The organism is Thioclava sp. ES.031, assembly GCF_002563775.1.
Taxonomy (GTDB): domain Bacteria; phylum Pseudomonadota; class Alphaproteobacteria; order Rhodobacterales; family Rhodobacteraceae; genus Thioclava.
This window is the reverse complement of the sequence record NZ_PDJO01000001.1, coordinates 1,280,915-1,501,328: the sequence shown is the minus strand read 5'-3', so window position 1 is coordinate 1,501,328 and position 220,414 is coordinate 1,280,915. Positions and strand designations below refer to the sequence as shown.

219 protein-coding genes, 2 tRNA genes and 1 riboswitch (1 of these 222 only partly in view) are annotated in these 220,414 nt (G+C 64.6%); of the genes, 76 read left to right on the top strand and 145 right to left on the bottom strand.

The features are described from left to right. The first annotated feature begins 203 nt into the window (after positions 1-203). The 4 genes from AXZ77_RS07300 (at position 204) to AXZ77_RS07285 (ending at position 3,097) form a co-directional block, all read left to right on the top strand. Positions 204-569 carry a DUF59 domain-containing protein gene (locus AXZ77_RS07300; RefSeq protein WP_093476840.1) on the top strand — a complete coding sequence of 122 codons (366 nt, stop codon included), beginning with the start codon at positions 204-206 and terminating at the stop codon, positions 567-569. A gap of 208 nt (positions 570-777) precedes the next feature. Further along, the gene (locus AXZ77_RS07295; RefSeq protein WP_176535982.1) at positions 778-1,851 is read left to right on the top strand and encodes an alkene reductase; all 1,074 of its coding nucleotides are present in this window, start codon (positions 778-780) and stop codon (positions 1,849-1,851) included. Between the two features lie 45 nt (positions 1,852-1,896). Continuing rightward, positions 1,897-2,478: a hypothetical protein gene (locus AXZ77_RS07290; RefSeq protein ID WP_141536239.1), complete on the top strand. Its 582-nt coding sequence runs from the start codon at positions 1,897-1,899 to the stop codon at positions 2,476-2,478. 19 nt (positions 2,479-2,497) lie between these two features. Continuing rightward, the gene (locus tag AXZ77_RS07285) at positions 2,498-3,097 is read left to right on the top strand and encodes a DUF3307 domain-containing protein (protein ID WP_098410631.1); all 600 of its coding nucleotides are present in this window, start codon (positions 2,498-2,500) and stop codon (positions 3,095-3,097) included. A 33-nt stretch (positions 3,098-3,130) separates the two neighbouring features. Here the strand turns inward: AXZ77_RS07285 and AXZ77_RS07280 are convergent, their stop codons facing one another. From AXZ77_RS07280 to AXZ77_RS07265, 4 genes are read right to left on the bottom strand one after another with little or no spacing between them, the layout of a single operon-like run. Then, a complete protein-coding gene (locus AXZ77_RS07280; protein ID WP_098410084.1) occupies positions 3,131-3,733 on the bottom strand; it encodes a plasmid pRiA4b ORF-3 family protein in 603 nt (200 codons plus the stop codon). Further along, positions 3,730-5,355, bottom strand: a complete 1,626-nt coding sequence (locus tag AXZ77_RS07275) for an IS66 family transposase (protein WP_098410085.1) — start codon at positions 5,353-5,355, stop codon at positions 3,730-3,732. The genes AXZ77_RS07280 and AXZ77_RS07275 overlap by 4 nt, the downstream gene beginning before the upstream one ends. 60 nt (positions 5,356-5,415) lie before the next feature. Next, a complete protein-coding gene (gene tnpB, locus AXZ77_RS07270) occupies positions 5,416-5,766 on the bottom strand; it encodes an IS66 family insertion sequence element accessory protein TnpB (protein ID WP_098410086.1) in 351 nt (116 codons plus the stop codon). After that, positions 5,763-6,188, bottom strand: coding sequence for a transposase (locus AXZ77_RS07265; protein WP_098410087.1), 426 nt, complete (start codon positions 6,186-6,188; stop codon positions 5,763-5,765). Before AXZ77_RS07265 ends, tnpB (AXZ77_RS07270) begins: the two co-directional genes overlap by 4 nt. A gap of 231 nt (positions 6,189-6,419) precedes the next feature. Here AXZ77_RS07265 and AXZ77_RS07260 point away from each other — a divergent pair, with 231 nt between their 5' ends. The 8 genes from AXZ77_RS07260 (at position 6,420) to AXZ77_RS07225 (ending at position 13,866) form a co-directional block, all read left to right on the top strand. Continuing rightward, positions 6,420-6,791, top strand: coding sequence for an iron-sulfur cluster assembly accessory protein (locus AXZ77_RS07260; RefSeq protein WP_078519348.1), 372 nt, complete (start codon positions 6,420-6,422; stop codon positions 6,789-6,791). Between the two features lie 88 nt (positions 6,792-6,879). Next, entirely contained in the window at positions 6,880-7,623 is a 744-nt protein-coding gene (gene tpiA, locus AXZ77_RS07255) for a triose-phosphate isomerase (protein ID WP_098410630.1), read from the top strand. A gap of 150 nt (positions 7,624-7,773) precedes the next feature. Then, the gene (gene prfB / locus AXZ77_RS07250; RefSeq protein ID WP_098410629.1) at positions 7,774-8,898 is read left to right on the top strand and encodes a peptide chain release factor 2; all 1,125 of its coding nucleotides are present in this window, start codon (positions 7,774-7,776) and stop codon (positions 8,896-8,898) included. A 6-nt stretch (positions 8,899-8,904) separates the two neighbouring features. Next, positions 8,905-9,450 carry an AAA family ATPase gene (locus tag AXZ77_RS07245; RefSeq protein WP_098410628.1) on the top strand — a complete coding sequence of 182 codons (546 nt, stop codon included), beginning with the start codon at positions 8,905-8,907 and terminating at the stop codon, positions 9,448-9,450. Positions 9,451-9,486: 36 nt separating this feature from the next. Beyond that, positions 9,487-10,233 carry an SDR family oxidoreductase gene (locus AXZ77_RS07240; RefSeq protein ID WP_098410627.1) on the top strand — a complete coding sequence of 249 codons (747 nt, stop codon included), beginning with the start codon at positions 9,487-9,489 and terminating at the stop codon, positions 10,231-10,233. A 106-nt stretch (positions 10,234-10,339) separates the two neighbouring features. After that, a complete protein-coding gene (locus tag AXZ77_RS07235) occupies positions 10,340-11,113 on the top strand; it encodes a DUF2189 domain-containing protein (protein WP_098410626.1) in 774 nt (257 codons plus the stop codon). A gap of 93 nt (positions 11,114-11,206) precedes the next feature. Next, positions 11,207-12,442, top strand: a complete 1,236-nt coding sequence (locus AXZ77_RS07230) for a putative DNA modification/repair radical SAM protein (protein ID WP_098410625.1) — start codon at positions 11,207-11,209, stop codon at positions 12,440-12,442. Beyond that, positions 12,442-13,866 carry a UdgX family uracil-DNA binding protein gene (locus AXZ77_RS07225; RefSeq protein ID WP_098410624.1) on the top strand — a complete coding sequence of 475 codons (1,425 nt, stop codon included), beginning with the start codon at positions 12,442-12,444 and terminating at the stop codon, positions 13,864-13,866. Before AXZ77_RS07230 ends, AXZ77_RS07225 begins: the two co-directional genes overlap by 1 nt. Before the next feature lie 4 nt (positions 13,867-13,870). On the opposite strand, the gene AXZ77_RS07220 is transcribed toward AXZ77_RS07225, so the two are convergent. Continuing rightward, positions 13,871-14,614, bottom strand: coding sequence for a cytochrome c biogenesis CcdA family protein (locus tag AXZ77_RS07220; protein ID WP_098410623.1), 744 nt, complete (start codon positions 14,612-14,614; stop codon positions 13,871-13,873). 94 nt (positions 14,615-14,708) lie between these two features. On the opposite strand from AXZ77_RS07220, the gene AXZ77_RS07215 reads away from it, so the two are divergent. The 3 genes from AXZ77_RS07215 (at position 14,709) to AXZ77_RS07205 (ending at position 16,084) form a co-directional block, all read left to right on the top strand. Next, the gene (locus tag AXZ77_RS07215; protein ID WP_083075169.1) at positions 14,709-14,936 is read left to right on the top strand and encodes a sulfurtransferase TusA family protein; all 228 of its coding nucleotides are present in this window, start codon (positions 14,709-14,711) and stop codon (positions 14,934-14,936) included. After that, positions 14,936-15,385: a GNAT family N-acetyltransferase gene (locus AXZ77_RS07210; protein ID WP_098410622.1), complete on the top strand. Its 450-nt coding sequence runs from the start codon at positions 14,936-14,938 to the stop codon at positions 15,383-15,385. The genes AXZ77_RS07215 and AXZ77_RS07210 overlap by 1 nt, the downstream gene beginning before the upstream one ends. A gap of 36 nt (positions 15,386-15,421) precedes the next feature. After that, a riboswitch (FMN riboswitch) is annotated at positions 15,422-15,568 on the top strand. An 81-nt stretch (positions 15,569-15,649) separates the two neighbouring features. Continuing rightward, positions 15,650-16,084, top strand: a complete 435-nt coding sequence (locus tag AXZ77_RS07205) for a 6,7-dimethyl-8-ribityllumazine synthase (protein WP_098410621.1) — start codon at positions 15,650-15,652, stop codon at positions 16,082-16,084. Between the two features lie 71 nt (positions 16,085-16,155). On the opposite strand, the gene AXZ77_RS07200 is transcribed toward AXZ77_RS07205, so the two are convergent. From AXZ77_RS07200 to purC, 7 genes are all read right to left on the bottom strand, one after another. Next, positions 16,156-19,122: an Rne/Rng family ribonuclease gene (locus tag AXZ77_RS07200; protein ID WP_098412464.1), complete on the bottom strand. Its 2,967-nt coding sequence runs from the start codon at positions 19,120-19,122 to the stop codon at positions 16,156-16,158. Between the two features lie 445 nt (positions 19,123-19,567). Beyond that, complete coding sequence (locus AXZ77_RS07195; protein ID WP_141536238.1) at positions 19,568-20,068, bottom strand: hypothetical protein; 501 nt, start codon at positions 20,066-20,068, stop codon at positions 19,568-19,570. After that, positions 20,065-21,396, bottom strand: a complete 1,332-nt coding sequence (locus tag AXZ77_RS07190) for a sigma-54 dependent transcriptional regulator (protein WP_078539470.1) — start codon at positions 21,394-21,396, stop codon at positions 20,065-20,067. The genes AXZ77_RS07195 and AXZ77_RS07190 overlap by 4 nt, the downstream gene beginning before the upstream one ends. A gap of 3 nt (positions 21,397-21,399) precedes the next feature. After that, complete coding sequence (locus tag AXZ77_RS07185; RefSeq protein WP_078539471.1) at positions 21,400-23,142, bottom strand: ATP-binding protein; 1,743 nt, start codon at positions 23,140-23,142, stop codon at positions 21,400-21,402. Between the two features lie 117 nt (positions 23,143-23,259). Then, entirely contained in the window at positions 23,260-23,928 is a 669-nt protein-coding gene (purQ, locus tag AXZ77_RS07180; RefSeq protein WP_078519362.1) for a phosphoribosylformylglycinamidine synthase subunit PurQ, read from the bottom strand. A 130-nt stretch (positions 23,929-24,058) separates the two neighbouring features. Then, on the bottom strand, positions 24,059-24,298 hold the full coding sequence (gene purS, locus AXZ77_RS07175) for a phosphoribosylformylglycinamidine synthase subunit PurS (protein ID WP_078519363.1): 240 nt from the start codon (positions 24,296-24,298) through the stop codon (positions 24,059-24,061). 14 nt (positions 24,299-24,312) lie between these two features. Continuing rightward, positions 24,313-25,074, bottom strand: coding sequence for a phosphoribosylaminoimidazolesuccinocarboxamide synthase (gene purC, locus AXZ77_RS07170; protein WP_098410619.1), 762 nt, complete (start codon positions 25,072-25,074; stop codon positions 24,313-24,315). Positions 25,075-25,344: 270 nt separating this feature from the next. Here purC and AXZ77_RS07165 point away from each other — a divergent pair, with 270 nt between their 5' ends. Continuing rightward, the gene (locus tag AXZ77_RS07165) at positions 25,345-25,662 is read left to right on the top strand and encodes a DUF1476 domain-containing protein (protein WP_098410618.1); all 318 of its coding nucleotides are present in this window, start codon (positions 25,345-25,347) and stop codon (positions 25,660-25,662) included. Positions 25,663-25,849: 187 nt separating this feature from the next. Continuing rightward, complete coding sequence (gene bmt, locus AXZ77_RS07160) at positions 25,850-26,872, top strand: betaine--homocysteine S-methyltransferase (protein ID WP_098410617.1); 1,023 nt, start codon at positions 25,850-25,852, stop codon at positions 26,870-26,872. A gap of 130 nt (positions 26,873-27,002) precedes the next feature. Here the strand turns inward: bmt and AXZ77_RS07155 are convergent, their stop codons facing one another. Then, a complete protein-coding gene (locus tag AXZ77_RS07155) occupies positions 27,003-28,097 on the bottom strand; it encodes a PA0069 family radical SAM protein (RefSeq protein WP_098410616.1) in 1,095 nt (364 codons plus the stop codon). A 169-nt stretch (positions 28,098-28,266) separates the two neighbouring features. Here AXZ77_RS07155 and AXZ77_RS07150 point away from each other — a divergent pair, with 169 nt between their 5' ends. The 4 genes from AXZ77_RS07150 (at position 28,267) to AXZ77_RS07140 (ending at position 31,536) form a co-directional block, all read left to right on the top strand. After that, positions 28,267-28,968: a B12-binding domain-containing protein gene (locus tag AXZ77_RS07150; RefSeq protein ID WP_078546707.1), complete on the top strand. Its 702-nt coding sequence runs from the start codon at positions 28,267-28,269 to the stop codon at positions 28,966-28,968. 117 nt (positions 28,969-29,085) lie between these two features. After that, positions 29,086-29,244 carry a hypothetical protein gene (locus AXZ77_RS19540; RefSeq protein WP_165756922.1) on the top strand — a complete coding sequence of 53 codons (159 nt, stop codon included), beginning with the start codon at positions 29,086-29,088 and terminating at the stop codon, positions 29,242-29,244. After that, positions 29,241-29,918, top strand: a complete 678-nt coding sequence (locus tag AXZ77_RS07145; RefSeq protein ID WP_098410615.1) for a DUF1638 domain-containing protein — start codon at positions 29,241-29,243, stop codon at positions 29,916-29,918. Before AXZ77_RS19540 ends, AXZ77_RS07145 begins: the two co-directional genes overlap by 4 nt. A gap of 139 nt (positions 29,919-30,057) precedes the next feature. Further along, positions 30,058-31,536, top strand: coding sequence for a SulP family inorganic anion transporter (locus tag AXZ77_RS07140; protein WP_098410614.1), 1,479 nt, complete (start codon positions 30,058-30,060; stop codon positions 31,534-31,536). 149 nt (positions 31,537-31,685) lie between these two features. Here the strand turns inward: AXZ77_RS07140 and AXZ77_RS07135 are convergent, their stop codons facing one another. The 3 genes from AXZ77_RS07135 to AXZ77_RS07125 all read right to left on the bottom strand — a co-directional run bounded on the left by AXZ77_RS07135 (position 31,686) and on the right by AXZ77_RS07125 (position 33,803). Next, positions 31,686-32,285: an HNH endonuclease gene (locus tag AXZ77_RS07135; protein WP_078539481.1), complete on the bottom strand. Its 600-nt coding sequence runs from the start codon at positions 32,283-32,285 to the stop codon at positions 31,686-31,688. A gap of 226 nt (positions 32,286-32,511) precedes the next feature. Beyond that, positions 32,512-33,174, bottom strand: coding sequence for an alpha/beta hydrolase (locus AXZ77_RS07130; RefSeq protein ID WP_098410613.1), 663 nt, complete (start codon positions 33,172-33,174; stop codon positions 32,512-32,514). Then, positions 33,171-33,803, bottom strand: a complete 633-nt coding sequence (locus AXZ77_RS07125) for a DNA-3-methyladenine glycosylase (protein WP_098410612.1) — start codon at positions 33,801-33,803, stop codon at positions 33,171-33,173. Before AXZ77_RS07125 ends, AXZ77_RS07130 begins: the two co-directional genes overlap by 4 nt. A 65-nt stretch (positions 33,804-33,868) precedes the next feature. Here AXZ77_RS07125 and AXZ77_RS07120 point away from each other — a divergent pair, with 65 nt between their 5' ends. Continuing rightward, positions 33,869-35,092 carry an MFS transporter gene (locus AXZ77_RS07120; protein ID WP_098410611.1) on the top strand — a complete coding sequence of 408 codons (1,224 nt, stop codon included), beginning with the start codon at positions 33,869-33,871 and terminating at the stop codon, positions 35,090-35,092. 207 nt (positions 35,093-35,299) lie between these two features. Here the strand turns inward: AXZ77_RS07120 and AXZ77_RS07115 are convergent, their stop codons facing one another. Continuing rightward, positions 35,300-35,800 (bottom strand): Lrp/AsnC family transcriptional regulator, encoded by a 501-nt coding sequence (locus AXZ77_RS07115; RefSeq protein WP_078519374.1) that lies wholly within the window; start codon positions 35,798-35,800, stop codon positions 35,300-35,302. A 168-nt stretch (positions 35,801-35,968) separates the two neighbouring features. Between AXZ77_RS07115 and trxB the strand changes: the two genes are divergently transcribed. From trxB to AXZ77_RS07100, 3 genes are read left to right on the top strand one after another with little or no spacing between them, the layout of a single operon-like run. Continuing rightward, positions 35,969-36,919, top strand: a complete 951-nt coding sequence (gene trxB / locus AXZ77_RS07110; protein ID WP_098410610.1) for a thioredoxin-disulfide reductase — start codon at positions 35,969-35,971, stop codon at positions 36,917-36,919. Further along, positions 36,916-37,395 (top strand): RES family NAD+ phosphorylase, encoded by a 480-nt coding sequence (locus AXZ77_RS07105; RefSeq protein WP_098410609.1) that lies wholly within the window; start codon positions 36,916-36,918, stop codon positions 37,393-37,395. The genes trxB and AXZ77_RS07105 overlap by 4 nt, the downstream gene beginning before the upstream one ends. A 60-nt stretch (positions 37,396-37,455) precedes the next feature. Beyond that, positions 37,456-38,001: a VOC family protein gene (locus AXZ77_RS07100; protein WP_098410608.1), complete on the top strand. Its 546-nt coding sequence runs from the start codon at positions 37,456-37,458 to the stop codon at positions 37,999-38,001. A gap of 13 nt (positions 38,002-38,014) precedes the next feature. Here AXZ77_RS07100 and AXZ77_RS07095 read toward each other — a convergent pair whose 3' ends face one another. From AXZ77_RS07095 to AXZ77_RS07060, 8 genes are all read right to left on the bottom strand, one after another. Continuing rightward, a complete protein-coding gene (locus tag AXZ77_RS07095; RefSeq protein WP_098410607.1) occupies positions 38,015-39,064 on the bottom strand; it encodes a low specificity L-threonine aldolase in 1,050 nt (349 codons plus the stop codon). After that, complete coding sequence (locus AXZ77_RS07090) at positions 39,061-39,510, bottom strand: YcgN family cysteine cluster protein (RefSeq protein ID WP_075774736.1); 450 nt, start codon at positions 39,508-39,510, stop codon at positions 39,061-39,063. The genes AXZ77_RS07095 and AXZ77_RS07090 overlap by 4 nt, the downstream gene beginning before the upstream one ends. A 217-nt stretch (positions 39,511-39,727) precedes the next feature. Then, on the bottom strand, positions 39,728-40,666 hold the full coding sequence (locus AXZ77_RS07085; RefSeq protein ID WP_098410606.1) for a bifunctional riboflavin kinase/FAD synthetase: 939 nt from the start codon (positions 40,664-40,666) through the stop codon (positions 39,728-39,730). Between the two features lie 29 nt (positions 40,667-40,695). Continuing rightward, positions 40,696-41,139 (bottom strand): MaoC family dehydratase, encoded by a 444-nt coding sequence (locus tag AXZ77_RS07080; RefSeq protein ID WP_075774735.1) that lies wholly within the window; start codon positions 41,137-41,139, stop codon positions 40,696-40,698. Positions 41,140-41,280: 141 nt separating this feature from the next. Further along, the gene (locus AXZ77_RS07075; RefSeq protein WP_098410605.1) at positions 41,281-42,159 is read right to left on the bottom strand and encodes a TIGR01459 family HAD-type hydrolase; all 879 of its coding nucleotides are present in this window, start codon (positions 42,157-42,159) and stop codon (positions 41,281-41,283) included. Between the two features lie 112 nt (positions 42,160-42,271). Further along, positions 42,272-43,123: a CpsD/CapB family tyrosine-protein kinase gene (locus AXZ77_RS07070; RefSeq protein WP_098410604.1), complete on the bottom strand. Its 852-nt coding sequence runs from the start codon at positions 43,121-43,123 to the stop codon at positions 42,272-42,274. Positions 43,124-43,139: 16 nt separating this feature from the next. Further along, the gene (locus tag AXZ77_RS07065; RefSeq protein ID WP_098410603.1) at positions 43,140-44,648 is read right to left on the bottom strand and encodes a hypothetical protein; all 1,509 of its coding nucleotides are present in this window, start codon (positions 44,646-44,648) and stop codon (positions 43,140-43,142) included. Next, positions 44,648-45,568, bottom strand: a complete 921-nt coding sequence (locus AXZ77_RS07060) for an ExeA family protein (RefSeq protein ID WP_098410602.1) — start codon at positions 45,566-45,568, stop codon at positions 44,648-44,650. Before AXZ77_RS07060 ends, AXZ77_RS07065 begins: the two co-directional genes overlap by 1 nt. A 249-nt stretch (positions 45,569-45,817) precedes the next feature. Between AXZ77_RS07060 and AXZ77_RS07055 the strand changes: the two genes are divergently transcribed. Both AXZ77_RS07055 and xrtD read left to right on the top strand, forming a co-directional pair. Then, a complete protein-coding gene (locus AXZ77_RS07055; protein ID WP_176535981.1) occupies positions 45,818-48,334 on the top strand; it encodes a tetratricopeptide repeat protein in 2,517 nt (838 codons plus the stop codon). An 80-nt stretch (positions 48,335-48,414) separates the two neighbouring features. Then, positions 48,415-49,995, top strand: coding sequence for a VPLPA-CTERM-specific exosortase XrtD (xrtD, locus tag AXZ77_RS07050; protein ID WP_098410600.1), 1,581 nt, complete (start codon positions 48,415-48,417; stop codon positions 49,993-49,995). 6 nt (positions 49,996-50,001) lie between these two features. Here xrtD and AXZ77_RS07045 read toward each other — a convergent pair whose 3' ends face one another. Further along, positions 50,002-50,271 carry a hypothetical protein gene (locus AXZ77_RS07045; protein WP_098410599.1) on the bottom strand — a complete coding sequence of 90 codons (270 nt, stop codon included), beginning with the start codon at positions 50,269-50,271 and terminating at the stop codon, positions 50,002-50,004. 183 nt (positions 50,272-50,454) lie between these two features. Continuing rightward, complete coding sequence (locus AXZ77_RS07040) at positions 50,455-51,651, bottom strand: glycosyltransferase family 4 protein (RefSeq protein ID WP_098410598.1); 1,197 nt, start codon at positions 51,649-51,651, stop codon at positions 50,455-50,457. 223 nt (positions 51,652-51,874) lie between these two features. On the opposite strand from AXZ77_RS07040, the gene AXZ77_RS07035 reads away from it, so the two are divergent. Then, positions 51,875-52,564, top strand: a complete 690-nt coding sequence (locus tag AXZ77_RS07035; RefSeq protein ID WP_255266432.1) for a metallophosphoesterase — start codon at positions 51,875-51,877, stop codon at positions 52,562-52,564. 77 nt (positions 52,565-52,641) lie between these two features. Here AXZ77_RS07035 and AXZ77_RS07030 read toward each other — a convergent pair whose 3' ends face one another. Continuing rightward, a complete protein-coding gene (locus AXZ77_RS07030; protein WP_255266431.1) occupies positions 52,642-53,325 on the bottom strand; it encodes a sugar transferase in 684 nt (227 codons plus the stop codon). Between the two features lie 398 nt (positions 53,326-53,723). Here AXZ77_RS07030 and AXZ77_RS07025 point away from each other — a divergent pair, with 398 nt between their 5' ends. Continuing rightward, on the top strand, positions 53,724-54,038 hold the full coding sequence (locus AXZ77_RS07025) for a TM2 domain-containing protein (RefSeq protein WP_098410596.1): 315 nt from the start codon (positions 53,724-53,726) through the stop codon (positions 54,036-54,038). Here the strand turns inward: AXZ77_RS07025 and AXZ77_RS07020 are convergent. Together AXZ77_RS07020 and AXZ77_RS07015 are read right to left on the bottom strand one after the other, a co-directional pair. Next, positions 54,035-54,850 carry a DUF3445 domain-containing protein gene (locus tag AXZ77_RS07020; protein ID WP_098412462.1) on the bottom strand — a complete coding sequence of 272 codons (816 nt, stop codon included), beginning with the start codon at positions 54,848-54,850 and terminating at the stop codon, positions 54,035-54,037. The genes AXZ77_RS07025 and AXZ77_RS07020 overlap by 4 nt on opposite strands. A gap of 46 nt (positions 54,851-54,896) precedes the next feature. After that, positions 54,897-55,313 (bottom strand): DUF6314 family protein, encoded by a 417-nt coding sequence (locus tag AXZ77_RS07015; protein WP_098410595.1) that lies wholly within the window; start codon positions 55,311-55,313, stop codon positions 54,897-54,899. Between the two features lie 71 nt (positions 55,314-55,384). On the opposite strand from AXZ77_RS07015, the gene purB reads away from it, so the two are divergent. The 7 genes from purB (at position 55,385) to AXZ77_RS06980 (ending at position 61,623) form a co-directional block, all read left to right on the top strand. Next, positions 55,385-56,689 (top strand): adenylosuccinate lyase, encoded by a 1,305-nt coding sequence (gene purB, locus AXZ77_RS07010; RefSeq protein WP_098410594.1) that lies wholly within the window; start codon positions 55,385-55,387, stop codon positions 56,687-56,689. Between the two features lie 100 nt (positions 56,690-56,789). Next, on the top strand, positions 56,790-56,942 hold the full coding sequence (locus tag AXZ77_RS07005; protein WP_098410593.1) for a chitin-binding domain-containing protein: 153 nt from the start codon (positions 56,790-56,792) through the stop codon (positions 56,940-56,942). Positions 56,943-57,077: 135 nt separating this feature from the next. After that, entirely contained in the window at positions 57,078-58,115 is a 1,038-nt protein-coding gene (locus AXZ77_RS07000) for a flagellar motor switch protein FliG (protein WP_176536093.1), read from the top strand. 178 nt (positions 58,116-58,293) lie between these two features. Continuing rightward, on the top strand, positions 58,294-59,295 hold the full coding sequence (gene gap, locus AXZ77_RS06995; RefSeq protein ID WP_078519392.1) for a type I glyceraldehyde-3-phosphate dehydrogenase: 1,002 nt from the start codon (positions 58,294-58,296) through the stop codon (positions 59,293-59,295). Positions 59,296-59,326: 31 nt separating this feature from the next. Further along, a complete protein-coding gene (locus tag AXZ77_RS06990; RefSeq protein WP_078546665.1) occupies positions 59,327-59,470 on the top strand; it encodes a glyceraldehyde-3-phosphate dehydrogenase in 144 nt (47 codons plus the stop codon). A gap of 107 nt (positions 59,471-59,577) precedes the next feature. After that, complete coding sequence (gap, locus tag AXZ77_RS06985) at positions 59,578-60,579, top strand: type I glyceraldehyde-3-phosphate dehydrogenase (protein WP_098410592.1); 1,002 nt, start codon at positions 59,578-59,580, stop codon at positions 60,577-60,579. A gap of 243 nt (positions 60,580-60,822) precedes the next feature. Then, a complete protein-coding gene (locus tag AXZ77_RS06980; RefSeq protein WP_176535980.1) occupies positions 60,823-61,623 on the top strand; it encodes a YfdX family protein in 801 nt (266 codons plus the stop codon). On the opposite strand, the gene coaD is transcribed toward AXZ77_RS06980, so the two are convergent. The 3 genes from coaD to AXZ77_RS06965 form a co-directional block, all read right to left on the bottom strand. Then, positions 61,624-62,121 carry a pantetheine-phosphate adenylyltransferase gene (coaD, locus tag AXZ77_RS06975; protein ID WP_098410590.1) on the bottom strand — a complete coding sequence of 166 codons (498 nt, stop codon included), beginning with the start codon at positions 62,119-62,121 and terminating at the stop codon, positions 61,624-61,626. It lies immediately after the preceding gene. Positions 62,122-62,211: 90 nt separating this feature from the next. Continuing rightward, positions 62,212-62,646, bottom strand: a complete 435-nt coding sequence (locus AXZ77_RS06970) for a CBS domain-containing protein (RefSeq protein ID WP_098410589.1) — start codon at positions 62,644-62,646, stop codon at positions 62,212-62,214. 90 nt (positions 62,647-62,736) lie between these two features. Then, entirely contained in the window at positions 62,737-63,636 is a 900-nt protein-coding gene (locus AXZ77_RS06965) for a LysR family transcriptional regulator (protein ID WP_078519397.1), read from the bottom strand. Positions 63,637-63,750: 114 nt separating this feature from the next. Between AXZ77_RS06965 and AXZ77_RS06960 the strand changes: the two genes are divergently transcribed. Then, positions 63,751-65,253 carry a CoA-acylating methylmalonate-semialdehyde dehydrogenase gene (locus AXZ77_RS06960; RefSeq protein ID WP_098410588.1) on the top strand — a complete coding sequence of 501 codons (1,503 nt, stop codon included), beginning with the start codon at positions 63,751-63,753 and terminating at the stop codon, positions 65,251-65,253. Between the two features lie 97 nt (positions 65,254-65,350). Here AXZ77_RS06960 and AXZ77_RS06955 read toward each other — a convergent pair whose 3' ends face one another. The 7 genes from AXZ77_RS06955 to AXZ77_RS06925 all read right to left on the bottom strand — a co-directional run bounded on the left by AXZ77_RS06955 (position 65,351) and on the right by AXZ77_RS06925 (position 71,810). After that, on the bottom strand, positions 65,351-65,701 hold the full coding sequence (locus tag AXZ77_RS06955) for an H-type lectin domain-containing protein (protein WP_078546656.1): 351 nt from the start codon (positions 65,699-65,701) through the stop codon (positions 65,351-65,353). A gap of 106 nt (positions 65,702-65,807) precedes the next feature. After that, positions 65,808-66,209 (bottom strand): F0F1 ATP synthase subunit epsilon, encoded by a 402-nt coding sequence (locus AXZ77_RS06950; protein ID WP_078519400.1) that lies wholly within the window; start codon positions 66,207-66,209, stop codon positions 65,808-65,810. Positions 66,210-66,218: 9 nt separating this feature from the next. Beyond that, positions 66,219-67,637 (bottom strand): F0F1 ATP synthase subunit beta, encoded by a 1,419-nt coding sequence (atpD, locus tag AXZ77_RS06945; protein ID WP_098410587.1) that lies wholly within the window; start codon positions 67,635-67,637, stop codon positions 66,219-66,221. Between the two features lie 21 nt (positions 67,638-67,658). Continuing rightward, positions 67,659-68,537: a F0F1 ATP synthase subunit gamma gene (locus AXZ77_RS06940; RefSeq protein ID WP_098410586.1), complete on the bottom strand. Its 879-nt coding sequence runs from the start codon at positions 68,535-68,537 to the stop codon at positions 67,659-67,661. 21 nt (positions 68,538-68,558) lie between these two features. Then, a complete protein-coding gene (atpA, locus tag AXZ77_RS06935; RefSeq protein WP_098410585.1) occupies positions 68,559-70,088 on the bottom strand; it encodes a F0F1 ATP synthase subunit alpha in 1,530 nt (509 codons plus the stop codon). Next, on the bottom strand, positions 70,089-70,649 hold the full coding sequence (locus tag AXZ77_RS06930; RefSeq protein WP_098410584.1) for a F0F1 ATP synthase subunit delta: 561 nt from the start codon (positions 70,647-70,649) through the stop codon (positions 70,089-70,091). It abuts the gene before it with no gap. 402 nt (positions 70,650-71,051) lie between these two features. Further along, positions 71,052-71,810, bottom strand: coding sequence for a class I SAM-dependent methyltransferase (locus AXZ77_RS06925; protein ID WP_078539508.1), 759 nt, complete (start codon positions 71,808-71,810; stop codon positions 71,052-71,054). 62 nt (positions 71,811-71,872) lie between these two features. Here AXZ77_RS06925 and gloB point away from each other — a divergent pair, with 62 nt between their 5' ends. Continuing rightward, positions 71,873-72,643, top strand: coding sequence for a hydroxyacylglutathione hydrolase (gloB, locus tag AXZ77_RS06920; protein ID WP_098410583.1), 771 nt, complete (start codon positions 71,873-71,875; stop codon positions 72,641-72,643). Between the two features lie 3 nt (positions 72,644-72,646). Here gloB and AXZ77_RS06915 read toward each other — a convergent pair whose 3' ends face one another. From AXZ77_RS06915 to AXZ77_RS06905, 3 genes are all read right to left on the bottom strand, one after another. Continuing rightward, positions 72,647-73,279: a LysE family translocator gene (locus tag AXZ77_RS06915; RefSeq protein WP_098410582.1), complete on the bottom strand. Its 633-nt coding sequence runs from the start codon at positions 73,277-73,279 to the stop codon at positions 72,647-72,649. Positions 73,280-73,341: 62 nt separating this feature from the next. Then, positions 73,342-75,141, bottom strand: a complete 1,800-nt coding sequence (locus AXZ77_RS06910) for a sulfotransferase (protein WP_098410581.1) — start codon at positions 75,139-75,141, stop codon at positions 73,342-73,344. A gap of 193 nt (positions 75,142-75,334) precedes the next feature. Further along, entirely contained in the window at positions 75,335-77,128 is a 1,794-nt protein-coding gene (locus AXZ77_RS06905) for a sulfotransferase (protein ID WP_176535979.1), read from the bottom strand. A 194-nt stretch (positions 77,129-77,322) separates the two neighbouring features. On the opposite strand from AXZ77_RS06905, the gene AXZ77_RS06900 reads away from it, so the two are divergent. From AXZ77_RS06900 to AXZ77_RS06885, 4 genes are all read left to right on the top strand, one after another. Then, positions 77,323-78,708 (top strand): HPP family protein, encoded by a 1,386-nt coding sequence (locus AXZ77_RS06900; protein WP_098410579.1) that lies wholly within the window; start codon positions 77,323-77,325, stop codon positions 78,706-78,708. Positions 78,709-78,969: 261 nt separating this feature from the next. Next, positions 78,970-81,288: an ATP-dependent Clp protease ATP-binding subunit ClpA gene (gene clpA, locus AXZ77_RS06895; RefSeq protein ID WP_098410578.1), complete on the top strand. Its 2,319-nt coding sequence runs from the start codon at positions 78,970-78,972 to the stop codon at positions 81,286-81,288. A 110-nt stretch (positions 81,289-81,398) separates the two neighbouring features. Further along, positions 81,399-81,923: a M23 family metallopeptidase gene (locus AXZ77_RS06890; protein WP_098410577.1), complete on the top strand. Its 525-nt coding sequence runs from the start codon at positions 81,399-81,401 to the stop codon at positions 81,921-81,923. Between the two features lie 65 nt (positions 81,924-81,988). Then, on the top strand, positions 81,989-82,282 hold the full coding sequence (locus tag AXZ77_RS06885) for a hypothetical protein (protein ID WP_098410576.1): 294 nt from the start codon (positions 81,989-81,991) through the stop codon (positions 82,280-82,282). A gap of 3 nt (positions 82,283-82,285) precedes the next feature. Here the strand turns inward: AXZ77_RS06885 and AXZ77_RS06880 are convergent, their stop codons facing one another. Continuing rightward, a complete protein-coding gene (locus AXZ77_RS06880) occupies positions 82,286-84,166 on the bottom strand; it encodes a sodium:proton antiporter (protein WP_098410575.1) in 1,881 nt (626 codons plus the stop codon). 284 nt (positions 84,167-84,450) lie between these two features. Between AXZ77_RS06880 and AXZ77_RS06875 the strand changes: the two genes are divergently transcribed. After that, the gene (locus AXZ77_RS06875; RefSeq protein WP_098410574.1) at positions 84,451-86,034 is read left to right on the top strand and encodes a DEAD/DEAH box helicase; all 1,584 of its coding nucleotides are present in this window, start codon (positions 84,451-84,453) and stop codon (positions 86,032-86,034) included. 133 nt (positions 86,035-86,167) lie between these two features. Here the strand turns inward: AXZ77_RS06875 and AXZ77_RS06870 are convergent, their stop codons facing one another. The 31 genes from AXZ77_RS06870 to AXZ77_RS06720 all read right to left on the bottom strand — a co-directional run bounded on the left by AXZ77_RS06870 (position 86,168) and on the right by AXZ77_RS06720 (position 115,645). Next, positions 86,168-87,790: a ribonuclease J gene (locus tag AXZ77_RS06870; RefSeq protein WP_098410573.1), complete on the bottom strand. Its 1,623-nt coding sequence runs from the start codon at positions 87,788-87,790 to the stop codon at positions 86,168-86,170. 47 nt (positions 87,791-87,837) lie between these two features. Then, positions 87,838-88,614, bottom strand: a complete 777-nt coding sequence (locus AXZ77_RS06865; protein ID WP_078599292.1) for a type III pantothenate kinase — start codon at positions 88,612-88,614, stop codon at positions 87,838-87,840. A gap of 16 nt (positions 88,615-88,630) precedes the next feature. Next, positions 88,631-89,383 (bottom strand): biotin--[acetyl-CoA-carboxylase] ligase, encoded by a 753-nt coding sequence (locus tag AXZ77_RS06860; protein WP_255266430.1) that lies wholly within the window; start codon positions 89,381-89,383, stop codon positions 88,631-88,633. Then, entirely contained in the window at positions 89,373-90,812 is a 1,440-nt protein-coding gene (gene nuoN / locus AXZ77_RS06855) for an NADH-quinone oxidoreductase subunit NuoN (protein WP_098410571.1), read from the bottom strand. Before nuoN ends, AXZ77_RS06860 begins: the two co-directional genes overlap by 11 nt. 11 nt (positions 90,813-90,823) lie before the next feature. Further along, on the bottom strand, positions 90,824-92,362 hold the full coding sequence (locus AXZ77_RS06850; RefSeq protein WP_098410570.1) for an NADH-quinone oxidoreductase subunit M: 1,539 nt from the start codon (positions 92,360-92,362) through the stop codon (positions 90,824-90,826). Beyond that, complete coding sequence (gene nuoL / locus AXZ77_RS06845; protein WP_098410569.1) at positions 92,362-94,551, bottom strand: NADH-quinone oxidoreductase subunit L; 2,190 nt, start codon at positions 94,549-94,551, stop codon at positions 92,362-92,364. Before nuoL ends, AXZ77_RS06850 begins: the two co-directional genes overlap by 1 nt. 6 nt (positions 94,552-94,557) lie before the next feature. Further along, complete coding sequence (gene nuoK, locus AXZ77_RS06840; protein WP_098410568.1) at positions 94,558-94,863, bottom strand: NADH-quinone oxidoreductase subunit NuoK; 306 nt, start codon at positions 94,861-94,863, stop codon at positions 94,558-94,560. 49 nt (positions 94,864-94,912) lie between these two features. Continuing rightward, a complete protein-coding gene (locus AXZ77_RS06835; RefSeq protein ID WP_098410567.1) occupies positions 94,913-95,521 on the bottom strand; it encodes an NADH-quinone oxidoreductase subunit J in 609 nt (202 codons plus the stop codon). After that, positions 95,518-95,928, bottom strand: a complete 411-nt coding sequence (locus tag AXZ77_RS06830) for a carboxymuconolactone decarboxylase family protein (protein WP_078519420.1) — start codon at positions 95,926-95,928, stop codon at positions 95,518-95,520. Before AXZ77_RS06830 ends, AXZ77_RS06835 begins: the two co-directional genes overlap by 4 nt. After that, on the bottom strand, positions 95,925-96,416 hold the full coding sequence (nuoI, locus tag AXZ77_RS06825; RefSeq protein ID WP_075774482.1) for an NADH-quinone oxidoreductase subunit NuoI: 492 nt from the start codon (positions 96,414-96,416) through the stop codon (positions 95,925-95,927). Before nuoI ends, AXZ77_RS06830 begins: the two co-directional genes overlap by 4 nt. 3 nt (positions 96,417-96,419) lie before the next feature. Continuing rightward, positions 96,420-97,457, bottom strand: coding sequence for an NADH-quinone oxidoreductase subunit NuoH (nuoH, locus tag AXZ77_RS06820; RefSeq protein ID WP_098410566.1), 1,038 nt, complete (start codon positions 97,455-97,457; stop codon positions 96,420-96,422). Positions 97,458-97,472: 15 nt separating this feature from the next. Further along, positions 97,473-97,883: a hypothetical protein gene (locus AXZ77_RS06815; RefSeq protein ID WP_176536092.1), complete on the bottom strand. Its 411-nt coding sequence runs from the start codon at positions 97,881-97,883 to the stop codon at positions 97,473-97,475. 14 nt (positions 97,884-97,897) lie between these two features. Continuing rightward, positions 97,898-99,931 (bottom strand): NADH-quinone oxidoreductase subunit NuoG, encoded by a 2,034-nt coding sequence (gene nuoG, locus AXZ77_RS06810; RefSeq protein WP_098410565.1) that lies wholly within the window; start codon positions 99,929-99,931, stop codon positions 97,898-97,900. Between the two features lie 53 nt (positions 99,932-99,984). Then, a complete protein-coding gene (locus AXZ77_RS06805; protein WP_141536237.1) occupies positions 99,985-100,287 on the bottom strand; it encodes a hypothetical protein in 303 nt (100 codons plus the stop codon). Next, a complete protein-coding gene (locus tag AXZ77_RS06800) occupies positions 100,287-100,787 on the bottom strand; it encodes a DUF3291 domain-containing protein (protein ID WP_098410563.1) in 501 nt (166 codons plus the stop codon). Before AXZ77_RS06800 ends, AXZ77_RS06805 begins: the two co-directional genes overlap by 1 nt. Further along, a complete protein-coding gene (gene nuoF / locus AXZ77_RS06795) occupies positions 100,784-102,079 on the bottom strand; it encodes an NADH-quinone oxidoreductase subunit NuoF (protein ID WP_078539526.1) in 1,296 nt (431 codons plus the stop codon). Before nuoF ends, AXZ77_RS06800 begins: the two co-directional genes overlap by 4 nt. 10 nt (positions 102,080-102,089) lie before the next feature. Then, positions 102,090-102,305: a DUF5337 family protein gene (locus tag AXZ77_RS06790; protein WP_083075082.1), complete on the bottom strand. Its 216-nt coding sequence runs from the start codon at positions 102,303-102,305 to the stop codon at positions 102,090-102,092. A 10-nt stretch (positions 102,306-102,315) separates the two neighbouring features. Further along, the gene (locus tag AXZ77_RS06785; RefSeq protein WP_098410562.1) at positions 102,316-103,194 is read right to left on the bottom strand and encodes a hypothetical protein; all 879 of its coding nucleotides are present in this window, start codon (positions 103,192-103,194) and stop codon (positions 102,316-102,318) included. A gap of 50 nt (positions 103,195-103,244) precedes the next feature. Then, a complete protein-coding gene (locus AXZ77_RS06780; RefSeq protein ID WP_098410561.1) occupies positions 103,245-104,471 on the bottom strand; it encodes an NADH-quinone oxidoreductase subunit E in 1,227 nt (408 codons plus the stop codon). Beyond that, a complete protein-coding gene (locus AXZ77_RS06775) occupies positions 104,471-105,715 on the bottom strand; it encodes an NADH-quinone oxidoreductase subunit D (protein WP_098410560.1) in 1,245 nt (414 codons plus the stop codon). Before AXZ77_RS06775 ends, AXZ77_RS06780 begins: the two co-directional genes overlap by 1 nt. Further along, positions 105,712-106,323 (bottom strand): NADH-quinone oxidoreductase subunit C, encoded by a 612-nt coding sequence (locus tag AXZ77_RS06770; RefSeq protein WP_098410559.1) that lies wholly within the window; start codon positions 106,321-106,323, stop codon positions 105,712-105,714. The genes AXZ77_RS06775 and AXZ77_RS06770 overlap by 4 nt, the downstream gene beginning before the upstream one ends. A gap of 12 nt (positions 106,324-106,335) precedes the next feature. Further along, positions 106,336-106,860 carry an NADH-quinone oxidoreductase subunit B family protein gene (locus AXZ77_RS06765; RefSeq protein ID WP_075774728.1) on the bottom strand — a complete coding sequence of 175 codons (525 nt, stop codon included), beginning with the start codon at positions 106,858-106,860 and terminating at the stop codon, positions 106,336-106,338. Further along, the gene (locus tag AXZ77_RS06760; protein ID WP_078519432.1) at positions 106,860-107,225 is read right to left on the bottom strand and encodes an NADH-quinone oxidoreductase subunit A; all 366 of its coding nucleotides are present in this window, start codon (positions 107,223-107,225) and stop codon (positions 106,860-106,862) included. Before AXZ77_RS06760 ends, AXZ77_RS06765 begins: the two co-directional genes overlap by 1 nt. 297 nt (positions 107,226-107,522) lie before the next feature. After that, a complete protein-coding gene (locus AXZ77_RS06755) occupies positions 107,523-108,305 on the bottom strand; it encodes a crotonase/enoyl-CoA hydratase family protein (protein WP_098410558.1) in 783 nt (260 codons plus the stop codon). Further along, positions 108,298-109,161 (bottom strand): hydroxymethylglutaryl-CoA lyase, encoded by an 864-nt coding sequence (locus AXZ77_RS06750; protein ID WP_098410557.1) that lies wholly within the window; start codon positions 109,159-109,161, stop codon positions 108,298-108,300. Before AXZ77_RS06750 ends, AXZ77_RS06755 begins: the two co-directional genes overlap by 8 nt. After that, entirely contained in the window at positions 109,154-109,822 is a 669-nt protein-coding gene (locus AXZ77_RS06745) for a glutathione S-transferase family protein (protein ID WP_098410556.1), read from the bottom strand. Before AXZ77_RS06745 ends, AXZ77_RS06750 begins: the two co-directional genes overlap by 8 nt. Continuing rightward, on the bottom strand, positions 109,819-111,735 hold the full coding sequence (locus AXZ77_RS06740) for an acetyl/propionyl/methylcrotonyl-CoA carboxylase subunit alpha (protein ID WP_098410555.1): 1,917 nt from the start codon (positions 111,733-111,735) through the stop codon (positions 109,819-109,821). The genes AXZ77_RS06745 and AXZ77_RS06740 overlap by 4 nt, the downstream gene beginning before the upstream one ends. Positions 111,736-111,865: 130 nt before the next feature. Next, complete coding sequence (locus AXZ77_RS06735; RefSeq protein WP_098410554.1) at positions 111,866-113,470, bottom strand: carboxyl transferase domain-containing protein; 1,605 nt, start codon at positions 113,468-113,470, stop codon at positions 111,866-111,868. Next, the gene (locus AXZ77_RS06730) at positions 113,467-113,931 is read right to left on the bottom strand and encodes a lysozyme inhibitor LprI family protein (RefSeq protein WP_176535978.1); all 465 of its coding nucleotides are present in this window, start codon (positions 113,929-113,931) and stop codon (positions 113,467-113,469) included. The genes AXZ77_RS06735 and AXZ77_RS06730 overlap by 4 nt, the downstream gene beginning before the upstream one ends. 47 nt (positions 113,932-113,978) lie before the next feature. Beyond that, positions 113,979-114,485: a lysozyme inhibitor LprI family protein gene (locus tag AXZ77_RS06725; RefSeq protein ID WP_098410552.1), complete on the bottom strand. Its 507-nt coding sequence runs from the start codon at positions 114,483-114,485 to the stop codon at positions 113,979-113,981. Next, positions 114,485-115,645: an isovaleryl-CoA dehydrogenase gene (locus tag AXZ77_RS06720; RefSeq protein WP_098410551.1), complete on the bottom strand. Its 1,161-nt coding sequence runs from the start codon at positions 115,643-115,645 to the stop codon at positions 114,485-114,487. The genes AXZ77_RS06725 and AXZ77_RS06720 overlap by 1 nt, the downstream gene beginning before the upstream one ends. Positions 115,646-115,835: 190 nt before the next feature. On the opposite strand from AXZ77_RS06720, the gene AXZ77_RS06715 reads away from it, so the two are divergent. Together AXZ77_RS06715 and AXZ77_RS06710 are read left to right on the top strand one after the other, a co-directional pair. Next, entirely contained in the window at positions 115,836-117,077 is a 1,242-nt protein-coding gene (locus AXZ77_RS06715; RefSeq protein WP_098410550.1) for an FAD-dependent oxidoreductase, read from the top strand. 25 nt (positions 117,078-117,102) lie between these two features. Continuing rightward, entirely contained in the window at positions 117,103-118,026 is a 924-nt protein-coding gene (locus tag AXZ77_RS06710; RefSeq protein ID WP_098410549.1) for an ornithine cyclodeaminase family protein, read from the top strand. A 19-nt stretch (positions 118,027-118,045) separates the two neighbouring features. Here AXZ77_RS06710 and AXZ77_RS06705 read toward each other — a convergent pair whose 3' ends face one another. The 3 genes from AXZ77_RS06705 to AXZ77_RS06695 are packed head-to-tail and all read right to left on the bottom strand — an operon-like array spanning position 118,046 to position 121,177. Beyond that, the gene (locus AXZ77_RS06705; RefSeq protein ID WP_098410548.1) at positions 118,046-119,224 is read right to left on the bottom strand and encodes a DegT/DnrJ/EryC1/StrS aminotransferase family protein; all 1,179 of its coding nucleotides are present in this window, start codon (positions 119,222-119,224) and stop codon (positions 118,046-118,048) included. Beyond that, positions 119,224-120,447 (bottom strand): TCR/Tet family MFS transporter, encoded by a 1,224-nt coding sequence (locus AXZ77_RS06700; RefSeq protein WP_098410547.1) that lies wholly within the window; start codon positions 120,445-120,447, stop codon positions 119,224-119,226. The genes AXZ77_RS06705 and AXZ77_RS06700 overlap by 1 nt, the downstream gene beginning before the upstream one ends. A gap of 58 nt (positions 120,448-120,505) precedes the next feature. Then, complete coding sequence (locus AXZ77_RS06695) at positions 120,506-121,177, bottom strand: HAD-IA family hydrolase (RefSeq protein WP_098410546.1); 672 nt, start codon at positions 121,175-121,177, stop codon at positions 120,506-120,508. A 107-nt stretch (positions 121,178-121,284) separates the two neighbouring features. Here AXZ77_RS06695 and glmU point away from each other — a divergent pair, with 107 nt between their 5' ends. Genes glmU through AXZ77_RS06680 form a run of 3 tightly spaced genes read left to right on the top strand, consistent with a single transcriptional unit; the run spans position 121,285 to position 125,297 of the window. After that, positions 121,285-122,634 (top strand): bifunctional UDP-N-acetylglucosamine diphosphorylase/glucosamine-1-phosphate N-acetyltransferase GlmU, encoded by a 1,350-nt coding sequence (gene glmU, locus AXZ77_RS06690; RefSeq protein WP_098410545.1) that lies wholly within the window; start codon positions 121,285-121,287, stop codon positions 122,632-122,634. Next, positions 122,635-124,449, top strand: coding sequence for a glutamine--fructose-6-phosphate transaminase (isomerizing) (gene glmS / locus AXZ77_RS06685; protein WP_098410544.1), 1,815 nt, complete (start codon positions 122,635-122,637; stop codon positions 124,447-124,449). After that, entirely contained in the window at positions 124,446-125,297 is an 852-nt protein-coding gene (locus tag AXZ77_RS06680) for a DNA alkylation repair protein (protein WP_098410543.1), read from the top strand. The genes glmS and AXZ77_RS06680 overlap by 4 nt, the downstream gene beginning before the upstream one ends. On the opposite strand, the gene AXZ77_RS06675 is transcribed toward AXZ77_RS06680, so the two are convergent. The 3 genes from AXZ77_RS06675 to AXZ77_RS06665 form a co-directional block, all read right to left on the bottom strand. Continuing rightward, positions 125,292-125,981, bottom strand: a complete 690-nt coding sequence (locus AXZ77_RS06675; RefSeq protein ID WP_098410542.1) for a D-lyxose/D-mannose family sugar isomerase — start codon at positions 125,979-125,981, stop codon at positions 125,292-125,294. The two genes, AXZ77_RS06680 and AXZ77_RS06675, sit on opposite strands and share 6 nt — an antisense overlap. A gap of 26 nt (positions 125,982-126,007) precedes the next feature. After that, positions 126,008-126,781 (bottom strand): gamma-glutamyl-gamma-aminobutyrate hydrolase family protein, encoded by a 774-nt coding sequence (locus tag AXZ77_RS06670; RefSeq protein WP_075774454.1) that lies wholly within the window; start codon positions 126,779-126,781, stop codon positions 126,008-126,010. A 123-nt stretch (positions 126,782-126,904) separates the two neighbouring features. Then, positions 126,905-127,966, bottom strand: a complete 1,062-nt coding sequence (locus tag AXZ77_RS06665) for a Hint domain-containing protein (protein WP_098410541.1) — start codon at positions 127,964-127,966, stop codon at positions 126,905-126,907. A gap of 207 nt (positions 127,967-128,173) precedes the next feature. On the opposite strand from AXZ77_RS06665, the gene AXZ77_RS06660 reads away from it, so the two are divergent. Next, a complete protein-coding gene (locus tag AXZ77_RS06660) occupies positions 128,174-128,410 on the top strand; it encodes a hypothetical protein (protein ID WP_098410540.1) in 237 nt (78 codons plus the stop codon). Positions 128,411-128,421: 11 nt separating this feature from the next. Then, a complete protein-coding gene (locus tag AXZ77_RS06655) occupies positions 128,422-128,766 on the top strand; it encodes a hypothetical protein (RefSeq protein WP_098410539.1) in 345 nt (114 codons plus the stop codon). Between the two features lie 341 nt (positions 128,767-129,107). Here AXZ77_RS06655 and AXZ77_RS06650 read toward each other — a convergent pair whose 3' ends face one another. From AXZ77_RS06650 to AXZ77_RS06535, 24 genes are all read right to left on the bottom strand, one after another. Then, the gene (locus AXZ77_RS06650) at positions 129,108-130,346 is read right to left on the bottom strand and encodes an aminopeptidase (RefSeq protein WP_078599324.1); all 1,239 of its coding nucleotides are present in this window, start codon (positions 130,344-130,346) and stop codon (positions 129,108-129,110) included. A gap of 80 nt (positions 130,347-130,426) precedes the next feature. After that, entirely contained in the window at positions 130,427-131,398 is a 972-nt protein-coding gene (gene galE, locus AXZ77_RS06645; RefSeq protein ID WP_098410538.1) for a UDP-glucose 4-epimerase GalE, read from the bottom strand. After that, positions 131,399-132,703 carry a tetratricopeptide repeat protein gene (locus AXZ77_RS06640; protein ID WP_098410537.1) on the bottom strand — a complete coding sequence of 435 codons (1,305 nt, stop codon included), beginning with the start codon at positions 132,701-132,703 and terminating at the stop codon, positions 131,399-131,401. It abuts the gene before it with no gap. Positions 132,704-132,723: 20 nt separating this feature from the next. Next, positions 132,724-133,203 (bottom strand): prepilin peptidase, encoded by a 480-nt coding sequence (locus AXZ77_RS06635; RefSeq protein WP_098410536.1) that lies wholly within the window; start codon positions 133,201-133,203, stop codon positions 132,724-132,726. Beyond that, entirely contained in the window at positions 133,200-133,925 is a 726-nt protein-coding gene (locus AXZ77_RS06630; RefSeq protein WP_176535977.1) for a helix-turn-helix transcriptional regulator, read from the bottom strand. Before AXZ77_RS06630 ends, AXZ77_RS06635 begins: the two co-directional genes overlap by 4 nt. Positions 133,926-134,303: 378 nt before the next feature. After that, positions 134,304-135,305 (bottom strand): type II secretion system F family protein, encoded by a 1,002-nt coding sequence (locus tag AXZ77_RS06625; RefSeq protein ID WP_255266429.1) that lies wholly within the window; start codon positions 135,303-135,305, stop codon positions 134,304-134,306. Between the two features lie 16 nt (positions 135,306-135,321). Then, a complete protein-coding gene (locus tag AXZ77_RS06620; protein WP_098410534.1) occupies positions 135,322-136,293 on the bottom strand; it encodes a type II secretion system F family protein in 972 nt (323 codons plus the stop codon). A gap of 3 nt (positions 136,294-136,296) precedes the next feature. Continuing rightward, positions 136,297-137,727: a CpaF family protein gene (locus AXZ77_RS06615; RefSeq protein WP_098410533.1), complete on the bottom strand. Its 1,431-nt coding sequence runs from the start codon at positions 137,725-137,727 to the stop codon at positions 136,297-136,299. Positions 137,728-137,740: 13 nt separating this feature from the next. After that, positions 137,741-138,640: an AAA family ATPase gene (locus AXZ77_RS06610; RefSeq protein ID WP_098410532.1), complete on the bottom strand. Its 900-nt coding sequence runs from the start codon at positions 138,638-138,640 to the stop codon at positions 137,741-137,743. A gap of 18 nt (positions 138,641-138,658) precedes the next feature. Continuing rightward, the gene (locus tag AXZ77_RS06605; RefSeq protein WP_098410531.1) at positions 138,659-139,309 is read right to left on the bottom strand and encodes a TadE/TadG family type IV pilus assembly protein; all 651 of its coding nucleotides are present in this window, start codon (positions 139,307-139,309) and stop codon (positions 138,659-138,661) included. Beyond that, the gene (locus tag AXZ77_RS06600) at positions 139,306-139,815 is read right to left on the bottom strand and encodes a TadE/TadG family type IV pilus assembly protein (protein WP_098410530.1); all 510 of its coding nucleotides are present in this window, start codon (positions 139,813-139,815) and stop codon (positions 139,306-139,308) included. Before AXZ77_RS06600 ends, AXZ77_RS06605 begins: the two co-directional genes overlap by 4 nt. Before the next feature lie 5 nt (positions 139,816-139,820). After that, on the bottom strand, positions 139,821-141,356 hold the full coding sequence (locus AXZ77_RS06595; protein WP_098410529.1) for a pilus assembly protein TadG-related protein: 1,536 nt from the start codon (positions 141,354-141,356) through the stop codon (positions 139,821-139,823). Positions 141,357-141,368: 12 nt separating this feature from the next. Then, on the bottom strand, positions 141,369-142,175 hold the full coding sequence (gene cpaB, locus AXZ77_RS06590; RefSeq protein WP_098410528.1) for a Flp pilus assembly protein CpaB: 807 nt from the start codon (positions 142,173-142,175) through the stop codon (positions 141,369-141,371). A gap of 82 nt (positions 142,176-142,257) precedes the next feature. After that, on the bottom strand, positions 142,258-142,464 hold the full coding sequence (locus tag AXZ77_RS06585) for a Flp family type IVb pilin (protein WP_098410527.1): 207 nt from the start codon (positions 142,462-142,464) through the stop codon (positions 142,258-142,260). Positions 142,465-142,903: 439 nt separating this feature from the next. Next, a complete protein-coding gene (murD, locus tag AXZ77_RS06580) occupies positions 142,904-144,301 on the bottom strand; it encodes a UDP-N-acetylmuramoyl-L-alanine--D-glutamate ligase (RefSeq protein ID WP_098410526.1) in 1,398 nt (465 codons plus the stop codon). A 243-nt stretch (positions 144,302-144,544) separates the two neighbouring features. Further along, positions 144,545-145,135: a hypothetical protein gene (locus AXZ77_RS06575; RefSeq protein WP_098410525.1), complete on the bottom strand. Its 591-nt coding sequence runs from the start codon at positions 145,133-145,135 to the stop codon at positions 144,545-144,547. Between the two features lie 179 nt (positions 145,136-145,314). Next, complete coding sequence (gene mraY / locus AXZ77_RS06570; protein ID WP_098410524.1) at positions 145,315-146,397, bottom strand: phospho-N-acetylmuramoyl-pentapeptide-transferase; 1,083 nt, start codon at positions 146,395-146,397, stop codon at positions 145,315-145,317. Then, entirely contained in the window at positions 146,397-147,845 is a 1,449-nt protein-coding gene (murF, locus tag AXZ77_RS06565; protein ID WP_098410523.1) for a UDP-N-acetylmuramoyl-tripeptide--D-alanyl-D-alanine ligase, read from the bottom strand. The genes mraY and murF overlap by 1 nt, the downstream gene beginning before the upstream one ends. After that, on the bottom strand, positions 147,845-149,326 hold the full coding sequence (locus AXZ77_RS06560) for a UDP-N-acetylmuramoyl-L-alanyl-D-glutamate--2,6-diaminopimelate ligase (RefSeq protein WP_098410522.1): 1,482 nt from the start codon (positions 149,324-149,326) through the stop codon (positions 147,845-147,847). Before AXZ77_RS06560 ends, murF begins: the two co-directional genes overlap by 1 nt. Before the next feature lie 134 nt (positions 149,327-149,460). Further along, positions 149,461-151,275, bottom strand: coding sequence for a penicillin-binding protein 2 (locus AXZ77_RS06555; protein WP_255266428.1), 1,815 nt, complete (start codon positions 151,273-151,275; stop codon positions 149,461-149,463). Further along, entirely contained in the window at positions 151,275-151,652 is a 378-nt protein-coding gene (locus AXZ77_RS06550) for a cell division protein FtsL (protein ID WP_098410520.1), read from the bottom strand. The genes AXZ77_RS06555 and AXZ77_RS06550 overlap by 1 nt, the downstream gene beginning before the upstream one ends. Then, positions 151,649-152,656 (bottom strand): 16S rRNA (cytosine(1402)-N(4))-methyltransferase RsmH, encoded by a 1,008-nt coding sequence (gene rsmH, locus AXZ77_RS06545; protein ID WP_098410519.1) that lies wholly within the window; start codon positions 152,654-152,656, stop codon positions 151,649-151,651. Before rsmH ends, AXZ77_RS06550 begins: the two co-directional genes overlap by 4 nt. A gap of 3 nt (positions 152,657-152,659) precedes the next feature. Further along, entirely contained in the window at positions 152,660-153,145 is a 486-nt protein-coding gene (mraZ, locus tag AXZ77_RS06540) for a division/cell wall cluster transcriptional repressor MraZ (protein WP_098412458.1), read from the bottom strand. A gap of 727 nt (positions 153,146-153,872) precedes the next feature. After that, on the bottom strand, positions 153,873-154,961 hold the full coding sequence (locus AXZ77_RS06535) for an Mrp/NBP35 family ATP-binding protein (protein WP_098410518.1): 1,089 nt from the start codon (positions 154,959-154,961) through the stop codon (positions 153,873-153,875). 339 nt (positions 154,962-155,300) lie between these two features. Here AXZ77_RS06535 and AXZ77_RS06530 point away from each other — a divergent pair, with 339 nt between their 5' ends. Then, positions 155,301-155,504 (top strand): DUF1127 domain-containing protein, encoded by a 204-nt coding sequence (locus AXZ77_RS06530; RefSeq protein WP_098410517.1) that lies wholly within the window; start codon positions 155,301-155,303, stop codon positions 155,502-155,504. 682 nt (positions 155,505-156,186) lie between these two features. Beyond that, entirely contained in the window at positions 156,187-156,969 is a 783-nt protein-coding gene (locus AXZ77_RS06525) for a 23S rRNA (adenine(2030)-N(6))-methyltransferase RlmJ (protein ID WP_098412457.1), read from the top strand. On the opposite strand, the gene mntR is transcribed toward AXZ77_RS06525, so the two are convergent. Next, entirely contained in the window at positions 156,952-157,377 is a 426-nt protein-coding gene (gene mntR, locus AXZ77_RS06520; RefSeq protein ID WP_098410516.1) for a manganese-binding transcriptional regulator MntR, read from the bottom strand. The two genes, AXZ77_RS06525 and mntR, sit on opposite strands and share 18 nt — an antisense overlap. A gap of 203 nt (positions 157,378-157,580) precedes the next feature. Here mntR and AXZ77_RS06515 point away from each other — a divergent pair, with 203 nt between their 5' ends. Then, positions 157,581-158,882 (top strand): Nramp family divalent metal transporter, encoded by a 1,302-nt coding sequence (locus AXZ77_RS06515; RefSeq protein WP_098410515.1) that lies wholly within the window; start codon positions 157,581-157,583, stop codon positions 158,880-158,882. 56 nt (positions 158,883-158,938) lie between these two features. Here AXZ77_RS06515 and AXZ77_RS06510 read toward each other — a convergent pair whose 3' ends face one another. The 3 genes from AXZ77_RS06510 to metZ all read right to left on the bottom strand — a co-directional run bounded on the left by AXZ77_RS06510 (position 158,939) and on the right by metZ (position 163,948). Next, positions 158,939-161,389 carry an ATP-dependent helicase gene (locus AXZ77_RS06510; protein WP_098410514.1) on the bottom strand — a complete coding sequence of 817 codons (2,451 nt, stop codon included), beginning with the start codon at positions 161,387-161,389 and terminating at the stop codon, positions 158,939-158,941. 191 nt (positions 161,390-161,580) lie between these two features. Continuing rightward, positions 161,581-162,675 (bottom strand): GTP cyclohydrolase FolE2, encoded by a 1,095-nt coding sequence (gene folE2, locus AXZ77_RS06505; RefSeq protein ID WP_098410513.1) that lies wholly within the window; start codon positions 162,673-162,675, stop codon positions 161,581-161,583. Between the two features lie 97 nt (positions 162,676-162,772). Continuing rightward, positions 162,773-163,948 carry an O-succinylhomoserine sulfhydrylase gene (gene metZ, locus AXZ77_RS06500; protein WP_098410512.1) on the bottom strand — a complete coding sequence of 392 codons (1,176 nt, stop codon included), beginning with the start codon at positions 163,946-163,948 and terminating at the stop codon, positions 162,773-162,775. A 208-nt stretch (positions 163,949-164,156) separates the two neighbouring features. On the opposite strand from metZ, the gene AXZ77_RS06495 reads away from it, so the two are divergent. Together AXZ77_RS06495 and AXZ77_RS06490 are read left to right on the top strand one after the other, a co-directional pair. Then, a complete protein-coding gene (locus tag AXZ77_RS06495) occupies positions 164,157-165,074 on the top strand; it encodes an alpha/beta fold hydrolase (RefSeq protein WP_098410511.1) in 918 nt (305 codons plus the stop codon). A 34-nt stretch (positions 165,075-165,108) separates the two neighbouring features. Continuing rightward, positions 165,109-165,798 (top strand): glutathione S-transferase N-terminal domain-containing protein, encoded by a 690-nt coding sequence (locus AXZ77_RS06490; protein ID WP_098410510.1) that lies wholly within the window; start codon positions 165,109-165,111, stop codon positions 165,796-165,798. Between the two features lie 70 nt (positions 165,799-165,868). Here AXZ77_RS06490 and AXZ77_RS06485 read toward each other — a convergent pair whose 3' ends face one another. Together AXZ77_RS06485 and AXZ77_RS06480 are read right to left on the bottom strand one after the other, a co-directional pair. Continuing rightward, on the bottom strand, positions 165,869-166,291 hold the full coding sequence (locus AXZ77_RS06485; RefSeq protein ID WP_098410509.1) for an OsmC family protein: 423 nt from the start codon (positions 166,289-166,291) through the stop codon (positions 165,869-165,871). 60 nt (positions 166,292-166,351) lie between these two features. Further along, positions 166,352-167,563: a deoxyguanosinetriphosphate triphosphohydrolase gene (locus AXZ77_RS06480; protein WP_098410508.1), complete on the bottom strand. Its 1,212-nt coding sequence runs from the start codon at positions 167,561-167,563 to the stop codon at positions 166,352-166,354. 93 nt (positions 167,564-167,656) lie between these two features. On the opposite strand from AXZ77_RS06480, the gene AXZ77_RS06475 reads away from it, so the two are divergent. Then, entirely contained in the window at positions 167,657-167,986 is a 330-nt protein-coding gene (locus AXZ77_RS06475) for an iron-sulfur cluster assembly accessory protein (RefSeq protein ID WP_078519481.1), read from the top strand. An 87-nt stretch (positions 167,987-168,073) separates the two neighbouring features. Here the strand turns inward: AXZ77_RS06475 and AXZ77_RS06470 are convergent, their stop codons facing one another. The 11 genes from AXZ77_RS06470 to AXZ77_RS06425 all read right to left on the bottom strand — a co-directional run bounded on the left by AXZ77_RS06470 (position 168,074) and on the right by AXZ77_RS06425 (position 181,080). Continuing rightward, positions 168,074-168,790 (bottom strand): lipo-like protein, encoded by a 717-nt coding sequence (locus AXZ77_RS06470; RefSeq protein WP_098410507.1) that lies wholly within the window; start codon positions 168,788-168,790, stop codon positions 168,074-168,076. 98 nt (positions 168,791-168,888) lie between these two features. Next, positions 168,889-169,356, bottom strand: coding sequence for a DUF6869 domain-containing protein (locus AXZ77_RS06465; protein WP_078539576.1), 468 nt, complete (start codon positions 169,354-169,356; stop codon positions 168,889-168,891). After that, the gene (locus AXZ77_RS06460; RefSeq protein ID WP_098410506.1) at positions 169,353-169,949 is read right to left on the bottom strand and encodes a hypothetical protein; all 597 of its coding nucleotides are present in this window, start codon (positions 169,947-169,949) and stop codon (positions 169,353-169,355) included. The genes AXZ77_RS06465 and AXZ77_RS06460 overlap by 4 nt, the downstream gene beginning before the upstream one ends. After that, positions 169,946-171,541 carry a peptide chain release factor 3 gene (locus AXZ77_RS06455; RefSeq protein WP_078539575.1) on the bottom strand — a complete coding sequence of 532 codons (1,596 nt, stop codon included), beginning with the start codon at positions 171,539-171,541 and terminating at the stop codon, positions 169,946-169,948. The genes AXZ77_RS06460 and AXZ77_RS06455 overlap by 4 nt, the downstream gene beginning before the upstream one ends. A 131-nt stretch (positions 171,542-171,672) precedes the next feature. Then, positions 171,673-173,346 carry a recombinase family protein gene (locus AXZ77_RS06450; protein WP_098410505.1) on the bottom strand — a complete coding sequence of 558 codons (1,674 nt, stop codon included), beginning with the start codon at positions 173,344-173,346 and terminating at the stop codon, positions 171,673-171,675. Further along, a complete protein-coding gene (locus AXZ77_RS19535) occupies positions 173,343-173,513 on the bottom strand; it encodes a hypothetical protein (RefSeq protein WP_176535976.1) in 171 nt (56 codons plus the stop codon). Before AXZ77_RS19535 ends, AXZ77_RS06450 begins: the two co-directional genes overlap by 4 nt. Before the next feature lie 319 nt (positions 173,514-173,832). Beyond that, positions 173,833-176,451 carry an adenosine deaminase gene (locus AXZ77_RS06445; protein ID WP_098410504.1) on the bottom strand — a complete coding sequence of 873 codons (2,619 nt, stop codon included), beginning with the start codon at positions 176,449-176,451 and terminating at the stop codon, positions 173,833-173,835. Beyond that, on the bottom strand, positions 176,448-179,228 hold the full coding sequence (locus AXZ77_RS06440; protein WP_098412456.1) for a hypothetical protein: 2,781 nt from the start codon (positions 179,226-179,228) through the stop codon (positions 176,448-176,450). The genes AXZ77_RS06445 and AXZ77_RS06440 overlap by 4 nt, the downstream gene beginning before the upstream one ends. 371 nt (positions 179,229-179,599) lie before the next feature. After that, on the bottom strand, positions 179,600-179,935 hold the full coding sequence (locus AXZ77_RS06435; RefSeq protein ID WP_098410503.1) for a hypothetical protein: 336 nt from the start codon (positions 179,933-179,935) through the stop codon (positions 179,600-179,602). 107 nt (positions 179,936-180,042) lie between these two features. Continuing rightward, on the bottom strand, positions 180,043-180,483 hold the full coding sequence (locus AXZ77_RS06430) for a hypothetical protein (protein ID WP_098410502.1): 441 nt from the start codon (positions 180,481-180,483) through the stop codon (positions 180,043-180,045). Between the two features lie 108 nt (positions 180,484-180,591). Further along, positions 180,592-181,080 (bottom strand): hypothetical protein, encoded by a 489-nt coding sequence (locus AXZ77_RS06425; RefSeq protein WP_098410501.1) that lies wholly within the window; start codon positions 181,078-181,080, stop codon positions 180,592-180,594. 655 nt (positions 181,081-181,735) lie between these two features. On the opposite strand from AXZ77_RS06425, the gene AXZ77_RS06420 reads away from it, so the two are divergent. From AXZ77_RS06420 to AXZ77_RS06390, 7 genes are all read left to right on the top strand, one after another. Further along, entirely contained in the window at positions 181,736-183,139 is a 1,404-nt protein-coding gene (locus AXZ77_RS06420; protein WP_098410500.1) for a sensor histidine kinase, read from the top strand. Positions 183,140-183,425: 286 nt separating this feature from the next. Further along, positions 183,426-183,851 (top strand): transposase, encoded by a 426-nt coding sequence (locus AXZ77_RS06415; protein ID WP_098410087.1) that lies wholly within the window; start codon positions 183,426-183,428, stop codon positions 183,849-183,851. Continuing rightward, the gene (gene tnpB, locus AXZ77_RS06410; protein ID WP_098410086.1) at positions 183,848-184,198 is read left to right on the top strand and encodes an IS66 family insertion sequence element accessory protein TnpB; all 351 of its coding nucleotides are present in this window, start codon (positions 183,848-183,850) and stop codon (positions 184,196-184,198) included. Before AXZ77_RS06415 ends, tnpB (AXZ77_RS06410) begins: the two co-directional genes overlap by 4 nt. Positions 184,199-184,258: 60 nt before the next feature. Beyond that, entirely contained in the window at positions 184,259-185,884 is a 1,626-nt protein-coding gene (locus tag AXZ77_RS06405) for an IS66 family transposase (RefSeq protein ID WP_098410085.1), read from the top strand. Then, entirely contained in the window at positions 185,881-186,483 is a 603-nt protein-coding gene (locus tag AXZ77_RS06400; RefSeq protein ID WP_098410084.1) for a plasmid pRiA4b ORF-3 family protein, read from the top strand. The genes AXZ77_RS06405 and AXZ77_RS06400 overlap by 4 nt, the downstream gene beginning before the upstream one ends. A 316-nt stretch (positions 186,484-186,799) precedes the next feature. After that, positions 186,800-188,089 (top strand): plasmid recombination protein, encoded by a 1,290-nt coding sequence (locus AXZ77_RS06395; protein ID WP_098410499.1) that lies wholly within the window; start codon positions 186,800-186,802, stop codon positions 188,087-188,089. Continuing rightward, complete coding sequence (locus AXZ77_RS06390; protein ID WP_141536236.1) at positions 188,076-188,591, top strand: hypothetical protein; 516 nt, start codon at positions 188,076-188,078, stop codon at positions 188,589-188,591. The genes AXZ77_RS06395 and AXZ77_RS06390 overlap by 14 nt, the downstream gene beginning before the upstream one ends. A gap of 211 nt (positions 188,592-188,802) precedes the next feature. Here AXZ77_RS06390 and AXZ77_RS06385 read toward each other — a convergent pair whose 3' ends face one another. Further along, positions 188,803-189,009, bottom strand: a complete 207-nt coding sequence (locus AXZ77_RS06385) for a cold-shock protein (protein ID WP_098410497.1) — start codon at positions 189,007-189,009, stop codon at positions 188,803-188,805. Positions 189,010-189,509: 500 nt separating this feature from the next. Between AXZ77_RS06385 and AXZ77_RS06380 the strand changes: the two genes are divergently transcribed. Further along, the gene (locus tag AXZ77_RS06380; protein WP_098410496.1) at positions 189,510-190,814 is read left to right on the top strand and encodes a DUF3422 family protein; all 1,305 of its coding nucleotides are present in this window, start codon (positions 189,510-189,512) and stop codon (positions 190,812-190,814) included. On the opposite strand, the gene ybaK is transcribed toward AXZ77_RS06380, so the two are convergent. The 5 genes from ybaK to AXZ77_RS06355 form a co-directional block, all read right to left on the bottom strand. Further along, a complete protein-coding gene (gene ybaK / locus AXZ77_RS06375; protein WP_098410495.1) occupies positions 190,808-191,287 on the bottom strand; it encodes a Cys-tRNA(Pro) deacylase in 480 nt (159 codons plus the stop codon). The genes AXZ77_RS06380 and ybaK overlap by 7 nt on opposite strands. A gap of 8 nt (positions 191,288-191,295) precedes the next feature. Further along, a complete protein-coding gene (locus tag AXZ77_RS06370) occupies positions 191,296-192,123 on the bottom strand; it encodes an aldo/keto reductase (protein ID WP_098410494.1) in 828 nt (275 codons plus the stop codon). A 131-nt stretch (positions 192,124-192,254) separates the two neighbouring features. Next, positions 192,255-193,799, bottom strand: coding sequence for a choline-sulfatase (gene betC / locus AXZ77_RS06365; RefSeq protein WP_098410493.1), 1,545 nt, complete (start codon positions 193,797-193,799; stop codon positions 192,255-192,257). A gap of 81 nt (positions 193,800-193,880) precedes the next feature. Further along, a complete protein-coding gene (locus tag AXZ77_RS06360; RefSeq protein ID WP_098410492.1) occupies positions 193,881-196,040 on the bottom strand; it encodes a Hint domain-containing protein in 2,160 nt (719 codons plus the stop codon). Between the two features lie 273 nt (positions 196,041-196,313). After that, a tRNA-Ile gene (locus tag AXZ77_RS06355) sits at positions 196,314-196,390 on the bottom strand. A 135-nt stretch (positions 196,391-196,525) separates the two neighbouring features. On the opposite strand from AXZ77_RS06355, the gene purM reads away from it, so the two are divergent. The 4 genes from purM to rnd all read left to right on the top strand — a co-directional run bounded on the left by purM (position 196,526) and on the right by rnd (position 200,274). Beyond that, on the top strand, positions 196,526-197,572 hold the full coding sequence (gene purM / locus AXZ77_RS06350; protein ID WP_098410491.1) for a phosphoribosylformylglycinamidine cyclo-ligase: 1,047 nt from the start codon (positions 196,526-196,528) through the stop codon (positions 197,570-197,572). Then, positions 197,569-198,156 carry a phosphoribosylglycinamide formyltransferase gene (gene purN / locus AXZ77_RS06345; protein ID WP_098410490.1) on the top strand — a complete coding sequence of 196 codons (588 nt, stop codon included), beginning with the start codon at positions 197,569-197,571 and terminating at the stop codon, positions 198,154-198,156. The genes purM and purN overlap by 4 nt, the downstream gene beginning before the upstream one ends. An 80-nt stretch (positions 198,157-198,236) precedes the next feature. Then, a complete protein-coding gene (locus tag AXZ77_RS06340; RefSeq protein ID WP_098410489.1) occupies positions 198,237-198,989 on the top strand; it encodes a DUF1624 domain-containing protein in 753 nt (250 codons plus the stop codon). A gap of 121 nt (positions 198,990-199,110) precedes the next feature. Next, complete coding sequence (gene rnd, locus AXZ77_RS06335) at positions 199,111-200,274, top strand: ribonuclease D (RefSeq protein WP_098410488.1); 1,164 nt, start codon at positions 199,111-199,113, stop codon at positions 200,272-200,274. Between the two features lie 258 nt (positions 200,275-200,532). On the opposite strand, the gene AXZ77_RS06330 is transcribed toward rnd, so the two are convergent. Then, on the bottom strand, positions 200,533-201,030 hold the full coding sequence (locus tag AXZ77_RS06330) for a hypothetical protein (protein ID WP_098410487.1): 498 nt from the start codon (positions 201,028-201,030) through the stop codon (positions 200,533-200,535). Between the two features lie 138 nt (positions 201,031-201,168). Here AXZ77_RS06330 and AXZ77_RS06325 point away from each other — a divergent pair, with 138 nt between their 5' ends. Continuing rightward, entirely contained in the window at positions 201,169-201,597 is a 429-nt protein-coding gene (locus tag AXZ77_RS06325) for a SufE family protein (RefSeq protein WP_098410486.1), read from the top strand. A 253-nt stretch (positions 201,598-201,850) separates the two neighbouring features. On the opposite strand, the gene AXZ77_RS06320 is transcribed toward AXZ77_RS06325, so the two are convergent. The 4 genes from AXZ77_RS06320 to AXZ77_RS06305 form a co-directional block, all read right to left on the bottom strand. Beyond that, complete coding sequence (locus AXZ77_RS06320) at positions 201,851-203,284, bottom strand: NAD(P)(+) transhydrogenase (Re/Si-specific) subunit beta (RefSeq protein ID WP_098410485.1); 1,434 nt, start codon at positions 203,282-203,284, stop codon at positions 201,851-201,853. A 15-nt stretch (positions 203,285-203,299) separates the two neighbouring features. Continuing rightward, a complete protein-coding gene (locus tag AXZ77_RS06315; protein WP_098410484.1) occupies positions 203,300-204,874 on the bottom strand; it encodes a Re/Si-specific NAD(P)(+) transhydrogenase subunit alpha in 1,575 nt (524 codons plus the stop codon). Between the two features lie 287 nt (positions 204,875-205,161). Then, positions 205,162-205,608 (bottom strand): isoprenylcysteine carboxylmethyltransferase family protein, encoded by a 447-nt coding sequence (locus AXZ77_RS06310; protein WP_255266427.1) that lies wholly within the window; start codon positions 205,606-205,608, stop codon positions 205,162-205,164. A gap of 10 nt (positions 205,609-205,618) precedes the next feature. Then, positions 205,619-206,104, bottom strand: coding sequence for a hypothetical protein (locus AXZ77_RS06305; RefSeq protein WP_098410483.1), 486 nt, complete (start codon positions 206,102-206,104; stop codon positions 205,619-205,621). Positions 206,105-206,236: 132 nt separating this feature from the next. Here AXZ77_RS06305 and moaA point away from each other — a divergent pair, with 132 nt between their 5' ends. From moaA to AXZ77_RS06290, 3 genes are all read left to right on the top strand, one after another. Beyond that, entirely contained in the window at positions 206,237-207,244 is a 1,008-nt protein-coding gene (gene moaA / locus AXZ77_RS06300; RefSeq protein WP_098410482.1) for a GTP 3',8-cyclase MoaA, read from the top strand. Then, positions 207,241-207,696, top strand: a complete 456-nt coding sequence (locus AXZ77_RS06295; RefSeq protein ID WP_098410481.1) for a hypothetical protein — start codon at positions 207,241-207,243, stop codon at positions 207,694-207,696. The genes moaA and AXZ77_RS06295 overlap by 4 nt, the downstream gene beginning before the upstream one ends. A gap of 64 nt (positions 207,697-207,760) precedes the next feature. Continuing rightward, positions 207,761-208,168: a universal stress protein gene (locus AXZ77_RS06290; protein ID WP_098410480.1), complete on the top strand. Its 408-nt coding sequence runs from the start codon at positions 207,761-207,763 to the stop codon at positions 208,166-208,168. Between the two features lie 3 nt (positions 208,169-208,171). On the opposite strand, the gene AXZ77_RS06285 is transcribed toward AXZ77_RS06290, so the two are convergent. The 7 genes from AXZ77_RS06285 to AXZ77_RS06255 all read right to left on the bottom strand — a co-directional run bounded on the left by AXZ77_RS06285 (position 208,172) and on the right by AXZ77_RS06255 (position 213,457). Next, on the bottom strand, positions 208,172-209,344 hold the full coding sequence (locus AXZ77_RS06285) for a M20 aminoacylase family protein (RefSeq protein WP_098410479.1): 1,173 nt from the start codon (positions 209,342-209,344) through the stop codon (positions 208,172-208,174). A 57-nt stretch (positions 209,345-209,401) separates the two neighbouring features. After that, positions 209,402-210,244 (bottom strand): energy transducer TonB, encoded by an 843-nt coding sequence (locus tag AXZ77_RS06280; protein WP_098410478.1) that lies wholly within the window; start codon positions 210,242-210,244, stop codon positions 209,402-209,404. Next, positions 210,241-210,654, bottom strand: coding sequence for a biopolymer transporter ExbD (locus AXZ77_RS06275; RefSeq protein WP_098410477.1), 414 nt, complete (start codon positions 210,652-210,654; stop codon positions 210,241-210,243). The genes AXZ77_RS06280 and AXZ77_RS06275 overlap by 4 nt, the downstream gene beginning before the upstream one ends. Continuing rightward, positions 210,651-211,034 carry a biopolymer transporter ExbD gene (locus tag AXZ77_RS06270; protein ID WP_098410476.1) on the bottom strand — a complete coding sequence of 128 codons (384 nt, stop codon included), beginning with the start codon at positions 211,032-211,034 and terminating at the stop codon, positions 210,651-210,653. Before AXZ77_RS06270 ends, AXZ77_RS06275 begins: the two co-directional genes overlap by 4 nt. A gap of 10 nt (positions 211,035-211,044) precedes the next feature. After that, positions 211,045-211,734, bottom strand: a complete 690-nt coding sequence (locus AXZ77_RS06265) for a MotA/TolQ/ExbB proton channel family protein (RefSeq protein ID WP_098410475.1) — start codon at positions 211,732-211,734, stop codon at positions 211,045-211,047. Between the two features lie 36 nt (positions 211,735-211,770). Continuing rightward, positions 211,771-211,846: transfer RNA gene (locus AXZ77_RS06260), tRNA-Thr, on the bottom strand. Positions 211,847-211,894: 48 nt separating this feature from the next. Beyond that, a complete protein-coding gene (locus AXZ77_RS06255) occupies positions 211,895-213,457 on the bottom strand; it encodes an iron ABC transporter permease (protein ID WP_098412454.1) in 1,563 nt (520 codons plus the stop codon). A 278-nt stretch (positions 213,458-213,735) separates the two neighbouring features. On the opposite strand from AXZ77_RS06255, the gene AXZ77_RS06250 reads away from it, so the two are divergent. Continuing rightward, positions 213,736-214,611: a hypothetical protein gene (locus AXZ77_RS06250; RefSeq protein ID WP_098410474.1), complete on the top strand. Its 876-nt coding sequence runs from the start codon at positions 213,736-213,738 to the stop codon at positions 214,609-214,611. Between the two features lie 48 nt (positions 214,612-214,659). On the opposite strand, the gene AXZ77_RS06245 is transcribed toward AXZ77_RS06250, so the two are convergent. Then, positions 214,660-214,911, bottom strand: a complete 252-nt coding sequence (locus AXZ77_RS06245) for a DUF2312 domain-containing protein (RefSeq protein WP_078519510.1) — start codon at positions 214,909-214,911, stop codon at positions 214,660-214,662. Positions 214,912-215,117: 206 nt separating this feature from the next. Here AXZ77_RS06245 and AXZ77_RS06240 point away from each other — a divergent pair, with 206 nt between their 5' ends. Next, complete coding sequence (locus AXZ77_RS06240; RefSeq protein ID WP_098410473.1) at positions 215,118-215,333, top strand: hypothetical protein; 216 nt, start codon at positions 215,118-215,120, stop codon at positions 215,331-215,333. Between the two features lie 29 nt (positions 215,334-215,362). Here the strand turns inward: AXZ77_RS06240 and AXZ77_RS06235 are convergent, their stop codons facing one another. Then, positions 215,363-217,384, bottom strand: a complete 2,022-nt coding sequence (locus AXZ77_RS06235; protein ID WP_098410472.1) for an enoyl-CoA hydratase-related protein — start codon at positions 217,382-217,384, stop codon at positions 215,363-215,365. A gap of 131 nt (positions 217,385-217,515) precedes the next feature. Then, a complete protein-coding gene (locus AXZ77_RS06230; protein ID WP_098410471.1) occupies positions 217,516-217,854 on the bottom strand; it encodes a TraR/DksA C4-type zinc finger protein in 339 nt (112 codons plus the stop codon). A gap of 194 nt (positions 217,855-218,048) precedes the next feature. On the opposite strand from AXZ77_RS06230, the gene AXZ77_RS06225 reads away from it, so the two are divergent. Both AXZ77_RS06225 and AXZ77_RS06220 read left to right on the top strand, forming a co-directional pair. Continuing rightward, positions 218,049-218,474 carry a YeeE/YedE family protein gene (locus tag AXZ77_RS06225; protein WP_078519514.1) on the top strand — a complete coding sequence of 142 codons (426 nt, stop codon included), beginning with the start codon at positions 218,049-218,051 and terminating at the stop codon, positions 218,472-218,474. Then, positions 218,474-218,974, top strand: a complete 501-nt coding sequence (locus AXZ77_RS06220; protein ID WP_078539606.1) for a DUF6691 family protein — start codon at positions 218,474-218,476, stop codon at positions 218,972-218,974. Before AXZ77_RS06225 ends, AXZ77_RS06220 begins: the two co-directional genes overlap by 1 nt. Positions 218,975-219,019: 45 nt before the next feature. Here AXZ77_RS06220 and AXZ77_RS06215 read toward each other — a convergent pair whose 3' ends face one another. Together AXZ77_RS06215 and AXZ77_RS06210 are read right to left on the bottom strand one after the other, a co-directional pair. Continuing rightward, complete coding sequence (locus AXZ77_RS06215; protein WP_098410470.1) at positions 219,020-220,255, bottom strand: FliM/FliN family flagellar motor switch protein; 1,236 nt, start codon at positions 220,253-220,255, stop codon at positions 219,020-219,022. 81 nt (positions 220,256-220,336) lie between these two features. Then, on the bottom strand, positions 220,337-220,414 hold the 3' portion of the coding sequence (locus tag AXZ77_RS06210; RefSeq protein WP_098410469.1) for an ATP-binding protein. It continues 2,649 nt past the right edge of the window; only the last 78 of its 2,727 coding nucleotides appear in the window; its start codon lies off the right edge, out of view; it ends in the stop codon at positions 220,337-220,339.

Below are 220,414 nucleotides of genomic sequence, written 5' to 3'. Positions count from 1 at the left end.
CGCCCGGCCACAAGCGACGCCACGCGCCCACCCGAGGCTCGGGCGCGCCCCTTCTCAACCAACGTGTCGCCATGGACGCCACCTCATCACATATCAGCCGGTGGCCCACGCCTCCCTTTACGGCTCGGGTCCTATCACCTAGATAAACAGTCGAGTAATTCGATAGGCGCCCATGCGCGCCCCCGCCGATGAAAGAGGCTTCCATGACCGCCACGCCCGAAGAGCCGCTTGAAGGCACCCCGCTGATCAAGCCCTCGACGACCGATCACCCGCTCTACGAAAGTGTCGTGGAAGCGTGCCGCACCGTTTATGACCCGGAAATTCCGGTGAACATCTACGATCTCGGCCTCGTCTACACGATCGAGATCAGCCCCGAGAATGACGCGAAGGTGATCATGACGCTCACCGCGCCGGGCTGCCCCGTGGCGGGCGAGATGCCGGGCTGGGTTCACGATGCCGTGGCCTGCGTCGGCGGTCTGCGCGATGTCGATGTCGAGATGACCTTCGATCCGCAATGGGGCATGGACATGATGTCCGACGAGGCGCGGCTGGAACTGGGCTTCATGTGAGGCTTGGAGGGGGCTCTGCCCCCGCACCCTCCGGGTGCCCCCCGGGATATTTCGGACCAAGAGGAAGGGAGCCACGCGGCTCCCTTTTTGCTTCCTCGCATTTGCGCACAGCGACGTCGCGCACAACTCGCCTTGTCCCTAGCGCCGCGCGACCCATCTCATGGCGCCGAACGTCAAACCCGATGAGAGGCCCGACTAGATGACCGACATGGCTGATACGCTTTTCTCCCCCACGAAGCTCGGCGCGATCGAGATCGCCAACCGCTTCGTGATGGCGCCGCTGACCCGCAACCGTGCGCCCGACCTGCATCCGACCGACATGACGGTGGAATATTACCGCCAGCGCGCAGGCGCGGGGCTGATCATCACCGAAGGCACGCAGATTTCGCCGATGGGTCAGGGCTATGCCTGGACGCCCGGCATCTATAACGACGCGCAGGTCGCGGGCTGGAAGAAGGTCACCGAGGCCGTGCATGGCGCGGGCGGCAAGATCGTCGCGCAGATCTGGCACGTGGGCCGGATTTCGGTGCCGCAGCTTCTGGATGGGCGCGATCCGGTCGGCCCCTCCGCGATCTCGGCCGAGGCGAAAACCTTCGACGGTGAGGGCTTCGTCGCGACCACCACGCCCCATGCGCTGACGGTCGAAGAGATCGCCGCCACGGTCGAGGATTACCGCAACGCCGCGCGCAACGCGAAAGCGGCGGGCTTCGATGGCGTCGAGATCCACGCCGCGAATGGCTACCTGATCGACCAGTTCCTGCGCGACACCTCGAACAAACGCGAGGACGCATATGGCGGCTCGATCGAGAACCGCACCCGCTTCCTGCGCGAAGTGGTGGACGCGGTGACCGAAATCCTCGGTGCCGAGCGTGTGGGCATCCGCCTCTCGCCCTGGTCGAACGCGAATAACGTGGGCATCGACAGCAACACGGCGGAGCTGTTCGGCGCGGTGGTCGATTTCCTCAACACCAAGCCGATGGCCTTCGTGCATTTCGTCGAAGGCCAGACCGGCGGACCGCGCGAGTGGCCCGAGGACGGGATCGAGACGCTGCGTGCGAAGTCGAAGGCGCCCTATATCGCGAATAATGGTTACGACAAGGCGATGGCCGAAACGGCGCTGAAAGAGGGCGCGGCGGCGGTGGCCTTCGGCAAGCTGTTCATCGCGAACCCGGACCTGCCGACGCGCTTCGAGAAGGACGCGCCGTTCAACACGCCGAACCCGGACACGTTCTACGGCGGCGGTGCTGAGGGCTACACGGATTATCCGTTCCTCGACGAATGACGCGAGTGCTAGAAAACAACCATGGAAGGGCTTACTAGCCTTTCCATGAAGGATCTTATTGTTTTCACCGGCGATATCGTCGGCTCAAGCCGACTAACGGCGTCGGAGCTGAGCGCGGCGCTCGATGCGATTGAGGGGGCGGCGGCAGTACTGCGGCCAGCACTGGGCGAAACGGCTTTCGCCCGCAATCGCGGGGATGGGTGGCAAATCGCGATCACCCAGCCGCGTCTTCAGGCCCGGCTCGCGCTGCTGATCCGGGCCAAGTTGCGCGCTCTGGGCGGGGCGTTCTCGACCCGGATCGCGATGGCCGAGGGCGACGGCACGCTGCCTGCCGATGGCAACCTGAACGGGGCATCGGGGGCGGTCTTCACTGCCTCGGGCCAACTTCTCGACAGTCTCGAGGGTCCGCGCATCGCCCATGCGGCGGGCGGCCGCTTGGCGCGGCATTGCGATTGTTCGATCACATCTCGGAAGACTGGACCCCGGCACAGGCACGCGCGATCGCGCCAATGCTGTGCCCCGATCCGCCGACCCAGACCGCCGCCGCCAGTGAAATCGGGATTACCCGACAATCGCTTGCACAAGCCTTGGCAAGTGCGGCCTATCCCGCCATCGTGGAAGCGCTGAGATTAATCGAGAACACCAGATGATCGAAACTTTCACCGCTTTGCTTTTCACACATACATTGACCGATTTCGCATTCCAAAGCGATCGGATGGCTCACCGCAAGGCCAAGCGAGAAATAACAGCATTCGCATCGCATCTTGCGATCCTTCTCGGTCTCAGCGCAGTTGCGCTCTTACAATTTTCCACCGGCTTTCTAATCGCACTCGCGCTCGTCTTCGCGAGTCATCTCCTGATCGACTTCGCGAAGAGCTTTGCTCCGCCGACCTTGAAATCATTCGTTTTCGACCAAGCTGCGCATCTGATCTCATATGCCTTTATTGCAGCTTGGTTTTCTGACCTCTGGGCTCAAGCGCTATGGTCAGACCATAAGTGGATTCCAGGAGTATTTGCCTTGATCGCTGGCTCATTTATTACCGTGCGAGCCGGTGGCTTTGCTATCGAAAGGCTGTTGACGAACTCAGGTTTTGGCCAAGAAAGTGCTAGCGCCCCAGCGGGTGGAGAGCTGATCGGCCTCCTTGAGCGAAGCTTAATATTCATTTTGATACTGGCAAACCAACCTAGCGCGATTGGATTTCTAATAGTCGCGAAGGTTTGGCGCTTCGATGCTCTTTCGAAGTAACCATCCGGCGTGGACCGCACATGGGAGCAATTCTCAGGTCGTGCCCTTGGGGGCTTTGGGTTTGCGAGCCCGCGGGGCCCATTTCTTGGCAAGCCGGTTGAAGCGTTCAAGGATGCTGTCGATCCCGGCATCTTCGGCGTCGAAGTCCCCACCGGACCAGTGGAGCATGTCCTCGTGTTGCTCGTGATCGGGATCGGCGAGGGCTTCGAGGAACTCCTCGTAGCCCCAGGCACCGCCGACGTCCTCGGGTGGACAGGCACCGGTCGCCTTGAGAAGCCGTGGGTAGATCATGCCGGGGATGGCCTCGTAGACCCGCTCGATACGGATGCTGTGGTCCCAGTCATCGCCGAAGTCATAGATATACTGGATCGTCCTGGCGCCGGTGTCCTCGAGCACCTTTTCCAACGTCGTCTTCTTCGCGTCCATGGGGCCGTCGTAGAACCCGTCCGGGTCGGGCACGCCCCAACCGGCATCACCGGCGCGGAACTCGTAGAGGTGGGTATCTGTCCAGCCCATGGCAGCCTGTATGACCGCATGCAGCCGGTCGAGCCTGATCTTCAGCGGCACCTCGATATGGCGCATCGGCTGCGGGTCGACGTCGTTCAGGATGATCCGGAGGCGGGCGATCAGGGTCATGCGGCTATCCTTTGCTCAGCCCGGGCCCAGTTCCAGGGCAACAGATCCGGCACCCGGGAGGCGGTCGTGCCAGGCAACCGGACGAGGACATCGGCGAGCCAGGCCTGAGGGTCGACATCGTTCATCTTGGCGGTAACGATCAGGGAATACATGAAGGCGGCGCGGTCCCCGCCGCGCTCGGAGCCAGCGAAGAGCCAGGACTTGCGGCCAAGGGCGATGCCGCGCAGCGCCCGCTCCGCGGCATTGTTCGTCAGGCAGATCCTGCCGTCCTCGAGGAACCCGGTAAAGGCTGGCCAGCGCTCCGCCTTGAACATGTAGTCGATCGCCTTGGCGACCGGGTTGTGCTTCGACAGCCGGTCGCGCTCGGCACGCAGCCAGTCATGAAGCTCCTCGACCAGAGGCCGGGACAGCTGGTGCCTGGCCGCCTGCCGTTTTGCAGCCGTCAGCCCGTTGATTCCGCGCTCGATGTCGAAGATCGCGTCGATACGGGCCACGGCCTCCAGCGCGACGGGGGAGATATCATGGGCCGGCTTGCCCTTCCGGGCGTTCCCCTTGATGTCGGCGAGCTCGAAGAACTTGCGCCGGGCGTGGCTCCAGCATAGCGCAGACTCGACCGGCCCCGGGTCACGGTCGGCGCGGTAGAGGTCGTTGTAGCCCCCATAGGCATCGGCTTGCAGGATACCCTGCCATCCGGCGAGATGCCGGTTCGGGTTGGTCATTCCTCGGTCGCGGGAGAACTGGAACAGCGCGGCAGGTGGAGCCCCGCCGCCGAAGGGTCGGTCATCCCTGACATAGGTCCAGAGCCGGGCGGTTTTTGTCCCGCCCTTCGCCAACAGCGGCACTGTCGTATCGTCGCCATGCAAGCGGTCGCCATCCAGAACATGGGCACCGATCAACGCATGGATCGGCTCCAGCGCGGCGGCGCAGGCGCCAACCTGGTCGGCGAGGGTCGACAGGCTGAGATCGACGCCTTCCCGGGCATAGCGTTCGGCCTGGCGATTGAGCGGCTGATGCTGTCCAAACTTCTCAAAGAGGATCGTCGCCAGCAGGTTCGGGCCAGCCCATCCGCGCGGCGTGGCGTGGAAGGGCGCCGGCGGTTGGCTGATCTTCTCGCAGGTCCGGCAGGTGAACTTCTCGCGGACGGTCTGGATCACCTTCCACTGCCGCGGGATCACCTCCAACGTCTCGGTGACGTCTTCCCCCATCTTCACGATGCGATCCGAGCCGCAGCAGGAACAGGCCGTGGGCGCCGCGATCACCACGCGCTCGCGCGGCAGATGCTCCGGGAAAGGCTTGCGCGCCGGGCGGCGACGTTTGAGCCCCGCGACGATCGTGGTCTTCGCCAGCTTCTCGGCGGCAATCTCGTCTTCGGTGGCCGCGGCTTCGAGTTCCTCGAGCTGCAATTCCATCTGGTCGATCAGTCGGGCGCGGCGTTCCGAGCTGTGGCCGTATTGCTCGCGTCGGAGCTTGGCGATCTCGAGCCGGAGATGCTTGATCATCGCCTCGGAGGTCGAGACCACCGCCCGGGTCTGCGCCAGCTCGCTCTCGGCGGCCTCGGCACGGGCCTCGGAGGCCGCGAGCGCGGCGCGCAATCTGGCAATCTCGGAAGCGTTGTTCGACATGGCCAAGACCTACCATGCCGGCATCGGAAAGCCCATGCAAATAAGGTCGATGAGGCCAATTTATCCCGCCTTTGCAGGGCGTTGGGTCCAGCGTGGATTGCGCCAGTCGATCCCCTCCAGAAGATAACCGAGCTGGGCCGCGGAGATCTGCACCGCCTCGCCGCTTCCACTGGTCGGCCAGATGAACTTCCCCGCCTCCAGCCGCTTCGTATAGAGCGACATGCCCACCCCGTCGTGCCAGAGAAGCTTGACCAGCTCGCCCTTGCGCCCGCGAAAGCAGAAGATCTCGCCGGCATGGGGATCGCGCCCCAGACCCTGCTGCACCGTCAACGCCAAGGTGTTCATACCGCGCCGCATGTCAGTCACTCCGCCCGCGATCCAGACGCGCACCCCCGCCGGGAACGCGATCATGACGGATCCAGGGCTTGCACGAGGCGCGCCAGCACCATCGGGTCAATCGTGGCCGCCACAGACAGGCGACGGCCATTCGCGAGGGTAATATCTGCCATCAGGACCTCGGCTGTCTCTGGCGTCGGAACCGGTGCAAACGGTCCGCCTTGATCCTCCGCTTCTTCAGGAGCGGCGATGGCCAACGGTGTGAACTGCGGTCGTGCATCGCCGCTCGTCAGCCTGCCTTCGCGGTATTGGCGACGCCAGCGCACCAGCAGGGTGCGGCCAATATCATGACGCCGGGCTGTCTCGGCGACACGCCCTCTACCGCCAAAGCTTTCTTCAACGATGCGCACCTTCTCTTCATCCGTCCAACGCCGACGGCGCCCGGTATCGGTGACAGAAAGGATCTCAATTTCGGGTCTGTATCTATGGTCGGACATAGCTCCGGACCTACGCCGCCAGCCTCAAGTCCGAAAGACGGTCCTCCCCGGAGCCTTACCTTTCGAAGAGCGACACGCAGCTTAAATCCGAATATGTGATCATCGGCACGCTGGCCTCTTTCGGCTGGGCGCTCGCCGCCTCTTACGCCACGCTCGCGCTTTTGGGACAGCTTCCGCCCCTTGGAATCCTGCCCGTCCCCGACTAAATTACTCGGTGAAGGAGAGCCCCCAATGTTCAACGTCCCCGGACAAGATCCCGTCACCCTGACCGACGCCGCCGTCGCGCAGATCGCCAAGCTGATGTCGCGCGAGGATGCGGCTGGCTTCCGCATCGGCGTTAAGAAAGGGGGCTGCGCGGGCATGGAATACACGATGGAGGTCGCGGCCGAGGCCGGGCCGATGGATATCGTCGTGGAAAAGGGTCCCGCCCGTGTGCTGATCGCGCCGATGGCGCAGATGTTCATGCTGGGCACCGAGATCGACTACGAGACCGGCCTTCTGGAATCGGGCTTCAAGTTCCGCAATCCGAACGTGGTCGATGAATGCGGCTGCGGCGAGTCGATCAAGTTCGCCGATATGGAAGCCCCCCAGAGCAACGGCTAAGTCGCGTCCCCGCGCCAATTTGCCCTTTGCGAGCCTGCGCCCCCTGCCCTAATGTCAGGCCCAACGACATCAGGGAGAATAATCGCACATGCGCAAGAAACTGGCCGCCGGCAATTGGAAGATGAACGGGCTCAAGAGCAATCTGGGCGAGGTCTCGGCGCTGACCGAAGCGCATCCGTCCCCCGCCTGTGACGTGCTGCTCTGCCCGCCCGCGACGCTGATCGGCGCGATGGCGGAAGCGGCTGGCGGCAAGCTCGCGGTCGGCGGGCAGGATTGCCACATGAACGAAAGCGGCGCGCATACCGGCGACATCTCGGCGCAGATGATCGCGGATGCGGGTGGCTCTTACGTCATCGTCGGCCATTCCGAGCGTCGCGCGGACCACCACGAAAGCGACCTGATCGTGCGCGCCAAGGCCGAGGCGGCGATTGGCGCAGGTCTGATCGCGGTGATCTGCGTGGGCGAAACGGAGGCGCAGCGCGACGGCGAACAGACGCTCGACGTGATCGGCGCGCAGCTTGCCGGGTCCGTTCCCGATGGTGCGACCGCGGCCAATTGCGTGATCGCCTATGAACCCGTCTGGGCGATCGGCACGGGCCGCACGCCGACGCTGGAGCAGATCGCCGAGGTGCATGACTTCATGCGCAACACGCTGGTCGCGCGCTTCGCCGATGAGGGCAACGGGATGCGCCTGCTCTATGGCGGCTCGGTCAAACCCTCCAACGCGGAAGAGATTTTCGCGACCTCCAACGTTGATGGCGCGCTGGTGGGCGGGGCCTCGCTCAAGGCCAGCGATTTCGGCGCGATCATCGCGGCGCTCGAGGCAAGCTGAGCCACGCCTCGCTCCGCACCACGGAGGCCACAGACACAAGGGCCGCGCCGCTTTTCAACGCCGCGCGGCCCACGCAATTTCCCCCGCGCCGCCTTGCGGGCGCCGCCCCGATCTCGTATCACGCGGGCCAAGCTTTCAAGAGGATGACAGATGCGCGCCGAGACGCAGAACACCGTCGAACAGATCCGCAAGTCCCTGACCTTGCTGGGCCAGCGGATGGACCTCGAGACCGCGCCGCACCGGATCGAGGAATTCAACGCGATGATCGAAGACCCCACCCTGTGGGACGATCAGGCGCGCGCGCAGAAACTGATGCGCGACCGGCAGCAACTGATGGACAAGTTCGAGACCTATAACCGGATCAAGCAGGATCTGGAGGACAATGTCGAACTGATCGAGATGGGCGAAATGGAAGACGACGAGGAAGTCGTCTCCGAGGCCGAGGCCTCGCTGGCCGCGCTGAAAGAAACCGCCGCATCGAAAGAGCTCGAAGCGCTGCTCGATGGCGAGGCGGATGCGAATGACACCTTCCTCGAGATCAACGCGGGCGCGGGTGGCACGGAGGCCTGCGACTGGGCTTCGATGCTGCAGCGGATGTATGTCCGCTGGGCCGAAAAGCGCGGCTACGAGGTCGAGCTGCAATCCGAAGAACCGGGCGCCGAGGCCGGGATCAAATCCTGCGCCTACAAGATTTCCGGCCCCAATGCCTATGGCTGGCTGAAATCGGAATCGGGCGTGCACCGGCTCGTGCGTATCTCGCCCTTCGGCAAGGGCACGCGCGAAACCTCGTTTGCGTCGGTCTGGGTCTATCCGGTCGTCGACGACAATATCGAGATCGAGGTGAACCCCGCCGATATCCGCATCGACACGTTCCGCTCTTCGGGCGCGGGCGGTCAGCACGTCAACACGACCGACTCGGCGGTACGGATCACCCACCATCCGACCGGCATCGTGGTCACCTCGTCGGAGAAGTCGCAGCACCAGAACCGCGACATCGCGATGAAGGCACTGAAATCGCGCCTCTATCAGATGGAGCTGGAAAAGCGCACAGCGGCGATCAACGAGGCCCACGAGAACAAGGGCTCGGCCGGCTGGGGCAACCAGATCCGCTCCTACGTGCTGCAGCCCTACCAGATGGTGAAGGACTTGCGCACGCAATACGAGACCTCGGACACGCAGGGCGTGCTCGACGGCGATCTCGACGGGTTCATGGCGGCGACGCTGGCGCTTGGCCTCGAAGGCAAATCCCGCGCCGACGCGCAAGCTGAGAGCTGATCGCGAATGGCGGCGCGGGTTCATATTACCGGCGCCGCGGGTTCGGGCACATCTTCGCTGGGGCAACGTCTGGCCGACCGGCTGGGCGTCATCCATCTCGACACCGATCAGTTCTACTGGGCCGAGAGCGACCCGCCCTACACCGTCAAGCGCCGCCCCGCCGAGCGGCTGGCGTTGATGGAAGAGGCGAAGGAACCGGAGGGCTGGGTAATCTCCGGCTCGCTCGACGGCTGGGGGGAGCCCGCAATCGCAGGCGCCGATCTGATCGTCTTTCTCACCGCCCCCACACCGATCCGCCTTGCGCGCCTGCGCAAGCGCGAGGCGGCGCGCTTCGGCACCCGTATCCGCAAGGGCGGCGACATGGAGGCCAATCACGGCTCCTTCCTGACCTGGGCTGCGGGCTATGACGATCCCTATTTCTCAGGGCGCTCGCTCAGCCGCCATCACGAATGGCTGGCAGGCCGGTCCGAGCCGGTGCTGGAACTGTCGGGCACGCGACCGCTCGACGAGCTGCTGGCCGAGTGTGTTGTCGCGCTTGGAATGAAACCCTGAACGGTTTTGGCGCGTATCCTCTCCAGTAGCGAGAGGATGAGCACCGTGGAGTTCAAGGACAAACGCATCTGGATCATGGGCGCGAGCTCGGGCATCGGGCAGGCGCTGGCGCGCGAACTGACCGCGCGCGGGGCGCGGCTGGTGCTGTCGGCGCGCTCGGTCGAGCCGCTGGACGCGCTGAAGGCGGAGCTGGGTCAGGGCGAGGTCGTGCCCTGCGACGTCTCCGATCCCGAAAGCCTCGACGATGCGCGCGGCGAGATCCTCACCCACGGGCCGCTGGACGCAATGATCATCACCGCGGCGCTCTACGATCCCGGCCGCGTCGATGAAATCGAGCGCGATGCGGCGCGCAAGCTGGTGGAGGTGAACCTGCTCGGCACGCTGTGGTTCGCGCAGGCCGCGCCGGGATTGCTGCGCGAGGGCGGGCAACTGGTGATCTTCGGCTCGGTCGCGGGCATCTTCGGGCTGCCGAAGGGGCAGCTCTATTCCGCCTCGAAAGCCGCCGTCATCAACCTCGTCGAGAGCCTGCGCGTGGAATATGCGCCAAAGATCGACGTGCGTCTGATCTCTCCCGGTTTCGTGAAGACTCGCCTGACCGAGAAGAACGATTTCGCCATGCCCTTCGTGATCGAAGCCGACGAGGCCGCCCGCCGCATTGCCGACGGGCTGGCCAAGGACCGCTTCGAGACCCACTTCCCCCGCCGCCTCACATGGCAGCTCAAGCTATTGAAACGACTGCCTTATGAGATCTCTCTACGGCTGACGAAACGGATGGGCGGCTGAGCCTCGCGGCGACGCAGCGAGCAATTCTCTGGACAGATCACGCCCGCGTGACGCAACGTGAAGTTGCGGGCCTTGGGGAGAGGGCCCTCAGTCAGGGAGAAGAAACATGCAAACTGTCGCGTCGCCGCCTTCCGAGGTGCCGCATATCCGCGACCTTCAGGTCTCGGAAATACCAGACATCCTGAAAGCAGGATGGAGTGATTTCAAACGCGCCCCGGCCTTCGGGCTGATGTTCTCGGGCTTCTACGTGCTCGGCGGCATCGTGCTGTGGACCGTGTTCGCAGCCCAGGGCGAGGAATGGTGGCTGATCCCCTTCGCGCTCGGCTTTCCGCTGCTCGCGCCCTTCGCGGCGATGGGGCTTTATACCGTCTCGCGCAAGCTGGAGGCGCAGGAGCCGCTGGAATGGCGTGAGGTGATCGCCTGCTGCGTCTCCGAGAAGGACCGCCAGACGCCCTCGATGGCGATGCTGATCCTGATGATGTTCATGTTCTGGGTCTTCGTGGCCCACACGACCTTCGCGCTGTTCATGGGGCTGTCGGCCTTCACCAATGTCTCCAGCTCGCCCGAGATCCTGTTCACCGGCAACGGGCTGACGATGCTGGCGATCGGCTCCGCGATCGGGGCGGCCTTCGCGGCGATCCTGTTTTCCTTCACCGTGGTCGGCCTGCCGCTGATCATGGACCGCGAGATCGACATCATCACCGCTATCCTCACCTCGATGCGGGCGGTGGCCGCCAACCCGGTCTCGATGGCGATCTGGGGCATGGTGATCGCGGCGAGCCTGTTCATAGGGATGCTGCCGGTCTTCCTTGGCCTGTTCATCGTGTTGCCGGTTCTGGGCCATGCCAGCTGGCATATGTATCGCCGCCTGACGGCCTGAAACCGAGGCGAAGTTTTGCGAAGGGGCGCGATTTTCGCGCCCCTTTGTCATGGATTTATTGAAAGGTGAAAAATGTGAACATATAGTGAACACATGGCGAGAATGACCCTCGATCAGAAACTGGCGATCCTCTCGGACGCGGCGAAATACGATGCCTCCTGCGCGTCGAGCGGGGGGCAGCGGCGCGACTCCAAGGATGGCAAGGGGATCGGCTCGGTCACGGGCTCAGGCATCTGCCACGCCTACACGCCGGACGGGCGCTGCATCAGCCTGCTGAAGATCCTGATGACGAATTTCTGCATCTACGACTGCGCCTATTGCGTGAACCGGGTCAGCTCCAACACCCCCCGCGCGCGGTTCTCTCCCGAGGAGGTCGTGACCCTCACGCTGGAATTCTACCGTCGCAACTATATCGAGGGGCTGTTCCTCTCCTCCGGCATCATCCGCTCGCCCGATGACACGATGACCGACATGGTGCGGATCGCGAAGCTCCTGCGGGTGGAGCATAATTTCCGCGGCTATATCCATCTGAAGACCATCCCCGATGCCGCGCCCGAACTGATCGAGGAGGCCGGGCTTTACGCCGACCGCCTCTCGATCAATGTCGAACTGCCGACCGACCGGGCGGTGCAGGATTACGCCCCCGAGAAGGATCCCGCCCAGATCCGCCGCGCGATGGGCGATGTGCGGCTGCTGCGCGACGCCCGCAAGGAGCGAAGCTTCACCGGCAAACGCCCCCCGAAATTCGCGCCTGCGGGCCAGTCGACGCAGATGATCGTCGGCGCGGACGGAGCGAATGACACGACGATCCTGAAGACCTCGACGCGACTTTATTCGAGCTATGCGCTCAAGCGCGTATATTACTCCGCCTTCTCGCCGATCCCGGACAGTTCCGCCGTGCTGCCGCTGATCAAGCCGCCCTTGATGCGCGAGCATCGGCTCTATCAGGCGGATTGGCTGCTACGCTTCTACGGCTTCGACGTGGACGAGATTTCGCAAGGCACCACCGATGGCAATCTCGATCTGACGGTCGATCCCAAGCTCGCCTGGGCGCTGACGAACCGGCATCTGTTTCCGCTCGACGTGAACCGGGCCGAGCGCGAGATGCTGCTGCGCGTGCCGGGGCTGGGGGTGAAGACGGTGGGTCGCGTGCTGGCGACGCGCCGCCACCGGACGCTGCGCTACGACGATCTGCGGCGGATGGGAGCGAACCTGAAGCAGGCGAAGCCTTTCATCACGCTCTTGGATTGGCACCCGCGCGCGCTGACCGATGCGGCAGACCTGCGCACCCGTTTCGCCCCGCCGCCACAGCAGTTGCGGCTGTTGTGATGCGCACGATCACCCTGCCCGAGATCGGCACGTTCGAGGCATGGCGAGATGAGGCCCGCGCGGCCTTGGGCGCTGGCATCCCGCCCGAGGAGCTTCTCTGGCATCGCGGGGCCGCTGAGGCCGATCTCTTTGCCCAAGAGGCCCCTGCCCCCACAGGCGGCGCTGTGAGCGTGCCGAAGGGCTTTGTCGAGCTCGCCCGCCTCGTGGTCTGCCATCGCGACCCGGAACGCTTCGCGCGGGCTTACGCGGTGCTCTGGGCGCTGCGATCCGACAAGCGCCTGATGGAGGACCGCGCCAATCCGCGCATCGACCGGCTCAACCGCATGGCCAAGGAGGTCTCGCGCGACCGCCACAAAATGACCGCTTTCGTGCGCTTTCGCGAGATCGGCGATCCGGGCGCGTCCCGCCGCCGCTTCGCCGCGTGGTTCGAGCCCTCGCATTACATCTGCGAGCTGACCGCACCCTTCTTCGTCAAACGCTTCGGCGATATGGACTGGTCGATTTTCACCCCCGATCTGACCGCGCATTTCGAGGCCGGAAAGCTGCGCTTCTCCGAAGGCCAGCCGCGCCCCGATCTGCCGGACGACGCCACCGAAGACCTCTGGCGCACCTATTTCCGCAACATCTTCAACCCGGCGCGGCTGAAGGTCGGGGCGATGCAATCCGAGATGCCGCGCAAATATTGGCACAACCTGCCCGAGGCCGGGCTGATCCCCGAGCTGATCGCCACCGCGCAGGCCCGTGCCGAGGAGATGGCTTTGAGTGCCCCCACGCTCGCCCCGGTCCGTGCGGGCAAGATCACCGAGCGGCTGGCACGCGAGCGCGCCACCCCGCCGCCCGCGGGCGACCGGGCGGAGCTGCTGACCGGACTGGACGCCTGCCGCCGCTGCCCGCTTTGGGAGAACGCCACGCAGGCGGTGCCGGGCGAAGGGCCGCTCGATGCGTCTCTGATGATCGTGGGCGAGCAGCCCGGCGATTTCGAGGACCTCGAGGGCCGCCCCTTCGTCGGCCCTGCCGGGCAGCTTTTCGACGAGGTGGCGGCGCATGCGGGCCTCATTCGCGAACGCGCCTTCCTCACCAATGCAGTGAAGCATTTCAAATTCACTCCGCGCGGCAAGCGGCGCATCCATCAGTCGCCCGACCGGCAGGAGATCCATCACTGCCGCTGGTGGCTCGACCAAGAACGCAGCGTAGTGAAGCCGAAACTGATCCTCGCGATGGGGGCGACTGCGCTGGAAAGCCTCACCGGGGATCGGCGGGACCTTCTCAAACGCCGCGGCACGGTGGAGGTGCTCGACGACGGCACGCCGATGCTGATCACCGTCCACCCGTCCTATCTGCTGCGCCTGCCCGACATGGAAAAGCCCGCGATGATGCGGGCTTTCGAGGCGGATCTGGCCCGCGTGGTGCAGATGGTGGCGTGAAGCCTCAGCCCAGTCTGGCGAGCGACGGGAAGGTCTCCAGCAGCCAGAAGCTGATCGCCGAGAACGCGTTGGTCAGCAGCAAGATCCCGACGACGACCAGAAGCGCGCCCATCGTCTTCTCGATGATCCCCATATAGGCCTTGAGCCGGTTCATCACGCCGATCGCGCGCTGGATGAACAGCGCGGCCAGCAGGAACGGGATGCCCAGCCCCAGCGCATAGACCGCCAGCAACGCGGTGCCGCGCGCCTGATCGCCGCCTTGGGCGGCCAGCGACAGGATCGCGCCCAGTTGCGGGCCGATGCAGGGCGTCCAGCCAAAGGCGAAAGCGAGGCCCAGCACATAGGCGCCAAGCGAAGAGCCTCCCCGGTCGCCCGCATCCAGCCGCGCCTCGCGATCAAGGATCGAGATCCGGAAAACCCCAAGGAAATGCAGGCCGAGGATCACGATCACCCCGCCCGCGATCCGTCCGAACAGCACCTGATTGGTCAGGAAGAACCGCCCGAAGGTCGAGGCGGCAAACCCCATGAACAGGAACACCGTCGACAGGCCCAGCACGAAGAACAGCGCCGGGACCACGGCCGAGCGCTTGCCCTCACGCAGATCGCCCATGCTCACCCCGCCCATATAGGCGAGATAGGGCGGCACGATCGGCAGCACGCAGGGGCTCAGGAATGACAACAGACCCGCAAAGAGCGCCACGAAGGCGGCGGGCAGGAACGCAGCGGAGACGAGATCGATTCCAAACATGTTCCTCCTCTACCCCATTCCTCGCGCGCGGTCACCGGGTCGTGAGATAACAACAGCGTGGACAAATCAGCGCGGGCGCGCGAGAACCTCCGCCATGACGCCCGATATCGAAATCGATGCGAAGGGGCTGCTCTGCCCCCTGCCCGTTCTGCGCCTGCGCAAAGCGCTCGAGTCGGCCGCGCCCGGCGCGCTGGTCCAGCTGGTCGCGACCGACGGGGCGAGCTGGATCGACGTGCCGCATTTCTGCGCTCAGACCGGGCATGAGCTGGTTGAGGCAGAGGATTGGGAAGGCGTGAAAGTCTATCTGGTGCGCAAGAGCTGATGACCGTCACGCTGCGCCCGGCCCATGACACGGATCGCGACGCGATTGCCGATCTCTGGCATCTCAGCGCGAGCTTGCCCGGTGTCGGCCCGCCGGTGATGCCCAGCCGCACCGCCCTGCGCGCCCGTGTGGACGAGGAAATGGTCGCTGGCTGGCAGGTGACCCTCGCCGAGGATCAGGGGCGGATCATGGCGTTTCTCGCATTGAAACCGCGCGATGCGATCCTGGCCGAGCTTTTCGTCCATCCCGACTGGATCGGGCATGGGATCGGCTCGAGGCTCATGGCGCAGGCCAAGGCGGCGCTATCGGAGGGGTTCCGGCTCTACACGAGCGAGACCAACAGCCGCGCGCAGGCGTTTTACCTGCGTCACGGGATGGAACGCCTGGAGACCGACACGCATCCGCGCACCGGACACGCGATGGTCTGGTATGGCTGGCCCGGCAACTAAGCCCCTTGCCGAGCGCAAATGCGCGTGCCAATCTCCGGCCATTCTCAGGGCGGGGCGAAATTCCCCACCGGCGGTATGCGGCGAAATCCGCGAGCCCGCGAGCGCCTCGCCGTCGTGCGAGGGTCAGCAGATCAGGTGCGAGGCCTGAGCCGACGGTTACAGTCCGGATGGAAGAGAATATGCAGCCGACCCCGTGCCTTAGCGCGTGGGCGCGGACTGCATGTGATCGCCTTGGGTGACGTGTCGCTATGCAAGGAGATTACGATGACACACACCCGTTATGCTTTTATCAAGGCCAATTGGCACGCCGATATCGTCGACCGTGCGCTCGAGGGGTTTCTCGAAGAAATTCCGGAGGCGCAGGTCGATGTCTTCGACGTGCCCGGCGCATTCGAGCTGCCGATGAAGGCACAGCAACTGGCCCGAACGGGCCGCTACGGCGCGATCGCGGCGGCGGCGCTGGTCGTCGATGGCGGGATCTATCGCCATGATTTCGTCGCGCAGGCCGTGGTGAATGGCCTGATGCAGGTGGGGCTGGAGACGGGCGTGCCCGTGCTGTCGGTCTCGCTGACCCCGCATCAGTTCCAGGAGACCGATCACCACCGGGCGATCTTCGGCAGCCATTTCGTCGAGAAGGGCCGCGAGACGGCGCGGGCGGCGCTGCAACTGACCCGCCCGGCGCAGGAGCTGGCCGCCTGAGCGCGGAAAGCCAAAGAGGAAAACGAAAAAGGCCGGGCGCTCTGCCCGGCCTTTCTCAAATCTGAAGGTGCTCAGCGGCTCCACCAGCCTCGTTTCTTGGGCTTGGGCGCCTCTTCGGTCATCGTCTCGCCCTCGGCTTCGGTCTCGGCGAAGGCCGGACCACCGGGCAGTTCGACCGGCGCATCAGGCTGCGGCGTTTCCGGCGGCTGCTCGAACGGGGTTTCCGGTTCGGGCGCGGGCGGCGCTTCCGGCGGCACGTCGACAGGGGTTTCCTGCGGCGCGGGCTCGGGCGTCTCGACCGGCGCGTCGGGCTGCGGCGTCTCCTGCGGCTCGGTCGGCGCGTCGGGCTGCGGGGTTTCCGGCGGCTCGGGCGTGTCGGGCGTCTCTGCGACGGGCGCCTCGACCTTCTTGCGCGCACGAGAGCGACGCTTCGGCTTGGGCGCCTCCTCGGCTGCCTCTGCGGCGTCGGCCTTGACCTCTGCGGCGCTGCCTTCGACGGCGGCTTGCGCATCGGCCTCCGCGTCCACCTTCTTGCGCGACCGCGTGCGGCGCTTCGGCTTGGGCGCTTCTTCCTCGGCCTTGGCCTCGGTGCCCTCAGCGGGGGCGTCCGCGGTCTCGGCTTCGGGTTTCGGCTCTTCCACCTTCTTGCGGGCGCGCGAGCGGCGCTTGGGTTTCGGCGCTTCTTCCTCGGGCTGGGCCTCGGTCTTCGCGTCGGTTTGCGCCTCGGTCTTGGCCTCGTCTGCCGGAGCTTCCGCCGCCTGCGCGGGTTCGGCCTTGGCGGGCGCTTCCTGCCCTTCGGCCGGCTTGGACTTCTGATCGTCCGACTTCTGGTCGTCCGACGACTGATCGCCGTTCTCCGTGGAGTCGTTATTCTCCCCGTTCTCGCCGTTCTCGCCATTCGACTTCCGGCGACGACGACGACGACGGCGCTTCTTCTTCGGCTGCTCCTCGGCTTCGGTCTCGACCGTCGCGGTCTGCTCCTCGGTCTCGGCTTCAGCTTCGGTCTCCGCCTCGTCCTCCGCGTCGTCGATCTCGGCCATCAGGCTGGCCGAAGCCGACACCACGGGGCTGTCCACTTCCGCGACATTGCGCGTCGCGGTCTTGAACTTCTCGATGGTGAAATCGGGCGAGACGAGTTCCGGCGCGGCTTCGATGCGCACGGACATGCCATAGCGCGCCTCGATCACCGCCACATGCTCGCGCTTGGCGTTCATCAGGTAGTTGGCGACCGCGACGGGGGCACGCACCAGAACCTCGCGGGTCCGTTTGCGGGTGCCCTCTTCCTCGATCGCGCGCAGGACGCTCAGCGCGAGGCTGTCATCCGAGCGGATCAGGCCGGTGCCGTGGCAATGGGCGCAGGGCTGCGTCGTGGATTCGATCATGCCCGGACGCAGGCGCTGGCGGCTCATCTCGAGAAGGCCGAAGCCGGAGATGCGGCCGACCTGAATGCGGGCGCGGTCGGTCTTGAGACGCTCCTTCATGCGCTTCTCGACGGCGTTGTTGTTCTTACGCTCGTCCATATCGATGAAGTCGATCACGATCAGACCGGCGAGGTCGCGCAGGCGCAGCTGGCGGGCCACTTCGTCGGCGGCTTCCAGGTTGGTCTTGAGCGCGGTTTCCTCGATCGAGCCTTCCTTCGTGGCCCGACCCGAGTTCACGTCGATGGCGACGAGCGCTTCGGTGACGCCGATCACGATGTAACCGCCGGACTTGAGCTGAACGGTCGGGTTGAACATCGAGGCGAGGTAGCTTTCCACCTGATGACGCGCAAAGAGCGGCAGCGATTCCGAGTAGTGCTTCACGTTCTTGGCGTGGCTCGGCATGATCATCTTCATGAAGGCCTTGGCCGCGCGGTAGCCGCGCTCGCCCTCGACGAGCACCTCGTCGATATCCTTGTTGTAGAGGTCGCGGATCGACCGCTTGATCAGATCGCCTTCCTCGTAGATCGGCGCCGGCGCGACGGCTTTCATCGTCAGGTCGCGGATCTGCTCCCACAGGCGCATCAGGTATTCGTAGTCGCGCTTGATCTCGGTCTTGGTGCGCTGCGCACCCGCCGTCCGCACGATCAGGCCCGCACCTTTCGGCACGTCCAGCTCACCCGCGATTTCCTTGAGCTTCTTGCGGTCGGCGGCGTTGGTGATCTTGCGGCTGATGCCACCACCGCGCGCAGTGTTGGGCATGAGCACGCAGTAGCGGCCTGCCAGCGAGAGATAGGTGGTCAGCGCCGCGCCCTTGTTGCCGCGCTCTTCCTTGACGACCTGCACCAGCATGATCTGGCGCACCTTGATCACTTCCTGGATCTTGTAGCGGCGCGGACGCGGCTTGCGGGCCGGACGGATTTCTTCTTCGACATCCTCGTCGGCGACGGATTCGATGCCGCTATCGGCCTCGGCAGCGTCATCGCCCGCGTCGTCGTCATCGTCGTCGGAGTCGTCGCTGTCATCCTCGTCGGAGGCGGTCTCAGCCGCAGCGGCGGGCGTCGAGGCGGCTTCCGGCGCGGGAGCGTCCTCGGCCGGGGTCTCGGTGCTGTCGGTCTGCGCTTCGGCCTTGGTCTCGTCGGCGGGCGCGTCGGCAGTCTCGCCGGAGGTCTCGCCTTCGGCTTCGGGATCGACGACGCCCATGCCCGGGATCTCGTCCGAGCTGATCACCGCCTCGTCCTGCTTGGCCTTCTCCGCCTTGTTCGACGACCGGCGCGAGCGGCGGCGGCGCGAAGATTTCGGCTTTTCCTCTTCCGCAGCCGCGGCTTCGGCGAGCTGACGCTCTTCTTCCAGCAGCGCTTCGCGGTCGGCGACCGGGATCTGATAGTAATCGGGGTGGATTTCCGCGAAGGCGAGGAAGCCATGCCGGTTTCCGCCATAGTCGACGAAGGCCGCCTGCAGGGACGGTTCGACGCGCGTTACTTTCGCGAGATAGATATTTCCGGCGAGCTGCCGTTTGTTGATGGTCTCAAAGTCGAATTCTTCAACCTTGTTGCCGTCCACCACCACGACGCGGGTCTCTTCCGCGTGGGTGGCATCGATAAGCATCTTCTTTGCCATGTAAATCCAATAGGTCAGCCCTTTGCGACCTGCCCGGGGGCGCGGCGCTGTCTTGGGCTGAAACTGTCCTTGAGGCGAGGGTGCGGACATGCGCGCAGACGGCGGTGGCGTGGAGCCTGCCCGTCCTCATCTGCGATATCCCGTCACGCATCATCGCGGTTCTTTCCAAGGCGCGGTCGGCCTTAGCCGCTTGGCGCCCAATTAACGGCCTCCGTCCCGTCTAATGCGGAAGAGGGAGACAAACTTGCGGCCTTTCGGCCAATCGGTTGAGCCGGGGCCCCTTGCGCATCATCTGCGCCGGATCGGCCAAGGCATCAGCGAATTTCGGTGGCTTCATACTTATGGTGTGAAACCGACTGGTTCTGACCATAGCGGCACAGCCTACGGGAACACAATCGAATTTTCGTAAGGGAAGGGTTAATCACACCCCGGATTCTCGCGATGTTCAGCGATTGGGCAGGCCGTTTCTCGTGCGCTCGCGGCGAATTGCTTCCGCTTGAGCGGGAATTCCGTCGCGCAACCCTTCCAGCCCGCGACGCACCTGCGCGCATTCGGGGCTGTCAGCTTGCGTCATGCGGTACGGATCGGGATGCGCCGCGTCATAGGAAAGCACCTCGCCGAGCAGCCGATGCACCATGTCGGGATCGCCGAAGGCCCATTCGTTGAGCGGTCGCCCGACCACCTCGGAGAGCGAGCCGAACAGTGCCGGATCGCCCGTCGGATCAATCCCCGGATTGGCGGCAAGCAGGCAGCGCCAGTGCAACTGCCCGAGATAGAACAGGAAAACCGCATCTTCCTTGCGGCCTTGCGAGAAAAGCTGCGACGCGGCCTCGTAATACTTAGACGGGTGTTGGCCCCGCAATTGCGCGACCTCCGGCGGCGCGCCCTCCGCCTGCGCCATCAGGGGCGCAAGCGCGAGGGCCGCAGCCAGAAGCCCTGCCCTCACAGATAATCCGCGCGAGCGAGACCGTATTTGGCCATCTTCTCGTTCAGCGTCCGGCGCGGCAGGCACAGCTCTTCCATCACCGCCGAGATCGAGCCCTTGTGGCGCCGCATCGTATTGTCGATCAGCATCTTCTCGAAGCTCTCGACATATTCCTTGAGCGGCTTGCCCTCGGTGGTGATCGCCGCCGGCCCCGTCTCTTCGTCATCGGTCATCAGGAGCGACGCGATCGAGCCCGAGCCACGGCGCGATTGCAGCACCGCGCGTTCGGCCACGTTGATCAGCTGGCGCACATTGCCCGGCCACGGGGCCTGCAGCAGTTGGGCGGCTTCCTGCGCGGTGACTTCCGGCACGTCGCAGCCATATTCATCGGCGAATTGCTCGGACATGCGGTTGAACAGCGTCAGGATATCCTCGCCGCGCGCACGCAGCGGCGGCAGAGTGATCTTCAGCGCGGCGAGGCGATAGTAGAGATCGGGGCGCAGCGCATCCTCGACCGTCTTGCCCTCGCCATGCGTATTGCAGATCGCAACGATCCGCGTCTCTGCCGGCGCACCCTGATCGTTGATGAATTGCAAGAGCCGCGCCTGCAGCGACTGGCTCAGCGCCTCCACATCCTCAAGGCAGAGCGTGCCGCCGCGCGCTTCTTCCATCAGCGGCAGACCGCCCTCTTCGACCGGTCCGAACAGCTTGGCCGAGAGCGCCTCTTCGGTCAGAGCGGCGCAGCTGACAACCACGAATTTCTTGCCCGCGCGGGGGCCTGTCGCGTGCAGCGCATGAGCCACCAGCGTCTTGCCGGTGCCGGTTTCGCCGTCGATCAGAACGTGGCCGTCCGCCTGCGAGAGATCGAGAATATCCTCGCGCAACCGCTCCATCGGCTCGGAGGTGCCGATCAGCTTGCCCATCACCTTCTCGCCCTCGGCCAGATCGCGGCGCAGCGCGCGGTTGTCGAGCGTCGTGCGCCGCGCCTGCGTGGCGCGCTTTGCCAGCTCGGTCATGCGATCCGGCGAGAACGGCTTTTCCATGAAATCCATCGCGCCGAGGCGCATCGCCTCGACCGCCATCGGCACATCGCCGTGGCCGGTGATCATGATGACCGGCAGACCGCTATCGATGCCCATCAGCCGCTTGAGAAAGGCCATCCCGTCCATGCCGGGCATCCGGATGTCGGTGATCACCACGCCCGGCCAATCGGGGCCTATCACTTTCAGCGCGTCTTCGGCGCTGGCATAGGTCTCGGCGTCGAAGCCCGACAGCGCCAGCCATTGGCTGACGGACTGCCGCATATCTTCCTCGTCATCGACGATCGCTACCTTCATTAGTCTTGCCATGTCTTACTCCGCGGCCTTTATGGCCCTGTTCTTGTCCGCCAGGAGGGGCAGCTGCACTTCAAAGACGGCTCCCCCGCTTTCGGAATTATGGGCGGTCAGGCGACCCCCGAAATCACTGATGATGGAGGACGAGATCGCAAGGCCCAGCCCCGTCCCTTCCCCCGGCTTCTTCGTGGTCCAGAACGGCTCGAACAGCTTGTCGAGATCCGAAATTCCGGGACCGTTATCACGCACGCTCAGCACGGCCGTCTCACCCGAGGTAAGCAACAACTCCACTTGCGGTTCCTCAACCGACTTGGTGGCGTCGAGTGCATTTCGCAACAGGTTGATGATGACCTGCTCCAGCCGGATGCGGTCTGCCATCACCATGACAGGGCTGCGCGGCATGGTGCGCGAGATGTGCAATTTGCGAATTTTCAGCTGCGGCTCCATCATCGAGAGCGCTTCCGACAGCGCCACCCGCAGGTCCACCGGCTCGAAGGCCTCACCGCCCTTGCGGGCATAGGATTTCAGCTGCCGCGTGATCGCGCCCATCCGGCCGATCAGGTCGTCGATGCGCTGGAAGGACGACAGCGCCTCCTCGACCCGGGCGCGCTGCAGCAGGAGTTTCGCGCCGGCCAGATAGGTCTTCATCGCGGCCAGGGGCTGGTTCAATTCGTGGCTCACCGCCGCCGACATCTCCCCCAAAGCCGCAAGTTTCGAGCTTTGCGCGATCGTCTGTTCGGCCACGGCCAGATCCTGCTGCGCCTTCTCGCGCTCGGCGATCTCGCGGCTCAGCCGGGTGTTGAGCTGCCGCAGCTCCGCCGATTCCGCGCGCAATTCCTGACTTTGCCGCCGTGCGCGCCGCGACAGCGCATAGAAGACCAACGCCAGCAGGATCGCAAAACCCATGATCTCGAGCGCGAGCACCGCATTCACGCGCTCGCGCACGGAGTCGTAGCTGGTAAAGGCGATCATCTTCCAGCCGCGGAAGGGGATGCGCGCCTCGGTGCGCATCACCGCGCGGCCCTTGAGATAAGCGTCCGGCGCGTCATTGGCCCAGTCCGCAGTCGCCTGCAGCGCGCGCTCGATCGCGGAAGGAGCAGACCGCGCGGCCAGCGCCTCCGACATCGTCACCCCGCGCCAGCGCGGCTCGGTCGTCAGGATGATTTTACCCTCGCTGTCGACCACGGCCAGCGCATCGGAAATCCCGGCCCAGGCACGCTCGAATTTCGACAGATCCGCCTCGACCACGATCACGCCGACGGGCTTGTTGTTCTGGATGACGGCCCGCGAATAATCGAACTCGGTGCCGCCCGCCTCGGGCTCGTTGAGCGAGAAGATCGTCCCGCGCGAGCGGGTCGCATCGACGAAGAAGGGCGCATTCGGGAAGGGCGTGCCGATCTGCGTGCGATTGGTCGATGCCACCACCCGGCCCTGCATGTCCAACAGCCGGATCGAGGCCACCGCGACCTCTTTCTTGGCCGTGATCAGCTGCGCCGATGCGGTGGAATAATCCGTTGTATCAAGGGCTTGCGTCAGCTCCGGATCGCGCGCGAGCAACAGCGGCACAACGGATGTCCGCTGCAGCTCCGACATGATGTTGCCGGTGTAAAGCGCAAGCCGCAGCTCGGTGCGCACGCGCGTCGTCTCGGTGAAACGCTGGGTCAGCCACTGGTTGGTGATCCACATCACCGCCCCCGCCAGCGCGAGGATCAGCACCACGGCGACACGCAGCAGCCAACGGGCGCGTGGCGAGCGCGCCATGACACCGAGCCCGCCCTCACTCTCGGGCGGCTCTTCGGGTAAAATCGTCGAACGTGTCTGCACGTGCGTCATGCGCGAAGTCTAAGCCAAGGCCCAGAGCGCAACAAGCGCACGAGATCAGGCGGTTGCCAGCATCCCGCTCAACGCGCGGAAAAGCGCCGCCCCATCGGCGCCACCCTGCGCAGCCTCGATCGCGCGCTCGGGGTGAGGCATCATGCCCAGCACCCGGCGGTTCTCGCTCAGCACGCCCGCGATATCGTCGACGGAGCCGTTGGGGTTCTCGACATAGCGGAACGCCACGCGGTCCTCGCCCTCGATGCGGGCAAGGCCTTCGGGGTCGATCTGGTAATTGCCGTCATGGTGGGCGACCGGGATCACGATCTCCTGCCCCGCCTCATAGCCCGAGGTATAGGCGCTGTCGGTCGTGGCGACGCGCAGCGCCAGCGGTTTCGAGACGAATTTCAGCCCCGCATTGCGCATCAGCGCGCCCGGCAGCAGCCGCATCTCGGTGAGCACCTGAAAACCGTTGCAGATGCCGATGACATAGCCGCCCTTGCCTGCGAAATCGGCCACCGCCTGCCCGATGGGCGAGCGCGAGGCGATCGCGCCGCAGCGCAGATAATCGCCATAGGAGAACCCGCCCGGCACACCGATGATGTCGATGCCTTCGGGCAATGCGGTTTCCTTGTGCCAGACCTTGACGACATCCGCCCCGGCTGCCGCGAAGGCCATGCTCAGGTCGCGGTCGCAATTCGATCCGGGGAAGGTGATGACGGCGGCTTTCATGGGTGCAAACTCCTGGCCTTGAGGGTCGAACCTGTCGGGTAAGGCCTGGACGGCCTTCGGCTTGGTACAAATATCCCGGGGGGATTGGCCGGCAGGCCAAGGGGGGGGCAGCGCCCCCACCCGACCCGGATCAGGCGATCTCGATGGTGTATTTCTCGATCACGGTATTGGCGAGGAGCTTCTCGCACATCTCCTTCACCTCGGCCTCGGCAGAGGCTGCATCGGTGGCGCTCAGGTCCAGTTCGATCACCTTCCCCTGACGCACGCCTTCGACACCGTCGAAGCCCATATGGCCCAACGCGTGGCGCACGGCCTCGCCCTGCGGGTCGAGCACCCCATCCTTCAGCATCACATGAACGCGGGCTTTCATCACGAGCGGTCCTTTCAGTTGATCAGCGTCGGTTTGATCGGCTGGGTATTGGTCGGCAGCACGCCAAGGCGCTTGGCGACTTCGGTATAGGCATCGGTCAGGTTGCCCAGATCGCGGCGGAACACGTCCTTGTCGAGCTTCTGGCCCGTCTTGACGTCCCACAGGCGGCAACTGTCGGGGCTGATCTCGTCGGCAACGATCAGGCGCATGAAATCGCCATCCCAGACGCGGCCGATCTCGATCTTGAAATCGACCAGCTTGATGCCGACGCCGTAGAACACGCCGGTCAGGAAGTCGTTCACGCGCAGCGCCAGTGCCACGATATCGTCGAGGTCCTGCTGGCTCGCCCAACCGAAGGCGATGATATATTCCTCGGGCACGAGCGGATCGCCCAGATCGTCGTTCTTGTAGCTGTATTCGACGATCGGACGCGGCAGCGGCGTGCCCTCTTCCATGCCCAGACGCTTCGCGATCGAACCGGCGGCGAAGTTGCGCACGATCACCTCGAGCGGCACGATCTCCACCTGACGGATCAGTTGCTCGCGCATATTGAGCCGTTTGATGAAGTGGTTCGGCACGCCGATATTGGTCAGGCCGGTCATGAAATACTCGGACAGGCGGTTGTTGAGCACGCCCTTGCCCTCGATCACGTCCTTCTTCTGCGCGTTGAAGGCAGTCGCGTCGTCCTTGAAATACTGGACCAGCGTTCCGGGCTCGGGGCCTTCATACAGAACCTTCGCCTTGCCTTCGTAGATCTTCTTGCGCCGGGGTGCCATCGCGTCTCCGTTCTCACTTGGCGCGGCGGTGCCAGGGCCTGCGCCGCATACCGTGAGGAATGCCGCGCCCGCCCCTGCGCGCCGTCCGCGAAAGGGTGTTGCCCGCCCTATAGGACAAGCCCGCGAGTCTCGCAAGGTAAAGCGCACGCCACTTCACGCAGATGCACAGCCCCGTCAAACCGGCCAAAACGCGGCCCTTTCCTCTTGCGGCGCAGGCCGTGCATGTGCATATCGGAGGTAACGGAGACTTTACCGGGAGGGACGTGGGCCATGACCACCTTCGACGATCGCGAAAACGCCTATGAGAACAAGTTCGCGCATGATGCCGAGCTGCAGTTCAAGGCCGATGCCCGCTGCAACAAGATGCTGGGCCAATGGGCCGCAGAGCTTCTGGGCAAAACCGGCCCCGAGGCCGATGCCTATGTCCGCGAGGTCGTGACCTCCGATTTCGAGGAAGCGGGCCACGAAGACGTGTACCGCAAGCTCTCGGGCGACCTCGGCGACAAGGCCGATGAACAAACGATCCGCGCGAAGATGGCCGAATGCATGGCCGACGCGCGCCGTCAGGTGATCGACGAGGCCGAGTGAGCCCTCGCCGATGACGCAGATTGAAAGGCCGGATGCCCCGCGCATCCGGCCTTTTGCATTTCAGTGCGAGATTGCAGCGCCTTCATCAAGAACATGAAGGAAACGAATTTGCCAATTCCCGCCTGTCATGGCAGGACAAACCCAACCGCCGCGCCCGACGCGGCCCTTTGCATTTGACGAGGCCCTTATGACCGCCCCGAAAACCGACGCGCTGAGCCGTCTTCTGGAAACCCGCGATTGGCTGATGGCCGATGGTGCGACCGGCACCAACCTGTTCAACATGGGGCTGGCCTCGGGCGATGCGCCGGAACTGTGGAATGCCGACGAGCCTGCGAAGATCGCGAAGCTCTATTCGCTGGCCGTCGATGCGGGCTCGGACCTGTTCCTGACCAACAGCTTCGGCGGCAATGCCTCGCGGCTGAAACTGCATAGCGCGCAGAACCGCGTGCGCGAGCTGAACCGCCTCGCCGCCGAGATCGGCCGCGACGTGGCCGACAAGCAGTCGCGCCCGGTGATCGTTGCGGGCTCGATGGGCCCGACCGGCGAGATCTTCGCGCCGATGGGCACGCTGACGCATGAGTTGGCGGTCGAGATGTTCCACGAACAGGCCGAGGGCCTGAAAGAGGGCGGCGCGGATATCCTCTGGGTCGAGACGATCTCGGCGCAGGAAGAATACAAGGCCGCCGCCGAGGCCTGCCATCTGGCGGGGATGCCCTGGTGCGGCACGATGAGCTTCGACACCGCAGGCCGCACGATGATGGGCCTGACCTCGCAGGCGATGGTCTCGATGGTCGAAAAGCTGGCCCACCCGCCTCTGGCCTTCGGCGCGAATTGCGGCGTCGGCGCGTCCGACCTGCTGCGCACCGTTCTGGGCTTTGCCGCGACCGGCACCGAGCGCCCGATCATCGCCAAGGGCAATGCGGGCATCCCGAAATATGTCGACGGCCATATCCATTACGACGGCACGCCCGAGCTGATGGCGGAATATGCGGTGATGGCGCGCGATTGCGGCGCGACGATCATCGGCGGCTGCTGCGGCACGATGCCCGAGCATCTCGTGGCAATGCGCGAGGCGCTGGAGACGCGTCCGCGCGGCGAGCGCCCGACGCTCGATCAGATTTCCTCGGTTCTGGGCGGGTTCTCGTCGGAGGATGACGGGCTGAGCGGCGATGCGCCCAAACGCGAACGCCGGGGCCGTCGCCGCAGCTAAGCGCGGTTTGAGCGCGGGTGAGGGGCTCTGCCCCTCGGCCTTGCGGCCTCACCCCGGGATATTTGAACCAAAACGAAGGAAGGGCCGGGTTTTTCCCGGCGGATGGAGCATGCGCGCGTCTCAGACGAGATCAGAACAGTTCGAGCTGATCGCCCGGCCGGGGCGGCACGCGGAACTGCGTCACGTCGAGATCGGGCAGATGACGCGAGAAACCCAGCCGCTTGCAACTCAGCTTGAACCGCTGCTGCAACAGTTCCGCCATCTCGCCCTCGCCCTTCATCCGCTCGCCAAAGCGCGGATCGTTGAGCTTACCGCCGCGCATGTCGCGGATCCGGCCCAGCACTTTCTCGACCTTGCCGGGGTGATGCCGCTCCATCCAGTCGGCGAAAAGCGGCGCCACCTCATGCGGCAGCCGCACCGGCATCATCGAAGCGGCCTTGGCCCCTGCCCTGCGCGCCTCGGTCAGGATCGCCTCCAGCTCGTGATCGGTGAGCCCCGGGATCATCGGCGCGGCCATAACGCGCACCGGGATACCGCCGCGCGAGAGTTCGCGGATCATGCGGATACGGGTCGGTGGGCTGGGCGCGCGCGGCTCCAGATCGCGGGCGAGTTTGGCGTCGAGCGTCGTGACCGACACGCCGACCTGCGCCAATCCGGCCTCGGCCATCGGCGCGAGGATGTCGATATCGCGCAGAATGGTCGAGCCACGGGTGACGATGGAGACCGGGTGGCGATAGGCCTGCAGCACCTCCAGCACGGCGCGCATGATCTCCATCTTGCGCTCGAGCGGCTGGTAGGGATCGGTATTCGTGCCGATGGCGAGCACGTTCGGGCGGTAGCTTTTCTTGCGCAGCTCGTCTTCGAGCACCTGCGGCGCCTCGGGGCGTGCAATCAGACGGGTCTCGAAATCCAGCCCCGCCGAGAGGCCGAGATAACCGTGGCTGGGCCGTGCGAAGCAGTAGATGCAGCCATGCTCGCAGCCGCGATAGGGGTTGAGCGAGCGCTCGAAGGGCACATCGGGCGACTGGTTGCGGGTGATGACGGAGCGGGGACGCTCCACCGAGACCTCGGTGCGCGTCAGGCGTTCCTCTTCGGGGATGTCCCAGCCGTCATGCTCGGGCGCGCGGGCGAAGGGCTCGAACCGGCCCACGGGTCGCGCCGCGGCACCGCGCGCGCGCAGACGCTCGGATGGGGTCGCGGGGGGAAGGTCGAATGGCAGACTCATGCCCGGAATTTAGAACGAAATGGGAACATTTGCCAAGTAGAGTCCCCACATCCGTCCGCCAACACCATGCGAGGTCGGACAAAACACCGCGCATGTCGCAAATCGCCAAGACTTGACGGGGCCACGGCCTCACCACAGGGTAACACCGGCTAGCAGGAGACTATTGGACATGGCCGAAGACGACGACGATATCATCCTCTCGGAACTCGACGACGACGAGCTCACCGCGCAGATGATGGATGACCTCTATGACGGTCTCAAGGAAGAGATCGAAGAGGCCACCCGGATCCTGCTCGATCGCGGCTGGACGCCGTATGACATTCTGACCAAGGCCCTCGTCGCGGGCATGACCATCGTGGGCAACGACTTCCGCGACGGTATCCTGTTCGTGCCGGAAGTGCTGCTGGCGGCAAATGCGATGAAGGGCGGCATGGCCATCCTCAAGCCGCTGCTGGTCGAGACCGGCGCGCCGCGCATGGGCAAGATGGTCATCGGGACGGTGAAGGGCGATATCCACGATATCGGCAAGAACCTCGTTGCGATGATGATGGAAGGCGCAGGTTTCGAGATCGTCGATCTGGGGATCAACAACCCGGTCGAGAACTACCTCGAAGCGATCGCCCGTGAAGAGGCCGACATCCTCGGCATGTCTGCGCTGCTGACCACCACGATGCCCTATATGAAGGTCGTGATCGACACGATGAAGGAACAGGGCATCCGCGACGATTACATCGTTCTGGTGGGCGGTGCGCCGCTCAACGAGGAATTCGGCAAGGCGATCGGCGCCGATGCCTATTGCCGCGACGCCGCCGTGGCGGTGGAAACGGCGAAGGATTTCATCGCTCGCAAGCACAACCAGATGAGCGCCTGATCGCCGATCGCGCGCGCATCTTGGCTGATATGTATGGAGAAGGCCCCGATTTTTTCATCGGGGCCTTTTCATGTGCGCTTCCCAGCCCCATACTTGGAGAGAAGGGGGAAACGCGAAATGCCGCTGCCACATTTTCTGCTGCTGATCCTGTTTGTGATCGTTCTGGCGGGCTTGACGATCTGGGCCTTTGCCGCATCGGGCGTGCCGATGGCGATGCTCGGGCTGATGGTTCTCGTCGCAGCAGGCGTTGCCCGGATGATGGCACGGGTGGAATGACCGCCCAGAAAGCTGCCTCGCTTCCCGGCGACACGACCTTATCCGAAAATGGCTTAGCTCCCGAGGGGTCGGGGCGTCTTCTGCTGATCGCCTGCGGGGCGCTGGCGCGGGAGATTCTCGCGCTCAAACGGATCAATGGCTGGGATCATATCGATCTGACCTGCCTGCCCGCCAATCTGCACCTATACCCCGAGAAGATCACCGCCGCCGTCGAAGAGGCGGTGCTGCGCTATCGCGACCAATATGACGATATCTTCATCGTCTATGCCGATTGCGGCACGGGCGGGCAATTGTTGGAAAAGTGCAAATCCCTAGGGGTCGAGATGGTCGAAGGCCCCCATTGTTATTCGTTTTTTGAAGGTAACGCGGCCTTTGCCGAGACCGCTGAGGACGAGATCACGGCCTTCTACCTCACCGATTTCCTCACCCGGCAGTTCGACGCTTTCGTCTGGAAGCCGATGGGCTTCGACCGTCACCCCGAGCTGATCCCGATGATGTTCGGCAATTACGACCGGCTGATCTATCAGGCCCAGACCGACGATCCCGCGCTCGACGCGAAGGCGCGTAACGCTGCGGAGCGGCTCGGCCTGCGCTATGAACGGCGTTTTACGGGCTATGGCGATCTGGCCACCAGTCTCGCGAAATTTGCCGCGAAATCGGGCAATCCGGCTTAATCCTCTTTGAATTTTTCTTAAAACCCGACCTGCGGGGCTTGGCATCGCTACGTCACCCGGGTATTGGCTTCGCCAAATCTCACATCCCTCCGGCCCGCCCCTCCCCGGTCGCGGGCCTTTCTAATTGCAGGACAACCGTATGACCTTGTCGCAATGGCGCAGCCAGTGGACTGGCAACTACCGCGCTGACATTCTTTCCGGTCTCGTGGTGGCGCTCGCGCTGATCCCCGAGGCCATCGCTTTCTCCATCATCGCAGGCGTGGACCCGAAAGTGGGCCTCTACGCCTCCTTCATGATCGCCACGATCACCGCTTTCTTCGGTGGCCGCCCGGGTATGATCTCGGCCGCGACCGCCGCGACCGCCGTGCTGATGGGCACGCTGGTGCGCAGCTACGGGCTCGATTACCTGCTGGCCGCGACGGTGCTGGCGGGCGTGCTTCAGGTGATTGCCGGGGCGCTGAACCTCGGGACCGTGATGCGCTTCGTTTCGAAATCGGTGATGACAGGCTTCGTGAACGCGCTCGCCATCCTGATCTTCATGGCGCAATGGCCCGAGCTGAACCCGGCCAATGTCCCGGTGGTGGCGACCTATGCGCTGGTGGCACTTGGCCTTGCGATCATCTACCTGCTGCCGCGCTTCTTCCGCGCCATTCCCTCGCCGCTGATCGCGATCCTCGTGCTCAGCGCGATCTCGATGGGGCTGGGGCTCGACGACGTGCACACCGTGGCCGATATGGGCGCCCTGCCCGATCAGCTGCCCTCGCTCCTGATCCCGAACGTGCCGTTCACCTTCGAGACGCTGCAGATCATCCTGCCCTATTCGGTGGGCGTGGCGGTCGTCGGTCTTCTGGAGAGCCTGATGACGCAGAACATCGTCGACGAAATGACCGACACGCGTTCGGACCGTCGTCAGGAATGCTTCGGTCAGGGCATCGCCAATTTCTGCACCGGTTTCATCGGGGGCATGGCGGGCTGCGCGATGATCGGCCAGTCGGTGATCAACGTGACCTCGGGCGGCCGTACGCGCCTGTCGACCCTGACCGCGGGGATCGCGCTTCTGATCTTCTGCGTGGTGCTGGGCGAATGGGTGGGCCGCATCCCGATGCCCGCGCTGGTGGCGATCATGATCATGGTGTCGATCGGCACGTTCAGCTGGGCCTCGCTGGGACAGCTGCGCACCATGCCAATGTCGTCCAACGTGGTGATGCTGGCCACCGTCGCCTTCGTCGTCGCCACCCATAACCTCGCGATCGGGGTGCTGGTGGGCGTGCTGCTCTCGGGGATCTTCTTCGCAGGCAAGATCGCGCGGATGACCGAGATCACCTCGCGCTACAACGAGGCGCATCACCTGCGGACCTATTACATCAAGGGCCAGATCTTCTTCGCGACCGTGGAAGAGTTCAACCGCGCCTTCGACTTCCAGGAGAAGCTCGACCGCGTGGTGATCGACCTGACCCACGCCCATATCTGGGACATCTCTTCGGTCTCGGCGCTGGACCGGGCGGTGGGCAAGTTCCGGATGTCCGGCACGGATGTGAAGGTCGTGGGCATGAACCACGCGACCGAGACGATCATCGACAAGCTGTCGAATGGCGGTCAGGTCGCGGCGGGGCACTGACGCGCTCGGAGGGGGCTCTGCCCCCCCGTCGCCGGAGGGCGACAATCAACCAAGCCAGAGGGGGCTCTGCCCCCGCTTGCTGCGCAAGCCCCCCGGGATATTTTCACCAATACGAAGACGGGCGTGCCGGATGCGGCGCGCCCTTTTTCTTAGGCTTCCAGCTCGGTGTCCCAATAAAGGAAGTCCATCCAGCTTTCATGCAGATAGCCCGGCGGGAAGCGACGCCCGATGCGCAGCATATCCTCGGGCTGGGGCTGGCGCGCGGGCTTGAGAAGATGCATCCCCGAGCGCTCCAGCGGCTTGTTGGCCTTGCGCAGGTTGCACGGCGCGCAGGCGGCCACGACATTCTCCCAGCTGGTGATTCCACCGCGCGAGCGCGGGATCACATGATCGAAGGTCAGATCGCCCCGCTTGCCGCAATACTGGCACTTGAATTCGTCCCTCAGAAAAAGATTGAAGCGCGTGAAAGCCACGCGCTTCTGGGGTCGGACATATTCTTTGAGGACGACGACGGAGGGGATTTTGAAGGCCTGCCTCTGGCTGCGCACCACCTCTTCGTATTCGGCGAGGATCGTCACCCTGTCGAGGAAGACCGCTTTTATCGCCTCCTGCCAAGGCCATAGCGAGAGCGGGTAATAGGAGAGCGGCCGGAAATCGGCGTTGAGCACCAGCGCCGGGTGCTGTCTCAGCGCCGCCGGTTCGCGGGTGAATTGCGTTCTAAAATCGGTCCTGTCGCACTCGTCCAGCATGGGTGACTCCGTCCTCGCCCTGTCGCCTGCCTCGGCTCAGGGGCGGGGTCCGCCCCTGCCTTATCCATGACTATATATGGCGTTCACAATCTGGCAAGCCTCTTGATGTCGCGATTGCTGCCATGCGGCATAGCTAGCAAACCGCCATGACAGAGAAATGACGGCTTGGGACGGAGACTGGAGCGAAGCGGCGCGGCAGTGCGGCATGACTGCCGCGCGGTGCCGATCAGCCGGGCAGCTTGTCTTGCAGGAAGGACAGCGCCACCGACAGCCCGTCGGGCGCGATGCCGTGGCCGGTGCCCTTCATCACATGGGCATAGGTGTCGAACCCCGCCGAGACCAGCGCATCGCCTGCCTTGCCCATATCGGCGAAGGGCACGACCGGGTCCTGATCGCCATGGATCAGCAGAACCGGCGGCTTCGAGATCGCCTCGTTGCCCAAGGCTTCCGGGCGCAGAAGGCGGCCCGAGAAGGCCACCAGCCCGGCGACAGGCTCGGCCCGACGCGGCAGCACTTCGAGCGCGGTCATCGTGCCTTGCGAGAAGCCGATCACGGCGAGCTGCGCGGGCGTCAGCCCCTGCTCTTCCAGCACGGAATCGAGGAAGGCATCCACGTCGGCCGCAGCGTCCTTGAGACCTTGGGCGGATTCCGCTTCGCTGGAATTGTCGATCCAGGGAATCGGGAACCATTGCCGGCCATAAGGCGCCGCGCGGCAGGGCTCGGGCGCGTCGGGCGCGAGGAACAGCGTGTCGGGCATGTGCTGGCCCAGCGGATCGGCGAGGCCCAGCAGGTCCGCCCCGTCCGCGCCATAGCCATGCAGAAACACCACGGCGGATTTCACCGTTCCCGATTGCGGCTCTCTGCGTCCGACTTCCAGCTTGCGGGTCATGGGGCAACTCCTTCACGATCTTTACAGGCCGCGTAATAGGCCCAGAGGCCGCGCGCCGCAACCGCGCGCCACGGCGACCAGGCTGCCGATAGCTCATTGAATTGCTTGCGCTTGGGCCGCTCGGGCAAATCGAACAGGAGCCGCGCCCCCTCGGCCAGCGCCAGATCATCGACCGCGAAGACATCGGCGCGACCCAGAGCGAAGATGAGATACATCTCCACCGTCCAGCGCCCGATGCCGGGGATCGGCAGGAGCTGCGCGACCACCTCCTCGTCGGGCATGGCGCGCAGACCCTCGAAATCGACGCCGGAATTGGAGAGCGCCTGCAGGTAGCGCACCTTCTGGCGCGAGAGGCCACAGGCGCGCAGGTCCTCTTCCGAGGCGGCCGCGATGGAGACCGGATCGCCATAGCCCGCGCCGATCACCTTGCCCCGGATCGAGTTGGCGGCGGCGACCGAGACCTGCTGCCCGATGATCGCGTCGCGCAGCGCCTCGAACCCGTCCTCGCGGCGGCGCAGAGGCCACGGCCCCGTCAGCGCGCAAACCTCGGCAAAACGCGGCTCTGTGCGGCAGAGAAATTCGGTGCCTTCAGCGATATCGTCTTCGCAGGTAATGATACGTCCAACCATGCGCGACACCCTGCCTCATGCCGCGCCCGCTTGCCAGCCCCCAATCGCCACGCTAGCAAGCTGTCATGAGTGACATGACCGCCCCACCCGCCTCTCGCGAAAAGCGCAATACGATCGTGCTGGTTCTGGCCCAGGCGCTTCTGGGCGCGCAGATGCCGATGATCTTCACGGTGGGCGGCCTTGCGGGCCAGATGCTCTCGCCCAATCCCTGCCTCGCGACGCTGCCCCTGTCGCTGATCATTCTGGGCTCGGTCCTCTCGGCGCAGCCGATGTCGGAATTCATGGCCGCGAAAGGCCGCCGCGCGGGCTTCATCCTCGCCAATGCGATGGGGGCGCTGGGGGCTGCGATTGCGGCCTACGCGCTCTATCACGGGTCGTTTGCGCTGTTCATGCTGGGCTCGTTCTTCACCGGCACCTATATGTCGGCGCAGGGGTTCTACCGGTTCGCGGCGACCGATACCGCCAGCGCGGAGTTCCAGCCCAAGGCGATCTCCTATGTGATGGCGGGCGGGCTTGTCGCCGCGATCATCGGCCCGCAGCTGGTGAAGGTCACGAGCGAGGCGATGGTCGTGCCCTTCATGGCGACATATCTCGCGATCATCGCGATCAATGCGCTCGGGCCGATCCTGTTCTCCTTCCTCGACATCCCGGCTCCGGGGCGGCGCAAGAAGCACGAGCATCACGAGGGCCGCACCCGGCGCGAGTTGCTGAAAGACCCGGTGATCCTCGTCGCGATGATCTGCGGTATGGTCTCCTACGCGCTGATGAACCTCGTGATGACCTCGACGCCGCTCGCTGTGGTCGGCTGCGGGTTCGAGCAGGGCGACGCGGCCAATATCGTCTCGGCCCACGTGCTGGCGATGTATCTGCCGAGCTTCTTCACCGGCCACCTGATCGCGCGCTTCGGCAAAGAGGTGATCGTGGGCACCGGCCTCGTGATTCTCGCGGCCTCCGGCGCGGTGGCGCTGACCGGGGTCGATCTGGACCAGTTCTACATCGCCCTGATGCTGCTGGGGCTGGGCTGGAACTTCGGCTTCATCGGCTCGACGGCGATGCTCGCCTCGGCCCATAGCCCGAATGAGCGCGGCCATGTGCAGGGGATGAACGATTTCGTGGTCTTCGGCGGCGTTTTCCTCGCCTCGCTCTCCTCGGGCGGGCTGATGAACTGCGCCGAGGGCGGCAATGCCCAAGCGGGCTGGCAGGCGGTCAATCTCGCGATGATCCCCTTCCTGACGCTGGCCGGGGCGGCGCTGATCTGGCTGATGCTGCGCCCGAAAGAGACGCGCTGAGGGGGCGCTGCTCCCCTCGCCAGAGGCGAAAAATATCAAAAAAGGAGGGGGGCGCTGCCCCCGGCCTGCGGCCTCCCCCGGGATATTTCTCAAGAGCGAAGCGGCCACGCGCCCCTTCGGCTTGGCGAAAATATCCCGGGGCGGGAATTCGCGACAGCGAAGGGAGGGGCGGCGCCCCTCCGACAACGGTTCAATTCAGAGTAAGGCTCAGGCCAGCTTGGCGATGCGCTCTTCGAGCACGTCGAAGGGCACCCCCGGCTCGTCCTTGGCGCAGCGGATCACCAGCGAGGTCTTCACGCTGGCGACATTTTCGGCGGCGGTGAGCTGGCCGGTCAGGAAGCTCTGGAAGCTCGAGAGGTCCGGCGCCACGCATTTCAGTACGAAATCGATCTCGCCATTGAGCATGTGGCACTCGCGCACCAGCGGCCATTCGCGGCAGCGCGACTCGAAGTTCGACAGATCCGCTTCGGCCTGGCTGTGCAGGCGCACCATCGCGAAGACCTGCACTTCGAAACCCAGCTCGCGCGGGTTCACATCGGCATGGTAGCCACGGATGTAGCCCGCCTCTTCGAGCGTGCGCACGCGGCGCAGGCAGGGCGGAGCCGAAATGCCCACACGCTTGGCCAGTTCGACATTCGTCATCCGCCCGTCCGCCTGCAGTTCAGCGAGGATTTTACGGTCGATGTCGTCGAGCCGGGAGGTGGGCATGTTGAAACAATCCTTCGTGGGTTGCGGCAGAACTTACCGCTGGAAGAGAGGATGCGCAATAATATTTCGCGGACCGCTCCGCAAGTGCTATTTGTCGCGGAAAGCGGGGGCTTTTCGGCGGGCCTCGCTCCGACTATATCCGTCGGGCAGATTTCCAAGGAGGCGGGCATGTCCGAGACGAAGAAAACCAAGGTTCTGATCATCGGCTCCGGCCCTGCGGGCTACACGGCGGCGGTCTACGCGTCGCGTGCGATGCTCGAGCCGGTTCTGGTGCAAGGCATGCAGCCGGGCGGCCAGCTGACCATCACCACCGAGGTCGAGAACTGGCCCGGCGAGAGCGAGATTCAGGGCCCTGACCTGATGGTGAAGATGGAAGAGCATGCCCGCGCGATGGGCACCGAGATCATCATGGACATGATCACCGAGCTCGACACGGCGAAGCGCCCCTTCGTCGCGAAAGGCGATTCGGGCACGACCTACGAGGCAGCAGCAGTGATCCTCGCCACCGGGGCGCAGGCGAAATGGCTGGGTCTTCCCTCGGAAGAGAAGTTCAAGGGCTTCGGCGTCTCGGCCTGCGCGACCTGTGACGGGTTCTTCTATCGCGGCAAGGAAGTCGTGGTGATCGGCGGCGGCAACACCGCCGTGGAAGAGGCGCTGTTCCTGACCAATTTCGCCTCCAAGGTGACGCTGATTCACCGCCGCGACACGCTGCGCTCGGAGAAGATCCTGCAGGATCGCCTGTTCAAGAACCCCAAGATCGAGGTGGAGTGGAATCACACGGTCGAGGAAATTCTCGGCGACGAAAACCCGCTCGGCGTGACCGGTGTGCGGGTAAAATCCACCGCCGATGGGTCGGAGAAAGTCATCCCCTGCGACGGGTTCTTCGTGGCGATCGGGCACGCGCCCTCGTCCGAACTCGTGAAGGACAGCCTGAAGATGCAATCGGGCGGCTATGTCTGGGTGGAGCCGGGCTCGACCCGCACCTCGCAGCCGGGCATCTTCGCTGCCGGTGACCTGACCGATCACACCTATCGTCAGGCCGTCACCTCGGCGGGGATGGGCTGCATGGCTGCGCTCGACGCCGAGAAATTCCTCGCCGAGCAGGGCGAAGCCGAGTGATCCCTTTCCACGGCACGGTCTGGCGGATCCTCTCTGCCGACCGCGCCGACGAGGCTTGCGAACCGGCCCGCCATCCGGAGGGCCGGTTTCATCATTCCGGGCAGGTAGCCCTTTACGCCTCACTGAGTGCCGAAGGGGCTGCCGTCGCGCTGCGGCGCTATGTGCGGGCGGGCGATCCGTCGCGGCTGATCGTGCCGCTGGAGATCACGGCGCAGGCGATGGACGACCTGCGCGGCACAGCCGATCAGGCGCAGGCCTCGGTGGTCTGGCAGGATGACCGGGCAAGCGGCGCGCCGTCGCCCACATGGCGCCTCTCGGATCGGTCGCGGGCGCGCGGCGCGCAGGGGCTGATCTACGCCTCGCGCTCACGCCCCGACCTGAGCCATCTTGTGCTGTTCGAGGTCTCGCCGTCGACTGTGCGGCAAGCCGGGCCTGCGCAACCGTGGCACCCGCCCTACCCCATCCCGTCTGCGTGAGGCGTCATTGCACCGTCGCGCGGCTCCTCTAGGGTGAAGTCCATCAGGAGGAGGCCGCTCATGCGCTGGCGCGGGGTCAATCACGTCGAATTCTCGGTGCTCGACTATGACAGGTCGATCGGCTTCTACGATGCGATGTTCGGATGGCTTGGATATAAGAGCTTCTGGACGCTCGATATCGGCTATCGCTCCACCTATTACATGGCGCGTTTCCCGATGCCGCATTCCTATATCGGCATCCAGCCTGCGCACTCGGGCGAAAAGCTGGATCACGAGGCGCGGGCGGTGGGCATCCATCACATCGCGCTCTGGGCGAAATCGCGGGCCGAGGTGGATGCGTTTCACCGCGACTTCCTGATCCCGCGCGGGCTGTCGGTGACGGACGCCCCGCAGGAATATCCCGTTTATGCGCCGGGATATTACGCGGTGTTCTTCGACGATCCGATCAACGGCATTCACTGGGAACTGGCGCATATCCCGCGCATTCCCGGCCTTGGTGCGATCCGCAGGTTCCGCGCGGCCTTGAGAGCCGCGCAAAAGGCGCATCCCGAATGGGACGGCCCGCCCGAGAAGATCGCGTTTCGCGACCTGCCCGGGCGGCGCTGATCTTCGGCGCTGATTACGCCAGATGGCCAAGGAAGGCGTCGATTTCCTCGGGCGTCGTAGCCCAGGAACAGACCAGTCGCGCGGCCAGAAGCTCGTCCTCGGGACCTTCCAGCGACTGGTCGAACGGCCAGAGGTAGTAATAGGCCCCCGCCGCATTCGCGCGCTTGTGCGCCCCGCGCGGCAGGGCGGCGAAGACCGCGTTGGCCTGCGTCGGGTGGATCAGTTTCGCGCCCTCGATCTGGCCGATGCCTTCCGAGAGTTTGCGTGCCATTTCATTGGCATGGCGCGCGGTCTTCAACCACAGATCATCGGCCAGATAGGCCTGCATCTGGGCCGCGAGGAAGCGGTGTTTCGAGAAGAGATGGCCGCCGCGCTTGCGGCGCAGCTCGAATTCCCAGGCGCGTTTGGGATCGAAGATCACCACCGCTTCGACGCCCATGCAGCCATTCTTGGTGCCGCCGAAGCTGAGCACGTCGACGCCCGCCTTCCAGGTCATCTCCGCCGGGGTGCAGCCCGCCGAGACGAGCGCATTGGCGAAGCGCGCGCCGTCCATATGCACGGGCAGATGGAAGCGGCGGGCGACATCGCTCAGGGCTTTCACCTCCTCGGGCGAATAGACCGCGCCCGCCTCGGTCGAGTTGGTGATCGAGACCATGCCGCGCTGCACGTTATGGATGCCGCCGCGCCCGGTATGCGCGATGGTCCGCGCAAGCGCGTCGGGGTCCATCTTCGCGTCCGGCCCGTCGACCAGAACCAGCTTCGAGCCGCCGGTGTAGAATTCGGGCGCGCCGCATTCGTCTTCCTCGATATGGGCGTTGCGATGGCAGAAGATCGCGCCCCAGGGCTGGGTCAGCACCGCGCAGGAGAGCGCATTGGCCGCCGTGCCGGTCGCAACCAGATAGACGCGCGCCTCGGGCGCCTCGAAAATCTCACGGATCTTCGCCTGCACGCCTTCGGTGATCGGGTCGTCGCCATAGGAATGCACATGCCCCTCATTCGCGGCCATGAGGCCCTCGAGAATGGCGGGATGGGCGCCGGAAGTGTTGTCGGAGGCAAAATTCATGAGAGATCCTCGATCGTGTATTCGTCCCACTCGTCTTCGGGCACTTCGAATTCGGGCACGGTCCAGCCGCGCACGCTTTCCCCGGCCTCGTGGACCGTCTCGCGCGAGCCCGAGATCAGGTAGTGCCAGTCATGCAGCGGCTTGTCTTCGAAGCGCAGCCGGTAGGCGCAGGTCGCGGGCATCCAATAGGCGATCTTGTGGATCGTCTTGGGGCTGAGCGTGACGCATTCAGGGACGAACTGGTGGCGAATGTCATATTGCGTGCAGCTGCAGCTCTCGCCATCGAGCAGCCGGCAGGCGACGCGGGTGAAGACGACCTCGCCCGTATCCTCGTATTCGAGCTTGTTCAGGCAGCATTTGCCGCAGCCATCACACAGCGCCTCCCATTCGGGGGCGGTGAGCTTTTTCAGCGGCAGTTTCCAGAACTCGGGGCGCAGTTTGGTCATGCGGCGGAAAATGGGGCAGCGGCGGGGAAATGGAAAGGGCAGATCGGCGGATCGTGAGCGGATCTGCGATTTGGGCATGGCGGGACGGGCTGCGCCCGACCTCGGGTGGGCGTCCGCGCGTTCGGTGGTCTGCGGTTTATGGTCCCGTCACCGAACGACGTCGATGCGCGCGCTGGTGGCGAAAAGCGCCCTCCCGGGGGGAGGTCGGGCGCGGCCCTCAGCGCTCCGCCAAGATCTCCCGCGCGCGGACGCAATCGGCATCCATCTGCGCGACCAGCGCCTCTACGCCGTCGAACTTCATCTCGGGGCGCAGGAATTCGACCAGCGCGACCGAGACATGCTCGTCGTAGAGGTCGCCTTTGAAATCGAAGACGAAGGTTTCGAGGTTCGGGGTATTCTCGCCGAACATCGGGCGCACGCCGAGGCTCGCAGCCCCGGTATAGCTGCCCTTATGAGGCCCGGTCAGCACGTCGAACTTCACCGCATAGACGCCGAGCTTGGGCAGATGCAGCCCGGCCATCGACATATTCGCGGTCGGATAGCCCAGATCGCGTCCACGCTTGTCGCCATGCAGCACCGCGCCCTCGATCCGGTGCAGGTGGCCCAGCATCGCGGCGGCATCCTCGGGGCGGCCTTCGGCCAGCGCGGTGCGGATCGCAGTCGAAGACGCCTCAACCCCCTCGACATGCAGAAGCGGTGCGACGGTGACCTCGAAGCCGTATTTCGCGCCGAGCTCCGTCAGCATGGCCGTGTCGCCCTCGCGCCCCTTGCCGAAGCGGAAATCGCCGCCCACTGCGACATGGGTCACGCCCAGACCTTCGGCGAGCACTTCGCGGGCGAAGGCGTCGGCGCTCATATCGGCCAGTTCTTCGTTGAAGGGCAGCTCATAGAGCCGCTCGACCCCGAGCTTGGCGAGCCGGTTGGCGCGCGCCTCGGGGTTCATCAGCCGGAACGGCGGCAGGGTCTTGCCTGCCCGGGCTGCGAAGAATTCGCGGGGATGGGGCTCGAAGGTGATGACGCCCAGCGGCGCATCTTTCCCACGTGCCTGATCGATCACCGATTGATGGCCAAGATGGATGCCGTCGAAATTGCCCATCGCGACGGAGGCCCCGCGCGCGGATTTCTCCAGCGATTTCCAAGTGGTCAAGCGTTTCATCCACCCCGCCCTCCGGCGAGGTCGCCGGGTCAGTCGAACTTGCGCGAGGGCGCCAGAACCAGCGCCTCGCCTTTCACGACCACCGTATCGCCCACCGCGCAATGGGTTTCAAGCGTGACACGGCGACGCGAATGGTCGATCGCCGTCACCTTCACCTCGGCATAGACCACATCGCCGGGGCGCACGGGGGCCATGAATTTGAGCGACTGGCCCAGATAGACCGTGCCGTGACCGGGAAGCTGTTCGCCGATCACCGCCGAGATCAGCCCCGCGGTCAGCATGCCATGCGCGATTCGACCCTCGAAAATGGTGTCTTGCGCATAGGCATCGTCCAGATGGACAGGGTTATGGTCGGTGGAGACCTCCGCGAACATCTCGATGTCGCGGTCGGTGACCTCCTTGCGGAGGTAGCGCACCATGCCGATTTCCAGATCTTCGATGCAGATCGTGCCACGGGGCAGGTTGTCGAGCATATCCATAGGTCCCAGCCGGAAGTTTATGTTGCACTGCGGCATAGCACATGCGGCAGAGCACAGGCAAGATGCCTGCGCAACTTTTTTACCCTACCGCGACAAAAGGCGCAACAAAGTTACCGCCCGAATTTTGCACCCCGCTCAGGTCAGCTGGCCCATCGTGTAGAGCGGGTCGCGCTGACGCGCCTCCAGCCAGGTGCGCAGCAATTCGGGATCGGGGTTCTGCGGATCGGCCCCGAACTGATCATGCGCCAGACCGCTGGAGATGAAGAGGCAATCGATCCCCTCCCCCACAGCGCCGGCCACATCGGTATTGATCCCGTCGCCGATGGCGAGGATGCGCGCATCCTCCGCGCCGCCCAGACGGCTCAGTTTGCGCCGCGCAAGATCGTAGATCGGCGGATGGGGTTTGCCGAAATACATCGCCTCGCCGCCCATTTCCTCATAGAGCGCCGCCAGCGCGCCCGCGCAGTAGATGCGCTTGTCGCCCAGATCGACGACAATATCGGGGTTCGCGCAGAGCATCGGCAACTCGCGCATCTTCGCGAGCAGGAACTTCGGGCGGTAATCCTCGGGGACCTCGTTCACCTCGTCGAAGGGACCGGTGCAGACGATGCCCTCGGCCTCGTCGAAATCGACGCGGGTGATCTCGGCCTGCCCTTGCCATTCCTCGGGCACCTCGGTGAAGAATCCGTCATCCTTGGACGGGCCCAGATGCCAGACCTTCTTGCCCACGGCGCCCGCGAACATCGCATCCTGCGCGGCATCGCCGGAGGAGACGACGAGGTCATAGGCGTCACGCGGACAGCCCAGCCGATCGAGCGACTCCATCACGAATTTCGCGGGCCGCGGGGCGTTGGTCAGAAGCACGACCTTGCCGCCTTTCGCACGAAACGCCTGCAGCGCCTCGACCGCCGCGGGAAACGCCTTAACCCCGTTATGCAGGCAGCCCCAGAGGTCGCAAAACAGCGCGTCATAGGGGGCGGAAATCTCGGACAGCGAAGAGATGATGCGGGTCATGGCGGCCTTTCGTCAGCAGGGTTTGGCGCGGTCGAAGCCCCCGCAGGCGGGGGCCGCGCGCTTACCGAAGCTATATGGCACGGGCGTGACCGAAGGCAAAGCGGCTGGCCGCTCAGTCCTCCTCCGTCGCGGCCCCGTAGCCGTAGCCATAGGCGTAGCCATATTCGGGGGCGGCGAAGCGGAATTTGTTGACCACCACGCCCATCACATTGGTGCGCTCGGCCAGTTCGCGCTCGCAGATATCGATTTCCTGAATCGTGGTCTCTTCGGTCGCGGCGATGATCAGCACGCAATCGACATGGGCGGCGAGCGAGAGCGTATCGTCGCTGACCAGCACTGGCGCGGTGTCGAAGATCATCAGGTCGGGGGCGTAGATCGTCTCGATCCGCTCCAGCGCCTCAGCCGCGCGGCGCGACTGGATCAGTTCGGCCGGGGTCTCCACCGGTTTGCTATTCGCGCCAATCGCAAGGTTGCCGCCCAGCCGCAACGCGTGATCGGCAAATTCGGCCGTCCCGCCCAGCACCTCCGAGATTTGCGGCCCGCGCGGCGCGTCGAGCAGCTTCAACAGCGAGGGCTTGCGGAAATCGGCCTCGATGAGCAGCGTGTGCCGCTCTTGCTGCCGTGCGAGGCTCAGCGCGAGATTGAGCGCGACGGTCGATTTCCCGCAACCCGCCGAGGGCGAGGTGATCGCCAGCCGCCGCCAGCCATTGGCCCGCATCTGCTGCACGATCTTGGTGCGCATCAGGTCGATCGGGGCGCTCTCGGCGCTGCCATCGGGGCTGACGATGCGCTTGCCGCGCAGCCGCCCCAAATTCGGGGCGATCGGCGTCAGCGCCTGCCACGCACCCGCCGTGATACCGTCGCTGCCGGGGGCGACCTGCGCCCGGACCGAAGGCTCGGAGGCAGCGCGGCCCGTGCGGGCGGCCCGGGCCTTGGCAATCGCGTCTCGCAATCTTTCCGCCATCTCTCGCCTCCTTGCCTCAGAACAGCCGGTCGAGCGGCATGTAGAACGCGCCGAACAGCACCACGACCGCGACGAAAGCCGCACCGACCATGGAGCCGGAGACCAGCATCTTGCGGCGACGGCGGCGCGCGTCTTCGGGCGTGCTCAGATATGGCAGCGTCGCGAAAGCCGAGATCCCCAGATGGCGCTGCAGGTCTTCGGGGCGGCGGATTCCGGTGCTGAGCAATTCCTTGAGTGCGACCGCCACGAGGCCGAGAAACAGCCCCGCGCCGACGCCTGCCAGCGCCAGCGTCTTGCGATTGGGTTTCACCGGCTCGCCCGGCGCGACCGCCTGATCGATCACGGTCAGCTTCTCGCCCTTGGCCAGCGACTCGATCGTATCGCCGGTCTCGGCCACGGCGCGCGCTTTCACGGCGCTGTCGTACTGATCGGCGAGATTGTCGTGATCGCGGCGCAGCGCCTCGAGCGCCGATGCGTTGGCGGGCACTTTCGCAATCGCCTCGCGGAGTTGCGCGATTTTCAGATCGGCGGCATCGCCTGCGGCCTGCGCGACGAAAAGCGTATCGGTCAATTCGCGCAGACGGCTCTCGAAGGCGGAGTTGGCTTTCGGCAGCGGCAGCGCCACCTGCTGCGACAATTCCTGAATCTGCGCGCCCAGCGCCGCGAGCCGTGCGTCATCGGCGGGCAGTAGCGGTTTGAGCGCGTCGCGCTGCGCCTCGAGCCGGGACAATTCGCGCGCCGCGGGCGGATAGATCGCGTCGCGGTCGACCACACGTCCCGCCGCTTCGCGCAGCCGCACCAGCCGGTCGATCTCCGTCTCGGTCTCGTTCACATGCGCGAGCCGGGTCTCCGCGCCCGCCTGCACAGCGGCGAGACGGTCGCGCAGCAGCGGCAATTCCTCGGGCAGCGCGTCGCCGTTCTCCTGCCTGAACTGCAACATCGCGCTGGAGGATTTCGCCAGTTCGCCTTCCAGCCGATCCACCTCGCGCGAGAAGAAATCGAGCGTGTCGCGCGCGGCCTTTGTGCGGATGTCGCTGTCTTCCTTGAGGATGCGCGTCACCAGCTCATTCGCGACCCGCGCGGCGCGCGCCGGGGCGCCAGCGCGGAAAGACACCGTCATGAAGGTCGCGTCTTTCGGGGCGGAGCGCGACTTGCTCTGCTCGGAGATATCAATCTCGACCGAGTTCTGCAGCGCCTCGAAAACCGCATCGGCATCGCGCGCGCCGGACTCGGTGCGCAGGTCAGGGAAAAGCGCCATTCGCCGCGCCATGTCGAGCAGGCTCTCGCGCGAGAGCACCCGTTTGCGGATCACCTGCAGCTTGGCATTCGTGTCGGTGCGCACGGTCGAGGCCGCGAGACCGTCGGGGATGCGATCGCCCTCGACGACGAGAAGCGCCTTGGCCTCGTAGATCGGCGTGATCATCCGCCCCGCCGCCAGACCGACAAGCGCACCCAGCAACACCGCCAGCAAGAGCCAGTGGATCCGCCGGGCAAACAGGGCAGTATAGAAGCGGAGTTCCCGCATCAGCGCCCTCCCCTGTGGAGGAAGGCGGGCGCGGCCTCGGCGGTCACTGCAGTGTCAGGTGCGGGCGCGATCACGCGCGGCTTGGCGCGCTGGGTCTCGACCGGCAGATAGAAGACGTTATCCTCGATCACCCTGTCGATGATCTCTCCGGTGACGATCTCCGCACGCGCCGAATAGGCATAGACCATGCCCAGATCGGCCAGCTGGTTCATCAGCCGCGGAAGGCCGCCGCAATGGGCATGCAGTTTCTGCGCGGCCTCGGGAGTGAAGATCTCGCGTGTCGCGCCTGCGACCTGCAGGCGATGGGCGATATAGGGCTGCGCGCAATCGGCGGGCATCGGCCCGAGATGGAAGCCGGAAGACACACGCTGCGCGAATTGGCGCAGCTCGGGCCGTGCGATCAGGTCGCGAAGTTCCGGCTGCCCCATCAGGATCAGCTGCACCAGCTCGTCCTTGTCGGCGTTGATATTTGTGATCATGCGCAGCTCTTCGAGCACGCCCGCATCGAGGTTCTGCGCCTCGTCGATCACCACCACAACGCGCCGCCCGGCGGCATATTCCTGGATCAGAAGCTGCTGGAACCGGTCGTAGATCAGGACGTAATCCTCGCCCGCCTCCACCCGCTGGCCGAGCGACAGCATGATCCAGCGGATCACGTCATCGCGCGAGCCGCGCGCATTCGACACCAGCGCGATCGTCACATCCTCGGAGATCGTCGCCATCAGGTGACGCAGCAGCGTCGTCTTGCCCGCCCCCACCTCGCCGGTGATCAGCGTGATCGGCGCGCGCGAGAACAGCCCGTATTCGAGCATCGTGGCCGCGTGCTTATGCTCTGGAGACCAGAACAGGAAATCGGGATCGGGCAGCAACGAAAAAGGACGTTCTGCCAACCCGAAGAATTCGGTGTAGATTTCGTTCATGCCTGTACCGGGCCTTTGGCCTCTGGGATTTCTTTGCGCCAGTAAGCGGCATCTCCCCGATTCACGCAAGAATTCGTGAGGAATTCGCGAGTGGCTGAGGCCAAACTGTCGCAAAAACGCGTCTATTCCTAGGAAAACTGGCTATTTAGACAGGGGGGCGCCGTTCAAATCTCTTTATAGATGACGTTGGAGCAGCTAGCCTTTCTGCCAAGCGCCAGTCAGAGCGCAGTAGCAGAGCAGGCAAGACAGATGCCCCGATACCAGTATGCGCGCGCGAGTTTTTTCGCGCTTTGCGCGGCGCTCGCATTGAGCGGTTGCAAGAGTGACGCAGACAAGGCCGAAGCCCATTACCAATCGGCCGAGACCCTTCTGGCCGAGGGCGATCCCGTCCGCGCGATGGTCGAGCTGCGCAACGTCTTCGAATATGACGGCACCCATAAGGCCGCGCGGCGCGCCTATGCCGATCTGCTGCTGGCGCAGGGACGGTTGCAGGAAGCCTTCAGCCAATATCTGCGTCTGCTCGAACAATATCCCGAGACGGTCGAGGTGCATCGCATCCTTGCGGAGCTGTCGCTGCGCACAGGCAACCTGCCGCGCGCGCAAAAGCAGGTCGACGCGGTACTCGAACTCGCGCCCGACGATCCCGGCGCGCAGGCGGTGCAGCTCGCTCTCGATCTGCGGCAGGCGAGCCTGTCGCGCGACACGGCCCGTCAGTCCGAGATCGCGGCGCAGGCCAAGGCGCTGACCAAGGCGCATCCCGAAATCCCGACCGGCTGGCATGTGCTGATCGACGCGCGCAACGCCCAGGGCGACGACGCCGCGACGCTGGCCGCGCTCGATGCGGCGCTGGCCCGCGATCCGGCGCAATACCGGTTGCAGGTGCTCAAGCTGGAGCTGATCTCGAAGCGTGGAGAGAACGCAGAGATCGGCGCGCAGCTCGAAGTGATGCAGGGGCTGTTCCCCGAAGACCCGAAAACCCGCACCGCGCTCATCGCGTGGTATGTGCTGCGCGACGATCCGGCGGGGGCGGCGCGTTTCCTGCGCAAGCTTGCGACCGATCGCGAGCAGCAGACGGGCGGCTATCTGGAACTCGTGCGTTTTCTGGCCCGCGCGAAAGGCGCCGAGGCCGCGCGGGCGGAACTCGACTCGCTGATCGCGCAGTCGAAGGGCGCGGCGAATGAGGCGATCTTCACCGCGATGCGGGCCGATCTGGATTTTCAGGCCGGAGACCGAGCGGCGGCTTTGACGCGGATGCAGGCACTGATCGAGAGCCATCCCGACAGCGAGGAGATGCGACAGCTGCGCTCTGCTTACGCCCGGATGCTCGACCATGACGGGCAGCGCGATAAGGCGAAAACCGAGATCGCGGCGATCCTGAAGACCGATCCGACCAACGTCCCGGCCCTGCAGCAGCGCGCGGCGTGGCGGATCGAGGAAGATCGCCTCGATCTGGCGATCACCGATCTGCGCAGCGCGCTGCAGCAGGCCCCCGACAACCCGCAGACCCTGACCCTGCTGGGCGAGGCCGACCTGCGAGAAGGCGCGCCCGATCTGGCGATGGGACGCTTCAGCCAAGCCTATGATGCGGCGGGGCGCGCTGCGCCCGAGGCGATCCGCTATGTCGATTTCCTCTTCGCGCATGACCGCGCCAGCGCCGCGCGGACGGTTCTGGCCGAGGCCGTGGCGGTCACCCCCAACAGCCCCGGACTGCTCAAGCGGCAGGCCGATCTGGCGCTGGCCGATCGCGACTGGATGCTCGCCCATCGCATCGCAGACCAGCTCGACACATCTTCAGCCCCGGGCACGGAGGCGCTGGCGCAGTCGATCCGCGCCGCGATCCTGATGGGGCGCGGCCGCAGCGAGAGCGCGATCGAGACGCTGAAAACCCTGGTGCAGACGCCCGGGACCGGCGAAGACGGCGTCACCACGGCCCCTGCGGTCTCGGCGGCGGCGGTCTCGGCCGTGGTGCAGGCGCAACTGGCCTCCGGCCGGGGCGGCGAGGCGCGCGCCTATCTGGAGGCGCAACTGGCCCAGCAGCCCGACAATCGCGGCTTGCGGCTGCTGGAGGCGAACCTCTGCGCGATTCAGGGCGACACCGACCGGGCCGAGACCGGGCTGCGCACTCTGATGTATGAAGACCCGGCCGATCCGCGCCCGGCCCGCCAGCTCTATCGCCTGCTCGCGGCCCAAGGGCGTGAAGGCGACGCGCTTGCGGTGATCCAGACCGCGCTGGAAAAGGCCCCGCAGGCCGATCCGCTGCTGCTGCTCTACCGGGCGCGCTCGGAAGAGAAATCGGGCCGGTTCGACGCGGCGATCGCGACCTATGACGATCTCTACACCCGCGACAGTGGCGATCTGATCGTGGCGAATAACCTCGCGAGCCTGCTGAGCACCCATCGCGACGACCGGCCCAGCCTCGAGCGTGCGGCGCAGATCGCGAAACGCTTCCGCGAGCGGCCCGAACCCGCCTTCAAGGATACCTATGGCTGGGCGGAATATCGGCTGGGCAATTACGGGGCCGCGCGCCCCCTGCTCGCCGCTGCCGCCGCCGGGCTGCCGGAGAACGCGCTCGCGCAATATCACTACGCCGCCGTGCTGATCGCGCTGGAAGAGACCGATCTGGCCGAAGCCGCCCTGCGCGACGCGCTGCGTCTTGCCGGTGAGCCTTTGCCGCCCGCGATGCGAGGCGCGCAGGCGCAGCTTGCGGCGCTGACCGGAGAGGGCTCGTCGGGCAACACCCCGCGTCCGGCCCCGGCCCAACGCTGATTTTGTCTTTGGATCAAAGCTCTCGCAGGGTAAGCTCATGTTAAGCGCCGCGTCAGACGGCCTATGAGCGAGCAGTCGAGATGATCACCACGAGCCCCCCTCTGCGCGAGGTGCGTGCCCTGCCATGGGGGACGCTCGGCCTGCTGACGCTGGCCGTCCTCTCCTATCCGTTCTTCGCATTGGGGCTCGCGAGCCTCGGGGCCGCATGGTCCACGCCGGAATACAGCCATGGGTCGCTGATCCCACTGATTTCGCTCTATCTATTCGCGCGCGAATTGCATCGCGCACCGCTCACGCTGGAGGCCCGGCCGCAGCGCTGGCAAGGCGTCGCGGTGATCGCACTCGCCCTCGCCCTCGCCGTTTTCGGCACCCGCGCGCAGATCGCCGATTTCGTGACCTATGCGCTGATCGTCTGGATGATGGGCGCGGTGCTGCTGAGCATGGGCTGGCAGGCGGGAAAACGCCACTGGAAGCCGGTGCTGCATCTGATCTTCATGCTGCCGCTGCCGCAAATCCTCTACTGGAAACTCACCATCGCCCTTCAGCTCGTCTCATCGGAGCTGGGCGTGATGCTGGTGCGCGCCGCGGACATCCCGGTGCATCTGAGCGGCAATGTGATCGACCTCGGCGTCTACAAGCTGCAGGTGGCCGATGCCTGTTCGGGGCTGCGCTATCTCTTCCCGATCCTCAGCTTTTCCTACCTGTTCGGCATCCTCTATCGCGGGCCGTTCTGGCACAAAGCGGTGCTGTTCGTGATGGCCGCGCCGCTGACGGTTCTGCTGAATTCGCTGCGCATCGGCATGGTCGCGATCCTTGTTGACGCTTACGGCATCGAGCAGGCCGAGGGCTTTCTGCATGTCTTCGAGGGCTGGGTGATCTTCGGCGCGGCGATCGCGATCCTCAGCCTTACCGCAATCGGGCTGCAGCGGCTGGTGGCCGAGCCGAAACCGCTCGCCGAGGCGCTCGACCTCGATTATCGCCGTTTCGCGCCGGAAGCGCGTCGCTTGCGCAACCTCGCGCCGTCGCGCGATCTCGGGCTGGCGGTCATCCTGACGGGGGTCGCGCTGGCGCTTTGGTCGGGCCTGCCGCAGATGACGACGCTCCCGCCAGAGCGCGCGCCGCTGTCGTCCTTCCCGACGCAGATCGATGGCTGGCAGGGCACGCGCCGCCCGCTGGAGCCAGCCACTGAAGCCGTGCTGGCAGCGAGCGATTACCTCAACGCGGTCTATGCCGATCCCTCTAAGGACGCACCGGTGAACCTGTTTGTCGCGTGGTATGCCGATCAGAGCCAAGGCGACGGCATCCATTCTCCCGAGGTCTGCCTGCCGGTCGGCGGCTGGGAGGTCAGCGCCTTCCGCCCGCATCGCATCGCCCTGCCCCACCGCGCGCCCTTCGAGGTCAACCGCGCGATCATCACCAAGGGGCTCAACCGGCAACTGGTCTATTACTGGTTCGACGGGCGTGGCCGCGCGATGACGAGCGACTGGCGCGCGAAACTGTCGGTGATCGTGGACGGGATCACGCGCGGCCGGACCGATGGCGCGCTGGTGCGCTATGTCACGCCCATCCGCCGCGACGAGGATATCCGCGCAGCCGACCGGCGGCTTACGCGCTTCATCGGGCAGTCGCTGCCCCGGCTGAGCGCCTCGATTCCGGATTGAGCGGGCTTACGAGCCCAGCGCGACGCTCCCGCCCCAGCAGCCCGGGATCGGATTGCGGGTATCGAAGACAAGCGGGCAGGTTTCCACGGCTTTGATCGCACGATCGACGCGCGCATCGGCCATCGCGGGCGTCAGCCCGATCGCGAGCGCATGGGCCACCGGATCGTAGAGCGCGCGGCCCGTCAGATCACCGGTCGCTTGAGGCGCGGTTTCGCGCAGATCACCCGCGAAGGCAGAGCTGGCCACACCGGTCACAACCAGTGCGGTAAACGCCACCGCCGATGTCCTCCAATGCGCCATATAAGGTCCACGTCGAATGCTTAACGATATAGGGCGAACCGTCTCCCTGTCCGCCCCTTGAGTTTGTGGCGCAAATGGGGCGGCGCGCAACTGGAATCTTGGCGAAACTTGAGCAAAAAGAACGATTTATAAGAAACAATTCCGCTCAATCAACAGGCTTTATTTCCCCAGCTTGGAGAATATCCGATCATAGGCCGCAAGGAGCTGTCGGGCCGAGAAATCCCAGGACAGCGCATCGAGCACCCGCGCCCGGCCCAGCCGCCCCATCGAACGCGCGCGTTCGGGCGCCTCGATCAGCGCCGCAATCCGGGCGGCGAAGTCCTTCGGGTCATTGGCGCGGGCATAGAGCGCGGCCTCCCCCGCAGAGGCCCGCCCTTCGGTCAGTTCGAACTGCACCAAGGGCTTCTCGAGCGTCATGTATTCCATGACCTTGTTCATGGTGGAGATGTCGTTCATCGCGTTTTTCGGATCGGGCGCGACGCCGATATCGATCGCATTCATCGCCGCCAGCATGTCCTCGCCGTAGAGCGGGCCGGTGAAGGTGAAGTAGTCGCTCAGGCCCCGCGCCGCGACGTCGGCCTCCACGTTAGGCAGTTCGGGACCGAAGCCCACGATCACCACATGCAGATCGGTGTGGCCGAGCTTGCGCACCAGATGCTCGACCGCCTGCACCAGAAGGTCCATCCCCTCCTGCTGCCCGATCACGCCGATATAGCCGAGCACCGTCTTCGCGCCCTTGCGATAGGTGGGATCGCCGGGTCCGGGCAGGAAGGTCTCGACGCGCGGGGCGGAGCGGACCACGAAGACATCCTCGGGCGCCATGCCGCCGCGGGTGATCGCGATTTTGCGGAAGCTCTCATTCGTGGCCATCGACACCGAGGCGCTGGCGAAGGTGATCCGCTCCCAGATGCGCATCACGGCCCACAGGAGCCCCTTCTTGCCGAACTTGGCCTCGAACAGCTCGGGGCAGACGTCGTGATGGTCGAACATGTAGCGCACGCCCGACAGCCGATAGCGCCATGCCAGAAGCCAGATCAGGTCGGGCGGGTTGCAGCCCTGGATCACGTCGAAGCCGCGCTCGCGCTTCACCTGTTTCGCCAGCCGGAACCACGCCTTGATCGCATGCCAATATTCGCGCGCATAGGCCACCGCGCCGGAATGGGCTTCGGGCGGTGCGGGGTGGCGGTAGATATGGATGCCCTCGATTTCCTCATAGGCCGCGTCCCAGCCGCGCCCCATCGGACAGATCACCGAGACCTCGTAGCCCGCCGCGCGCAATGTCGTGGCCTCCAGCCAGACCCTGCGATCCAGCGGCACCGGCAGGTTCTCCACCACGATCAGAATGCGTCTCGCCATGCCCCTCAAGACCCGCCCTTGCCACGGGGGCGGTTTGCCGCCCATTTTTAAGTGAGCCCCTTTCGCTCACGTCTTACGACGGTTATGTCCCAGCCACGCGTTGGTTTCCACCCCGCATAACTCCGGATTTCCCCATATGTTGCGCTCTCTACTCTCCCGTCTCAAACCAGAGACCGCTCCCTCGGCACCCAATGGCCTGCCCCGTCCGGAGGCGCCGATCTGCGTGATCGGGGACCTTCACGGCCGCGCCGATCTCTTGGGCAAGATGTTCGAGCGGATCGGGCAGGAACCGCAAGGCGCAAAGGCCCGGATCATTACGCTGGGCGACATGATCGACCGCGGCCCGAATTCGGCGCGGGTTCTGGCGACGCTGCATGCCGCGCAGCTTGCCAATCCCTCGCGGATGATCTGCCTGATGGGCAATCACGAGCGGATGATGCTCGACTTCCTGCTGTCGCCCGATGCGCGCACCGCCGGCTGGCTGCGCGTGGGCGGATTGCAGACGTTGCAGAGCTACGGCATCGCGCCGCCCGATCCGCGCGAGACGGACCCGGAGGTGCTGGACGCGCTGCGCATGGACCTCGCCCGTGCTCTGGGGCCGGACCTGCTGGCATGGCTCGATGCCCGCCCCGCGATGTGGCGCGAGGGGCGCTTCGCCGCGACCCATGCGGGGGCCGATCCCTATCACCCGATGGAACGCCAAAGCCGCGATGCGCTGCTTTGGGGCCATCCCCGGTTCGGGCAGATGACCCGGCGCGACGGGGTCTGGATCGCCTTCGGTCATTGGGTCGTAGACCAACCGGTCGCCGATCAGGGCCGCATCGCGGTCGATACCGGCGCCTATGAGACCGGGCTCCTGAGCGCGGCGTGGCTCGACAAGGGCGGGCTGCGCTTCCTGCAAGTCGAAGGCTGAAAGACGATGGGCGCCCCCCGAAGGGAGCGCCCGTTGGCAGGTTACAAGCCGTCTCTCTCTCGCAACCGGTGTTGGAATTACTTGCCCGTCTGGCGCAGCACCACGGCGACGGTCATCACGCAGAGCCACAGATCATTCAGCAGCGACAGTCTCGCGTAATAGCGTTCGTCGAAGCGCACACGATCCACGAAGGCGGTGGTCGAACGTCCGGCGACCTGCCACAGCCCGGTGATGCCGGGGCGCATCTTGTAATAGGCCCGGCCCATCGCGCCTTTGTAGCTGGCTTCCTGATCGAGCATGAAGGGGCGCGGCCCCACGAGGCTCATCGTCCCGCAGAGTACGTTGAAGAACTGCGGCAGCTCGTCGAGGCTGGTGCGGCGCAGTAAGCGACCGATGCGGGTGATGCGCGGATCGTCGTCGAGCTTCTGGTTCACCGACCATTCCAGCGCGAGCGCGGGGTTCTCGTTGCACAGACGCACGAGCTGCGCCTCGGCATCGACATGCATGGTGCGCAGCTTGTAGCAGCGGAAGCGCTTGCCGCCCTGCCCGACGCGGATCTGCGAATAGAAGGCGGGACCGCCATCGGCGCGTACCGCCAGCGCCAGAAGCGCGATCAGCGGCAGCAGAACCGGAAGGATCGCGATCACGGCGAGAATGTCGAACAGGCGCTTGCCCATGCCCTCGTAGCGCAGAATGCGCGCCCGCGTCGGAGTTACGCCCGTTGCACCTGCAAACTCGAAATTGGTCGAGAGATCCGACATTTCCGCACCTATTACCCTACCTCAGAGTGCGAACCTTCAAGCCCGCTTTTCTTTAACCCGGTTTTTACTTTTGATTCGTCCATAATTGTGACCAAAGCCGACAATTGTTGCGGCTCGGGGCTATAAAGAGATCACGGCAAAAAATCACAAGTCTCTGATCGTCGTTATTTATCTTGTTGTTTTATATGCAACATTTTCGACGCACTGAGGAAATCCGCAGGATTTCGATACTCGCCCATAAGGCGATTAGCGCCAATCTTCCCTTAGGTAGCCTTGGGTTAAAAGCTTATGAAATCGGACGCCTGCGCAAGCTCGCCGACATGGTGGATCTTCCGAGCCCCTCTTGATCCCGCGGCCCGACTGCCCATATCGGCTGGGAAGATGTTATGGAGATTAACATGGCCCGAGACGATGCCCGCGCCCTCTATATCGAGCAGCGCGTCGCGAATGAGAAGAAATCGGCCCTGCTTGGCTATGTGCTGTGGTTCATGCTGCCCATGCTCGGCGTGCACCGGATGTATATGGGGCGCGTCTTCTCCGGCGTGGTGATGCTGGCACTGACCGGGATCGGCACGCTCCTGTCGCCCATCCTGATCGGCTTCATCCCGCTTGGCCTCGCAGGCCTGTGGTGGCTGATCGACGCGCTTCTGATCCCCGGCATGGTCTCGCAGGATATGGCCGAGACGCGCTGGCGGCTGATGCAGGAAGCTTAATCCGCCTGCCGGATCGGGTGCTCGGCCAAGGCCTGCGCCTGATCCGGGCTCAGGCTTTCGGGCCGCACCACCTGGGTGTGGATCGAGAAGATCACGGCATTCGTGTGCGGCAGGCGGAACAGGCATTGCCGCTCCACCCGTATATAAGGGGCGTCGGCGGGCGCGTGGGCGAATTCGTATTCCGAGCGCGGATCATGCAGATGTGCCGCCGAGCGCGAGGCAGTCCCGCGCATCAGCCCCCTGCCCTCACGCACGCCATCGAGCAAGCGCTGCACCCGCTTGCCGAGATCGTCGGTGTAGATCTCGATCGGTTCGTGAATGCGCATCATCGGGCGCATGAATTTCTCGCGTAGCGTCCAGCCCGAGGGAAAACACAGCACACCGCCGGTCAGCACATGCTCGGAATTGCCGAACGCGGCCTCATCGGCTTCCATCAGGCACAGATCGCATTGCAGCAGCCGCCCGAGCGTGGCGAGCGGGTCCGTGCGATCCAGCGCAACCACCGCCCCATCGGGCCGCGTGACCGTCTCCGCGCTGCAGGCAAACCCCAGCGCCGGAAGCATCGGCAGCACCAGATCGTAGAGCTCTTCCGCCGCAGGCCGCCCGTGATCCGACAGGCCCAGCACCAGATCGCGCGCCTCCTCGATCAGCCGGTCGCGCAGGCCCATCTGCGCGGCATAGGCATCATCGACCTCCAGCCAATCCTCATATGAGACCGGGATCACCCCCGGGAGCCGCCGCGTGCGCGGATCGGCCCAGGGCGCGAAGCTCAGGCGGTTTTGCAGGACCGGATTGGCGACAAGGTCTTTCATCCCCGCAGATTGCCGCGCGTCCCCGCCCGCGACAAGAGCGTCCGCGTCAGGGCTGCCCCGCGCTGCGCACATAGTCCGAGATCATCTCGTAATCCTTGCGCGGCCCCTGCACCCGCCAGATCGCCCGCCAGCGGGGCCACGCGTCGAAGTCATAGCTCACCCGGTAATCGTCGGGATCGCACCAATGGCTCGCGGCCGGGCTCAGCGGATCGAAACTGTGAAAGGGCCGGCCATCCTCGAAGGCCACGGCAATCTGCCCGCCCTCGGCCCGCCAGAAATAGCTGCGCTCGGCGTGAAAGCTCTGCCCGCCCGGCATCACCAGCTCGCCGGTCTCGCAATAATGCAGCCCGACCCCTTCGGGCGCGAAGCAGGCATGACCGTCAAAACGGGCCTCATTTCCATCCGCATGCAGGATTTGGCGCGTCAGCACCCAGTTCCCCTCGAAATCCGACAGCTGCGGCATTGGCTCTCCCTTGCCCCAAAGGCAGGTGCAGTCTAACAAGCGCGCAACCACACGCAATCAAGAGGCCGCCGATGATCCCGCGTTATGCCCGCAAAGAGATGGTCGACATCTGGGAACCCGCCACCAAGTTCAAAATCTGGTACGAGATCGAGGCGCATGCCTGCGACGCTCAGGCCGAGCTGGGCGCGATCCCGAAAGAGAATGCCGAGGCCGTCTGGAAGGCCGAGGATGTCGAGTTCGACGTCGACCGCATCGACGAGATCGAAGCCGTCACCAAGCATGACGTGATCGCCTTCCTGACCCATCTGGCTGAACATGTGGGCTCGGAAGAGGCCCGCTTCGTCCATCAGGGCATGACCTCGTCGGATGTGCTCGACACCTGCCTCAACGTGCAGCTGGTGCGCGCCGCCGACATCCTTCTGACCGATCTCGACAAGGTTCTGGCGGCGCTGAAGAAGCGCGCCTACGAGCATAAGGACACGGTCCGCGTGGGCCGCTCGCATGGCATCCATGCCGAGCCGACCACGATGGGCCTGACCTTCGCGCGCTTCTACGCCGAGATGGACCGCAACAAGGCGCGCCTGCAGGCCGCGCGCGAAGAAGTCGCGACCGGCGCGATCTCGGGCGCTGTCGGCACCTTCGCCAATATCGACCCGCGCGTGGAAGAGCATGTCTGCAAGATGCTCGGCCTCAAGCCGGAGCCGATCTCGACGCAGGTGATCCCGCGCGACCGCCATGCGATGTTCTTCGCCACGCTGGGCGTCATCGCGTCGTCGATCGAGAACGTCGCGATCGAGATCCGCCACATGCAGCGCACCGAAGTGCTCGAAGGCGCGGAGTTCTTCTCGATGGGTCAGAAGGGTTCTTCGGCGATGCCGCATAAGAAGAACCCGGTCCTGACCGAGAACCTCACCGGGCTTGCCCGCCTCGTGCGGATGACCGTGATCCCGGCGATGGAGAACGTGGCACTCTGGCACGAGCGTGACATCTCGCACAGCTCGGTCGAGCGTGGCATCGGCCCCGACGCGACCGTGACGCTCGATTTCGCGTTGAACCGTCTGGCCGGCGTCGTCGACAAGATGATCATCTACCCCGAGAACATGCTCGCGAACATGAACAAGTTCCCCGGTCTGGTGATGAGCCAGCGCGTTCTGCTGGCGCTGACGCAAGCCGGCGTGTCGCGCGAAGACGCCTATGCGATGGTGCAGCGCAATGCGCTCAAAGTCTGGGAAGAGCGCGTCGATTTCCGCGAACAGCTGCTCGCCGACAAGGATGTCGTGGCCGCTCTCGGCGTCGACGGCATCAACGAGAAGTTCGACATGGGCTACCATACCAAGCATGTCGACACGATTTTCGCCCGCGTTTTCGGCGAATAATCGAGAAACAAGCCCGTTCCGCGCCGCCTATGTCAGCCGACTATAGGCGGCGCGTGCGATTCGGGCTTACCCTAGGGCATCTAGCAAAGGGAGATTGCAGATGACCCGAACCATCCTTGCAGCCGCCGTGCTGATCCTCGCCCCGCTCGCCGCGTCGGCCGAGTGCTTTAGCGGCCACCAAGCCTCCATGTCCTGCCCGCAGGGCCAGGTCTGGGACAAGGACGCGAGTGCCTGCGTCCTGCAGTCCAGCTGACCGCTGAGACGGTAATCCCGTCTTAACGGCCTCCGTGCAAAGCTGACCGCGAAACCGCATTGGCCGCCCGCGCGGCCGATGCCCAGCACGGAGGTTCTCGCGGTGAATGCGATCGCGCCCATGGCGCTCGGTCATATGGCCGGGTCCGACTCGGCTGGCGACAAATCCGCCCGGCCGGGACCGCTTACGCGGCGCCAGAAAGCTGCGATCATCGTGCGGCTGCTCGCCTCCGAAGGGCTGAAATTGCCGCTGACGGAGCTGAGCGACGATCAACAGACCGAACTGACCGAGACCGTGGCGCAGCTGCGTCTGGTCGACCGCTCCACCATCACCAGCGTAGTGGAAGAGTTCTGCGAAGAATTGGAGTCTGTCGGCATCGCTTTCCCCGGCGGGCTGGAAGGCGCGCTGTCGCTGCTCGACGGACAGCTCTCGCCCTCGGCCTCGAACCGCTTGCGCAGGCTGGCCTCCGGCTCCTCGCGCGCCGACCCGTGGCAGCGGATCGCGGGCCTCACCGCGGAAGTGCTTCTGCCCGTTCTGGAAGGCGAAAGCGTCGAAGTGGGCGCAGTGATGCTGTCGAAGCTGTCGGTCGCGAAATCTGCCGAGCTGCTCGGGCTGCTGCCCGGAGAGAAAGCGCGGCGGATCGCCTATGCGGTCTCGCTGACCGGAAATGTCGCGCCCGAAACCGTGCTGCGGATCGGGCAGGCGCTCGCAGCGCAACTGGATGCCACCCCGCCAAAAGCCTTCGATTCCGGGCCGGTGGAACGGGTGGGCGCGATCCTGAACTACTCGGCCTCTGCCACCCGCGACGCGGTGCTCAAGGGGCTGGAGGAAGAGGACAAGACCTTCGCCGACGAGGTGAAGAAGGCGATCTTCACCTTCGCCAATATTCCCGCCCGCATCGATACACGCGACATCCCGAAAGTGCTGCGCGTGGTCGATCAGACGCAGCTGACCGTCGCGCTTGCCGGGGCGACCGGCCCGTTGCAACCCGCGGCGGAGTTCATTCTTGCCAACATGTCCCAGCGCATGGCGCAAAGCTTGCGCGACGAGATGGCGAATCTGGGCAAGGTGAAGGAGAAAGACGCCGAAGAGGCGATGAGCGCTGTTGTCGCCGCAATCCGGGAGATGGAAGCCGCGGGAGAGATCTTCCTCGTCGCAGAGGACGACGATTGAGCGAAAGATTCTGTCGCCGCGCCCCGTTCGGCGCCACTCTTCGCGCCAAAGCCGCGCCCTGCCCCGCAATGTTATCGCAAACACCGCGTGTTTACGCTAACATACTGTTTCAAAACCTTTTCCCGAATTGCATGCAATGGTATCCAGCGCCGAAATCACGCGCTTCGGAGAGATCATCATGACCGTCACCATCGGGATCAACGGCTTCGGCCGCATCGGGCGCTGCACGCTCGCGCATATCGCGGAAGCCGCGCGCAACGACGTGCAGGTCGTCAAGATCAACGCCACCGGCCCGATCGAGACCAATGCGCATCTCCTGAAATACGACTCCGTCCACGGCCGCTTCGGCGGGCAGGTGAAGGTTGCGGGCAACACGCTCGACCTCGGGCGCGGCCCGATCGACGTGATGTCGACCTACGACCCGGAAGAACTCGACTGGGACGGCGTCGATGTCGTCCTCGAATGCACCGGCAAGTTCAACGCCCGCGACAAGGCCGCCGTCCATCTGGGTCGCGGCGCGAAGCGGGTTCTGGTCTCCGCGCCTGCGACCGATGCCGACAAGACCGTGGTCTACGGCGTGAACCATCGCGAGCTGACGCCCGCGCATCACGTCGTTTCGAACGGGTCGTGCACCACGAACTGCCTCGCGCCGCTCGCCAAGGTGCTCAATGACACGATCGGCATCGAATCGGGCGTGATGACGACGATCCATTCCTATACCGGCGATCAGCCCACGCTCGACCGTCGCCACAAGGATCTCTATCGCGCCCGCGCCGCGGCGATGGCAATGATCCCGACCTCCACCGGCGCCGCGAAGGCCCTGGGCGAGGTGCTGCCCGAGCTGCAAGGCCGCCTCGACGGCACCGCGCTGCGCGTCCCCACCCCCAATGTTTCCGCGGTCGATCTGACCTTCGAGGCGCGCAAGACCGTCACCCGCGACGAGGTGAACGAGATCGTCCGCGAAGCCGCCGCCGGCTACATGGGCATGGTGCTGGGCTACGACCCCGAGCCGAAGGTCTCGATCGACTTCAACCACACGCAGCAATCCTCTATCTTCGCGCCGGACCAGACCAAGGTCGTGGGCAAGCTTGTCCGCGTTCTGGCCTGGTACGATAACGAATGGGGGTTCTCCTGCCGCATGGCCGATGTGGCCGGGGCGATGGGGCGACTCGTGCACTGACGCGCCAAACAAGGGCGCGCGAAGGGGATAGATGACCAATCGGATCGCGCTCTGGCTTGGGGCCCTCCTCATTTTGCTTATTTTGGCGGATGTGTTTGCCGATGACGGCCGCATCCTGCTGTTTCTGGCGAAAAAAACTGCCGATCTCGTTCAATATGTCGCGTTCTGGCGCTAGCATCGGGCTGCACCCCGTTGACCTTCGGCGCTGAACGCGCTTGTTAGCGTTAACGGAAGACCTGCCCGTGCAACTCCCTGCCGGGCAGCCAGCCAGAGGAGACGGATATGACGGTTAAAGTTGCCATCAACGGGTTCGGTCGCATCGGCCGCAACGTGCTGCGCGGGATCATCGAGTCGGGGCGCACCGATATCGAGGTGATCGCGATCAACGATCTCGGCCCGGTCGAGACGAACGCACACCTGCTGCAATTCGACTCCGTGCACGGCAAATTCCCGCATGAGGTCACGACCGGCGAAGACTGGATCGATGCTGGCCGCGGCAAGATCAAGGTCACCGCGATCCGCGACCCGAAGGAACTGCCCTGGGGCGATGTCGATGTCGCGCTGGAATGCACCGGCATCTTCACCGCGCGCGACAAGGCGGCCTTCCACCTCGAGAACGGCTCGAAGCGCGTGCTGGTTTCCGCCCCCGCCGCGGGTGCCGACAAGACCATCGTCTTCGGTGTGAACGACGGTGCGCTGACCGCGGACGACCTCGTCGTCTCGAACGCATCGTGCACCACGAACTGCCTTTCGCCCGTCGCCAAGGCGCTCAATGACGCGATCGGGATCGAGAAGGGCTTCATGACCACGATCCACAGCTATACCGGCGACCAGCCGACGCTGGACACGATGCACAAGGATCTCTACCGCGCCCGCGCCGCCGCGCTGTCGATGATCCCGACCTCGACCGGCGCTGCGAAAGCCGTGGGTCTGGTGCTGCCGGAACTCAACGGCAAGCTCGACGGCGTCGCGATCCGCGTGCCGACTCCGAATGTCTCGGTCGTCGATCTCGTCTTCGAGGCTGGCAAGGACACCAGCGTCGAAGAGATCAATGCCGCGATCAAGGCCGCCGCTGACGGCCCGATGAAGGGCATCCTCGGCTATACCGACAAGCCCAACGTCTCGAGCGACTTCAACCACGACCCGCATTCGTCGATCTTCCACATGGATCAGACCAAGGTCATGGAAGGCCGCATGGTCCGTATCCTGAGCTGGTACGACAATGAATGGGGCTTCTCGAACCGCATGGCGGACACCGCCGTCGCGATGGGCAAGCTGATCTGAACGTGATCGGGGCACCGCCCCGCAGATTGTGAAAAAGTCGAAGGGGCGGTCCATCTTGGGCCGCCCTTTTCGTGCTCACCTCTCACACACGGCTCGCAGAGCATGCACGCGCCCTCTCACCCGCGCCGCGAGCCTTGATGCATGGTGATAGAACCCTTTGAAATCCGGGACGTTTCAGGGCCATGGAGCGCGCCGCCCGGCGCCTCCGCCTTAGCTGAACCCCATCACGAAAGGGAATATCCCATGGAACGCAGCAAGAAATTCCTCGCCCTCGCCCTCTCCTCCGCGCTGATCGCGGGCCCCGCGAGCTTTGAGATGGCCAATGCCGCCACCACGAGCTCCAACAGCAACTCAAGCGGCACCGCGATGCAGAGCGCCCAAAGCCAAGGCAATGACGCGGTCTCGCAGACCACGGCAAGCTCGACCGACAAGGACTTGCTGACCACGGTCAATGACGCCTACACGGCGATGCGCGAAGTGCGCGCGGCGCGTCTGGCGATCTTCGATGGCAATACCGACATGGCGACCAAGATGACCAAGGACGCCACCGCGAAAATGCAGGCCGCCGAGAAGGCCGAAAGCAAATGGGGCGTGCCCTCGAAAGCGGGCAAGAAAGGCGTGACCTACCTGCCCTTCGACAGCTCCATCGCGCTTGGCGAAAGCTTCACGGTGACGCCGGATAACCAGAAAGCGGTCGGCAAGGCCAATCAGCAGATGGCGCAGGGGAACGCGAAAGCCGCCGCCAAGACGCTGAAAGACAATGATATCGACGTGTCGATCTCGGCGGCGATGGTGCCCGCGAAGGCGTCGCTCGCCCATCTGCAGGACGCGTCCAAGCTCATCAAATCGGGCAATTACTACGAGGCGAACCTTGCGCTGAAAGGCGTCGAGGATTCCGTCGTGATCGACCAATGGGGTCTCGACAACCTGCCGCAGCAGGCGGGCAACGCCACGAAATCCTCGGCAAATGCGAGCGGCAGCACTCAGATGCAGCAGAAATCGCAGCAGAGCGGCACGTCGGGCAACGCCGCCTCGAACGGCTGATCAGGCCTTGGCGTAAGCCTTGACCAAGGCATCGCGCACGGCGGGGGTAACGAATTTCGAGACATCCCCGTCGAGCCGCGCGATTTCCTTCACCAGCTTCGAGGCGATCGCCTGACGCCGTGCATCGGCCATCAGGAACACCGTCTCGACCGAGGAATCGAGCGCGCGGTTCATCCCGACCATCTGGAATTCATATTCGAAATCGGCCACCGCGCGCAGGCCGCGCACGATCACGCTCGCGCCGACATCCTTGGCGCAGTCGATCAGCAGGTTTTCGAAGGGATGGACGACGATCTCGCCGCCGCGGCGGTCGGTGATCTTCGCGCATTCGTCCTGAAGCATGGCGACGCGTTCCTCGAGCGAGAAAAGCGGCCCCTTGTCACGGTTGATCGCGACCCCGATCACGAGCCGATCCACCAGAGCCATCGCGCGCTCGATGATATCGAGGTGGCCCAGCGTGACCGGATCGAAAGTTCCGGGGTAAAGACCGATCCGCATGGCATCCTCCCTCGTCGCCCGCCAAAAAGGTTAGCGCACGCAACTATATTGCGTGGCTAATTGCAAGCGGGAAGATGCCGCATTGCGGCATCAGTTGCCCATGATCATGCCCTGAAGCGACTCTTTCTCCATATGGAGCTCGTTCAGACGCGCCTTGACCACGTCCCCGATCGAGATCACGCCGACCATCTTGCCGTTCTCGCGCACGGGCATGTGGCGGAAGCGGCCCTCGGTCATCAGGCTCATCACCTCTTCGGTGCTGTCCATCGGGGCGCAATGCTTGACGTCGCGGGTCATGACATCACCGGCGGTCATCACAAGGCAATCGGCACCGCGCCGGGCGATTTCACGCACGACATCGCGCTCCGAGACGATCCCGTCGACGGTTTGCCCATCCTGCGAGACGATCACCGCACCGATGCGTTTGGAAGAAAGCAGGGCGACGACCTCGCTCAGCTTCATGTCGGGGGCGACGGTGAAAACTTCCATCTCGCCCTTGTTCTTGAGAATCTGCATAACCTGCATCGGCGTCTCCTTGAAAAACGTCGTCTAAACTCAAGCGTCCCACTGCTTTCATAGATTTGTCAACGGCTTTGCGGTTCACGGGGCCGCCAATTATATTTCAACCGCAGCGTGTTCTAGCCGCGCAACCTCGTCGCGCAACCCCTGCCCCAGCGCTTCGGCGAAGCGGGTCAGGCGCTCGGATCGGCGGTCGTCGGCGTGGCGGATCAACCAGAAGGCGCGGTTGAGCCGGATCTCGTCGCCCAGCACCCGTTGAACGCCCGGCGCGAAGGGGATCGCGAAGTCGTGGACGATGCCCACGCCTGCGCCCGCCTCGATCATCCGGGTCTGCACGGCCGCTGAATTCGACGCGAGCCCCATCACCTCGGCCTCGGTCTCGGCGAAGTAATCCAGCTCCTTGTCGAAGATCATGTCGGGGATATAGCCGATCATCCGGTGATGGCGCAGATCCTCCTTGCAGGTGATCGGCGGCGCCTTCGCGAGATAGTCGCGATGGGCGGCGAGGCTGAGGTGATAGTCGCTCAGCTTCTGCACGGTCAGGCGGCCTGCGGTCGGGCGCGACACTGCGATCGCCATATCCGCCTCGCGCTTCGAGAGGTTGAAGACCCGCGGCAGGGCGACGACCTGAATCTCCAGCCCGGGATTGTCCTCGGCGATCTTCGCGCAGACCTGCGGCAGAAGGTAATTCGCGCAGCCATCGGGCGCGCCGATCCGCAATTGCCCCGTCAACTGGCCCGCGATGCCGGACAGCTCTTCATCGGCGCCCGCGAAGACCTGCTCCGCCGCCTCGGCATGGGGCAGGAGACGGTCGCCCGATTCCGACAGCGCGTAGCCCTGCGGCGATTTCACGAAGAGCTTCGCCCCCACCCCTTCTTCGAGCCGCGCGATGCGCCGCCCCACGGTGGCCGCGTCCAGCTTCAAACGCCGCCCGGCGCCCGACAGGCTCTCGGCCCGTGCGACGGCAAGGAAAATCCGCAGGTCGTCCCAGTCCATATCGCGCCCCTCTTTGCAAAAATGCAAAACGCTTTTGAGTTACTTCCCCTTTTATGCTCATTTTCGCAAGGCTAGAGTGCGCCAAAGCCAAGTTATCTGTAGGAGGAGTGTCTCATGGAAGAAATCGGTCACTGGATCAACGGCAAGCGCGTCGCGGGCACGTCCGGCCGCTTCGGCGAAGTCTTCAACCCCGCCACCGGCGAGCAGATCGCCAAGGTCGCGCTGGCCACCCCGGCTGAGCTGGATGCGGCAATCGCCGACGCCGCGAAAGCGCAGCTGGAATGGCAGAAGGTCAACCCGCAGCGCCGCGCCCGCGTGATGATGAAATTCGGTCAGCTGATCGAGCGCGACATGGACAAGCTCGCCGAGGCTCTGTCGAAAGAGCACGGCAAGACCATCCCCGACGCGAAGGGCGACGTGCAGCGTGGCCTCGAAGTGATCGAGGTCTGCATGGGCGCGCCTGCGATGCTCAAGGGCGAATACACCGGCGACGCGGGCCCCGGTATCGACCTCTACTCGATGCGCCAGCCGCTGGGCGTCGTGGCCGGCATCACGCCGTTCAACTTCCCCGCCATGATCCCGCTGTGGAAGATGGGCCCGGCGCTCGCTTCGGGTAACGCGATGATCCTCAAGCCGTCCGAGCGCGTGCCGACCACGGCGATCATGCTCGCGGAACTCGCACAGGAAGCCGGTCTTCCCGATGGCGTGCTGCAGGTCGTCAACGGCGACAAGGAAGCCGTGGACACGATCCTCGATCACGAGACGATCCAGGGCGTGGGCTTCGTGGGTTCGACCCCGATCGCGCAATACATCTACGGTCGTGCCGCCACCAACGGCAAGCGCGCGCAGTGCTTCGGCGGTGCGAAGAACCACATGATCATCATGCCCGACGCGGACATGGACAAGGCCGCCGACGCGCTGATCGGCGCGGGCTACGGCGCCGCTGGCGAGCGCTGCATGGCGATCTCGGTTGCGGTTCCGGTGGGCGACGGCACGGCGGATGCGCTGGTCGAGCGTCTCGTGCCGAAGATCGAGAAGCTGAAAGTCGGCCCCTATACCGGTGGCGACGACGTGGATTACGGTCCCGTCATCACCAAGCAGGCGCAGGAGCGGATCAAGTCGCTCATCAATTCGGGTGTCGATCAGGGCGCGAACCTTGTCGTCGACGGCCGCGACTTCTCGCTGCAGGGCTATGAGGACGGCTTCTTCGTCGGCCCGTCGCTCTTCGACAACGTCACCCCCGACATGGACATCTACAAAGAGGAAATCTTTGGCCCGGTCCTGTCGATGGTGCGCACGAAGACCTATGACGAGGCGCTCGATCTGGTCGTCGACAACCCCTACGGCAACGGCACCGCGATCTACACCGCCGATGGCGACGTGGCGCGCGACTTCGCGGCGAACGTCAATGTCGGCATGGTCGGCATCAACTTCCCGATCCCGGTTCCGCTGAGCTACTACACCTTCGGCGGCTGGAAGAAGTCGGCCTTCGGCGACCTCAACCAGTACGGTCCCGACGCCTTCCGCTTCTACACCAAGACCAAGACCGTCACGGCCCGTTGGTTCTCGGGCATCAAGGACGAAGGTGCGGCGCTGAACTTCAAGGCGCTCGACTGATCTTTCGGCGGGGCGGTTCGCGAACCGCCCTCCCCCAGACATAGGAAAACGCCCCGCCGATCGGCGGGGCGTTTTTCATGGGATCTGTCGGCGCGGATCAGTCGATGTCCCAGTCATCCTCATGCGAAACGCCGCCCAGTGCCAGCCAATCCGCGCGCACCCGCGCCACACGGCTGTCGCCCCAGGTGCGGAAAACGATCACGAAGCCCTCGGGCGTGACGCCGTCGCTGGAGATATCCATCCGCGAATTGTGCTTGCCGTCCACGTCCCACATCGACAACGAGACCTGCACCATCGGCGTCGCGCGAAACGGCTCGGGGAAGGCAACCTTCTTGCGCAGCTCGCGCGGCCCCTCGCCCGTCCACATGGCGCCGCCATCCTGATAGTCGGAGAACAGCACGAGCGAGCCGCGTTGCATCCCCAGACGGTGGCTTTCGATCGTGATCATCGAGACAGGGCCTCTTTCTTTCAACCTGAGGCAGAGCTTACCGCAACTGCGGACAATAAAAAGCCCCGGAAAATCCGGGGCTTCCTAAATCTTTTCGCGAGAGGTCTCAGCTCAGCATATGCGAGCCAAGGGCCTCCATGTCAGCCAGCAGCTTCGCGGTCATGTCGGCCACCGAAGGATGCGCCTCGTCATGGACGCGGCGGGCTTCCTCGATCAGGCGATCGTGGACTTCCTTGGTGAACTCTTCCGCGGGCAGCGAACGCTCGGCCAGAACCGTGATCCCCTCGGGGGTGATCTCGGCGAAGCCACCCGTCACCGCGTAGCTCTGGGTTTCCGACCGCGTCACCATCGTCAGCTTGCCGGGACGCAGCGTGGTCAGCATCGGCGCGTGGCCGGGCATGACCGTCAGGTCACCATCCGCGCCAGGCACCATGACCTCGACCGCCGCCTCTTCCGAGGCCAGCTTGCGCTCGGGCGCAACGAGATCGAATTGCATCGTGTCGGCCATAATGCCTCCTTACGCCGCAGCGGCGAGTTTCTCGGCTTTCGCTTTCACGTCCTCGATGCCGCCAACCATGTAGAAGGCCGCTTCGGGCAGGTGATCGTATTCGCCTGCAACAACCGCCTTGAACGACTCGATGGTGTCTTCGAGCGGAACCTGAACGCCGTCCGAACCGGTGAACACTTTCGCAACGTCGAAGGGCTGCGAGAGGAAACGCTGGATCTTACGGGCACGAGCCACGGTCAGCTTATCCTCTTCGGACAGTTCGTCCATGCCGAGGATGGCGATGATGTCCTGCAGAGCCTTGTAGCGCTGAAGGATCTCCTGCACCTGACGGGCGACCTTGTAGTGCTCTTCGCCGACGATGCCCGGATCGAGGATACGCGAGGACGAGTCCAGCGGGTCCACAGCCGGGTAGATGCCGAGTTCCGAGATCGCACGCGACAGAACGGTCGTGGCGTCAAGGTGGGCGAAGGTGGTGGCCGGAGCCGGGTCGGTAAGGTCATCCGCGGGCACGTAGACGGCCTGGATCGAGGTGATCGAGCCGGCTTTCGTCGAGGTAATACGCTCCTGCATCGCACCCATGTCGGTGGCCAGCGTCGGCTGGTAGCCCACTGCCGAGGGGATACGGCCCAGAAGTGCCGACACCTCGGAACCCGCCTGCGTGAAGCGGAAGATGTTGTCCACGAAGAACAGAACGTCGGTGCCCGACTGGTCGCGGAACTGCTCTGCGAGGGTCAGACCGGTCAGAGCGACACGCGCACGCGCACCCGGAGGCTCGTTCATCTGGCCGTAGACCAGTGCCACCTGCGAGCTCGACAGATCGTCGGGCTTGATGACGTTGGATTCGATCATCTCGTGGTAGAGGTCGTTCCCTTCACGGGTCCGCTCGCCCACACCGGCGAACACGGAGTAGCCCGAGTGCACCTTTGCGATGTTGTTGATCAGCTCCATGATCAGAACGGTCTTGCCGACGCCAGCGCCGCCGAACAGGCCGATCTTACCACCCTTGGAGTAGGGTGCGAGCAGGTCGATGACCTTGATGCCGGTCACGAGGATTTCCGAGGCGGTCGCCTGGCTCTCGAAGTTCGGCGCGGGCTGGTGGATGGCGCGGGTTTCGTCCGCTTCCACGGGGCCCTTCTCGTCCACGGGCTCGCCGATCACGTTCAGGATGCGGCCGAGGGTCGCGTTGCCGACCGGCACCGAGATCGGCTTGCCGGTGTCTTTAACTTCGGCGCCGCGCACGAGACCTTCGGTCGCGTCCATTGCGATGGTGCGCACCGAGTTTTCGCCGAGGTGCTGAGCCACTTCGAGAACGAGGCGCTTGCCGTTGTTCTCGGTTTCCAGCGCGTTGAGGATCGCAGGCAGCTCGCCGTCGAACTGCACGTCGACGACGGCGCCGATGACCTGGGTCACTTTACCATTGCTTGCCATGTCTGTTTTTCTCCGGTTCCGTCAGAGCGCCTCGGCGCCCGAAATGATTTCGATGAGTTCCTTGGTGATCGCGGCCTGGCGCGTGCGGTTGTATTCGATCGTCAGCTTGTCGATCATATCGCCCGCATTGCGCGTCGCAGCGTCCATCGCGGACATCCGCGCACCTTGTTCCGAGGCACCGTTTTCCAGCAGAGCCGTGAAGATCTGCGTGGCGACCCCGCGCGGCAGCAGATCCTCGAGGATTTGCGTCTCGCTGGGTTCGTAGTCGTAATTGACGCTCGGCGTTTCTTCGCCCTCTTCCGGTTCATAGGAAGCGGGGATGATCTGCTTCGCGGTCGGGCGCTGCGCGATCACGCTCTCGAAGATCGAGAAGAAGATCGTCGCGACGTCGAACTCGCCATTGTCGAAGCGACCGATCAGGTCGCGGGCGATCTTCTGCGCGTCGTCATAGCTCAGGCGTTTGACGTCGCTCAGATCGACGTGGCCGATGAAGTACTCGCCGTATTCACGGCGCAGCGCATCGCGGCCTTTCTTGCCGACGGTGAGGATCTTCACCTCTTTGCCCTCGGCCAGCAGCTTGTCAGCCGTCTGGCGCGCGAGCTTCGCAATATTGGCATTGAAGCCACCGCACAGGCCGCGTTCGGCGGTCATGACCACCAGAAGCTGCACCTTGTCCGAGCCGGTCCCCGAGAGCAGGCGCGGCGCATTGTCCGATCCCTGCACCGAGCCCGCGAGCCCGGCCATCACGGAGTGCATCCGCTCAGCATAGGGGCGCGCGGCCTCCGCCGCCTCTTGGGCGCGGCGGAGTTTCGCGGCGGCGACCATTTGCATCGCCTTGGTGATCTTCCGCGTGTTCTTGACGCTTCCGATCCGGTTTTTAAGGTCCTTAAGGCTGGGCATGTCCCTGTCCTTTCAGGCCAATCACGCGTAGGTCTTGGCGAATTCGTCGATAGCGGCTTTCAGCTTGTCGGCCGCGTCACCCTTGATCTTCGGATCCTCGTTCGTGAGCCAGTCGAGGATGTCCTTGCGCGAGTTGCGCAGGTAATCCAGCAGACCCTGTTCGAACTTGCCGACCTCGGACACCGGGATGCCATCGAGATAACCGTTGGTGCCGGCGAAGATGACGGCCACGATTTCCGCGTTGGTGAGCGGCGAATACTGCGGCTGTTTCATCAGCTCGGTCAGGCGCGCACCACGGTTCAGCAGCTTCTGAGTTGCGGCGTCGAGATCCGAGCCGAACTGAGCGAAGGCCGCCATTTCGCGATACTGTGCCAGTTCCAGCTTAACCGGGCCCGCCACGGTTTTCATCGAGTTCGTCTGAGCCGACGAACCAACGCGCGACACCGACAGACCGGTGTTCACGGCGGGACGGATACCTTGGTAGAAGAGTTCCGTCTCGAGGAAGATCTGACCGTCGGTGATCGAGATCACGTTGGTCGGGATGAAGGCCGACACGTCGCCGCCCTGGGTTTCGATGACCGGCAGAGCCGTCAGCGAACCGGCGCCGAAGTCTTCGTTCAGCTTCGCCGAACGCTCCAGCAGGCGGGAGTGCAGGTAGAACACGTCGCCCGGATATGCTTCGCGGCCCGGCGGGCGACGCAGCAGCAGCGACATCTGGCGATAGGCAACAGCCTGCTTCGAGAGGTCATCATAGATGATCAGCGCGTGCATGCCGTTGTCGCGGAAGTATTCCGCCATCGCGGTCGCGGTGTAGGGCGCGAGGTACTGCATCGGCGCGGGGTCCGAAGCGGTCGCGGCGATAACGGTGGTGTATTCGATCGCACCGGTCTCTTCGAGCTTCTTCACCAGCTGCGCCACGGTCGAGCGCTTCTGGCCGATCGCGACGTAGAAGCAGTGCAGCTTGTTGGACGGATCAGCGTCGTTATACGACTTCTGGTTCAGAATGGTGTCGAGCGCGATTGCGGTCTTACCGGTCTGACGGTCGCCAATGATCAGCTCGCGCTGGCCACGGCCGATCGGGATCATAGCGTCAACCGACTTGAGGCCGGTCGCCATCGGCTCGTGAACCGATTTACGCGGGATGATGCCCGGAGCTTTCACGTCGGCGACGCGACGCTCTTTCGCTTCGATGGCGCCTTTGCCGTCGAGTGCGTTGCCGAGACCGTCGACCACGCGGCCGAGCAGCGCTTCACCAACCGGCACGTCCACGATGGAGTTCGTGCGCTTGACGGTGTCGCCTTCTTTAATGTCCTGGTCCGAACCGAAGATCACGACACCGACGTTGTCGGTCTCGAGGTTCAGTGCCATCCCGCGGATACCACCGGGGAATTCAACCATCTCACCGGCCTGGACGTTGTCGAGCCCGTAGACGCGCGCGATACCGTCGCCAACCGACAGCACGCGACCGACTTCGGCCACTTGGGCGTCCTGCCCGAAATTCTTGATCTGCTCCTTGAGGATCGCAGAAATCTCAGCTGCTTGGATGCCCATTTATCCGACCTCTTTCATGGCGTTCTTGAGAGAAGCGAGCTTCGAACGGATCGACGTGTCGACCATGCGCGAGCCCAGCTTTACGATCATGCCACCGATGAGGCTTTCATCGACGGCGGTGTTCAGTTTGACGGTCTTGCCCGTCTGGTTTTTCAGCACTTCGGCGAGCTTCTTGGCCTGTGCGGCGCTGAGCTTGCTGGCCGAGGTGACATCTGCGGTCACTTCGCCCTTCTCGTCCGCGATCAGATCCGACAGCGCCTTGAGCAGCTGCGGCAGCACGAAGAGACGACGCTTGGCGCCCATCAGTTGCAGACCGTTCTTCATCGGGTCCGACAGGCCCATCTTGCCTGCCAGAGCGCCGATTGCAGCTGCCTGCTGGTCGCGCGTGTAGACCGGCGATGCAATCACCTCACGCAGCTCGTCAGAGCCAGCCAGCGCCTCCGACAGCGCGGAGACATCGGTTTCGAGCGCGGCGAGGGCATTTGCTTCGCGCGAGAGTTCAAAAATGGCCAGCGCATAGCGGCCGGCGATGCTTGCGGAAATCGAAGCTGGTTCGGACACGTCCACCCTTCCGATGCGTTTTGCCCCGACCCGGAACAGGCCTTGGGGCGCTCCCCCGGCGCGCTTGAGACATGCCCTCCGCGCCGCTTATCGGGGAGGTCACTAGCAGAGCAATCCCCCCCTCGCAACCGTCTTGAGCACGAGAATGTGAGCAGAAGGCCTCCAATCTGCCCTTCGTCGCGGGAAGGTGACAGGGAGGGGAGGATTTTGTGGGCGCTAACAGGAATTTGGACCAGTTGATCACGGAATGCCGCGCGGGGGTGATTCACCTCAATACGCGTTGGCGGTCGGAAAATTATTCGCCGCCCGCGACGGAACGCAGGAGAGTTGCGTTAAGGGCGATACGCGAACGTGATTGTTGCGTGGCGACGATCTGACGCGCATGCGGAATTAACTTCGGTGTCAGGCCGGGTCCGTCGCCGGTTTCACCGCCCCTTCGAGAATCGACAGCGGTTTGCGGACCCGCGCGCCGAGGCCGGAATCATGGCGCGCATGGACCTGCTTGGAGACTTCGAGCATCACGACGCCCGCCGCCAGCACGCCCGCCGCCTTGGTGCCCAGCCGCTCCCACATCGCGGCCGAGCGCAACCAGAAGCGGCGATGGCTCGGCGGGATATAGAGCGCACCGGTATGGCGCTCGGGCACGAAGCCGGACCGGCGTGCGAGCTGGTCGAGCTGACCCAGCGTGTAGGGCTTGCCGAACCCGAAGGGTGTGGTTTCCCGCGGCGCCCAGAGCCCGGCGCGGTTCGGCACGATGAACAGCGCCCTACCGCCCGGCCCCAGCACCCGCCAGCATTCCTGCATCAGGGCCTCGGAATTGTCGGAGGTCTCGAGCCCGTGCATCACGATCAGCCGATCCACCCGGCCCGTCTCCAGCGGCCAGCGCGCCTCGTCGCATAGCACCGAGACATTGGGCATCCCCGCAGGCCACGGCATCACGCCCTGCTCGGCCGGCATCAACCCGATCACCCGGCGCGCAGGCTCCAGATAGGGGCGCAAGAGCGGCACCGCGAAGCCGTAGCCCGCCACCGTCTGCCCCGCCATCTTCGGCCCCGTCGCGGGCCACATGGAAACAACCCGATCCCGGATTGCCCGCTGCGCCGCACGGCCTAGCTGCGTTCGGTAGTAGAAATTCCGCAGGTCGAGTACGTCGAGATGCATTGCGCCTTTCGCTTCCTTCGGCTTAGCTATGTGCCAAGATAATCAAAGCGGTAGAAAACACCATGGCCGTTGAGCTTCTCATCATTCCCTGTCTCGCCGACAATTATGCCTATGTCGTGCACGAGGCGGCGACGGACACAACCACCGTGATCGACGTTCCCGAAGCGCCGCCCGTTCTGAAGGCGCTGAACGAACGGGGCTGGAAAGCGAACCTGATTCTGCTGACGCATCACCACGCCGATCACATCGATGGCGTTCAGGCATTGTCAGCGGCAACGGGGGCGAAAATCGTGGGGGCCAAGGCGGATGCGCATCGTCTGCCCAAGCTCGATCAGGAGGTCAGCCCCGGCGAAAAGCTCGCGATCGGGATGGAGCATGTCGAGGTTCTGCCTGCCGATGGGCATACGGTCGGCCATATCGCCTATTACTTCCCCGAGGGCGGTCTGCTGTTTTCCGGCGACAGCCTGATGAGCTGGGGCTGCGGGCGTCTCTTCGAGGGCTCGGCGCAGCAGATGTACGACACGTTGTCGCGGTTTGGCGAGTTGCCCGACGAGACGTTGGTCTGTTCGGGGCATGAATATACTGAGGCAAATGGTCGCTTCGCGCTCTCGATCGAACCGGAGAACCCGGACCTCTTGGCCCGGATGGAGAATGTCCGCGCCATTCGCGCTCAGGCCCGCCCTACCGTTCCGGTCGAACTGGGTCTGGAGAAGGCGACCAACCCGTTCCTGCGCGGCGACGATCCGAAACTGCGCGCGGCGCTCGGCCTGCCCGAAAGCGCGACGCCGGTCGAAGTCTTCACCGAAGCGCGCGCCCGCAAGGACCGGTTCTAGGTCTCACCGCCGCGCATCGCGCAACACGCTCAGCGCCAGCGCGGCGAGAACCGTCCCCATTGCCCAGCGCTGCACCCGCATCCAGAGCGGACGCGTCGCGAGGAATTGCGCCAATGCGCCGGCGCCCATCACGATTGCAGCATTCACGCCCACCGAGATGACGATCTGCACCGTGCCCAGCGCCAGTGACTGCGCCAGCACCGATCCCGCCGCGGGGTCGATGAATTGCGGCAGCAGCGACAGATACATCACCGCGATCTTCGGATTGAGCAGGTTAGTGACGAAGCCCATCGCGAATAGCTTGCGCGGCCCGTCGACCGGCAGATCGCGGGTCTCGAAGGCCGAACGCCCGCCCGGTCGCACCGCCTGCCATGCCAGCCAGAGCAGATAGAGCGCCCCGGCAATCCGCAGCGCGTCATAGGCATAGGGCACGGCGAGCACGATCGCGGTGATCCCCAAGGCCGCACAGAGCATGTAGAAGACGAAGCCCAATGCGACGCCGCCCAGCGAGATAAGCCCTGCGCGCCGCCCCTGACAGATCGTGCGCGAGACCAGATAGATCATATTCGGACCGGGGCTAAGCACCATGGCCAGCGCCACGGCACCGAAAGCGAGGATATGGGATAGGTCGGGCATCGGAGGACTTTCTCGGTGGTCCGTGCAAATTAGCGTAGCGCCTGAGTGCCGCAAGCCCGCGCTCAATCAAGCTTCGCGAAGGTTGCCTCCAGATAGGGGGCGTATTTCTCCCAATCCTGCGAGCTGCCCTTGTAGATCGGCTTGCGCACCTGCGTGTTCGACGTGGTCGCGACCGTGCGGGCGTTGTCCTGAGGGCGCAGGCAGGCATCCTCCCAAGGCAGCCCGAGCGCCTCGATCAGCGCACGGCTGCGCGCCTCGGGGTCTTCCGTCAGCGCCTCGTAGCCGCAATCGACGATCGCACCGGGCTGCGCCGCCCAATGCGCCATCAGATCGCGATAGAGCCCGTGATAGGCCACGAGATCGTCCAGATCATGCGCGTAGCCATTACCAGCGCTGGAAAAGAAGTTGCGATAGATAGACCAGAGCGTCGCGCGCGCATCGCGATGGACATGCACGATCAGCGCGCGCGGAAACAGCGCCCGGATCGCGCCGATCCAGCGGAAGTTGAGCGGCATCTTGTCGGTCACGAAGGGTTTGCCATCGGCCAGCCCGGTCAGCGTCTCGTAATAGGCGGCGCGAATTCGCTCCGCCTCCCGCGTCAGGGCCTCTGGGTCACTCCAGTCGAGCGCGCTCATCTCGCGATCCAGCGTGGCGATCTCATCACCGGGCGCGACCTGACTGTGCTGGGTGACGATCTGCTCGACCAACGTCGTGCCCGAACGCGGCAGACCCAGCAGGAAGATCGGCACCGGAGCAGAGCGATCCGCCTCGGTCTCGGGGATCGACGGATGGGGATCGGCAAACCGGTCGCGCAGCCGCGCAAACAGCTTGCGGTCCTGTGCGATGTCATAGCCCAACTCGGCCTTGCGCCGGGCATTGGCCGAGTGCCAGAGCGCGAAGGCCCGCTCGGTCCCGCCGACATCATGCTGTGCCTTGGCGAGCGCGAAGTCGAGCAGCATCCGGTCATGCTCCGAATGGCCTTCCGCCGCGGCCTGCGTTTCGAGTTGCGAAAGCAGCGGATCATCGGGCACGAAGCGATGCAGGCGCGAGAAGTTCCACCAGGCCTCGGCATAACTCGGGTCGGCGCTCAGCGCCGCCTCGAACCGCGCCTGCGCGCCTGCCATGTCGCCCTGTGCAAGAAGCACGATGCCAAGATTGTTCAACAGAAACACATGGTGCGGATCGAGCGACAGCCCCTTTTCCAACCGGAGCCGCGCCGCAACGAAATCCCCCTCGTTCAGCAGCAGGTTGCCCAGATTATTGAGCATATGCACATCGTTCGGCGCGACCTCGAGTGCGGCCTCGAACCGTTTGCGCGCCTCGGCCTCGCGCCCGAGCGCGAGCAGCGCATTGCCCTGATTGTTCAGCGCGACCGGATCGCCCGGGCGCATCGCCAACACGCGCTCGAACTGAGCGATCGCGTCTTCGTGCTGGCCCAGCTCCATCAGCTCATTGCCCAGATTGCCATGCGTGTCGGCATGATCCGGTCGTAAGGCGATCAGGCGGCGATAAGTCTCGGCCGCCCCGGCATGGTCGCCCAGCGCCCCCTGCCCCGCCGCGCGGAATTCGAGCAACAGGACGGTTTCGGGAAACATCCCCAGCGCCCGGTTCGCCTGATGGACCAGCTCGCGATTGCGCCCCGCCTGCATCAACCCCATCAACTGCTGCACCAGCGCGCGCGGCGGCCCCCCAGCGGGTTTCGCCTTACTGGCCTGCGCGAGCGCTTCAAGCCCCGCTTTCGCGCGTTTATTGCCCGGAAAACGCTCGAGCACTTCTCGGTAAAGCACCTCGGCCTGCGCGATTTCCCCACGCTTTGCGTGACCACGCGCAGCAAGCAGAATCTTGTCAACGGACCCGGCCATTGGCTTTCACTCGCAAAATCGTCCCCCGACCATTGCGAGCACCCACGCCATGAAGAGCGCGGCAGAAAACCTGCCACGACACCATCGCGAGGCGCACCTAAGGAAAGAAATGAAACCGCTCGGGAATCGGGGGAGGCTTACCTAAGTGCCCTCACAAGTTAATGACGATTCCGTGACAAGCAAGCCCAGACTCTCAGTCGAGCTTGGCGAAAGCTGCCTCCAGATAGGGGGCGTATTTCTCCCAGGCCTGCGAGCTACCCTTGTAGATCGGCTTCGAGACCTGATCGCGCGACGCGGTGCGGGCGATGCGCTTGTTATCCTGCGGACGCAGGCAGGCCTCGTCGAAGGGCAGTTCGAGATAGTCGAGCAAAGCGCGGATCTCCGCTTCCGGGTTCTCCACAAGCTGCGCATAGCTCAGGTCGTAGATCGTCTCGCCAAAGAGCGATTTCCAATGCGCCATCAGGTCCTGATGCAGCGCCCGATAAGCCACGAGATCGTCGAGGCTATGGGCATAGGCATTGCCGTCGGAGCTGAAATTCAGCCGGTAGATAGACCAGATCACCGCGCGCGGATCGCGCTGTAGATGGATGATCTTCGCCTCGGGAAACAGCGCACGGATAGCCCCGATCCAGCGGAAATTGAGCGGCATCTTGTCGGTCACGAAGGGCGCGCCTTTCGCGTGGTCGCGCAAAACCTCGCGGTACTCGGCGCGGATTTCATCGGCCTTGGCGTGGAAGTCTTCCGAGGTCGACCAGTCGAGTGCGGACATCGCACTACCTAGCTCAGTCAACTCACCGCCTGGTTCAACCAAGGGATGGGCGCTCACAATCTGTTCGGTCAGCGTCGTGCCTGAGCGCGGTAGGCCAACGATAAAGATCGGCTCGGGTCCACTCTGCGGCGCCTCGGTGATTTTGTCAGGCGCGGCCGGGAAGGCCTGCTTGATCTGCGCGAAGAGCGTTTCGTCCTGCTCAATCGTGTAGCCCAGCAGCTTTTTGCGCCGCGCATTGCCGCGCGCATAGAAAGCGAAGGACTTTTCGGTCTCGCCAATATCCTCGTAAGCCTTGCCAAGCGCAAATTCGAACCGGACCCGCTCCCTATCCGAATGATGCGGTGCCTCAAGCGAAGCCTCGAGACGCCCGATGACAGGATCGCCTTCGGAAATACGCGTCGCATTTATAAGTGAAGCCAGCGCCTCGGCATGCTCGGGATCAATAGCAAGCGCACGCTTGTAATAATCGATCGCGCCCGGTTTATCGCCCAGATCACGCCGGACATCTCCCATGGTAGTCAAGGCCCGGAAATTGTCCGGCAACTTGGCCAGAACTTCCGACAGATGTCGTTCGGCCTCCTGCGATTTGCGGTTCACGACCAGAGCATTCGCAAGGTTGAGCTGCGCCTCCACGAAATCGGGGGCGGCCTCAAGAGCGGCACGATACATGTCGAGCGCTTCGCTTTGCTCGCCCGCGCGGCGCTTGGCATTGCCGATATTGTTGAGCGCAACCGGATCGCCGGGCCGCAGCTCCAGAACGCGTTCGAATTCAGTTACGGCCTCGTCGTCGCGAAAGAGCGCCATCAATTCGTTGCCATAGCTGCCATGCGCGTCGGGCGCGTCGGGAAACATTCCCACCAGTTCGCGATAGAGCACTGCAGCCCCCGCGTGATCGCCCAAAGCCGAGAGCGCCGCGGCACGGACTTCCATTGCTGCCGGCGCACGCGGGAATTCCTTGAGAACGCGGGCGGCGGCCTCGGCAGCCTCACGGTCACGGCCCGACTTCTTGAGCCCGAAGAGCTGGTTGATCACCGGGCGCGGCGGGTTCATCGGGCGGGTCGCGCGCGACTGCGAGATCTCGGCCAGCCCGGCCTGCGCGCGCTTGTTGCCGGGAAACCGCGCCAGCACCTCGCGATAGAGCGCCTCGGCCTCGGCAAAGGCTCCGTTTTTCGCATGGGCCTTCGCCGCGCGCAGCGTCTTGTCTATCGGTCCTGCCATCGCGCTCTCCCCGTTTTTCGTCTCGCCTGTAAAGTCGCGCCGCACCATAGAGGCACCGCGCATGATGGCAAGATGTCAGACGCCCTTGCGGTGCCGTCCGACCATCAACCGCCGTGTCCTCTCACCGCCCCCGCGCTTGCATCCGCGCGTGGCAGGCGCGATACCTGTCGCACCTTTTCCAACCCAGCGAACCGATGCCGATCTCACACCTGCCCAAGAATGTCCGCCGCCAGTTGCGCCGCTTTGGTCCCTCGATGGGGCGCAGGCCCGCGGTCGACATTCTGCGCGGCGCGGTCGGTGCGGGGGTGGCGATCCTCGTCGTGACCTTCATCGTGGCCACCCTGCCCCATTCGCGTCAGGCCGGGATCTACCTCGTCTCCAGCTTCGCCTCGATGGCGGTGCTCTTGTTCGTTTTGCCGAATTCGCCTCTGGCGCAGCCGTGGTCCGCGATGATGGGGATGATGATCTCCGCCGTGGTGCCGGTCGCGGTGCTGATGGTGACCCCGCCGCCCTATGCGGACGGGCTGGCGGTCGGTGGGTCGATCGCGGCGATGATGGCGGCGCGCGCGCTGCATCCGCCCGCCGCCGGGATCGCGCTGCTGGTGGTGCTGGAACATGAGGCCGGGCGACGGCTCGGCTTCGAGTTCGCGATCTTCCCGATCGCGGTGATGACCGTGTTGATGATCGGGTTCGCGATGATCTGGAACCGGCTGTTCGGCATTTCCTACCCGACGCGCCCGCTCGCTTATCACCCGGCCCATGTCGGACGCGCCCGCGGCCCGGCCCGCTCGCTCAGCCAGCGCGACCTGTCGAACCTTCTGGTCGAGTTCAACCAGTCGGCCAATATGGACCCGGCCGATCTGGCGCGGCTGATGGCGGTGGCCGAACACCGCGCCGCCGAGTCGCTTCTCGCCGATACGCATGTGCGCGATCTGATGACGCAGAATCCCGTCACCGTCAGCCCCGAGGCGCCGCTGTCCGAGATCGTGCGCAAGATGACCGCGCTCAACGTGCATACGCTGCCGGTGGTCGACAATTCCGGCTATTATCTGGGCGTGGTCGATCAGCACGATGCGCTCGACGAACTGTTCAAGGAATTCGACATCCTGCGCCGCCCGCTGCGGTTCCGCGCAGCCCCGCCCGAGGCCGAGGTGCGGGCGATCTTCCATACCGATATTGAGACCGTCGAGGGCGACACGCCGGTGGGCGAATTGCTCGAACGGCTGGCCCGGCGCGAGGCGCGCGTCGTGCCCGTGACCGAAAGCGGGCGGCTCGTGGGCATTCTGACCCGGACCGACATCATGGCGCTGCTGCTGGAACATTCGCCCGCGGCCCATACCGAGGCGGAGCTCGACGAGGAAGTCTACGACGACGAAGAGGAGGATACCTCCGCAGAGGAGCCCTCGTCCAAATCGACACCCGCCGCGAGCGCCGAAGACACGCCTGCGCGCGCGGGCAACACTGATCCCGAAGAGGCCGAACTGGCGGCGGAATTGCACCAAAGCACCGCGCGCCGTCCGCCGGTCTATGAGGACACGCAACACGACACCGCTGAAAGCCGCGGCGAGTCGCCCAAGTAACCGGCAATACGCTTGAACGCGCGAAAACCCTCCCCATATGGGAGAGGTCACACGCAACCCCCCTAGATATTGCGCGCCTCATCGGTATCCCTGCACCGTTGCGCCCGTTAAATGACCGTTTTTTCCGCACGAATCGGAGTCCGGTCGGATTTTGGGCATGAAAAGACTTGAAGCGCGGCGATTTCCACCGAACTTTAATCTTATAGGGCAACACTAGGCTGGGTATCCTCCCGCGCCGCCCTCCGAGGAAAGGAGCAGATAATGCCGTCGTTTTCCAATACGCTCGAACAGGCAATCCACGGGGCGCTGGCGCTCGCCAATGCCCGAAAGCATGAACTCGCGACGCTAGAACACCTGCTCCTCGCCTTGATCGACGAGCCGGACGCCGCGCGGGTGATGAAGGCCTGCGCCGTCGATACCGACGAATTGCGCCAGACCTTGGTGGAGTTCATCGACGATGAGCTGTCCACCCTCGTGACCGAAATCGAAGGCTCGGAAGCCGTGCCGACCGCCGCCTTCCAGCGCGTGATCCAGCGCGCGGCCATCCATGTCCAAAGCTCGGGCCGCTCGGAAGTGACCGGGGCCAATGTGCTCGTCGCGATCTTCGCGGAACGCGAAAGCAACGCCGCCTACTTCCTGCAAGAGCAGGACATGACCCGCTACGACGCGGTGAACTTCATCGCGCATGGCGTGGCGAAAGACCCCGAGTTCGGCGAAACGCGCCCCGTGTCGGGGGCCGAGGAAGAGGCCAAGGCCGAGGGTACGACCCAGGCCGAAGCCAAGGATTCCGCGCTCGAGAAATACTGCGTGAACCTCAACGCGAAATCCGAGAAGGGCGATGTCGACCCGCTGATCGGGCGTGAGCACGAGGTGGAGCGCTGCATTCAGGTGCTGTGCCGCCGCCGCAAGAACAACCCGCTTCTGGTGGGCGATCCCGGCGTGGGCAAGACCGCGATCGCGGAAGGGCTCGCGCTGAAGATCACGCGCGGCGAAACCCCGGAGATCCTCGCCAATTCGACGATCTACTCGCTCGATATGGGCGCGCTGCTCGCGGGCACCCGCTATCGCGGCGACTTCGAGGAGCGTCTGAAGGCTGTCGTGAAGGAGCTTGAAGAGCATCCCGACGCGATCCTCTTCATCGACGAGATCCACACCGTGATCGGTGCGGGTGCCACCTCGGGTGGCGCGATGGATGCCTCGAACCTGCTGAAGCCCGCGCTTCAGGGCGGCAAGCTGCGCACCATGGGCTCCACCACCTACAAGGAGTTCCGCCAGCATTTCGAGAAGGACCGCGCGCTGAGCCGCCGGTTCCAGAAGATCGACGTGAACGAGCCGTCGGTGCCGGATTCCATCAAGATCCTGATGGGTCTGAAGCCCTATTTCGAGAAGCACCACGACATTCGCTACACCAACGACGCCATCAAGACGGCGGTGGAGCTGTCGGCGCGCTATGTCCATGACCGCAAGCTGCCCGACAAGGCGATCGACGTGATCGACGAGGCGGGCGCGGCCCAGCATCTCGTGGCCGAAAGCAAGCGGCGCAAGACCATCGGCCCGAAAGAGATCGAGGCGGTCGTCGCCAAGATCGCGCGGATCCCGCCGAAATCGGTCTCGAAGGACGATGCCGAGGTGCTCAAGGATCTCGAAAAGACCCTCAAGCGCGTCGTGTTCGGTCAGGACAAGGCGATCGAGACGCTGTCCTCCGCGATCAAGCTGGCCCGTGCGGGTCTGCGCGAGCCGGAGAAGCCGATCGGCAACTACCTCTTCGCGGGCCCGACCGGCGTCGGCAAGACCGAGGTGGCCAAGCAGCTCGCCGATACGCTCGGCGTGGAACTGATGCGCTTCGACATGTCGGAATACATGGAGAAGCACGCGGTCTCGCGTCTGATCGGTGCGCCTCCGGGCTATGTCGGCTTCGATCAGGGCGGCATGCTGACCGACAGCGTCGACCAGCACCCGCATTGCGTGCTGCTCCTGGACGAGATCGAGAAGGCGCACCCGGATGTCTACAACATCCTGCTGCAGGTGATGGATCACGGGAAGCTCACCGACCATAACGGCCGGACCGTCGACTTCCGCAACGTGATCCTGATCATGACCTCGAATGCGGGCGCCGCCGAACAGGCGAAGACCGCAATCGGCTTCGGGCGCGATCGGCGCGAGGGCGAGGATACGGCCGCGATCGAGCGGACCTTCACGCCCGAGTTCCGCAACCGTCTGGACGCGGTGGTCAGCTTCGCGCCGCTGCCGCGCGAGGTGATCTTGCAGGTGGTCGACAAGTTCGTGCTGCAACTCGAAGCGCAGCTCATCGACCGCAACGTCCATATCGAGCTCACCCCGGCCGCCGCGAACTGGCTCGCCGAGAAGGGCTACGACGACAAGATGGGCGCGCGTCCGCTGGGCCGGGTCATTCAGGAGCATATCAAGAAGCCGCTCGCCGAAGAGCTGCTCTTCGGGAAGCTCACCAAGGGCGGCGTCGCCAAGGTGTCGGTCAAGGACGACAAGATCGTCATCAAGGTCGAGGAACCGGGCAAGAAGCGGATTTCCGGCTCCAAGCCGCGCCTGCTGACCGCCGAATGATCTAGACCGTGCTCCGCGCGGTATTGATAAGCCTACTCGTCCCGGCCCTGCCCTGCCCTGCCCTGCCCTGCACGGCCGGGACTTTTCTATCCGATGCGCCGAAGCTGCAGATGCCGGTCGAGTGCACGCTTGGCCAGGACTGCTACATCCAGAACTACGTCGACCGCGACCCCGGCCCCGGCGCGCGCGATGCAGGCTGCGGCGGGCTGACCTATGACAGGCACAAGGGCACCGATTTCGCGCTGCTGACCGAGGCGCAGATGCAGGCGGGCGTGCAGGTGATCGCCGCCGCCCCGGGCCGGGTGATCGCCACCCGCGACGGCGAGCCAGACGGGGCTTATGCCAGCGGCCAGACAGCTGCAGGCAAGGAATGCGGGAACGGGATCGTCATCGATCTCGGACACGGCTGGCAGACCCAATATTGCCACCTGCGCGACGGCTCCATTTCCGTGACCCGTGGCGACCAGGTGGCGGCGGGCGCCCCGCTTGGCCTCGTCGGACAATCGGGTAAAGCAGAATTCCCGCATCTGCATCTCTCGCTGCGCCACGACGACACCGTGATCGACCCGTTCGATCCGGTTATGCAGGACGGCTGCGCACCGATGCGACGCAAACGCTCTGGTCCGATCAGGTAAAATATTCACCGAGCGGTTGGCTCGAGGCCGGGTTCACCGCCACCTTGCCACGCTTCGAGACAGTCTTGGCCGGCGCTGCCCTGCCCCCACCCAGCGAAACCGGCCCCGCGCTTGTCTTGTGGGGCTACGGCTTCGGCCTGCGTGCGGGGGACACGATCGGGTTCGAGATCACCGGCCCGGACGGGATCAGCATCAGCACGACCAGCGAGGTCGATGCGCCTAAGGCTCGGTTCTTCCGCTATGTCGGCAAGAAAGCCCCGCCGGGCGGATGGCCGATGGGCCGCTACAACGGCCAGATCACGCTCAGCCACGACGGCGCGGTGATCGCTCGCCGCACCCTCACCGCCCGGATCGACTAGGCCTCACGGGATTCGCGCGGCAGGCCCCTGCTGACCCGAAGGCTTTTCCCCGGCCTTGGCCTTCTGCGCGGTTTCCTCCTCGAACGCCTCGGGCGGCAGGAGCGAGATCAACCGCCCGCCCGGTTCGACCTTCATCTCGGCCGCATCGATCACGAAGCGCAGATCGCCGCTTTTCGCCACGACCATCACGGGCTTCGCCTTGGGCCGCTTCTTGCGCCAGTCGGGCAGCCTGTATTCCTCGGTGATCCGCGTCACGCGGAACCGCCAGCCCTCCGACAGCAGCTTCTCCCAATTCTCCAGCGTCCGCCCCTCGCCAAAGCGGCGCCCACCGAGCTGCGTCGGCAGCGCGTGGCGTTCGCGGTCGTCCTTCTGGCGCGGCACCTGCCAGACCTTGTCGCGGCCCAGCTCGGGCGCGAGATCGGTCGCGACGAGCGTGTTGTAGGCGTCGTTATCGGTGGCCGCGAGCAGGGTCGAATAGGCCATCAGCTCGACCTTGTCCTCCGCCGCCTCGCCCAGAATGTCGCCGTAGAACGTCTTGAGCCCATTGGCGCGCGGGCGGATCAGATGGGCATGGTTCGGGTCGGTGATCAGCACCGGCACCTCGGCCTTGTTCAGCGTCTCGGCCAGCGCCGTGGTGAAGCGCGAACCGCCCACGATCAGCAGCCCCGGCTTGTCGGCATTGGCGAGCCCCAGCTTCCGCGCCAGCGGCGCCAGCGTGAAGCCGTGCACGATCACCGTCACCAGCACCAGAACGAAGGCCAGCGGCCCGATCCGCAACCCGTCCGCAACACCGATCTCGGCCAGACGCTGCCCGAAGAGGCCCGCCACCGCGACCAGCACCACCCCGCGCGGGCCGGTGAAGGCGATCAACAGCCGTTCGTTGCGCGGCAGTGCTGTCCCGATCAGCGAGATCAGCACCGTCAGCGGCCGCGCCACCAGCACCACGAGAATAACGAAGAGGAGCGCGTGCCAGTCGAGCGCGGCAAGCTGGTCGATCTCGATATTCGCGGCGAGCAGGATGAACACGCCCGAGACCAGCAACACGGTCGCATGTTCCTTGAAGCGGCGCAGTTCCTCGTAGGACGGCAGGTCGGCATTTCCGATCACCAGCCCCATCACCGTGACCGCCAGCAGCCCGCTCTCATGCAGCACGTGATCCGTCACCGCGAAGGTGCCCAGAAGCGTCGCGAAGAGCACCGGCACCTTCATGAATTCCGGCACCCACCCGCGCGAGAAGCTGCGCGCGATGCCCCAGCCGACCGCGCCGCCGATTGCGGCCGCGAAGCCGATGCCGAGCGCGAGATGCCCGACCGCCTCGCCCATCGGCAGGTTGGAGCGCAGCGTGAACACCACCTCGAAAGCCAGAACCGCCGCCAGCGCGCCGATCGGGTCGTTCACGATCGCTTCCCATTGCAGCAGGCGCGCGGGGCGGCGGGCAAGTTTCGCCGTACGCAGAAGCGGCGCGATCACCGTGGGGCCGGTGACGACCATAATGCCGCCGAAGACCGCCGCGCTTTCCCAGCTGAGCCCCGCCCCCCAGACGAGCGCGAGTGCCGAGAGCAACCAGCCCAGAGGCGCGCCGATGAAGACCAGCCGCCGGACCCCGGTTTTCGCATCGCCCAAGCGGTGGAAATCGAGAGAGAATCCCCCCTCGAACAGGATCACGGCCACCGCGAGCGCGATCAGCGGGCTCAGCAAGTCACCGAAATCTTCGCTCGGGTTCAAAAGCCCCGTCGCGGGGCCCGCGATGAGCCCTGCGACCAGCATGATTACGATGGCGGGCAGGCGCAGGCGCCAGGCCAGCCATTGCGCCCCAACACCGCACACACCCACCAGCGCAAAGGCCAATACCGGGCCGAGACCCGCCGATTCCGCAATTGCCATACCTGTCCCTCGTCACGCTTCGGGATCAAACCCCGCTCAGGAGGTCAGGTTCCGTGCCCTTTTGCAAGAGGCCGAATATCGCGCAGGACTGCGCTATGTTCCGCGCGCAGCCCCGGGTCACCCCCTGAAAAGATTGACCTTTGCGTCGCAATCCGGTAGGGCGCAGTCAAGCTCCGTAATCCGGCGGAGCTTCTCCTGGGCGCCCGGTTCCTAAAGCGCCCGACAGCGGCCCCGCCCGATGCGGGTCGCGACAGGACGCGATCAAAGGTAAACCAAGGAAACCCATGACTAAATTCACCGATCTGAAGCTGGACCCGAAAGTCCTTTCCGCCGTTGTCGATGCTGGCTACGAAGAGCCCACGCCCATTCAGGCTGGCGCCATTCCGCCCGCGCTCGAAGGCAAGGACGTGCTCGGCATCGCGCAGACCGGGACCGGCAAGACCGCCAGCTTCACCCTGCCGATGCTGACGCTGCTGCGCCGGGGCCGCGCCCGCGCCCGGATGCCGCGCTCGCTCGTGCTCTGCCCGACGCGCGAACTGGCCGCCCAGGTCGCCGAGAACTTCGACCTCTACGCCAAGAACACCAAGCTGACCCGTGCGCTGCTGATCGGCGGCGTGTCCTTCGGCGAGCAGGACAAGCTGATCGACAAGGGCGTCGACGTGCTGATCGCGACGCCGGGCCGCCTGCTCGACCATTTCGAGCGCGGCAAACTGATCCTGACCGATGTGAAGGTCATGGTCGTCGACGAGGCCGACCGGATGCTCGACATGGGCTTCATCCCGGATATCGAGCGCATCTTCCAGCTGACGCCGTTCACGCGCCAGACGCTGTTCTTCTCGGCCACGATGGCCCCGGAGATCGAGCGGATCACCAACACCTTCCTGCATGCGCCGACGCGGATCGAAGTGGCGCGTCAGGCGACCACGGGTGCCAACATCACCCAGAAGCTGATCCAGATCGAACCGGCGCGGCGCGACCAGACGGCCAAGGCCAAGCGCGAATTGCTGCGCGCGGTGATCGCGGCCGAGGGCGAGGCCTGCACCAACGCGATCGTCTTCTGTAACCGCAAGGTCGATGTCGATATCGTCGCCAAGAGCCTGCAGAAATACGGCTTCGACGCCGCGCCGATCCATGGCGATCTCGACCAGAGCCAGCGCACGCGCACGCTCGAGAACTTCCGCGATGGCAAGCTCAAGCTGCTGATCGCCTCCGATGTGGCCGCCCGCGGCCTCGACGTGCCCTCGGTGAGCCACGTCTTCAACTACGACCTGCCGATGCATGCCGAGGATTACGTCCACCGGATCGGCCGCACGGGTCGCGCGGGCCGCAAGGGCACGGCGATCTCGATCGCGGTGCCGTCGGACGAGAAATTCCTCGGTCAGATCGAGAGCCTCGTCGAGCAGGAAATCCCGCGCGCCGAGCCGCCGGAAGATTTCGAGCTGTCCGAAGGCGCGAAGCAACCGGCGCGCAAGCGCGAAGACGCCAAGGGCGGTCGTTCGCGCGGCGGGCGCAGCCGGGATCGTGGCGGGCGTGGGTCGAAACGCGACCAGCGCAGCGAAGAGACGCAGCAGCCGCAAAGCGCCGCGCCGCAGGAGCAGCAGGAGCAGGAGAAGGCCCCCAAGAAGGCTGAGGCTCAGCCCGAAGAGGCCCGCAGCGAGGCCCCCGAGGCCGCGAGCGCTCCGAAGCCGCAATCGCGCAGCCAGTCTTCCGACGAGGGCGGCAATGCCCGCCGGTCGCGCGGTGGTCGCAACCGCCGCGAGCGCGACAACGAAGTCGTGGGCATGGGCGATCACGTCCCGGACTTCCTCACCGTCTCCTTCCGCCCCGGCGCGGTCGATGAGACCGCCGAGGACAAAGCGGACAGCTGACGCTTTCGTATTGTTAAAAAATCCCCGCCGGAGGCCTCCTCCGGCGGGGTTTTTCTTTGTCTTCAAGGATGGGGCGCACCCCTGCCCGCTTGCGCTTGGTCGATCCGCGCCCTTTTGGGGCGCGGAGCCGCGCTCAATCGGTCAGGCGGCTAGTGACGACGATCACTTCGGGCTTCTTGCCGATCTCTTCCATCGAGACCTGACGCGCGATGCGACGCAGGCTCTCGTCGATCTTGTCGTCATTGTTGAGGACCTTGATCGACGCGCGTTCGAGATATTGCGTCATCTCGTCTTCGATCGTCTCGGCCAGCGGCGCGCCCGAGCGGCCCAGTTTCGGCAATCCATTCAGCTCGACCCAGGGCTCGCCCAGCGGCTGGTCCTGCTCGTCGAGGATCAGGGTCACGAGGCACAGCCCGTTCAGCGCCATGCGCATCCGGTCACGCACCACGCCATCCATCGCACCGATCTGCACCGAACCGTCGAGATAGGTGCGGCCCGCTTCGATATATTCGACGACTTTCGGCACCTCGCCGCTAAGGTCGATCATCGTGCCGTTCGTCGCGACCTCGGACGGGATGCCCTTATCCGCAGCCAGTTTGGCGTGTTCGCGCAGGTGGCGATGCTCGCCATGCATCGGGATCAGAATCTTCGGCGCGAGCAGCTCATGGACCGCTTCCAGATCGGGGCGGTTCGCGTGGCCCGAGACGTGATAGAGCCCGCCGTGATCGTCCACCACGTCGACGCCCATCTCCGAGAAGGCGTTCATGATGCGGATCACGCCGCGTTCGTTGCCCGGGATGGTCTTCGAGGAGAACAGGAACGTGTCGCCCTCTTTCAATTCGAGACCCAGATATTTGCCCCGGCTCAGCTGGGCCGAGGCCGCGCGGCGCTCGCCCTGAGAGCCGGTCACGATCAGCATCAGGTTCTGGCGCGGCACATCGCTCGCCTCTTCCGCCGAGATCGTGCCGGGCATGCCCTTGAGCACACCGGTTTCTTCCGCGACCGAGACCATACGCTTCATCGCGCGGCCCAGCAGACAGACCGAGCGGCCCGCAGCCTTGCCCGCCTCGGCGAGCGTCTTCAGGCGCGCGACATTCGAGGCGAAGGTGGTCGCGACGACCATGCCGGTCTGGGCGCGGATCAGTTCCGAGATCGGCTCGGCCAGCGTGGCCTCCGACCGGCCCGGCAGCGGCGAGAAGACGTTCGTGGAATCGCTCACCAGAACCTTCACACCGTCGCCTTCCTTGGCGATGGCGTGCCACATCTCGGGCTCGAAGGGCTCGCCCACGATCGGGTTGCCGTCGAGCTTGAAATCGCCCGTATGCACGACGCGCCCGGCGGGCGTGTCGATGATGAGGCCGGAGCTTTCGGGGATCGAGTGCGAGATCGGCACGAATTGCACCTTGAAGGGACCCGCCTCGATCACGGTCGGGCGCGGCTCGACGATCTGGATCGTTTCGGCCGGGATGCCCGCCTCTTCCAGCTTCAGCTGACCGATGCGGCCGGTGAAGGCGCGCGCATAGACCGGCTTGCGCAGCTTGTTCCAGACATGGGCCAGCGCGCCGATATGGTCTTCATGGGCGTGGGTGATGAAGATCGCGTCGATCCGGTCGGCATTCGCTTCCAGCCATTCGAGATCGGCAAAGATCAGATCGACGCCGGGCGTGCTATCCATATCCGGGAAAGTCACGCCCAGATCGACAACGATCAGCCGCTCTTTCCCCTCTGGGCCGTAGCCGTACACATAGGCGTTCATGCCGATTTCGCCGGCACCGCCGAGGGGGAGGTAGATCAGTCTGTCACTCACGCGGGAAGGTCCTTATTATAGTCGTTGAGGAGGCGAAGGCCGTGCATGGTAAGGTCGTAGTCGACACTGTCGAAGAGGTCAAAGCCCTGCGAGAACAGTTCGGCCAGACCGCCGGTCGCGATGACTTTCATCGGGCGGTCGCGTTCGAGCCGGATTTGGCGCACGACGCCTTCGACGAGGCCGATATAGCCCCAGAAAACGCCCGATTGGATACAGGCGACGGTATTCGTGCCGATGGCCTTTTCGGGCATCGTCACATCGACATGAGGTAGGGCGGCGGCGGAGGCGTGCAACGCCTCGAGCGAGAGATTGACGCCGGGCGCGATCACCCCGCCGATATAGGCCCCGTCGGAGGCCACCACGTCGAAGGTGGTCGCGGTGCCGAAATCGACGACGACGATATCGCCGCCATGCCGGTCATAACCCGCCACCGTGTTCACGAGACGATCCGGTCCGACGGTCGTGCCCGGATCGACGCGCGGTTCGACGGGGAGACGGCATTCGGGCTTGCCCACCACCAGCGGTCGGCAGTTGAAATACCGGTTCGACAGGACCCGCAGGTTGAAGACGACGCGCGGCACGGTCGAGGAGATGATCACCTCGGTGATTTCGCCCGCGATCTCCTGCACGCGCATCATGCCCGACAACCAGAGGAAATACTCGTCCGCCGTGCGCTGGTGGTTCGTCTCCATCCGCCATGTGGCGACGAAATCCGTCCCGTCCCAGACCGAAAAGACCGTATTGGTGTTACCGCAGTCGATGCAGAGAAGCATGGCTCCCCCTTTCCGCTCAGAAAAAGATATCCGCTGCCGAGATGGCGCGACGGCCCTCGGGCGTGGTCAGGATCAGCGCGCCGGTCTCGTCGATTGTCTCGAATGTGCCGCGATAGGTCTCGCCGCCGACCCGCGCCGTGATCTCCTGGCCCAGACGCGCCGCGCGGGCGAGCCACGCATTGCGGATCGCGTCGAAGCCGTAATCGCGGAACTGCCGGTCGTAATGATCGAAGGCCTGCGCCAGCATCGGCAGGAACTCCGCCGGGGTGATCTGCATCCCGGTCTCGCCGATCAGGCTGACCGGAGCCATCGCCTCGGGCTCGACCTCGCTACGGTCGGGCGCCTGCGCGAGGTTCACCCCGATGCCGATCGCGATCTGCTCTCCGCCCCGCAGGCTCTCCAGCAGGATGCCCGCGACCTTGCCACCGCTCAGCAGTACGTCATTGGGCCATTTGATCGCGAGCCGCGCATGCGGCCCTCCGACATGGGCGAGCGCCGCCTCGAGCGCCAGAGCCGCCACGAAGGAATAGAGCGCCGCCTGCCCCAGCCCGCCCTCGGGCCGCATCACCAGCGTCGCCGAGAAATTGCCCGTGGGCGCGCGCCAGGCACGGCCGCGCCGACCGCGGGCCGCGGTCTGCTCATGCGCAAAAATCCACGCTGAACCGGAGAGGCCCGGCGCTAGCCGGGCCGCCTCATCCATGGTGCTGTCGACCGAGGGCAGGACGTGTCGCGCCACACCCTCGGGCCAGTCATCGCGCTCAGTTGACAAGAGCCGCCGCCGCAGCCTGGGCCGCGCCCTCGATGCCGAAGAGGTTGAAGATACCGATCAGCATCGCCAGCGCGGAGACCATCAGAAGCCCCCATTGGATCGCGGGCATCCGGTTGTCCAGCGGGTCCGTCTCCTTGCCGAAATACATGTAGAACACGATCCGCAGGTAGTAGAAGGCCGCCACGACCGAGGCGATCACGCCCAGCAGCACGAGCCAGATATAGCCCGCATGCAGCGCCGCCTGAAGCACCGCGAACTTGGCGAAGAAGCCCAGGAACGGCGGCACGCCCGCAAGCGAGAACAGCAGCACCAGCATCGCCAGCGCCTTGGTCGGATCCTGACGGGCATATTGGTTCAGCGACTTGATATCGGTCACCGGCTGGCCGTCACGCTCCATCGAGAGCATGAAGGCGAAGACGCCGACATTCATCGTCACGTAGATCGCCATATAAGTCAGCATCGCCTGCACGCCCTCGGCGGTGCCCGCCGAGAGACCCAGCAGCACGAAGCCCATATGGGTGATCGAGGAATAGGCCATCAGGCGTTTGATGTTCGTCTGACCGATCGCCGCGACCGAACCCCAGACCATCGACAGGCCCGCGAGCAGCGCGAGGATCTGGCCCCACTCCGCCGGCACCTGACCGAAGGCGTCAAAGAGGAGCCGTGCGATCAGCGCCGTCGCCGCCACTTTCGGCGCGGTGGCGAAGAAGGCGGTGACCGGCGTGGGCGAGCCTTCATAGACGTCGGGCGTCCACATGTGGAACGGCACCGCCGAGACCTTGAAGGCGAGACCGGCGATCAGGAAGACCATGCCGAACAGCAGACCGATCGGCAGGTGACCTTCTTGAACCACTTCGATGATACCCGCGAATTGCGTGGTGCCCGCGAAGCCATAGGTCAGCGACGCGCCATAGAGCAGGATGCCCGAGGAGAGCGCGCCGAGCACGAAATACTTCAGACCCGCTTCCGAGCTCTTTTCGCTCTCGCGGCGCAGCGCGGCCACGATGTAGAGCGCGAGCGATTGCAGCTCGAGGCCCATGTAGAGCGACATCAGGTTGCCCGCCGAGACCATCATCATCATGCCGATGACGGCCAGCGTCGCGAGGATCGGGTATTCGAAGCGCAGCAACCCGCGGCGCTGCATGTAATCGGTGCCCATCGCGAGAACCAGCGCAGCCGAGACCAGGATCATCACCTTGGTGAAGCGCGAGAACGCGTCGTCGATGAAGAGGCCACCGAAGGCCTCATGCGACCCTACCTCGGCCAGACCGATCCAGGCCGCGATCACCAGCATGACGCCGGAGGTGATCCACAGCAGGGTCGGCGCAAGTTTGTCCTTGCCGAACCACACACCCGTGAGCAGCGCCACCATCGCGTAGACGGCGAGCAAAAACTCCGGAAGGACGATCGAGAAATCCGCAGAAGTCATCCCTCAGCTCCTCAGTGTTCGACCAGGTCGGACAGAAGGTTGTCCGGCAAGGCATCGTGATAGTTCTGGACAAGGTTCGTCACCGACGGCCCGATGATGTTGGTCACGAGATCAGGATAGACCCCGAGCAACAACGTCATCGCGACCAGCGGCGCGAAAATCCATTTCTCGCGCGTGCTCAAGTCGGTGATCGCACGCAGGCTCTCCTTGATCAGGTCGCCGAAGACGACCCGGCGATAGAGCCAGAGCGCATAGGCCGCCGACAGGATCACGCTCGTCGTGGCGAAGACCGCAACCCAGGTATTCACCTGGAAGACGCCCACGAGGATCAGGAACTCGCCGACGAAATTGGCGGTGCCGGGAAGGCCGACATTGGCCATCGTGAAGAACATGAAGATCGTCGCATAGGCAGGCATGCGCTTCACCAGGCCGCCATAGGCCGAGATCTCGCGCGTATGCATCCGGTCGTAGACCACACCCACCGCGAGGAACAGCGCCGCCGAGGTGAAACCGTGCGCGACAACCATGAAGATACCGCCCTCGATGCCCTGCTGCGTGCCCGAGAAAATCCCGAGCAGCACGACGGCCATGTGCGCGACCGAGCTGTAGGCGATGACGCGCTTGATATCGGTCTGCACCAGCGCCACCAGCGAGGTCCAGATGATCGCGATCACCGCGAGCCACATCGCCCAGGGGCCAACCACGAGGTTGCCCACCGGGAACATCGGCAGCGAGAAGCGCAGGAAACCGTAATCGGCGAGCTTCAGCAGCACCGCGGCCAGCACGACCGAACCGGCCGTCGGCGCCTGCACGTGCGCGGCAGGCAGCCAGGTGTGCACCGGCCAGAGCGGCATCTTGATCGCGAAGGAGATGAAGAAGCCGAGCCAGAGCAGCGTTTGCACCCCGCCGGGGATCGTTATCCCGAGTATGTGCACCGGTGTGTATGGGAACTCGTAGACGAGCAGCCCCGGCATGTCCGTCGTTCCGGTGTGGAAGTAGATGTAGATGATCGACACCAGCATGAAGACCGAGCCGAAGAAGGTGTAGAGGAAGAACTTGAACGCGGCGTAAACGCGCTGCTTGCCCCCCCAGATACCGATGATCAGGAACATCGGGATCAGGCCCGCTTCGAAAAACAGGTAGAACAGCACCAGATCGAGCGTCACGAAGGTGCCCACCATCAGCGTCTCGAGGACGAGGAAGGCGATCATGTATTCCTTCACCCGGTCGGTGACGTTCCAGCTACCGACGATCACCAGCGGCATCATGAAGGTGGTCAGCATCACGAAGAGGATCGACAGGCCGTCGACACCCACGCGGTACTGGAACCCCATGATCCAGGTGTATTTCTCCATGAACTGGAAGCCGGTGTTGGACGGGTCGAACCCGGCCAGCAGGAACAGCGAGATCAGGAAGGTGACCGACGTCGCGGTCAGCGCCACCCATTTCGCGTTCCGGTCCGCCTCGGGCGAGCCGCCGCGCAGAACCAGCGCGAGGATCAGCGCCGCCACGGCGGGCGTGAAGATGACGATGGAAAGCAGGTGTTGCATCAGTTCGCCCCCCCGTTGAGGACGACCCAGAGCATGAGACCGACAATCCCGATCACCATGGCGAAGGCGTAGTGGAACAGATAGCCCGATTGCATCCTGTTAAGGAACCTCGTGAATGTCGGGACGATGCCAACGGCCATGCCGTCGATAACTCGGTCAATCGAGCCCTCGTCCCCTTTCTTCCAGAATTGATAGCCGAACCAGAGCGCCGGGCGCACGAAGATGCGCTCGTACAGCTCGTCGAAATACCACTTGTTGAGCAGGAAGCGGTACAGGCCCGGCTGCGCCTCGGCGAGCCGCTTCGGCAGGCTGGTGTCCTTGATGTAGAACAGCCATGCCACGAGAAGCCCGCCAAGCATCGCCACGAAGGGCGAAACCTTGACCCAGGCCGGCGCGTGGTGCGCCTTGTCGATGACCTCGTTTTCCTGACCCATGTAGATCGCGCCCTGAGGTGCGACGCCCGGATACTTGATCACCGCCGTCGAGACGCCGACATCCGGCGAGGTCTTGGCCTCGTCCATCAGCTCGGCCTCGGCCTGCTGCTCGGACATGGTCGCATCCGGCACCGGCGGCTCTGCGCCATGGGCGCCCTCACCGGTCTGCGCGGCCTCGCCATTCGTCGCGTGCCCCGCATCCGCCGTCTGCTCGGCATGGGCGGGAAGCCCGAAGAACTTCACCAGCTTCGCGTGATCGCCGAAGAAGACGTTGTACCAGATCATCCCGGCGAAGATCGCGCCGAAGGACAGCACCACCAGCGGCACGGTCATGACCCACGGGCTTTCCTTGGCGTGATCATGCGCATGATGATCGCCGCGCGGCTTGCCGAAGAAGGTCATGAAGATCAGGCGCCACGAGTAGAAGGACGTGAAGGCCGCCGCGATGACCAGAAGCCAGAAGGCATAGCCTGCACCCGTGCCGCCCCAGACGCTCTCGATGATCGCGTCTTTCGAGAGGAAGCCTGCGAAGCCGAGATGAGTGAAGGGAATGCCGACCCCGGTGATCGCCAGCGTGCCGAAGATCATCGCCCAGAAGGTCAGCGGCACCTTTTTGCGAAGGCCGCCATAGTTCCGCATGTCCTGCTCGTGGTGCATCGCGGTGATGACCGAGCCCGCCGAAAGGAACAGCAGCGCTTTGAAGAACGCGTGGGTCAGCAGGTGGAACATCGCCACCGAGTAGACGCCGACACCGGCCGCCGCGAACATGTAACCCAGCTGCGAACAGGTCGAATAGGCGATGACGCGCTTGATGTCGTTCTGCACCAGACCCACGGTCGCGGCGAAGAAGGCGGTCGAGGCGCCGATCACGACGATGAAGGTCTGCGCATGCGGAGCGTATTCATAGACCGGCGACATGCGGCAGACCAGGAACACGCCTGCGGTCACCATGGTCGCGGCGTGGATCAGCGCCGACACAGGCGTCGGGCCTTCCATCGCGTCCGGCAACCATGTGTGCAGGAAGAGCTGCGCCGATTTACCCATCGCACCCACGAAGAGCAGGAAGGCACAGAGCTCGACCGCGTTCCAGGACCCCCAGAGGAAGTCGAGATTGGTCTCTGACAAGGCCGGCGCCGCCGAGAAGACGTCGTCCAGCTGCAGCGAGCCGGTCATGTAGAACAGACCGAACATCCCCAGCAGGAAGCCGAAATCGCCGACACGGTTGACGATGAAGGCCTTCATCGCCGCCGCGTTGGCCGAGGGTTTCTTGTAGTAGAAACCGATCAGCAGGTAGGAGGCGACACCGACGCCTTCCCAGCCGAAGAACATCTGCAGCAGGTTGTCCGAGGTCACCAGCATCAACATGGTGAAGGTGAAGAAGGACAGGTAGGCGAAGAAGCGTGCCTTGTAGTTCTCGCCCTTCCCCTCGTCGAAATTCTCGTCATGGGCCATGTAGCCCCACGAGTAGAGATGCACGAGCGAGGAGACCGTCGTCACCACGATCAGCATGATCGCGGTCAGTCGGTCCATCCGGATCGCCCACGAGACATCCAGCTCCCCCGAAGTGATCCAGTTCAGGACGTGAATGTGCTGCGTCTGATCGCCCAGCGTGAGGAACACGATCCAGCTGAGCAGAGCGGCGAGGAACAGAAGGCCCGTGGTCAGGACCATCGCGCCCTTTTCGCCGATCACCCGCCAGCCGAAGCCACCAAGGATCGCACCGACCAGCGGCGCAAAGAGAATGATCGTTTCCATCGTCCCTTATCCCTTCATCACGTTGACGTCTTCGACCTCGATCGAACCGCGGTTGCGGAAGAAGACCACGAGGATCGCAAGGCCGATCGCGGCCTCGGCTGCCGCAACGGTCAGCACGAAGAGGGTGAAGATCTGTCCGACGAGGTCCCCCAGATAGGCCGAGAAGGCCACCAGGTTGATATTCACCGCCAACAGCATCAGTTCGATCGACATCATGATGACGATCACGTTCTTGCGGTTCACGAAGATCCCGAAAATGCCGATCACGAACAGCGCGGCAGCCACGCCAAGGTAATGTTCCAATCCGATCATGCGTTCACCCTCGTTTCCGAACTCGCGTTTTTCGCTTGCTTTTGTTCGCTCACAGCCCCTGCCCCGGTTTGACGTCCACCATTTCCATCGTCTTGGACGGATCGCGATGCATCTGCGCGATGACGTTCTGGCGCTTAACGTTGGTGCGATGGCGCAGCGTCAGAAGGATCGCCCCGATCATCGCGACCAGCAGGATCAGGCCCGCCGTCTGGAAGAGGTAGAGGTATTTGTCATAAACGAGCAGGCCGATCGCCTGCGCGTTGGTCATGCCCTCGGGCACCGGATCGGCACGCAGGCTTTCCGCCATGTCCGAGGTCTGCCATGCGCCGAAGGCGATACCCAGCTGCACCAGCATCACGACCCCGATCAGGAGGCCCAGCGGCATGTAGCGCGCCAGCTCCCCCTTGAGGGCGGAGAAGTCGACATCGAGCATCATCACCACGAAGAGGAAGAGCACCGCGACCGCGCCGACATAGACGATGATCAACAGCATCGCGACGAATTCCGAGCCCAGAAGCACGAAAAGCCCCGCTGCCGACAGGAAGGTGAGGATCAGCCAGAGCACCGAATGGACCGGGTTCTTGGAAATCACCACCATGAAGCCCGCGACCACCGCCGTAATGGCGAAAAGGTAGAAGGCGAAAGCAAACACCGTCATTCGTTCTCTCCCGAATTCTCGTCGAAGACCGATTGCGCGATCTCGAGCGCGCGGGTCATGGCGGGCACCCCGCCGAACATGCTCATCTGAAAGATCACCTCGGCGATCTCGCGTTGCGTGGCCCCGGCCTCGAGCGCGTGGCGGATCGTCAGGCGCAGCTGCGAGTCCGCTTGCGCGCCCAACACCGTGAGCGCGGCGATCGTCACCAGAAGCCGCGTCCGGCTGTCGAGCCCTTCGCGGTTGAAGGTCTTGCCGAACCACATCTCCATCATGTCCTTCGACATGGTGGGGAAGAGTTTCTCCATCGCAGCCGGATTGAAACTTTCCAGCGCCGGATTGAACAGCCGCGCCATCTCGGCCGACTGCTCCATCATGTTGCTAAAGAGTTTCGAAAAATCGTCGGTCATCTGTAAGGCGCATCCAGTTCGAGGTTGCGGGCAATCTCGGCTTCCCAGCGGGCCCCGTTCTCAAGGAGCTTCTGCTTGTCGTAGAACAGCTCCTCGCGGGTCTCGGTCGAGAATTCGAAATTCGGACCTTCGACGATCGCATCCACCGGGCAGGCTTCCTGACAGAAGCCGCAATAGATGCATTTCGTCATGTCGATGTCGTAGCGCGTCGTGCGGCGCGAGCCGTCGGCGCGGGGTTCCGCGTCGATCGTGATCGCCTGCGCCGGGCAGATCGCCTCGCACAGTTTGCACGCGATGCAGCGCTCTTCCCCGTTGGGGTAGCGGCGCAGGGCGTGCTCGCCACGGAAGCGCGGCGACAGCGGGCCCTTCTCGTGCGGGTAGTTCAGCGTAGGTTTCGGCGCGAAGAAATAGCGCATCCCCAGGCCGAAGCCTTTGATGAAGTCCACCAGCAGGAAATACTTGGCAGCGCGGTTATAGTCGAAAGCCATCTATCAGCTCCCCATCGCCCAGCGGGCCCAGAAGTGCCCGAAGATTTCGAATTTCGCGAGGAAGGAGATGATCACCACCCACGCCAGCGACAGCGGCAGGAAGACTTTCCAGCCAATCCGCATGAGCTGGTCGTAGCGGTAGCGCGGCACGATCGCCTTCACCATCGCGAACATGAAGAAGAAGAACACCATCTTGGCGAACATCCACAGCACCCCGTCGGGCAGGCCCGGGATCGGGGACAGCCAGCCGCCGAAGAACAGGATCGACATCAGCGCGCACATCAGCCAGATCGCGATATATTCGCCGGCCATGAACAGCAGATACGGGGTCGAGCTGTATTCCACCATGAAGCCCGCGACGAGTTCGGATTCCGCTTCCGGAAGGTCGAAAGGCGGGCGGTTGGTCTCGGCCAGCGCCGAGATGAAGAACAGCGCCACCATCGGCAGGTGGGGCAGCCAATACCAGCCCAGAAGGCCCCAGCCGGTATCCTGCGCGCGCACGATGGTCGACAGGTTCATCGAGCCGGTCGAGATGATCACCCCGATGATGATCAGGCCGATCGAGACCTCATAGGAGATCATCTGCGCGGCCGAGCGGAGCGAGCCGAGGAACGGGTATTTCGAGTTCGACGCCCAGCCGCCCATGATCACGCCGTACACCTCGAGCGAGGAGGCCGCGAAGACGAACAGAAGGGCTACGTTGATATCGGCCAGCACCCAACCGTCGGCAAACGGGATCACCGAGAAGGTCAGGAGTGCGAGCACGAAGCTAAGGATCGGGGCGAGGAAATAGACGAACTTGTCGGCGCCCGCCGGCACGACGATTTCCTTGACCACATATTTCAGCGCATCCGCGAAGGTCTGCATCAGGCCCCAGGGCCCGACGACGTTCGGCCCGCGACGCATCTGCACGGCAGCCCAGATCTTCCGGTCGCCATAGACCAGCCAGATCATCGAAAGCATCACGAAGGCGATAACCGCCAAGCTCTGCAGCACGATCAGCAGGAAGATCCCGAAAGGTGTCGCGAAGAATTCAGCCATGATGTCCCACTCTCTTCATACGGTCGGAATGCCGCGATCCTTGCAATCGGCGACGGTTACTTCCGCGTCGATCGTCTTGAGTCCCTGCGGCAAGGCGGGCGAGATGGTGTAGACCGCATCTGCCCGCCAGATGCCACCCTCTTCAGTCACATTCGTGCGCACATGGCGCGCAAATCCATAGCCGCGCACCAGCGCGTATTGCGCGGCTGCGCATTGGGCATAATCGGTCGCCGCTTTCTCGCTGGCGCCCTCGCCCGAGACGCGCGCGCGGATCTCCACCAGATCACTGTCGAGGAGCCGTGTTTCGGTGCCCCGATAGTCCGGTTTGACCGCGCTATCCCCCTGCGCCCCGCTGGTCGGCGTGCACGCCGCCAGACCGGCCAGAAGGCCGGGGGCGAGCGGTGCGATATTGGGCAGGGTCTGCATCATCCGTCTCAACCTCACTCGGCGGCGACCGGCGCTTCGGCCCGCGCTTTCGCGAGGCTGGCGCATTCGCCCATCACGACGGAGGCCCGTGCGATCGGGTTGGTCAGGTAGAATTCGTGGATCGGCAGACGGAAGGTCGCCTTGCCCATGTCGCGCGGCTCGATCGCCTGCACTTCGTTCTCCACGACCTGATCGACCTGCGCCAGATGCGGCACCTCTGCCACCATCGCGCGGCGCAGACCGGCCAGCGTGTCCCAAGGCTGCTTGGCGTCGAGCTCGGCCGAGAGCGCGCGCAGGATCGCCCAGTTCTCTTTCGCCTCGCCCGGCGGGAAAGCCGCGCGGAAAGCCAGCTGCGGACGCCCCTCGGTGTTCACGAAGAGGCCGTTCTCTTCCGTATAGGCCGCGCCCGGCAGGATCACGTCGGCGCGGTTCGCCCCGCGATCACCGTGGCTGCCCTGATAGATCACGAAGGGCCCACCCTCGGCGCGCGGGGTGATCTCCACCTCGTCGGCGCCCATGTTGTAGATCACTTCGGCGCCGTCGATGGCCGCGAGCAGACCGCCCTCGGTCACAGCGCCCACATCCATCGCGCCGACACGGGCCGCAGCGGTGTGCAGCACCATGAACTTGGCGTTGGAATTCTCGGCCAGCTTCATCGCATGGGCCAGAACCGCCTCGCCATCGGCTTCGTTCAGAGCGCCCTGCCCGATGATAACGACGGTGTTCTTCGCCTTCGTCTCGTCCGAGATCGTCTTGCCCGACAGTTCGGCAAGCGCCGCGCGGTCGGTGCCGACATGGACGTAGTCATAGGTCAGATCGCAGGCTTCCCCGACGAGACCGACAGTCGCGCCCTTGGCCCATGCCTTGCGGATGCGGGCGTTCAGAACGGGCGCTTCCACCGCCGGGTTCGCGCCGATGATCTGCACCATCTCGGCGTTATCCAGATCGGCGATCGTCGCGTTGCCGACATAGCCGTAGCGGTTGCCGACCGGCAGACGCGCGCCATCGGTGCGGCATTCGACCGTGCCTCCCAGACCTTCGATCAGCTGCTTGAGCGAGAAAGCGGCCTCGGTCGAGACCAAATCGCCCACCAGACCGGCGACTTTCTTGCCCTTCATCGCCTCGGCGGCGGCGCTCAGCGCCTCGCCCCAGCTTGCGGGCTTCAGCTTGCCATCGACGCGGACGTAGGGCCGGTCGAGACGCTGGCGGCGCAGGCCGTCCCAGACGAAGCGGGTCTTGTCGGAAATCCACTCCTCGTTCACGTCGTCATTGTTGCGCGGCAGGATGCGCATCACTTCGCGCCCCTTGGTATCGACGCGGATGTTCGAGCCCACGGCGTCCATCACGTCCACGGTCTCGGTCTTCGTCAGCTCCCACGGACGCGCGGTGAACGCGTAGGGCTTCGAGACCAGCGCGCCCACCGGGCACAGGTCGATGATGTTGCCCTGCATGTTCGAGTCGAGCGTCATGTTCAGGTAGTTCGCGATCTCCGCATCCTCGCCCCGGCCGGTCTGGCCCATCTGGGTGATGCCCGCGACTTCGGTGGTGAAGCGCACGCAGCGGGTGCAGGAGATGCAGCGCGTCATATGGGTCTCGACCAGCGGGCCGAGGTTCAGCTCGGTCGCGGCGCGCTTGGGCTCGCGGTAGCGACTGAAGTCCACCCCGTAAGCCATTGCCTGGTCTTGCAAATCGCATTCGCCGCCCTGGTCGCAGATCGGGCAGTCGAGCGGGTGGTTGATGAGCAGGAACTCCATCACCCCCTCGCGAGCCTTCTTGACCATCGGCGAGTTCGTCTTGATCACCGGCGGTGCGCCTTCCGGCCCCGGGCGCATGTCGCGCACCTGCATCGCGCAGGAGGCAGCAGGCTTCGGCGGGCCGCCCACGACTTCCACCAGACACATCCGGCAGTTGCCCGCGATCGACAGACGCTCGTGGTAGCAGAAGCGCGGAATCTCGATCCCCGCCTGCTCGCACGCCTGGATCAGCGTGAGGTTCGGATCGACCTCGACCTCGTTCCCGTCGATGATGATCTTTCTCAGGTCAGCCATGGCTATCCGTCTCGTCTCTTCGGGCGCGAGGTTGCCCCCGCGCGGGTTTTAGGTCAGGCCGCGTGTCCGCAGCCCATCGGGAAGACCCAAGCGCCGTCCCGGTATGTATCGTTGATCGACGAGGCCGCAGCCCCGCCGCAGATGGCGTTCGCGGCCCGCTTGGCCTCGGCGCCCTCGTCATTTCCAAAGGGCGCCGCCTGCCGCATCACGACGAGCGCGCCGCTCGCGTCATAGGCCGCCGTGTAGCCCTCGATTGCCGCCAGACGGCGCGGCCCCTTGGAGGCCTCGTTGCCGCCCGGAGTGCCCATGCAGCCGCCAAGCGCCAATGCGCAGCCCGATATGATCACCGCCCGCATCATGCTGCCTCCGCCGCGCAGGCGCGGGTCTTCCACAGCGTGGCTTGCGGCAAATCCTTCCAGCCGAAGGCACGCTCGGACGCGCCATTCGCGCGTAGCTCTTCCAGCCGCGCCAGCGCCTCGTCGAGCGTGGGTTGATGGCCCGCGGGCACCCACCACATGACGAAATGCTGCTGACCGAGAAGTTCGAACCACTCCGCGCGGCGCTCGTAGAAGGCGCGATGCACGGTGTTCCAGACGAATTTCTCGAGGCTTTCCACGTCCTCCCAGACCGTCAGGTTCGACACGAAGCACGGGTCGCCGCCGATCTTGGCCTCGGTATTGCCGGTGCCGGGCTCGCCCGAGCCTTCCATCATCCAGACGAACCCGTCCGACCGCTTGCCAATGCCGTTCACCGCGTCGAGGGCTTTCATGAAAGCCTCCACACGCGGGTCGCCCGGTTCGGCAACCAGTCGGCCGATATTCAGCTCGGCCAGGTGATATCCGGCGGGTTGCTTCATTCCGCAGCCATCGCCCCCATGCGGCCGGTCTTGCGGGCCTTGATGCGGTCTTCGATCTCTTCGCGGAAGTGACGGATCAGGCCCTGGATCGGCCAGGCGGCTGCGTCGCCGAGCGCGCAGATCGTGTGGCCTTCGACCTGTTTGGTCACGTCGAACAGCATGTCGATCTCTTCGATCTCGGCTTCGCCGCGCACCAGACGGTCCATCACGCGCATCATCCAGCCCGTGCCTTCGCGGCACGGCGTACACTGGCCGCAGCTCTCGTGCTTGAAGAATTTGGACAGGCGCCAGACGGCTTTGATCACGTCGGTATTCTGATCCATGACGATCATGCAGGCGGTGCCGAAGCTGGATTTCAGCTCGCGCATGCCGTCGTAATCCATGATCGCGTCTTCGCATTGATCGGCGGGCAGGATTGGACAGGACGCACCGCCCGGGATCACCGCCTTGAGGTTCTTCCAGCCGCCACGGACGCCGCCGCCATGCTTCTCGATCAGTTCCTTCATCGAGATCGACATGGTCTCTTCGATGACGCAGGGCGTGTTGACGTGGCCCGACATCGCAAAGAGCTTCACGCCGGTGTTGTTCGGACGCCCGAAGCCCGCATACCACTCCGCGCCGCGACGCAGGATGGTCGGGACAACGGCGATGGATTCCACGTTGTTCACCGTGGTCGGGCAGCCATAGAGGCCCGCACCGGCCGGGAACGGCGGCTTCATCCGGGGCATGCCCTTCTTGCCTTCGAGGCTTTCCAGCAGCGCCGTTTCCTCGCCGCAGATATAGGCCCCCGCGCCATGCGACAGGTAGACGTCGTAATCGTAGCCGGAGCCGCAGGCGTTCTTGCCGATCAGCCCGTCTTCATAGGCCTCGTCGATTGCGCGCTGCAGCGCCTCTTTCTCGCGGACATATTCGCCGCGAATGTAGATGTAAGCCGCAGCAGCCCCCATCGCGAAACCGGCGATCAGCGCGCCTTCGATCAGCGTATGCGGATCGTGGCGCATGATTTCGCGGTCCTTGCAGGTCGCGGGCTCGGATTCGTCGGCATTGATCGCGAGGAAGGCCGGACGCCCGTCGCTTTCCTTCGGCATGAAGGACCACTTGAGACCCGTCGGGAAGCCTGCCCCACCGCGCCCGCGCAGGCCGGAGGCCTTCACTTGCTCGATGATCCAATCCTTGCCTTTCGACAGGATCTCGCCAGTGCCGTCCCAATGCCCGCGCATCTTCGCGCCCTGCAGAGAGCGGTCATGCATCCCGTAGAGATTGGTGAAGATCCGGTCTTGATCCTTCAGCATATCGCTTCCCTCACTTGCCGGATTTCCGGCGCCAGATGCGCCAGACGAGTGCCAGCGCGTAGATATAGGCGGCTATCGCCGCGAGATCGCCGATCAGCGCGATCTGCGCCGACCAGCCCTGTTGTTGTCCGATCCATTGCAGGAGGAGCCAGAGGATCGTGGCGACGGCGATAATAAGGGCGGCTTTACGCCCCAACGCCCTGTCGTGCTCGTCGATCTGGCTCATTCACCCCCGCTCAGTAATCGTTCGTCTTCGCCCGTTCGAGAAAGGCATCCATGCCTTCCTCGACGATGATCTTCGCCTGGCTGACCCACTTGTCGCGAGTGCAGCGGCCCTTGAAACGCGGCACGTTCTGGTCCGCATAGGCAATCTCTTCGGGGCCCCATTTCGCGATCTGGTCGTAATGGTAGATGCCCCAGCCGTTCAGCACTTCTTCGAGCTTCAGGCCCACGCCTTCGATCTTCTTGAGATCGTCGGCACCCGCCTTGCGCGGCTGCTTGAGGCCGCGCGGCTTCTTGCCGTCGCCCTCGGCAGCCTCGGGTTGCCCCCCGGCATTGGCGGCGGGCTTGTCCGCGACCTGCGCCGACATCGCGGAGAGCGGCGTGGTCTCGTCAGCCTCGGGTTCGGCCTTGGGCTCTTCTGCCTTCGGCTCAGCCTTGGGCCCCTCGGCCTCGGCCTCTTCCGTTGCGGGCTTGGTGGTCGGGCCGGGCTCGGGCTTGTCTGCCTCGGGCGTGGCCGCTTCGTCCTTGGGCGTCATGGTGTCGGCACGCGTCACCTCGCGCTCGGCTGCGGGCGTCGGGGCCGCCGCTGCCGCCTGCGCTTGCGCCGCGACCCCTTCGGGAGAGGAGGCGTTGAAGGTTTCGACCGGGCTTTCGGGAATTTCGGAATCGTCGGTGGAGGCGCCAGTGCCGTCCGCCGCGCCCGGCGCGCCATGTTCGGAGCAGAATGCCCAGATCAGGAAGGCGCCGAAGAGCAGCACGGTGAGCAGACCGAGGAACACAGCCACGAAGAAGGGCTCATGCGCCACGACCATCAGGAATACGGCGACCACAAGCCCCGTAATACCTGCCCAGATACCCGCCTTGCCGCGGCACCCTTGTGTCTGATCACCCATTCCCGTTTCTCCATTCACTCCGCCGAACGGCGGTCTCTACCCTGTTGCGCTTATTCGTAAATGCGGTCTTTCTTTGCGCGCGACGAGAATTCGGTCTCCGCCCCGCTGGCCAGTTTCTCTGCCTGACCTTTCCAGTCGTCACGCGTCGCGCGACCTTTGAAGCCTTCGAGATTGCTGTCGACCCAAGCGAGTTCCGCATCGGTCCAGCCAGCGATCTGGTCGAAGTGATAAATGCCCATCGAATGCAGAAGCGTCTCGAGCTTCGGCCCGACGCCCTTGATCATCTTGAGGTCATCGGCCCCACCGTCGCGCGGTGCGTCGAGCAGCTTGGGCTTCTCGCCCGTCTCTGCCTCCGCAGCCTCAGCCTCGGTGCCTTCGGGCTCGCGCTTGGACTCCGGGCGGGCCTTCGAGGTGGCCTGCGCTTCGGATTTCGTCACGCCGGTCTTGTCGGCGGGCGCGTCCTTGGCGGGCTTGGCCTCGGTTTTCTTCGCGGCCTTGCGCGCCTCGTCCTGTTGCGCGGCAGAGCGCGGACGCTCCTGCCCCATCGTGCCGATCGGGCCGCGCTGGCCCGAGCTTTGCCACGGTGCGGCGAGCGGCACTTCGGTGCCGTCGATGCGCTTGATCGTGTCGCCGATATCGACCGCGAGATCGACCGAGGCGTTGTACTCTTCCTTGTCGCCCTTGCTCTCGGTGAGCGCGGTCAGACCCGAAGCGGGCTCGGACGAGAAGCGACCGGTCTGCGAGCCGGGCTTCGGCACATCGCCTTTGCCCATCTCGTCGATCAGCTCCGCGAGGCGCTCTTCGGTCAGGTCTTCGTAATAATCCTTGCCGACCTGCATCATCGGGGCGTTCGCACAGGCACCGAGGCATTCGACCTCTTCCCACGAGAACTTGCCATCCTCCGAGAGCTGGAACGGCTCGGGCGCGATCTTTTCCTTGCAGACCTTCATCAGGTCTTCCGCGCCGCAGATCATGCACGAGGTCGTGCCGCAGATCTGCAGGTGGGCGACCGAGCCGACCGGGGCCAGCTGGAACATGAAGTAGAAGGTCGCGACCTCGAGCGCCCGCATATAGGGCATGTCGAGCATCTCGGCGACGTATTCGATTGCCGGTCGGCTCAGCCAGCCTTCCTGTTCCTGCGCGCGGAACAGCAGCGGGATGATCGCCGAGGCCTGACGGCCGACCGGGAACTTGGTCATCTGGGCCTTGGCCCATGCGAGGTTCTCGGGCGTGAACTCGAAACTATCGGGTTGTTCCGGGTAAAGACGGCGAAGCATTAGCGGTCAACCTCCCCGAACACGATGTCCATCGTGCCGATGATTGCAGACACGTCGGCGAGCATGTGCCCCTTGGCGACGTGATCCATGGATTGCAGGTGCAGGTAACCCGGAGCGCGGATCTTCGCGCGATACGGCTTGTTCGTGCCGTCGGCCACCAGATAGACGCCGAATTCGCCCTTGGGCGCTTCGACGGCGGCATAAACCTCGCCCGCAGGGACGTGGAAGCCTTCGGTATAAAGCTTGAAGTGGTGAATGAGCGCTTCCATCGAGCGCTTCATCTCCGACCGCTTCGGCGGGGTCACCTTGCCACGGGCAAGCACGTCGCCCTGATTTTCCGGCATCCGCAGCTTCTCGATCGCCTGAAGGACGATCTTGGTCGACTCGCGCATCTCGGCCATCCGGCAGAGGTAGCGGTCGTAGCAATCGCCGTTCTTGCCGACCGGGATCTGGAAGTCGAACTCGTCATAGCACTCGTAGGGCTGCGCACGGCGCAGGTCCCATGCGAGGCCGGAGCCCCGCACCATCACGCCGGAATAGCCCCATTGCTGGATCTCTTCCTCGGAGATGACGCAGATATCGACGTTGCGCTGCTTGAAGATGCGGTTCTCGGTCAGCAGCCCTTCGATATCGTCGAGCACTTTCGGGAACTCATGCGCCCATGCCTCGATATCGTCGAGCAGCTTCGGCGGCAGGTCCTGGTGGACGCCGCCGGGCCGGAAATAGGCCGAGTGCAGACGCGCGCCACAAGCCCGCTCGTAGAAGACCATCAGCTTCTCGCGTTCCTCGAAGCCCCAGAGCGGCGGCGTCAGCGCGCCCACGTCCATCGCCTGCGTGGTCACGTTCAGCAGGTGGTTCAGGATGCGCCCGATCTCGGAATAGAGCACGCGGATCAGCGAACCGCGACGCGGCACTTCCACGCCGGTCAGCTTCTCGATGGCGAGGCACCACGCATGTTCCTGGTTCATCGGCGCGACATAGTCGAGGCGATTGAAGTAAGGCAGGTTCTGCAGATAGGTGCGGCTTTCCATCAGCTTCTCGGTGCCACGGTGCAGCAGTCCGATATGCGGGTCGGCGCGTTCCACGACCTCGCCGTCCAGCTCCAGCACCATGCGCAGCACGCCGTGGGCGGCCGGGTGTTGGGGACCGAAGTTGATGTTGAAATTGCGGATGCGCTGCTCGTCGGTCAGCGTGTCCTTCGAGCCGTCATCATAGACATTGTTGCGGATATCGCCGTCCATCATTTCGCCTCCTCGCCCTTCTCGTCACCGGGAAGGATGTATTTCGCACCTTCCCATGGCGAGAGGAAATCGAACTGCCGGTATTCCTGCGTCAGCTTCACCGGCTCATAGACGACGCGCTTGAGCACTTCGTCGTAACGCACTTCTACATAGCCCGTCGTCGGGAAATCCTTGCGCAGCGGATGGCCGCGGAACCCGTAATCGGTCAGCAGGCGGCGCAGGTCCGGGTGTCCCGAGAACAGGATGCCGAACATGTCGAAGATCTCGCGCTCGAACCAATCGGCACAGGGGTGCAGCTTGGTGATCGAGGGCACCATGTCCTCTTCGCGGATCGCCGCCTTAATGCGGATGCGCTGGTTGCGATACATCGACAGGTAATGCCAGACGACATCGAAGCGCTGCGGGCGCTCGGGCCAGTCGATGGCCGTGATGTCCACGAGGTTCGTGAAGCGGCAATTCGGATCGTCGCGCAGGAACTCGGTGAAACCGGGAACGGATTGCGCGGTGATCGTGACCGTCAGCTCGTTGAAGGCGATCTCGGTGGAGACCACGTCATCGGGGCGCTTCAGCTCGATATGGCCGGCCAGTTCGCGAAGGGCAGTATCGTCCATCTCTCGCTCTCCTCAGCGCACCAGCGTGCCGGTGCGGCGGATTTTGCGTTGCAGCTGAAGGATGCCGTAAAGCAGCGCCTCCGCCGTGGGCGGGCAGCCCGGAACGTAGATATCGACCGGCACGACGCGGTCGCAGCCGCGCACCACCGAATAGCTGTAGTGGTAATAGCCACCGCCATTCGCGCAGGAGCCCATCGAGATCACGTAGCGCGGCTCGGGCATCTGGTCGTAGACCTTGCGCAGAGCGGGCGCCATCTTGTTGGTCAGGGTGCCGGCGACGATCATCAGGTCGGACTGTCGCGGGCTTGCGCGCGGCGCGGTACCGAAGCGCTCGAGGTCGTAGCGCGGCATCGAGACCTGCATCATCTCGACGGCGCAGCAGGCGAGGCCGAAGGTCATCCAGTGCAGCGAGCCGTTGCGCGCCCAGTTGATGATGTCTTCGGTGGAGGTCAGCAGGAAGCCTTTATCCTGCAGTTCCTTGTTCAGCGTCTGCGTCGCGACTTCGCGATCCGCACCGGCGGTATTGGCAGAGGTCATCACGCCCATTCCAGCGCCCCTTTCTTCCACTCATATGCGAATCCTACGGTCAGAACCGTCAGGAAGACCATCATCGACCAGAATCCGACCATGGAAAGCTGACCGAAGGCCACCGCCCAAGGGAAGAGGAAGGCCACTTCGAGATCGAAAATGATGAAGAGGATGGAAACGAGGTAGAAACGAACGTCGAACTTCATCCGGGCATCGTCGAAGGCGTTGAAGCCGCATTCGTAGGCCGACACCTTCTCAGGGTCGGGATTGCGGACCGCCACCACTGCCGCGGCGAGCATGAGCACAAGGCCCAACACGATCGCCATGGCGAGAAAGATGAGGATGGGAAGATATTCGCGCAGCATGTCATGCATGGGCTTGGCTCCCTAACATCGCGACGACTTGTCGCGCAGGTTCTGGCTAGGCGAGCAATAGCCTTGCGCCCCATTGGGGTCAACCGAGAGCAGGCCGGAAAATCATGCAAATGCGGGCCACGGGCGCTTTTTGCATACGAATGTATGCGAATTTTTCGTACTCCGAATGCCGCTCAGAGCCTGCCCGTGTTGGACTGCGCCGCTTTTGCCGCAGCGCAGCCTTTGATCAAACTTAACGGTGGTTTGAATTTTCGGAATATTCGCCCTGCGCGTTGCGGGGCGCTGCGTAAGGCTGCCTTAAGCTTTCCATGCCGGATCGCGCTTCTCGAAAAACGCGGTGATTCCTTCATCCGACTCGGTGGATTCCCAGCGAGTCACCAGCGCTTCGATCGTCATGTCGATCACGCTCTCGTCGATCCGCGGCCCGAGCGCCCGCACCAAGGCCTTGGCCTCGCCCACCGCACCCGGCGCGCAGGCGAGATAGGGCTCGGCCTCGGCCATCACGGCGCGCTCCAGCACCTCGGGCAGGACCACCTTGGCCAGCAACCCGAGATCACGCGCCTCGGCGGCCTCGAAGATCCGCGAGGACATGAAGACGCGGCGCGCCCGCGCCTCGCCCATGCGCGCGACGACATAAGGAGAGATCGTCGCGGGCGTCAGGCCCAGCCGCGTTTCGGTCAGCCCGAATTTCGCGCCCTCGACGCCGATGGCCACGTCACAGACCGACATCATGCCGATGCCGCCGCCGAAGGCGTTGCCCTGCACCGCGCCGATCACCGGTTTCGGGCAGGTGTTGAGCGCCTGCAGCATCCCCGCGAGCTTGCGCGCCGCCGCCGCGCGCTCTTTCGCGCCCGCCGCGATCTGGCTCTGCATCCATTTCAGATCGCCACCCGCGCAGAAGCTGCGCCCTTCGGCGGCGAGGATCACCACGCGCACGGCGTCATCGGTGCCAAGTTGGCCGATCGCCGCGGTGATTTCCTCCATCATCTGCTCGGAGAGCGCGTTATGCTTCTCCGAACGCGCCAGCGTGAGCCGCGCGATGCCACGCGCATCGGTCTCGGTCTTGATCGTCTCAAACATCGCCCTGCCCTTTCATCTTCTTCGCCATCGCGGCCGCCTCGGCCAGAACGGCCGTATCCAGCCCGGTCTCGTAGCCCAAAGCCGCAAGCCGCGCCTGCACCGCCTCCGTCGCGACATTGCCAGCCGCGCCGGGCGCATAGGGACAGCCGCCCAGACCACCGACGCAGGCGTCGAACACCCGCAGGCCCATCGCCAGCGAGGCTTCGATATTCTCCAGCGCCCGCCCGGAGGTGTCGTGGAAATGCCCGGCGAGCTTCTCAGCCGGGACCTCACCCAGCACCGCGCGCAGCATCGCCGTCACGCTTTCGGGCGTGCCCTGCCCGATCGTGTCGCCGAGGCTGATCTCGTAACAGCCCATGTCGCGCAGTTGCGCTGCGACCCGGGCCACGTTCTCCGGCGGCGTTTTCCCGTCGAAGGGGCAATCCGTGACGACAGAGATGTAGCCGCGGACTTTCATATTATCGACTTTCGCAGCCTCCATGATCGGCTCGAACCGCTCCAGGCTTTCACTGATCGAACAATTGAGGTTCGCGCGCGAAAATCCCTCGGAGGCGGAGGCGAAGATTGAAACCTCATCGACCTTTGCCGCTTTCGCCGCCTCATAGCCTTTCATGTTCGGCGTCAGCGCCGCATAGGAGATACCGGGGCGGCGCGTGATCCCGGCGAAGACCTCCGCCGAGTCGGCCATTTGCGGCACCCATTTCGGGCTGACGAAAGACCCTACCTCGATCCGGCGGAACCCGGCCCGGCTCAGGCAATCGACCAGCGCGATCTTGTCGGAAAGCGCGATCTGGCGCTTTTCGTTCTGCAGCCCGTCACGCGGGGCCATCTCGAAGATTTCGACACTCTCAGCCATTGGTTTGCTCCATCGGGGGCAGCTCGTAGAAATCCTGCGCATACATGCTCGCCCCGCCCTTCGCGACCGCACGCTGATAGGCGGGCCGCGCCTCGATCCGGTCGCGATAGGCGGAGATATTCGGGAAACCCTCACGCGGCACGAAGCGGAACATCGCGTCGATATTGAACCCCATCATGCAATCGGCCGCCGAGAACGTCCCGATCAGCCAGTCCCGCCCGGCCAGATGCGCCTCCAGCGCCTTCATCGTCACGCCGAGCCGCTTCGTCTCGAGCGCCATCATCGCGGGCGAGCGCGCCTCGGGCGGACGCAGGAAGATATGCTGAATATTGAGGCTTTGCAGGATGTTGCCCTGCGTCTCCGCGAAATGCACCCATTCGAGGAAATCGGCGCGGGTGGGGTCGCCCGGAACCGGGGCCAGCCCTGCCTCGGGCCGGGTCTCGGTCAGGTATTCGATGATCGCGCCGCTCTCGAAGATCGACCGCCCGTCGACCTCCAGCGCCGGGATGCGCCCGGCGGGCGAGAGTTCGCGAAACTCCGGACTACGCAGCGAGCCATCGGTGAGCGACCATGTCTGAAGCTCGTAATCGAGCCCCATCTCCTCCAAAAGCCACAGCACCCGCATCGAGCGCGCGCCGGGGATGTGATGCAGTCGGATCATGCCTCGTCCTCCAGCCGGATGAGCGCGGCGCCCGCTTCGACCTGCGCGCCCTCAGTCACCAGAACCTCGGCCACCACACCGTCGCGGGCTGCGCGCATCGTGTGTTCCATCTTCATCGCTTCCATGATGGCAAGCCGGTCGCCCGCCGCCACCGTGTCGCCGGCAGAGACGAAGACCGCCTTCACCAGCCCCGGCATCGGCGCCAGCGTCAGGTCGGAAGCGTCGGCATCCGCCCCGCGCGCCAGCGGGTCGGGGATGTCGAAACGGTGCGCGCCATGCAGGAAGATCGTGATCGCCCCGTCCGACTGCGCCATCCGCGCCCCAGTCTTTGCACCGTTCACCCGCCAGCCATCCTCGGCCAGTTCGCACGCATGGGCCTCCTCGCCCAGCTCGACCGTGACATGGCCCAGTCCGTGCACCCGGATCGCGGCCTCTTCCTCGAAGGACACGGTCCGGCGCGGCGACTGCCAGAGGCTGAAGCCGCTGTCCTTCCCGTCCCAAAGCCCGGCCGCGGCGATCACGGCCAGCGCTTTTGCGGCAACCGGCGTTTCGGTCGGGGCGGCGAGCGCGTCGATCTCGCGCCCGATCAGCCCGGTATCGACCTTGCCCTGCGCGAAGCCCTCGTGCCGCGCGAGCCGCGCGAGGAAGGCGAGGTTCGTCACCGTGCCCGCCACTTCCGTCTCTTCCAAGGCGCGCGCGAGTTGCCCCAGCGCGGTCGCCCGCGTCGGCCCGTGGGTGATGACCTTGGCGATCATCGGATCGTACCACGGGCTGATCGTGTCGCCCGTGCGCACCCCGGTATCGGCACGGCACCCATCGGCAAAGCGCAGATGCGAGAGCGTCCCCGTCGCAGGCAGGAAGCCCGCTGGCACGTCCTCGGCATAAAGCCGGGCCTCGAACGCATGGCCGGTGATGCTCAGATCACCTTGGGCGCAGGGCAGCGGCTCGCCCGAGGCCACGCGCAACTGCCACTCGACCAGATCGACACCGGTGATTGCCTCGGTCACGGGATGCTCGACCTGCAGGCGGGTGTTCATCTCCATGAACCAGAACCGATCCGGGCGCAGCCCGTCCGAGCCGTCCACGATGAACTCCACCGTGCCCGCGCCCTTGTAGCCGATCGCTTCCGCCGCGCGGGTGGCCGCCTGCCCCATCGCGTCGCGCATCTCGGGCGTCATGCCCGGCGCCGGGGCCTCTTCGATCACCTTCTGGTGGCGGCGCTGGAGCGAACAGTCGCGCTCGAACAGATGCACCGCTTCCTCGCCATCGCCGAAGACCTGCACCTCGATATGGCGCGGCGAGCCGATGAATTTCTCGATCAGCACGGCGGGGTTGCCGAAGGCGGTCTGCGCCTCGCCCTGCGCCGACGCCAGCGCATCCGCGAAGTCGGACGGCGCCTCGACCAGCCGCATCCCCTTGCCGCCGCCGCCCGCGACCGCCTTGATCAGCACCGGGTAGCCGATCGTATCGGCCGCGCCCGCGAGGTGCTCGGGGTCCTGATTGTCGCCGTGATAGCCCGGCACGACAGGCACGCCCGCCTTTTCCATCAGCGCCTTGGCCGCGTCCTTCAGACCCATCGCGCGGATCGCCTTGGCCGAAGGGCCGATGAAGACCAGCCCCGCCGCCTCGACGGCGTCCACGAAATCAGGGTTCTCCGAGAGGAACCCGTAGCCCGGATGGATCGCCTGCGCGCCGGTCTGTTGGGCCGCGTCGATGATCGCATCACCGCGCAGATAGCTGTCTTTGGGCGCGGGGCCGCCAATGGCCACCGCCTCGTCGGCCATCGCCACATGGCGCGCCTCGCTGTCGGCCTCGGAATAGACGGCGACGGTCGCCACGCCCAGTTTGCGTGCGGTCTCGATCACGCGGCAGGCGATCTCCCCGCGATTGGCGATCAGGATCTTGGAAAACATGTCGGTCTCCCCTTTGAGAGCGTCGGAGGGGGCGCTGCCCCCGCTCCTGCGGAGCCCCCCGGGATATTTCGGCCAAGTCGAAGATTTGCACTTCCTCTTGGTCCAAATATCCCCGCCGGAGGCATGAAAGTTACATCCGGAACAGGCCGAAGCGGGTCGGCTCGATCGGAGCGTTGAGCGCGGCGGAGAGCGAGAGCGCCAGCACGTCGCGCGATTTGCGCGGGTCGATGATGCCGTCATCCCAGAGCCGCGCCGAGGCGTAGAGCGGGTGCGACTGGCGCTCGAACATCTCGATGGTGGGGCGCTTGAACTCGGCCTCTTCTTCGGCCGACCACTGGCCGCCCTTGCGCTCGATCCCGTCGCGTTTGACGGTGGCGAGCACGCCTGCGGCCTGTTCGCCGCCCATCACGGAAATCCGCGAGTTGGGCCAGGTCCAGAGGAAGCGCGGAGAATAGGCGCGGCCCGCCATGCCGTAATTGCCCGCCCCGAAGGAGCCGCCGACCAGCATCGTGATCTTCGGCACCGAGGTCGTGGCGACGGCGGTGACCATCTTCGCGCCATGACGCGCGATGCCCTCGTTCTCATATTTGCGCCCGACCATGAAGCCGGTGATGTTTTGCAGGAAGACCAGCGGGATAGAGCGCTGCGAGCAGAGTTCGATGAAATGCGCGGCCTTCTGGGCGGCTTCCGAGAACAGCACGCCGTTATTGGCGACGATGCCCACGGGGCAGCCTTTCACATGGGCGAAGCCGGTCACGATCGTCTCGCCGAAGCGCGGTTTGAACTCGTCGAAGCGCGAGCCGTCCACAAGACGCGCGATGACCTCGCGGATGTCATAGGGGGTGCGCAGGTCCGCCGGGACGACGCCGAGGATTTCTTCGGGGTCGTAGGCGGGCTCCTCGGGCGATTGCCAGTTCACCGTCGCGGGTTTCGTGTAGTTGAGATTGCCGACCGCGCGGCGCGCCAGCGCCAAAGCATGGGCGTCGTCTTCAGCCAGATAATCGGCCACGCCCGAGAGACGCGTATGCACATCGCCGCCGCCCAGATCCTCGGCGGTGACCACCTCGCCCGTCGCGGCCTTCACCAGAGGCGGGCCCGCGAGGAAGATCGTGCCCTGCTCCTTCACGATGATCGTCACATCCGACATCGCGGGCACATAGGCACCGCCTGCCGTGCAGGACCCCATCACCACGGCGATCTGGGCAATGCCCTTCGCGGACATCCGCGCCTGATTGTAGAAGATGCGCCCGAAATGGTCGCGATCGGGGAAGACCTCGTCCTGATTGGGCAGGTTCGCGCCGCCCGAGTCGACGAGGTAGATGCAGGGAAGATGGTTTTCCTCGGCGATCTCCTGCGCGCGGAGGTGCTTCTTCACCGTCAGCGGGTAATAGGTGCCGCCCTTCACGGTGGCGTCGTTGGCGACCACCATGACCTCCTGGCCCTGCACCCGGCCAATTCCGGCGATCACGCCCGCACAAGGCGCGGCATTGCCATACATGTCATGCGCCGCCGTCGCGCCGATTTCCAGAAACGGCGAGCCGGGATCCAGGAGCCCGGCCACCCGTTCGCGCGGAGCCATCTTGCCGCGCGACAGGTGCCGCTCCAGCGCGGCGGGGCCGCCGCCAGCGGCGGCCTGCGCGGCCGCGTTTTCGATTTGCGACAGCGCGTCGAGATGCGCCTTGCGATTGGCCTGAAAGTCCTCCGACGAGGTCAGGGCCTGCGATAACAGTTTCATTCCATCCTCCCCAAATCGCGCAGTTCCAGCGCGCGTTGCGCCGTACGCTCGAGGTAGCATTGCGACGCCACGACCGTGCGGATCGTGCCGTCCTTCCAAATCTCGTAGAGCAGCCCGCAATCGGCGTCGCGATACTGCCCCCACGCGCTTTGCGCATCGAGCAGCTTGTTGGCGAGTTCCGTACCGCCCTGCTCCAGCAGACGGGCGCGCGCCGCCTTGTATTGCGACTTCGCGATATCGTCCCAGACCTGCGCCTCGCCTTGCAGGCAAGCCGAGATACCGAGTGTCGTATCGCCGCCCGGCTGACCCTGACAGGTCGCGGCGGCCTCGCCGATACAGGCGGGATGGGTATCCTTCGCCCCGTCGAAACAGGCGCGCACCGCGTCCGGATCGACGCTCGGCTCCTGCGCCAATGTGGGGGACGCGAGCATCAGGCCGCCCAGCAACCATGCCATTTTCATCGCGCGTTTCCTTTTCTCAGAGCGCCCGTGAAGGCGGGGTGTCCGTGTCATGGGCGCGCCTCGCCAGCCAGCAGCCCGGCCCAATTCTGCAGTTCGATCGCATGTTCGGCGGTCTTGCGCATCAGGCAGCGCGCCTCCTCCGCCTCCGAGCCCTCGCCCTGCAGCGCGGCCCCGTAGGCGCAGGCGCCATCGCGGTAGCGCGCCCAGGCGGCTTCCGCCTCACCCAGCTGCGCGCCCTGCAATCCGGACGGAGACTTGCCCGCCACGATTTGCGCCGCGTCACTGGCCGCCGCCGCTTGGCGCAAGCTGTCGAGGGCTGTTGCCGCCCGGTCGGACCAGAGGGCGCGCTCGGCATCATAGCAGGCGCGGCGCTCGGGGGCGCTGGCATCGTCACCGATGCAGTGCTCCGCCGCTTTGCCGATGCACGACGCAGGGTCGTCGGCGCTCGACAGGCAGCTCTCCAACGGGGCCGGATCGAAATCCGCCCCTGTCCCTTGGGCCTGCGCCGCCAGAGGCGCTGCAAGCCCGATCAGGAGGAGAGCGCCCGCCCGCATCAGACGGCTCCCATGATCTCGCGACCGATGAGCATCCGGCGGATTTCCGAGGTGCCCGCGCCGATCTCCATCAGCTTAGCATCCCGGAACAGGCGCGAGACGTTGGAGTCGTTGAGGAACCCGGCGCCGCCAAGGGCTTGGACCGCCTGATGTGCCTGCACCATCGCCTGCTCGGACGCATAAAGCACGGTGGCCGCCGCATCCTGACGCGTCACGGCGCCACGATCACAGGCCTTCGCGACCTCGTAAGTGTAGGCGCGCGCGGTGTTCATCGCGACATACATATCGGCGATCTTGCCCTGCATGAGCTGGAAATTCCCGATCGGCTGGCCGAACTGCTCGCGCTCCTTGCAATAGGGCACGACCTCGTCGAGGCAGGCCATCATGATGCCGGTGCCGATGCCCGAAAGCACCACGCGCTCGTAATCGAGACCCGACATCAGGACGCGCACGCCGCGCCCCTCTTCGCCCAGCACGTTCTCGAAGGGTACTTCGCAATCCTCGAAGAACAGCTGTGCCGTGTTCGAGCCGCGCATGCCGAGCTTGTCGAAATGCTTGGAGGTCGAGAAGCCCTTGAAATCCTTCTCGACGATGAAAGCGGTGATGCCTTTGGAGCCAGCCTCCGGGTCGGTCTTGGCATAGACCACGAGCGTATCGGCATCGGGGCCGTTGGTGATCCAGTATTTATGGCCGTTCAACACGTAATAACCGTTACGCTTCTCGGCCTTGAGCTTCATGCCCACCACGTCCGAGCCCGCGCCGGATTCCGACATCGCCAGCGCGCCGACGGACTCGCCCGAGATCAGCCCGGGCAGGTATTTCTTCTTCTGCGCGTCCGAGCCGTTCAGCTTGATCTGGTTCACGCAGAGGTTGGAATGCGCGCCGTAGCTGAGCGCGATCGAGGCCGAGGCCCGTGCGATTTCCTCGGTAGCCACGACATGGGCGAGATAGCCCATCCCCGCCCCGCCATATTCTTCCGACACGGTGATCCCGAGCAGGCCAAGCTCGCCCATCTCGGTCCAAAGCTCGTTCGGAAACTCATTATCCAGATCGGTTTTGGCCGCGATCGGGGCCACACGCTCGGACGCCCAACGGCGCACCATATCGCGCAGTGCGGCGATATCCTCGCCCAGATCGAACTCCATCGAACCTGCGAACATCGGATCTCCTCCCCCGGTTTATTGAACGCACGTTCATTTATGCGCAATTGCCGAGTCGGGTCAAGGCCCGTGGCCCGGCCCGCGCCCGGATGGACGCAGCGGCACAGGGCCACGCGGCGCAGGGGCTGGTCACTTGCGGCGATTGCCGCCACAAAGAGGCCTGAGAGCTTGGAAACCGACGGGAGCGAAGATGGGGCAGCCACGTCATATCGTGATCGGAGCGGGGATCGTGGGCACGATGACCGCATGGGCGCTGGCCCGCCGGGGTCTGGACGTGACGGTGATCGACCGCCTGCCCGGCCCGGCGGAGCTGTGCTCGCGCGCGAATGCCGGGATCGTCTCGATCGGCCATGCGAGCGCCTGGGCCGGGCCGGATGCCTTGCCGCAACTGCTGCGCGCGATGGCGGGGCGCAATCCCGGCGTGAAGCTGACCGCGCCCTTCGATCCGGCGCTGTGGCGCTGGGGGACGACCTTCCTGCGCAACTGCACCGGGGCCGCGCAGGCGCGCAATACCGCGCGGATGATGCGGCTGGCCGAGACCGCCCGCGCCGCCCTGCCCGACATGGCGCAGGAGCTGGGGCTGGACGCGCTGATCCGCTTCGAGGGCGGGCTCTACCTGCACAACTCCACCGCCGAGATCGACGCGCATGACGACGGGCGGCTGACACGGATCGACCCGGACTGGCTGGCCGAGAACGATCCGCTGCTCGCCGAGGCGGGTTTCGCGGGCGGGTTTCTCTCGCCGATGGATGCCGCGGGGAACTGCCACGAGGTGACCCGCGCCGCCGCCAAGGCCCTTACCGCCAAGCACGGCGTGCAGTTTCGCTACAATAGCGCGGTGACCGGGTTCACGCAGGCTCATGGCAAGATCACCGGGGTCGACCTCGCCGACGAGACGCTGCCTGCGGCGCAGGTGATCCTTGCCGCCGGGATCGAGACGCCCGATCTGGCGCGCCCTCTGGGCTTTGCGCCGGACATCTACCCGGTGAAGGGCTATTCGGGGACATGGGAGGTGCGCGACCCAAACCGCCTGCCCCGCCACCCTTATATCGACGAGGCGGCGATGCTGGCCGTGGCCTCTTACGGTGGTGTCTTGCGGGTGACCGCGATCGCCGAATTCGCCGGGCGCGACCGGACGCTGCGCGAGGATCGCACCAAGGTGCTGACCGATTACGTCGCCGCGCGCTTCGGCGATGCGGTGAGCGATGCGCCGCCGGCGCTGTGGACCGGGCTGCGGCCCTCGACCCCGCATGGCCCGCCCTTCCTTGGCCGGGTGAAGTCTTACGAAAACCTGTGGGTCAATGCGGGCCACGGCCAACTGGGCTGGACGCTTTCGGCGGGCTGCGGCGCGCTTCTGGCCGATGCGATCACCGGTGCCGCCAACGGGCCGCGCGAGGTATCTGCCCCGGCGCGCTGGCTGGCGCCTCTGTGACGCCCGACACAATGAAGGAGACGACATGAGCCCGAAGATCATCCCCTATGACATCGCCGAGAAGCTGGACTGGCCGGGCGCAATCGCGGCGCTGCGCGCGGGCCATACGCGCCCGAAGGCGGAGCTGGGCGATACGTTTCTCGGGCCCTCTGACGCGGTCTTGCTGAGCCGTGCGGCCTATATTCCGGGGCTGGGTTACGGGGTGAAATCCTTCACCGTGTGCGACGGCAATGCGCAGGCGGGGCTGCCGACGGTGCAAGGCGCGATGGTGGTGTTCGAGCCCGAGCATGGCCAGCCCACCGCGATCGTCGATTGCCCGCTGGTGACCGAGTTCAAGACCGCCGCCGATTCCGTTCTGGGCGCGCAGCTTCTCGCCCGCCCGGACAGCGGTCGTCTGTTGATCGTGGGCGGGGGCCGGGTCGCGCGCTCGCTGATCGCGGCCTATGCGGCGGGCTTTCCGGGGCTGACGGAGATCACGCTCTGGACGCGCCGCCCCGAGCAGGCGCAGGAACTGGCGGCTGGCCCCGCCCCCGAGGGCCTCAGCCTGCGCGCGGTGACCGATCTGGCCGAGGCGGTGGCCGAGGCCGATATCGTCAGCTGCGCCACGATGGCCCGCGCGCCCGTCTTGCAGGGCGCATGGGTAAAGCCCGGCACCCATGTCGATCTTATCGGTGCCTATAAGGCCGATATGCGCGAGGCCGACGATGCGCTGATCTCGACGGCGAGCCTCTTCGTCGACAGCCGCGACACCACGCTGGGCCATATCGGCGAGCTGCTCATCCCGATCCGCGAAGGGGTGATCACGCCCGAGGAGGTGAAGGCCGATCTCTACGATCTGATCGGCGGCGCGCGCGGGCGGGAAAGCGCCGAAGAGATCACGCTTTACAAGAATGGCGGCGGCGCGCATCTCGACCTGATGATCGCCGACTGGATCTCGCGCGCGGGCTGAGGGTCAGCGCGCCACCTCTTCAGGCCTCGGCCTCTTGCCGCAGGATACGCGCGATCTGGGCGGCGTCATCCGTCGAGAAAGTCAGCGGCAGGCGCAGATCCAGCAGCGTCGCCAGCACCTCATCGGTACGCGGCAGGTTCTGCGCCTCGGCGTAACGCCAGCTATCATGGCGCGAGGTGAAGCCCGCAGGCTCATCCGCGCCGAACCATTTCAGCTCGACCCCGCGGGCCGCCGCACGGGCCACGAAGTCCAGCATCTCGGGGGCAGAGCGTCCCGGCAGGCGGAACTGGAAGGACGAGCCGACATAGCTCTCGGCCTCGGGACGCTCGATCAGCGCGACGCCCTCCGCCCCGGCAAGCCCGGCCTCGACCTCACGGTAAAGCGCATTCCAGCGCGCCACCCGATCCGCCAGCGTCGACAGCTGCGGACGCAGGATCGCGGCGCGCAGATGGTCCATCCGGCCCGAGACATTGGGCGTGTCGTATTTCAGCCCCTCGAATACCTCCGGGCCGGGCGCTGCGCGGTGCCGCTCGAAAAGCATGTAGCTGCCCGAGAGCAGGATCATCCGCGCCGCCAGCTCGGCATCGTCGGTCACGATCAACCCGCCCTCGCCCGAATTCATGTGCTTATAGGTCTGGGTCGAATAGCAGCCGATCGCGCCATGCCGCCCCGAGTGAACCCCGGCCCATGTCGCCCCCATCGTATGGGCGCAATCCTCGATCACCGTCAGATCGTGGGCGCGCGCGATCTCCATCAGCGCATCCATGTCGCAGATATGGCCGCGCATATGCGACAGCATCAGCACCCGCGCCTGCGGGGCTTTCGCCGCCAGATCGTCGAGATCGATGGTCAGCTGGTCCGTGACCTCGACCAGAACGGGCTTGCCACCGACCGCCGCGATGGCGCCCGGCACGGGGGCGAGCGTGAAGGCATTGGTCAGCACCGGATCGCCGGGCCCGACGCCCACGGCGCGCAGCGCGCAGCCCAGGGCATAGCCGCCCGAGGCCACCGCAAGGCAATAGGGCGCGCCGGTCAATCCGGCGAACTCTTCTTCCAGCAGCGCCACCTCGCCCGGCTCTCCGGGCAGGGTGTTGTAGCGATGCAGGCGGCCTGAGCGCATCACCTCGACGGCGCGCTCGATCGCATCTTCGGGGATCGGCTCCTGCTGGGTGAAATTGCCTTTGAAAACCTCGGACATCACTCAACCTTTCTTGCGCGGATGAACAGCACCAATGCCGCCAGCAGGATCACCGAGGCCACGTAAAAGGCCATGTCCGGCGTGCGGATCGGGGCGTTCTCGGCGAGGAATATCCCGAACACTTGGGTGAAGAACAAGGTGCCCGCCAGCATCGCGAGGTTCATCAGCGCGGATATGCCACCCTGCAGCGCGCCCTGGGCATCCTCGGGCACCGCATTGGACATCAGCGAGGCGATCATCGGATGCACCAGCCCCTCGATCCCGGTGATCAAGAGGACGATCAGCACCATCACGAGCGAGGTCGACAGCCCCAGCGCGATGGTCATGCCGATCCCGACGATCAGCCCGATCACCACCACCCGCGCCTCGCCCAGACGGGACGCGAGCGGACCGGCCAACCCGCCCTGAAAGATCGCCGCGACGACCCCGTAGCCTGCAAGCGTCAGCCCCACCGTCCCCTCGGACCAGCCGAATTTCGCCATCCCCCAATAGGGCCAGATCGCGGGATAGACGGCGGAGGCGAACAGATAGACGCCAAGCGCGGTGCCCATCGGCAGGACGCCCGGATAACGCGCGAAGACTTTCAACGTGCCCAGCGGGTTGCAGGCGCGCCAGTTCACCGGACGGCGCAACCCCTGCGGCAGGCTTTCGGGCAGCACGATCAGCCCGTAGATCAGATTCAGCCCCGAAAGCGCGGCGGCGACGAAGAAGGGGATGCGCGGGCCAAGCTCGCCCAGAAACCCGCCAAGCGCAGGCCCCGCGATGAAGCCGAAACCGAAGGCCGCGCCGATCAGACCGAAGGCGCGGGCGCGCTCGGCCGGTGGGGTGATATCGGCGAGATAGGCGTTCGCGATGACATAGGACGCACCGCAGATGCCCGCGACGATCCGGCCCACGAAGAGCCAGAGCAGCGTCGGCGCAAAGGCGTGAAACAGGTAATCGACGCCCAGACCGCCGATCGCGAGCAGCAAAAGCGGGCGCCGTCCGAACCGGTCCGAGAGATTTCCCATCAACGGCGCGAACAGGAACTGCGCGAGACTGAAGGCCGCGAACATCCAGCCCCCGATCCGGCTCGCCTGCGCCAGATCGACATGGCCCACATCCGCGATCAGCGAGGGCAGCACCGGGATGATCAGGCCGAACCCCACCATGTCGAGGAACACCGCGATCAGAACGAAGGCGGTGGCGTGAAAGCGCGAAGGACCGATGGGCGCTGCGGTCATGGCCGTCGGAAGCCGCGTCTGAGGGGTGGGTCGGGGCGGCACAGCCCCGCCGAGGCGATCACCCGAGCATCCGCGCGGCAAGCGCGGGCAGATCGTCGAAATGATCGAGCAGCGCCTCGGGGGCGAGCCGTTCGATGCCGCGCCCCTCCGGTCCGAAGGTCACCAGAACGCAGGGCACGCCGACCGCGCGCGCGGTCTCGCGATCGGTATTGGTGTCGCCCACCAGCAGCGAGGCTTCCAGCTTGCCACCTGCCCGCTCGACCGCCGCGAGATAGGGATCGGGCGAAGGTTTGCGCAGCGGCAGCGTATCGGCGCCGATCAGCGCATCGAAAAGCGCGGCGATCCCGAGCCGGTCGATCAGATCACGCGCGAGACCTTCGGGTTTGTTGGTGCAGACAGCCGTCGCAAAGCCCTGATCGCGCAGCGTTTTCACAGCTTCCTCAGCGCCGGGATAAAGCCGCGTATGCCGGTCGATATTCTCGCCGTAATGCGCAAGCAGCGGGTAATAGTCGGCCTCGACCAGCTCGGCGATCTCCGCATCCGGCAGTCCCAGCCGCCCATAGCCGGTCTTGAGCATCGCGCTGCCGCCGTGGAAGGCGATCAGCGCGTCGCCCGCCGGATCGAGAAGCGGCGCATGACCGCGCGCCGTAAAGCAGGAATTGGCCGCCGCGATCAGGTCGGCGGAGGTATCCGCCAAGGTCCCGTCGAGGTCGAAAACCACTGTGCGCATTGCCTGTTGCTCCTTCCGTAACACCGCGAAAGGAAGCGTGAAGACGCACCACTTGCGGCAAGCAAGCCAATGGTTAAAACGGGGCCGAGCAGAAGAAAAGGTTTCTAATGGCGATTGCATTGATCACCCTCGCGGCGGGACAGGGCACCCGCATGAAATCCGACTTGCCGAAGGTGCTGCATCAGGTGGGCCGCGCGCCGCTGGTGGCGCATGCGCTGGCTGCCGGACGTGCGCTCGAACCCGAGACCGTGATCGTGGTCGCAGGCCACGGCGCCGACAAGGTGAAGAAAGCCGTCGCGAAGGTCGATCCCGAGGCGCAGATCGTGCTGCAGGAAGAACAGCTCGGCACCGGCCACGCGGTGGCACAGGCCCTGCCCGCGCTCGACGGGTTCGATGGCCGCGTGATCGTGCTTTACGGCGACACGCCCTTCATCCGGCCCGAGACGCTGGAGCGGCTGGCCGCGTCCGATGCGGCGGTGACCGTGCTCGGCTTCGAGGCCGCCGATCCGGGCCGCTACGGGCGCCTGGTGGCGCAGGGCGACACGCTGGACCGGATCGTAGAATTCAAGGATGCCACGGATGAAGAACGCGCCATAACCCTTTGCAACTCTGGCGTTATCGCCTGTGACGCGGTGCTTCTGACCGAACTGGTTGCGGGGCTGTCGAACGAAAACGCATCGCAGGAGTACTACCTCACCGATATCGTCGAAGCCGCGCGCAAGAAGGGTCTGACCGCGCAGGTCGTGACCTGTGACGAGGCCGAGACGCTGGGCATCAACACCCGCGCCGAGCTTGCCCGCGCCGAGGCCCTCTTCCAGGAGCGGATGCGCGCCGAGGCGATGGAAAACGGCGTGACCATGGTGGAGCCCACCAGCGTCTGGTTCGCGCTCGACACCTATATCAGCCGCGATGTCGTGCTGGGCCCGAATGTCGTGTTCGGCCCCGATGTCACCATCGAATCCGGTGCGGTGATCGAGGCCTTCTGCCATCTCGAAGGCTGCCACATCTCGCGCGGCGCCACGATCGGCCCCTTCGCCCGTCTGCGCCCCGGCGCGGAACTCGCCGAGGACGTGCATATCGGCAATTTCGTCGAGGTGAAGAACGCGATCCTCGCCGAGGGTGTGAAAGTCGGCCATCTGACCTATCTGGGCGATGCCGATATCGGGGAGCATACGAATATCGGCGCGGGCACGGTGACCTGCAATTACGACGGGGTCATGAAGCATCGCACCACCATCGGCGCGAATGCCTTCATCGGCTCGGACACGATGCTGGTGGCCCCAGTGACGGTGGGCGACGGCGCGCTGACGGGCTCGGGATCGGTGATCTCGAAGGACGTTCCCGCCGAGGCGATCGCGATCGAGCGCTCCGAGCAGGTGAACCGTCCGGGCCTTGCCAAGAAACTCTTTGCGAAACTGCGCGCGGAGAAAGCGCGTCGCATGAAGAAAGATTTTTAAATGTGCGGAATTATTGGCGTTCTGGGGAAGCACGAGGTTTCCCCCTGGCTCGTTGAGAGCCTCAAGCGATTGGAATATCGCGGCTATGACAGTGCCGGGATCGCGACGGTAAATGCAGGCAAGCTGGACCGCCGCCGGGCGGTGGGCAAGCTGTGGAACCTGTCCGATCTGCTGGTGCACGAGCCGCTGCCGGGCAAGTCGGGCATCGGCCATACCCGCTGGGCGACCCATGGGGCCGCGACCCAGGGCAATGCGCATCCGCATCGCTCAGGACCCGTCGCGGTCGTGCATAACGGCATCATCGAGAACTTCCGCGAGCTGCGGGCCGAGCTGGCCGAGGCCGGGATCACCCCGGAGACGCAGACGGATACCGAAACGGTCGCGCTGCTGACGCGGATGTTCATGGATCGCGGCATGGATGCGCGCGAGGCCGCCGTAGCGACGCTCGGTAAGCTCGAAGGGGCGTTTGCGCTGCTGTGGCTCTTCGACGGCGAGGACGATCTGCTGATTGCGGCGCGCAAAGGCTCCCCGCTCGCGATCGGGCATGGCGATGGCGAGATGTTTGTGGGGTCGGACGCGATTGCGCTCGCGCCGATGACCGACCGGATCACCTATCTCGAAGAGGGCGATTACGCCTTCGTCACCCGCGCAGGCGCCGAAATTTTCGACGCCGAGGGCCGCCGCGCGAACCGTGACGAGAGCCGCATCGATCTGGGTCAGGCGCAGGTCGAAAAAGGTGGCTACAAGCATTTCATGGCGAAGGAAATCGCCGAGCAGCCCGTCGTCCTGGCTGACGCTTTGCGACATTATCTGCCCGAAACTGGGTTGAATCTGCCGGAAGAGTTGGACTTTTCCAACATCGACCGGATTATCCTGATCGCCTGCGGCACGGCGCATTACGCCTGCGCGGTGGCGAAATACTGGTTCGAGACCTTCGCCCGGATCCCGGTCGAGATCGATGTGGCCTCCGAATTCCGCTACCGCGAGCCGCCCCTGTCCGAGCGCAGCCTCGCCGTCTTCGTCAGCCAGTCGGGCGAGACCGCCGATACGCTGGCCGCGCTGCGCTATTGCTCTGAGCGCGTCGCGAAGACCGTGGCCGTGGTCAACGTGCCCACCTCCTCCATCGCGCGCGAAGCCGACATCATGTTGCCGATCTTCGCAGGCGTCGAGGTCGGCGTGGCCTCGACCAAGGCGTTCACCGCGCAGCTGCTGGTTCTGGCCGTGATGGCGCTGAAAGCGGGCCGCGACCGGGACGAGACTGACGGGCCGACGCTGGGCAGCCATGCCGATACGCTGCGCGCCCTGCCCGGCCTGCTCAATCAGGCGCTGTCGATTTCCGAGCCAATCGCGCATCTGGCAGAGCAACTTGCCGAGGCGCAGGACATTCTCTTCCTCGGGCGCGGCGCGATGTATCCGCTCGCGTTGGAAGGCGCGCTGAAGCTCAAGGAAATCAGCTATATCCATGCCGAAGGCTATGCCTCGGGCGAGCTGAAACACGGGCCGATCGCGCTGATCGATCGCACCGTGCCGGTGATCGTGATGGCGCCCTATGACAAGCTCTTCGACAAGACCGTGTCGAACATGCAGGAGGTGATGGCGCGCCACGGGATGGTGCTGCTGGTCTCCGATGCCAAGGGTATCAGCGCAGCGCAGGACGGCACTTGGGGCACACTGCAAATGCCTGATATCGCGGAACCTTTCGCGCCGATCCTTTATGCGGTTCCGGCGCAGCTTCTGGCCTATCACACGGCGGTCGCGAAAGGCACCGACGTGGACCAGCCGCGCAACCTCGCCAAATCGGTGACGGTCGAATGAGCCGCAAGCGGGGCAAGAAACGCGTCGCGCGGCCGCGCGCGGCGGATTACGCGCCGCTCGATCCGGCGGAGGATGCCCGACTGCGCGCCGAGGCCGAGGCCTATGCGGCCTCGGATGCGGACTATGAGAGCTTCGCCGAGGAAGAGGACCCCGACGCGCCGCTCGGGCCCCCGCCCACGCTGGAAGACGCGCTTTTCGCGCTGGAAAGCTGGGCGGATGCCGAGAAAGCCGCCGAGATGGCCGCCTATCACAAAGCGGAGCGGCGCTATCTGGGCATTGCCGTTCCCGCGATCGAAGACATGGTCGCGCTGTGGCGCGGCCAGCTCGACGTGCCGGGACGCGTGGAGTTGGCGCGCGGGCTTTGGGACAGCGACATTCACGAGGCGCGGATCGCGGCGGCCAAGCTGCTGACGCAGGCGCGGCTGCGCCCCGACGGTGCCGCATGGGAATTGATCGCGAGCTGGGTGCCGCAATTCGACGCCTGGGCGATTGCGGATCACGCGGCCAAGGCGGGCTCGAAACGGCTTCAGGCCGAGCCGGCGCGGCTCGACGAGGTGGCCGACTGGGTGCGCTCGGATCACATGTGGACGCGGCGTGCGGCCTTCGTCTTCACCCTACCCTGGACCAAGCAGCGCAATCCCAAGCCCGAGGACGAGGCGGTGCGCGACGAGGTTCTGGGCTGGGCCGCGCAACTGGCCGAGGATCGCGACTGGTTCATCCAGAAGGCCATCGCGTGGTGGCTGCGCGAGCTGAGCAAGAAAGACCCCGCCCGCGCACAGGCCTGGCTGGCCGAGCATGGCGAAAGGCTGAAGCCTTTCGCCCGCAAGGAAGCCAGTAAATACTTATGAATACAGGAACTTGTCGTAGTCGCTGACCAGCAGATGGCGCGGCGCTTCGTCTTCCTCGATCTCTGAGAACCGCCCGATATCTTCGCGGAAGATATTGTCGGTATTGTCGTCGTTGACGGTCGACACCTCGCCGATCAGAACGTCGCCGCCCTCGCCCCAGAAGGCATGCCAGTCACCGGGCCGCAGGGTCACGCTCTCGCCGGGGCGCAGGATCAGCACCTCGCCGGGCGCGTAATTGCGCGGGACGCCGTCGCACATCACCTGCCCGCCTGCGCTCTCGTCGAATTTGCCATCCGCGTCGGAGCCATAGAGCTCGATCGCGAGGTCTGCGCCGCCGCGATTGATGATGTCCTCGGCCTTGATGATATGGGTATGCATTGGGCTGATCTGGTCCTTGCGCGAGATCAGGAGCTTCTCGGCATAGGCCATGCCGTGGCCCGCCTGAAGATCGCGCAGATCGCCGTTGCGCAGGGTGAAGAGGAACAGACCCAGCTTGTCGAAATCGCCCTGCCCGTAATCGGTGATATCCCAACCCATCGCGGCATCCACGATGCGCTGTGCCTGCGGCAGGCGCGCCTTGAACTCGGCCGGGCTCCACCATGCGAAGGGCGGCAGGCGGAAGCCGAATTCCTGGATCATATCCTCGGCCGCGGCCATGATTTCGTTCACGCGCGAGCGTTTCATCTGTCTCTCCGTTTTGTCTTAGCGGCTCAGGCGACGCAGGCGGCGGGCCGTTCGCCGCGCGCCCAAGCACGCACCGCATCGCCGAATGCCTCAAACAGAGGGCGCGAGACCGGATCTTCCGCCGCACGCCATTCGGGATGCCATTGCACCGATAGGGTAAACCCCGGCGCGTCCTTAACATAGATCGCCTCGGGCGTACCATCGGGGGCGCGCCCTTCGATCACAATCCGGGTACCGGCGGTGCAAACGCCCTGCCCGTGCAGCGTGTTGGTCTCGACCTCATCCGCGCCGAAGAGACGCGCGAACCGGCCGCCGGGGGTGAGCGTGACCATGTGACGGTTGGAGAATCCTTCTTCGAGCGTCCCCTCGGGAGGCATCCGGTGGTTCAACCGGCCCGGAAGCTCGCGGATTTCGGGATGGAGCGTGCCGCCCATCGCGACGTTGACCTCCTGAAAGCCCCGGCAGATGCCAAGGAAGGGCTGCCCGTTTTCGACACAGGCGCGCACCAGCGGTAGTGTGATCGCATCGCGGGCGCGGTCGAAAGTGCCGTGCTTCTCGGTCGGCTCCTCGCCATATTCATGCGGATGGACGTTCGGCCGCCCGCCGGTCAGCAGGAAACCGTCGCAGACCTCCATCAACTCCTGAACGGAGACATATTCGGGATCGGCGGGGATCAGCAGCGGGATGCAATCGGAAACTTTGCTCACCGCTTCCGAGTTGAGCTGCCCGCCTTCATGGACGGGGTAGCGGTCACCTACGAGGCCTCTATTGCCGATGATGCCGACGACGGGTCTGGTCATTGATATCTCCTTTGTCCCGAAGCTAAGGCGACGTTCGGGCAGAGAAAAGGCGCAAAATGCGCACGAAGCCGTGCATCTGACGCACAGCCCAAGCCTGCAGCGATTTCGAGCGGATTTGCCCGTTCAGGCGGCCAGATCGTGGCGCAGGATCGCGGCCTCGGAGGGCTTGAGCGCACGGCGCGCGAAGGCGCCATAGCTGAGCGGATTTTCCTCGACCTCGGGCACCAGCGCCTCAAGCCCGGCGCGCTGGTCGCGGGCGATCATCTCGAGCCGGGTGGAGGCCGGGTGGAAGCTTTCGGTCTCAAGCCCGTTCGCGGTCAGTACCTGATGGCGTTCGAACATCAGGTGGATGTAGCTCAGGCCGCGCAGCGCGCCCTCGAAGCGGATCTGGCGGCCATTCACCAGATCGCAGGCGCGCACCAGAACCTCGTCCTCGGCAAACAGCGCCTGCGCCGCGCGTCCGCGCACCAGCATCCGGTGCTGCGGCGACACGATCAGATCGCGATCGGGTCGTGCGATGCCGAACGCCCCTGCCGAGATCCGCACCGGGCGCAGATGCGGCATCGCATGGAGCCGCGCGCCCGAGATGTCGCGCCGCCCGATCCAGCAGATCGGCTGCGCCCCGTCATCGCGGGTCAGCACGCGGTCGCCCTCGCGCAGCGCCTCGACCGGGCGGCGGCCCTGGTCGGTCTCGATCAGCGTGCCGGGGGTGAAACAGATGACGCCCGCAGGCCCCTGCCGCGCCGCTTTCGGGCGCAGATCGAGCGCCCGGTCGACCACCCACAGATCGCTGTCCACCGGCGGCATCCGACCGGCGAACATCAGGATACGCGTGCCGCTTTCGGGCAGCTCGATCAGGGTGACGACATAGGCGTGATAACCATCGGTCACGGTAAAGCTTTGATTGGGCGTCTCGGTCTCGTCGGGATCGTCGAGCGTTCGCGGATGTCCCACGGCCTCGCCCAGCAGGCGACGCACCGCGCGGGCGGCTTTCGTGCGCCGCTCCGCCTCGCCGCGCGCATTGTGCAAGATGAGCCGATCATTGGGCCCGTCCACGCAGATCGCCTGCCCCGTCCATCGCCAACATGCGCCCACGGTCACGACCTCAAGCGGCGGCACCGGTGTGCCGTCGATCTCCGTCTGCGCCCATGAAATGACGAAGGTGCCCTGATAGCCCGCCTTCATTGCCTCGATCCTGCCCGTATTTTTGCGAGAGCTTATGTCTGCCCTCTGCTTGTTAAAAGTTACGGTATCATGATGAATTCGCGATGTGAATCCCCATCTTGACGCATAGGGCAAGCAGCACTCACCGAAACTTGCGCGCGTCTGCGCTTGTCCCGCGTCCACGCAACTGCATCTTCCTGTAGGAAGAGCCGTCAGAGGAGACTCATGATGAAATCTATCGCCCTGATCGCCGCCCTCGCCTGCGCCGCGCTGCCGTCGCTGGCCGCCGCGCAGCAACAGCCGCTCAATGCGCTGGAAATTCAGCGCGTCCACGCTCTGGTCGGGAACGTCGATCTGTCCAACCTGACCGACCGCCAAATCGTGCAGATCAAGGATGCGCTGGTTCAGAATGTCGACCGAACCGCGCGGGAAACCCTGATCCGCATGGCTCTGAAGAAGAAATGAGGAAACTGCCTATGACCACCCGTTTTACCGCTTCGGCTCTTGGTTGCAGCCTTGCAGTGGCGCTTGGCCTTGGGGCCGGGATCGCGCAAGCTGGCGCTGCGTCGCAGCCGCCCGGCGGCCTCGGGCCGCAAGCGCCCAAACAGAGCTCGAGCGGCCCCAACCCGGCCTATTTCATGCCCGCCGATCCGCATCTCAGCATGCTCGACCAAGCGCGGGCTGCGAAATTCGCGAAGGGCAAATCGCTCGACAATATCGGCTTCACGCAGGTCGCGGCGATCGAGAACGCGCTGATCCATCCCTCGCTGGCGCAGAGCCGCGAGAAGCTGATCACGAAAAGCCTCAATACCGGCCGTTAAGTCAGGCAAGATTTCGGTTTCGCTGGTCAGGCTGGGCACCGCCCGGCCTGAACGCGTTTTCGGGGAGGAGGATCGAAAACCTGCGTCGGCCGGGCGGCCCTTCACACAGCGCAAGGGTGCGCGAGTTGCCCAAGAGGGTCGGCCAAGCCCGACCCGTATATTCAGATTTCGCCCAGTTGCCGCTTTCGTCAAGAAACGCCCGCGCTCCGCGGTGCCTTGCGACGCCGGGCGCATCGAACTGCGCGGGACGAGGCGAAATTCCTCGCATCTGCACAAAATATAAGCGCCCGACACACCAATCGGCGCGTCGGGCGCTCACCATTGTCAGGTCTTGCGGCCAATCAGGCCCATTCGCCCTTGCGGAAGACCGGGACGCGGGTGCCGTCGGGCTTGATGCCGTCGATATCGGTCTCGGGGCCGCCGATCATCCAGTCGACATGGATCATCGAGCTGTTGCCGCCCTTCGCCGCGACCTCGTCTTCGCTCAGCTCGCCGCCATTGATGAAGCATTTCGAATAGCACTGCCCCATCGCGATATGGCAGGCCGCGTTCTCGTCATAGAGCGTGTTGAAGAACAACAGCCCCGAAGCCGAGATCGGCGAGCCATGCGGCACCAGCGCGACCTCACCCAGACGGCGCGCGCCTTCGTCGGTGTCGATGAGCTTCTGCAGCACCGCCTCGCCGCGGCTGGCCTTCGCCTCGACCACCTTGCCGCCCTCGAAGCGCATCTCGATATTCTCGATCAGGCTGCCCTGATGCGACAGCGGCTTGGTCGCGCGAACGACCCCGTCGACGCGCTCGGCATGGGGCGTGGTGAAGACCTCTTCGGTCGGGATATTCGGGTTGCAGACGACGCCGTTATTGGCCTCGGACGCTCCACCGCTCCATTCGTGATCGTCGGCGAGGCCCACGGTCAGATCGGTGCCGCCACCGGTGAAATGAAGCGCCGAGAAGCGCTGCTCGTTCAGCCAATCGCGGCGCTTGCGCAGCGCCGCGTTATGCGCCTCCCATGCGGCGACGGGATCGGGTTGATCGGCGCGCGAGGCGGCGAAGATCGCGTCGGCTAGTTTGCCCACGGCCTCGTCCTCCGGCAGATCGGGGAAGACGCGCTTGGCCCAGGCCACGGTCGGATAGCTCACGATCGACCAGTTGATCTCGAAATTCGAGATTTTCTCCAGTGCCGGTTTATAGGCGATGGAGTTGGCCTTTCCCGCGCGCGAGACTTTCTCCGGGTCCTGTTCCGACAGCAGCATCGGGTCTTCGCCGACGATCGCCATGCGGGCCGCGCCGCTTTCGTAAGCCTTCGCCATGCCCTGATAGAGCCAGTCAGGCGCGCGGTCGAAGCTTTCGTCCTTCGCGTTCTCGAACCGGGCCAGCGTGATCTGACCATCGCTGAGGATCGGGGTGAAGGTGCCTGCGCCCGCGCGATAGGCTTCGGCGGCGATCCGGCGCACCAGCGGCAGCGCCTCGACGGGCGCGGTCAACACCAGATCCTGACCGTCTTGCAGGTTCAGACCCACCTGCACGGCAACCTCGGCCAGCCGGTCGAGAAGTTGCGGATCGATTGCGTCGCTTGCCATGAGAGCCTCCTGAATTGCGTTGAGCCGCAAGATAGATGGCTGGGCGGCAGGCTCAACCCCGGCAGAGCGCGAACCCGAGGTCAGAGGCCGAACCACGGAGCGGCATGGGACACGATCTCGTCAAGTTCACGGTAACGCGCGCTAAAGCCCAGAGCGTCGTGCGCACGGGAGGGATCGGCCACCAGTTCCGCCGGATCGCCGGGGCGGCGCGGGGCGTCCTCGAAGGGCACCTTGCGCCCCGTCACCCGCTCGACCGAGGCGATCACCTCGCGGATCGACGCGCCCCGCCCGGTGCCGAGATTGAGCTTCAGGCTGTCGCCGCCGCCCTGCAGGTAATCGAGCGCCAGAAGATGCGCGCGGGCCAGATCGTCGACATGGATGTAGTCGCGGATGCAGGTGCCGTCGGGCGTGGGGTAATCCGTGCCGAAGACCTTCACCGCAGGGCCCTGCCCCGAGGCCGCACGCAGCACCAGCGGGATGAGATGGGTCTCGGGATCGTGGCGCTCGCCGATCTCGCCGCTCGGGTCGGCGCCGCTCGCGTTGAAATAGCGCAGGGCCGCGAAACGCAGATCGGTCGCGGCGGCGGCATCCTCCAGCATCCATTCGCAGATCAGCTTGCTGCGGCCATAGGGGTTGATCGGGCGTTGCGGCGTGTCTTCGGAGATCGGCAGCGTCTCGGGCGTGCCATAGGTGGCGCAGCTCGACGAGAAGACGATCTTGTCCAGCCCCACCGCCTGCATCGCGCTCAGAAGGGCGGTCATCCCGCCCAGATTGACGTCGTAATAGCGGGTCGGCTCGGCCACGCTCTCGCCGACATAGGCCAGTGCCGCGAAATGAATCACGGCGTCGATCCGGTGCTCCTTGAGCGCCGTCTCGACCAGATCCCGGTCGCGCAGATCGCCCTCGACCAGAGGCCCCCAGCGCACCGCATCAGCATGGCCGCGCGACAGATCGTCGAGGACCACAGGAGCGTGCCCCGCCTCGGCCAACGCCTTGCAGCAATGCGACCCGATGAAACCCGCGCCGCCTGTGACCAGAACCTTCGATGTCACTTACGAGCCCCACCCTTCGCGCAGCATCGCACCGACGATCTCGGGCGCCAGAACCCCGTCGAGGCAGGCCATATCGCCCGGCATCTTGCCGCAGGCACGCTCCATCGCGCGCAGCGTTCCGCGCCCGGCGAACCCGTCGAGCGGGCCGCGATACAGACCCTGCTTGGCGAGGTCTTTCTGGATCAGATAGACCGCCAGCCGCGGATTGGCCTTGAACAGATCGCGCGCTTCCTCTGCGTTCATCTTGGCCATGCCCGGCGCGATCTCTCCTGCAAGCGGCGCGAAATCGGCATCGTGCCGATGCCTCGCCACCCGGATCGTCATCGCGTAATTCTCGCGTTCTTCGGGCGTGAAGAGATCGCGATGCGCTTCAAGGAAGTCCGACGCCCCTTTGGGATCGCGCCGGACGTTATAGGAATTGCCGTCGCGCAGAAGGCCGACCAGATAGCGCGCCGCGGTCTTGTTGCCCGCCTCGGCAGCCCCGCGCAGTTGCGCCACCGCCTGTTTGCCATCGCCGCGCATCGAGATGCCCCAGATGCGGCGCGTGGCGTCGAGCACTTCGATCCGCTCATTCCCGGCCGCGCGGGCGGCCTTGGCATAGCCGTCGAACTTCGCGCGCGAAGTGGAGCCGCCGCCGAGATAGCCATACATCGCGCCCTCGGCCAGCGTCGCATAGGCGCCATCGACACCCGCCGCGCCTGCGCGTTCGAGAAACGCCTGCGCTGTCTTCGGATTGCGCTGCGACCACATCAGCGTCTCGCCGTATTTCCACAAGCCGGTCGCGTCGCCCGCCTCCGCTGCGGTCTCGAACAGGTCGCGCGCCTTGGCATAATCGCGCGGCAGTCCGGTTCCGTAGAGATAGGCCTCGCCCAAGATCAGCGCCGCTTTCGCATCGCCCTTTGCGATCTGCGTCTCAAGCAGGTCGACCCCGCGCGCAGTGTCGCGTGGCAAAGCCCAGCCGCCGATCAGTTGCTTGCCCAACAGACGGTGCGCATCCCAGCTGCCCGCTTCGACCGCCTGTTCGAGATAGCCAACGGCGCGATCGCGATCCGCAGCGACAGGACCGCCCCAAAGGAGCAGGTTACCTGCGGCCAAAGCCGCTTCGGGATCGCCTTGCGCCGCGGCGTCCTCCAACATCGAGAGCCCGGCCTGTGGATCGGGTTTCACATCGCTAGAGCCCCAGACGAGCGCCTGCGCGCGTTCGGTGACGTCGGGCTTCGTTTCTTCGGCGAGGAGTGGTGCGCTGACCGTGCACAAAGCCAGAGCGACCACTCCGAGCGACTTGGTCCAAATCTTGCGTGACATAGGTCCTCCCTTGGCGGGGCCTACCCGCCGACCAGATAAGGCAAAGCCAGACCCGCAAGCGCGATCGAGACGCCCATCGGGAGCTTTCCCCGTGCGTAACAACTTTTCCAACCCAAGCGGGGCCCAAGCCGCGTCGCCACCGGCGCGCTTTGGAGCCCCATCGTCAGCGCCGAGCCCGCAAAAAGCGCGACGGAAAAGGCGATCAAAAACTCCCCCATCGCCGCAGAGGGTACGAATAGCATCAGGGCCGCGAGAAATTTCACGTCCCCTCCCCCGAAGGCGCGCAGCACGAAAAAGACGTAGCCGACGAGGAAGGTGATCGCGCCTGCAGCAAGCCGCAGGCTCAGCTCGTGCAGACCCAAAAACGGCGCGCAGAGCGCAAAGAAGCCAAGCGTGATCAGCACGATCCTGTTCGGGATGCGCATCTCGCGCAGATCGCTGAGCGCGACCCAGATCAAGACCGGGGCCAGCGCCGCCAGCGGCAGGAGCTGCCCGGTCATGCGACCCGTCCGGCTCTGGCGCCGGCGAGCTCGAAGGGCAGTTCGGAGACAAGCTGGAAGGTCAGTTCCGCCAGATTGCGCGCGCCGGTCTTGGCGTAGAGATTGCTCAGATGGGTGCGCAGGGTGGATTCCTTGATCCCCAGCTCCGCGAGCATCTGATCAGGCGACTGGCCGTGGCGCAGCAGCAGGCAGACGCGGTATTCCGAACGGCTCAGACGCGCAGGGTTATCCGCGCTCAGGATCGGCGAGCCGATGAGCGGCGCGGCCTGCTTGGCGGCGGATTTCAGCAAGGTCTCGGTGAACATGCCCCGGGCGCGGTTGTGCCAGGTGCGGCTCAGCGTATCGCCGAGCGTGGTCAGCACCGCTTGCTGATACTGGCGCAGCTTCTCGGTGAAATGCAGCTCCAGCGTATCGACCCAGCGATCGCTGATCTCGAGCGGAATGACGACCATTTCGACGAGGTTGCGCCGGGCCAGTGCCGAGGCGACCGCTTGCGGCACATCCTCGTCTTGCATCGAGCGATACCAGGTCGAGCCCCGTTTGGCCTTGTCGAGATAATCGCCAAGCAGATCAGCCGCGAAGCTTTGCTCCAGCGGGATCCGGCAGCCGGATCGCGCCCTGTCATGGACCAACGCCCGTGCCGGTGCGCCCGCATCCCGCGGATAGCGCGCCAATATGACGGCCTCGGCCCCGATACTGTCGGTCAGATATCTTAGCGCCATGCGCAGCGGGTTCGTCCCGTGCAGACACTCACACCACTGTGCAACGGCCCCAATCATGCCCGCTTCGATAGCGCGCTCTTGCCCGGGCGAAGCCCCGCCTGTCCCATAGTCTCGCATGGTCCCCACCATCCCCAGAAACTATTATATGTGACCCACTTATGTGCGTGACAGCGCGTGGGCCATCTCTAAGCGTAACCCCTAAATGCGTTAATTCCTAAGCTAGCCATTTGGACTATATCCACAGCTCCCTGTGGATGATTCTATTGATACCCGCTGCAAACAAAGGTTGCATATTCGGCATTTAAGTCGACATTTCGGCCTAAAATATTGTCCGTAAACAATGCCTTGGGAAAAGAGCGGATTTGGAAACGATTCGATTTACTGCGAATAGTGCATCACATAACGAATCACCACGGGCCCGACCGCGATCAGAATGAGCGCCGGAAGCGTTAACGACGCCAGAACCCCGGACATCTGCACCGGCAGGCGATTGGCCTTTTCCTGCGCACGCATCTCGCGGATGCCGCGCAGATCGGCGGCATAGGTGGTCAGCGCCTGCGCCATCGAGGCCCCGAAGCGCAGCGACTGGCTCGCGACATTGGCGAAGGCGCGCACGGTCTCGACCCCGGTTCGGTCGGCCATGTCGCGCAGAGCCGCCTCGCGCTCGCGCCCGGCCTGGACCTGACGCTGCACCGAGAGGAACTCGAAGGAAATCTCGGGCGAGGTCTCCGCCAGCTCGTTGCCCACGCGGGTCATCGCCGCATCGAACCCCATGCCGCTTTCAATCGCCACCTGCATCAGATCGAGCGCGTTCGGGAAGCTCTCTTCGATCCGCAGCCGCCGCTCGCGCATCCGACCATTGAGCCACATCAGCGGCAGCAGATAGCCGCCTGCGACGAGCCCGGTCAGGATCTGATAGGTCGCCATTCCGCTCAGGCTTCCGAGACGGGCATCCAGCCCCATCGGCAGGCCGATCTCGGGGCTGCGTGCGGCAAACAGAAGCCCCATGAAAATACCCGGAAGGCCGACGCCCAGCGCGATCCGAACCAGGGTGAAGCGGCGCAAGGCGCTCGCCCCGGACAGCCCGGCCTGCGCGAGTTTGCGTTCCAGCTTGGAGCGGGTCTGGCGGTCGGCGGGCACGAAGGCCTTCAGGATCTGGCCCGGACGTGCCTCCGGCGCCTTTAGATAGCCATGCTCGGTGCGCCCTCCCGTTTTCGCCCCGCCAATGGCCGCGATGCGCTCGGCGGCGCGGTCGCGCTGGAAGGCGGCCTGAAGTCCGACGATCAGCAGCAGCAGGCCGAAGCCGATCCCGGCGGCCAGAAGCGTCTCGGGCGCGATGCCCATCCGAAGCGCGAAATCCTCGATCCGTGTCATCAACATGGTCTCTCTCCCCGGCTCAGATCCGGAACTGCACCAGACGGCGCAGCACCACGGCATTCAGGATGATCAGCGTGATGACGAGGATCGCCATCGAGCGGAACATCGGTTCATCGGCGACCTCGCCGTAGTAATTCGGCGAAATCAGCGTGGTGAAGCCGAACATGATGAACGGCAGCGCGGTCAGGAACCACGCCGAGGCGCGCCCCTCCGCCGAGATCGCGCGGATCTTGCGCCGCATCGAAATCCGGCCCCGCGTCGTCGCCGCCAGCACTTCGAGCACGCGGGCGAGATCGCCGCCCGTACCGTGCTGGATACCGATGCTCGCCGCGAGATAGTCGGCGTCTTCCAGCCCCACCCGCTCGGCGAATTCCAGCACCGCGTCGGGCAGGTCTTCGCCATAGGTCACCTGATCGAAGATGATGCCGAATTCGGTGCCGATCGGGTCGGGCATCTCCTCGGCCACGGCGCCGATCGACATATTCAGCGGATGGCCGATCTTCAGGCCCCGCGCCAGCATGTCGAGTGCATCAGGCAGCTGGCTCGTCAGCACTTTCATCCGTTGCGTCGCCCGCGAGCGCAGAACCATGAAGGGCAGCACCAGCCCGATCGTCACGGCCGCAGAGGCCGCCCGCAGCGGACCAAACGGGGCCAGCGCCAGCACGAAGCTCCCGATCGCAAGCGCGGCGCAGATCAGCAGGAACTTGTCCGGCCCGATCCGGAAGCCCGCGCGATGCAGCAGGCGCGGCAGGTCGAAGCGCTTCGGCAGCCGGGCGATCCAGCCCTTGCGCGGGTTGGGCTTGAGCAGGGCGAGCATCTCTTCGGTGTCGCGCCCCTTCGCGATCATCTTCATCCGGCGGCTTTTCGCCTCACCGCTGGTCTCGGTGCGGTTGAGCAGGTGCAGGCCGCCGGTCAGCGCCAGCAGAACGCCAAGCGCGATGCCGCTATAGGCGACATAGGCGGCGAGGTCCTTTTCGATGATCTCCCACATGGCTCAGTTCCCCCGCATCTTGAAATCGGACGGATCGACCGCGACGCCCGCCGCGATCAGGTCTTCCAGGCAACGCGGGCGCAGGCCGGTGGCGGTGAACTCGCCCTCGATCACGCCATCGGCAGAGGTGCCGGTTTTGCGGAAGGTGAAGATGTCCTGCATCATCACGATATTGCCTTCCTGCCCGGTGATCTCGGAGATCGAGAGCACCCGGCGGCGACCGTCGGACATGCGCGCGATCTGCACGACGATGTCGAGGCCGGAGGCGATTTGCGAGCGGATCGCGTTGAGCGGCATGTCGAGGCCGATCATCGTCACCATCTGCTCGATCCGCCCCAGAGCGTCGCGCGCGGAATTGGCGTGGACCGTGGTCATCGAGCCGTCATGGCCCGTGTTCATCGCCTGCAACATGTCGAAGGCTTCCGAGCCGCGCACCTCGCCGACGATGATCCGGTCGGGACGCATCCGCAGCGCGTTCTTCACCAGATCGCGCTGGATCACCGCGCCCTGCCCGTTCGGATTGGATGCGCGGGTTTCCAGCCGCACCACATGCTCTTGTTGCAGCTGCAATTCGGCGGCGTCCTCGATCGTCACGATCCGCGTGCGCGGGTCGATGGCGGCCGAGATCGCGTTCAAAAGCGTCGTCTTGCCCGAACCGGTGCCGCCCGAGATCAGGATATTCTTGCGGGCATGCACCAGCCCGTGCAGGAACCGCGACGCAGCCCCCGTCATCATCCCGGTCTCGACGAGCCGCTCCATCGTGTAGGGTTGGCGCGCGAACTTGCGGATCGAGAGGCTCGGCCCGTCAATCGCACAGGGCCGGATGATCGCGTTCACGCGGCTGCCGTCTTCGAGCCGCGCATCGACCCAAGGGTTGCTCTCGTCGATCCGGCGCCCCACCCGCGAGACGATCTTGTCGATGATCCGCAGCAGGTGGCGTTCATCGCGGAAGCGTACCGCCGTGCGCTCCAGCACGCCGTGACGCTCGACGAAGACGCGGTTGCAGCCATTGACGAGAATGTCGTTGATCGACGGATCGGCCAGCAGCGGCTCCAGCGGGCCGAGCCCCAGCACCTCGTTGAGAAGCTCATCGACCAGCGTCTTGAATTCCTCCGCGCGCAGCGGGGTTTTCGCGTCGCGCAGCTCTTCGCTCACCAGCGCCGCCACTTCGCGGCGCAGCTCCTCGGGCACGACCTTGTCGAGCATCGACAGGTTGAGCCGGTCCAGAAGCGCATCATGCAGGCGGCTTTTGAGTTCCAGCGCGCGACGCTGCGCGTCTTCGTCGACCTCTGCCGCGGGCGGTTTGGGCATAACCTGTTGTGCGGCCATCTCGCGCGCGTCTTTCGGCGGGCTACCCGCATAGGGCTTGCCGAGCGGGATCACCTTTTCGGTCTCGGTCGGTTTCGACCCGCGATCCGTGAAATTGCGAAACATCTCGTGCTCCCCCTCAATTCATCCGGGCTGCGCTCTGTGCGAGCCGCCCCTTCGCCAGACCGGCAATCGCTTTCGACAACGCAGAGCGCCGCCCGATCCGCGCAAGAGGCACGCCGCGTTCGGCAGCCTCCTTGGCGGCACGCGGGTCGTCGGGCAACCAGTGACTCAGATCGCGATCGAGCGCCTTCGCCGCCTCCTGCTGCACCCGCGAGCGCATCAGCGGACGGCTTTGATGGTTCACGACCACCTCGATCTCCAGCGCGAGGTTCTCCTCGTGATAGGCATCGATCAGGCGGCGTGCCTGCTGCAGCGAGGGCACCGCGAGATCCGTCACCAGATACATCAGGGACGCGCGCGCCAGCACCGGCGAGACCCAGTCGATCAGCGCATGCGGCAGATCGACGACGACGTAATCGCAGCGCGCCTGCATCAGCGTGATGAGTTCGGTGACCTGATCGGCGCCGAGCGCACCGAGCGGCGCGAAAGCGGCGGGGGCGCAGAGCACTTCCAGCCCGTCTTTCGAATGCTGGATCGACTGATCGAGAAAGGTCTCGTCCGGCACCGCCCCGCTGCGCGCCATGTCGTAGAGCGCCGGGCTTGGATCGAGATCGAGGAAGCCCGCAACCATGCCGAATTGCAGATCGAGGTCAATCAGCCCGACGCGACGCGGCGCCTGACCTTTCTTCACCCCTTGGGCCGCCAGCTGATGGGCGAGGTTCACCGCCAGCATCGTGGCCCCGATCCCGCCGCGGCTGCGCGCGACCGCGATCACCTGGCCCTCCTCGTCGGGCGCCCGCGCATGCGTCAGACGCTCGGCCTCGGCAGAGAAGGTCAGCCGGCGCTTGGCGGGCGCGGCAAGGTCGCGCGCGCTCGGCTCGGGCACCAGGAATATCGGTTTGGTTCTACGGGTCATTTCATGTCTCCCCTTGCTTTAGCTTCCCGCGCCCTGCGCGAGGTCCTCGCCCGGCATCGACGTGCTCATGCTCGGGAAGGCGATATCTGCATCAAGATCTTCATTGGCAGTGCCGGTCACGAGCCCCACCAGCGCGCCCAGCGGCGTCGCGAATTGGAAGCTCACATTCTGCAATTCGACGGTGACCATCGGCACATAGGGCCCGCCGAGAAATCCAAGTTCGGAATCGTAGGAATAGCTGAAGGACAGGTTCGCAGCGGTCGAGCCCGTGGGCAGCGCCGGGGCGACGATCGGCCAGATCTCTGCCACGGTCGCATTCGTCGTCGCGCCCGAGCAGCTCACCGTGGCAGGCGCCGCGCAGACCCAGCTCTTGGCGCTGCAATTCGTGCCGAATTGCGGCTCGGTCTCGTCTTTCGGCGTCACGCCGCGCTCATTCATCTCCGGCACGCCGGCACATGCCGCCGGACGCACCGCTGCCAGCCGCGCCGCGACCTGCAACCCGCGCTGCATATTCACGTAGTGAAAGGCCAGCCGTCCGAAATCCAGAAGCCCGAAGAACACCAGCAGGTAGAGGCCGAAGACCAGCGTGAACTCGACAAGGGTCGCGCCCTCCTCGTCGCGCAGGAAGCGGCGCAGCCCGCGCGCGTGATATGCGAGCGGCCCGGTCATGAGCCAAAGACCCGGTTCTGGTCGGCGATCGTCGTGGTGACGGTGCCGAGCGTCGTGGGTGTAATGAGGGTGAAGAGACCGGCGAAGGGGAAGGTGATCGTGACATTCGCCGCCACTTCGACGATCGGCGCATCGCCGAAACGATAGCTGCCTTCGATACAATCGAGGCTCGGCTCGACCGTCGTGACGGTGATCCCGCCCCCCAGAACGCTGCCGCCAGTGATCGCATTGCCGACGATCCCGGCAAGCGTTTCCGCCTGACCATCGACGCTGCCGCCGGTTTCGCAGATGCTGCGCGGAGTGATCCGGGCGAGGTAACGGCTTGCATCGCGCACGCCGCCGATCACTGTCTGATAGGCAAGAAACATCCGCCCGCTCTCAATGATCGCCGCGAAGAGGATGAGCATCAGCGGAAGCACCAACGCGAATTCCACCAGCTGCGCACCCTCGTCGTTGCGCCAGATGCGGCGCGGGGCGCGGAGGCGATATGCGCGAAACCACCGCATCGCGCTCACCGGTATAGCTGGACGACGTCGCGGACCATGCCGCCCGTGCCCAGCTTCTCTTTGTCGCCATTGCTGGCGGACCCGATCACTTCGCCCCAGATATCCATCGTCGGCGGGGTCGATCCGTCCTCGCCCACCGGTTCGGTGAGGAAGACTTTGACGAATTCCTTGACCGGCACATTCGTGGCCGCGCCCTTGATCTCGGTGCCGGTCTCGGCACTGCAATCGATGCCCGCGACGATCAGCACGCGGCGGTCGGCATTGGGGGCGGCCGCGGGCGCGCAGCTCGGCAGGCCCGTCTCGGCGCGTCCCGAGAGGATGTCGCCTCCAGCCGCCGCCGCGATCTCGGCGAGATAAAGGTCATAGCGGGTGTCGGCGTCGGCGAAGGGATCCGTCGCGCCCTCTGCCGTGATGTCGATGCCGTAATTCGTCTGCATGTAGGTAATGCGGCCCTGCGACCAGTCGCCATCGCCGAAGCGCGTGCAGGGCTCGGTCGCGCCCGGCATGAAGCAATCGTCACGCGGCAGACCCACCGTGTCGGGCGAGAGCTCTTCATTTTCCTTGATGCAGGCGTTCTTACCGTTGCCGGTGGTCTTGGTGGCATCGCCGTCCTTGGCGCTCGGATCGGCGGCGACGATCCCCTTGATGACATTGGGCGCGGGCGCGTAATCGGGATCGTTGCTCAGCCCGTTCATGATCGACTGATACATGTCGAAGCGCACGTTGAAGATCGCCGCGTTGCGCCCTTCCTTCTGGCCCGGCTCGAGATCGACGCCACGCTGGTTGAAGCATTGGGTGATCTTGCTGACCGCGCCGAGCAGGCAGGCGTCGAGCTGCGCGCCGGATTTCTTGGCGCAAGGCCCTTCGTCATCGATTTTCGCGCCATTCGGATCGAGGAACCCGAAATCGCCCGGTCCCCAAGCGGCATCGCCGCCCCCGCCCGAGCGCAGCAGGATCATCTGTCCGATATCCTTTTCCGCATCGAAGCCCGGCGGCACGCAGAACATCAAGGGCGTGACATCGCAGGCGAGAATTTCGAGCCCCGCCACCGCCTGAGCCGTGGCCGTGCCGTCCAGGGCGTCATAGCCGCCGAGCGTCGTGAAAGCGGCGGCGAAGACACCTTGGACTTCGCGCTCATCGACATCGACGCGCACGAAGGCGGCCTTCGCCGGATCGGTGGTGACCGCGTTTGTCGCGTCATTGTCGTTTGCCGGGAGCGCGCTGAGATAGGTCAGGGTCACGTCGTTCGCAGCTCCCAGCACCTGCGAGCCGGTCGCGAAAGTCTGGCTATCGACGATAAGTTGGGCAGCCGCATCGGCGCGGGTGATCGCGTCGGAATTGCCGTCAAGCTCGCCCGCCGCCGCCAGCGCCACCGAATCCGCGAAGGATTGCAGTTCCGAGCGGGTGCTGCCGAGCCTGCCCAGATCGAATGAGAGCGCGACCAGACCGAGCACCACCACGAGGCTCATCCCGAAGAAGACGAGGATCGTCCCGTCTTCCTCTCGGGCAAAGCGTCGGATGCTGTTCTGGATGCGCCCCATCGACCCCGAGCCTCACTTGATCGTCGTCTGGGTCACGACCGTGCCGCGCCGGATCGTCACCGTGCGCACGGGCGTGGGTTCGAGCTTGTTCGAGGACCGCTCGCTGAGAATATCGGCCAAGCCGATCGAGGGCAGCGGATCGCTCTCGGCCTCGTCGAGCGTGCGCAGCGTCAGGCTCAGCGTGCCCGCCTTCTGCGCCAGCGCGAGGCGCTGGCCCTGATCGGGCGAGACCTCGACGGTGACGGTGCGCGCCACGCCCGGGGTTTTCACTTTCTCATCGGCTTCCTGATCGACCCCGATGACGCGAACGTCCTGCAGGATCGTCACGGTTTTGAGCGACTCGTTCTTGCCGCGCGTCATCATTACGTCGACGCGGTCGCCCGGGGTCACGAACCCGCCGACGCCGCTCGTGGCGTTGACCTCGATCGCCATGGCGCGGCTGTTCGGGCCGAGGGTCTGAACGATGGTGACCTTCTCGCCGTAATTCGAGACCTTGGAGGCGAGGATCAGCTCGCCCTGCGCGATCTCGGCGCGGGCGCGGCGCGGCTCTCCACCCGCTTCGGGCAGGAGGGCTGCGTAATCGGTGAAGACCCCCGGCGGCAGCGCCTCTTTCGGCCAGGAGATCGACGTCAGCTTCTGCGCCTCGATGGTCTGGCCGAAGGGAATGTTCTGTGCAGCGGCGAGGACCTCGACGAGCCCTTCGCGCTCGGCGGCGACTTCGCGTTTGTATTTCGCCTCGAAGAAATCACGCGCCAGGTAAGCCGAGCCACCTGCCACGGCGAGTCCTGCAGTGAAGGTCAGCAAAGATGCGATACGCATGGCGCTCTCCCTAAAAACGATGTTTGAATTTGGGGGGCGGCCTTCTTTAGGCCGCCCTTTGATGCTCGCGACTGCGCAGCGATTATTGCCCGATCGTGGCAGTAGTTGCGTTGCCCGTCATAATCGTTTCTGCGCTCGCCAATTGATCGAATACACCTTGTCCGAGTGCCCCGTAGATGCCAGCACCGATGCCCACAGCGATGGCCAGCGCGATGCCGTATTCGACGACCGTGACGCCCTCTTCGTCATTCTTGAGACGGCGCAGCGAAGCGAGTTTGAACAGTTTCATAGTCTTTCTCCGTTTCTGAAATGCCGGCCCACCCCGGCGGTAAATCTGGCCCCGTGTCCCCTGTTGAGCCGGGCAGCCAAGATTTAGATTGCGAGCGTTTTGACGTCGCGGCATCGGTTCAACGTCGCGAAATAACAATCACGAGTTGTATTTCTTGTCAGAGATGCCGAAATCTGGACGGCGCATACACCGTTTGAGGGGGTGAGCCTGCGCGCATCCCGTCTCAGCGACTCAGCGCGCGGGGGCCGTACGAGGCGCAGTTTTCGCCTTGTTACGAAGGCTTGGCGTAAGCGGATAAGCCGCGCCTGACAGAAAGCCGAGCCCGTCGACCTACGGGCCGGGGCTCGGATACGACGTCAAAAGCACCGGTATCGGCGGCAACCCGAGAGCGGGGCTACCGATCGCGGGTGACGGGGACGGCCCGGCGCCTGCCGGAGCTTCAGCCGGGCAGCGCGTCCACGAGCTGCGCGAAATGATCGCCGCGTTTCTCGAAATTCGGATATTGGTCGAAGCTGGCCGCTGCAGGCGCCAGCAGCACCGTGTCGCCCTCTTCGGCGTCGCGGGCGCAGGCGGCGACGGCGGCTTCCATCGTCTCGCAAATCTCATGCTCGACCGCCAGTTCCAGCGCGAAATCGCGCGCGGAGTGGCCGATGAAATAGGCTTTCTTCACCGCACCGAGATGTTCGGACAGCGAGGCCACCCCTCCCTCCTTGCCCAGACCGCCCGCGATCCAGCGGATGTTCGGGAAGGCCTGAAGCGCCTTCGCGGCGCTGTCGGTGTTGGTCGCTTTCGAGTCGTTGACCCAGCGCACCCCACGCTTCTCCGCGACCGTCTGGCTGCGATGCGGAAGACCGGCGAAGGAATGGAACGCCTGCTCGATCACGCGCGGCGCAATTCCCAGCGCACGCACGGCGGCGTAGGCCGCGCAGGCGTTCTGGTGGTTATGCGCGCCGGGCAGCCCGGTGACATCACGCAGGTCGATCGACGCCACCTGCTTGCCTTTGCGCCATTCGCTGAGGAACCCTTTGCGCGCGTAGACCGACCAGCCCCAGTCGCCGAGCTTGCGTGCCGAGGAGACCCGGATCAGCCGGTCATCGTTACGACCCATCATGATCTGATTGGCGAGATAGACGCCCTCGGGCTCGTCGACACCGATCACCGCGCGATCCGGGCCGCCTTCGGCGAAAAGACGACGCTTGGCCGCGAAATAGCCGCCCATGCCTGCGTGGCGGTCGAGATGGTCGGGCGAGAGATTGGTGAAGACCGCGATGTCGGGCGTCAGCGCGCGCGCCAGATCGGTCTGATAGGAGGACAGCTCCAGCACCACCACTTCGCCATTCTCGGCAGGCTCCAGATCGAGCACGCCGCGCCCGATATTTCCCGCCATCTGCGTCGGTCGCCCGGCCTCTTCCAGAATGTGATGGATCAGCGCCGTCGTCGTGGATTTCCCGTTCGAGCCGGTGACGCAGATCGTGCGCGGCGCCTGATCATAGCGCATGAAATCATTGGTCGCCCATGAGGCGAAGAACAGGCCGATATCGTTGTCGACGGGTACGCCCGCCTCCATCGCCGCCGAAATCACCTGATTGGGCTTGGGATAGAGATGCGGGATACCGGGCGAGACGATCAGGGCTGCGACCTCCTCGAAAGCGCCGTGGCGCGTCAGGTCGCGGCAGCTATAGCCCGCCTCCTCGGCGCGGGCGCGGCCTTCGGGGCTGTCATCCCAGCACAGCGGCTCGGCCCCGCCTGCGCGCAGCGCGGCCGCCGTCGCCAGACCCGAGCGTCCGAGCCCGAGCACCGCCACCTTCTGTCCGTCAAAGCCCTGCACCGGGATCATGGGTCTCTCCTGTCGCCTCGCGCAAGGGCAGCGGGGGCCGCCTCGCGTCTTCGTCGTTCTATCACGTCGTTCTATCACGCCGTCCTGTCACGGGGGCCAGCCCCCGTACCCCCGGGATATTTGAACCAATACGAAGGGGAAAGGGGGAACGCAGCGCGCAAGTCGCCGGACATGCAAAAACGGCGCGCACGCAGGGGAGGAACCGTGCGCGCCGAAAAGGGTCTTCTAGGAAAGATCGCTAGATTACGACTTCTGGTCTTGCTGCTTTTCGAGCGTCGAGAGAATGTCCGACAGGCTCGCATTCAGCGTCAGCTCGCCCGAGCCGACTTCAGAGGCCGGAACGGTGATCTTGAACATCGAAACGGTCGTGTCGAGCGTGTCGTCGGTGCGGACATAGACTTCGTCGCTGTCGCCCATGTTCATGACTTTCTCGATCGTGCCGACCGCAGCGCCATCCGAGGACACGACGGCATCATCGACGCCGGTCTGGACTTCGTTGCCGACGATACCGGCCTGTTTCTTCAGCTGGTTCTCGGCCGGGATCGAGTCTTCGCCGTTCGAGGTCTGGTCAGTCGATGCAGCGCCGACTTTCTTGCCAGCGATACCGGCAGTGTTGTTCACGTCGCTCCCGGTGGTGACGTTGACCGCGGGCGGCGTGCCGTCCGAGGTCTGGTCATTCGGCACGATCTGCATCTTGTAGTCGATCAGGCCGTATTGGCCGTTTTCAGCGTTGCCGCCCTGGGTCACGCCACTTGCAGAACTGGCAACGGCGCCGAGCGAAAGCGAAGCGGCAAGAGCGGTCGTCGACAGAATGATGTTGAACTTGCGGGTCATCGGGTTCTCCTCGTTAAAAACTTTGCGACGTCTCGTGTCGCGGTTCGGGGAGACAACCAGTGGATTTCGCTTTGGTTCGCTCAAATGATTTTGAGAGAAACCAAGGCGCGCCCTGAGGAACCAGGGCGCGCCGAGAGGGCTTCACGCGCGCGGCTGCGCGCTTAGTAAAGAGGTGTGGTTTATCGGATTTTCAGCGTCGCCAGACCGATCAGCGCGAGGATCAGCGAGATGATCCAGAAGCGGATGACGATCTGCGGTTCCGACCAGCCCTTCTTTTCGAAATGGTGGTGGATCGGGGCCATCAGGAAAACCCGTTTCCCGGTGCGCTTGAAATAAGCGACCTGCACGATCACCGAAAGCGCCTCGACCACGAAGAGGCCGCCGACGATGCCGAGGACGATCTCGTGCTGGGTGCAGACCGCGATCGCGCCGATCGCGCCGCCAAGCGCGAGGCTGCCGGTATCGCCCATGAAGACCGCGGCCGGCGGGGCGTTGTACCACAGGAAGCCCAGACCGCCCCCCATCAGCGCCGCGGTGAAGATCACCAGCTCGCCGGAGCCGGGCACGAATTGCACGCCCAGATATTCGGTGAAGTCGGTGCGGCCCACGACATAGGCGATGGCGCCCAGCGTGCCTGCGGCGATCATCACCGGCATGATCGCGAGCCCGTCGAGCCCGTCGGTCAGGTTCACCGCATTGGCCGCGCCCACGATCACGATCATCGCGAAGGGGATGTAGAAATAGCCCAGATTGAGGACGAGGTCCTTGAAGAACGGGATCGACAGCCGCCCTTCCAGATCGGACGGGTGCAGATACCAGGTCAGGAGCGACGCGAGCAGCGCGAGCAGGAAGCCGAGCGCGAGCCGCGCCTTGCTGCTGACGCCTTTGGTGTTCTGCTTCGACACCTTGGCATAGTCATCGGCGAACCCGATTGCGGCATATCCGTAAGTGACCATCAGCACGACCCAGATATAGCCGTTGTCGAGCCGCGCCCAGAGAAGCGTCGACACCAGAAGCGCCGTCAGGATCAGGATGCCGCCCATCGTGGGCGTCCCGGCCTTGGAGATATGCCCCTCCGGCCCGTCGTCGCGGATCGGCTGCCCCTTGCCTTGCGTGCGCCGGAGGATACCGATCAGCCAGGGGCCGAAGATGAACCCCACCAGAAGCGCCGTGAAGAAGGCCCCGCCCGCGCGGAAGGTGATGTAGCGGAACAGGTTGAAGACGCCCCCGCCATCGGAGAAGTCGGTCAGCCAATACAACATTAGTCTTTTCCCTTATGGGCCTCGGCCGCGCCGGGCTGGCCGAGTTTTTTCAATACGCTAACGACGACGCTCACCTTGGAGCCTTTGGATCCTTTGACCAGAACGACGTCACCGGGGTCGATCAGGTGGCGGGCGCGCTCTGCCAGCTTGTCCGCCTTTTCATACCATTCGCCGCGTTTGGCGCGCGGGAGCGCTTCGCGCAGCGCCGCCATGCGCGGTCCCGCGAGATGCACGAGGTCGATCTTCGCCATGGCGGGGTGATCGGCGACGGCCGCGTGCAGCGCCGCTTCGTCCTCGCCCAGCTCCAGCATATCGCCGAGGATCGCGATGCGGCGCCCTTTCGCTGTGCGCCCCACCCCGTCGCGCGGCTTGGCGCCCGCCAGAACCTCGAGCGCTGCCGCCATCGAGGCCGGGTTCGCGTTGAACGCATCATCGAAGAGGTCGAAGCTCTCGGCCTCGTCCACGACATCCATATAGACCCGCTCGCGCTGGCCGCGCCCGGCGGGGGGCTGCCAGTTGCCCAGATCCATCGCGGCGATGGTCGGATCGCAGCCCGCGGCTTCGGCCAGGGCCAGCACGCCAAGCGCGTTATTCGCGAAATGCCGCCCCGGGGTCATCACCTTGAACAGGATCGACGTGCCGTGGTGATCGGCCTGAACGACGGTCGCGTCGCCCGCGATACGGGCGTCGATCAGACGGTAATCCGAGCCCGGCTCGGGACCGAAGCTGACCATGGTTCCGGCCTGCTGGGCGGCTTTGCGCAGAATATCGGAGACCTCAAGGCCGGACGGCACGATCGCGATGCCGCCGTCGATGAGCCCCTCGAAGATCGACGCTTTCTCATGCGCGATGCCCTCGATGCTGTCGAAAGCGGCCAGATGGGCCGGCGCGACGGTGGTGATCATCGCGGCATGGGGCTGCGCCATCTTCGCCAGCGGCGCGATCTCGCCCGGGTTGCTCATGCCGATCTCGATCACGGCGAAATCGGCATCCTGCGGCAGGCGCGCCAGCGTGATAGGGACGCCCCAGTGATTGTTGAAGCTGGCTTCGGCGGCGTGGACGGTGCCTTGGGCGGAAAGGACGGCGCGCAGCATCTCTTTGCTCGACGTTTTGCCGACCGAGCCGGTGACGGCGAGCACGCGGGCCCGCGCTCTCGCGCGCCCTGCCCGTCCCAACGCTTCGAGACCGGCGAGCACGTCATCCACGATCAGCAGCGGGTCGTCCTTCGAACACCCCTCGGGGATGCGGCTGACCAGCGCCGCCGCCGCGCCCTTGTCGAGGGCCTGACGCACGAAATCATGGCCGTCGCGCACATCCTTGAGCGCGACGAAAAGATCGCCGGGATGGATCGTCCGGGTGTCGATGGAAATCCCGGTCGCGGCGAAGGGGTGCGTGGCTTCGCCACCCGTCGCGGCGGCCGCGTCGCTCGAGGTCCAGAGCACTGCCATCAGATTTTTCCGTCCAGCGCGGCGACGGCGACGGACGCCTGCTCGGCATCGTCGAACGGATAGGTGTCAGAGCCGATGATCTGGCCACTCTCATGGCCCTTGCCCATCACCAAGAGCGCATCGCCCGGCTGCAGCAGATCGACGCCGCGCAGGATCGCCTCGGCCCGGTCGCCCACCTCCATCGCCTTGGGCGCGCCTTCCAGCACGGCGGCGCGGATCGTTGCGGGATCTTCGGAGCGCGGGTTGTCGTCGGTGACGATGACGATATCGGCGTTCTCAGCCGCCGCCTGCCCCATCAGCGGGCGCTTGGTCGCGTCGCGATCGCCGCCCGCGCCGACGATGGCGATCAGGCGGCCCATCACATGCGGGCGCAGCGCCTTGAGCGCGGTCTGCACCGCGTCGGGCGTATGGGCGTAATCGACGAAAACCGTCGCGCCATTGTCGCGGGTCGCGGCCAGTTGCATCCGCCCGCGCACGGTGGAGAGCTTCGGCAGCGTCGCGAAAACATCCTCGGGGTCTGCGCCACAGGCGATGGCGAGCGCCGCCGCTGTGAGCACGTTCATCGCCTGGAACCCGCCGATCAGCGGCAGGCGGGTCATCTGCGTCCAGCCTTCCCACGAGAAGCGCACATCCTGCCCGGTCGCATCGAACCGCTGGCCGAGGATCTGCATCTCGCATTGCTCGGTATGGCCGATGCCGATCAGTTCCTGACCGCGCGCGGTGATATAGCGCGCCAGTTCCTCGCCCTTGGGATCGTCGAGATTGATCACCGCCGCCCCGTCTTCGGGCAGGACACGGGTGAAGAGCCCGGCCTTGGCGGCGAAATACTCTTCGAAGCTCGCATGATAATCGAGGTGATCTTGCGTGAAATTCGTAAACGCGGCCGCCGAGAGCGTCACGCCATCCAGCCGACGCTGCGCCAGCCCGTGCGACGAGGCCTCCATCGCGGCATGGGTCACACCGACCCCCGCCATATCCGACAGCAGGCGATGCAGGGTGATCGGCTCGGGCGTGGTATGCGGCGACGGGGCGGAATAGCTGCCTTCCACGCCGGTCGTGCCGATATTCGCGGCCTCGAACCCCATAAGCTGCCAGATTTGGCGGGTGAAGGTGGCCACCGAGGTCTTGCCGTTGGTGCCGGTCACCGCGATCAGGGTCTCGGGCTGGCGCTCGAACCACAGCGCCGCCGCGAAGGCCAGCGCCTGACGCGGGTCTTGCGTGATGACGATCGCGGTGTCGGTACCTTCAAGCGCCTCGCGCGCGGCCTTCTCGCCCGCGCGATCGGTCAGCACCGCGGCTGCGCCCATGCGCAATGCGTAGGGGATGAACTCGGCGCCGTGGATCTGCGTGCCCGGCAGCGCCGCGAAGAGATGGCCCGGCTTGACCTGTCGGCTGTCGACCGACAGCCCCGAGATCGCGCAGTCTGCGCCCTGCAGCGGCGTCAGCCCCAATTCGCTCAGCATTTTGGTGCCCGCAGCCATCGTATCCGTCCTTCATTCAGCTTGCCGCACTTATCCGGCGACGCGTCTGCGAGGTCAAGGCGACAGGCCCTGCCCCCTGTCTCTTTGCGCGGGTTCATGCGCGAGGCGCGAGACCCGCTGACAGCCCGGAAAGGTCAGTCTTTCTTGACCAGACTGATGCCGTCGAGCGTGTCGGGCGTGGTCGGTTCGGGGCGCAGGCCCAGAAGCGGCGCGACACGGCGGATCGTCTCGGCCGCGACCGGCACGGCGGTCCAGCCTGCGGTGCGGCGCGGCGTGTCGCCGGAGGTATCCGTCGGCTCGTCCAGCGTGAGAACCAGCACATATTCGGGGTTGGTCACCGGGAAGACGCCCGCGAAGGTCGAGATCACCTTCTTGTCGTAATAGCCGCCCTGCGGATCGGGCTTGTCGGCGGTGCCGGTCTTGCCCGCGACCTGATAGCCCGCGACATTGCCGTAGCTGGCCGTGCCGCGCGTCACCACGGCGCGCATCATCGCCAGCGCCTTGCGGGCCACCGCCGGAGACACGACCTGCGCGCCTTCGGGCGCACCGAATTCCTGTTTATGCGGCTTGCGCGGGCCGCCTTTGGCAATCAGCGTCGGCAGCACGCGCCGCCCGTCATTGGCGATCGTCGCATAGGCCGTTGCGAGCTGCAGCGGGCTGTCGGAGAGACCGTGGCCGTAGCCAATGGTCATCGCGGACAGCTCCGACCAATTCTTCGGCAGAATCGGGCGGCCCGTCGGCGCCTCGATCAGCTCCACCGGCGAGGGCTCCAAGAGGCCCAGCTTGCCGAGGAATTCGCGCTGCTTCTCGGGGCCGATCTTCTGGACGATCCGCGCAGTGCCGATATTCGAGCTGTGCACGATCACGTCCGTGACCGACAACTGCTTGCCGTAATTGTGGAAATCGTGGATGCGGAACTTGCCCCAGCGCAGCGGCCCCTTGGTGTCGATCATCGTCTCGGGCGTGACCAGACCGTCCTGCATCGCTTGGCTGACCGCGAAAATCTTGAAGGTGGAGCCCAGCTCATACACCCCCTGAACCGCGCGGTTGAACAGCGGGCTGTCAGAGGGGTCGCCCTTCAGAAGCGACGCAGGCCGGTCGTTGGGGTCGAAATCGGGCAGGCTCGCCATCGCGACGATCTCGCCGGAATGGACCTTCATCAGCACCGCCGTCGCGCCCTTTGCGTTCATCAGCTTCATGCCGCCCGAGAGCACGTCTTCGAGCGCCGCCTGCACGGTCAGATCGAGCGAAAGCTTCAGCGGCTGCCCGCCATTGGACGGATCGCGCAGCCACTTGTCATATTCCTTCTCGATACCGGCCACGCCGAGGATCTCGGCGGAGTTCACGCCCTCCGTGCCGTAACGCGCGCCGCCAAGGATATGCGAGGCGAGGTGGCCATTGGGATAAAGCCGCATCTCGCGCGGGCCAAACAGAAGACCGGGATCGCCGATATCGTGGACCGCCTGCATCTGCTCGGGGCTGATGCGGCGCTTGATCCAGACGAATTTGCGATGACCGGTGAAATCCTTCTTCAGCCGCTCGCGGTCGAGATCGGGGAAGATCTTCACCAGCTTGTCCACGGTGCCCAGCGGGTCGATCATCATCGGCGGCTGCGCATAGAGCGAGTGGGTCAGCAGGTTGGTCGCGAGCACCCTGCCCTTGCGGTCGACGATATCGGCGCGTTGGGCGTGGATCTGCTCGGTCGTGGAATCGGTCTGCGGCTCTTCGGGGCGCGCGGCGGCGAAGGAGCCCATGCGCAGCCCCACCGTCAGGAAGGCCGCGAGGAAGATCACCGACATGACCAGCAGGCGGCCCTCGGCGCTTTGACGCGCCTTGTCGCGGGTGGCCTCGCCGCGCAGACGGCGGTTTTCGCGTTCGATCGCGTCGGGGTTTTCACCCTTTTCACGGGCGTCGAGGATACGGGCAAGCGGACGAAGGGGCGTGCGCATCAGTTGCCTCCCTCAGGATCGGCCTTGACCTCGATCGGGTCGGACAGGCCGGACAAATCGGCGTTCAACGCGTCGGCATCATCTGCCTGCGGCGTCGGATAGGCGATCTGCGCCACGGTCCCGAACTGCTCGGGCGTCATCGGCAGAAGACGCAGCGAGGTGAAGTTGAGATTGACCAGTTCGCGCAGGCGCTGCGGACGGTTGAGATAGGCCCATTCGGCGTTGAGAACGGACAGCCCCTCGTTGAGCGAGGCGATTTCCCGGTTGAGGTCGCGCAGCTCGTCGATCCGGTCCTGCGTGTCGTAGTTGACGTGATAGGCCCAGAAGGCGAGCGCGAGGACACAGGCGGAGGCGGCAAGATAGGCAAGCAGTCTCAACGGCGTTTCCCCTTCTTTTCCCCGGTGACGAGCTTCGGAAGCCCCAGCTGCGTGCGATCGGCCTTGCCGGAGGGCGCGTTCGTGCGCCGTCCCACCCGAAGCCGGGCCGAACGTGCGCGCGGGTTTTCAGCCAGCTCCTCTTCGTCGGGCCCGTCGCCCTTCACGGTAATTTCAAAAGCGGGATCAAGGGTCTGCTGAACCGGTGCGTGGCGCGAACCGCCCCCGCCCGTCGACGAGCGCGCCGCGAAGAAACGCTTCACAACCCGGTCTTCGAGCGAATGGAAGCTGACCACGGCCAGAAGCCCGCCGGGTTTCAGCGCGCGCTCCGCGGCTTCCAGCCCCTCGATCAATTGGCCGAATTCGTCGTTCACCGCGATGCGCAGGCCCTGGAAGCTGCGCGTGGCGGGATGGCTCTGCCCCGGTTTCGGGCGCGGCAGGCAACGCTCGATCACTTTGACCAGCTGCTGCGTGGTCTCGAAAGGCTGGGTCTTGCGCGCCTCGACAATGGCCTTGGCGATCCGGCGCGAGGCGCGTTCCTCGCCGTATTGGTACAGGATATCCGCGAGTTCGACCTCGTCCGTCTCGTTCACCAGATCGGCCGCCGAGGGCCCTTCCTGCGACATCCGCATGTCGAGCGGCCCGTCGCGCATGAAGGAAAAGCCGCGATCCGCCTGATCGAGCTGCATCGAGGAGACGCCGAGATCCAGCACCACCCCGTCCAGCAGTTCGTCGGAATAGGTATCGAGTTCGGAGAACGTGCCTTCGACCAGCTCCAGCCGGTCGCCATACTCGCCGCGCCACGCTTCGGCCATCTCGAAGACCGCCGGGTCGCGGTCGACGCCGATCACCTTGTCGGCGCCCGCCTCCAGCAATCCGCGCGCATAGCCGCCCGCGCCGAAAGTTCCGTCAAGCCAAGTCCCAGAGACAGGCGCGACCGCCCGAAGGAGCGGCCGCAGCAAAACCGGGACATGAGGGGCGTCTGGCAGGGCGTCCCGATCTGACATGGCTCACCCCTGCGACAAAAGACTGAGCGGGTCGAAATCTTCGCCCTGCTCCTCGATCCACTGATCGATATTGGCTTCATCGGCAGCGGCGAAGGTCGCGGGGTTCCAGATCTCGAAGGTCTCGCCCACGCCGGAGAAATAGGCCTCCTTGTCGAGACCGATCTTCGTGCGCAAAGCCGCCGGGAGAACCAGGCGGCCATCGGGATCGACTTCGGTCGGGTGCGATTTGGACAAAACCATCCGCTGCAGGATCGTGCGCTGCTTCGAGCCGCGCGGCAGCGCCGCGATATCGGCGGCCAGCGCCTCGAAGGCGGCCTGCGTGTAGATCTGAAGCATTTTCTGGGTGTCGGCGCCGTAGACGATGACCATGCGAGGGCGATCTTTGTTCGGGCGCTCGGGGTCACCCTCTTCCAGCTCACGACGAAACAGCGCGGGGATCGACACGCGACCCTTACTGTCCACCTTGAAGGTGTATTCGCCTATGAACATGCCCGCCAAAGCGCGCTCCTATCACCTGTCCCGCCGGGCGGGGCCCGGAATGAAAACGGCGGATTGGGCTGCTGCCACTGCCCAATCCGCCGCCCTCGTTCCCATCACTGGGTATGTCCGACTGCACGCGCCACCTGGGGGGGATGGGGATATCTGCTCGCTCGCGCGCCGGATCTCTTTGTTTTCGTGAAGCGATGGCCTGTATGAAACCTGCATTTCGCCGTGAGGTCTTAGTGCCTCTATTTGTCTTCGCTTCCGATGAATTAGGGATGCCATGGGAATTCATGGCACGCAAGAAAAAATTTACCAACGAACGGGAAGATATGGGACGCGAAGAGCGCGCTTCACAACGAGATTCGCACATAGACGCATAGAATTAGCGCACGGCAAGGAATCGCTCACCATATATGGTGTATACAGAGGGTCACCCAGGCTTTCCCACAAAATCCCAAAAATTTTGCCTCAACACGGAACCTGTGATTTTTTAGCCGCAATTTGGGCGCCGAAACCCATCGATTTCAACCGTCACCGCAGCGTGATTTTGCGCGAACCCGCGTGATTGCGGCGTGATTCCGCCCAGTTTCATGGCGAATCTCCGCTCACTGCCTTCTACGCTCCCGTGAAGTTCCATGAAAGGTGCCATGATTTCCCATAACGCCCCTGTGACCAGAAAAAAGGCGCCCGGATCGGGCGCCTTTCTTGGCGTGAGCTTGGCCTGGAGCTGAGATCAGAGCAGATCGCGGTCGACCAGCCCCTGCGCAAGAGCGGCATAGCCCTCGGCCGCCGGCCCCTCGCCCGCCGCGACCGGGGTGCCCGCATCGCCGGCGAGCCGCACATCCAGATCGACGGGCAGCGCACCGAGGAAGGGCAGCCCCAGCGCCTTCGCTTCCGCCGCGACCCCGCCATGGCCGAAGAGATGCGCCTCGTGGCCACAATTGGGGCACACATAAGAAGACATGTTCTCGACCAACCCGTGGATCGGGGTTTTCAGCCGCTGGAACATGTCGATCGCCTTCTTCGCATCGAGCAGCGCGACATCCTGCGGGGTCGAGACGATGATCGCCCCGTCCAGCTCGGTTTTCTGGCACAGCGTGAGCTGCACATCCCCCGTCCCCGGCGGCAGATCGATCAAAAGCACGTCGAGCGGGCCGTATTCGTCCCATTTCACCTGGAACAGCATCTGCTGCATCGCACCCATCAGCATCGGGCCACGCCAGATCACCGCCTCGCTCTCCTTGAGCATGAGGCCGACCGACATCAGCGTGACGCCATGCGCCTGCAGCGGCAGGATCGTCTGGCCGTCCGGCGAGGCGGGCCGCTTGCTCGTGCCCATCATGCGCGGCAGCGAGGGACCATAGATATCCGCGTCGAGCAGACCGACCCGCTTGCCCGCGCGCGTCAGCGCCACGGCGAGGTTCGACGCGACGGTGGATTTGCCCACGCCGCCCTTGCCGGACCCGACAGCGATGATCTTTTTCACGCCCGGCACCTTTTGCGGACCTTGCTGGGGCTTGGGGTGGCCGCCGATCGCGGGGCCGCGCTGTTGCGATTGCTGAGCGGTGCCACCAAGACCGCGTGGCGCGCCCGCGGGTACCACCACCGTCACACTCGTCACCTCGGGGAGCGCCTTGATCGCCGCTTCCAGCGCGGGGCGCATCGCTTCCAGTTCGGGGTGCGGCGCGCCTTCGAGCACGAAGCGCACCACGCCGTCTTGCACCGCTAGCGCGCGCACGAGATCGCGGCTGATCGCGGTCCCGCCGCCCGGCACTTCCACCGATTGCAACGTCGCAAGAACCGTTTCCTTGCTCAGAGCCATGCAGATTCCTCCATTCCCGGGTCCGTCATCGGCCCGACTGCTCGTGATTTGGCCGGAACTGTGGCGTTTTTGCCGCGCAGTTCAAGTCGAGAACTGCCCAAATGGTCAGGAATCCCCCAAACGCCCCAAGGCAAGCGCACATATCTTGCGTCTGCATCGCAAAAATGGGTCAGAATCATTCATGCATTTTCTGCATGGCGGCAATGAGGCCTCCCGGCATTGTGCAGTCGCAGCATTAGCGCCATCTTTAGCCCAACGACGGAACGCAAAGTAACGAATTCGGGTCGACAAGCTGGAACCGGCAGCGGCCCTCGCAAGTAGATAGATGAGGCTGACACAATGGCACTCGCACAAGACATCCAACTGAACGAAGGCGGCTTCGCCGCGCTGAAATCGAAACTGACCGAAGCCCTGGCCCGCCGCAAGGTGTATCGCCAGACGCTCAACGAACTGCGCTCGCTCAACAGCCGCGAGCTGAACGACCTCGGGCTGCACAGCTCGATGATCACCCGCGTGGCCTACGAGGCCGCATACGGTAAGTAATTCGCTTCCCGAGCCCCTTTCCTCCTCCCTGGGGCTCAGGACTGCGGCGGCGCTCTCTCTCCTCCTCCCTGAGAGCGCCGCCACACCAAACATACCGGCCCCATGCGGCGCGACGCCGCGATGCCGGATCCGAGCTGCCCGGATCTCTCCTCCTCCTCCCTGAGAGATCCGCGCCGAGCAGGCGGCGACCTCTCTCCTCCTCCCTGAGGTCGCCGCCTATCATCGGCAAAGCTGCGACAGGCTGTCGCATGCTGCAGTGCAGCACTTGATATCCGGGCCGACAGGCCCAAACTGATACGAAAGGCCCTCTCCTCCTCCCTGGGCCGATCGTTTCGGCGGCACTCTCCTCCTCCTCCCTGAGGGTGCCGCCACAAAATACCGAGGGTCCTCTCCTCCTCCCTGGACCCGAGGGTGTGACACCGCTTCCTCCTCCTCCCTGAAGCGGTGTCGACAGTGCCGAAGGGTCTCTCTCCTCCTCCCTGAGACCTCACGGCAGAAAAGAGACGGCGGCGCCCCTCCTCCTCCCTGGGCGCCGCCGTTTTCTTTTACTCTCCGACAGGCTGACCCGATGGAGGGGCGCTGCCTCGCGCGCTTCGCGCGCCCCCGAGATATTTCTCTCGAGAAGAAGAGCATTGCCCTCGCGCGCGGCGACCGGCAGGAAGGGCGCAAGGAGACCGAACCGATGCTGTCTTACCAACACGCCTATCACGCCGGAAATCTGGCCGATGTGCACAAGCACGCGCTGCTTGCGTCTGCGCTCGATTACCTGACGCGCAAGGACAAGCCGCTGAGCTATCTCGAAACCCATGCCGGGCGCGGGCTCTATGCGCTTGACGGGGCGGAGGCGGCGAAAACCGGCGAGGCGGCGGCCGGGATCGCACGGGTGGAAGGCTTGGGCTGGTTCGCCGCCGATCACCCCTATATCCGCGCCTTGGCGGCGGTGCGGGCGCAGCACGGCGCGCAGGCCTATCCGGGCTCGCCCCTGGTGGCGCAGGCGCTATTGCGCCCGATGGATACGATCCAGCTTTGCGAACTGCACCCGCAGGAGTTTTCCGCCCTGCGCAGCGCCACGCGGCGCAGCGGCGCGGTGCTGCATAAGGCCGACGGGCGCGAAATGGCGCTGGCGCTGACGCCCCCGACGCCGCGTCGTGGGATGATGCTGATCGATCCGAGCTTCGAGGAAAAGGCCGATTACACGGCGATGCCGAAGCTGATCGGCCATATCGCGAAGAAATGGAACGTCGGCATCATCGCGCTTTGGTATCCGATGCTCGCCTCGGGCGCGCAGGAGGCGATGGTGCGCGCCCTGCGCCGCGATTTCCCCGAGGCGCTGAGCCATGAGGTGCGTTTCCCGCCCGCGCGCGAAGGACACGGCATGATCGGGTCGGGGATGTTCATCGTGAACCCGCCCTGGGGTCTTGCCGGCGAGGCGGAGCGGCTGTCGGAGCTATTTGCCAGCCTTTGACGCAAGGAAAGCCTCGAACGCCTCCAGCGTGCGGGACGAGACATGGTGCTCGATCCCTTCGGCGTCGATCTCCGCAACCTCTTCCGGCACGCCCACGGCGCGCAACAGGGCCACAACGGTCCGGTGACGTTCGCGCACCTGGGCGGCCAGCGCCTCCCCCGTCTCCGTCAGGAACACCCCGCGATAGGGCCGCGACACGGCCAGCCCCTCGCGTTTGAGCCGCGCCACGGCTTTCGTCGCGGTCGGATGGGCCACCCCGAGTCGCGCGGCGATCTCGGTGATCCGCGCCTCGCCGAATTCCGCCGTCAGATCGGCGATCATCTCGACATAGTCTTCCAGGAGCGCGCGCGCCGCACGCTCTCGGGCCCGGTTGAACCCCTTGATCTGGGAGGGATCGGTGTCAGTCATTCGCCTGCCTTGACGGTCGTGGTCTCGGTACCAGTCGGGGGCCTGTCGGGCGCCATCTCCGGAGCGGACCGGATAACCTGTCGCGCCCGATATGCCAAGCAAAGCTTCGCGCGGCGCCTGTTGTCCTGTCAACGAAAATTAGCCACTTGCGAATCTTGTAGCCGAGGCTACATTTCGCAGCAGCAGCATCGACGAGGACCCCCATGACTGAACTGACCCGCAAGGAAAACATGACGAGCCGCACCCGCACGGCGATGGAGGCCGTGCTGTCGGGCAACCGGCGCGGCGGGTATCTGTTGTTTTTCGGGCCAGCCGTCATCGCCTCGGTCGCCTATATGGACCCGGGCAATTACGCGACGAATATTCAGGCGGGTGCGGGCTATGGCTATGCGCTTTTGTGGGTCGTGCTGGGGGCGAACCTGATCGCGATGCTGTTTCAGGCGATCTCGGCGCGCGTGGGCATCGTCACCGGCAAGAACCTCGCGGAACTCTCGCGCGAGAATTTCTCGAAACCCGTGACGATCGCGATGTGGATCGTCTCGGAGATCGCCGCGATGGCGACCGATCTGGCGGAATTTCTGGGCGGTGCCCTTGGCTTATCGCTCCTGTTCGGCTGGCCGCTGATCTGGGGGATGGGCGTCACCGCCGTCGTAACCTATGCGATCTTGATGTTCGAGCGCGGCGGTTTCCGCCCGATGGAGATCGTGATCGGCGCGCTCGTGGCGCTGATCGGGGCGTGCTACCTCGCCGAGATGTTCGTGGCGCCGGTCGACTGGTCCGGGGCCGTGGCGGGGATGTTCTCGCCCTCGATGCCCGATGCGACGGCGCTGACGATCTCGGTGGGCATCATCGGCGCGACCGTGATGCCCCATGCGATTTTCCTCCATTCCGGCCTGACGCAGAACCGCGCCCTGACGCGCGATCCGGTGCAGAAGGCGCGGCTGGTGAAGTTCTCCAATCGCGAGGTGATCATCGCGCTCGCGATTGCGGGCATGGTCAATATGGCAATGGTGATCATGGCGGCCTCGGCCTTCCATGCGGGCCATTCCGAAGTCGCCGAGATCGAGACCGCCTATCATACGCTTACGCCGCTCTTGGGCGGGTTCGCGGCGGCGGCCTTCCTAACCTCGCTGATCGCCTCGGGGGTCTCCTCGTCGGTCGTCGGCACGATGGCGGGCCAGATGATCATGCAGGGCTTCATCCGCCGTCGCATCCCGGTCTGGCTGCGCCGGGTCATCACGATGGCGCCCGCCTTCGTCGTCGTCTGGCTGGGGGTGAACACGACCGACGCGCTGGTGATGAGCCAGGTGGTGCTGTCGATCGCCCTACCCGTCCCGATGATCGCGCTGCTGATCTTCGCCCGGCGCGGCGACATCATGGGCAAATTCGCCCTGCGCGGGCCGATTCTGTGGCTCGCGGTGCTGGGCGCGCTCATGGTGCTGGGGCTGAATTTCGTGCTGCTCTGGCAATCGGCGGGGCTGCCGGTCCCGGGTCTGGTGAACTAAACCAGACGGAGCGAGGGGGCGCTGCCCCCTCGGGATATTTGAGCCAAGGCGAAGGGTTAAAACGGCACGTCGTCGGCATCGGCGGCGGGCACGACGAAGCTCGACAGCAGACGTTTCTCGCCCGCCTTGTCGAACTCGACCACCAGCTTGTCGCCTTCCGAGCCCATCACCTCGCCATAGCCGAACTTCTTGTGGAAGACCCGGTCGCCGATCTCGTAATCGCTCTCGCCCTTGGCGTCGATCACCATATGGCGCGCCTCGCGGGGTTGGCTGGTCCCGCGCGATTGCGCGTTTTGCAGACGCCGCCAGCCGGGCGAATTGTAGACATCGGCGCGCGAGACGCGATCTTCCATCGCCGAGGAGCCGCCGAAGCCGCCGCCGTTCATGCCACCACCATAGAGGCCCGGAGGCGTCAGCACGTCGATATGGGCGGGCGGCAATTCGTCGATGAAGCGCGAGGGCATCTGGCTTTGCCATTGACCATAGACGCGGCGGTTGCCTGCGAAGGAGATCGTGCACAGCTCCTCGGCGCGGGTGATGCCGACATAGGCCAGGCGGCGCTCTTCTTCGAGGCCCTTCAGGCCGCTTTCATCCATCGAGCGCTGCGACGGGAACAGCCCGTCCTCCCAGCCCGGCAGGAAGACCACGGGGAATTCCAAGCCCTTCGCCGCGTGCAGCGTCATGATCGAGACCTTTTCCTCGGTCTCGGCCTTGTCGTTGTCCATGATCAGCGCGACGTGTTCGAGGAAGCCCTGCAGATTGTCGAACTGCTCCAGCGCCTTAACGAGTTCCTTGAGGTTCTCGAGCCGTCCCGGCGCTTCCGGCGTCTTGTCGTTCTGCCACATCTCGACATAGCCGGACTCTTCCAAGATCCGTTCTGCCAGACGCACATGGCTGAGGTCATTCGCGGGCGCCACACCATCCTCGGCGGGCTCGATCAGCAGGTCGTCATCCTCGGCCCGTGTCACGGCGGTCGCGGGCGAGGCCTGCAAGACCTCCTCATGCCAGCGCGCGACATTCTCTACGAAGAGCCGCAACTGCCCGCCCGCCTTGCCCGAGAGCGCGCCTTCGGCCACCAACAGCCGCGCGCCGTCCAGCAGGCTCAGCCCATTCTCGCGGGCGGCCACCTGAATGCGCTGCTGCGCCTTGTCGCCAAGGCCGCGCTTGGGGGTGTTGATGATCCGCTCGAAAGCCAGATCGTCATCGGGCGAGGTCACGAGGCGGAAATAGGCCATCGCATCGCGGATCTCGAGCCGCTCGTAGAAGCGCGGCCCACCGATGACGCGATAGGGCAGACCGATCGTCAGGAACCGATCCTCGAAGGCGCGCATCTGATGCGAGGCGCGCACGAGAATGGCCTGCGAATTCAGGCTGATGGGTGGGTTGCCGCGGGTCCCGCGCTGGATCGCCTCGACCTCTTCGCCGATCCAACGGGCTTCTTCCTCGCCGTCCCAATGGCCGATCAGGCGCACCTTCTCGCCGCCCTCGGCCTCGGTCCAGAGTTCCTTGCCCAAACGGCCCTCATTGGCCGTGATCAGCCCGGACGCGGCAGAGAGGATATGCGCGGTCGAGCGGTAGTTCTGCTCCAGCCGGATCACCGCGGCGCCGGGAAAATCCTTCTCGAATTTCAGGATGTTGCCGACCTCGGCGCCGCGCCAGCCATAGATCGACTGGTCGTCATCGCCCACGCAGCAGATATTCTTGTGGCCCTGCGCCAGAAGCCGCAGCCACAGATATTGCGCGACGTTGGTATCCTGATACTCGTCGACGAGGATGTATTTGAACCAGCGCTGATATTGCGCGAGCACGTCCCCGTGGGTCTGAAAAATCGTGACCATGTGCAGCAGCAGATCGCCGAAATCGACCGCGTTGAGCGTTTTCAGCCGCGCCTGATAGGCGGCGTAGAGCTCGGACCCGCGATTGTCGAAAGCCGCCGTCTCACGCCCCGAGACCTTCTCGGGCGTCAGCGCCTTGTTCTTCCAGCCGTCGATGAGACCCGCAAGCTGCCGCGCGGGCCAACGCTTCTCGTCCATGTTCGCGGCCACGATCAGCTGCTTGAGCAGCCGGATCTGGTCGTCCGTGTCGAGAATGGTGAAATTCGACTTCAGCCCCACCAGTTCGGCATGGCGGCGCAGGAGCTTCACGCAGACCGAGTGGAAGGTGCCGAGCCACGGCATCCCCTCGATCGCACCGCCCAGATGGCGGCCCACACGCTCTTTCATCTCGCGTGCGGCCTTGTTGGTGAAGGTCACCGCCAGCACCTCGTTCGGGCGCGCGCGGCCGGTGTGGATCAGATGCGCGATCCGCGCGGTCAGCGCCGAGGTCTTGCCCGTGCCCGCACCTGCCAGCATCAAGACCGGCCCGTCGAGCGTCTCGACGGCCTGGCGCTGCTGGGGGTTCAGTTTCTCGAGATACGGCGCGCTCCGCGCTTGCATGGCGCCCGCCATGGCACGTTGCGACAGGCTCGCAGCCCCTTCATACGGATCGTCGTCATCAGCCCAATTCATGGGAGGCAATCTAGCGGTTCGGCCCTCAGAGGGAAAGGGGCATGTTCGGCATATGTTCGCCTGACGTGAGCTTCCGCGCCCGTCTTCGCTCTTGTGAAAATATCCCGGGGGGCCCGGAGGGCGGGGGCAGCGCCCCCTCACCGCCTGCAACGCGCGTCAACGCGCGCCGGGACAGCACCCGTTGCCCGCTCTCAGCCCTGATGGATCAGCGTGGCGAACAGCTTCGGATCGACGCTGGCCGACGCGAAGGTCTCGCCCTCGGTCAGCATGGCCACGGCGTCGTGGCTGTGCAGGCTTTCCTGATGGCTGGCGACGATGCGGAAATCGCCGATACGGGCATCCGCCAGAAGGCGCTCGGCGAAGGCGCGCACGGCATCCTCGACGAAGATCGGGTTGGCGGCGTTCAGTTCGGCGAAGGCCTGTTCGTCCTCGCGCTTGACCATGACCTGCGTCTCGGTGGGCACGGCGGCGCGGGCGAGATCGATCATGTCCTCGAACCACAGCACCTCGCCCGGCTCGACCACCGCGGAGATCCGCGCGACGGAGCGCTGCGAATGGGGCGTGGCCAGCTGGCCACGGCTGGCGCGGGCATGTTCGGACAGCTCCAGCGAGCACGGGCAGGTCGAGGAATAGACGTAATCGAGGTGGATCACCTTGGTGCGCACCCCGGCCGTCTCGATCAGTTCCAGCGCGATATCGTAATACTGCCAGCCTTCCAGCCCGGAGCGCAGCGAGGGCCGCTTCACCGGGAACGAGACGCGCATCATCAGACGGGCGTCGAAGCTCTCGAGATCATCCATGTAATCGTCGAGCGCGGCTTCCATCACCTCGAAGGAGAAAGTCTTCTCCGCGTGGACGTAGAAGCTGCGCATCACGCGGGACATGTTGATGCCCTTCTTCTCCGCTTCGAGGCTGACCGTCCCGGTGACCGACGCCTCCAGCGTCAGATCGCCATTGTCGCGGGTATGAAACCGGACCGGCAGGCGGAAATTCGAGATACCGACATGTTCGATCCGGGTATGGGCGCCCACGATCAGCGAGGACGGGCCGTTCTGCAGGTCGGGCATCGTCGCCTTGTAGGTCTCGTCCGCCTCGAAATCCGCGTCATAGTCGCGGCTCAGATCGGGGTAGTTCGAGACCGCGTGGCCCGGCAGCAGCCGCGCGATCGCCGGGTCGAGCTGTGCGACCTCGACCGGGTCGGCCTTTGCCGCCCATGCGCGCAGCACTTCGAGCGCGGCGCGGGCGTCGTTATTGTCGGGGGTGTCGATCCTGCCTTGCACGTTCATATCCTGTCCTCCGGTGCGCCCGGTCCCGCCAGATATGGGGTTTTCGAGGGCGATGTCCAAGACAATACGCCGGTTCGCGGCAATCGGTTCACCCCGTTCAGGCCGCGTCGAGCGCCCCCTTGATGTCGGCGATCAGATCGCCCCCGTCCTCGATCCCCATCGAAATGCGGATCAGACCGGGGGTAATCGCGATCGCCGCCCGCTCCTCTTCCGACAGATTCTTGTGGGTCGTCGTCGCCGGATGGGTAGCGATGGATTTCGCATCGCCGAGGTTGTTCGAGATCGACACGATCTGCAGCGCGTTGAGGAAGCGGAACGCCGCCTCCTTGCCGCCTTTCAGGTCGAGCGCGAGCATCGTGCCGCCCGAGCCCATCTGCTCCATCGCCAATGCATGTTGGGGATGATCCATCAGGCCGGGATAGACGGTGCGGGCGAGTTTCTCATGGCCCGCAACGGCGCTGGCCACGGCAGCCGCGTTCGCCGCCTGCGCGCGCACCCGCAGATCGAGCGTCTGCAACCCGCTCAGCAGAACCCAGGCATGGAACGGGCTCATCGCGCCGCCGGTGTGCTTCACGTAAGTTTCCAGCGGGCCGCGGATATACTCTTTCGAGCCCAGCACGACACCGCCGAGCACGCGCCCGCCGCCATCGATATGCTTGGTCGCGGAATAGACGATCACATCTGCGCCAAGTTCCACTGCACGCGAGAAAACCGGCGAGGCGAAGACGTTGTCCACCACCACCGTCGCGCCGCCCTCATGGGCGATTTTCACGATGCCTTCGACATCCATCACTTCGAGGCCCGGATTCGATACGCTCTCGAAGAAGCAGACCTTCGTCTCGGGGCGCATCGCGGCGCGCCACGCGTCGAGATCGGTGCCGTCGACCAGCGTCACATCCACGCCGAAGCCCTGCAGCACTTTCAGCACATGCAGGCAGGAGCCGAACATCTGGCGCGCGGCCACGATGTGATCGCCCGCCTTCACGAGGCAGGTCAACGCGCCGTTGATCGCGGCCATGCCGGAGGCGCAGGCGAAAGCGTCTTCGGTGCCTTCGATCGAGGCCATCCGGTCTTCGAACATGCGCGTGGTGGGGTTGCCGTAGCGCGCATAGATGAACTCGTCGTCGGAGGCGTTGAGGAACCGCGCCTCGGCGGCTTCGGCCGACGGATAGGCAAAGCCCTGCGTCAGGAACATCGCCTCGGCCAGCTCGCCATATTGGCTGCGGCGAATGCCGTCATGGACGAGTTTGGTGCGGGTCTTGCGCTCGGTCATCGGGGCCTCCTGCGGCGGTCTGTCGCGGCTTTGGGCTGCGATAGCGCGCAGGCGGCGTAGGGTCAACGCATAGCGGTGATGTCCCATTCGCACGAAACGAAAGCGCCCGCCGCCGCAGGCTCACGCGAGGGCATGGGAACTTTCCGACGAAAAGCCGCGTTCGGATTAAAACTTCAACCCGCGCCTGCGCTCCTCCTCCGAGGCCTCAATGCCGCTTCTCAAAGTCCATGCCAGCTCCGAGCTGCCCGCCGATGTCATCGCTCAGGCGCGCGCGCTGCCGGAAGGCGCACCGGTCGTGGTGATGATCCACGGCTACGGCTATGCGGCGGGCGTCGAGGGGCGCGATCCCTATCAGCATATCTTCGCGATGGAGCCGAGCTTCAATCTGCACACCGCGATCAGCTGGCCGCGCGCGCTCGGCTTCGATGGCACCAATCCGGGCGAAGGGCTGGGCATCGCGTTCAGCTGGCAATCCGCGGGACGTCTGACCCGGATCTACGACATGGCCGAGATCGCCGCCCAGCGCCTTGCACGGTTGATCGGCGCGCTTCATGCCGCGACCGGGCGTCCAGTGGGCATCATCGGCCATTCGATGGGCGCACGGGTCGCGCTGCGGGCCCTGCGCCATGCCCATGGGGGCCAAGTCGCGCGCATGGTGCTGCTGGCCGCCGCCGAGTTTCAGAGCCGCGCCGAGGAGGCGATGGCGAGCCCTGCGGGCCGTTCCTGCGAGGTACTCAACGTCACCAGCCGCGACAATGACCTGTTCGATTTCCTGTTCGAGTGGGGCGTCGCGGGCGGGCGCGAGCGGTCTTTGGGAAATGGCCTGTCGCAGCCCATGCGCAACTGGCTCGATCTGCAGATCGACGCGCCCGAGGTGATCGGGGTTCTCGAAGACCTCGGCTATCCAGTCGCTCCGCCCGCGAAACGCGTGTGCCATTTCGCCTGCTACATGCGCGAGGGGCTGTTCGACCTCTATCGCCAAGTGCTGCGCCAACCCGACCGACTGCCGCTTCCCTTCCTCGCGGAAGCACTCCCCAAGGCGCAAGACCCACGCTGGTCGCGCCTGTTTGCGCGTCCACGCACATCGGGTTTCGCATTGCCCTCGTTCCAGCGAGCAGCAAAGTAGAGCGGAACCCGCCGCCTAACCTGACGGAGACCCCATGATCGACCTCTACTTTTGGCCCACGCCGAACGGCTGGAAAATTTCCATCGCGCTCGAAGAGATGGGCCTACCCTACGAGACCCACCTGGTGAATATCGGCAAGGGCGAGCAATTCGCGCCCGAGTTCCTGAAAATCTCGCCCAACAACCGGATGCCCGCGATCATCGACCGCGACGGCCCGGATGGCGAACCCGTCTCGATCTTCGAGAGCGGTGCGATCCTGCAATATCTCGCCCGCAAGACCGGCCAATTCTACGGCGAGACCGAGCGCGACCGGATCGCGGTCGACGAATGGCTGTTCTGGCAGGTCGGCGGGCTCGGCCCGATGGCCGGTCAGGCGCACCACTTCCTGAAATACGCGCCCAAGCTCGAGCCGCCGCAGGATCTGCCCTATGCGAAGGATCGCTACCGCGCCGAGACGGGGCGGCTTTATGGCGTGATGGACCGCCGTCTGGCCGAGACCCGCTACCTCGCGGGTGATTTCTACTCGATCGCAGATATGGCCTCCTGGGGCTGGGCCTCGCTTTGGGAAGGTCAGGAGCAGACGCTCGACGACAAGCCGAACCTCAAGCGCTGGCTCGACGAAGTGGGCGAACGCCCTGCCGTCAAAGCGGGCCGGGCGCTGTCTGCCGAGGAGCGCAGCGACAATTCGAGCCGCGAAGCGCAGAAGAACCTCTTCAAGCGCTGATCTTCAGTCCCAAGACATGAGAAAGGGCGCCCAACCGGGCGCCCTTTCACTTTGGTCGATCGAGACCGGATCAGTTGATCGTCAGGTCCAGCGTGATCTCGCAGTTCAGAAGCTTCGAAATCGGGCAGCCTTCCTTGGCGCCCTCTGCCGCCTTGCGAATGGCGTCCTCGTCACCGGTGCCCTTCACGGTGGCGGTCAGCGCGGATTTCTTCACCGCGAACCCGTCGCTTTCCTTGTCGAGCGAGATTTCCGCCTTGGTGTCGATCATCACGTCCGAGACGCCCGCCTCTTCAAGCTGCAGCGACAGCGCCATCGAGAAACAGGACGCGTGGGCCGCGCCGATCAGTTCTTCCGGGTTCGATCCGGGCGCGTCCTCGAACCGGGTGTTGAAACCGTAGGGCTGCGCGTCAAGCGCGCCGCTCTCGGTCGAAATCGTGCCTTTGCCGCCCTTGATGGTGCCTTCCCAATGGGCCGATGCGTGCTTGCGGATCATGAATCCCTCCTATGCGTTGCCTTCGCGAGCACAACGAGACGGAGGGCCAGTTGTTCCGCCTCAGCGCCCGCGCCCCACCAGCCTATCATATTCCTGAATGGCGAAGCGGTCGGTCATTCCGGCCACGTAATCGAGCACGACCCGCGCCAGCGCCTGCTTCGATTCGGGCCGCGTGCAGTCGCCGCCAAGGATGCGCGCTCGGGAGACTTCCTCCTGCCATTCCTCGGGCAGAAGCTCCGGGCGTTCCATGAACAGCGGGAACAGCGCGTTGATCATTTCGGTCACGCGCTTGCGCTCCACCACGACGGAGGGCGCGCGATACATGCGCTCGAACAGGAATTGCTTGAGCACCTTGAGGCTTTGATAAAGCGGCTTCGAGAAGCGGATGATCGGCCCGTCCATCTGGCGGATATCATCGACCGATTGCGGCCCGAGCGAGGTCAGCCGGTTCTCGGCCACCGCGATCACGTCTTCGACCATCACGCCGAAGACCCGGCGCAGCGCCTCGTGCTGGCGGCGCGTGCGGTCGAGACCGGGATGCAGCTTGTCGACCTCGGCGAAACAGGCCCCGATCACCGGCAATTCGCACAGGTCATCCTCGTCGAAGAGCCCCGCGCGCAGGCCGTCATGCAGATCGTGGTGGTTATAGGCCACGTCATCGGCCACGGCCGCCACCTGCGCCTCGGCACTGGCATTGGTCTCCAGCTCCAGATCCCAGGCTGCATCGACCTCGGCCAGCGCATAGGGTAGCTCCTCGCGGCTCGGGAAGCTGTGCGAGCCGCCCTTGTCGGAAATCGCGGGTCCGTTGTGCTTGGCGATGCCTTCCAGCGTCTCCCAAGTCAGGTTCAGCCCGTCGAAGCCCGCGTAATGCTTCTCCAGCTTGGTCACGATCCGCAAAGCCTGCGCATTGTGATCGAAGCCCCCGTAAGGCGCCATCAGCTCGGCCAGCGCGTCCTCGCCGGTATGCCCGAAGGGCGGATGGCCCAGATCATGCGCCAGCGCCACCGCTTCGGCCAGATCGGTGTTCAGCCCCAGCGTGCCCGCGATGGTGCGCGCCACCTGCGCCACCTCGATCGTATGGGTCAGGCGCGTGCGATAGTAATCGCCCTCATGTTCGACGAAGACCTGCGTCTTGTGCTTGAGCCGTCGGAAGGCCGAGGAATGGATGATCCGGTCCCGATCACGCTGGAATGGCGAGCGGAAAGTGGACATGCTTTCGGGGTGAAGCCGCCCGCGGCTCTCGCCGGGCTGGCAGGCATAGGGCTTGAGCACTGGTAAAACCTCGTCTTGTCGGCACGCTTCGGCCCTCCTATATCTCGGATGTGACGGAAATACAGGCCCCGTGGGGTCAGGAAGGCCAATCCGATGCAACTCCCTCCGAAAGTGACCGAGCGCGCCTTTGCGCGTCTGGCGGAAATCAATGAAGGTCGCGAGGCGCCGCAGGCGCTGCGCGTGGCCGTCGAGGGCGGCGGCTGTTCCGGTTTTCAGTATGATATCAAGCTCGAAGAGACGCCTGCAGGCGACGACATCGTGCTTGAAGGCGCGGGCCAGAAGGTTCTGATCGACCCGGTCTCGCTGCCGTTCCTCGAGAACGCCACGATCGACTTCACCGAAGAACTGATCGGCGCGCGCTTCGTGATCGAGAACCCGAACGCATCCAGCTCCTGCGGCTGCGGCGTCTCCTTCGCGATGTAACGACGCAGACGATGCGCCCGGCCAAATGGCGCCTCCCCGCTTCTTCTTGATATAAATATCCCCGCCGGAGGCTCCCCTCCTCCGGCGTCACTCCGCCAGTGGCAATTTGCGGAAATCGAACCCGTCTTCCAGCGTCGGCTTGATCACGTCGAAATAGGGCGAGAGATCGAAATCGCGCGGCGTGAACAGGGACGAGTGCCGGATATGCAGGATCTCGCCCTGACTGTCGGCGCTGCCCATCTCGATATCGGGCAGGATCGGATAGTGGACCGCGTGAAACGCCTCCGCGATCACGGTCGAACAGATCGCCCGCGTCGGGTCGCCTGATCCCAAAGCCAGCATCCGCCGCCGAAACCGATGTGGCACAGGCGGGCGCGGCAGCAGATACCGCGCGAGATCGACGACGTTCTTCAGATCGTATTGCCGCCCGACCGCGCTCTGCATGTAATCGATCACCTCTTCGATCCGGTCGTGCCCAAGCCCCACGGGGCGGCAGATGCGGGTGTTGAGATGCGCATAGGCCGCAAGCCCCGCGATCCGCACGCCCGCCTCCAGATCGGCCTCGATCAGCTCGCCGCCGGGTGGACCGCCCGAATAGAAAGCCGCGTGGGACCATGTGGAATGGGTAAGATATTTGATCGCCGCCGAAATCCGCCGGTCGCCCTCGACCAGCAGCACATCGCCCGGCCGCAGCGTGGCGCGCAGCGCACGGGTCGGGATCACGCCAAAGGGTTGGTAGAAACGGGTCTGCTTTTGCAGGAACCGCGCCATTCTCTTGCCGGATACCCGAGACAGCTGCGCCATGATCTCCTCCTTGCTCAGAGGTAGGTCCGGCGCGCACTGCTGCACAGCTCAGGCGCAGAGATGTGATTTTCGTTAATTGGCGCGCGATGCGCCTGCGCTCATTTCGGCGGCAGCGGCCCGCCCATATCGAGCCCGGTATCCATCGCCGCCGCGCGCGCCTTCTCGATCCGCGCCCAAAGCGTGGGGTCCTCCTCGCCCTGCGGCCAGACGCCTGTCAGCGCAAAGCGGAAGCGTGCGGAATGGCGCGCTTCGCGCTCGATCCGGTCGATGAACTCCGCGCCATGCTCCGCCACCAGATCCTCCAGCGGCCCGGCGGCGAGCATCACCACCTGCCAGATCGTCGTGGCCCCCGTCAGCGCCTTGCGGATGAAGGTCCAGAGCACCTCGGGATATTCGCGCAGCTCGAAGACGCACAGAACCGACCACGGGAACTCCTCGCCCTCGGGCTCCTCGGCATTGTCGGCCAGCCACAGATCGACCAGCGCCTCGACCGTGCGCACGTCTTCCGGCGCACTGGCCTCGTTGCACAGGATCGAGACGAGTTCGGGGGGAAGGGGCGTGGTCATATTCTTCTCGAGTAGGTGCAGGCTTCGTTCAAATAGACGTTAAGCGGATTGCTGGTGCCTCCCGAAGCAGGCTCAGCGTCTCCGACAATCGAGCGTCCAAGTTCCATTTGCATGTAGTCCACGAACTTCTGAGCCGCGAGTTCCGTCGCTCCGGAAAGGTCCTTTCGTCTCGCCTCAGAGGCTTCGGACCATTCTTTCGCGGCAAGATACCCTACTTTAAGACAGTCAAGGATTTTAGGACGGCAACCTTGGTTTACTCTCAAGCGGCCCTTTCCCAGATCTTTGCATGCACCCTCCTTTGAATTCGCGAAGAAAAGGCGGCCCTGATCGAGCAGGATTGAGCACTGTTTACTCGCAGCAGTTATCTCCGCTGAGCGATCCACAGTACCATGGGGCGCTTGCATGTTGAAATGAAGACCGCGTAACGCAGCTATACCTTGAAGCGACCACTTCAATACTTCCTCATAGCGCAGGTCCTCCGCACGGGCTCTTTTCTGCCACTGGTAATAGGAGAACATGGCGCCAAAAATTCCCAAGATGGCGCCAATCAGTCCAACACTCACCGAGACAAGCTGCGGCCAATCATGGGTCATTGCATCATTTCCTTGGTCGCCGACAGCGTCACGCCCTCATAGTCGCGCTCGACCCGGTCGATGTCCCATTGCAGGCGCGTGAGGAACACCACGTCGCCGTCATGGTCATAGGAGATGTGCTGCTTGTTGGCATTGACCAGCTTCTCGACCGCCGCCTTGTCGCCCAGCACCCAACGGGCGGAGGTGAATTGCGAGGCCTCGAAGCGCACGGGGATGCCGTATTCCTGCTCGATCCGGCTGGCCAGCACCTCGAATTGCAGCGCGCCGACGACGCCCACGATGAAGCCCGAGCCGATCGCGGGCTTGAACACCTTGGCCGCGCCCTCTTCGGCGAATTGCATCAGCGCCTTTTCCAGATGCTTGCCCTTCATCGGATCGGTCGCACGCACAGATTGCAGCAGTTCCGGCGCGAAGCTTGGAATGCCGGTGAAGCGCAGCGCTTCGCCTTCGGTCAGCGCGTCACCGATGCGCAGCTGGCCGTGGTTCGGAATACCGATGATGTCGCCGCCCCAGGCCTCTTCCGCCAGTTCGCGGTCGGCGGCGAGGAACAGAACCGGGTTCGACACCGCCATCTGCTTCTTCGAGCGCACATGCAGCAGCTTCTGCCCGCGCGTGAAATGCCCCGAGACGAGCCGCACGAAAGCCACGCGGTCGCGGTGCTTGGGGTCCATGTTCGCCTGCACCTTGAACACGAAGCCCGCGACCTTCTTCTCCTCGGGGGCCACATCGCGCCCGGCGGATTTGAAAACCTCCGGCTCGGGGCCGAATTCGCCGATCCCGTCCATCAATTCCTTCACGCCGAAGCTGTTGATCGCCGAGCCGAACCAGATCGGCGTCAGGTGTCCCTCGAGGAAGCTCTGGCGGTCGAAAGCCGGCAGCAGCTCGCGCGCCATCTCTACCTCTTCTTTCAGCTTTTCGAGCTGATCGGCAGGCACATGTTCGGCCAGTTTCGGGTCGTCCAAGCCGGAGATCTTGATCGATTCCGCCACCTTGTTGCGGTCGGCGCGGTCCATCAGCTCCAGCCGGTCGTGCAGCATGTCGTAGCAGCCGAGGAAATCCCGGCCCATCCCGATCGGCCAGCTTGCCGGGGCCACGTCGATCGCAAGGTTTTCCTGGATCTCGTCGATGATCTCGAACGTATCCCGACTCTCGCGGTCCATCTTGTTACAGAAGGTCAGGATCGGCAGGTCGCGCAACCGGCAAACCTCGAAGAGCTTGCGGGTCTGGCTCTCCACGCCCTTCGCGCCGTCGATCACCATGATCGCCGCATCGACCGCCGTCAGCGTCCGGTAGGTATCTTCCGAGAAATCCGAGTGGCCGGGCGTGTCGACGAGGTTGTAGCGGAAGTCGCGATATTCGAAGGACATGGCCGAGGCCGAGACCGAAATCCCGCGATCCTGTTCCATCTTCATGAAATCCGAACGCGTCCGCCGCGCCTCGCCCTTGGCACGCACCTGCCCCGCCATCTGAATGGCGCCACCGAAAAGCAGGAACTTCTCGGTCAAGGTGGTCTTGCCCGCATCCGGGTGCGAGATGATCGCGAAGGTGCGGCGACGGGCGATTTCGGGCGGGAGCGCGGGACGGTTCATCATGCGCGCTCGTTTAGCCTGCCCGCGCGCGCCTTGCAATCGCGGCGATGGGGCCTCCGGGGTTGGTCATGCAGATGGGGGCTCCGCCCCCGCGCTGACGCGCTCCCCCGGGATATTTCGACCAAGGCGAAGGCCTATCCCGCGCGCCCTTCCTCTTGGCGGAAATATCCCGGGGGTGAATTGGCGCAGCCAAGAGGGGGCAGCGCCCCCTGCCTGACCGATAGTTGCCTCGTAGCGCTGAAAATATCGACGACACTTTGCGTAACGCCCCCCGCGGAAAGCAAAGCGCCGAGATCGGTGAGGATCTCGGCGGCAAGGGCGTCTGGTGCGTCTGGGTCGGGTTTCAACTCGACCCGCCGTATTAGTTCTCGAAGATGCTCATTGGCCTGGTGAACAAGCTCGGGGTCGGCGAGTAGTGTCTCGAGTTCCTGCACGGCGCGCGCAAAGAGCGCGGCACTGTCGGTCGGAAGTTGCGGCAGGACCGCGCGGGTCTCATGATGCTGAGACAGCTCGGTTCGGAGATCGGCGATCTCGCGTTCGAGGTCTTCGGCGCGCGCTTTGTAGGCGCTGTAGGGTGCGCCTTGCTCGATCGCATCAAAGATCCGTTGGCGGCTGGTACGCGCTTTCTTAAGGCGACGCTCGAGCCGAGTTACGGCATTTGCGCCCTGGGCGCTCGCCAGCGCCTTGTACTCCGCCTTGAGCGCCGCGTCGAAGCTTGCGGCCAGTTCCGGCGTCAGGAACGTGCCACGGAGCTTCGCGAAGACACGCGCCTCGATCCGGTCGCGGCGGATGGTCGTCTTGTTGTTGCACGCGCCTTTGCGGGCTTCGCGGCATCCGAAATGCGTTCGACCAACTTTTATATAAGTCGCGCCGCAGCATCCGCAGACCAGCAGGCCGCTCAACAGGTGTTTGCTGCGCCGGGCCCCAACGGGATTACCCTTGCTTTTGGTTTTTGCCGCTTGGGTCGCAAGCTGCTCTTCAACGCGATCCCAGAGATCTTGGTCGATGATCCGCAGAGCCGGAACCGCGATCTCCGCGGCCGCGCCAGGGGTCTCGTAGACCTCTTTGCTGCCAGTTTCGGGATGATAGCGGCGCGAAGTTTTCGCGACGCTCGCGATACCAATGTAGAGACGATTGCGCAGCATGCCTTCGAACCGCAGCGGATTCCCTCGGAGCGTGCTGATATCCCACGTGCCGCCGCGCGGGGCCGGAATGCCCTCGTGATTTAGCCGCTTTACGATCGCCTGGGTCGAATGCCCGTCGGAGAACTCGCTAAAGATGCGGCGCACGATCTCCGCCTCCTCGGGGTCGATCTCGCGATTGAGCCCCTCGTCGCCGTCACGCTTGCGGTAGCCGTAAGCGCTCGTGTGAAGCCGTTTCCGGGTGAGCCCCTGCACCATGCCACGGCGCGTGTGTTCACCGATCATCTGCGCATAGAGCTGCGCGCCAAGCGCGTTGATGAGAACTTTGAAGAAATCCTGTTGACCCTCGGCAACCGAATAGAGCTCAGCTTGCTGGAACTGGAACAGCTCGTAATGATTAAGCGCGTCCGCAATCTTGCGGGTGAGACGATCCACGGCTTCGATGACGATCGCATCGACCTGCCGCGCGTTGACCGCAGCGCACAGTGCCTGGAGACCCTCGCGGCGCGTGTTGCGGCCCGATTTCTCGTAATCCGTGAAACGATGTGTCACCACCCATCCGCGCTCGGCCGCGAAACGCTCCGCCATCGCGACCTGATCGTCGATCGAAGTCTGCTTCTGTAGACCTGAGCTGTAGCGGGCGTAGATCGCGACGCGTTTCGTCATTGTGCTGTCTCCTTCTGAGGCGCGGCGGGGCTGTTTGCGGGGATCGCATTCGCGAGATCCCGGACAACAGCACGCGCCAGCAACCGGGCGATCGCGTTGCAGGCTGGCGGCACGATCGTCGCTTCATCGAGCGTATCGTTGGCGGCGCTAATGGGGGCGGATGGCATGGTAAGCTCCTTCGTTCGGGGTCCTACGAAGAAGCTGGGTTCATCGGTCAGAGCGCGGAAACGGGAACACGACAAAAATGAAATTCGCGTTTCAGAGCGGTGGGCATGAAGCTCCAGTTCATTGCGGACGAGCCCGCCCTCGTGTTCGTCTAAAGGGCGGCCTCACATTCGAAATGGGCGGTCTTCAGTCATTCGCGGCTCCGACCACCGACGAACGAGATGCGCCGGGAGCAGGGTTTACGAAGGTACAGCCATATCATCCGCGCTCCATTCTCAAAGCAAAGATGAATTCGCTTTCTGCCAAGACAGATTTTGGCCGTCAGAACCGATACCTTTTAGAGGCTTTACACATCTCTTGCAGGTTGGCATCGGCATGGATTCCGGCACCATGGGCCTGCAGCGCTCGCTTAATATGGGCATACTCCATACGCAGGCTGGTGGCGAAAATGCCTGGGTCATCCGATCCGACGACAACTGAAGTGGCGCAGAAGTCACTGCCATATCCCAGCCACCTGCCAATATGGTGATCGTCGTAGGTTTCATGAATGCTGATGCGCACGTTGCTGCTGGGCAAGGTTTCGATGCCGATACTACGGAATTGCAGCAGTTCCAAAACCGCGGATTGAACAACGAGCAGGACATCCGCGGACAAAACATCCGAGGCCTGCTCGACAAAGATCGGCTGCCTTGCGCGAGCCAAAACGTCTGCTTCTACGTCGATACCATGGCGCCGCAGAAACTGAGAATGTGCGTCCGGATCCTTTACAGCGCTGTCACGAAACAACTTGATCTCTGCGTTTCGGTCAGGGTCCACGTCATAACGTCCATATGTTCGCACAATCGGATCAAGGTGTCGCAGCTTCCAAGCTCGGTGCAGAACGTCAGGCGTAAGAGCGGGAGTCTTCCAAATCTGCATGGCCAATCGACGGATTTCCATCTCGATCAGGACGATTTTCTGTGGAAGCAAGGACTTTTGTCGCAACAGACCCCATACGAAGACGAGATCATCCAAGCGATCTTCAATGGTCTGGACGACCGCATCCCCTTGGGCTTTCCACCATTTGTCCGGCAACAGGCCTGCCGCGGTTCCGTGGCCAATGCGACACCCAGCGGAGAGATCTAGGAAATGCACGGCCTCCGAGATGGCGCGAAGACCTGAGGCCAAGTGAACGAAATCTTCTCCAACGTGATAAGTAAAGCGTTGCACGCCCGCCCGTCGCATCCTGCGGAAGACCTGTGCGAAGACCTCGGGACCAGCGTGCCTCTCGTTGCTTGCGGCATCTACTCCGCGGATAAGCTCTGATAGACCCGAGGTGCTTTTCATGAGGACGACCAGAGCCCGCGCGGCCTGATCGGCTTCACGTCTCACTTTGGCGTCCCGACAGACTGGCGTAGGCTGCGTCCGTTGATAGAACTTTTCCAGTTCGCTCCCATCGGTCCGCTTGATAAAATGCGCAACCAAGCCGAGCCGTAATCGGCGTTCACTGGACGGGAAGATATCAGAACCGTTTTCGAAAACTCGGACCAGTCGAATGAGTTCCGGAAGTGAGATCGGAGTCTTCTTGGGATCGGATAGCTGGCCATGTCGATGCTTTCGCGGCGTTCCGTCTGGTTTCTCGTCCAAGAACTCCAGATACCCGCGTAGCATTTGCATAAGACGTCTTGCAGTGCCATCTGGCGTCGCCTTTGGAGCAAAGCGCCCCTCAAGGAAATCGACCGGTGCCTGCACACCCCGTTCGATCTGCCGGAACCGATCGGCGAAGTCCTTTTCCGTCGTTTCCCGCAGTTCGTTCAAAGTAATATGTTGAAACTGGTCAAAGCCCACCTGTGAAACCTGCTGGACCAACAGGCGGCAGAATTGCGCGCGCAGCAAAGCATACCAATAGAAAGCCACGCCATACATCTCGCGGGCCTCCGGTTGATTGAGTGTTCCGATGATGTCGATCAGATGCAGGGCTTCAGCGGTTGTCCTCGACACTTGGGATTCGGCAATTCGGTTATCAACAACATTCTTGTAAGAAATGTCCGCCGATCGAGCGTCCCTTGGGCAATCTTGGCCCACTTTTTCCAAAAGAAAGGCTTTAAGCGCGATTGCCTGATCCACCCGGACTCTGAGTCGCCTTGGCGAGAGATTTTGGTCTTCTTGCTGAAGCAGCCGTTCAACGCCGTTCCCAATTGCAACATGCAAGCCGGATTCTCGCGATACGACTTTGTGCGACAGCGCTCCGACAACGGTTTCGGGGCGCCTTAGGGCATCGATCCAGATTTTCTCCGCTTCTGTGGTGCCATTCAGGTGCATGTGCATTTCGCCGAGCCCTTCTGACTGACAAAGTTGATCCAAGAAAGGATCGTCATCCACAGGCAGTGTGCTGTCGCACAGCCATCGCTGTACCCGCTTCTGAAAGCTCTTCAGTGCAGAGAGAGATTGGCGGTCTTCGTACGACGTTGGCCGGCGCGCCGCCATCCAAGCCGCTGTGATCAACATCGGAGGGACAACAAGTATCAAGTCCTGCCATTCGGCCAAAAGCCGCGTATGCACACGCAAAGACCCGTCGCGCCCTTCGCAAAGGAAGGTTTCGCCCAGAAGGGTGAGCACCGGGATCAGGCATTTGGACGGGTCATCAAGAACCTTGATGCGGCTAGTGCGCACCTCAATGTCTAATTGCTCCGCAGTCAGTGCAATGCGGTTCTCGATGGCTTCGTCCGTCAGCTTTGGGTTCAGCTTGCGGTAGTGAAGAAAGCGCCCGCTCGCATGAGCCGCCTTCAGCATGTCGCGCGTTTTATGCTGTCCCCAAAGTGATTGAAGCTGGTCCGCAGTGCAGCCTCCCGACGCCTCATGCTCGAGAAATCGGGCAAGATGGACGTTCGAGAGCGTTGCCTTGGCAATATCAATCAACCCGCGAAGCCGGGCTTTTTGCTCGGGCCCGTCGTCGATCATTTTGAGGTGCCGGATTTCGGTGAGTAGCAAGGCACCACGTTCAGAACATCGAAGAAGCCATTCTGCGTTACCGTTCGTTGAGACTTGCTTTTGATGCTGCGCCCAATCGCAATTTCTATTGCCGGAGCTCTTAACCACTCCGGATCGAATATCGCCTCTTTGGACCCACGCGCCTCCTGCCAAGTCTTCAGGGCTTTCTCCACCTCATCGCGCAGAACCTGCAAGTTGGTCCCACTTTGCTTGTAGGTTTCTTGTGGGTTGAGGAACGCCCAGATAAGCGGGCAGGAAATCACAATTGCGGCCAGCGAATGGAACCTGCGCGCATCATCTGCGGCGGCACGTTGTAGGCCCTCGACAAAGGGACGATCAGAAGTTTTGGGTGAGACGAGACGCCCGGACCAACCAGACGAGACTACGAGCAAAGCATGCAAGATGTTTGTGATTTGGCGATGAAGGATGTGGCCCGTCTTCCAGTCCACCTGCACGGCTTCATCCAGTGCGATCAGTTGATCGTGAATTCGTTCGGAAACGCGCGCCAACATTGCCGGCGATAAAGCTGCATGTTCCGAGTTCGCACGCGCAAATTCATGCCACGCCTGTAAGCTTTTTAGGAACGCGGCATATCCAGAGCTTTCGTCTACGGCCTCGACCTCGTCGTTATTTTCGTCTTCCTCATCTGCAGAAGTTGATGAGACATCGATCGATCCTTCGCGCGCCACTTTCGCGTCTGGCATGAAGGCTGGCATAATCGAAGTCGGTGCCATAGCGCCAAGATCTCTGACGTCATCTCGCGCCAGAAGCTCGCCGATTGCAGCGAATAGCGAGAGCGCTGAAATCGAGCGGAACTGCTCTCCTCGACTACTGAAACGGTCAAATGTTGCCAATCCGAGCACGTCCTTGAATTGACCACTGCGCGCTTCGAGGTCCTCGAGCGGGAACCAAAGAATTCCCTTTTCGGCACTTAACTCGGCTCTTTCTTCATCACTTGCCAAACTTCGAACCCATTTCGAGTTCGAGAAGTCGGAGGTCTGCTTTTTCACAACCTCATCAACCTCTTTAATCTTTTTGGCCCCTGTCTTGATCTCCTCAGGTGTAAAATCGAACAGTCTGGAAAGGCGATTTCCACGAACGTCCCGCATCGTGCCAACAGACCCGAAAGAGCTTGCCCGCAAGTTGCCAATGTTCGCGCCCTCTTCGTCCTTTCCAGACCGGCTGATCGAGCCGATGCGACCAGCCACTTCCAAAAGATCTGGGCTCGCGTCTTCCCAAATGAAATCAAAGATTGACTTGCGCACATCCGGCATCGCGTAACGCTCGCGCTGCATCATGGAAATGGGCAGGTTGAGCGCAAACAGCGCGCGCAGACATCCCGCAGGCGATTTGTGTAATTTGGGGGCGATGGACAGGGCGAAACAGTGCAGGATGATCGCCTTTTCCGTATCGCTCGGAACGCCAAACCGAATAAGCGACGTGGGCTTGTCCTGAGCAACCAGCCACCGAAAGGCTCTTTGAAGCGAGTCGTCCAATGTGGCGTGGGAAAACTGTTCAGATTGCAAACCTGCGGCGCGCAACCGGGTTTCGAAGACCGTAAAGACGCCGCGTCGGCTGGCGCTTTGGTCGGGGTCTCCCAACGCGCGGAGATAACCGATGAGTAGGCGCAAGTGCTCGCGCGACATCACGTTGAAGAAAGGATGAGGTGGCTGGACTCTGCCATCCACGGGATCGCCTTCAAGAAGTTGCTGACGAATTTTCTTGCTGGCCCAAGGTACGAGTTCTTGCAGATCTTCGTTTCCGATAGGATCGACAAAGACTTCTGAGGCGTCCACTGCCTGGAGGATCCCGCTAAGTGGAAGCATCGCGATGCGGTTCTGCGGCGGAACGATCTTTAGCAGATATTGTTCTTCCAACTCGCGAACGGCTTCGGAGAGCCCGGTCTTGTCTTCGCCGATCACCTTGGGATCATGCTTCATGACACCTTCGCCAAACGTCTCGTAGATGTTGCGCCGAACCAAGCGGCCATAAAGCTCGAGATCGCCCGAAATCATAAGAATGAGCTGTGGAGAGGCGAGGTACTTACGAATGGTTTCCAGAATGGAGTGACCGTGTTGAAAGTTCGTGTCGACATCGTCGAACGCCAGAACAAAGGCTTTCTTACTCAAAACTTTCAGAGCTTCGTCGATATATCTTCGCAGCTTTATCTCGAATGTTCTTCCCTTGGCCGCCTTGCGCAACCCACGGCTCATGATCCATTCGGGGTCTTCCCATTCATCCCCATAGGCAGAAGACTTTCCGATCCCATCAAGGAGCCCCAGGCCCTCTGCCATTTCAGACCGTGCTTGGTTCACCATCTGCTGATCCGCATCCAGGGTCAACTTTTCCAACGCGGCGTCGATAAGTGAAATGATGACAATTATGATGTGTTCTTTGGTTTCGATCAGAGTTGGATCGATTACCGGCAACACATGGAGCCGTTTATGTAGGTCTGCAGCCCATCCATCCTTGCCATGGTTAAGGTCGTGCAAAGCATTCAAAAGAAAAGTCGTTTTCCCGCTTCCGCGCCCGCCTTCGATCAAAATTCCTTCGTGGGGACGGGGGTAATTTAGCTCTGTGCCCGACCGGGTTGTGAAACTGAAATCCTCCAAACGATCGAGCTGCCCGGTTATTAGTTTGCCCAAATGGTCAAAAGCTTCGTTCTGAAGCACCTTGTTGGCATCCTCGAAACGCTCTGCCCCGCTGCGATTGAGATCAATAATACGCACTTCATCCCCTTTGGTCACCCAGACCCTGATTAAATAAATAGTTTTACAATCCTTGAGATAACAATGGCCAAGGAAAATCAAGAGGCTACCGCGCCACGACGCTTCGCTGCATCTGGCCTACCTATCCGCTTCACGCAGTTTTCGACCATCCGCTCCACAAGCAATGAGCCACGGCTTTGAGCCGTTAGCATCAAATTCGTCGGTGAAGAGCCAATCAAGCTTCAGACACCGCAACGCTATGCGTCCCGAACGCCGCGTCGCTTGGGTTGGAGGGAGTGTGGGCGCGCCGGTTCCGGTTGAGTTTGGAGCATATGCGGAAAGGATTTGTTGGCGCGCCCAGGCGGATTACCACCGCCATCTCTTCGACGCAGTTCGGCGTCGTATTTCACTCATGCGGCTCGACGGATCGCGGTCCTCTGTTCGACGCCGAGATCCACAGCGAGGCGGTACGACGCGTTGATTGCGTCCCGAAGTCGACGCATGGCACTGTCGAACTCACGCGCAATCGTCTCATCCGGTTCGATCCTGGCGAGGTGGCGCAGTATCTCCGCGCCCGCCTCCCGGAAGTCCTCGCCGACTACGTCGCCTTCGGTCACAAGTCGCTCGCAAGAATCGCGATCGCACTCTGCGCCCCGAAGAGCGTCAGCCGGCAGCGCATCGAGAGCGTCGATTGCCTCGTGCGCCATGGTTTTCACAGTGCCGATCCGGTTCGGTTGTTGAAACATCGGATATCCTCTCGAAGCTGAACTGCGGGCGCTGCGGCCCTCATCGAGGGGCCGCAGCGGTGACGATTCAGCCGATCCCATCAGGATCATTCTGAACGATCGCGCGATCATGCATCGCAGCGCATCTCGCCAAGCGCATCGAGCGCTTTTTGCGCCCAGAATGCCTGCCCCTCGAGCTGCGTGCGGATCCCTCTCAGATCAGTCGCGACGGCTCGCATCGCGAGATGCGGCGGGGCCTCTTCGACGGAGAAACGCGGTCCGAGGCGCATGTAGCCGTCTTCGAGGTAGGCCCATTCGAGAGCGTCATCGAGCGCGATAAGAGCTCGCGTGATCAGCTTTCGGGTGCGGCCGTTGGCTTCGGTCAGGCGGCCGAATAGCGAGATGTCTTCGAAGCCAGTGAAAAGCATCCAGTCTTCGAGTAGCGGCGCGTTCTCGAGATCTTTCGGAGACGGCATGGCAGTCGCACCGTGAACGACGTTTGCGAGCACATTGCGCTCTTTGCGGAGTTCTTCGGCGGTGAGTTCGGAGGGATGTTTATCGTGGGTCATGGGTAATCTTTCGAAGAAATTGGGTTCAGAAGACGAAGCAGAGCTGCAAGATCCGTCCGCCTCGGTGAGAAGGCGGACGGACGCTGCAGCCCTGATCGGCGGCGCGGTTTACGGTTGGATGAGAGGTTTCGGGCGGTAGATTGCGACCCGCGGCCTTAGCCGCGACCGAACCTCGCGCCGCGCGGTTGCGAGTAGCTTCTCGACTGCCTCGAATTGTTCGCGCTGCGCCGGGCCGAGGCGCCCGATACGAGCATTGCGCTCGAACAGATCGGACCCGGTCGCGATGAAGAGCCGATGCGATGCGCGGAACATGGTGGGACGATAGAGCCCACAGGCAGCCGCCTGGTCGTCATCGGCGATGACGATGTCATCTTCGCGCAGCAACCGGCCCTCCGGGCTGACACCCGGCGCGACGATGTTCATCGGTGCATCACCGATCAGACCGCGCGAGAGCAGCAAGCAAGGACGCGTGCCGGGCGGGATGTCGAACTCGCCATCACGTTTGCGGTCGGAGCCATAAGGGAAGCGCATGAGGAAGATATCGCCCGGTTTGAGCTGGCCGCCGGGAAGCAGCCGAAGGTATCGATCGTGGAGCATGAGTGCCTCGTGTCGTTGATAAGAAGAACGACGCGTGAAACCTCACCAACGAACCCCGATACGCGGCCTCGGGGCTTGGCTTGATTGCGTGCGTCAAAGACGCAGCACGCAAGCAAGACATGCGCCGAGGCCTGCCCTCCCGCGACCCATTGATCGCTCGCCTGCGGGCAGAACGTGCGGATGCAGGGGAGAGCGTCGAGAGGGGTGACATCCCTCTCGACCCGCCGGAGGCGCCGGGGGAGTTCGGAGAGGGTGGCGAGCGCCTCTTCGATCCGTCGGAAGGACGCCGAGAGGGTCCGGGGAGATTGGCGAAGGTCTCCCCGGTCTGCCGGACGGGCGCCTTAGGGTGCAGGGAAAGTGGCGAACGATCCCTGCCCTGGGGGTTTGGGGGATGTGGAGCTTCCCCCATGCGCCGCGCAGCGGCGCCGGGTCTGGGGATGCGCCCCAGCGAACGAACGGGACGCGCTATCGGCCGAAGGACGATTGCGCGGCCCGTCTAGTGAGTAGAGGGCCCTGCGCACCGGTTGCGTGAAGTCGTTTGGAAAAGGGCTTTTATTTGAATCGGAATACCACGGTGGCCCTGCCTTCTTCTTGTTTCGCCCCGTAACTCCCTTATACATTCCGAACTCACCAAGCATCAGTCGCGGAGGTTTGCATGCCCTGGAAGGAATTCGAAAAGCACGCCGAGGCCAATTCGCCGCACATTTATCGCACGGTGATCGAGGGTGCTCCGGCAATGCTTTGGCTTGGCGATGCAGAGGGCAAATGCGTTTTCCTGAACAAGATGCAGCGCGAGTTCTGGGGCGTCGCCCTGGAGGACATTCCCGATTTCGACTGGACGAGTTCACTGCATCCCGATGAGGTCGCCCAATTGGCCGAGCCGTTTCGTGCGGCCATAGAGAACCAAACCGAGATGCAGGTCGAGGCCCGATACCGCCGGTCCGATGGCGTGTACCGGATACTCAGAACCGTCGCGCAGCCCCGCTTCTCCGACGACGGCGAGTTCCTCGGCATGGTCGGTGTGAATACCGATGTCACCGAGCAGAGGGAGAGCGAGGAACAACTGAGGCGGACGATGGAGTCGCTCTCCCTCGCTACGAATGCCTCCGAGCTGGGATGGGGTACGTGGGACACGGGTGCCGACATTGCCGAGTGGGACGCGCGGGGCCGCGAGATCTTGGGACTGCCACCTCACGAGACAACGGTCGAGGCTTGGCGGCAGCGCATCCACCCGGAGGACCGAGGTGCGGTGCGCAGCGAACTTGAAACCTGTGTCGAGAGCGACCGCGCCTTTGACGTCGTCTACCGTGTTCTTCACCCGGACGGGAAGGTGATCCGCGTGCACGGCACTGGCATCTTGCATAAGACGCCAGAGGGCGTGAGAGGCACTGGGCTGGTTCGCGATGTGACCGAACAGGCGAGGGAAGAAGAGTTCCAGAAACTGGCCATCCGAGAACTCAACCACCGGATCAAGAACTTGCTTGCCCTCGTAAATTCTCTGGTATCGCAAACCAGCGCTACCGGGGACGCAATCGCCTACAAGGCCACCCTCCAAGGACGGCTGCGAGCACTGGCGGCGACGGTCGGGATTTCCGCTTATGGACCTTCGAAGAGTGCCGACCTGCGAGAACTCGTCGAGGCGGTGTTGAGGCCCTATTCCCTCGACAGCCAGGACAGCCTCCGGATTTCAGGCCCTGCTTCCCGCGTGCCAGAGCGCTATGCACGGATCGTCGGACTGGCCTTGCACGAGTTGACCACAAACGCGGTCAAGTATGGAGCACTCTCATGTGCTGAAGGCCATGTCGACCTTAGCTGGACCCGCGCAAGCGAGAACGGCTCTGTCCGTCTCCAGATAGTCTGGTCGGAGATGGGCGGTCCGGCCGTGGAGGCCCCGTCGAGAAAAGGTTTCGGCTCCCGTCTGTTGCAGGACCTGGTTGCGATGGAAGCCGGTGCTCAGTCTGAGCTGAGCTTCATCTCGACGGGCGTCCGGTACAGCCTCGAGCTACCCATAGAGAGTCCGATTTCCGCGCCGGCGCGCGAGCAGGTCGCAGACCAGTAAGAACCTTAGATTTCCAGACCCGTTCGTAAGGATGACGAGTTCATTTATCCGGACAAGTTCGGCGCAACCGCGCCGGAAACACGGTCGGCGACGGAAAGTCGCGAACCAATACCCGTGGAAACGCATTCAGGAGCTCATTCCAGCGCCGAAATTTTGGTTCGGGTTCTGCATGGGGAACCGTGGTGCAGAACGCCGCCCTTCGCAGGCATGACGGAAGCGCTTGTGGCGTAAGGCTCCGGGGAGGACCGTCTTTCGGACTTGAGGCTGGCGGCGTAGGTCCGGAGCTATGTCCGACCATAGATACAGACCCGAAATTGAGATCCTTTCTGTCACCGATACCGGGCGCCGTCGGCGTTGGACGGATGAAGAGAAGGTGCGCATCGTTGAAGAAAGCTTTGGCGGTAGAGGGCGTGTCGCCGAGACAGCCCGGCGTCATGATATTGGCCGCACCCTGCTGGTGCGCTGGCGTCGCCAATACCGCGAAGGCAGGCTGACGAGCGGCGATGCACGACCGCAGTTCACACCGTTGGCCATCGCCGCTCCTGAAGAAGCGGAGGATCAAGGCGGACCGTTTGCACCGGTTCCGACGCCAGAGACAGCCGAGGTCCTGATGGCAGATATTACCCTCGCGAATGGCCGTCGCCTGTCTGTGGCGGCCACGATTGACCCGATGGTGCTGGCGCGCCTCGTGCAAGCCCTGGATCCGTCATGATCGCGTTCCCGGCGGGGGTGCGCGTCTGGATCGCGGGCGGAGTGACTGACATGCGGCGCGGTATGAACACCTTGGCGTTGACGGTGCAGCAGGGTCTGGGGCGCGATCCCCATGCCGGCGAGATCTTCTGCTTTCGCGGGCGCAAGGGCGAGCTGGTCAAGCTTCTCTGGCACGACGGGGTGGGCATGTCGCTCTATACGAAGCGGCTGGAGGCGGGGAAGTTCATCTGGCCGACCAGTGGAAGCGGCGAGGCGGTGCAGATCTCCGCGGCCCAGCTCGGTTATCTTCTGGAGGGGATCGACTGGCGCAATCCACGCTGGACCCAACGCCCTGCAAAGGCGGGATAAATTGGCCTCATCGACCTTATTTGCATGGGCTTTCCGATGCCGGCATGGTAGGTCTTGGCCATGTCGAACAACGCTTCCGAGATTGCCAGATTGCGCGCCGCGCTCGCGGCCTCCGAGGCCCGTGCCGAGGCCGCCGAGAGCGAGCTGGCGCAGACCCGGGCGGTGGTCTCGACCTCCGAGGCGATGATCAAGCATCTCCGGCTCGAGATCGCCAAGCTCCGACGCGAGCAATACGGCCACAGCTCGGAACGCCGCGCCCGACTGATCGACCAGATGGAATTGCAGCTCGAGGAACTCGAAGCCGCGGCCACCGAAGACGAGATTGCCGCCGAGAAGCTGGCGAAGACCACGATCGTCGCGGGGCTCAAACGTCGCCGCCCGGCGCGCAAGCCTTTCCCGGAGCATCTGCCGCGCGAGCGCGTGGTGATCGCGGCGCCCACGGCCTGTTCCTGCTGCGGCTCGGATCGCATCGTGAAGATGGGGGAAGACGTCACCGAGACGTTGGAGGTGATCCCGCGGCAGTGGAAGGTGATCCAGACCGTCCGCGAGAAGTTCACCTGCCGGACCTGCGAGAAGATCAGCCAACCGCCGGCGCCCTTCCACGCCACGCCGCGCGGATGGGCTGGCCCGAACCTGCTGGCGACGATCCTCTTTGAGAAGTTTGGACAGCATCAGCCGCTCAATCGCCAGGCCGAACGCTATGCCCGGGAAGGCGTCGATCTCAGCCTGTCGACCCTCGCCGACCAGGTTGGCGCCTGCGCCGCCGCGCTGGAGCCGATCCATGCGTTGATCGGTGCCCATGTTCTGGATGGCGACCGCTTGCATGGCGACGATACGACAGTGCCGCTGTTGGCGAAGGGCGGGACAAAAACCGCCCGGCTCTGGACCTATGTCAGGGATGACCGACCCTTCGGCGGCGGGGCTCCACCTGCCGCGCTGTTCCAGTTCTCCCGCGACCGAGGAATGACCAACCCGAACCGGCATCTCGCCGGATGGCAGGGTATCCTGCAAGCCGATGCCTATGGGGGCTACAACGACCTCTACCGCGCCGACCGTGACCCGGGGCCGGTCGAGTCTGCGCTATGCTGGAGCCACGCCCGGCGCAAGTTCTTCGAGCTCGCCGACATCAAGGGGAACGCCCGGAAGGGCAAGCCGGCCCATGATATCTCCCCCGTCGCGCTGGAGGCCGTGGCCCGTATCGACGCGATCTTCGACATCGAGCGCGGAATCAACGGGCTGACGGCTGCAAAACGGCAGGCGGCCAGGCACCAGCTGTCCCGGCCTCTGGTCGAGGAGCTTCATGACTGGCTGCGTGCCGAGCGCGACCGGCTGTCGAAGCACAACCCGGTCGCCAAGGCGATCGACTACATGTTCAAGGCGGAGCGCTGGCCAGCCTTTACCGGGTTCCTCGAGGACGGCAGGATCTGCCTGACGAACAATGCCGCGGAGCGGGCGCTGCGCGGCATCGCCCTTGGCCGCAAGTCCTGGCTCTTCGCTGGCTCCGAGCGCGGCGGGGACCGCGCCGCCTTCATGTATTCCCTGATCGTTACCGCCAAGATGAACGATGTCGACCCTCAGGCCTGGCTCGCCGATGTCCTCGTCCGGTTGCCTGGCACGACCGCCTCCCGGGTGCCGGATCTGTTGCCCTGGAACTGGGCCCGGGCTGAGCAAAGGATAGCCGCATGACCCTGATCGCCCGCCTCCGGATCATCCTGAACGACGTCGACCCGCAGCCGATGCGCCATATCGAGGTGCCGCTGAAGATCAGGCTCGACCGGCTGCATGCGGTCATACAGGCTGCCATGGGCTGGACAGATACCCACCTCTACGAGTTCCGCGCCGGTGATGCCGGTTGGGGCGTGCCCGACCCGGACGGGTTCTACGACGGCCCCATGGACGCGAAGAAGACGACGTTGGAAAAGGTGCTCGAGGACACCGGCGCCAGGACGATCCAGTATATCTATGACTTCGGCGATGACTGGGACCACAGCATCCGTATCGAGCGGGTCTACGAGGCCATCCCCGGCATGATCTACCCACGGCTTCTCAAGGCGACCGGTGCCTGTCCACCCGAGGACGTCGGCGGTGCCTGGGGCTACGAGGAGTTCCTCGAAGCCCTCGCCGATCCCGATCACGAGCAACACGAGGACATGCTCCACTGGTCCGGTGGGGACTTCGACGCCGAAGATGCCGGGATCGACAGCATCCTTGAACGCTTCAACCGGCTTGCCAAGAAATGGGCCCCGCGGGCTCGCAAACCCAAAGCCCCCAAGGGCACGACCTGAGAATTGCTCCCATGTGCGGTCCACGCCGGATGGTTACCTTGTGGCGGCGCATACGTCCCCTGGATAGGCATAGTAATGTCCGGGAATATGCGCTGGAGCCAGAGAACGCCTGCTCAGTCCATCACAGCAGCTCTTGGCGCAATTCGCGGCGAACGTTGGCTACCCGCCCTTTGTGACCGAGCCTCTCGTAGTCGCCTAGCCGTCCCCGACACACTCCTAGCACGCACCTCCCGGGCAGATACCGGGGGAAATTCACAGCGATTTTTGCGCCAGATGACATGAACCCACCTCGATCTCACAAACACGGAGATCGACCATGTCATCAGCAACGAAAACCCACTACCCAATCGTCATGCGCATGCAAGGCATGCACCCCCGCAATCTTGCCGGTTACGAGAAGCACCGGATGCGCAGCGGGGGTGATCACGGCCATTGCGAACAAAGTCCCAAGAGCCCGAACAGGCGGTTACTCGGCTCGGAAACCTGGGCGCAGGATGCGTGGGACGAGATTCAAGACATGCGCCACGCGAACCATCTCCTCGAACTGGAGAAGTTGCGCCGCCGGCGTCGGAAGACGGAGCTTAAGAATGCGCTTTTCCGCGGGCCGCGCGATCCCTGGCGCGCAACCCGGCATGGTCCGCTGCGCGAGATCATTCTGACTGTAAACAAAGAGTGGTTCGACAAAGATCTCACCGAGTTTTTCGGGGAGAGCGGCCCGACGCGAGAAATGCAATTCGAGACGCGAGCCAAGCAGTGGCTCTTGAACAACTTCGGCGATGACTGCGTTCATGCACGCGCTGATCTCGACGAAACAGCATATCATATCCACGCCGTGATCGTTCCTCGTGCCGTAACCAAGGATGGTCGGCGCATGCTGCAGCCGGCGGTCCATCCGCTGATCCGTAGCTATGAGAAAGCGCAAGATAGCGTCGGCGCATGGTTCGCAGAGATCGGGCTCCAGCGCGGCGAGCGTCGCAAGCAAGCCCTGAGGGAGGCTCTCAAGCACAACAGGAAAGTCCGCGAAGCGCGCGCGAAAGGGGTGACCGATTCTGGAACCGAGATCGCGTTGCCGAAGCATCGCGAACACGTCAGCCCACGGAAATGGCGCGAGAGCCAGGAGATTGAACTCGCCACTCGCGACAAGGCGGTGAAGCTGTCCGAGAAAACCCTCGCTGCCGAAAAATCGGCGCTCGCAGATCAAGAGCGTACCGTCACGCAGCGGCAGCGAGAGGCTCAGTCCGTGCTCGAAGTCGCGGCTGCGGTGGCCGATGGCCACGTGGATATCGTGTCCGATTTGAACGAGACGGCGTCACAGGTCGCTCAAGCCGATACGCCATCGCCGGTGCGGGCGCTTTTCGGACGCGCTTTGGAGGTTCTCCGACAACGAGCACGCAAAGAAGCACGCGCCGAACTCGATGATGAGTTCACCCAGATCAAGACGGCGGACGCAGCGCTTCTCGAGATCGCGAAAACGCTGCCCGACAAAGCCCGGCAGCGTCTCGCTCAAGCGCGCAGATCGCTTTCGTTGCCGCTGAATGCGCTTCGGCGCCGTTCGACGCGCGACCGGTTCGACAACACCGATCGGGGCCCGGATGAGAAAACATGAAAAAGTTCGCGAATTCGATTTCCGCGCTCAGCGCGATGAACCCACCTCATCATCAGCGTCCGAGAAGCCCCGCGACAGGCGTGGGGCAGACGCCGCCAGAAAAGGATTAGACTACATGGTACAGAAACACCGGCATCCCGTCATCGACTGGAACCGCATGACCGACCGCCAACGGCAAATGAAAGCCCGCGCGGAAAACCTCACGGCGCAGATCGCTCTTGATCAACACCGCGAAAATGACCGCGCGAACAAAGCGCTCTTCGCAAGCGTCGAGAGCGTCTTGGCCCAGCTGGCGGGTACCCCCAAGGCAGTCGAGTTCTTCCGCATGTTCAGCGAAGCCGCCACGCTCGCCAACGCCAAGCGGATCGCAAATCATCCCGACTGCCCGGATGTCGTGCGCGACGAGATCGCGCAGCGGATCGAGAAGGCTGGCGCCACCCGTGGCCACGAAGGCGCCGCAAGCGTTGCGCCCGGGAAATCGGGCAACGCCAGCGGAGACTGACGGGGCTTAAATCATCCAACACGAACAGGAAGTGGGCGCGGTGTACTCCGCAAGCCCTTTACCAGATGTGTTGTAGAAACAACGTAGCCACACTGTGCGGCAGCCTTTCGGAAGCAAAATGCCCTCGCAGATTTCTGCGAGGGCATTGTCAATTTCGGCTCAACGAAAAAGGGCGCCCGAAGGCGCCCCGTTCCAAATCCGGATTGACCGTTCAGGCAAGCTGAAGGTTCGCCGCCGATTCCCGCCCGTCGCGACCGGATTCGACGTCATAGGTCACTTTCTGGTCGTCGCTCACCGAGGTGAGGCCTGCGCGCTCGACGGCAGAAATGTGCAAAAAGACGTCCTTACCGCCCGAATCGGGCGCAATGAAACCGAAGCCTTTGGTGGTGTTGAACCATTTCACGGTGCCGTTGGCCATCGTGAGATCTCCTTTAGTTTTCAACCTGTTCGCGGAAGTGCAACAGCGTGGCGCAGTCGGCCAGGATCGAGTTCGCTGAAGTCCGGTAGGGAAAGCAGAAGACCGATAGAGGTAACGTAGCTCAATCTCTCTGACAGATCGCAGGCAGTCTGTCTATCGCAAATCGTCCCTTGAAGCATGATCCGAGGACAATGCGCGAGCAGCCACGCATCTGGTAAGGGGCTTATGTACTCCGCGCCCTTTCTCTTTGTCAGTGGCAGCGTCTTGGCGACGCAGGGACAAGGCCTGCAGGCGCAAGTTAACCCACCCCCACCCCAATTGCGAACAGCGGAGCCACTCAGCAGACAACTATCGGTCGGGCTAGGCCCCCTGCCCCGTCGCGGTCCGCGCGGCGCTGTGGCAGATTTGCCCGGTATTCCGATGCATGCCGTCAAACGCTTGATCAGCGGGGAATTTCGCCGCAGCTAGAGGGTAACACCCGCGTGAGCGAGACCTATGAGATGACCGCCGATCCAAAGCCCCACCTGCCCGACCATCCCCAGCGCTATGCGCTCGTGAACGAATTGCACGCCCGCCCCTATCCGAAACTCGGCGTGCCGGGACATGCGGTCTATGTCGCCTTCAAGGAGCCGCGCGATGCCGCCAATCGCGACCGCAGCAAGGATCACGATCACCTCGTCGATCTTCTGACGCGTCATGGCGCGGCGCAGCCGAAGGCGGGGATTACCCATTACGGCGGCAAGATCGGACGCCACGAGGTGAAGTGGGAAAGCCATACCGAGTTCACCACCTATCTCGCCTTCGGCAAGGGCGTGTCGTCGCGCGCTTTCGACCCGGCGGAGACCGAGATCTACCCCGACAGCTGGATCGATGCGGCGCCCGGCGGGCGGATCGCGGCGGTGCAGATCCGCATCGAGGAACTGCCCGAGAACCCCGACGACATCTCGCCGCTGCTGGAGCAATGGTTCGTCACCGAGAGCCTCGTCTGCACCTGGGTGCTTGACGGGGCGGCGGTGGTCGCGGGCGATTTCCGGATCGACCCGAACGGGCAGATGCGCTTTGCCGTCTTCGCGCGGCCCGGCACCGGGCCGGGGCGGATCGGGCGCACGGTGCAGCGGCTTTGCGAGCTGGAAACCTATCGCGCGATGTCGATGCTGGGGCTTGCGCGGGCGCGCGACCTGTCGAAACGGCTCAATGCGCTCGATCCCCGGCTGACCGAGATCGTCGACGGGATGGGCAATGACGCCAATTCCGCCGAAGAGACGCTGCACGACCTGCTGGAAATCTCGGCCGAGCTGGAAAGCCTCGCGGTGCAGCACTCCTTCCGCTTCTCCGCGACCGGCGCCTATGAGGCGATCGTGCGCGAGCGGGTGGAGGCGTTGCGCGAAAGCCGTTTCGAGGGACGTCAGAAGCTGAGCGAATTCATCGCGCGGCGCTACGATCCGGCGGTGCGCACGGTGAACTCGGCCGAGACGCGGCTGCGCCAGATGGTGACGCGGGCGGCGCGCGCGGGCGAGCTCTTGCGCACGCGGGTCGATGTGGAGCGCTCGGCGCAGAACCAGAAAGTGCTGGAAAGCATGGATCGCCGCTCGGACCTGCAATTGCGTTTGCAGCACACGGTCGAGGGGCTGTCGGTGGTCGCGATCAGCTATTACGCGATCTCGGTCGCGGGCTATCTCGCCTATCCGCTCTCGAAGAAGATCGGGCTGAGCAAAGAGCTGATGATGGCGGGGCTGACGCCGATCGTGATCCTCGCGGTCTGGCTGATGATCCGGCGCATCCGCAAGGGGATGGGCGGTCACTGATCGGCGATGAGGGGCTTTGCCTCGGCCCGCGCGGCTGAGAGCGCCTCTTCGGGGCGAATTTCGATCATCAGCCCGCGCTTGCCGCCGTTCAGGATGATTGTGCCATAGCCAAGCGCGCTCTGCTCAAACGCGACTGGGCTTGCGCGTTTCTGCCCGAAGGGGCTGATGCCGCCGGTGTGGAACCCGGTCAGCTTCTCGGCCTTGGCGGGCTCCATCATCTTCGCGGATTTGCCCCCGAAGGCCGCGGCCACCTTTTTCATCGACAGCGTCGCATCGGACGGGATCACCGCGCAGGCAGGCTTGCCATCCACCTCGACCATCAGGGTCTTGAGGACCCGCGAAGGCTCCACTCCGAGCGCCTCAGCCGCATGGAGGCCGATCTTCTCCTGACCGGCCTCATAGGCATATTCGTGCAGATCGAAGGCGAGCTTGGCGCGGGTCAGCGCCTGCGTCGCCGGGGTGGCATGGCCCATCGGCCCTCTCAGAAATCGGCGGTGGCGGGGTCCGGCCCGATCCGGCCTTCCGCGCTGTCGATATCCTTGATCTGCGCCATCTCTCCCTCGGTCAACTCGAAATCGAACACGTCGATATTCTCGCGCATCCGCTCGTGATTGGCGGATTTCGGGATCGTCACGCAGCCCAGCTGGATCTGCCAGCTAAGCGTGACCTGCGCCGCCGACTTGCCGTAGCGCGCCGCGATCTCTGTGAGGATCGGGTTCGAGAGCGCCTCGCCCTGCCCCAGCGGCGACCAGCATTCGGTGGTGATGCCGAGCTTCTCATGCACCTCGCGCTGCGCGGCCTGCTGGAAACGCGGATGCAGCTCGATCTGGTTGATCGCGGGCGCCTCGCCGGTCTCTTCGATCAGCCGCTCGAGATGGTCGGGCAGGAAGTTCGACACGCCGATCGCGCGGATGCGGCCTGCGTCGCGCAGCTCGATCAGCGCTTTCCACGCCTCGACATATTTGTCCTTCGCGGGCATCGGCCAGTGGATCAGGTAGAGGTCGAGATAGTCGAAGCCCAGCTTGCCCATCGTCTCGTCGAAGGCGCGCTTGGTCTCGTCATAGCCCTGCCGGTCGTTCCAGAGCTTCGAGGTCACGAAGATGTCTTCGCGCGCCACGCCGCTTTGCGCGATGCCGCGACCCACGCCCGCCTCGTTGCCGTAAGCGGCGGCGGTGTCGATATGACGATAGCCCGCGTCGAGGGCGTTTTCGATGATGGCGGGCGCATCGGCATCGTCCATTTTCCAGACGCCGAGGCCGAGCTGCGGAATCTTGATGCCGTCATTGAGGGTGAGGGTCGGAACGCTCATGGTCGATCTCCTGTCTGCCTGTTGGGTTGGACAACAGCTTAGGGCGGCGCGGCGTTCCGGAAAGGCGCTCACGGGGTAGTGAAAGGCGCCAGAGATCGGCCCGGGGCTGGCACGCTCCGGGCCACGCGCCCTTACTCCCCGCGCGGGAAACGTTTGTTTTCTTCCAGCACGTTAAGGTCCATGTGATTGCGCATATAGGCCTCGGAGGCTTTCTTGAGCGGCTGGTAATCCCACGGGTATTGGCCGCCCTGGCTGAGCGCCTCGTAGACGACCCAGCGCCGCGCCTGACTGGCCCGGACGTCCTCGTCGAAACGATCCAGATCCCAGCGCGCGGCGGCTTCGGCCTTCAGCGCGGCATAGGCCTCGGCATGGGCGGGATCATCTGCGAGGTTGGTCAACTCATGCGGGTCGGCCTCGACGTCGAAGAGCTGATCGGGATCGAGATTGCACAGGTTCAGCTTGTAGCGCCCTTTGCGCAGGCTCACGAGCGGCGCGTAAGACGCCTCGGCGGCATATTCCATCGCGACCGCCTCTTTGCGGGGCTCGCGCTTGGCCTGCGGCAGCAGGGTCTGCCCGTCGATCCACGGGGCGATCTCGTCCATCGAGATGCCTGCCAGATCACACAGCGTCGGCGTGACGTCGATCGTCGAGACCGGATCGGAGACCAGCCCTGGCTCCAGCCCCGGCGCCGAGATCATCAGCGGCACGCGCGCCGAGCCCTCGTAGAAGCTCATCTTGAACCACAGCCCCCGCGCGCCCAGCATGTCGCCGTGATCGGAGACGAAGAGGATCGTCGCCTCCTGCCGGGTGTCTTCGAGCACCTGCAGCAGCTCGCCGATCTTGTCGTCGAGATAGGACAGGTTCGCGAAATAGGCGCGGCGCGAGCGGCGGATATCCTCGGTCGTGATGGTGAACTCGCGCCAGTCATTGGCGTCGAAAATCCGCTTCGAGTGATTGTCCTGCTCTTCGTAGGGGATGGTGCCGACCTCGGGCTCGAGATGGTCGCAATCCTCGTAGAGATCCCAGTATTTCTTGCGCGCGACGTAGGGGTCGTGCGGATGGGTAAAGCTGACGGTGAGCATCCACGGGCGCGCATCGTTGCCCCGCGCCAGATCGTAGAGCTTCATCTTCGCCTCATGGGCGACGTTGTCGTCATATTCCATCTGGTTGGAAATCTCGGCCACGCCCGCGCCCGTCACCGAGCCCATGTTGTGATACCACCAGTCGATCCGCTCGCCGGGCTTGCGATAATCGGGGGTCCAGCCGAAATCGGCGGGATAGATATCGGTGGTCAGGCGGTTTTCGAAGCCGTGCAGCTGATCGGGGCCCACGAAATGCATCTTGCCCGAGAGGCAGGTCTGGTAGCCCGCGCGGCGCAGGTGGTGAGCATAGGTCGGAATGTCGGAACGGAACTCGGCCGCGTTGTCATAGACGCCGTTGCGCGAGGGAAGCTGGCCCGACATGAAGGCCGCCCGCCCCGGCGCACACAAAGGCGAGCCGGTATAGGCGTTCTCGAACCGCACCGAGCGTTCGGCCAGCTTGCGCAGGTTGGGCGTGTGCAGCCACTCCGCCGGACCGTCGGGAAAGAGCGTCCCATTGAGCTGATCGACCATCAGGATCAGGATATTCGGGCGCGGCTTGCTGTCGTCCTTGGCGGCGGTTTCGAGGTCAGGCATTGCGGCGCGCTCCTATTATTGATCCACGGGTCAATAACCCCTCTAGCGATCCGGAGCGGGGGAACGCAAGGGCGCGCAGGGTCAGGCCGCCGCGATGATCCGGGCCTCATGGCGTTTCAGGCTGGGCCGCGCGGCGAGGTAGCTCTCGACTTCGCCGTCCAGTTCCGGAAAGAGCGCGAGCAATTCGGCCCGCTGCGCCTGATCCATCTCGTTCATCGTCGCCTGCCCCGGCTGGAAGCTCTCGGTCCAGAGCCCGTCGGAGAAAACGATCTCGTGATTGTCGAACATAACGTGGATATAGGTGACCGCCTCGGCCTCCTCGTCGATCTCGATCCCCGGCAGTCCGACGAGGTGGCGCGCTGCGGCCAGCACCTCCGGCTCGCCCGCGATCAGCTGCGCACGCGGACCGGTCAGCAGGATGCGGTGCTGCGGCGAAACGCGCATCTCGCGCTCGGGCTGGTTCGCGCCCAGCACACCCGGTGCGATCTTGATCGACCGGAATTCCGGCTTGGCCAGCAGTTCCGCAGCGCTGAGCGCGCGAGTGCCGATCCAGCGGATGGGCTGGAAGCCGCTGTCGCGGGTCAGGATGCGGTCGCCGACCTGCAGGCATTCGACGGCGCGCTCGCCCTTATGCGTCGCGATAAGCGTGCCCGGCGTGAAGCAGGGAATGACCTTTTCGATATTCGAGAAGTTGACCGTGCCGACGACCGCGCCGTTGCCATCATAGAAATCGATCGTGCCGTTTTCCGGGTTCGCCGCGTCGCGATGCACGGCGACGTTGTCCCAGCCCCAGTCGCTGAGGTCGATGATGTCGAAATCGTCGCCCGTCTCCGAGCCGTCGATCGTGTCGCCGGGAACGAGGTCGATGAACCTGTCGGCATCCGCGCCGCCGACGAGAGTGTCGCCGCCGCCACCCGAGAGCGTATCATTGCCCGCACCGCCGTCGAGCTGATCACTGCCGGCGCCGCCTTGCAGGACGTCGTTCCCGTCGCCACCGAACAGTGTGTCGTTGCCGGTGCCGCCAACGAGGCTGTCATTGCCTGCGTCGCCGTAAAGCGAGTCATTGCCCGACCCACCGAGCACGGTATCATTGCCGGTGCCGCCGTAGAGGATGTCATCCGCGCCCGCGCCGTCGATATAATCGTCGCCGCCATTGCCGTAGAAGACGTTGGTGTAGCCATCCGTCGGGTCCGAGGAGGCGCCATCGAAGCCGATCAGCGTGTCGTTGCCCGCCGAGCCGTAGATCCCGTCGACGCCGCTGAGCATGTCGCCCGTCGCATCGCCGCCCGTAGCCGTGCCCGCGCCGAGGTTGATGTCGACCGGGCTCGCGGAGTCCGAATAGTCGACATAGTCCATGCCGGTGCCGCCCGAGAGGATATCGCCGCCCGCGCCGCCATGCAGCGTGTCGTTGCCCGTGCCGCCGTCGAGCGTATCGGTCCCCGCCCCGCCATCGAGCGAGTCGTTGCCCGCGCCGCCGATCAGCGAGTCGTTGCCCGACCCGCCGTCGATCGAATCGTCGCCCGTGCCGCCATCGACCGTGTCATTGCCGAGCCCTGCCAGCACGGTATCGTTGCCGCCATAGGCGCGGATGTAGTCGTCATTGCCGCTACTGCCCGCAAGGCCCGCATCGTTATTGTCCACGCGGTCGGAGCCATTCGCGATCGGCTCGACGTAGTTCACATCGATGCGGTCCGCCCCGTCGGTGCCGTCGACATAGCCGTCGTCGAAGCCGGTGACGTAGCGATCCTGCGCGAGGTTGGTGTTTTCGAAGGCCGCCGCGGAGCCGAAGCTCATCGATTCGATCGGCTTGGCCTCATAGGCCGCCGTCGTCGCATCGTTCGACAGTTCGGGCGCGAGGAACACCTCGCCCGTGGTGGTCTGCACGACGACCGATTGCACATTCGCCGTCGTGCCGTCGGTGTAGGTGATGGTCGTGTTATAGACAACCAGGCCGTCATAGGTGAAATCGCGCACGCCCTGACCGTCGCCGATATCGGTGCGGATCGTGTCGTTGGAGATGTTGTTGTTGGTGTCGAGCACACCGGACGCGCCACCATTGTCGATCAGCGTAGCTTGGGTGATGCGGCTGAACAGCGGATCGGTGGAGGACCCGGCGGTGGCATTTCGGAGAAGGTCGTAATTCTCCATGCTCGAATTCCCCTCTTGGGGATCGAGGTAGCGGGTCGTGCCGTTTCTGTCAGTTGGGACGCCGAGATATATCCAGTTGAACGTCGTGGCCATGTCGCCGCTGCTTCACCTTATTGCCGCAAAGCGGTTTCCGCTGAGAAACCGCTTCGATTGTCTCAAAGTCGTCTGTGCGAGAATGCCGGGGCCGTCCGGGCGGCTGCTCGTTTTTTATCGTTACAGAGACGTTAACAGGCCCTCATTTGGCGCGGGTTCGTGATCGCGGCGCGGCGCAAATTGGGCGAAATGGGGGCTTTCCGGGCGGAGCGACACGCATAGGGAGAGTCGCTCCGACAGAGCCGAGAAGATGCGGAAATTTCGGCGGAAAACTGGTAGGCCCGGCAGGACTTGAACCCGCAACCAAGGCGTTATGAGCGCCCTGCTCTAACCAATTGAGCTACAGGCCCACCATTGGGTATTCCTCTAGTCAGGCCGCACGCGCGCGTCAAGAAAGCGCGCACAGCCTGCCCCTTCGACGTTGCGGGGCGCGTGCGGTTACGCTAGGGCTTCGGCCAAGAGTTTACTTGCCGGAGTGCGCCGCGATGACCGAGAAAAAACAGGGCCTCACCTATGCCGATGCGGGCGTCGATATCGACGCGGGCAATGCATTGGTGGACCGGATCAAACCCGCAGCCAAGCGCACGCAGCGCTCTGGCACGATGTCGGGTCTCGGCGGCTTCGGCGCGCTGTTCGATCTGAAGGCGGCGGGCTACAACGATCCGATCCTCGTCGGCGCGACCGATGGCGTGGGCACCAAGCTGCGCATCGCGATCGACACCGGAAATGTCGACACGATCGGCATCGACCTCGTGGCGATGTGCGTGAACGATTTGGTCTGCCAAGGTGCGGAACCGCTGTTTTTCCTCGATTATTTCGCGACCGGCAAGCTCGAGCTCGATCAGGCCGCGCGCATCATCGAGGGCATCGCGGAAGGCTGTGCGCAATCGGGCTGCGCGCTGATCGGCGGCGAGACGGCGGAAATGCCGGGCATGTATTCCAAGGGCGATTTCGACCTCGCGGGCTTCGCGGTCGGCGCGATGGAGCGGGGCACCGACCTGCCCGCAGGCGTGGCCGAGGGCGACGTGCTACTGGGCCTCGGCTCGAACGGCGTGCATTCCAACGGCTATTCCTTCGTGCGCAAGGTGGTCGAGATGTCCGGCCTCGGCTGGGACGCGGACTGCCCCTTCGATGAGGGCTCGCTGGGCGAGGCGCTGCTGGCGCCCACCCGGCTTTACGTCAAACAATGCCTGGCCGCGGTGCGCGCAGGCGGCGTTCATGCGCTCGCCCATATCACCGGCGGCGGTCTGACCGAAAACCTGCCCCGCGTTCTGCCCGAGGGCATGGGCGCCACGATCGACCTCGGTGCGTGGGATCTGCCCGGCGTGTTCCGCTGGCTGGCCGAGACCGCCTCGATGGAAGAAGCGGAACTGCTCAAGACCTTCAATTGCGGCATCGGCATGATCGTCGTCGTGGCAGCTGACAAGGCCGACGAGATCGCCACCCTGCTCGAAGGCGAAGGCGAAACCGTTACCCGCATCGGCACCGTCACGTCCAATGAGGGCATCGCCTACGAGGGCGCGCTGCTGTGATCCGTGTCGCGATCCTGATCTCGGGCGGCGGCTCGAACATGGTTCGACTGGTCGAGAGCATGGCAGAGGACCACCCTGCCCGCCCGGTGCTGGTCGCGTCGAACGACGCGCGGGCATCGGGGCTGGAGAAGGCCGCGCGGATGGGCGTGCCCACCGCCGCCATCGACCACCGCCCCTATGGCAAGGATCGCGCCGCGTTCGAGGCCGAGCTGCTGAAGCCGATCCTCGCGGCAAAGCCCGATATCCTCTGCCTTGCGGGCTTCATGCGGGTGCTGACGCCGGACTTCGTGGCGCAGTTCGAGGGCCGGATGCTCAATATCCACCCCTCGCTCCTGCCGAAATATCCCGGTCTGCACACCCATAAGCGCGCGATCGAAGCGGGCGATGCGGTGGCGGGCTGCACCGTGCACGAGGTGACGCCGGTGCTCGATGACGGCCCGATCCTCGGTCAGGCGCGCGTTCCAATCGAGCCGGGCGACACGCCCGACGATCTGGCGGCCCGCGTGCTGGTGCAGGAACATCGCCTCTATCCGGCGGTGCTGCGCCGGTTCGCCGAGGGCGACCGAACACCAGTCTTTCTGTAAGCGTCCACCTGTGAGCACGCTCACGCCGAAATGCGCAGCCTCCGCTTGCGAGCGGCCGTCGCTTCGCGCATGACAGGCGCATGGAAACGACCCCGGATACGGCCCCGCGCGGGCGCATGATCGCCCCCGACCTGATCCGGGCCGTGGCGCTGATCGGCATGGCGATCTTCCACCTGACCTATGATCTGGAGAATTTCGGCTTCCTGCCGCGCGGCACGGTCTTCCATCCGGCCTTTCTCGATTTCGCCCGCGCGGTCGCGAGCACTTTCATCTTCATGGCTGGGCTGAGCCTCGTGCTCGCCCATCGCCACGGCTTCCGCGCCGCGCCGTTCTGGAAGCGGATCGGCAAGGTGGTGGTTGCCGCGGCGCTCGTGAGTGCCGCGACCTATGTGATGATGCCGGATTATTTCATCTATTACGGCATCCTGCATTCCATCGCGGTCAGCTCGCTGATCGGTGCCGCACTTCTGTTCCTGCCGTGGATCTTGCTGGCGGCGCTTGGCGTGATCGCGGTCTGGGTGCATCTGAACTACGCCTTCGAGCTGTTCAATCACCCGTGGCTGTGGTGGCTGGGCCTCTCGACCCACTGGCGCCCTTCGATGGATTTCGAGCCGGTCTTCCCGTGGATCGGACCGTTCCTGATCGGCATGGGCGCGGCGAAACTGCTCGACCGTCTGGGCTATTGGAAACGGGCCGCGCGCTACCAGCCCGATCAGACGCGCGGGGTGATGAAAGTCGCGCTGTTCGCAGGCCGTCACACCCTGCCGATCTACCTGATCCACCAGCCCATCCTCTACGGGCTGACCTGGGCCGCGTTCCTCCTTCAGCACTGAAACTGGCGCTTCTGCCACGCAAACCGGGCCGCAACACGCGCCGCCCTTCCCTTTTGCCCCATGAAGGTCTAGGGAATTTGCACATGCGCGGGATGAGCCCGCACCGAATTGAAAGCGCGATATGCAGACCATTACCACGACCGAGGCCCTCGCGACCTTCTGCGAAAAGGCCAAGCAAGAGCCCTACGTCACCGTCGACACCGAATTCCTGCGCGAGCGGACCTACTGGTCCAAGCTGTGCCTCGTGCAGATGGCGCTCCCCAATCATGGCGAGACCGAAGGCGAGGCCGTTCTGGTCGATCCGCTGTCCGACGCGCTCTCGCTCGAGCCGCTCTACGATCTTTTCCGTCACAAGGAGACCGTGAAGGTCTTCCACGCGGCCCGGCAGGATCTGGAGATTTTCTTCACCGACGCGCAGGTCTTCCCCGATCCGCTGTTCGACACGCAGATCGCCGGGATGGTCTGCGGCTTCGGCGAGCAGGTGGGCTACGAGACGCTGGTGCGCAAGATCGCCAAGCAGTCACTCGACAAGTCCTCGCGCTTTACCGACTGGTCGCGCCGTCCGCTGACCGAGGCACAGAAGAAATACGCCATCGCCGATGTGACCCATCTGCGCGTGATCTACGAATTCCTCGACGAACAGCTGAAGAAAACGGGCCGCGATGCCTGGGTCGAAGAGGAAGAGGCGGTTCTGCTGAACCCCGAGACCTATATCAATCGCCCCGAAGAGGCGTGGAAGCGTGTGAAGACGCGGACCAATTCGGGCCGTTTCCTCGCCATCGTGCGCGAGCTGGCACAGTTCCGCGAAGGTTACGCCCAGAACCGCAACATCCCGCGGAGCCGTATCTTCAAGGATGATGCGCTGCTGGAGCTGGCCTCGACCAAGCCCTCTTCGATCGAAGAGCTGGGCAAGTCGCGACTGCTGCTGCGCGAGGCCCGCAAGGGCGAGATCGCCGAAGGCATCCTGACGGCGGTGCGCGAAGGGCTGGATATGCCCAACGAGAAGCTGCCCCGTCCCGACAATCAGGCCCAGCAATTGCAGGTCGACACCGCGCTCGGCGATCTGCTGCGGGTGCTGCTGAAGGCGAAATCGCAGCAGGCCGGCGTCGCCGCGAAGCTGATCGCGACCTCGTCGGATCTGGATCGCATCGCCGCTGGCACGCGCGACGTGGCCGCCCTGCAGGGCTGGCGTGCGGAAGTCTTCGGCAGTGACGCGCTGCGTCTGGCCAAGGGCGAAGTGGCGCTGACCGCCGATAGCGGCGCGGTGAAGCTGATCGACGTGTGAAGCTGAGCCTCGGACGGAGGGACGCGCCCGATCCTTGGGTGGGCGCGTCGCCGCGCTTTGAGGTCGGCACTTTATCTCGCAAGCCCGCAAGGCGTTTATTCGCGCGATAGCATCGCCAATGCGCCCTCCCATGGGGAGGGTCGGGCGCGGCCCGGGGCTGGTCGCCCCGCGCCAGGTCCCAGATACAAAGCGCGCAGCCTCGACAAGAAAAAGGCTCGGGTTCTCCCGAGCCTCATACCTATTCAGATCAAACCAAGCTCAGCGCGCGACGGACCGCGCATTCGACACGCCCTGCACCACGATCCTACGCACGCCCTGTAGCTTGTAATTGCTCAGGAACGCAGCTGCCGAGACCTCGCGCGACGTCGCGTTCATCACCCGGCGCGCATCGGGGCTGTCGGCGGGCGGCGGCGAGACCATGAAGACATAGGTCACGGTGCCCTTCTCATCCGGTGCGCCGTCGTTGAGCGGAACCAGATCGGTGTCCCAATAGCCTTGCGTCGGCGGCAGGCCCATCGCGGTGATGATCGCGCCCGAGGGGATCTTCTCGACCGAAAGCGAGGACACCTGCGACACCTGCTGCTGGTTCGGCTTGCCGACCTTCACGGGGTAGCCGCCGCGCGGGGCAAGCGTCTGCACGGGTGCGGCCGTGTCGCGCCCGAACCAGTTGAACGGGTTGAGCTTGCTGTCACGGATGGTGCCGCAGCCTGCGGTGGTGAGCGTCAGGGCAAGTGCCGCGATCAGGGCTTTGTTCATGATGGCTCCGATACTGTCCCGGGTCTGGACCCGGATTTGTGGTAGCCCATTGCGGCGCTTTTGAAAAGCCGCGTCTGGACCCTCGGGCGCGAACCCGTTACCCAATAGGCAATTCCCTATCCCCAGGAGCGAGTGACCATGGCGCGCGAAGCCTTTGAAGAGATTGCCGAGACCTTCGAATTTCTCGACGATTGGGAGGACCGCTACCGTCACGTGATCGAGCTGGGCCGCGAATTGCCGCCGCTGGACGATGCGGTGAAGGTGCCTGCGACCAAGGTGGAGGGCTGTGCGAGCCAGGTCTGGCTGCTGCCCCGGATCGAAGGCGAGGGCCCGCAGGCGAGATTCGATTTTCAGGGCGAGAGCGATGCGATGATCGTGCAGGGCCTGATCGCGATCCTGCATGCGCTTTATTCCGGCCTGACGGTCGAGGACGTGCTGAAGGTGGACGCGCCCGCCGAGCTGGGCCGTCTGGGCCTGAACGACCACCTCTCGGCGCAGCGCTCGAACGGGCTGCGCGCGATGGTGGAGCGGATTCGCAAGCTGGCGGGTGAGGCCGTGGGGGCGTAAGGCCCTAGGTTTTCCAACTTTGACGATGCACGGGGCGACCAGCCCCGGGCCGCGCCCGACCCTCCCCCCGGGAGGGCGCATTGGCGATGTCATCGCGAGTGTCGCCGTCGTCCGTGCTTGCGAGATAAACTGCCCAGCCACATGCGAAGCACAGCGCCCACCCGAGGCTCGGGCGCGTCCCTCAGCGCCCATCACCCCAAACGAAAACGGCCGGTCCCTCGACCGGCCGTTTCCAATTTCCCTGCCCTGCCGATCAGTCGATCAGCGGCAGCAGCGCGTTCACCGAGTCCTTGGCGTCGCCATAGAACATCCGGGTGTTCTCTTTGTAGAACAGCGGGTTCTCGATGCCCGAATAGCCGGTGCCCTGGCCGCGCTTCGAGACGAACACCTGCTTGGCCTTCCACACTTCCAGAACCGGCATGCCGGCGATCGGCGAGTTCGGGTCTTCCTGTGCGGCGGGGTTCACGATGTCATTCGAGCCGATGACGATCACCACGTCAGTGTCGGGGAAGTCCTCGTTGATCTCGTCCATTTCCAGAACGATATCGTAGGGCACCTTCGCCTCGGCCAAGAGCACGTTCATGTGGCCCGGCAGACGGCCCGCGACCGGGTGGATCGCGAAGCGCACTTCCTTGCCTTGGCTGCGCAGTTTGCGGGTCAGTTCCGACACCGCCTGCTGAGCCTGCGCCACCGCCATGCCGTAGCCCGGCACGATGATCACGCTATCGGCGTCGCGCAGCGCGGAGGCCACGCCGTCGGCGTCGATCGCGATCTGCTCGCCCTCGACTTCCATCGCGGGACCGGAGGCGCCGCCGAAGCCGCCGAGGATAACGCTGATGAACGAGCGGTTCATCGCCTTACACATGATGTAGGACAGGATCGCACCCGAGGAGCCGACCAGCGCGCCGACCACGATCAGAAGATCGTTGCCCAGCGAGAAGCCGATCGCCGCCGCGGCCCAGCCCGAATAGGAGTTCAGCATCGACACCACGACCGGCATATCGGCCCCGCCGATACCCATGATCAGGTGATAGCCGATGAAGAAGGCCAGAAGCGTCATCACGATCAGCGCCCAGGCCCCTGCCCCGTTCAGGAAGGCGATCAGCAGGATCACCGAGAGGATCGCAGCCGTCGCATTGAGGATATGCCCGCCCGGCAGCTTGGTGGCCTTCGAGGTCACCTTGCCCGCGAGCTTGCCGAAGGCCACGACCGACCCGGTGAAGGTCACCGCCCCGATGAACACGCCGAGGAACAGCTCGACGCGCAGGATCGACAGTTCGACCGGCGTCTTATGCGCGATCAGAGCGGCAAAGCCCTTCAGCGCGTGCTGCTCTTCCGCGCCCATCGCGCCGACGCGCGCCATCTCGATATAGGCGTTGTAGCCCACGAAGACGGCGGCCAGACCGACCAGCGAGTGCATCGCGGCCACAAGCTGCGGCATTTCCGTCATCTGCACCCGGTTCGCGACGAACCAGCCGATGATGCCACCGCCCGCGATCAGGATGACCGAGAGAAGCCAAAGACCCGAACCGGGGCCGATCAGCGTCGCCAGAACCGCGAGGCCCATGCCGAAGATGCCATACCACACGGCCCGTTTCGCGCTTTCCTGCCCCGAAAGGCCGCCCAGCGAGAGGATGAAGAGAACTGCCGCGACAACATAGGCGGCGGTCGAGAATCCGTTTTCCATTACGCTCTCCCCCTCTTACGACTTCTGGAACATGGCGAGCATGCGCCGGGTGACCATGAAGCCACCGAAGATGTTGATCCCGGCCATGAACACCGACAGCGCGGCCAGCACGATCACGAGCCACGAGCCCGATCCGATCTGCAACAGCGCGCCGAGGATGATGATCGACGAGATCGCGTTGGTCACAGCCATCAGCGGCGTGTGCAGCGAGTGCGAGACGTTCCAGATCACCTGGAAGCCCACGAAACAGCTGAGCACGAAGACGATGAAGTGCTGCATGAAGCTGGCCGGCGCCACGAGGCCCACGCCCAGAAGCACGATCGCGCCCACGGCGAGCAGCGTCACCTGATTGCGGGTCTGCTTCTTGAACTCGGCCACCTCGGCGGCGCGCTTCTCTTCCGGCGTCAGTTCCTTGGCCTTTTCCTTCGGCTTTTGCGCCGCGATCGCGGCTACCTTGGGTTTCGGCGGCGGGAAGGTGATCTCGCCCTGATAGGCCACGGTCGCGCCACGGATCACGTCGTCTTCCATGTCATGGACGACGACACCGTCCTTCTCGGGCGTCAGGTCCGTCATCATGTGACGGATGTTGGTCGAGTAGAGCGCGGAGCTCTGCGTCGCCATGCGGCTCGGGAAATCCGTGTAGCCGACGATGGTCACGCCATTGTCGCTCACGATCTTCTCGTCCGGCACCGTCAGTTCGCAGTTGCCGCCGCGCTCGGCGGCGAGGTCCACGATCACCGAGCCCGGCTTCATCGCCTCGACCATGTCCTTGGTCCACAGCACCGGGGCGTCGCGGCCCGGGATCAGCGCGGTGGTGATGACGATGTCGATATCGGGGGCCAGTTCGCGGAATTTCGCAAGCTGGGCTTCACGGAATTCCGGCGAGGACGGCGCAGCATAGCCACCCGTCTCGGCGCCGTCTTTCGCGGCCTCCTCGAAGTCGAGATAGACGAACTCGGCGCCCATCGACTCGATCTGCTCGGCCACTTCGGGACGCACGTCGAACGCGTAGGTGATCGCACCCAGCGAGGTCGAAGCGCCGATCGCGGCGAGACCCGCGACGCCTGCGCCCACCACGAGCACTTTCGCCGGCGGAACCTTACCTGCCGCCGTCACCTGACCGGTGAAGAAGCGGCCGAAGTTGTTGCCTGCCTCGAGCACCGCACGGTAGCCCGCGATATTGGCCATGGAGGACAGCGCATCCATTTTCTGCGCGCGCGAGATCCGCGGGACCATGTCCATCGCGATCACGTTCGCACCGGTCTTCTCGGCGGCTTTCAGAAGCTCTTCGTTCTGGGCCGGGTAGAAGAACGAGATCAGGGTCTGGCCGGGCTTGAGGCGCTTGACCTCGGTATCGCTCGGCGGGCGAACCTTGATGACGAAATCCACCTCTTTGAACAGCGCGGCGGCGGTCTTGATGACGGTCACATTCGCGGCCTCGTAGGCCTCGTCTGTGAAGCCGGCACGGACGCCTGCTCCGGTCTCGATGAAGCACTCATGACCCAGCTTTTGCAGCTGCAAAGCCGAGTCGGGCGTCATGGCGACCCGCGCCTCGCCCTCGAAAATCTCCTTTGGAGCTCCGATTTTCACTCTAACTCCCCCTTGGATAGCGGTGCGTTTAGCCGATGGCCTGCGCACCCGGAATCTTGCGTCGTACTCCTTAGCATCGCGCAATAATGTTTCACAAGCACCGATGGGCCGTAAAACCTTGTTAATCGTTCACGGCGCAGCTCACCGGTTCGTGTATACCATTGAATACCGAACATCGGGGTGATTTATGACTTCATATCAGAGTGTTAGATCGTTTATTTCGCGCTGCGACCCGATTGCACCGGCTTCAGCTTTTTTTGCGGGCGCAGCATTATGCCGCGGCTCGATCAGAGCCAGCGGCGGGTCCGGGCGCGGTAGGCGGTGTAAGCTTCGCCGAAATGCGCGGCGATCCGGGCTTCCTCGCCGAGAATGTAGCGCTGCGTGATGAACCACATGAAGACCGGCACCAGCAGAAGCCCCAAAGGCGCGTGCCAGATCAGCGCCAGCCCCGCGAGCACCAGCGCGTCGCCGAGATAGATCGGGTTGCGCGACAGCGCGAAGACCCCGGAGGTCACGAGGTCGGACGGATCACGGCGCGGGATGAAGGTGGTGCGGTGAAGCAGCATCTGCCCCACCGCGGCCAGCATGAGTGCGAGCCCAAGCGCGATCGCGATCATCCCGAGCGCGCGATCATAGCGAAACGCCATCGGCACGACCTGCCCCAGCGCCCAGACCAGCGCCGCGAACAGCACCAGCCAGAGCGGCGGAATGTCGATCTCGCGCAGAGGGTTCATCGCGAACCGCTCAAAGCTTGTAGACGGTGAGTTCGGGCAGATCGGTCAGCGGCACCTCGAGCAGGCGCAGCGCCGGCAGCGACACTTCCGAGCCCGAGCCAGCCGCCTTGCCCGACGGGATCAGCGTGACCTTCGCGGATTTGCCGGTCTTCGGGTCTTCGATCCGGCCGGGGGTCTCGCTTTTGACAAGCCCGGTCTTCACCCAGAAGCCCGGATCGGCCGGATCGCCAAGGCTCGCGATGGTGGTGCCAAGCTTGGTCTCGCCGCCCACGGGTTTCTTCGCCGCCTCGGCGCGCTGTTCTGCCGTGGTGGTATCGAAGGAATCGGCGGTTTTCGCGCTGGGTTTCGGAACCGGGGTCGCAGTCGCCGCCGCGCCGGGCGCCGCTGCAGAGCCCGAGCCCGCGGCGTTCGGGCCGTTCAGCCCGAGCGTGGCGCAGCCCGCAATCGGCATCGTCAAAACGAGCGCGAGGATCGGACGAGCGAGGGTTTTGCGCATTCGAAGTCTCCTTGAATCTCAGCCGAGCCTATGCCCAGTCCGCAGCCAGTGTCACCCCCGCGCGGCCCCCGATCAGCTGCGATCCGCGCGACCACCCTTGCCGCCCCGCCCCCCGCACCTTACTTTCCGCACATGGATAACACGCCCCTCATCGACCCCTTCGCCCGCCCGATCGACTATTTGCGGGTCTCGGTCACCGACCGCTGCGACTTTCGCTGCACCTATTGCATGGCCGAACACATGCAGTTCCTGCCGAAAAAGGAACTGCTGACGCTCGAAGAACTGGACCGGCTCTGCTCGACCTTCATCCGCCTCGGCGTGAAGAAGCTGCGCATCACCGGGGGCGAGCCGCTGGTGCGGCGTGACATCATGACCTTCTTCCGCTCGATCTCGCGGCATCTGGAGACCGGCGATCTGCGCGAGCTGACGCTGACCACCAATGGCTCGCAGCTTGCGAAATTCGCCGATGATCTCGCGGCACTGGGCATGAAGCGGATCAACGTCTCGCTCGACACGCTCGATGCCGACAAATTCGCGAAGATCACGCGCTGGGGGCGGCTCGAACAGGTGCTCAAAGGCCTGGAGGCGGCGAAACGCGCGGGCCTCAAGGTCAAGATCAACACCGTCGCGCTGAAGGGCTTCAACGAGGACGAGCTGTTCACCCTGATCGACTGGTGCGCGGCGGAAGGCTTCGATCTGACCTTTATCGAAGTGATGCCGATGGGCGAGATGGGCGACGATCTGCGGCTCGATCAATACTGGCCGCTCTCGGATGTGCGCAAGGCGATGGCCGAACGCTTTACCCTGACCGATCTGGCGGAATCGACCGGGGGCCCGGCGCGCTACGTCCGGCTTGAGGAAAGCGGTCAGAAGATCGGTTTCATCACGCCGCTCACGCATAATTTCTGCGAGAACTGCAACCGCGTGCGGGTGACCTGCACGGGCGAGTTGTTCATGTGCCTCGGCCAGGAAGACAACGCCGATCTGCGCGCGCCCCTGCGGGCCAACGAGGACGATGCCGCGCTGGAAGCCGCGATCCGCGAGGCGATCTCGCGCAAGCCCAAAGGCCATGATTTCGACTATTCGCGCCAGAAGGTCTCGGGCCAGATGTCGCGCCACATGAGCCATACCGGCGGATGAGACCTGCCGAGCGTGCGTCGCGCGCGCTCGGCGCGGGTCTGATCGGCGCAGCGCTCGTGGCGCTTACGCTCTGGGCGCATCTGATGCTCGGCAATTTCGACACGCTCGCAGGGCTGGGCTATGCCGAGCGTGCGCGAGCGGTCACGGGGCTGAGCCTCGCATTCGATGTCGCAAAGGCCAGCGCCATCCTGATCCTGCCGCTTGCGCTTCTCGCCGCGATTTCCGGGCCGTGGCCGCTGCGGGCCCTTCTCGCGGCGCTGTTCGCCCTTGGCTGGTATTGGGTGGCCGAGCGTGTCGCGAGCGGCTTCGCCTCCGCCACGGGCGGCGGGTGGCTGCCCGGCGAGGCCTTCGCTTCCCTGATCTATCGCCCCGGTCTGACGCCCGCGCTCTGGGGCGGAGCGGTTCTCGCCTTCCTTTGCGTCATCTGGCGTCTTTGCCGCCGTCCGGGGTGACTCAAATCAATGCGCAGGGCCAGACCGTCTGGCAGGCTCCCGACAAAGAAAGGGAGCCAAACCAATGTATTCCAACATTCTCGTGCCCGTCGCCTTCGACGAAGATCACAACCCCGATGCCGCGCTCAATGTCGCGCGGGCGCTGGCAGGCGACGGAGCGCGCATCACCTTGCTGCATGTGATGGAAGACGTCCCCGCCTATGCGATCAACTACATGCCCGAGGGCTATGCGGAGGAATTGCGCAAGACGCTGGAGCAAGACCTCGCCACGCGCGCGGCAGAGTTCGACGCGGGCGCCTGGGCAATCGTCGAAGGTCAGCCCGGCCATGAAATCCTCGACTACGCTGAAAATATCGGGGCCGATTGCATCGTGATCGCGTCGCACCGTCCGGGCTTTGGCGATTACCTGATCGGCTCGACCGCCTCGCGCGTCGTGCGCCATGCGAAATGCGCGGTCATGGTCATGCGCTGAGGCTCACTCGGCAGGCAGACGCGCCTCGATCATGCCGACGAACCAGCTTGCGCCCGCAGGCAGGATCGCGTCGTTGAAATCGTATTCCGCGTGATGGAGCGGCGCGCTGGGGCCATTGCCGATGAAGCCATAGGCCCCGGGGCGCACCTCCAGCATATAGGCGAAATCCTCCGCCCCCATCATCGGATCGACATTGCGGTCGCAGCCCCCCGCCACGGCCTCGGCCACCTGCGCTGCGACCTCGGCCGCCGCCGCGTCGTTGCGGGTGACGGGATAGCCGCGCCGGTAGTCGACCTCTGCCGTCGCCTCATGGGTCGCAGCCACCCCCTGCGCGATCTCGCGCAGGCGGCGCTCGGCCAGATCGCGGGTCTCGGCGCTCATCGTGCGCACCGTCCCGCCAAGGCTCACCGAATTGCCGATCACGTTGAGCGCCTTCGAGTCGGTCTCCAGCGTCGTGACCGAGAGCACGATCTCTTCCAGCGGATCGCTCGACCGCGACACGATGCTTTGCAGCGTGAGGATCAGATGGGCGGAGATCGGCACCGGGTCGATCACCTCTTGCGGTTTCGCCGCATGGCCACCCTTGCCGGTCACCACGATGTCGAAGAAATCCGCCGCCGCCATCATCGCGTCGGGGCGGATGCCGAAACTGCCCGGTTCCATCCCCGGCATGTTGTGCAGCGCATAGACCTCCTCGATGCCGAAACGCTCCATCAGACCGTCCTCGATCATCGCCTTGGCCCCGGCCCCGCCCTCTTCGGCGGGCTGGAAGATCACCACGGCGCGGCCCGCGAAGGCGCGTGTCTCGCAGAGGTATTTCGCCGCTGCCAGCAGGGTCGACGTGTGCCCGTCATGGCCGCAGGCATGCATCTTGCCCTCGATCTCGGAGGCGTGTTCAGCGCCGGTTTTCTCGCGGATCGGCAGCGCATCCATATCGGCGCGCAGACCGACACAGCGTAGCCCGCCCTGGCGCGTGCCCTGCCCCTCGATCACGCCGACAACGCCCGAGCGCCCGATCCCCTCGACCACCTCATCGCAGCCGAATTCGCGCAACAGCTCGGCCACGCGCGCGGAGGTCCGCGGCAGATCGTAGAGCAGTTCGGGATTGCGGTGAAAATCGTGCCGCCATGCGGTGGCTTCCGCGTGCATCTCGGCAAAACGGTTCTTGATCGGCATGCTCGCTCCTTGGTTGCGCGCACCCTGCCTCGCCTTGCCGGCGGGTGCAAGCCGCGCTCAGCGGAAGGCCATCGGCAAGGAGAAGCTGTAGCTGGGTTTGCCCAAGCCTTGCGGCGCTGCGGGGAAACGGCCCGCCCGGCGCACGGCGTCGAGCGCCGCCCGGTCGAGCGCCGCATTGCCCGAGCTTTGCGCAACCGACGCGCCGACGAGCCGCCCGTCGCGCGCGATGTTCAACGCGACGACCACGCGGCCCGCGCCTGCCCCGGAGGGCGTTTGCTTGGCCCGCTCGATCCGGGCGCGGATTTCTCCGCCCCACGATCCCATCAGGGACCGGATCTGTCCCGCCGAGAGCGTCGCCGCCGGGGCCGCGCGCCGGTCGCCCGCCGCCCCTGTGTCGCCCTGCCCCTTCGCCTGCTGCTTGGGTTGGGCCGGGGCGGGCTGCGAGGCCTGTTTCTTCGCAGGTACTTTGGGCTTCGGCTTCGCCGGTTTCGGCGCAGGCGGCGTGGGCTTGGCCTCGGGCCGCGGCATGTCGGGCGGCGCGGGCTCGGCCTGTTCGGGCAGCGCGGCATCGGGCGCAGGTGGCGCGGTCAGCGTGGGGGCTGCGGCAGTCTGCGGCGCGGTCTCGACCGGCTCGGTCGGGGCTTCAGGTGCTTCGGGCGCGGTTGGAGCCTCAGGCTGCGTCGCCGCAACCTCCGTCGCGACCTCGGGCGGGCGCTCCCACTCAGCCACCTGCGCGGCCATGGACGGCGAAGACGGCGCAAGCGAGACGAGCGCCTCGCCCCCGTCGCCCGCCGATTGCGCCCCGCCCGCAGGCGCAGGTTCCCAGACCATCAGCACGCCCGCGTGGACTGCCAAAGCCGCGCCCAGCGCGCCCGCGAAAGCCAGCCCGCGCAGCGTCATTTGCCCTGCACCACGAGTTTGAGATCGGTGAAACCGAGACCCGCCAGCTGCGGCATCAGCTTGGCCAGCGCGTCGCCGGGAAGCTGACCGTCCGCGCGCAGGGTCAGGCTGTCGGCGCAATCGCCGCAGTCCGAGCGCGCATCCTGCGCCGCCGCCCCCAGCGCCGCAATCGCCGCATCGCCGCGCGCCTCTCCATAGGCGATCTCGCCTTCGTAATTCGCAAACAGGACCAGCGCGCCGGGATCGGCCTTGCCCTCGCCCGAAGCCTCGGGCGGGGTGACCTCGAAAGGCGTCGGCTGGGCGAGCGTCGCCGCCAGCAGGAAGAAGATCAGCAGCAGAAAGACCACATTGATCATCGGCAAGAGCGGCTCGGGCAGGCTGCGCCGCGGCGGATCACTGAAGAGCCTCATGGCACCAGCACCAGATTGCTCAGCCCCGCGCCACGCAACGCCTCGATCACTTGGGTCAGCGCGCTCAGATCGCCCTCTTTCGGACGCAGCACGACCGGATCGGAGGGCTGATCCATCAGCGGCTGCAGCGCGCCTGCCAGATCGGAGAGCGCGACCACCTGCCCGTTCAGGCTGACCGCGCCGCCTTCGCCCACATCGACGAGACGCGGCGGCCCGGACCAGTCCGCGCCCGCCTTGCCGCCACCCAAGGTCAGGTCCAGCGTGCGCTCCACCCCGAAGCGCGAGGCGAGCATGAAGAACACCAAAAGCAGAAAGACCACGTCGATCATCGGCGTCAGCGCCGGGCGACGGCGGGGGCGCGGTTGACCGAAGGCGAACATCGCGCGCGCCTCACTCGGCGGCGGCGCGGGGCCGCTCGGTGAGCGTGGCGGGCGCGCGGGCGAAAATACGGGTCGCGGCGTCTTCCATGTCGTGGCGCAGGCGGTCCACCACCGCATCGAAGCCCGACAGCGCGATCTGCGCCGGGATCGCAACCGCCATGCCCGCCGCCGTCGTCAAAAGCGCCTCCCAGATGCCGCCTGCAAGCGTCGCCGGATCGGCCTGAACGCCCGCCTCCTGCAGCGCGCGGAAGGCCGCGATCATGCCCGCGACCGTGCCCAGAAGCCCCAGAAGCGGGCCGATCACCACGGCCAGTTCCAGCGCGCGGAGCCCCGAGCGTGCGCGCGCCAGCAGGTCGCGCGCAACGCGGCCCGTCTCGGCCTCCGCCCCGGCACGATCAAGCTGCGGATCGCGCAGGCTCGCCATCGCCGCGCGGGCGAGCTGCGCGCGCAACGACCGCCGTCCCGCGAGAGCCGCCTCGGCCCCGTCGGGGTCGCCCGCAGCCCAGGCCGCGATTGCCGCCTTGCTATGCGCCCCGCCCGACCACGCACCGGCGGCCAGCAAATCCCAGATTTTCCAGAAAATCACCGCGAGCGAGATCACCGACAGCGCCGCAATCGCCCACATCGCCGGACCTCCCAGCACGAGCGCATCGAACATGCGCCCCGGAAGAGCTCCGGAAATCTGAGCAGTAGCTTCCATCGCGCCCTCCAATGCACGCCCACAGGCGCGGTGAGGTGGTGCCGGCGGAGGGACTCGAACCCCCGACCCCCTGATTACAAATCAGACGCTCTACCAACTGAGCTACGCCGGCGTGACGGGCCCGCAATAGCGCGGCTGAGAATTTCGCGCAAGACGCCGCTCAGCGTGCGCGGGCAAGATCGGCGCGGGCCTGATCCGCGCGGGCGAGGATCGCGACCGCGACCAGCCCCACCGCGCAGACCAGAAGTGCGGCGGGCGAGGCATCGCCCAGATTCTCGAGGCTCGCCTTTTCCTGCGTGCGCGTGGCCAATGTCTCGAAGTTGAACGGGCGCAGCAGCAGCGTCGCGGGCAGCTCCTTCACGCAATCGACGAAGACCAAAAGCAGTGCCGAGCCGACCGAGCCGCGCATCAAGGGCAGGTAGAGGCTACGCAGGACGCCCCCCGGCGTGCGCCCCAGCGAGCGCGCGGCCATCGGCAGCGAGGGCGGCACGCGCCCGAAGGCAGCATCGCTCGCGCCTTGGGCGATGGCGAAGAATCGCACGACATAGGCGAGGATGATCGCGAAGGCCGAGCCCGTCAGCAGCAGCCCGGGATCGTGGCCGGTGATCGCCAGCACGGTGTCGGCCAGCATGTGATCGAGACCGGCGAGCGGGATCAGGATGCCGACCGCCAGCACCGCCCCCGGCGCGGCATAGCCCAGCGTCGTCAGCGGCAGCACCGCGCGCGGCAGGCGCTGCCCCGACAGGCGCACCCCGTAGACCATGAACAGCGCGAGCGTCACCGTGATCACGGCGGCAGCACCCCCGGTCAGGATCGTGTGCCACAGCGCGAGCCCGAGGCCCCGGCCGAACCACGCCTCGGGATTGGCGAGCGCATGACTGCCCATCACCGCGACCGGCAGCACGAAGCCCAAAGCCACCGGGAGCACGCAGGCCAGCGTCGCCACCCAGCCAGCCACGCCTTTCAGACGCTGCGGCTGCACCGGGCGGGCCTGACGCGCGCTTTGGTAATAGTGGACGCGGCGGCGGGAGAGCTTCTCGAGCATAAGGAGCGCGAGCACGATCCCGAGGATCACCAGCGCGAGCTGCGCCGCCCCGCCCGCATTACCGCCCGAAAGCCATGTCGAGAAGATGCCGGTCGTCAGGGTCTGCACGCCGAAATGATCGACGACGCCGAAATCCGCCACCGTCTCCATCATCGCGATCGCGGCCCCCGCGGCGATGGCGGGACGCGCGAGCGGCAGGCCCACGCGCCAGACCATGCCCCAAGGCCCGGTGCCGAGGGCGCGGGCGACCTCGTAGCTCGCGCCGGATTGCTCGCGCAGGGCCGCGCGGGTGATCAGGTAGATATAGGGGTAAAGCGCAGCCGAGAGCACGACGACCGCCGCCTCGCGCGAGCGGATCTCGGGGAACCAGTAGTCACGCGCCGAGGCCCAGCCGAAAGCGCCGCGCATCGCGGTCTGCACCGGGCCGGAATAGTCGAGGAAATCGGTGAGGGCGTAGGCGCCGACATAGGCCGGGATCGCGAGCGGTAAAAGCAGCAGCCATTGCAATATGCGATGCCCCGGGAACCGATACATCACCACGAGCCACGCAGCCCCCGCCCCGATGGCGGACGCCAGCAGCCCCACGCCGCCCGTCAGCACTGCCGTGTTGATCAGGTAGCGGGGCAGAACCGTCGCGATCAGATGCGGCCAGATATTGTCGCGCGGATCGAGCGCCATCCACCCGACAGCCAGGATCGGCGCCAGCACCAGCACCGCGATCACCACGGCCCCGAGCGACCACAGCCCACCCGCCGCACGCAAGCGCCCGCGCCGGGCAGGCGCAGGGGAGACCGAGAGGGTTTGGGCAGATTTGGGCACGGGCTTTCCCGATCAGTTTTGTCGGAATTGTCTCGCCCCTCCTACCCCGAAACACATTTGCCTGTCCAGAACGGAGCGGCTAGAGTGAGCGCCAACAATAAAGGCTTGACCGGCCAGACGATATTGAGGCGCGCAGAATGAAAGTCGTTTTCCATCTCGGAGCGCATTCGACCGATGAAGATCGCATCGTGGGCGCGCTGTCGAGCAATGACCGGCTCCTCGAATCTCACCGCGTCGCCGTGCCCGCGCCCCGCAGCTACCGGATGGTGCTGCGCGATGCTTTGGTCTCGCTGAAAGGCGGGCCTGCGCCGCAGGATGTGCAGGACGCGATCATCGAGGCGAGCACCGACGCGCCGGTCCTCGACCGGCTGGTGTTCAGCCACGCGTTTTTCCTGTGCATCCCCGAGCGGGTGATCACCAAGCGCGGCTTCTACGCGATGGCGCCGGGCAAGCTCGCACCGCTCGCGAACCTCTTTCCCGATGCGGAGACCGAGTTCCATCTCGCGCTGATCAACCCCGCGAGCCTGATCCCGCAGCTGGTCGCCCGGCTGCCCAAGCGCAGCTACGAGCAGATCATGGAAGGCCACGACCCGCGCGAGCTGCGCTGGGAGCCGCTGATCCGTCAGATGGTGGAAGCCGCGGGCGGGCGGCGCTTCGTGATCTGGTGCAACGAGGATTTGCCGCTGATCTGGCCCGAGGTGCTGCGTTCGGTCGGCGGATTGCCGGAGGATCAGACGCTCAAGGGCGACATGATGGTGCTGCGTCAGATCATGCCCGAGGAGGGGATCGAACGGCTGCGCAGCTATTTCGACGCGAACCCGCCGAAATCGGTTCTGCACCGGCGCAAGATCGTGGCGGCCTTCCTCGACAAATACGCCCAACCCGAGGCGCTCGAGATCGAGGCACCGCTGCCGGGCTGGACCGATGAGCTGGTCGACGAAATCACCGCGCAATACGATGCCGACGTCGCCGCAATCGCGCGGATGCCCGGTGTGGAATTCATCGCCCCCTAAGCGAAGGGCGCGGTTCGCGCCGGATCATCGCCCGGCGCGCAGTGGCGCTCAGCCCATCCCCAGCGCGGATTTGTAGATGTCGAGAATCGCTTCTTCCTCGGCCACGTCATCCTTGTCGCGTTTGCGCAGGGCGACGATCTTCTTCAGCACCTTGGTGTCGTAGCCGCGGGCCTTGGCCTCGGACATGATGTCCTTCTGCTGCTCGGCGATGTCTTTCTTCTCGGCTTCAAGGCTCTCGAACTGCTCGACAAACTGACGCAGTTCATCGGCGGTGACATTGTAGGCGGCATCGTTGGGCATGGGCCTCTCCTGCTTGCGAACGGGGGTCGGCGCTCTGACTAGCCCGAGCGTCTGCGCGCATCAAGAGGCGGCGCGCGCGGATCGGCGGGTTATGGAAGGGTGCCCGCCCCTCCCGCTTATTCCCGGAAGATCGCGGGCGCCTGCGTTTTTCTTGCCATACCCCCCGCGACGGGATAGGCAGGCGCGCGCAACTTTCGGAGGCCGCAATGGAAAATCTGATCTGGGCAGGGGCCATCGTCTCGGTGATCGGGCTGTTCGGCATCCTGTATTGCATCGTCAAAGTGGCCAGCGCCAAGCGTGCCGGCCTGCCCGATGAAGAGCTGCGCGCACGGCTGCAAAAGATCATCGCGATCAATATGGGCGCGCTGTTCGTGTCGGTGATCGGGCTGATGATGGTGGTGCTGGGCATCTTCCTCGGCTGAGCCGCCCCTGCCCCAACACCCACGTCAACTCAAGCGTCGTCGAGATCGGCGAAGCATTTGCCGTTGCGGATCAGCACATCCCATAGCGTGACCGGCTCGGGCGCGCCCTCTTCGGCCAGCTCGCGCAGCAGCTTGCGCGTCCCGAGAAGGCCCGCGCGGTCGGCGGCGAACATCACGCCGCCCATCTGCGGCGCAAAGCCCAGCACATGGCGCGCCGCGACGTCGATATCGCCCGCCCGATGCGCCTGCGCGTGCTGCAAGAGCCCCGCACCGCAATTGGCAAGCTCGGCCAGAATCCGGGCGCGGATGCGCGCATTCGACAGACGGCGCGGCATGATCCCGGCCTCGTCGCGCAAAGCCGCCAGCGCCTCGGCCTGATCGGGGACCGGGCGCGGCGTGCCCTCGGACCAATCGTAAAAGCCCTGTTGCCGCGCGCCGCTCGCAGCGGCATCGAGCGCGAGCAGGCTGAGAAGCGGGCCGAACGGGCGATGCAGCCGCACGAAATCCTCCAGCACGGCGTCGACGCCCAGCCGGTCGGCCAGCTCCAGCGGCGGACGCGTGCCGCCCGCCTCGCGGACCGCCGCATCGACCTGCGCGACCGAGGCCCCGGCCAGCACCGCGCGCTCTGCCGCGGCGATATAGGCGACGCGCAGATGATCGGCGATGCCGCCCGCGCCCGGCCCGCCACGCAGAACCTGCGCCCCACCCTGCCGCAGCAGCCCCGCCATCGCGTAGAGATCGGCAGGCACCGCGCCCTCGGGCGGCACGAGTTCACACAGATCGCCGGTGCAGCGCAGCCCGAATTCCTCCGCGCCGTCGGGCAGATCCTCGGCGTTGCGCGCGCTCAGCGGCGCGGGCGGGAATGCCCCTTTGCCCGAAGCGATCAGCGCATCCGATCCCGACAGCCCCTCGCGGGTCATCGCCGCGCCAAGCCGCGCCCAATCGGCCTCGCGAATGTCGGGCGACAGCGCACCGGATTGCACCGCGATCTCCTGCTTGCGCGCGATATCGGCAAAGGCCGTCTCGATCGCGGCGGGATCGCTTGCGCCGAAGACGACCTCGTGCCCGGCGGCGAGCAAGCCCCCGGCCATCGCGGCGGGCTGATCCCAAAGGCCGATGCGCAGCGGCGCGGTCGCGGTGGGCGTGCCCTCGCTGGGAAGATGCGCGGCGCGACGCGTGACCCGTGCGGCGTAGCGCAACGCCTGCGACAACGACGCTTCAAGCAGTTCCTGCAAGGCCACCGCCTCGACATCGAGCGCCTCGTCGAGCGGCAGCAACAGCGCGCCCTCGACCACTTCGAACAGGCGCGCGCCGACCGGTGCAAGCGCGCCGCTGCCCAGCTGCGCGCGCAGCGGCGCGAGATCGTTGAGATAGGTTGCGGGATCGTCGAGCGCGGTATCGGTGCGCGGCACGCCTTCGGCGATCAACATGTCGAGGGCGGCGGCAATCTGGCTGCGATCGCTCGCGCCCAGCACGAGGTCGCATTGGCCCTGCCCCCGGGCGGGCTCGGCTTCGACCTCCTCGCCGGCGGCAACGATCGCAAGCGCCCGCGCGCCGCCGATCCGCCGCGCAAGCCGCACGAGGCCGCCTGCGCCGACGAAGCCGCCAAGCGCGAATTCTGGCGCCGCAAAACAGGTGTCGGGATCGGCGATGCGCAGATCGGCGGCCTGCGCCAGCGCCATCGAACCGCCCGCGATCCGCCCGGAGAGCCGCGCAAGCACCGGCAGGTCGAGCGCCCCGAGTCGTTGGCAAAGCTCCGACAGGCTCGGCACTTCTTCGCCCTTCGCGGGGCGCGGCGTGATCGCGTCGAAATCATCCAGTGGGTCGGGCGCGCAGGGCCAGCCCGCCGCACCGCCCTGCAGGACCAGACCGCGCAGGCTCTTGTCGCCTTCGACCCGGTCGAGCACGCCGCCGATCGCGCGGCGCATCTGGGCCGTGATACCGGCCCGCGCGCCCTGATCGTCGAGCGCTGCGAGCGTCAGCCACGCCAGCCCGTCCTGTGTGCGAAATTTCACCCGGTTCGCCATCGTCCCCCACTTGTGGCGGGGCATTCCGTGCGATCCACCGCCGCGCGAAGTTTAAAGCGAAGCAGGTTCAAAACAAAAGGGAAATCGCGCATCCCCGGGGGATGCGCGCAGGGGCAAATGACTGCCCCTGCCCCTTTGAAACGATAGGTCTGAGGTTACTGACGGGTCGCCTTCGCGCCCGGTGCATGCGCCCGGCAAAACGGCGTTGCGGGCAGCAGATCGAGCCGCGCCTCGTCGATGCGCTCGCCGCAGGTGACGCAAAAGCCGTATTCGCCCGCCTCGATCCGGGCCAGGGCGGCGTCGATCGCGCGGATCTCGGACTGCGCCGACTGGCCGAGGTCTTCGAGAACCTCGTCGCTTTCATGCTCGATCGCAGCGTCGTCCCAATCTTTTTCTTCGTGGCTCTCAAGCTCGGATTCGACCTGCGCCATCCGTTCCGAGAGTTGCGCCCGGCGGGTTTCGAGTTCGCTCTTGCGCGTTTCAATCGACTTCATCCTGTCCTCCTTGATCGATACAACCACCTAAACAGGCAAGCATTTCTCCGCTTTGACGCAAATCAACCGGTCGCACTCACGCACATATGCAGATATCAAATTGCTTGCACCGTCACGGGCGTGAGGTCTAGCATTACAACTCTGACGGGTCCGGGAGAGCCCGTTCGACACGCAATTGAGCACAGGGAGAGCTCATGCATCAAGATTGGATTTGGGGCCTCGTCGGAGGCCTGATGATTGGCGCGGGCGCGGGCCTGTTTCTGCTGGTCAATGGCCGGATCATGGGCGCAAGCGGCATTATCGGCGGGCTGGTCGACGGCTCGGGCCGCGAGACCGTGTCCGAGCGCGTGGCCTTCCTCGGCGGGCTGATCGCGGTGCCACCGCTTCTCGTGCCGCTTTACACAACAGTCGACACCCATATGACCAGTTCCGTCTGGGTGATCGTAGCCGCAGGCCTGATGGTGGGCCTGGGCACGCGGATCGCGAATGGCTGCACCTCGGGCCACGGCGTCTGCGGCATCTCGCGATTTTCGCTGCGCGGGATCGTCGCCACCGCCTTCTACCTGCTCGGCGGTGCATTGGTCCTCGTGATCTTCCGGCATTTTCTGGGAGTGATCTGATGCGCAACTTCTTCGCATTCCTATCGGGCGGACTGTTCGGCGCGGGGCTTCTCGTGGCGGGCATGGTCGACACGAAAAAGGTGCAGGGCTGGCTCGACGTGTTCGGCGATTGGGATCCGACGCTGGCCTTCGTGATGGGCGGCGCGGTGAGCGTGATGTTCTTCGTCTGGATCTTCGCGAAACGCCGCGAAACCTCGATGCTGGGCTCGCCGATGCCGGGGCCGTTTCCGCGGCTCGTGGACCGCAATCTCGTGCTCGGCTCGCTCCTGTTCGGCGCGGGTTGGGGCCTTGCGGGGCTGTGCCCCGGCCCCGCGATGGGCTCGCTGTCCTTCAATGGCTGGGAGGGCTGGCTGTTCTTGATCGCGATGGGGGTCGGGATGGCGCTCGCACCGCGGGCGAAAGCGTGGCTGAGCCTGTTGGATCGCAGCACGCTGGAAGTGCCGCCCTGCGAGAACGGGACCAAAGAGACGCCCGCGACCTCGGCGACGCGCGGCGCATAAGTCGCCGCCACAGCCTGCATTCGCGCCCCCAAGGCGGGGGTGCGATCACATGCCCGATTGGATCTTGAGCGGCGGCAGCGCGTCGTCGTCTTCCGTCGAAGAGAGCGCATCAAGATCGAGTGGCTCGCCAAAATCCATGTCGGGTTCAAGCCCGTCCAACCCGCGCGGCTCGGGCGCATGGGCGGCATCGACGCCCTCCTCCGGGTCATAGGCCGGATCGAGCGGATCGCCGAGGCTGGACAGGCCCGGCACCTCGTCGAGTGTCGGAGCCTGCGCATAGGGCGACGCCCCGGCATCGAAAGTGTCCGCCCCACGGCCAGCACCATTCGCCGCCTCGTCTTCCTCGCGCAGGCGCAGCGCGCGTAGCCCGTGGCTTTGGCCCAATCGGGCGAGCGAGAGCTTGCGCCGTCCCTGCGCCTCGAGCGTGATCTTCTCCAACGCGTCTTCCGGGATCGGGATCTCTGTGCCGGGGCGCAGCGCCAGCACGGTAGACAGCGGCAGCGTGACGCGGTGCAGGACCGCGTCGAGCTGCGCGGAGGCCGCCAGAATGGAGCGTTCGAACGTGTCGGACCAGTCGCGCGCGGGATCTTCGGGCGTGAAGCTTTCCGCCTTGGGCCCCGCACCGCCCTCCGGATTTTCGCCCGCAGCCGGGGACGCGCGGCGCATCGCGGCGCCCCGCCCTTCGCGCGGAACCGCCCAGAGGAAGCCGCCGCTGCGTTCGCCCCCGGTGCCGAAGCCAAGCTGCGCCGTCCAGACGCGGTAGCTGACATCTTCCAGCAGCAGGCCAAGCGGCCGGGGATCGTCGAGATGGGAGGCGAAGCGGAAGCCCCCGGCCCAGGAAATCGCCGGGTCGCTGATCAAACCCTCTTCGATCTCGGCCAGCACCGCATCGACGAAATCGGCGGCGATGGCGGCATCGATCCGGGTGGGTTTGCGCGGGGCGGGCATGGTCTTGCCGAACCGCCCCATCGTCTGCATCTCGATCAGCGTGGCCAGGGTGGCAGGCGGCAATGCGAGGACGCCAAGCGCCTCCCCCGGCCCTTCGATCACCGCGAGCAGCGACAGATCTTCAAGCATCTCGGGCAGATCGGCGAGAGACCGCGTCGCCTCCTCGATCGAGGCGACCTGTAGCGGCAGTTCGAGCATGTCCTGCGCGACCTTCGAAAGCGCGAGCGTGATCGCGCGCGCAGGCGTGATCGGGGCCGCGCCCGCAACCGCCTTCGCCGCCTCGGTCTTACGCCGCAGCACCGATGTCTCGCGCTCGTGAACCATGGTCTCCATCCACCCGCATTCGGGGTCTCATTGCCCAGCTTTGACAGATCGAGGTTTACAAAGCGTTGAAAATGCCCCGCGTTTCGCGGCTTAGCGCGAAAGGGCCGCGCTTTCCGAAGGCGGGTCGGAGGGCGCGCGCAGATCGCTGCGTCTCAGCGGCAGGGTGAT

Excerpts from the sequence above, each read along its gene's own strand:
- AXZ77_RS07025 (WP_098410596.1), top strand. The coding sequence starts at position 53,724 with ATGGCCCGAGACGATGCCCGCGCCCTCTATATCGAGCAGCGCGTCGCG.
- AXZ77_RS06290 (WP_098410480.1), top strand. The coding sequence starts at position 207,761 with ATGTATTCCAACATTCTCGTGCCCGTCGCCTTCGACGAAGATCACAAC.
- AXZ77_RS07265 (WP_098410087.1), bottom strand. The coding sequence starts at position 6,188 with ATGTCCGACCATAGATACAGACCCGAAATTGAGATCCTTTCTGTCACC.
- AXZ77_RS06830 (WP_078519420.1), bottom strand. The coding sequence starts at position 95,928 with ATGACCGACGATTTTTCGAAACTCTTTAGCAACATGATGGAGCAGTCG.
- AXZ77_RS06980 (WP_176535980.1), top strand. The coding sequence starts at position 60,823 with ATGGAACGCAGCAAGAAATTCCTCGCCCTCGCCCTCTCCTCCGCGCTG.
- AXZ77_RS06475 (WP_078519481.1), top strand. The coding sequence starts at position 167,657 with ATGCAACTCCCTCCGAAAGTGACCGAGCGCGCCTTTGCGCGTCTGGCG.
- AXZ77_RS06745 (WP_098410556.1), bottom strand. The coding sequence starts at position 109,822 with ATGATCCGACTGCATCACATCCCCGGCGCGCGCTCGATGCGGGTGCTG.
- AXZ77_RS06665 (WP_098410541.1), bottom strand. The coding sequence starts at position 127,966 with ATGAAGGCGGGCTATCAGGGCACCTTCGTCATTTCATGGGCGCAGACG.
- gloB (WP_098410583.1), top strand. The coding sequence starts at position 71,873 with ATGGCCGTTGAGCTTCTCATCATTCCCTGTCTCGCCGACAATTATGCC.
- coaD (WP_098410590.1), bottom strand. The coding sequence starts at position 62,121 with ATGCGGATCGGTCTTTACCCCGGAACTTTCGATCCGGTCACGCTGGGC.
- AXZ77_RS06585 (WP_098410527.1), bottom strand. The coding sequence starts at position 142,464 with ATGAAACTGTTCAAACTCGCTTCGCTGCGCCGTCTCAAGAATGACGAA.
- nuoI (WP_075774482.1), bottom strand. The coding sequence starts at position 96,416 with ATGGCTTTCGACTATAACCGCGCTGCCAAGTATTTCCTGCTGGTGGAC.
- AXZ77_RS06610 (WP_098410532.1), bottom strand. The coding sequence starts at position 138,640 with ATGACCCGTAGAACCAAACCGATATTCCTGGTGCCCGAGCCGAGCGCG.
- atpA (WP_098410585.1), bottom strand. The coding sequence starts at position 70,088 with ATGGGCATCCAAGCAGCTGAGATTTCTGCGATCCTCAAGGAGCAGATC.
- AXZ77_RS06710 (WP_098410549.1), top strand. The coding sequence starts at position 117,103 with ATGAGCCCGAAGATCATCCCCTATGACATCGCCGAGAAGCTGGACTGG.
- AXZ77_RS06535 (WP_098410518.1), bottom strand. The coding sequence starts at position 154,961 with ATGGCTCTGAGCAAGGAAACGGTTCTTGCGACGTTGCAATCGGTGGAA.
- AXZ77_RS06400 (WP_098410084.1), top strand. The coding sequence starts at position 185,881 with ATGACCCTGATCGCCCGCCTCCGGATCATCCTGAACGACGTCGACCCG.
- AXZ77_RS06490 (WP_098410510.1), top strand. The coding sequence starts at position 165,109 with ATGATCGACCTCTACTTTTGGCCCACGCCGAACGGCTGGAAAATTTCC.
- ybaK (WP_098410495.1), bottom strand. The coding sequence starts at position 191,287 with ATGGGCCATGCCACCCCGGCGACGCAGGCGCTGACCCGCGCCAAGCTC.
- betC (WP_098410493.1), bottom strand. The coding sequence starts at position 193,799 with ATGCCTGACCTCGAAACCGCCGCCAAGGACGACAGCAAGCCGCGCCCG.
- AXZ77_RS07300 (WP_093476840.1), top strand. The coding sequence starts at position 204 with ATGACCGCCACGCCCGAAGAGCCGCTTGAAGGCACCCCGCTGATCAAG.
- AXZ77_RS07215 (WP_083075169.1), top strand. The coding sequence starts at position 14,709 with ATGACGCCCGATATCGAAATCGATGCGAAGGGGCTGCTCTGCCCCCTG.
- AXZ77_RS06415 (WP_098410087.1), top strand. The coding sequence starts at position 183,426 with ATGTCCGACCATAGATACAGACCCGAAATTGAGATCCTTTCTGTCACC.
- purC (WP_098410619.1), bottom strand. The coding sequence starts at position 25,074 with ATGGCACCCCGGCGCAAGAAGATCTACGAAGGCAAGGCGAAGGTTCTG.
- AXZ77_RS06360 (WP_098410492.1), bottom strand. The coding sequence starts at position 196,040 with ATGGCCACGACGTTCAACTGGATATATCTCGGCGTCCCAACTGACAGA.
- prfB (WP_098410629.1), top strand. The coding sequence starts at position 7,774 with ATGCGCGCCGAGACGCAGAACACCGTCGAACAGATCCGCAAGTCCCTG.
- AXZ77_RS07120 (WP_098410611.1), top strand. The coding sequence starts at position 33,869 with ATGAGTGACATGACCGCCCCACCCGCCTCTCGCGAAAAGCGCAATACG.
- gap (WP_098410592.1), top strand. The coding sequence starts at position 59,578 with ATGACGGTTAAAGTTGCCATCAACGGGTTCGGTCGCATCGGCCGCAAC.
- AXZ77_RS06635 (WP_098410536.1), bottom strand. The coding sequence starts at position 133,203 with ATGACCGGGCAGCTCCTGCCGCTGGCGGCGCTGGCCCCGGTCTTGATC.
- AXZ77_RS06600 (WP_098410530.1), bottom strand. The coding sequence starts at position 139,815 with ATGCGGTGGTTTCGCGCATATCGCCTCCGCGCCCCGCGCCGCATCTGG.
- AXZ77_RS06850 (WP_098410570.1), bottom strand. The coding sequence starts at position 92,362 with ATGCAACACCTGCTTTCCATCGTCATCTTCACGCCCGCCGTGGCGGCG.
- AXZ77_RS06320 (WP_098410485.1), bottom strand. The coding sequence starts at position 203,284 with ATGGAAAACGGATTCTCGACCGCCGCCTATGTTGTCGCGGCAGTTCTC.
- AXZ77_RS06605 (WP_098410531.1), bottom strand. The coding sequence starts at position 139,309 with ATGACCGGGCCGCTCGCATATCACGCGCGCGGGCTGCGCCGCTTCCTG.
- tnpB (WP_098410086.1), bottom strand. The coding sequence starts at position 5,766 with ATGATCGCGTTCCCGGCGGGGGTGCGCGTCTGGATCGCGGGCGGAGTG.
- atpD (WP_098410587.1), bottom strand. The coding sequence starts at position 67,637 with ATGGCAAGCAATGGTAAAGTGACCCAGGTCATCGGCGCCGTCGTCGAC.
- moaA (WP_098410482.1), top strand. The coding sequence starts at position 206,237 with ATGGATAACACGCCCCTCATCGACCCCTTCGCCCGCCCGATCGACTAT.
- AXZ77_RS07200 (WP_098412464.1), bottom strand. The coding sequence starts at position 19,122 with ATGGCAAAGAAGATGCTTATCGATGCCACCCACGCGGAAGAGACCCGC.
- AXZ77_RS07135 (WP_078539481.1), bottom strand. The coding sequence starts at position 32,285 with ATGCTGGACGAGTGCGACAGGACCGATTTTAGAACGCAATTCACCCGC.
- AXZ77_RS06250 (WP_098410474.1), top strand. The coding sequence starts at position 213,736 with ATGAAAGTCGTTTTCCATCTCGGAGCGCATTCGACCGATGAAGATCGC.
- AXZ77_RS06785 (WP_098410562.1), bottom strand. The coding sequence starts at position 103,194 with ATGGGTGATCAGACACAAGGGTGCCGCGGCAAGGCGGGTATCTGGGCA.
- AXZ77_RS06680 (WP_098410543.1), top strand. The coding sequence starts at position 124,446 with ATGAGCCGCAAGCGGGGCAAGAAACGCGTCGCGCGGCCGCGCGCGGCG.
- AXZ77_RS07015 (WP_098410595.1), bottom strand. The coding sequence starts at position 55,313 with ATGCCGCAGCTGTCGGATTTCGAGGGGAACTGGGTGCTGACGCGCCAA.
- AXZ77_RS06560 (WP_098410522.1), bottom strand. The coding sequence starts at position 149,326 with ATGGCTGCGGGCACCAAAATGCTGAGCGAATTGGGGCTGACGCCGCTG.
- AXZ77_RS06465 (WP_078539576.1), bottom strand. The coding sequence starts at position 169,356 with ATGACCACGCCCCTTCCCCCCGAACTCGTCTCGATCCTGTGCAACGAG.
- nuoL (WP_098410569.1), bottom strand. The coding sequence starts at position 94,551 with ATGGAAACGATCATTCTCTTTGCGCCGCTGGTCGGTGCGATCCTTGGT.
- AXZ77_RS07060 (WP_098410602.1), bottom strand. The coding sequence starts at position 45,568 with ATGAACGAAATCTACACCGAATTCTTCGGGTTGGCAGAACGTCCTTTT.
- AXZ77_RS07030 (WP_255266431.1), bottom strand. The coding sequence starts at position 53,325 with ATGTCGGATCTCTCGACCAATTTCGAGTTTGCAGGTGCAACGGGCGTA.
- AXZ77_RS06615 (WP_098410533.1), bottom strand. The coding sequence starts at position 137,727 with ATGTTTCGCAATTTCACGGATCGCGGGTCGAAACCGACCGAGACCGAA.
- AXZ77_RS06340 (WP_098410489.1), top strand. The coding sequence starts at position 198,237 with ATGGAAACGACCCCGGATACGGCCCCGCGCGGGCGCATGATCGCCCCC.
- AXZ77_RS06905 (WP_176535979.1), bottom strand. The coding sequence starts at position 77,128 with ATGGCAGGACCGATAGACAAGACGCTGCGCGCGGCGAAGGCCCATGCG.
- AXZ77_RS06525 (WP_098412457.1), top strand. The coding sequence starts at position 156,187 with ATGCTGTCTTACCAACACGCCTATCACGCCGGAAATCTGGCCGATGTG.
- purS (WP_078519363.1), bottom strand. The coding sequence starts at position 24,298 with ATGAAAGCCCGCGTTCATGTGATGCTGAAGGATGGGGTGCTCGACCCG.
- AXZ77_RS06750 (WP_098410557.1), bottom strand. The coding sequence starts at position 109,161 with ATGGCTGAGAGTGTCGAAATCTTCGAGATGGCCCCGCGTGACGGGCTG.
- AXZ77_RS06450 (WP_098410505.1), bottom strand. The coding sequence starts at position 173,346 with ATGACGAAACGCGTCGCGATCTACGCCCGCTACAGCTCAGGTCTACAG.
- clpA (WP_098410578.1), top strand. The coding sequence starts at position 78,970 with ATGCCGTCGTTTTCCAATACGCTCGAACAGGCAATCCACGGGGCGCTG.
- bmt (WP_098410617.1), top strand. The coding sequence starts at position 25,850 with ATGACCGCCCCGAAAACCGACGCGCTGAGCCGTCTTCTGGAAACCCGC.
- tnpB (WP_098410086.1), top strand. The coding sequence starts at position 183,848 with ATGATCGCGTTCCCGGCGGGGGTGCGCGTCTGGATCGCGGGCGGAGTG.
- nuoK (WP_098410568.1), bottom strand. The coding sequence starts at position 94,863 with ATGATCGGATTGGAACATTACCTTGGCGTGGCTGCCGCGCTGTTCGTG.
- glmS (WP_098410544.1), top strand. The coding sequence starts at position 122,635 with ATGTGCGGAATTATTGGCGTTCTGGGGAAGCACGAGGTTTCCCCCTGG.
- AXZ77_RS06640 (WP_098410537.1), bottom strand. The coding sequence starts at position 132,703 with ATGTCACGCAAGATTTGGACCAAGTCGCTCGGAGTGGTCGCTCTGGCT.
- AXZ77_RS06310 (WP_255266427.1), bottom strand. The coding sequence starts at position 205,608 with ATGAACCCTCTGCGCGAGATCGACATTCCGCCGCTCTGGCTGGTGCTG.
- AXZ77_RS07055 (WP_176535981.1), top strand. The coding sequence starts at position 45,818 with ATGCCCCGATACCAGTATGCGCGCGCGAGTTTTTTCGCGCTTTGCGCG.
- AXZ77_RS06990 (WP_078546665.1), top strand. The coding sequence starts at position 59,327 with ATGACCAATCGGATCGCGCTCTGGCTTGGGGCCCTCCTCATTTTGCTT.
- AXZ77_RS07075 (WP_098410605.1), bottom strand. The coding sequence starts at position 42,159 with ATGACCCGCATCATCTCTTCGCTGTCCGAGATTTCCGCCCCCTATGAC.
- AXZ77_RS07100 (WP_098410608.1), top strand. The coding sequence starts at position 37,456 with ATGCGCTGGCGCGGGGTCAATCACGTCGAATTCTCGGTGCTCGACTAT.
- AXZ77_RS06620 (WP_098410534.1), bottom strand. The coding sequence starts at position 136,293 with ATGTGGGAGATCATCGAAAAGGACCTCGCCGCCTATGTCGCCTATAGC.
- nuoH (WP_098410566.1), bottom strand. The coding sequence starts at position 97,457 with ATGGCTGAATTCTTCGCGACACCTTTCGGGATCTTCCTGCTGATCGTG.
- AXZ77_RS07225 (WP_098410624.1), top strand. The coding sequence starts at position 12,442 with ATGCGCACGATCACCCTGCCCGAGATCGGCACGTTCGAGGCATGGCGA.
- AXZ77_RS07145 (WP_098410615.1), top strand. The coding sequence starts at position 29,241 with ATGACCGCCCAGAAAGCTGCCTCGCTTCCCGGCGACACGACCTTATCC.
- AXZ77_RS06325 (WP_098410486.1), top strand. The coding sequence starts at position 201,169 with ATGGCGCGCGAAGCCTTTGAAGAGATTGCCGAGACCTTCGAATTTCTC.
- AXZ77_RS07005 (WP_098410593.1), top strand. The coding sequence starts at position 56,790 with ATGACCCGAACCATCCTTGCAGCCGCCGTGCTGATCCTCGCCCCGCTC.
- AXZ77_RS06740 (WP_098410555.1), bottom strand. The coding sequence starts at position 111,735 with ATGTTTTCCAAGATCCTGATCGCCAATCGCGGGGAGATCGCCTGCCGC.
- AXZ77_RS06870 (WP_098410573.1), bottom strand. The coding sequence starts at position 87,790 with ATGAACGCCTATGTGTACGGCTACGGCCCAGAGGGGAAAGAGCGGCTG.
- AXZ77_RS07080 (WP_075774735.1), bottom strand. The coding sequence starts at position 41,139 with ATGCTCGACAACCTGCCCCGTGGCACGATCTGCATCGAAGATCTGGAA.
- AXZ77_RS06445 (WP_098410504.1), bottom strand. The coding sequence starts at position 176,451 with ATGATCGACGACGGGCCCGAGCAAAAAGCCCGGCTTCGCGGGTTGATT.
- mraZ (WP_098412458.1), bottom strand. The coding sequence starts at position 153,145 with ATGTTCATAGGCGAATACACCTTCAAGGTGGACAGTAAGGGTCGCGTG.
- metZ (WP_098410512.1), bottom strand. The coding sequence starts at position 163,948 with ATGACCGAGCGCAAGACCCGCACCAAACTCGTCCATGACGGCATTCGC.
- AXZ77_RS06625 (WP_255266429.1), bottom strand. The coding sequence starts at position 135,305 with ATGTTGATGACACGGATCGAGGATTTCGCGCTTCGGATGGGCATCGCG.
- AXZ77_RS07230 (WP_098410625.1), top strand. The coding sequence starts at position 11,207 with ATGGCGAGAATGACCCTCGATCAGAAACTGGCGATCCTCTCGGACGCG.
- xrtD (WP_098410600.1), top strand. The coding sequence starts at position 48,415 with ATGATCACCACGAGCCCCCCTCTGCGCGAGGTGCGTGCCCTGCCATGG.
- AXZ77_RS06395 (WP_098410499.1), top strand. The coding sequence starts at position 186,800 with ATGTCATCAGCAACGAAAACCCACTACCCAATCGTCATGCGCATGCAA.
- AXZ77_RS06960 (WP_098410588.1), top strand. The coding sequence starts at position 63,751 with ATGGAAGAAATCGGTCACTGGATCAACGGCAAGCGCGTCGCGGGCACG.
- AXZ77_RS07290 (WP_141536239.1), top strand. The coding sequence starts at position 1,897 with ATGAAGGATCTTATTGTTTTCACCGGCGATATCGTCGGCTCAAGCCGA.
- purB (WP_098410594.1), top strand. The coding sequence starts at position 55,385 with ATGATCCCGCGTTATGCCCGCAAAGAGATGGTCGACATCTGGGAACCC.
- AXZ77_RS06305 (WP_098410483.1), bottom strand. The coding sequence starts at position 206,104 with ATGCGCAAAACCCTCGCTCGTCCGATCCTCGCGCTCGTTTTGACGATG.
- AXZ77_RS06555 (WP_255266428.1), bottom strand. The coding sequence starts at position 151,275 with ATGCGCACGCCCCTTCGTCCGCTTGCCCGTATCCTCGACGCCCGTGAA.
- AXZ77_RS06955 (WP_078546656.1), bottom strand. The coding sequence starts at position 65,701 with ATGATCACGATCGAAAGCCACCGTCTGGGGATGCAACGCGGCTCGCTC.
- AXZ77_RS06660 (WP_098410540.1), top strand. The coding sequence starts at position 128,174 with ATGAAATCTATCGCCCTGATCGCCGCCCTCGCCTGCGCCGCGCTGCCG.
- AXZ77_RS06595 (WP_098410529.1), bottom strand. The coding sequence starts at position 141,356 with ATGGGGCGCATCCAGAACAGCATCCGACGCTTTGCCCGAGAGGAAGAC.
- AXZ77_RS06485 (WP_098410509.1), bottom strand. The coding sequence starts at position 166,291 with ATGATCCGCAAGCACGCATCGGCCCATTGGGAAGGCACCATCAAGGGC.
- AXZ77_RS06575 (WP_098410525.1), bottom strand. The coding sequence starts at position 145,135 with ATGACCCGCAAGTTCAACATCATTCTGTCGACGACCGCTCTTGCCGCT.
- cpaB (WP_098410528.1), bottom strand. The coding sequence starts at position 142,175 with ATGCGTATCGCATCTTTGCTGACCTTCACTGCAGGACTCGCCGTGGCA.
- purM (WP_098410491.1), top strand. The coding sequence starts at position 196,526 with ATGACCGAGAAAAAACAGGGCCTCACCTATGCCGATGCGGGCGTCGAT.
- AXZ77_RS06965 (WP_078519397.1), bottom strand. The coding sequence starts at position 63,636 with ATGGACTGGGACGACCTGCGGATTTTCCTTGCCGTCGCACGGGCCGAG.
- AXZ77_RS06270 (WP_098410476.1), bottom strand. The coding sequence starts at position 211,034 with ATGTTCGCCTTCGGTCAACCGCGCCCCCGCCGTCGCCCGGCGCTGACG.
- AXZ77_RS07085 (WP_098410606.1), bottom strand. The coding sequence starts at position 40,666 with ATGAAACGCTTGACCACTTGGAAATCGCTGGAGAAATCCGCGCGCGGG.
- AXZ77_RS06950 (WP_078519400.1), bottom strand. The coding sequence starts at position 66,209 with ATGGCCGACACGATGCAATTCGATCTCGTTGCGCCCGAGCGCAAGCTG.
- AXZ77_RS06670 (WP_075774454.1), bottom strand. The coding sequence starts at position 126,781 with ATGACCAGACCCGTCGTCGGCATCATCGGCAATAGAGGCCTCGTAGGT.
- AXZ77_RS06225 (WP_078519514.1), top strand. The coding sequence starts at position 218,049 with ATGCATCAAGATTGGATTTGGGGCCTCGTCGGAGGCCTGATGATTGGC.
- AXZ77_RS06460 (WP_098410506.1), bottom strand. The coding sequence starts at position 169,949 with ATGACCCATGATTGGCCGCAGCTTGTCTCGGTGAGTGTTGGACTGATT.
- AXZ77_RS07280 (WP_098410084.1), bottom strand. The coding sequence starts at position 3,733 with ATGACCCTGATCGCCCGCCTCCGGATCATCCTGAACGACGTCGACCCG.
- mraY (WP_098410524.1), bottom strand. The coding sequence starts at position 146,397 with ATGTTGTATTGGCTGACCGACTTCTCCGATGGCGGGGGCGTCTTCAAC.
- AXZ77_RS06230 (WP_098410471.1), bottom strand. The coding sequence starts at position 217,854 with ATGAAGTCGATTGAAACGCGCAAGAGCGAACTCGAAACCCGCCGGGCG.
- AXZ77_RS06240 (WP_098410473.1), top strand. The coding sequence starts at position 215,118 with ATGGAAAATCTGATCTGGGCAGGGGCCATCGTCTCGGTGATCGGGCTG.
- AXZ77_RS07130 (WP_098410613.1), bottom strand. The coding sequence starts at position 33,174 with ATGACCCGCAAGCTGGAAGTCGGACGCAGAGAGCCGCAATCGGGAACG.
- AXZ77_RS06940 (WP_098410586.1), bottom strand. The coding sequence starts at position 68,537 with ATGCCCAGCCTTAAGGACCTTAAAAACCGGATCGGAAGCGTCAAGAAC.
- AXZ77_RS06255 (WP_098412454.1), bottom strand. The coding sequence starts at position 213,457 with ATGGCGCTCGATCCGCGCGACAATATCTGGCCGCATCTGATCGCGACG.
- AXZ77_RS06265 (WP_098410475.1), bottom strand. The coding sequence starts at position 211,734 with ATGGAAGCTACTGCTCAGATTTCCGGAGCTCTTCCGGGGCGCATGTTC.
- AXZ77_RS07190 (WP_078539470.1), bottom strand. The coding sequence starts at position 21,396 with ATGGCAAGACTAATGAAGGTAGCGATCGTCGATGACGAGGAAGATATG.
- AXZ77_RS06655 (WP_098410539.1), top strand. The coding sequence starts at position 128,422 with ATGACCACCCGTTTTACCGCTTCGGCTCTTGGTTGCAGCCTTGCAGTG.
- AXZ77_RS07095 (WP_098410607.1), bottom strand. The coding sequence starts at position 39,064 with ATGAATTTTGCCTCCGACAACACTTCCGGCGCCCATCCCGCCATTCTC.
- AXZ77_RS06425 (WP_098410501.1), bottom strand. The coding sequence starts at position 181,080 with ATGCTCCACGATCGATACCTTCGGCTGCTTCCCGGCGGCCAGCTCAAA.
- AXZ77_RS06530 (WP_098410517.1), top strand. The coding sequence starts at position 155,301 with ATGGCACTCGCACAAGACATCCAACTGAACGAAGGCGGCTTCGCCGCG.
- AXZ77_RS06715 (WP_098410550.1), top strand. The coding sequence starts at position 115,836 with ATGGGGCAGCCACGTCATATCGTGATCGGAGCGGGGATCGTGGGCACG.
- AXZ77_RS07165 (WP_098410618.1), top strand. The coding sequence starts at position 25,345 with ATGACCACCTTCGACGATCGCGAAAACGCCTATGAGAACAAGTTCGCG.
- AXZ77_RS06890 (WP_098410577.1), top strand. The coding sequence starts at position 81,399 with ATGCCGGTCGAGTGCACGCTTGGCCAGGACTGCTACATCCAGAACTAC.
- nuoN (WP_098410571.1), bottom strand. The coding sequence starts at position 90,812 with ATGACTTCTGCGGATTTCTCGATCGTCCTTCCGGAGTTTTTGCTCGCC.
- AXZ77_RS06780 (WP_098410561.1), bottom strand. The coding sequence starts at position 104,471 with ATGCTTCGCCGTCTTTACCCGGAACAACCCGATAGTTTCGAGTTCACG.
- AXZ77_RS07205 (WP_098410621.1), top strand. The coding sequence starts at position 15,650 with ATGACACACACCCGTTATGCTTTTATCAAGGCCAATTGGCACGCCGAT.
- AXZ77_RS06865 (WP_078599292.1), bottom strand. The coding sequence starts at position 88,614 with ATGCTTCTCTGCATCGACTGCGGTAACACCAATACGGTCTTTTCGGTC.
- AXZ77_RS07220 (WP_098410623.1), bottom strand. The coding sequence starts at position 14,614 with ATGTTTGGAATCGATCTCGTCTCCGCTGCGTTCCTGCCCGCCGCCTTC.
- AXZ77_RS06515 (WP_098410515.1), top strand. The coding sequence starts at position 157,581 with ATGACTGAACTGACCCGCAAGGAAAACATGACGAGCCGCACCCGCACG.
- AXZ77_RS06925 (WP_078539508.1), bottom strand. The coding sequence starts at position 71,810 with ATGCATCTCGACGTACTCGACCTGCGGAATTTCTACTACCGAACGCAG.
- tpiA (WP_098410630.1), top strand. The coding sequence starts at position 6,880 with ATGCGCAAGAAACTGGCCGCCGGCAATTGGAAGATGAACGGGCTCAAG.
- AXZ77_RS06435 (WP_098410503.1), bottom strand. The coding sequence starts at position 179,935 with ATGTTTCAACAACCGAACCGGATCGGCACTGTGAAAACCATGGCGCAC.
- AXZ77_RS07020 (WP_098412462.1), bottom strand. The coding sequence starts at position 54,850 with ATGAAAGACCTTGTCGCCAATCCGGTCCTGCAAAACCGCCTGAGCTTC.
- AXZ77_RS07295 (WP_176535982.1), top strand. The coding sequence starts at position 778 with ATGGCTGATACGCTTTTCTCCCCCACGAAGCTCGGCGCGATCGAGATC.
- AXZ77_RS06915 (WP_098410582.1), bottom strand. The coding sequence starts at position 73,279 with ATGCCCGACCTATCCCATATCCTCGCTTTCGGTGCCGTGGCGCTGGCC.
- AXZ77_RS07150 (WP_078546707.1), top strand. The coding sequence starts at position 28,267 with ATGGCCGAAGACGACGACGATATCATCCTCTCGGAACTCGACGACGAC.
- AXZ77_RS06630 (WP_176535977.1), bottom strand. The coding sequence starts at position 133,925 with ATGGCGCTAAGATATCTGACCGACAGTATCGGGGCCGAGGCCGTCATA.
- AXZ77_RS06285 (WP_098410479.1), bottom strand. The coding sequence starts at position 209,344 with ATGCCGATCAAGAACCGTTTTGCCGAGATGCACGCGGAAGCCACCGCA.
- AXZ77_RS06805 (WP_141536237.1), bottom strand. The coding sequence starts at position 100,287 with ATGCGGGCGGTGATCATATCGGGCTGCGCATTGGCGCTTGGCGGCTGC.
- AXZ77_RS19540 (WP_165756922.1), top strand. The coding sequence starts at position 29,086 with ATGCCGCTGCCACATTTTCTGCTGCTGATCCTGTTTGTGATCGTTCTG.
- AXZ77_RS06775 (WP_098410560.1), bottom strand. The coding sequence starts at position 105,715 with ATGATGGACGGCGATATCCGCAACAATGTCTATGATGACGGCTCGAAG.
- AXZ77_RS06835 (WP_098410567.1), bottom strand. The coding sequence starts at position 95,521 with ATGACGGTGTTTGCTTTCGCCTTCTACCTTTTCGCCATTACGGCGGTG.
- AXZ77_RS07185 (WP_078539471.1), bottom strand. The coding sequence starts at position 23,142 with ATGGCGCGCTCGCCACGCGCCCGTTGGCTGCTGCGTGTCGCCGTGGTG.
- AXZ77_RS07285 (WP_098410631.1), top strand. The coding sequence starts at position 2,498 with ATGATCGAAACTTTCACCGCTTTGCTTTTCACACATACATTGACCGAT.
- AXZ77_RS06700 (WP_098410547.1), bottom strand. The coding sequence starts at position 120,447 with ATGACCGCAGCGCCCATCGGTCCTTCGCGCTTTCACGCCACCGCCTTC.
- AXZ77_RS06510 (WP_098410514.1), bottom strand. The coding sequence starts at position 161,389 with ATGAATTGGGCTGATGACGACGATCCGTATGAAGGGGCTGCGAGCCTG.
- AXZ77_RS07155 (WP_098410616.1), bottom strand. The coding sequence starts at position 28,097 with ATGAGTCTGCCATTCGACCTTCCCCCCGCGACCCCATCCGAGCGTCTG.
- AXZ77_RS06720 (WP_098410551.1), bottom strand. The coding sequence starts at position 115,645 with ATGTTCGCAGGTTCGATGGAGTTCGATCTGGGCGAGGATATCGCCGCA.
- AXZ77_RS06900 (WP_098410579.1), top strand. The coding sequence starts at position 77,323 with ATGCCGATCTCACACCTGCCCAAGAATGTCCGCCGCCAGTTGCGCCGC.
- AXZ77_RS06215 (WP_098410470.1), bottom strand. The coding sequence starts at position 220,255 with ATGGAGACCATGGTTCACGAGCGCGAGACATCGGTGCTGCGGCGTAAG.
- AXZ77_RS07065 (WP_098410603.1), bottom strand. The coding sequence starts at position 44,648 with ATGCGGGAACTCCGCTTCTATACTGCCCTGTTTGCCCGGCGGATCCAC.
- AXZ77_RS06910 (WP_098410581.1), bottom strand. The coding sequence starts at position 75,141 with ATGGCCGGGTCCGTTGACAAGATTCTGCTTGCTGCGCGTGGTCACGCA.
- AXZ77_RS06755 (WP_098410558.1), bottom strand. The coding sequence starts at position 108,305 with ATGTTTGAGACGATCAAGACCGAGACCGATGCGCGTGGCATCGCGCGG.
- AXZ77_RS06735 (WP_098410554.1), bottom strand. The coding sequence starts at position 113,470 with ATGAAACTGTTATCGCAGGCCCTGACCTCGTCGGAGGACTTTCAGGCC.
- AXZ77_RS06675 (WP_098410542.1), bottom strand. The coding sequence starts at position 125,981 with ATGAAACGCTCGCGCGTGAACGAAATCATGGCCGCGGCCGAGGATATG.
- AXZ77_RS06455 (WP_078539575.1), bottom strand. The coding sequence starts at position 171,541 with ATGATGAACCGTCCCGCGCTCCCGCCCGAAATCGCCCGTCGCCGCACC.
- AXZ77_RS06390 (WP_141536236.1), top strand. The coding sequence starts at position 188,076 with ATGAGAAAACATGAAAAAGTTCGCGAATTCGATTTCCGCGCTCAGCGC.
- AXZ77_RS06815 (WP_176536092.1), bottom strand. The coding sequence starts at position 97,883 with ATGCAGACCCTGCCCAATATCGCACCGCTCGCCCCCGGCCTTCTGGCC.
- AXZ77_RS07140 (WP_098410614.1), top strand. The coding sequence starts at position 30,058 with ATGACCTTGTCGCAATGGCGCAGCCAGTGGACTGGCAACTACCGCGCT.
- AXZ77_RS06875 (WP_098410574.1), top strand. The coding sequence starts at position 84,451 with ATGACTAAATTCACCGATCTGAAGCTGGACCCGAAAGTCCTTTCCGCC.
- AXZ77_RS06405 (WP_098410085.1), top strand. The coding sequence starts at position 184,259 with ATGTCGAACAACGCTTCCGAGATTGCCAGATTGCGCGCCGCGCTCGCG.
- AXZ77_RS07245 (WP_098410628.1), top strand. The coding sequence starts at position 8,905 with ATGGCGGCGCGGGTTCATATTACCGGCGCCGCGGGTTCGGGCACATCT.
- nuoF (WP_078539526.1), bottom strand. The coding sequence starts at position 102,079 with ATGCTGAAGGATCAAGACCGGATCTTCACCAATCTCTACGGGATGCAT.
- AXZ77_RS06295 (WP_098410481.1), top strand. The coding sequence starts at position 207,241 with ATGAGACCTGCCGAGCGTGCGTCGCGCGCGCTCGGCGCGGGTCTGATC.
- mntR (WP_098410516.1), bottom strand. The coding sequence starts at position 157,377 with ATGACTGACACCGATCCCTCCCAGATCAAGGGGTTCAACCGGGCCCGA.
- AXZ77_RS06245 (WP_078519510.1), bottom strand. The coding sequence starts at position 214,911 with ATGCCCAACGATGCCGCCTACAATGTCACCGCCGATGAACTGCGTCAG.
- AXZ77_RS07210 (WP_098410622.1), top strand. The coding sequence starts at position 14,936 with ATGACCGTCACGCTGCGCCCGGCCCATGACACGGATCGCGACGCGATT.
- AXZ77_RS06385 (WP_098410497.1), bottom strand. The coding sequence starts at position 189,009 with ATGGCCAACGGCACCGTGAAATGGTTCAACACCACCAAAGGCTTCGGT.
- AXZ77_RS06760 (WP_078519432.1), bottom strand. The coding sequence starts at position 107,225 with ATGCATGACATGCTGCGCGAATATCTTCCCATCCTCATCTTTCTCGCC.
- AXZ77_RS06235 (WP_098410472.1), bottom strand. The coding sequence starts at position 217,384 with ATGCCCCGCCACAAGTGGGGGACGATGGCGAACCGGGTGAAATTTCGC.
- AXZ77_RS07235 (WP_098410626.1), top strand. The coding sequence starts at position 10,340 with ATGCAAACTGTCGCGTCGCCGCCTTCCGAGGTGCCGCATATCCGCGAC.
- AXZ77_RS06970 (WP_098410589.1), bottom strand. The coding sequence starts at position 62,646 with ATGCAGGTTATGCAGATTCTCAAGAACAAGGGCGAGATGGAAGTTTTC.
- AXZ77_RS06430 (WP_098410502.1), bottom strand. The coding sequence starts at position 180,483 with ATGACCCACGATAAACATCCCTCCGAACTCACCGCCGAAGAACTCCGC.
- AXZ77_RS06370 (WP_098410494.1), bottom strand. The coding sequence starts at position 192,123 with ATGAGCGTTCCGACCCTCACCCTCAATGACGGCATCAAGATTCCGCAG.
- AXZ77_RS07090 (WP_075774736.1), bottom strand. The coding sequence starts at position 39,510 with ATGACCAAACTGCGCCCCGAGTTCTGGAAACTGCCGCTGAAAAAGCTC.
- AXZ77_RS06470 (WP_098410507.1), bottom strand. The coding sequence starts at position 168,790 with ATGGCGCAGCTGTCTCGGGTATCCGGCAAGAGAATGGCGCGGTTCCTG.
- AXZ77_RS06420 (WP_098410500.1), top strand. The coding sequence starts at position 181,736 with ATGCCCTGGAAGGAATTCGAAAAGCACGCCGAGGCCAATTCGCCGCAC.
- AXZ77_RS06725 (WP_098410552.1), bottom strand. The coding sequence starts at position 114,485 with ATGCGGGCGGGCGCTCTCCTCCTGATCGGGCTTGCAGCGCCTCTGGCG.
- AXZ77_RS07000 (WP_176536093.1), top strand. The coding sequence starts at position 57,078 with ATGGCCGGGTCCGACTCGGCTGGCGACAAATCCGCCCGGCCGGGACCG.
- glmU (WP_098410545.1), top strand. The coding sequence starts at position 121,285 with ATGGCGATTGCATTGATCACCCTCGCGGCGGGACAGGGCACCCGCATG.
- AXZ77_RS06495 (WP_098410511.1), top strand. The coding sequence starts at position 164,157 with ATGCCGCTTCTCAAAGTCCATGCCAGCTCCGAGCTGCCCGCCGATGTC.
- AXZ77_RS06770 (WP_098410559.1), bottom strand. The coding sequence starts at position 106,323 with ATGGACGATACTGCCCTTCGCGAACTGGCCGGCCATATCGAGCTGAAG.
- AXZ77_RS07260 (WP_078519348.1), top strand. The coding sequence starts at position 6,420 with ATGTTCAACGTCCCCGGACAAGATCCCGTCACCCTGACCGACGCCGCC.
- murF (WP_098410523.1), bottom strand. The coding sequence starts at position 147,845 with ATGGCAGTGCTCTGGACCTCGAGCGACGCGGCCGCCGCGACGGGTGGC.
- AXZ77_RS06790 (WP_083075082.1), bottom strand. The coding sequence starts at position 102,305 with ATGAGCCAGATCGACGAGCACGACAGGGCGTTGGGGCGTAAAGCCGCC.
- rnd (WP_098410488.1), top strand. The coding sequence starts at position 199,111 with ATGCAGACCATTACCACGACCGAGGCCCTCGCGACCTTCTGCGAAAAG.
- AXZ77_RS07240 (WP_098410627.1), top strand. The coding sequence starts at position 9,487 with ATGAGCACCGTGGAGTTCAAGGACAAACGCATCTGGATCATGGGCGCG.
- AXZ77_RS06800 (WP_098410563.1), bottom strand. The coding sequence starts at position 100,787 with ATGAAGCAACCCGCCGGATATCACCTGGCCGAGCTGAATATCGGCCGA.
- trxB (WP_098410610.1), top strand. The coding sequence starts at position 35,969 with ATGTCCGAGACGAAGAAAACCAAGGTTCTGATCATCGGCTCCGGCCCT.
- nuoG (WP_098410565.1), bottom strand. The coding sequence starts at position 99,931 with ATGGCTGACCTGAGAAAGATCATCATCGACGGGAACGAGGTCGAGGTC.
- AXZ77_RS06880 (WP_098410575.1), bottom strand. The coding sequence starts at position 84,166 with ATGGCAATTGCGGAATCGGCGGGTCTCGGCCCGGTATTGGCCTTTGCG.
- gap (WP_078519392.1), top strand. The coding sequence starts at position 58,294 with ATGACCGTCACCATCGGGATCAACGGCTTCGGCCGCATCGGGCGCTGC.
- AXZ77_RS06380 (WP_098410496.1), top strand. The coding sequence starts at position 189,510 with ATGACCGCCGATCCAAAGCCCCACCTGCCCGACCATCCCCAGCGCTAT.
- AXZ77_RS07275 (WP_098410085.1), bottom strand. The coding sequence starts at position 5,355 with ATGTCGAACAACGCTTCCGAGATTGCCAGATTGCGCGCCGCGCTCGCG.
- AXZ77_RS07070 (WP_098410604.1), bottom strand. The coding sequence starts at position 43,123 with ATGGCGGAAAGATTGCGAGACGCGATTGCCAAGGCCCGGGCCGCCCGC.
- AXZ77_RS06765 (WP_075774728.1), bottom strand. The coding sequence starts at position 106,860 with ATGACCTCTGCCAATACCGCCGGTGCGGATCGCGAAGTCGCGACGCAG.
- murD (WP_098410526.1), bottom strand. The coding sequence starts at position 144,301 with ATGATCCCGGTGCAGGGCTTTGACGGACAGAAGGTGGCGGTGCTCGGG.
- AXZ77_RS06330 (WP_098410487.1), bottom strand. The coding sequence starts at position 201,030 with ATGAACAAAGCCCTGATCGCGGCACTTGCCCTGACGCTCACCACCGCA.
- AXZ77_RS19535 (WP_176535976.1), bottom strand. The coding sequence starts at position 173,513 with ATGCCATCCGCCCCCATTAGCGCCGCCAACGATACGCTCGATGAAGCG.
- folE2 (WP_098410513.1), bottom strand. The coding sequence starts at position 162,675 with ATGAACGTGCAAGGCAGGATCGACACCCCCGACAATAACGACGCCCGC.
- AXZ77_RS07040 (WP_098410598.1), bottom strand. The coding sequence starts at position 51,651 with ATGGCGAGACGCATTCTGATCGTGGTGGAGAACCTGCCGGTGCCGCTG.
- AXZ77_RS06275 (WP_098410477.1), bottom strand. The coding sequence starts at position 210,654 with ATGAGGCTCTTCAGTGATCCGCCGCGGCGCAGCCTGCCCGAGCCGCTC.
- purQ (WP_078519362.1), bottom strand. The coding sequence starts at position 23,928 with ATGAAAGCCGCCGTCATCACCTTCCCCGGATCGAATTGCGACCGCGAC.
- AXZ77_RS06650 (WP_078599324.1), bottom strand. The coding sequence starts at position 130,346 with ATGGCAAGCGACGCAATCGATCCGCAACTTCTCGACCGGCTGGCCGAG.
- AXZ77_RS06220 (WP_078539606.1), top strand. The coding sequence starts at position 218,474 with ATGCGCAACTTCTTCGCATTCCTATCGGGCGGACTGTTCGGCGCGGGG.
- AXZ77_RS06695 (WP_098410546.1), bottom strand. The coding sequence starts at position 121,177 with ATGCGCACAGTGGTTTTCGACCTCGACGGGACCTTGGCGGATACCTCC.
- AXZ77_RS07125 (WP_098410612.1), bottom strand. The coding sequence starts at position 33,803 with ATGGTTGGACGTATCATTACCTGCGAAGACGATATCGCTGAAGGCACC.
- AXZ77_RS06705 (WP_098410548.1), bottom strand. The coding sequence starts at position 119,224 with ATGTCCGAGGTTTTCAAAGGCAATTTCACCCAGCAGGAGCCGATCCCC.
- AXZ77_RS06730 (WP_176535978.1), bottom strand. The coding sequence starts at position 113,931 with ATGAAAATGGCATGGTTGCTGGGCGGCCTGATGCTCGCGTCCCCCACA.
- AXZ77_RS07115 (WP_078519374.1), bottom strand. The coding sequence starts at position 35,800 with ATGCCCACCTCCCGGCTCGACGACATCGACCGTAAAATCCTCGCTGAA.
- rsmH (WP_098410519.1), bottom strand. The coding sequence starts at position 152,656 with ATGTCAGATCGGGACGCCCTGCCAGACGCCCCTCATGTCCCGGTTTTG.
- AXZ77_RS06280 (WP_098410478.1), bottom strand. The coding sequence starts at position 210,244 with ATGACGCTGCGCGGGCTGGCTTTCGCGGGCGCGCTGGGCGCGGCTTTG.